This is a genomic window from Stenotrophomonas sp. YJH_SMC_17 (assembly GCF_059371655.1).
Map to the genome: position 1 here is coordinate 838,533 of NZ_JCAFUU010000001.1, position 226,403 is coordinate 1,064,935.

At 67.0% G+C, this 226,403-nt stretch carries 205 protein-coding genes, 14 tRNA genes, 1 other RNA gene and 3 pseudogenes (2 of these 223 cut by a window edge); 101 read left to right on the forward strand and 122 right to left on the reverse strand.

Annotation, left to right across the window (positions count from 1 at the left end; all coding sequences use genetic code 11):
• The 5 genes from AC5P8Z_RS03960 to AC5P8Z_RS03980 form a co-directional block, all read right to left on the reverse strand.
• On the reverse strand, positions 1-126 hold the beginning of the coding sequence (locus AC5P8Z_RS03960; protein ID WP_495228188.1) for an SseB family protein. The gene continues 261 nt to the left of window position 1, outside the view; 126 of the gene's 387 nt are visible here — the first part of the coding sequence; its start codon is at positions 124-126; its stop codon lies off the left edge, out of view.
• Between the two features lie 120 nt (positions 127-246).
• Positions 247-651, reverse strand: a complete 405-nt coding sequence (locus tag AC5P8Z_RS03965) for a hypothetical protein (RefSeq protein WP_495228189.1) — start codon at positions 649-651, stop codon at positions 247-249.
• A gap of 83 nt (positions 652-734) precedes the next feature.
• Positions 735-2,450, reverse strand: a complete 1,716-nt coding sequence (locus tag AC5P8Z_RS03970) for an alpha-amylase family glycosyl hydrolase (RefSeq protein WP_495228191.1) — start codon at positions 2,448-2,450, stop codon at positions 735-737.
• Entirely contained in the window at positions 2,450-3,937 is a 1,488-nt protein-coding gene (locus tag AC5P8Z_RS03975; RefSeq protein WP_295565497.1) for an MFS transporter, read from the reverse strand. The genes AC5P8Z_RS03970 and AC5P8Z_RS03975 overlap by 1 nt, the downstream gene beginning before the upstream one ends.
• Positions 3,934-6,126: a glucosidase family protein gene (locus AC5P8Z_RS03980; protein WP_495228193.1), complete on the reverse strand. Its 2,193-nt coding sequence runs from the start codon at positions 6,124-6,126 to the stop codon at positions 3,934-3,936. Before AC5P8Z_RS03980 ends, AC5P8Z_RS03975 begins: the two co-directional genes overlap by 4 nt.
• Before the next feature lie 237 nt (positions 6,127-6,363).
• Here AC5P8Z_RS03980 and AC5P8Z_RS03985 point away from each other — a divergent pair, with 237 nt between their 5' ends.
• Together AC5P8Z_RS03985 and AC5P8Z_RS03990 are read left to right on the forward strand one after the other, a co-directional pair.
• Positions 6,364-8,418, forward strand: a complete 2,055-nt coding sequence (locus AC5P8Z_RS03985; RefSeq protein WP_495228195.1) for a glycoside hydrolase family 97 protein — start codon at positions 6,364-6,366, stop codon at positions 8,416-8,418.
• Between the two features lie 277 nt (positions 8,419-8,695).
• The gene (locus tag AC5P8Z_RS03990) at positions 8,696-11,452 is read left to right on the forward strand and encodes a TonB-dependent receptor (RefSeq protein ID WP_286071175.1); all 2,757 of its coding nucleotides are present in this window, start codon (positions 8,696-8,698) and stop codon (positions 11,450-11,452) included.
• Positions 11,453-11,666: 214 nt separating this feature from the next.
• On the opposite strand, the gene AC5P8Z_RS03995 is transcribed toward AC5P8Z_RS03990, so the two are convergent.
• The gene (locus tag AC5P8Z_RS03995; RefSeq protein WP_495228197.1) at positions 11,667-13,280 is read right to left on the reverse strand and encodes an alpha-glucosidase; all 1,614 of its coding nucleotides are present in this window, start codon (positions 13,278-13,280) and stop codon (positions 11,667-11,669) included.
• A 215-nt stretch (positions 13,281-13,495) separates the two neighbouring features.
• Between AC5P8Z_RS03995 and AC5P8Z_RS04000 the strand changes: the two genes are divergently transcribed.
• Positions 13,496-14,494 (forward strand): polyprenyl synthetase family protein, encoded by a 999-nt coding sequence (locus AC5P8Z_RS04000; protein ID WP_099560398.1) that lies wholly within the window; start codon positions 13,496-13,498, stop codon positions 14,492-14,494.
• 76 nt (positions 14,495-14,570) lie between these two features.
• Here AC5P8Z_RS04000 and AC5P8Z_RS04005 read toward each other — a convergent pair whose 3' ends face one another.
• On the reverse strand, positions 14,571-15,362 hold the full coding sequence (locus tag AC5P8Z_RS04005) for a dienelactone hydrolase family protein (protein WP_495228200.1): 792 nt from the start codon (positions 15,360-15,362) through the stop codon (positions 14,571-14,573).
• A gap of 137 nt (positions 15,363-15,499) precedes the next feature.
• On the opposite strand from AC5P8Z_RS04005, the gene AC5P8Z_RS04010 reads away from it, so the two are divergent.
• Complete coding sequence (locus AC5P8Z_RS04010) at positions 15,500-16,093, forward strand: SMI1/KNR4 family protein (protein WP_295565492.1); 594 nt, start codon at positions 15,500-15,502, stop codon at positions 16,091-16,093.
• 87 nt (positions 16,094-16,180) lie between these two features.
• Here AC5P8Z_RS04010 and AC5P8Z_RS04015 read toward each other — a convergent pair whose 3' ends face one another.
• The 4 genes from AC5P8Z_RS04015 to AC5P8Z_RS04030 all read right to left on the reverse strand — a co-directional run bounded on the left by AC5P8Z_RS04015 (position 16,181) and on the right by AC5P8Z_RS04030 (position 22,255).
• Positions 16,181-16,714: a hypothetical protein gene (locus tag AC5P8Z_RS04015; protein WP_495228202.1), complete on the reverse strand. Its 534-nt coding sequence runs from the start codon at positions 16,712-16,714 to the stop codon at positions 16,181-16,183.
• Between the two features lie 127 nt (positions 16,715-16,841).
• Positions 16,842-18,251 carry a UDP-N-acetylmuramoyl-L-alanine--D-glutamate ligase gene (gene murD / locus AC5P8Z_RS04020; protein ID WP_495228204.1) on the reverse strand — a complete coding sequence of 470 codons (1,410 nt, stop codon included), beginning with the start codon at positions 18,249-18,251 and terminating at the stop codon, positions 16,842-16,844.
• On the reverse strand, positions 18,232-19,584 hold the full coding sequence (gene murL, locus AC5P8Z_RS04025; protein WP_295565489.1) for a UDP-N-acetyl-alpha-D-muramoyl-L-alanyl-L-glutamate epimerase: 1,353 nt from the start codon (positions 19,582-19,584) through the stop codon (positions 18,232-18,234). The genes murD and murL overlap by 20 nt, the downstream gene beginning before the upstream one ends.
• Before the next feature lie 76 nt (positions 19,585-19,660).
• Positions 19,661-22,255, reverse strand: a complete 2,595-nt coding sequence (locus tag AC5P8Z_RS04030; RefSeq protein WP_495228206.1) for a bifunctional aspartate kinase/diaminopimelate decarboxylase — start codon at positions 22,253-22,255, stop codon at positions 19,661-19,663.
• Between the two features lie 75 nt (positions 22,256-22,330).
• Between AC5P8Z_RS04030 and AC5P8Z_RS04035 the strand changes: the two genes are divergently transcribed.
• Both AC5P8Z_RS04035 and AC5P8Z_RS04040 read left to right on the forward strand, forming a co-directional pair.
• Positions 22,331-23,203 (forward strand): PhzF family phenazine biosynthesis protein, encoded by an 873-nt coding sequence (locus AC5P8Z_RS04035; RefSeq protein WP_495228207.1) that lies wholly within the window; start codon positions 22,331-22,333, stop codon positions 23,201-23,203.
• 91 nt (positions 23,204-23,294) lie between these two features.
• Complete coding sequence (locus AC5P8Z_RS04040; protein WP_295565486.1) at positions 23,295-24,173, forward strand: PhzF family phenazine biosynthesis protein; 879 nt, start codon at positions 23,295-23,297, stop codon at positions 24,171-24,173.
• A gap of 99 nt (positions 24,174-24,272) precedes the next feature.
• Here AC5P8Z_RS04040 and AC5P8Z_RS04045 read toward each other — a convergent pair whose 3' ends face one another.
• Complete coding sequence (locus AC5P8Z_RS04045; RefSeq protein WP_164137267.1) at positions 24,273-24,704, reverse strand: OsmC family protein; 432 nt, start codon at positions 24,702-24,704, stop codon at positions 24,273-24,275.
• A gap of 371 nt (positions 24,705-25,075) precedes the next feature.
• On the opposite strand from AC5P8Z_RS04045, the gene AC5P8Z_RS04050 reads away from it, so the two are divergent.
• From AC5P8Z_RS04050 to AC5P8Z_RS04065, 4 genes are all read left to right on the forward strand, one after another.
• The gene (locus tag AC5P8Z_RS04050) at positions 25,076-25,474 is read left to right on the forward strand and encodes an HU family DNA-binding protein (protein ID WP_010483539.1); all 399 of its coding nucleotides are present in this window, start codon (positions 25,076-25,078) and stop codon (positions 25,472-25,474) included.
• A gap of 295 nt (positions 25,475-25,769) precedes the next feature.
• Positions 25,770-26,078 carry a DUF3861 family protein gene (locus AC5P8Z_RS04055; RefSeq protein ID WP_286071163.1) on the forward strand — a complete coding sequence of 103 codons (309 nt, stop codon included), beginning with the start codon at positions 25,770-25,772 and terminating at the stop codon, positions 26,076-26,078.
• 51 nt (positions 26,079-26,129) lie between these two features.
• On the forward strand, positions 26,130-26,678 hold the full coding sequence (locus AC5P8Z_RS04060) for a hypothetical protein (RefSeq protein ID WP_495228209.1): 549 nt from the start codon (positions 26,130-26,132) through the stop codon (positions 26,676-26,678).
• Between the two features lie 82 nt (positions 26,679-26,760).
• On the forward strand, positions 26,761-27,357 hold the full coding sequence (locus AC5P8Z_RS04065; RefSeq protein WP_495228211.1) for a YceB family lipoprotein: 597 nt from the start codon (positions 26,761-26,763) through the stop codon (positions 27,355-27,357).
• A 75-nt stretch (positions 27,358-27,432) separates the two neighbouring features.
• On the opposite strand, the gene AC5P8Z_RS04070 is transcribed toward AC5P8Z_RS04065, so the two are convergent.
• Complete coding sequence (locus AC5P8Z_RS04070) at positions 27,433-27,975, reverse strand: type 1 glutamine amidotransferase domain-containing protein (RefSeq protein ID WP_286071160.1); 543 nt, start codon at positions 27,973-27,975, stop codon at positions 27,433-27,435.
• Positions 27,976-28,102: 127 nt separating this feature from the next.
• A complete protein-coding gene (locus tag AC5P8Z_RS04075; RefSeq protein ID WP_012479369.1) occupies positions 28,103-28,570 on the reverse strand; it encodes an SET domain-containing protein in 468 nt (155 codons plus the stop codon).
• Positions 28,571-28,778: 208 nt separating this feature from the next.
• On the opposite strand from AC5P8Z_RS04075, the gene AC5P8Z_RS04080 reads away from it, so the two are divergent.
• The 5 genes from AC5P8Z_RS04080 to AC5P8Z_RS04100 all read left to right on the forward strand — a co-directional run bounded on the left by AC5P8Z_RS04080 (position 28,779) and on the right by AC5P8Z_RS04100 (position 34,080).
• The gene (locus AC5P8Z_RS04080) at positions 28,779-29,234 is read left to right on the forward strand and encodes an SUF system Fe-S cluster assembly regulator (RefSeq protein WP_061479214.1); all 456 of its coding nucleotides are present in this window, start codon (positions 28,779-28,781) and stop codon (positions 29,232-29,234) included.
• A gap of 17 nt (positions 29,235-29,251) precedes the next feature.
• Complete coding sequence (gene sufB / locus AC5P8Z_RS04085; protein ID WP_495228213.1) at positions 29,252-30,727, forward strand: Fe-S cluster assembly protein SufB; 1,476 nt, start codon at positions 29,252-29,254, stop codon at positions 30,725-30,727.
• Positions 30,728-30,800: 73 nt separating this feature from the next.
• Entirely contained in the window at positions 30,801-31,565 is a 765-nt protein-coding gene (sufC, locus tag AC5P8Z_RS04090) for a Fe-S cluster assembly ATPase SufC (RefSeq protein WP_295565481.1), read from the forward strand.
• Positions 31,565-32,827 (forward strand): Fe-S cluster assembly protein SufD, encoded by a 1,263-nt coding sequence (sufD, locus tag AC5P8Z_RS04095; RefSeq protein WP_286071156.1) that lies wholly within the window; start codon positions 31,565-31,567, stop codon positions 32,825-32,827. The genes sufC and sufD overlap by 1 nt, the downstream gene beginning before the upstream one ends.
• Entirely contained in the window at positions 32,824-34,080 is a 1,257-nt protein-coding gene (locus tag AC5P8Z_RS04100) for a cysteine desulfurase (RefSeq protein ID WP_286071155.1), read from the forward strand. Before sufD ends, AC5P8Z_RS04100 begins: the two co-directional genes overlap by 4 nt.
• A gap of 54 nt (positions 34,081-34,134) precedes the next feature.
• On the opposite strand, the gene AC5P8Z_RS04105 is transcribed toward AC5P8Z_RS04100, so the two are convergent.
• Entirely contained in the window at positions 34,135-34,587 is a 453-nt protein-coding gene (locus tag AC5P8Z_RS04105) for a hypothetical protein (RefSeq protein WP_495228215.1), read from the reverse strand.
• A 102-nt stretch (positions 34,588-34,689) separates the two neighbouring features.
• On the opposite strand from AC5P8Z_RS04105, the gene AC5P8Z_RS04110 reads away from it, so the two are divergent.
• From AC5P8Z_RS04110 to AC5P8Z_RS04165, 12 genes are all read left to right on the forward strand, one after another.
• Positions 34,690-35,229 carry a GNAT family N-acetyltransferase gene (locus AC5P8Z_RS04110; RefSeq protein ID WP_495228216.1) on the forward strand — a complete coding sequence of 180 codons (540 nt, stop codon included), beginning with the start codon at positions 34,690-34,692 and terminating at the stop codon, positions 35,227-35,229.
• A complete protein-coding gene (locus tag AC5P8Z_RS04115) occupies positions 35,226-35,558 on the forward strand; it encodes a non-heme iron oxygenase ferredoxin subunit (RefSeq protein ID WP_012479365.1) in 333 nt (110 codons plus the stop codon). Before AC5P8Z_RS04110 ends, AC5P8Z_RS04115 begins: the two co-directional genes overlap by 4 nt.
• Before the next feature lie 203 nt (positions 35,559-35,761).
• Entirely contained in the window at positions 35,762-36,154 is a 393-nt protein-coding gene (locus AC5P8Z_RS04120) for a hypothetical protein (protein ID WP_286071151.1), read from the forward strand.
• A gap of 113 nt (positions 36,155-36,267) precedes the next feature.
• Positions 36,268-38,592 carry a catecholate siderophore receptor Fiu gene (locus AC5P8Z_RS04125; protein WP_495228218.1) on the forward strand — a complete coding sequence of 775 codons (2,325 nt, stop codon included), beginning with the start codon at positions 36,268-36,270 and terminating at the stop codon, positions 38,590-38,592.
• Positions 38,593-38,641: 49 nt separating this feature from the next.
• Positions 38,642-39,319: a Fe2+-dependent dioxygenase gene (locus AC5P8Z_RS04130; protein ID WP_295565477.1), complete on the forward strand. Its 678-nt coding sequence runs from the start codon at positions 38,642-38,644 to the stop codon at positions 39,317-39,319.
• Positions 39,320-39,483: 164 nt separating this feature from the next.
• Positions 39,484-39,885 (forward strand): hypothetical protein, encoded by a 402-nt coding sequence (locus AC5P8Z_RS04135; RefSeq protein WP_286071148.1) that lies wholly within the window; start codon positions 39,484-39,486, stop codon positions 39,883-39,885.
• 145 nt (positions 39,886-40,030) lie between these two features.
• Positions 40,031-42,451: a TonB-dependent receptor domain-containing protein gene (locus AC5P8Z_RS04140; protein WP_286071147.1), complete on the forward strand. Its 2,421-nt coding sequence runs from the start codon at positions 40,031-40,033 to the stop codon at positions 42,449-42,451.
• Between the two features lie 169 nt (positions 42,452-42,620).
• Entirely contained in the window at positions 42,621-43,259 is a 639-nt protein-coding gene (locus AC5P8Z_RS04145) for a PepSY-associated TM helix domain-containing protein (protein WP_188247970.1), read from the forward strand.
• Between the two features lie 26 nt (positions 43,260-43,285).
• Entirely contained in the window at positions 43,286-43,804 is a 519-nt protein-coding gene (locus AC5P8Z_RS04150; protein ID WP_004147429.1) for a DUF2271 domain-containing protein, read from the forward strand.
• Between the two features lie 77 nt (positions 43,805-43,881).
• On the forward strand, positions 43,882-44,685 hold the full coding sequence (locus AC5P8Z_RS04155) for a DUF4198 domain-containing protein (RefSeq protein WP_286071146.1): 804 nt from the start codon (positions 43,882-43,884) through the stop codon (positions 44,683-44,685).
• A 52-nt stretch (positions 44,686-44,737) separates the two neighbouring features.
• Positions 44,738-45,709: an FAD:protein FMN transferase gene (locus AC5P8Z_RS04160; protein WP_286071145.1), complete on the forward strand. Its 972-nt coding sequence runs from the start codon at positions 44,738-44,740 to the stop codon at positions 45,707-45,709.
• Positions 45,706-47,310 (forward strand): sulfite reductase subunit alpha, encoded by a 1,605-nt coding sequence (locus AC5P8Z_RS04165; RefSeq protein ID WP_286071144.1) that lies wholly within the window; start codon positions 45,706-45,708, stop codon positions 47,308-47,310. The genes AC5P8Z_RS04160 and AC5P8Z_RS04165 overlap by 4 nt, the downstream gene beginning before the upstream one ends.
• Positions 47,311-47,424: 114 nt before the next feature.
• On the opposite strand, the gene AC5P8Z_RS04170 is transcribed toward AC5P8Z_RS04165, so the two are convergent.
• From AC5P8Z_RS04170 to AC5P8Z_RS04185, 4 genes are all read right to left on the reverse strand, one after another.
• Positions 47,425-48,030: a HutD/Ves family protein gene (locus AC5P8Z_RS04170; RefSeq protein WP_286071143.1), complete on the reverse strand. Its 606-nt coding sequence runs from the start codon at positions 48,028-48,030 to the stop codon at positions 47,425-47,427.
• A gap of 34 nt (positions 48,031-48,064) precedes the next feature.
• Entirely contained in the window at positions 48,065-48,790 is a 726-nt protein-coding gene (locus tag AC5P8Z_RS04175; protein WP_286071142.1) for a murein L,D-transpeptidase catalytic domain family protein, read from the reverse strand.
• Positions 48,791-48,806: 16 nt separating this feature from the next.
• Positions 48,807-49,892, reverse strand: a complete 1,086-nt coding sequence (locus tag AC5P8Z_RS04180) for a L,D-transpeptidase (RefSeq protein ID WP_286071141.1) — start codon at positions 49,890-49,892, stop codon at positions 48,807-48,809.
• Positions 49,893-50,244: 352 nt separating this feature from the next.
• Entirely contained in the window at positions 50,245-50,571 is a 327-nt protein-coding gene (locus AC5P8Z_RS04185) for a helix-hairpin-helix domain-containing protein (protein ID WP_286071140.1), read from the reverse strand.
• 201 nt (positions 50,572-50,772) lie between these two features.
• Here AC5P8Z_RS04185 and AC5P8Z_RS04190 point away from each other — a divergent pair, with 201 nt between their 5' ends.
• The 4 genes from AC5P8Z_RS04190 (at position 50,773) to murU (ending at position 54,398) form a co-directional block, all read left to right on the forward strand.
• The gene (locus AC5P8Z_RS04190) at positions 50,773-52,266 is read left to right on the forward strand and encodes a M20 family metallopeptidase (protein WP_286071139.1); all 1,494 of its coding nucleotides are present in this window, start codon (positions 50,773-50,775) and stop codon (positions 52,264-52,266) included.
• A 70-nt stretch (positions 52,267-52,336) separates the two neighbouring features.
• Complete coding sequence (locus AC5P8Z_RS04195; protein WP_495228221.1) at positions 52,337-52,606, forward strand: GlsB/YeaQ/YmgE family stress response membrane protein; 270 nt, start codon at positions 52,337-52,339, stop codon at positions 52,604-52,606.
• 59 nt (positions 52,607-52,665) lie between these two features.
• Positions 52,666-53,691: an aminoglycoside phosphotransferase family protein gene (locus AC5P8Z_RS04200; RefSeq protein WP_286071137.1), complete on the forward strand. Its 1,026-nt coding sequence runs from the start codon at positions 52,666-52,668 to the stop codon at positions 53,689-53,691.
• Positions 53,688-54,398, forward strand: coding sequence for an N-acetylmuramate alpha-1-phosphate uridylyltransferase MurU (gene murU, locus AC5P8Z_RS04205; protein WP_495228223.1), 711 nt, complete (start codon positions 53,688-53,690; stop codon positions 54,396-54,398). The genes AC5P8Z_RS04200 and murU overlap by 4 nt, the downstream gene beginning before the upstream one ends.
• 526 nt (positions 54,399-54,924) lie before the next feature.
• Here the strand turns inward: murU and hda are convergent.
• From hda to AC5P8Z_RS04220, 3 genes are read right to left on the reverse strand one after another with little or no spacing between them, the layout of a single operon-like run.
• On the reverse strand, positions 54,925-55,632 hold the full coding sequence (hda, locus tag AC5P8Z_RS04210) for a DnaA regulatory inactivator Hda (RefSeq protein WP_286071135.1): 708 nt from the start codon (positions 55,630-55,632) through the stop codon (positions 54,925-54,927).
• Complete coding sequence (locus AC5P8Z_RS04215) at positions 55,632-56,801, reverse strand: AI-2E family transporter (RefSeq protein ID WP_286071134.1); 1,170 nt, start codon at positions 56,799-56,801, stop codon at positions 55,632-55,634. Before AC5P8Z_RS04215 ends, hda begins: the two co-directional genes overlap by 1 nt.
• On the reverse strand, positions 56,798-57,925 hold the full coding sequence (locus AC5P8Z_RS04220) for a DUF2066 domain-containing protein (protein WP_295565470.1): 1,128 nt from the start codon (positions 57,923-57,925) through the stop codon (positions 56,798-56,800). The genes AC5P8Z_RS04215 and AC5P8Z_RS04220 overlap by 4 nt, the downstream gene beginning before the upstream one ends.
• Positions 57,926-58,037: 112 nt before the next feature.
• Here AC5P8Z_RS04220 and purM point away from each other — a divergent pair, with 112 nt between their 5' ends.
• The 7 genes from purM (at position 58,038) to AC5P8Z_RS04255 (ending at position 62,972) form a co-directional block, all read left to right on the forward strand.
• Positions 58,038-59,096 carry a phosphoribosylformylglycinamidine cyclo-ligase gene (gene purM / locus AC5P8Z_RS04225; protein WP_286071132.1) on the forward strand — a complete coding sequence of 353 codons (1,059 nt, stop codon included), beginning with the start codon at positions 58,038-58,040 and terminating at the stop codon, positions 59,094-59,096.
• A 21-nt stretch (positions 59,097-59,117) separates the two neighbouring features.
• Entirely contained in the window at positions 59,118-59,612 is a 495-nt protein-coding gene (locus AC5P8Z_RS04230) for a hypothetical protein (protein ID WP_286071131.1), read from the forward strand.
• Positions 59,609-60,031, forward strand: a complete 423-nt coding sequence (locus tag AC5P8Z_RS04235) for a hypothetical protein (RefSeq protein ID WP_286071130.1) — start codon at positions 59,609-59,611, stop codon at positions 60,029-60,031. Before AC5P8Z_RS04230 ends, AC5P8Z_RS04235 begins: the two co-directional genes overlap by 4 nt.
• Before the next feature lie 41 nt (positions 60,032-60,072).
• On the forward strand, positions 60,073-60,732 hold the full coding sequence (locus AC5P8Z_RS04240; protein WP_495228225.1) for a DUF2238 domain-containing protein: 660 nt from the start codon (positions 60,073-60,075) through the stop codon (positions 60,730-60,732).
• Positions 60,732-61,391: a phosphoribosylglycinamide formyltransferase gene (gene purN / locus AC5P8Z_RS04245; RefSeq protein WP_286071128.1), complete on the forward strand. Its 660-nt coding sequence runs from the start codon at positions 60,732-60,734 to the stop codon at positions 61,389-61,391. The genes AC5P8Z_RS04240 and purN overlap by 1 nt, the downstream gene beginning before the upstream one ends.
• Before the next feature lie 67 nt (positions 61,392-61,458).
• Positions 61,459-62,286, forward strand: coding sequence for a DUF3108 domain-containing protein (locus AC5P8Z_RS04250; RefSeq protein ID WP_495228227.1), 828 nt, complete (start codon positions 61,459-61,461; stop codon positions 62,284-62,286).
• A gap of 2 nt (positions 62,287-62,288) precedes the next feature.
• On the forward strand, positions 62,289-62,972 hold the full coding sequence (locus tag AC5P8Z_RS04255; RefSeq protein ID WP_286071126.1) for a DUF3108 domain-containing protein: 684 nt from the start codon (positions 62,289-62,291) through the stop codon (positions 62,970-62,972).
• 36 nt (positions 62,973-63,008) lie between these two features.
• Here the strand turns inward: AC5P8Z_RS04255 and AC5P8Z_RS04260 are convergent, their stop codons facing one another.
• From AC5P8Z_RS04260 to AC5P8Z_RS04270, 3 genes are read right to left on the reverse strand one after another with little or no spacing between them, the layout of a single operon-like run.
• On the reverse strand, positions 63,009-63,326 hold the full coding sequence (locus AC5P8Z_RS04260) for an EF-hand domain-containing protein (RefSeq protein ID WP_286071125.1): 318 nt from the start codon (positions 63,324-63,326) through the stop codon (positions 63,009-63,011).
• Positions 63,323-64,594, reverse strand: a complete 1,272-nt coding sequence (gene murA / locus AC5P8Z_RS04265) for a UDP-N-acetylglucosamine 1-carboxyvinyltransferase (protein WP_286071124.1) — start codon at positions 64,592-64,594, stop codon at positions 63,323-63,325. Before murA ends, AC5P8Z_RS04260 begins: the two co-directional genes overlap by 4 nt.
• 21 nt (positions 64,595-64,615) lie before the next feature.
• The gene (locus AC5P8Z_RS04270) at positions 64,616-64,846 is read right to left on the reverse strand and encodes a BolA family protein (protein ID WP_005408396.1); all 231 of its coding nucleotides are present in this window, start codon (positions 64,844-64,846) and stop codon (positions 64,616-64,618) included.
• A gap of 54 nt (positions 64,847-64,900) precedes the next feature.
• Between AC5P8Z_RS04270 and AC5P8Z_RS04275 the strand changes: the two genes are divergently transcribed.
• The 16 genes from AC5P8Z_RS04275 (at position 64,901) to AC5P8Z_RS04350 (ending at position 78,211) form a co-directional block, all read left to right on the forward strand.
• A complete protein-coding gene (locus AC5P8Z_RS04275; RefSeq protein WP_286071123.1) occupies positions 64,901-65,902 on the forward strand; it encodes a KpsF/GutQ family sugar-phosphate isomerase in 1,002 nt (333 codons plus the stop codon).
• Positions 65,903-65,968: 66 nt separating this feature from the next.
• Positions 65,969-66,517: a KdsC family phosphatase gene (locus AC5P8Z_RS04280; protein ID WP_286071122.1), complete on the forward strand. Its 549-nt coding sequence runs from the start codon at positions 65,969-65,971 to the stop codon at positions 66,515-66,517.
• A complete protein-coding gene (lptC, locus tag AC5P8Z_RS04285; protein WP_286071121.1) occupies positions 66,514-67,089 on the forward strand; it encodes an LPS export ABC transporter periplasmic protein LptC in 576 nt (191 codons plus the stop codon). The genes AC5P8Z_RS04280 and lptC overlap by 4 nt, the downstream gene beginning before the upstream one ends.
• A gap of 99 nt (positions 67,090-67,188) precedes the next feature.
• The gene (lptA, locus tag AC5P8Z_RS04290; protein WP_164083650.1) at positions 67,189-67,740 is read left to right on the forward strand and encodes a lipopolysaccharide transport periplasmic protein LptA; all 552 of its coding nucleotides are present in this window, start codon (positions 67,189-67,191) and stop codon (positions 67,738-67,740) included.
• Positions 67,740-68,459, forward strand: a complete 720-nt coding sequence (gene lptB, locus AC5P8Z_RS04295) for an LPS export ABC transporter ATP-binding protein (protein WP_005408391.1) — start codon at positions 67,740-67,742, stop codon at positions 68,457-68,459. The genes lptA and lptB overlap by 1 nt, the downstream gene beginning before the upstream one ends.
• Positions 68,460-68,499: 40 nt before the next feature.
• A complete protein-coding gene (locus tag AC5P8Z_RS04300; protein ID WP_164083651.1) occupies positions 68,500-69,918 on the forward strand; it encodes an RNA polymerase factor sigma-54 in 1,419 nt (472 codons plus the stop codon).
• Between the two features lie 58 nt (positions 69,919-69,976).
• A complete protein-coding gene (gene hpf, locus AC5P8Z_RS04305) occupies positions 69,977-70,294 on the forward strand; it encodes a ribosome hibernation-promoting factor, HPF/YfiA family (RefSeq protein WP_004147311.1) in 318 nt (105 codons plus the stop codon).
• Positions 70,295-70,315: 21 nt separating this feature from the next.
• Entirely contained in the window at positions 70,316-70,768 is a 453-nt protein-coding gene (locus AC5P8Z_RS04310; RefSeq protein WP_295565467.1) for a PTS sugar transporter subunit IIA, read from the forward strand.
• Entirely contained in the window at positions 70,765-71,715 is a 951-nt protein-coding gene (gene hprK, locus AC5P8Z_RS04315) for an HPr(Ser) kinase/phosphatase (RefSeq protein ID WP_005408388.1), read from the forward strand. Before AC5P8Z_RS04310 ends, hprK begins: the two co-directional genes overlap by 4 nt.
• A gap of 27 nt (positions 71,716-71,742) precedes the next feature.
• On the forward strand, positions 71,743-72,627 hold the full coding sequence (gene rapZ / locus AC5P8Z_RS04320) for an RNase adapter RapZ (protein ID WP_164083653.1): 885 nt from the start codon (positions 71,743-71,745) through the stop codon (positions 72,625-72,627).
• A gap of 436 nt (positions 72,628-73,063) precedes the next feature.
• Positions 73,064-73,456: a PTS sugar transporter subunit IIA domain-containing protein gene (locus AC5P8Z_RS04325; RefSeq protein ID WP_164082419.1), complete on the forward strand. Its 393-nt coding sequence runs from the start codon at positions 73,064-73,066 to the stop codon at positions 73,454-73,456.
• Positions 73,449-73,718 (forward strand): HPr family phosphocarrier protein, encoded by a 270-nt coding sequence (locus tag AC5P8Z_RS04330; protein WP_005408385.1) that lies wholly within the window; start codon positions 73,449-73,451, stop codon positions 73,716-73,718. Before AC5P8Z_RS04325 ends, AC5P8Z_RS04330 begins: the two co-directional genes overlap by 8 nt.
• A gap of 2 nt (positions 73,719-73,720) precedes the next feature.
• Complete coding sequence (gene ptsP / locus AC5P8Z_RS04335) at positions 73,721-75,490, forward strand: phosphoenolpyruvate--protein phosphotransferase (protein ID WP_164082420.1); 1,770 nt, start codon at positions 73,721-73,723, stop codon at positions 75,488-75,490.
• 167 nt (positions 75,491-75,657) lie between these two features.
• A complete protein-coding gene (mgtE, locus tag AC5P8Z_RS04340; RefSeq protein WP_008266103.1) occupies positions 75,658-77,019 on the forward strand; it encodes a magnesium transporter in 1,362 nt (453 codons plus the stop codon).
• A gap of 59 nt (positions 77,020-77,078) precedes the next feature.
• On the forward strand, positions 77,079-77,345 hold the full coding sequence (locus AC5P8Z_RS04345; protein WP_014036236.1) for a hypothetical protein: 267 nt from the start codon (positions 77,079-77,081) through the stop codon (positions 77,343-77,345).
• Positions 77,346-77,416: 71 nt separating this feature from the next.
• On the forward strand, positions 77,417-78,211 hold the full coding sequence (locus AC5P8Z_RS04350) for a carboxylesterase family protein (protein ID WP_495228232.1): 795 nt from the start codon (positions 77,417-77,419) through the stop codon (positions 78,209-78,211).
• Positions 78,212-78,324: 113 nt separating this feature from the next.
• Here AC5P8Z_RS04350 and AC5P8Z_RS04355 read toward each other — a convergent pair.
• From AC5P8Z_RS04355 to AC5P8Z_RS04370, 4 genes and pseudogenes are all read right to left on the reverse strand, one after another.
• A pseudogene (locus tag AC5P8Z_RS04355) lies at positions 78,325-78,804 on the reverse strand (REP-associated tyrosine transposase); the annotation flags it as partial.
• A 98-nt stretch (positions 78,805-78,902) separates the two neighbouring features.
• Complete coding sequence (locus AC5P8Z_RS04360) at positions 78,903-79,853, reverse strand: aspartate carbamoyltransferase catalytic subunit (RefSeq protein ID WP_495228233.1); 951 nt, start codon at positions 79,851-79,853, stop codon at positions 78,903-78,905.
• Between the two features lie 15 nt (positions 79,854-79,868).
• Positions 79,869-80,336 (reverse strand): Holliday junction resolvase RuvX, encoded by a 468-nt coding sequence (ruvX, locus tag AC5P8Z_RS04365; RefSeq protein WP_286071989.1) that lies wholly within the window; start codon positions 80,334-80,336, stop codon positions 79,869-79,871.
• A gap of 19 nt (positions 80,337-80,355) precedes the next feature.
• Complete coding sequence (locus AC5P8Z_RS04370; protein ID WP_005408377.1) at positions 80,356-80,922, reverse strand: YqgE/AlgH family protein; 567 nt, start codon at positions 80,920-80,922, stop codon at positions 80,356-80,358.
• Between the two features lie 88 nt (positions 80,923-81,010).
• On the opposite strand from AC5P8Z_RS04370, the gene AC5P8Z_RS04375 reads away from it, so the two are divergent.
• A complete protein-coding gene (locus tag AC5P8Z_RS04375; protein WP_495228234.1) occupies positions 81,011-81,556 on the forward strand; it encodes a DNA-3-methyladenine glycosylase I in 546 nt (181 codons plus the stop codon).
• An 83-nt stretch (positions 81,557-81,639) separates the two neighbouring features.
• Here the strand turns inward: AC5P8Z_RS04375 and AC5P8Z_RS04380 are convergent, their stop codons facing one another.
• The gene (locus AC5P8Z_RS04380) at positions 81,640-82,347 is read right to left on the reverse strand and encodes a YitT family protein (protein ID WP_029379885.1); all 708 of its coding nucleotides are present in this window, start codon (positions 82,345-82,347) and stop codon (positions 81,640-81,642) included.
• Positions 82,348-82,458: 111 nt separating this feature from the next.
• Positions 82,459-82,671, reverse strand: coding sequence for a DUF4287 domain-containing protein (locus AC5P8Z_RS04385; RefSeq protein WP_164082426.1), 213 nt, complete (start codon positions 82,669-82,671; stop codon positions 82,459-82,461).
• A 282-nt stretch (positions 82,672-82,953) separates the two neighbouring features.
• Here AC5P8Z_RS04385 and AC5P8Z_RS04390 point away from each other — a divergent pair, with 282 nt between their 5' ends.
• Positions 82,954-83,853 carry a LysR substrate-binding domain-containing protein gene (locus AC5P8Z_RS04390; RefSeq protein WP_164082427.1) on the forward strand — a complete coding sequence of 300 codons (900 nt, stop codon included), beginning with the start codon at positions 82,954-82,956 and terminating at the stop codon, positions 83,851-83,853.
• A gap of 55 nt (positions 83,854-83,908) precedes the next feature.
• On the opposite strand, the gene AC5P8Z_RS04395 is transcribed toward AC5P8Z_RS04390, so the two are convergent.
• From AC5P8Z_RS04395 to AC5P8Z_RS04405, 3 genes are all read right to left on the reverse strand, one after another.
• The gene (locus AC5P8Z_RS04395; RefSeq protein WP_495228235.1) at positions 83,909-84,892 is read right to left on the reverse strand and encodes an aldo/keto reductase; all 984 of its coding nucleotides are present in this window, start codon (positions 84,890-84,892) and stop codon (positions 83,909-83,911) included.
• Between the two features lie 220 nt (positions 84,893-85,112).
• Positions 85,113-86,255 (reverse strand): PilT/PilU family type 4a pilus ATPase, encoded by a 1,143-nt coding sequence (locus AC5P8Z_RS04400; RefSeq protein ID WP_005415539.1) that lies wholly within the window; start codon positions 86,253-86,255, stop codon positions 85,113-85,115.
• A gap of 99 nt (positions 86,256-86,354) precedes the next feature.
• Positions 86,355-87,392, reverse strand: coding sequence for a type IV pilus twitching motility protein PilT (locus AC5P8Z_RS04405; protein WP_004147099.1), 1,038 nt, complete (start codon positions 87,390-87,392; stop codon positions 86,355-86,357).
• Positions 87,393-87,479: 87 nt separating this feature from the next.
• Between AC5P8Z_RS04405 and AC5P8Z_RS04410 the strand changes: the two genes are divergently transcribed.
• Positions 87,480-88,157 (forward strand): YggS family pyridoxal phosphate-dependent enzyme, encoded by a 678-nt coding sequence (locus AC5P8Z_RS04410; protein ID WP_495228236.1) that lies wholly within the window; start codon positions 87,480-87,482, stop codon positions 88,155-88,157.
• 18 nt (positions 88,158-88,175) lie between these two features.
• Complete coding sequence (proC, locus tag AC5P8Z_RS04415) at positions 88,176-88,997, forward strand: pyrroline-5-carboxylate reductase (protein WP_286071117.1); 822 nt, start codon at positions 88,176-88,178, stop codon at positions 88,995-88,997.
• 59 nt (positions 88,998-89,056) lie between these two features.
• Here the strand turns inward: proC and AC5P8Z_RS04420 are convergent, their stop codons facing one another.
• Positions 89,057-89,932 carry a LysR substrate-binding domain-containing protein gene (locus AC5P8Z_RS04420; RefSeq protein WP_164082431.1) on the reverse strand — a complete coding sequence of 292 codons (876 nt, stop codon included), beginning with the start codon at positions 89,930-89,932 and terminating at the stop codon, positions 89,057-89,059.
• Positions 89,933-90,003: 71 nt separating this feature from the next.
• Here AC5P8Z_RS04420 and AC5P8Z_RS04425 point away from each other — a divergent pair.
• Positions 90,004-90,633 (forward strand): annotated as a pseudogene (locus tag AC5P8Z_RS04425) (short chain dehydrogenase); the annotation flags it as partial.
• Between the two features lie 48 nt (positions 90,634-90,681).
• Here the strand turns inward: AC5P8Z_RS04425 and soxR are convergent.
• On the reverse strand, positions 90,682-91,116 hold the full coding sequence (gene soxR / locus AC5P8Z_RS04430) for a redox-sensitive transcriptional activator SoxR (RefSeq protein WP_164082433.1): 435 nt from the start codon (positions 91,114-91,116) through the stop codon (positions 90,682-90,684).
• 29 nt (positions 91,117-91,145) lie between these two features.
• Between soxR and AC5P8Z_RS04435 the strand changes: the two genes are divergently transcribed.
• Positions 91,146-92,567: an MFS transporter gene (locus AC5P8Z_RS04435; protein ID WP_495228239.1), complete on the forward strand. Its 1,422-nt coding sequence runs from the start codon at positions 91,146-91,148 to the stop codon at positions 92,565-92,567.
• A 38-nt stretch (positions 92,568-92,605) separates the two neighbouring features.
• On the opposite strand, the gene AC5P8Z_RS04440 is transcribed toward AC5P8Z_RS04435, so the two are convergent.
• On the reverse strand, positions 92,606-94,627 hold the full coding sequence (locus AC5P8Z_RS04440; RefSeq protein WP_286071114.1) for an esterase/lipase family protein: 2,022 nt from the start codon (positions 94,625-94,627) through the stop codon (positions 92,606-92,608).
• Positions 94,627-95,601, reverse strand: coding sequence for a lipoprotein N-acyltransferase Lnb domain-containing protein (locus tag AC5P8Z_RS04445; RefSeq protein WP_164082468.1), 975 nt, complete (start codon positions 95,599-95,601; stop codon positions 94,627-94,629). The genes AC5P8Z_RS04440 and AC5P8Z_RS04445 overlap by 1 nt, the downstream gene beginning before the upstream one ends.
• Positions 95,602-95,773: 172 nt before the next feature.
• Between AC5P8Z_RS04445 and AC5P8Z_RS04450 the strand changes: the two genes are divergently transcribed.
• On the forward strand, positions 95,774-96,178 hold the full coding sequence (locus tag AC5P8Z_RS04450) for a GFA family protein (RefSeq protein ID WP_164082436.1): 405 nt from the start codon (positions 95,774-95,776) through the stop codon (positions 96,176-96,178).
• Positions 96,179-96,450: 272 nt separating this feature from the next.
• On the opposite strand, the gene AC5P8Z_RS04455 is transcribed toward AC5P8Z_RS04450, so the two are convergent.
• A complete protein-coding gene (locus tag AC5P8Z_RS04455; protein WP_164082437.1) occupies positions 96,451-97,314 on the reverse strand; it encodes an EamA family transporter in 864 nt (287 codons plus the stop codon).
• Between the two features lie 131 nt (positions 97,315-97,445).
• Between AC5P8Z_RS04455 and AC5P8Z_RS04460 the strand changes: the two genes are divergently transcribed.
• Together AC5P8Z_RS04460 and AC5P8Z_RS04465 are read left to right on the forward strand one after the other, a co-directional pair.
• Positions 97,446-98,825 carry an aminotransferase-like domain-containing protein gene (locus AC5P8Z_RS04460; RefSeq protein WP_286071112.1) on the forward strand — a complete coding sequence of 460 codons (1,380 nt, stop codon included), beginning with the start codon at positions 97,446-97,448 and terminating at the stop codon, positions 98,823-98,825.
• Between the two features lie 98 nt (positions 98,826-98,923).
• A pseudogene (locus AC5P8Z_RS04465) lies at positions 98,924-99,169 on the forward strand (methyltransferase); the annotation flags it as partial.
• 3 nt (positions 99,170-99,172) lie between these two features.
• On the opposite strand, the gene smqnr reads toward AC5P8Z_RS04465, so the two are convergent.
• Positions 99,173-99,820 carry a SmQnr family pentapeptide repeat protein gene (gene smqnr / locus AC5P8Z_RS04470; RefSeq protein ID WP_286071111.1) on the reverse strand — a complete coding sequence of 216 codons (648 nt, stop codon included), beginning with the start codon at positions 99,818-99,820 and terminating at the stop codon, positions 99,173-99,175.
• Positions 99,821-99,979: 159 nt separating this feature from the next.
• Here smqnr and AC5P8Z_RS04475 point away from each other — a divergent pair, with 159 nt between their 5' ends.
• Entirely contained in the window at positions 99,980-100,756 is a 777-nt protein-coding gene (locus AC5P8Z_RS04475; RefSeq protein ID WP_164082440.1) for a DeoR family transcriptional regulator, read from the forward strand.
• 11 nt (positions 100,757-100,767) lie between these two features.
• Positions 100,768-101,901 (forward strand): MFS transporter, encoded by a 1,134-nt coding sequence (locus AC5P8Z_RS04480; RefSeq protein WP_495228243.1) that lies wholly within the window; start codon positions 100,768-100,770, stop codon positions 101,899-101,901.
• Positions 101,902-101,910: 9 nt separating this feature from the next.
• Here the strand turns inward: AC5P8Z_RS04480 and AC5P8Z_RS04485 are convergent, their stop codons facing one another.
• From AC5P8Z_RS04485 to AC5P8Z_RS04570, 18 genes are all read right to left on the reverse strand, one after another.
• Positions 101,911-103,416: a PepSY domain-containing protein gene (locus AC5P8Z_RS04485; RefSeq protein ID WP_495228245.1), complete on the reverse strand. Its 1,506-nt coding sequence runs from the start codon at positions 103,414-103,416 to the stop codon at positions 101,911-101,913.
• A gap of 11 nt (positions 103,417-103,427) precedes the next feature.
• A complete protein-coding gene (locus AC5P8Z_RS04490; RefSeq protein WP_495228247.1) occupies positions 103,428-105,566 on the reverse strand; it encodes a TonB-dependent receptor in 2,139 nt (712 codons plus the stop codon).
• A gap of 128 nt (positions 105,567-105,694) precedes the next feature.
• A complete protein-coding gene (locus tag AC5P8Z_RS04495; protein WP_164082443.1) occupies positions 105,695-106,081 on the reverse strand; it encodes a DUF2946 family protein in 387 nt (128 codons plus the stop codon).
• Positions 106,082-106,288: 207 nt separating this feature from the next.
• Positions 106,289-106,669 (reverse strand): tautomerase family protein, encoded by a 381-nt coding sequence (locus tag AC5P8Z_RS04500; protein ID WP_164082469.1) that lies wholly within the window; start codon positions 106,667-106,669, stop codon positions 106,289-106,291.
• Between the two features lie 207 nt (positions 106,670-106,876).
• Positions 106,877-106,951 (reverse strand) — tRNA-Val (locus AC5P8Z_RS04505).
• 172 nt (positions 106,952-107,123) lie between these two features.
• Entirely contained in the window at positions 107,124-107,477 is a 354-nt protein-coding gene (locus AC5P8Z_RS04510) for a PilZ domain-containing protein (RefSeq protein ID WP_111111528.1), read from the reverse strand.
• A complete protein-coding gene (locus tag AC5P8Z_RS04515; RefSeq protein WP_495228250.1) occupies positions 107,474-108,430 on the reverse strand; it encodes a DNA polymerase III subunit delta' in 957 nt (318 codons plus the stop codon). The genes AC5P8Z_RS04510 and AC5P8Z_RS04515 overlap by 4 nt, the downstream gene beginning before the upstream one ends.
• Entirely contained in the window at positions 108,427-109,092 is a 666-nt protein-coding gene (gene tmk / locus AC5P8Z_RS04520; RefSeq protein WP_495228252.1) for a dTMP kinase, read from the reverse strand. The genes AC5P8Z_RS04515 and tmk overlap by 4 nt, the downstream gene beginning before the upstream one ends.
• Positions 109,089-110,150, reverse strand: a complete 1,062-nt coding sequence (gene mltG, locus AC5P8Z_RS04525; protein WP_164082447.1) for an endolytic transglycosylase MltG — start codon at positions 110,148-110,150, stop codon at positions 109,089-109,091. Before mltG ends, tmk begins: the two co-directional genes overlap by 4 nt.
• 126 nt (positions 110,151-110,276) lie before the next feature.
• Entirely contained in the window at positions 110,277-111,641 is a 1,365-nt protein-coding gene (locus AC5P8Z_RS04530) for an aminodeoxychorismate synthase component I (RefSeq protein ID WP_495228254.1), read from the reverse strand.
• Positions 111,642-111,832: 191 nt separating this feature from the next.
• Positions 111,833-113,095: a beta-ketoacyl-ACP synthase II gene (gene fabF, locus AC5P8Z_RS04535; RefSeq protein ID WP_286071104.1), complete on the reverse strand. Its 1,263-nt coding sequence runs from the start codon at positions 113,093-113,095 to the stop codon at positions 111,833-111,835.
• Positions 113,096-113,238: 143 nt separating this feature from the next.
• Positions 113,239-113,478, reverse strand: coding sequence for an acyl carrier protein (gene acpP / locus AC5P8Z_RS04540; RefSeq protein WP_005408313.1), 240 nt, complete (start codon positions 113,476-113,478; stop codon positions 113,239-113,241).
• 152 nt (positions 113,479-113,630) lie between these two features.
• Positions 113,631-114,374: a 3-oxoacyl-ACP reductase FabG gene (gene fabG, locus AC5P8Z_RS04545; RefSeq protein ID WP_495228256.1), complete on the reverse strand. Its 744-nt coding sequence runs from the start codon at positions 114,372-114,374 to the stop codon at positions 113,631-113,633.
• A gap of 81 nt (positions 114,375-114,455) precedes the next feature.
• Positions 114,456-115,400: an ACP S-malonyltransferase gene (gene fabD, locus AC5P8Z_RS04550; protein WP_495228258.1), complete on the reverse strand. Its 945-nt coding sequence runs from the start codon at positions 115,398-115,400 to the stop codon at positions 114,456-114,458.
• A 159-nt stretch (positions 115,401-115,559) separates the two neighbouring features.
• Positions 115,560-116,342 (reverse strand): BUD32 family EKC/KEOPS complex subunit, encoded by a 783-nt coding sequence (locus AC5P8Z_RS04555; protein WP_164082452.1) that lies wholly within the window; start codon positions 116,340-116,342, stop codon positions 115,560-115,562.
• A 77-nt stretch (positions 116,343-116,419) separates the two neighbouring features.
• Positions 116,420-117,397: a beta-ketoacyl-ACP synthase 3 gene (locus AC5P8Z_RS04560; protein ID WP_164082453.1), complete on the reverse strand. Its 978-nt coding sequence runs from the start codon at positions 117,395-117,397 to the stop codon at positions 116,420-116,422.
• Between the two features lie 91 nt (positions 117,398-117,488).
• A complete protein-coding gene (rpmF, locus tag AC5P8Z_RS04565; RefSeq protein WP_005408308.1) occupies positions 117,489-117,683 on the reverse strand; it encodes a 50S ribosomal protein L32 in 195 nt (64 codons plus the stop codon).
• Positions 117,684-117,790: 107 nt separating this feature from the next.
• A complete protein-coding gene (locus AC5P8Z_RS04570; protein WP_164082454.1) occupies positions 117,791-118,300 on the reverse strand; it encodes a YceD family protein in 510 nt (169 codons plus the stop codon).
• A gap of 113 nt (positions 118,301-118,413) precedes the next feature.
• Between AC5P8Z_RS04570 and AC5P8Z_RS04575 the strand changes: the two genes are divergently transcribed.
• Positions 118,414-118,983 carry a Maf family nucleotide pyrophosphatase gene (locus tag AC5P8Z_RS04575; RefSeq protein ID WP_164082455.1) on the forward strand — a complete coding sequence of 190 codons (570 nt, stop codon included), beginning with the start codon at positions 118,414-118,416 and terminating at the stop codon, positions 118,981-118,983.
• Positions 118,984-119,265: 282 nt separating this feature from the next.
• Here the strand turns inward: AC5P8Z_RS04575 and AC5P8Z_RS04580 are convergent, their stop codons facing one another.
• Positions 119,266-121,107, reverse strand: coding sequence for a glycosyltransferase family 39 protein (locus AC5P8Z_RS04580; RefSeq protein WP_295565455.1), 1,842 nt, complete (start codon positions 121,105-121,107; stop codon positions 119,266-119,268).
• 42 nt (positions 121,108-121,149) lie between these two features.
• Between AC5P8Z_RS04580 and AC5P8Z_RS04585 the strand changes: the two genes are divergently transcribed.
• The 4 genes from AC5P8Z_RS04585 to AC5P8Z_RS04600 are packed head-to-tail and all read left to right on the forward strand — an operon-like array spanning position 121,150 to position 125,516.
• Positions 121,150-122,103 (forward strand): AAA family ATPase, encoded by a 954-nt coding sequence (locus AC5P8Z_RS04585; RefSeq protein WP_111204530.1) that lies wholly within the window; start codon positions 121,150-121,152, stop codon positions 122,101-122,103.
• A gap of 2 nt (positions 122,104-122,105) precedes the next feature.
• Positions 122,106-123,050, forward strand: coding sequence for a DUF58 domain-containing protein (locus AC5P8Z_RS04590; RefSeq protein WP_286071097.1), 945 nt, complete (start codon positions 122,106-122,108; stop codon positions 123,048-123,050).
• Positions 123,043-124,992, forward strand: a complete 1,950-nt coding sequence (locus AC5P8Z_RS04595; RefSeq protein WP_495228260.1) for a transglutaminase TgpA family protein — start codon at positions 123,043-123,045, stop codon at positions 124,990-124,992. Before AC5P8Z_RS04590 ends, AC5P8Z_RS04595 begins: the two co-directional genes overlap by 8 nt.
• The gene (locus AC5P8Z_RS04600) at positions 124,989-125,516 is read left to right on the forward strand and encodes a Slp family lipoprotein (protein WP_014036182.1); all 528 of its coding nucleotides are present in this window, start codon (positions 124,989-124,991) and stop codon (positions 125,514-125,516) included. The genes AC5P8Z_RS04595 and AC5P8Z_RS04600 overlap by 4 nt, the downstream gene beginning before the upstream one ends.
• Before the next feature lie 103 nt (positions 125,517-125,619).
• Here the strand turns inward: AC5P8Z_RS04600 and AC5P8Z_RS04605 are convergent, their stop codons facing one another.
• From AC5P8Z_RS04605 to dnaX, 4 genes are all read right to left on the reverse strand, one after another.
• Entirely contained in the window at positions 125,620-125,979 is a 360-nt protein-coding gene (locus AC5P8Z_RS04605) for a histidine triad nucleotide-binding protein (RefSeq protein ID WP_286071095.1), read from the reverse strand.
• 66 nt (positions 125,980-126,045) lie between these two features.
• Positions 126,046-126,645 (reverse strand): recombination mediator RecR, encoded by a 600-nt coding sequence (gene recR, locus AC5P8Z_RS04610; RefSeq protein WP_164082460.1) that lies wholly within the window; start codon positions 126,643-126,645, stop codon positions 126,046-126,048.
• An 82-nt stretch (positions 126,646-126,727) separates the two neighbouring features.
• Positions 126,728-127,048, reverse strand: coding sequence for a YbaB/EbfC family nucleoid-associated protein (locus AC5P8Z_RS04615; protein WP_004154630.1), 321 nt, complete (start codon positions 127,046-127,048; stop codon positions 126,728-126,730).
• Between the two features lie 6 nt (positions 127,049-127,054).
• A complete protein-coding gene (dnaX, locus tag AC5P8Z_RS04620) occupies positions 127,055-129,094 on the reverse strand; it encodes a DNA polymerase III subunit gamma/tau (protein ID WP_495228320.1) in 2,040 nt (679 codons plus the stop codon).
• Positions 129,095-129,238: 144 nt separating this feature from the next.
• On the opposite strand from dnaX, the gene AC5P8Z_RS04625 reads away from it, so the two are divergent.
• The 3 genes from AC5P8Z_RS04625 to AC5P8Z_RS04635 all read left to right on the forward strand — a co-directional run bounded on the left by AC5P8Z_RS04625 (position 129,239) and on the right by AC5P8Z_RS04635 (position 130,686).
• Positions 129,239-129,331 (forward strand) — tRNA-Ser (locus AC5P8Z_RS04625).
• A 549-nt stretch (positions 129,332-129,880) separates the two neighbouring features.
• Positions 129,881-130,222: a hypothetical protein gene (locus tag AC5P8Z_RS04630; RefSeq protein WP_286071094.1), complete on the forward strand. Its 342-nt coding sequence runs from the start codon at positions 129,881-129,883 to the stop codon at positions 130,220-130,222.
• Positions 130,223-130,242: 20 nt separating this feature from the next.
• Complete coding sequence (locus tag AC5P8Z_RS04635; RefSeq protein ID WP_286071093.1) at positions 130,243-130,686, forward strand: GNAT family N-acetyltransferase; 444 nt, start codon at positions 130,243-130,245, stop codon at positions 130,684-130,686.
• A 57-nt stretch (positions 130,687-130,743) separates the two neighbouring features.
• Here the strand turns inward: AC5P8Z_RS04635 and AC5P8Z_RS04640 are convergent, their stop codons facing one another.
• Positions 130,744-141,630, reverse strand: a complete 10,887-nt coding sequence (locus tag AC5P8Z_RS04640; protein WP_495228263.1) for an autotransporter-associated beta strand repeat-containing protein — start codon at positions 141,628-141,630, stop codon at positions 130,744-130,746.
• A gap of 359 nt (positions 141,631-141,989) precedes the next feature.
• A complete protein-coding gene (locus AC5P8Z_RS04645; protein ID WP_495228265.1) occupies positions 141,990-142,307 on the reverse strand; it encodes a DMT family transporter in 318 nt (105 codons plus the stop codon).
• A 300-nt stretch (positions 142,308-142,607) separates the two neighbouring features.
• Between AC5P8Z_RS04645 and ffs the strand changes: the two genes are divergently transcribed.
• An RNA gene (gene ffs, locus AC5P8Z_RS04650) (signal recognition particle sRNA small type) lies at positions 142,608-142,704 on the forward strand.
• A gap of 90 nt (positions 142,705-142,794) precedes the next feature.
• Here ffs and AC5P8Z_RS04655 read toward each other — a convergent pair.
• The 3 genes from AC5P8Z_RS04655 to AC5P8Z_RS04665 are packed head-to-tail and all read right to left on the reverse strand — an operon-like array spanning position 142,795 to position 144,697.
• On the reverse strand, positions 142,795-143,184 hold the full coding sequence (locus tag AC5P8Z_RS04655) for a nuclear transport factor 2 family protein (protein ID WP_286071090.1): 390 nt from the start codon (positions 143,182-143,184) through the stop codon (positions 142,795-142,797).
• Entirely contained in the window at positions 143,181-143,948 is a 768-nt protein-coding gene (locus AC5P8Z_RS04660) for an MBL fold metallo-hydrolase (protein ID WP_295565453.1), read from the reverse strand. The genes AC5P8Z_RS04655 and AC5P8Z_RS04660 overlap by 4 nt, the downstream gene beginning before the upstream one ends.
• Positions 143,948-144,697, reverse strand: a complete 750-nt coding sequence (locus AC5P8Z_RS04665) for a 3-deoxy-D-manno-octulosonic acid kinase (protein WP_495228266.1) — start codon at positions 144,695-144,697, stop codon at positions 143,948-143,950. The genes AC5P8Z_RS04660 and AC5P8Z_RS04665 overlap by 1 nt, the downstream gene beginning before the upstream one ends.
• A gap of 20 nt (positions 144,698-144,717) precedes the next feature.
• Here AC5P8Z_RS04665 and AC5P8Z_RS04670 point away from each other — a divergent pair, with 20 nt between their 5' ends.
• Positions 144,718-145,764 carry a glycosyltransferase family 9 protein gene (locus AC5P8Z_RS04670; RefSeq protein WP_495228268.1) on the forward strand — a complete coding sequence of 349 codons (1,047 nt, stop codon included), beginning with the start codon at positions 144,718-144,720 and terminating at the stop codon, positions 145,762-145,764.
• A 46-nt stretch (positions 145,765-145,810) separates the two neighbouring features.
• Here the strand turns inward: AC5P8Z_RS04670 and AC5P8Z_RS04675 are convergent, their stop codons facing one another.
• The gene (locus AC5P8Z_RS04675; protein ID WP_164082466.1) at positions 145,811-146,215 is read right to left on the reverse strand and encodes a DUF6165 family protein; all 405 of its coding nucleotides are present in this window, start codon (positions 146,213-146,215) and stop codon (positions 145,811-145,813) included.
• A gap of 311 nt (positions 146,216-146,526) precedes the next feature.
• A tRNA-Ser gene (locus tag AC5P8Z_RS04680) sits at positions 146,527-146,617 on the reverse strand.
• A gap of 164 nt (positions 146,618-146,781) precedes the next feature.
• Between AC5P8Z_RS04680 and AC5P8Z_RS04685 the strand changes: the two genes are divergently transcribed.
• Positions 146,782-147,486, forward strand: a complete 705-nt coding sequence (locus AC5P8Z_RS04685; RefSeq protein ID WP_010483871.1) for a PP2C family protein-serine/threonine phosphatase — start codon at positions 146,782-146,784, stop codon at positions 147,484-147,486.
• Positions 147,487-147,548: 62 nt separating this feature from the next.
• On the opposite strand, the gene dnaQ is transcribed toward AC5P8Z_RS04685, so the two are convergent.
• The 3 genes from dnaQ to AC5P8Z_RS04700 are packed head-to-tail and all read right to left on the reverse strand — an operon-like array spanning position 147,549 to position 149,392.
• Entirely contained in the window at positions 147,549-148,277 is a 729-nt protein-coding gene (gene dnaQ, locus AC5P8Z_RS04690; RefSeq protein WP_164082258.1) for a DNA polymerase III subunit epsilon, read from the reverse strand.
• Positions 148,278-148,281: 4 nt separating this feature from the next.
• Positions 148,282-148,734, reverse strand: coding sequence for a ribonuclease HI (gene rnhA / locus AC5P8Z_RS04695; RefSeq protein WP_004154603.1), 453 nt, complete (start codon positions 148,732-148,734; stop codon positions 148,282-148,284).
• Positions 148,735-148,747: 13 nt separating this feature from the next.
• Positions 148,748-149,392 carry a class I SAM-dependent methyltransferase gene (locus AC5P8Z_RS04700; protein ID WP_495228270.1) on the reverse strand — a complete coding sequence of 215 codons (645 nt, stop codon included), beginning with the start codon at positions 149,390-149,392 and terminating at the stop codon, positions 148,748-148,750.
• A gap of 11 nt (positions 149,393-149,403) precedes the next feature.
• Between AC5P8Z_RS04700 and gloB the strand changes: the two genes are divergently transcribed.
• Together gloB and AC5P8Z_RS04710 are read left to right on the forward strand one after the other, a co-directional pair.
• Complete coding sequence (gloB, locus tag AC5P8Z_RS04705) at positions 149,404-150,168, forward strand: hydroxyacylglutathione hydrolase (RefSeq protein ID WP_164082260.1); 765 nt, start codon at positions 149,404-149,406, stop codon at positions 150,166-150,168.
• Positions 150,165-151,364 (forward strand): transglycosylase SLT domain-containing protein, encoded by a 1,200-nt coding sequence (locus tag AC5P8Z_RS04710; protein ID WP_164082261.1) that lies wholly within the window; start codon positions 150,165-150,167, stop codon positions 151,362-151,364. The genes gloB and AC5P8Z_RS04710 overlap by 4 nt, the downstream gene beginning before the upstream one ends.
• Positions 151,365-151,546: 182 nt before the next feature.
• Here the strand turns inward: AC5P8Z_RS04710 and AC5P8Z_RS04715 are convergent, their stop codons facing one another.
• From AC5P8Z_RS04715 to AC5P8Z_RS04800, 18 genes are all read right to left on the reverse strand, one after another.
• Positions 151,547-153,502 (reverse strand): peptidyl-prolyl cis-trans isomerase, encoded by a 1,956-nt coding sequence (locus AC5P8Z_RS04715; protein ID WP_495228273.1) that lies wholly within the window; start codon positions 153,500-153,502, stop codon positions 151,547-151,549.
• A gap of 147 nt (positions 153,503-153,649) precedes the next feature.
• Positions 153,650-153,726: transfer RNA gene (locus tag AC5P8Z_RS04720), tRNA-Asp, on the reverse strand.
• 106 nt (positions 153,727-153,832) lie between these two features.
• A tRNA-Asp gene (locus AC5P8Z_RS04725) sits at positions 153,833-153,909 on the reverse strand.
• Between the two features lie 87 nt (positions 153,910-153,996).
• Positions 153,997-154,073, reverse strand: a tRNA-Asp gene (locus tag AC5P8Z_RS04730).
• 83 nt (positions 154,074-154,156) lie between these two features.
• Positions 154,157-154,233 (reverse strand) — tRNA-Asp (locus AC5P8Z_RS04735).
• 26 nt (positions 154,234-154,259) lie between these two features.
• A tRNA-Val gene (locus AC5P8Z_RS04740) sits at positions 154,260-154,334 on the reverse strand.
• Between the two features lie 11 nt (positions 154,335-154,345).
• Positions 154,346-154,618, reverse strand: coding sequence for an HU family DNA-binding protein (locus AC5P8Z_RS04745; protein ID WP_004146343.1), 273 nt, complete (start codon positions 154,616-154,618; stop codon positions 154,346-154,348).
• 217 nt (positions 154,619-154,835) lie between these two features.
• The gene (lon, locus tag AC5P8Z_RS04750; RefSeq protein ID WP_164082263.1) at positions 154,836-157,286 is read right to left on the reverse strand and encodes an endopeptidase La; all 2,451 of its coding nucleotides are present in this window, start codon (positions 157,284-157,286) and stop codon (positions 154,836-154,838) included.
• Between the two features lie 142 nt (positions 157,287-157,428).
• Entirely contained in the window at positions 157,429-158,718 is a 1,290-nt protein-coding gene (gene clpX, locus AC5P8Z_RS04755) for an ATP-dependent Clp protease ATP-binding subunit ClpX (protein WP_004154600.1), read from the reverse strand.
• 126 nt (positions 158,719-158,844) lie between these two features.
• Entirely contained in the window at positions 158,845-159,471 is a 627-nt protein-coding gene (gene clpP, locus AC5P8Z_RS04760) for an ATP-dependent Clp endopeptidase proteolytic subunit ClpP (RefSeq protein WP_004146318.1), read from the reverse strand.
• A gap of 76 nt (positions 159,472-159,547) precedes the next feature.
• Complete coding sequence (gene tig, locus AC5P8Z_RS04765; protein ID WP_164082265.1) at positions 159,548-160,843, reverse strand: trigger factor; 1,296 nt, start codon at positions 160,841-160,843, stop codon at positions 159,548-159,550.
• A gap of 190 nt (positions 160,844-161,033) precedes the next feature.
• A tRNA-Leu gene (locus tag AC5P8Z_RS04770) sits at positions 161,034-161,118 on the reverse strand.
• 110 nt (positions 161,119-161,228) lie between these two features.
• The gene (locus AC5P8Z_RS04775; RefSeq protein WP_164082266.1) at positions 161,229-161,534 is read right to left on the reverse strand and encodes a hypothetical protein; all 306 of its coding nucleotides are present in this window, start codon (positions 161,532-161,534) and stop codon (positions 161,229-161,231) included.
• A 204-nt stretch (positions 161,535-161,738) separates the two neighbouring features.
• Positions 161,739-161,814, reverse strand: a tRNA-Lys gene (locus AC5P8Z_RS04780).
• Positions 161,815-162,011: 197 nt separating this feature from the next.
• Positions 162,012-162,087, reverse strand: a tRNA-Lys gene (locus AC5P8Z_RS04785).
• Between the two features lie 79 nt (positions 162,088-162,166).
• Positions 162,167-162,243: transfer RNA gene (locus tag AC5P8Z_RS04790), tRNA-His, on the reverse strand.
• Positions 162,244-162,416: 173 nt separating this feature from the next.
• Positions 162,417-162,493: transfer RNA gene (locus AC5P8Z_RS04795), tRNA-Arg, on the reverse strand.
• A 39-nt stretch (positions 162,494-162,532) separates the two neighbouring features.
• A tRNA-Pro gene (locus tag AC5P8Z_RS04800) sits at positions 162,533-162,609 on the reverse strand.
• A gap of 179 nt (positions 162,610-162,788) precedes the next feature.
• Here AC5P8Z_RS04800 and AC5P8Z_RS04805 point away from each other — a divergent pair.
• On the forward strand, positions 162,789-163,547 hold the full coding sequence (locus tag AC5P8Z_RS04805; protein WP_164082267.1) for a Bax inhibitor-1/YccA family membrane protein: 759 nt from the start codon (positions 162,789-162,791) through the stop codon (positions 163,545-163,547).
• A 70-nt stretch (positions 163,548-163,617) separates the two neighbouring features.
• Entirely contained in the window at positions 163,618-164,238 is a 621-nt protein-coding gene (locus tag AC5P8Z_RS04810) for a flavin reductase family protein (RefSeq protein WP_295565447.1), read from the forward strand.
• 3 nt (positions 164,239-164,241) lie between these two features.
• Here the strand turns inward: AC5P8Z_RS04810 and AC5P8Z_RS04815 are convergent, their stop codons facing one another.
• The 6 genes from AC5P8Z_RS04815 to grxC form a co-directional block, all read right to left on the reverse strand.
• The gene (locus tag AC5P8Z_RS04815; RefSeq protein ID WP_164082269.1) at positions 164,242-165,003 is read right to left on the reverse strand and encodes a TSUP family transporter; all 762 of its coding nucleotides are present in this window, start codon (positions 165,001-165,003) and stop codon (positions 164,242-164,244) included.
• Between the two features lie 25 nt (positions 165,004-165,028).
• Complete coding sequence (locus tag AC5P8Z_RS04820) at positions 165,029-165,937, reverse strand: LysR family transcriptional regulator (RefSeq protein WP_286071081.1); 909 nt, start codon at positions 165,935-165,937, stop codon at positions 165,029-165,031.
• Between the two features lie 53 nt (positions 165,938-165,990).
• A complete protein-coding gene (locus AC5P8Z_RS04825) occupies positions 165,991-166,734 on the reverse strand; it encodes an isochorismatase family protein (protein WP_164082271.1) in 744 nt (247 codons plus the stop codon).
• A gap of 200 nt (positions 166,735-166,934) precedes the next feature.
• A complete protein-coding gene (locus AC5P8Z_RS04830; RefSeq protein WP_107229995.1) occupies positions 166,935-167,939 on the reverse strand; it encodes an isocitrate dehydrogenase in 1,005 nt (334 codons plus the stop codon).
• A 318-nt stretch (positions 167,940-168,257) separates the two neighbouring features.
• Entirely contained in the window at positions 168,258-168,650 is a 393-nt protein-coding gene (locus tag AC5P8Z_RS04835; protein ID WP_164082272.1) for a carboxymuconolactone decarboxylase family protein, read from the reverse strand.
• The gene (gene grxC / locus AC5P8Z_RS04840; RefSeq protein WP_049400919.1) at positions 168,647-168,937 is read right to left on the reverse strand and encodes a glutaredoxin 3; all 291 of its coding nucleotides are present in this window, start codon (positions 168,935-168,937) and stop codon (positions 168,647-168,649) included. The genes AC5P8Z_RS04835 and grxC overlap by 4 nt, the downstream gene beginning before the upstream one ends.
• Before the next feature lie 142 nt (positions 168,938-169,079).
• On the opposite strand from grxC, the gene AC5P8Z_RS04845 reads away from it, so the two are divergent.
• From AC5P8Z_RS04845 to lpxH, 9 genes are all read left to right on the forward strand, one after another.
• Positions 169,080-170,726, forward strand: coding sequence for a M48 family metalloprotease (locus AC5P8Z_RS04845; protein ID WP_164082273.1), 1,647 nt, complete (start codon positions 169,080-169,082; stop codon positions 170,724-170,726).
• Between the two features lie 116 nt (positions 170,727-170,842).
• Entirely contained in the window at positions 170,843-171,532 is a 690-nt protein-coding gene (gene phoB / locus AC5P8Z_RS04850) for a phosphate regulon transcriptional regulator PhoB (RefSeq protein ID WP_005408258.1), read from the forward strand.
• A gap of 106 nt (positions 171,533-171,638) precedes the next feature.
• Positions 171,639-172,970: a phosphate regulon sensor histidine kinase PhoR gene (phoR, locus tag AC5P8Z_RS04855; RefSeq protein WP_087921666.1), complete on the forward strand. Its 1,332-nt coding sequence runs from the start codon at positions 171,639-171,641 to the stop codon at positions 172,968-172,970.
• 4 nt (positions 172,971-172,974) lie between these two features.
• Positions 172,975-175,062, forward strand: a complete 2,088-nt coding sequence (gene ppk1, locus AC5P8Z_RS04860; protein ID WP_495228277.1) for a polyphosphate kinase 1 — start codon at positions 172,975-172,977, stop codon at positions 175,060-175,062.
• A 381-nt stretch (positions 175,063-175,443) separates the two neighbouring features.
• Positions 175,444-176,970 (forward strand): exopolyphosphatase, encoded by a 1,527-nt coding sequence (ppx, locus tag AC5P8Z_RS04865; protein ID WP_286071079.1) that lies wholly within the window; start codon positions 175,444-175,446, stop codon positions 176,968-176,970.
• Positions 176,971-177,231: 261 nt separating this feature from the next.
• A complete protein-coding gene (locus tag AC5P8Z_RS04870) occupies positions 177,232-180,198 on the forward strand; it encodes a TonB-dependent receptor domain-containing protein (protein WP_286071078.1) in 2,967 nt (988 codons plus the stop codon).
• 158 nt (positions 180,199-180,356) lie between these two features.
• Positions 180,357-181,502, forward strand: coding sequence for a glycosyltransferase family 4 protein (locus AC5P8Z_RS04875; protein ID WP_495228279.1), 1,146 nt, complete (start codon positions 180,357-180,359; stop codon positions 181,500-181,502).
• Positions 181,483-182,022, forward strand: coding sequence for a phosphatase PAP2 family protein (locus AC5P8Z_RS04880; protein ID WP_099551270.1), 540 nt, complete (start codon positions 181,483-181,485; stop codon positions 182,020-182,022). Before AC5P8Z_RS04875 ends, AC5P8Z_RS04880 begins: the two co-directional genes overlap by 20 nt.
• Positions 182,023-182,089: 67 nt before the next feature.
• Positions 182,090-182,836 carry a UDP-2,3-diacylglucosamine diphosphatase gene (gene lpxH / locus AC5P8Z_RS04885; RefSeq protein WP_286071075.1) on the forward strand — a complete coding sequence of 249 codons (747 nt, stop codon included), beginning with the start codon at positions 182,090-182,092 and terminating at the stop codon, positions 182,834-182,836.
• A gap of 54 nt (positions 182,837-182,890) precedes the next feature.
• Here the strand turns inward: lpxH and AC5P8Z_RS04890 are convergent, their stop codons facing one another.
• Positions 182,891-184,144: a zinc-dependent metalloprotease gene (locus AC5P8Z_RS04890; protein WP_295565169.1), complete on the reverse strand. Its 1,254-nt coding sequence runs from the start codon at positions 184,142-184,144 to the stop codon at positions 182,891-182,893.
• 225 nt (positions 184,145-184,369) lie between these two features.
• Between AC5P8Z_RS04890 and AC5P8Z_RS04895 the strand changes: the two genes are divergently transcribed.
• A complete protein-coding gene (locus tag AC5P8Z_RS04895) occupies positions 184,370-185,827 on the forward strand; it encodes a T6SS phospholipase effector Tle1-like catalytic domain-containing protein (protein WP_495228282.1) in 1,458 nt (485 codons plus the stop codon).
• Positions 185,828-185,848: 21 nt separating this feature from the next.
• On the opposite strand, the gene AC5P8Z_RS04900 is transcribed toward AC5P8Z_RS04895, so the two are convergent.
• The 7 genes from AC5P8Z_RS04900 to AC5P8Z_RS04930 all read right to left on the reverse strand — a co-directional run bounded on the left by AC5P8Z_RS04900 (position 185,849) and on the right by AC5P8Z_RS04930 (position 194,481).
• Positions 185,849-186,673: a ferritin-like domain-containing protein gene (locus AC5P8Z_RS04900; RefSeq protein ID WP_286071072.1), complete on the reverse strand. Its 825-nt coding sequence runs from the start codon at positions 186,671-186,673 to the stop codon at positions 185,849-185,851.
• Positions 186,674-186,682: 9 nt separating this feature from the next.
• Positions 186,683-188,149 carry an amidophosphoribosyltransferase gene (gene purF / locus AC5P8Z_RS04905; protein WP_286071071.1) on the reverse strand — a complete coding sequence of 489 codons (1,467 nt, stop codon included), beginning with the start codon at positions 188,147-188,149 and terminating at the stop codon, positions 186,683-186,685.
• 30 nt (positions 188,150-188,179) lie between these two features.
• Entirely contained in the window at positions 188,180-188,959 is a 780-nt protein-coding gene (locus AC5P8Z_RS04910) for a CvpA family protein (protein ID WP_286071070.1), read from the reverse strand.
• Positions 188,960-189,005: 46 nt separating this feature from the next.
• Complete coding sequence (locus AC5P8Z_RS04915) at positions 189,006-190,058, reverse strand: SPOR domain-containing protein (protein WP_495228284.1); 1,053 nt, start codon at positions 190,056-190,058, stop codon at positions 189,006-189,008.
• Between the two features lie 81 nt (positions 190,059-190,139).
• Positions 190,140-191,411, reverse strand: a complete 1,272-nt coding sequence (gene folC / locus AC5P8Z_RS04920; RefSeq protein WP_295565162.1) for a bifunctional tetrahydrofolate synthase/dihydrofolate synthase — start codon at positions 191,409-191,411, stop codon at positions 190,140-190,142.
• 41 nt (positions 191,412-191,452) lie between these two features.
• Positions 191,453-192,097, reverse strand: a complete 645-nt coding sequence (locus tag AC5P8Z_RS04925; RefSeq protein ID WP_049430321.1) for a histidine phosphatase family protein — start codon at positions 192,095-192,097, stop codon at positions 191,453-191,455.
• Between the two features lie 218 nt (positions 192,098-192,315).
• Complete coding sequence (locus AC5P8Z_RS04930) at positions 192,316-194,481, reverse strand: S46 family peptidase (protein WP_286071067.1); 2,166 nt, start codon at positions 194,479-194,481, stop codon at positions 192,316-192,318.
• A 417-nt stretch (positions 194,482-194,898) separates the two neighbouring features.
• On the opposite strand from AC5P8Z_RS04930, the gene tdh reads away from it, so the two are divergent.
• Positions 194,899-195,921: an L-threonine 3-dehydrogenase gene (gene tdh, locus AC5P8Z_RS04935; protein WP_005415442.1), complete on the forward strand. Its 1,023-nt coding sequence runs from the start codon at positions 194,899-194,901 to the stop codon at positions 195,919-195,921.
• Between the two features lie 199 nt (positions 195,922-196,120).
• Here tdh and AC5P8Z_RS04940 read toward each other — a convergent pair whose 3' ends face one another.
• The gene (locus tag AC5P8Z_RS04940; RefSeq protein ID WP_495228286.1) at positions 196,121-196,813 is read right to left on the reverse strand and encodes a TorF family putative porin; all 693 of its coding nucleotides are present in this window, start codon (positions 196,811-196,813) and stop codon (positions 196,121-196,123) included.
• A gap of 197 nt (positions 196,814-197,010) precedes the next feature.
• Here AC5P8Z_RS04940 and kbl point away from each other — a divergent pair, with 197 nt between their 5' ends.
• Entirely contained in the window at positions 197,011-198,219 is a 1,209-nt protein-coding gene (gene kbl, locus AC5P8Z_RS04945) for a glycine C-acetyltransferase (protein ID WP_286071065.1), read from the forward strand.
• A gap of 87 nt (positions 198,220-198,306) precedes the next feature.
• On the opposite strand, the gene AC5P8Z_RS04950 is transcribed toward kbl, so the two are convergent.
• From AC5P8Z_RS04950 to AC5P8Z_RS04965, 4 genes are all read right to left on the reverse strand, one after another.
• The gene (locus tag AC5P8Z_RS04950) at positions 198,307-198,642 is read right to left on the reverse strand and encodes a hypothetical protein (protein ID WP_295565159.1); all 336 of its coding nucleotides are present in this window, start codon (positions 198,640-198,642) and stop codon (positions 198,307-198,309) included.
• Positions 198,643-198,726: 84 nt separating this feature from the next.
• The gene (locus tag AC5P8Z_RS04955; protein WP_495228288.1) at positions 198,727-199,536 is read right to left on the reverse strand and encodes a pseudouridine synthase; all 810 of its coding nucleotides are present in this window, start codon (positions 199,534-199,536) and stop codon (positions 198,727-198,729) included.
• Between the two features lie 20 nt (positions 199,537-199,556).
• Complete coding sequence (locus AC5P8Z_RS04960) at positions 199,557-200,063, reverse strand: hypothetical protein (protein WP_049468334.1); 507 nt, start codon at positions 200,061-200,063, stop codon at positions 199,557-199,559.
• A gap of 218 nt (positions 200,064-200,281) precedes the next feature.
• Entirely contained in the window at positions 200,282-201,373 is a 1,092-nt protein-coding gene (locus AC5P8Z_RS04965; protein WP_286071062.1) for an OmpA family protein, read from the reverse strand.
• Between the two features lie 357 nt (positions 201,374-201,730).
• Here AC5P8Z_RS04965 and AC5P8Z_RS04970 point away from each other — a divergent pair, with 357 nt between their 5' ends.
• The 5 genes from AC5P8Z_RS04970 (at position 201,731) to AC5P8Z_RS04990 (ending at position 207,100) form a co-directional block, all read left to right on the forward strand.
• On the forward strand, positions 201,731-202,750 hold the full coding sequence (locus AC5P8Z_RS04970; protein WP_286071061.1) for a zinc-binding alcohol dehydrogenase family protein: 1,020 nt from the start codon (positions 201,731-201,733) through the stop codon (positions 202,748-202,750).
• A 135-nt stretch (positions 202,751-202,885) separates the two neighbouring features.
• Positions 202,886-203,518: a membrane protein YczE gene (gene yczE, locus AC5P8Z_RS04975; RefSeq protein WP_286071060.1), complete on the forward strand. Its 633-nt coding sequence runs from the start codon at positions 202,886-202,888 to the stop codon at positions 203,516-203,518.
• Positions 203,519-203,619: 101 nt separating this feature from the next.
• Complete coding sequence (locus tag AC5P8Z_RS04980) at positions 203,620-205,650, forward strand: NADPH-dependent 2,4-dienoyl-CoA reductase (protein ID WP_286071059.1); 2,031 nt, start codon at positions 203,620-203,622, stop codon at positions 205,648-205,650.
• Between the two features lie 295 nt (positions 205,651-205,945).
• Positions 205,946-206,404 carry a cell wall hydrolase gene (locus tag AC5P8Z_RS04985; RefSeq protein ID WP_004154513.1) on the forward strand — a complete coding sequence of 153 codons (459 nt, stop codon included), beginning with the start codon at positions 205,946-205,948 and terminating at the stop codon, positions 206,402-206,404.
• An 84-nt stretch (positions 206,405-206,488) separates the two neighbouring features.
• Complete coding sequence (locus tag AC5P8Z_RS04990) at positions 206,489-207,100, forward strand: glutathione S-transferase N-terminal domain-containing protein (RefSeq protein WP_286071058.1); 612 nt, start codon at positions 206,489-206,491, stop codon at positions 207,098-207,100.
• A gap of 67 nt (positions 207,101-207,167) precedes the next feature.
• Here the strand turns inward: AC5P8Z_RS04990 and AC5P8Z_RS04995 are convergent, their stop codons facing one another.
• The 6 genes from AC5P8Z_RS04995 to AC5P8Z_RS05020 all read right to left on the reverse strand — a co-directional run bounded on the left by AC5P8Z_RS04995 (position 207,168) and on the right by AC5P8Z_RS05020 (position 213,822).
• Complete coding sequence (locus AC5P8Z_RS04995; RefSeq protein ID WP_495228290.1) at positions 207,168-208,223, reverse strand: suppressor of fused domain protein; 1,056 nt, start codon at positions 208,221-208,223, stop codon at positions 207,168-207,170.
• A 46-nt stretch (positions 208,224-208,269) separates the two neighbouring features.
• A complete protein-coding gene (locus tag AC5P8Z_RS05000) occupies positions 208,270-208,773 on the reverse strand; it encodes a hypothetical protein (RefSeq protein WP_495228291.1) in 504 nt (167 codons plus the stop codon).
• A gap of 193 nt (positions 208,774-208,966) precedes the next feature.
• Complete coding sequence (gene prpE, locus AC5P8Z_RS05005) at positions 208,967-210,847, reverse strand: propionate--CoA ligase (RefSeq protein ID WP_495228292.1); 1,881 nt, start codon at positions 210,845-210,847, stop codon at positions 208,967-208,969.
• 667 nt (positions 210,848-211,514) lie between these two features.
• Positions 211,515-212,129, reverse strand: a complete 615-nt coding sequence (locus AC5P8Z_RS05010; protein ID WP_495228293.1) for an RluA family pseudouridine synthase — start codon at positions 212,127-212,129, stop codon at positions 211,515-211,517.
• A 96-nt stretch (positions 212,130-212,225) separates the two neighbouring features.
• Positions 212,226-213,212: a malate dehydrogenase gene (locus tag AC5P8Z_RS05015; protein WP_004153634.1), complete on the reverse strand. Its 987-nt coding sequence runs from the start codon at positions 213,210-213,212 to the stop codon at positions 212,226-212,228.
• Positions 213,213-213,330: 118 nt separating this feature from the next.
• Entirely contained in the window at positions 213,331-213,822 is a 492-nt protein-coding gene (locus tag AC5P8Z_RS05020) for a peptidylprolyl isomerase (RefSeq protein ID WP_005408225.1), read from the reverse strand.
• A gap of 273 nt (positions 213,823-214,095) precedes the next feature.
• Here AC5P8Z_RS05020 and typA point away from each other — a divergent pair, with 273 nt between their 5' ends.
• From typA to AC5P8Z_RS05035, 3 genes are read left to right on the forward strand one after another with little or no spacing between them, the layout of a single operon-like run.
• Positions 214,096-215,943 (forward strand): translational GTPase TypA, encoded by a 1,848-nt coding sequence (gene typA / locus AC5P8Z_RS05025; RefSeq protein ID WP_286071053.1) that lies wholly within the window; start codon positions 214,096-214,098, stop codon positions 215,941-215,943.
• An 11-nt stretch (positions 215,944-215,954) separates the two neighbouring features.
• Entirely contained in the window at positions 215,955-216,422 is a 468-nt protein-coding gene (locus AC5P8Z_RS05030; RefSeq protein WP_049467554.1) for a DUF2127 domain-containing protein, read from the forward strand.
• Between the two features lie 41 nt (positions 216,423-216,463).
• Positions 216,464-218,086, forward strand: a complete 1,623-nt coding sequence (locus tag AC5P8Z_RS05035; protein ID WP_495228294.1) for an amidase — start codon at positions 216,464-216,466, stop codon at positions 218,084-218,086.
• Positions 218,087-218,158: 72 nt separating this feature from the next.
• Here AC5P8Z_RS05035 and AC5P8Z_RS05040 read toward each other — a convergent pair whose 3' ends face one another.
• Entirely contained in the window at positions 218,159-219,346 is a 1,188-nt protein-coding gene (locus AC5P8Z_RS05040; protein ID WP_495228295.1) for a mechanosensitive ion channel family protein, read from the reverse strand.
• A 552-nt stretch (positions 219,347-219,898) separates the two neighbouring features.
• Positions 219,899-221,290 (reverse strand): class II 3-deoxy-7-phosphoheptulonate synthase, encoded by a 1,392-nt coding sequence (locus tag AC5P8Z_RS05045; RefSeq protein WP_495228297.1) that lies wholly within the window; start codon positions 221,288-221,290, stop codon positions 219,899-219,901.
• 217 nt (positions 221,291-221,507) lie between these two features.
• Here AC5P8Z_RS05045 and AC5P8Z_RS05050 point away from each other — a divergent pair, with 217 nt between their 5' ends.
• A complete protein-coding gene (locus AC5P8Z_RS05050) occupies positions 221,508-223,628 on the forward strand; it encodes a TonB-dependent receptor (RefSeq protein ID WP_286071049.1) in 2,121 nt (706 codons plus the stop codon).
• Positions 223,629-223,733: 105 nt separating this feature from the next.
• On the opposite strand, the gene AC5P8Z_RS05055 is transcribed toward AC5P8Z_RS05050, so the two are convergent.
• From AC5P8Z_RS05055 to rpsD, 4 genes are all read right to left on the reverse strand, one after another.
• Positions 223,734-224,240, reverse strand: coding sequence for a disulfide bond formation protein B (locus tag AC5P8Z_RS05055; RefSeq protein WP_286071048.1), 507 nt, complete (start codon positions 224,238-224,240; stop codon positions 223,734-223,736).
• Between the two features lie 181 nt (positions 224,241-224,421).
• Complete coding sequence (gene rplQ / locus AC5P8Z_RS05060; protein ID WP_005408217.1) at positions 224,422-224,805, reverse strand: 50S ribosomal protein L17; 384 nt, start codon at positions 224,803-224,805, stop codon at positions 224,422-224,424.
• A gap of 190 nt (positions 224,806-224,995) precedes the next feature.
• Positions 224,996-225,994, reverse strand: coding sequence for a DNA-directed RNA polymerase subunit alpha (locus AC5P8Z_RS05065; RefSeq protein ID WP_004145453.1), 999 nt, complete (start codon positions 225,992-225,994; stop codon positions 224,996-224,998).
• A 55-nt stretch (positions 225,995-226,049) separates the two neighbouring features.
• Positions 226,050-226,403, reverse strand: partial view of a 30S ribosomal protein S4 gene (rpsD, locus tag AC5P8Z_RS05070; protein WP_004145446.1) — the 3' portion only. Its footprint extends 276 nt past the window's final position; the window shows 354 of its 630 coding nt (coding positions 277-630); its start codon lies beyond the right edge, outside the window; the stop codon is at positions 226,050-226,052.

Consider the following 226,403-nt stretch of genomic DNA (forward strand, 5'->3'; position numbering starts at 1 on the left):
GCTGCCGGTCAACAGCACCACTTCGGACGCCACGAAGGCTTCCATGAAGGCGCGGATCGGCACCGCCCCGTCCATGGCGGCCTTCAGCAGGGTTTCGATCGGGGTCTGCGGGGCGAGGTCGGTCATGGCGGTACGGCAGGTTTCGGGGGAGGCCTATTGTAGAGTCGAGCTTGCTCGACTGCTTGCACGGGGCTCCCGCCGGGCATGGCCCGGCGCTACCGGATTTCAGCCCGGCATGGCCTGGCTCTACCGGGCATGTGCCTGCAGCGGGGGCTGGCCGGAACGCCGCCAGTACCGGTGAACCAGTGCAGCCAGCAGCATGCCCGCGGCCCACGCCATCAACACGCTGCCGCCGCCCTGCAGCGCATCCATCGCGGCCAGTCCCGCAACGAGCGCCAGCAAGGCCGCCACCAGCATTGCTACCACACCCGTGCCGCGTGCGCTGGCCAGGCGCAGGGCCAGCAGCATCAGCGGGAACGCCACCAGGCTGGCGCCGAGGCCGAACACCACCAGCGCGTCCCACAGGCCCACATTGAAGCTGCGCGGCATCGCGATGGCGGCGGTACGCGCCAGCCACGGGAAGGTCACGGCGGCGATCAGTCCTCCGGTGGCCGCACCAGCACAGAGTGGAATCAGTAAACGTCGCATCATTCAGCCCATCCTTGCCGAAGTACCGGCCGCTGGCCGGCAGTTGCATCTGCCAATGATCTGGAGCTGCGGGCCAGCGGCCGGCACTACCGCTTCAACCGCTGGTCCCGCGCCTGCTGGTCAGCCACTGCTTTGTCCAGCTCGGCCTGCAGGGCCGGCTGCTGCACCGGCGCATCCAGCACGTACACCTTCACGCCGTGCGCCGGCACCTCCACCTTCAGCGTACGTTTGACCTTCAGCTCGCCGCCACCCAGCGCATCACGCCACGTGCCGGCCTGCAGGTAGCGCTCCACTTCGAAGGTGCGCGCCGCATCGCCCTTGTTCAGCAGCACCAGCGCCGTCTGAGCCACATCGCCATGCTGCAGAACGCGCAGGAACACCGCCTCATCGCCCTGCAGCCGCTCGTTCACCTGCAGGCCGCGCTGCAATGCCGGGGTCGCCTCACGCAGCTTGGCGATGCGCTGCAGCGGCGCGAAGATCGGGCTCTGCGGTGCAGCGTGCACGCGCTGCTGGCCGAAGTAGGCGCGGTTGCCGGCATGTTCGGCGCGGCCGCGCATGAAGCCGGTTTCCGAACCGTAATAGACCACCGGGATGCCGCGCGCGGTGAACAGCCAGTTGTGCGCGTCGATGAAGCCGTTGTCACTGGCCTGCAGGCGCGGCATGTCGTGGTTGTCGTAGAAGCTCATCAGCTCGTACGGATTGGCATACGGGCCACCGCTCAGGTGCAGCGGCTCGGCCAGCGTCTCAAAGCCCTTGCCGGCGGTGCCGAAGGTCTGCTCCAGAGCACCGCGCAACGGGAAGTCGAGCACGCTCACGTTCGCATTGGCCGGCCAGGTGTGCTCGGCGATGCGCGCGGCATCGTAGTCGAACGCTTCGCCGAACATGAACATGCCCGGGTGCTCGGCGCGGATGCGGCTGACGAATTCATGCCACCACGGGTGCGGCAGCCAGCCGATGGTATCGATGCGCAGCGCGTCCACGCCCTGCGCGGTCCATTGCAGATAGGCACCGACCAGGTAGTCCATCACCGCCGGATTGTCCTGGTTGAAGTCGGACAGCTCGGCCAGGTTGCCGTCGAAGATCGAGCCGTCCTTGCTGTCAACCGGACCGATGTTGTTGTAGAACGCGTGCAGCGGGTTGTGCTTCGGATCCAGCTTCTGCGGCGGCAGGTTCTGGTGGTCGGCAATCAGCGTTCCATCCTTGTCGAAGATCTGGCCGAACTGCGGCTGCCGCGTCGGCATGGTCCAGGCTGGCGAGCCATGGTTGCCAACGATGTCCAGCACCACCTTCAGGCCGGCGCCGTGCAGGCCCTTGGTCAGGCCGGCGAAGTCCAGATCCTTGCTCGGCAGGTGCTCGTCGAGTGTGTAGAAGTTGATGCCCCAGTAGCCGTGGTACCCGGTCTTGCCACGGTCGGTCAGCGTGCTGGTGCAGCTGATCGGCTTGCTGCCGGTGAACGCCTCGTCCGGATTGTCCACGATCGGCGTGATCCACACCGCGCCGAAGCCGAGGTTGCGGATGTACTGCGCGTTGTCGAGCACGCCGCGGAAGTCACCGCCGAGGTAGCCGATGTTGCCGTCCACCTTGTCCGGGCACGGCACCGAGATATCGAAGGTGCGGTGCTTGCCACCCTGGTCGCGGTGATCGTTGGAGGGATCGCCGTTGACGAAGCGGTCTGTGACCACGAAGTACACCGCATCGCTGGCGAACGGCTCGGTGGTACCAACGTAGTCCGGGCGCGGAGTGGCCACGGCCTGGCCAGCGAACAGGGCAAGGGAAACAGCAACAGCCAACGCAGCACGCATCACACCACCTCCGGACGGGACGGAACCCGCAGCACGCACAGGCCGGCGACGAACAGGCTGCAGCCGCCCAGTACCAGCACATGCATCGGCTGGCCGCCCAGCCACGCCCGCAGCGCAAAGCCGAGCGCGCTGGCGGCGACCAGTTGCGGGATCACGATGAAGAAATTGAAGATGCCCATGTACACGCCCATCTTCGACGCCGGCACGCTGTCGGACAGCAGTGCGTAGGGCAGTGAGAGGATCGACGCCCAGGCGAAGCCGACGCCGACCATCGACAGCAGCAGCCAGTGCGGATCGCGGATGAACATCAGCGAGACCAGACCGGCGCCACCCAACCACAGGTTGACCAGGTGGCTCCAGCGCAGGCCGATGGTACGCACCATCGGTGGAATCAGTACCGCGGCCAACGCAGCGAAGCCGTTGTAGGCGCCGAACAGTACGCCCACCCAGTTGGCGCCCTCGTTGTAGGCCGCCGTCTTCGGGTCGGCCGAACCGAAGTGGACACCGGCCACCGCCGCGGTGGTGTAGATCCACATGGCGAACAGCGCGAACCACGAGAAGAACTGCACCCAGGCCAGCCGGCGCATGGTCACCGGCATCGCCCGCAGGTCGCCGACGATGGCGGCCAGCATATGGGTGCCAGGCAGCGCGCGGGCCAAGGCCAGCAGCAGGCCGTAGCCTGCGCACAGCCCCGCCAGCACATACAGCATCCTGTCACCCTGGCGCCAGGCGATCAGCAGGGCCAGCAGCGCGCCCAGCCCCAGCCACAGCGCCACCTGCATCCACGGTGCCGGTCCGCTGACCGCGCGCGCGGCATGGTGCGAGGGTGGCTCGGCATCATCGAATGCAGCCAGCTGTGCCGGCGAATACTCCCGCGTGCTGAACACCGTCCAGCTGATCGCCGCCAGCAGCACCATCGCGCCGAAGTAGAACGCATAGCGCACGGTGTCCGGCACTTCACCGGCAGCGGCCGTATTGGCCACGCCGAAGTGGGCGAGGATGAACGGCAGGAAGCTGGCGACGATCGCGCCCACGCCGATGAAGAAGCTCTGCATGGCATAGCCAGTGGGCCGCTGGCGCGGTGCCAACTGGTCGCCCACAAAGGCGCGGAACGGTTCCATTGACACGTTGATGGAAGCATCCAGCACCCACAGCGTGCCGGCGGCCATCCACAGCGTCGGCGAGTTGGGCATCACCAGCAGGGCCAGCGTGGTCAGCACCGCGCCGATCATGAAGAACGGACGGCGGCGGCCCCAGCGCGTCCAGGTACGGTCGGACAGGTAGCCGATCACCGGCTGCACCAGCAGGCCGGTGAGCGGCGCGGCGATCCACAGCCCGGGCACTGCATCAATGTCCGCGCCCAGCGTCTCGAAAATGCGGCTGGCATTGGCGTTCTGCAGCGCGAAACCGAACTGGATGCCGAGGAAGCCGAAACACATGTTCCAGATCTGCCAGAACGACAGCTGTGGCTTGGCGGGACGATTCATCGTGCGCCCTCTTCCACGGCCACCTGCGCCACTTTCAATGCCTGCACCTGCGCCCGATTCAGCATACCGTCGCGCCCGCCCTTGCCACCGGTGTAATGCGCGAAGTGTTCAAGCGCGCTCATGTTGAAACCCTCTTCAAGCGTGACCGTGCACGGCCCCTTGGGTACCGCGAACGTCGCCGCCGTGGAATCCTGCACGGCCACGCTGTGCGGCAGTGCAACCGTGTGCCGTTGCAGCGGCTGGCCCGCGCACTGCAGCGCCAGCTGCTTCACAGCAGCGGTGACGCCCGTATTGATCGGCCCGTTCGGGTTGGCGTACCGCAATCGCAGGCGTACGTGCCCGGCCTTGGCCGAGGTGAACTGCCAGCGCTGCTCCCCTTTCAGCCGCTGCTCCGGCCCGACACAGACCATCGGGCTGTGCAGCGATTCCAGCCCGCCCTCGCGGCGGGTCAGGCTGAGGCAGTGCTGCAGGCCATCGTCGCTGATGCGCACCGCGCCGTTGCTGGCGGTGACCGCCTGGCCGTCCTGCCACAGCACGTGATGCGTCGCGACCTGCACGTCCCAGCCCGCGCCCTTGCGCAGAACCTGCGGCGCCACCGGCGTGGCCGGCGCGCGTGCGTTGGCGTCCGCGCTCGTGATGGCAACACCGGCCGCTGCCGGTGCAGCGACCAGCTGCACCGTGGTGGTCGCGCCGCGCGTGGTGGTGCTGCCCGCCACCAGCAGGCCGTCGCCCAAGGTCTGCGGGCGCTCCAGCACGTAGCGCTTGTTGTTGGCTTCCAGGGTGATGCTGCGCTGCGTGCCGAACAGCTCCGGCACCAGCACCGTCGGCAGCTTGGGTTGCACACGGCCATCGTCCTGCACGCCGAATACGCCTTCGACCACCATCGACAGGTACCCCGCCACCGACCACAGCTGCCGTTCGGAATTGACCACCGGGCCGCTCAGTGCGCCTTCATCCACATGGACGGCCTGGGTGACCAGTTCGTAGTTTTCCATATTGGAGCCGGCCAGCGCGGCACCCTGCATCAGCGAGCGGATCTCGGCGGCAATGCGTGGCGCATCATCCAGCTGCCGCGCCGCACGCAGCGAGTAGGCACTGACGAACGGCCAGATCGCGCGGTTGTGGTAGATCGGCTGCCGCGCTTCCTGCGGCCAGGCCACCGGGCTGCCGGCCGGCCCCATCGGGTACGCCGCCAGCGCACGTCGCGCACGCTCCGGCGGCAGCACGTCGGCGAGGATGCCCAGCGACAGCCCGAGCAGATCCAGCTTGGCATACGGCACAGGATGCGCGGCTTCACCGATGTAGCTCATGTACTGGCCGATGTCCTCGCGCCAGAAGCGCACATCGATCTGCTGCGCCAGCGCATCGGCCCAGGCCTTGTATTCGGCCGCACGGCTGTCGCCACGCTGGGCCGCCAGCTGCTCGGCCAGGCGCAGCGCCTGGTAGTGCAGCACGTTGGTGGACAGCGCGTAGGAATCGCCGAGGAAGCGCACATCCTCGCGGGTCCAGTCCGGATAGGTCTGCTCGCGCCAGTCCAGGAACGAGGTCTCGCCGCGGTACAGGCCCGACTGCGCGTCGAACACCATCGCGCGGTCCTGTGCCAGCGTGCCCTGCAGCGCCTGCCAGACCTGATCGGCAAACGCCGGATCATCCAGCAGGTGGCGCGCGGCCAGGAACCACACCACGCGGTCGCTGCTGATCGGCCAGCTGCCGCCGGACCCGGTGTCCTGCGCCACGAACAGGCCGGGCGTGTGACCATCGCGGGCCGCCGACAGCTTGAACTGCAGCGACTGCCGCGTGCGTTGCGGGTCCAGCCGCGCCAGCGCCAGATCGGCGGCGAAGCTGACATCGCGGGTCCACACATAGGGCCAGCGCGCGCCGGTCTGGAAGCACTCGCACGGCACCGGCCGGCCTTCGTCGAACGCGGGATCGCGGATCGCGTCCACACGGTCCTGGTCCATCTCCTGCTGGGCCAGCGCGAACAACGCGTCGAACATCACGCTGCCGGTCTGGCTGCGCATGGGTGCGGCGGCAATGCGCACCTCACCTTTCGGTGCATGAAGTACGAAGCTGCCGTTGGCAGCGCCTTCGGCACGCGCATGGCGGCCGTCGAATTGCAGGTCGGCCGCCTGCGCGGTCGATCCCAGCGCTGCCCCGAGGGCAGCGGTCAGGCAAATGATCTTCAGCATCGAAGCGGCGGACCGGCTTGCGCCCGTCGGCCTCCCTCCCTCTCTGCACGCGTTGTAGGTCCGCACCGTCGTTGCCGGCGGGCGGGCACGGCCCCTCCCTCAGGGTGCCTTGGCCCCATGGTAGACGCGGGGCCGTCGGCTGCGTCCAGCTGCATACGTATTCATGGCGCCGCGCGGTAGCGCGCCTGCCGCGCTGGCTTATGGTCCGGGTCTGCCAACGGCACCTTGGGAGGGGACATGCCGATGCCACACATGGTTGTACGCGCGCTGTTCGCGCACATGCTCGGCCTGGCCCTGTTGGGAGTGGCCTCGCTGGCGCAGGCTGCGCCACAGGTCGCCAGCGTCGAATCACCCGGGAAGGTGCTCAAGGTCAGCCTGATGCTGGACGGCGGCACGGCGCGCTATCGCGTCGAGCGTTTCGGCGAGACCGTGGTGGAGGATTCGAAGCTGGGCTTTGCCCTGCGCGATGGCCGCCTGGATCGTGATTTCGCGGTGATCGGCCGGCAGCAACGCAACGTCGATGAACGCTGGGAACAGCCGTGGGGCGAACGCCGTCTCACCCGCAACCACTTCAACGAGCTGACCGTGCAGCTGGCCGAGACCACGGGCAGCAACCGGCGGCTGGATGTGGTGTTCCGCGTCTACGACGACGGCCTCGGCTTCCGCTACGTGTTCCCCGAGCAGCCGAACCTGCGCGAAGCGATCATCGATGACGAGCTGACCGAGTTTGCCATCGCACAGGATTCCACCGCCTGGTGGATTCCCGCCGGCGAACCGATCCATTACGAGTACCTGTACCAGCGCACCCCGCTGCGCGAAGTGCCGCTGGTGCATACGCCGATGACCGTGCGCAGCCGCGATGGCCTGCACGTGGCGATCCACGAGGCTGCGCTGGTGGACTACGCCGGCATGTGGCTGCGCCGCACCGAGGGCCAGCGCCTGCGCGCGCAGCTCTCGCCCTCGGCCGAAGGCTGGAAGGTCCGCCGCGCGCTGCCCTTCGCCACACCCTGGCGCACGCTGCAGATTGCTGACCGCGCAGGCGGGCTGGTCGAGTCAGACCTGATCCTCAACCTCAACGAGCCCAACGCACTGGGCGACGTGAGCTGGGTGAAGCCCGCCAAGTACCTCGGGGTGTGGTGGTCGATGCACCTGGACAACGAGAGCTGGGCGACCGGGCCGAAGCATGCGGCCACCACCGCCAAGACGAAGAAGGTGATCGATTTCGCCGCTGCCCACGGCTTCCGTGGCGTGCTGGTGGAAGGCTGGAACCCCGGCTGGGACGGCATGTGGGTCGGCAATGGTTACGACTTCGATTTCACCCGTGCCACGCCCGATTTCGACATTGAAGCGCTGTCGGCGTATGGCCTGAAAAAGGGTGTACATCTGATCGGCCACCATGAAACCGGCTGCGCCATCGAGCACTACGAGGACCAGCTGGGCGCCGCGCTGGACCTGTACGCACGGCTGGGCGTGGACCAGTTCAAGACCGGCTACGTCTGCGACGATGGCCAGGTCGACCGGCGAAATCCGGCTGGCGGCCCGCTCTGGCGCGAGTGGCACGACGGGCAGTTCATGGCTCGCCATCACCTGAAGGTGGTGCAGGAGGCCGCGCGCCGGCACCTGTCGGTGAACCCGCATGAGCCGATCAAGGACACCGGCCTGCGCCGCACCTACCCCAACTGGATCTCGCGCGAAGGCGCGCGCGGCATGGAGTACAACGCCTGGGGCCAGCCGCCGAACCCGCCGGAGCACGAGGTCAACCTGGTGTTCACCCGAATGCTGGCCGGGCCGATGGATTACACCCCCGGCATCCTCAGCCTGAAGGGCCGCCACGGCCAGGCCATCCCCAGCACGCTGGCGCGCCAGCTGGCGCTGTACGTGGTGCTGTACAGCCCGATCCAGATGGCCGCCGACCTGCCCGAGCACTACCTGCAGCACCGCGAGGCGTTCCGCTTCATCGAAGACGTGGCGGTGGACTGGGAACAGAGCCGCGTGCTCGATGGCGAAGTGGGCGACTACGTGACGATCGTGCGCCGCGACCGCAACAGCCGCGACTGGTTCCTCGGCAGCATCACCGATGAACACGGCCGCGTGCTGCCGGTGTCGCTGGGCTTCCTGGAACCCGGCGTGCGCTATCGCGCAGAGATCTACCGCGATGGTGAAGGCGCCGACTTCCGCAGCAACCCGTTCGCATTCGCCCGCGAAACCCGCGAGGTGACCAGCGCCGATGCCCTGACGCTGGTGCTGGCGCCGGGCGGTGGGCAGGCCGTTCGATTCACGCCTGTTCCCTGAACGTTTTCCGGCCTGCGCGCCCCTGTAGCACCCGAGCCCACGCTCGGGTGGCGGTGCGCAGCACCGGAACGCAGCCGAGCATGGGATCGGCTCTACGGAACGATGCACCTGAAAGCGATTACACCCCTGCAAACACCATTGAATACGTATGCAGGGTGATTCCCGCGAAGAATGCGCTGCCTACCATAGCGGCGACGACAGCGGCCACCGCGTCGCACGTTCACGGCACCACCGGAACGCTCACAGATCGATCTACAACATTGCCTGGGAGGGGAAAATGTTGAACCACAAGCGCAGTGCGCTGAGTCTCGCGCTGGCCGTTGTGCTGGCGCCCACGCTGGCGTCGGCACAGTCCACGCAGAGCACCACCACGCCGGCCGGCACCGCCGCCACCAACCTGGATACGGTGCAGGTCACCGGCATCCGCCGCGGCATCGAGAGCGCGATCGCGGTCAAGCAGGACGCCACCTCGGTGGTCGAAGCGATCTCCGCCGAGGATATCGGCAAGCTGCCCGACGTCAGCATCGCCGAATCGATCTCGCGCCTGCCCGGCCTGGCCGCGCAGCGCGTGGCGGGCCGTGCGCAGGTGATCAGCGTGCGCGGCCTGTCACCGGACTTCGCCACCACCCTGCTCAACGGCCGTGAAGTGGTCAGCACCGGTGACAACCGTGGCGTCGAGTTCGACCAGTACCCGTCCGAGCTGGTCAATGGCGTGACCGTGTACAAGACCCCGGATGCCGCGCTGGTGGGCCAGGGCCTGTCGGGCACCATCGACATGCAGACCGCGCGTCCGCTCAGCTTCGGCGAGCGCGTGATCGCGGTCAGTGGGCGCTACCAGAAGAGCTCGCTCGGCCGTGCCGCCAACGTCGATCCCTACGGCAATCGCTTCAGCGCCAGCTACATCGATCAGTTCCTGGACAAGACCCTGGGCATCGCCATCGGTTACGCGCACAGCGACATGCCGATCCAGGAGAACCAGGTCGGTCTGTACGAGCCGTGGACCACCGAGCACACCGACAAGGGCGACCGCCCGGGCGTGGGCGCAGGCACCTATTTCTCCGACGGCATCAAGGCGCTGCGCCGCACCGGCAACAACAAGCGCGACGGCGTGATGGCCACGATCCAGTTCCGGCCGAACAACAGCTGGACCAGCACCTTCGATGCATTCCACACCGAAGCCGAGCAGGTCGATACCGCCAACCAGTTCGAGCTCAACCTGAGCAACTACAACGGCAATTACACCCCGGGCCTGCTGGTCAGCAACCCGCAGGTCAACGCCAATGGTTCGTTCACCGGCGGCACCGCCAGCGGCGTGTACCCGCTGGTGCGCGGCATGTACAACAAGCGCAAGGACAAGATTGATGCGTTCGGCTGGAACAACGAGTTCAACTTCAGCGGCGTCAAGCTGGTCGCCGACCTGAACTACTCCAAGGCCACGCGCGATGAGCTGAACCTGGAAAACAACCTGCAGCTGACCCCGATGCCGCAGCTGGATACGGTCGGCGTGTCGATCCGCCAGAACGGCTTCTCGCAGATCAGCCCGGGCCTGAACTACTCCAATCCCGATGCGCTGTTCCTGACCAACACCATCTATGGCTCCGGCTACGGCAAGGTGCCGCAGGTGGAAGACCGCCTGAAGGGCGGCAAGCTGGCCGCGACGATTGCGCTGCCCGAGGCCATCGCTTCGTGGGCGCCGGATCTGGACATCGGCGTGAACTACGCCGACCGCCGCAAGGTCAAGACCCAGTCCGAAGGCAACATCCTGCTCGGTGCACAGGGCGATGCCAACATCGCCTCGGACCTGCAGTACCGCCCGGTCGACCTGAGCTTCGCCGGCCTCGGCACCATCCCGGCCTGGAACGTGCCGGCCGCGGTCGGTCGCTACATGACCTTCAACCCGGTCGACAACCTGGACTACCTGATTCCCAAGTCGTGGACGGTGCAGGAAAAGATCACCACCGCCTGGGCGCGCCTGAACATCAACACCGACATCGGCGTGGTCGGCGTGCGCGGCAACATCGGCGTGCAGATGCAGCACACCGACCAGAGCTCGGATTCGCGCTACTGGGACAGCTCGCAGCCGGCTGGCAGCAACATCCAGCCCTACTCCGCTGGCCGCAAGTACAACGACTGGCTGCCGAGCTTGAACCTGGCCTTCATGTTCCCGCACCAGCAGACGCTGCGCTTCGCCGCCGCCAAGCAGGTCGCACGCCCGCGCGTGGACCAGATGCGTGCCGGCCTGGAATTCGGCGTGGATACCGGCACCGGCCGCCCTGGCGGCAGTGGTGGCAACCCGTTGCTGGACCCGTGGCGCGCCACCGCACTGGACCTGTCCTATGAGAAGTACTTCGGCGAGAAGGCCTACGTGGCCGCCGCGATCTTCTACAAGGACCTGAAGAGCTACGTCTACACCCAGTCGGTCGACAACTATGACTTCACCGCACTGCTGGGCAGCTACGTGCCGCCGCCGGGCATGACCGCACCGGTACTGACCACCGGCACCTTCTCCGCGCCGCAGAACGGCAAGGGCGGTACGCTGAAGGGCCTGGAACTGACCGCGTCGTTCCCGCTGGAGATGCTGACCGACACCCTGCGCGGCTTCGGCGTGCAGGCCAGCGCGACGTTCAACAAGAGCGACATCACCATCCTGGATCCGGAAAGCGCGTCCAGCGTGGGCACCGATCCGATCAGCCTGCCCGGCCTGTCCAAGCGCGTGTACAACTTCACCGCGTATTACGAGCGCAGCGGCTTCGAGGCACGGGTGAGCCAGCGCCGCCGCTCGGACTTCATCGGTGAGATCGGCAACTTCAACGGCAACCGCAGCCTGCGCTACGTGGTGGGCGAAAACGTGACCGATGCGCAGGTCAGCTACACCTTCAGCGACAGCAGCGCCCTGCGTGGCCTGACCCTGCTGCTGCAGGGCAGCAACCTGACCAACGAGCCGTACCGCACCTACGCCGGCAGCAAGGACCGTCCGCTGGAGTACATCGAGTGGGGCCGCACCTACATGCTGGGCGTGAACTACAAGTTCTGAGGTCGCGCCGGGCCCTGCCCGGCGCCCCCGGACCCGGCGGTGCCGGCCGCTGGCCGGCAACAGGAAACAGGGAGCAGGACCGGAAACCCGCTGCGCAGGCAGCGGGTTTTCTTTTGCGCGAAGGCTGGCCGTTGGTCGTCAGGGCGCCGCCCACAAAAAAGGGACGGGGCGCTTCGGCCCCGTCCCCGCAAGTACCGCCACCGGAGAAAAACGGTCAGCTGCGTCGGGCGCAATACACCGCGCGCGGCGGCAGCTGGAGTTCATTGCCCTGCACCGTGCCCGCATCCGGGCCCGGCACCTCCACCTGCTGCCAGTTGCCCGGCGGCAGCGGATGGCACACCGCCTCGGCCGACAGGTTGAACGCCAGGAGGAGGGTTTCATCTGCAAGCATACGCTCGAACAGCAGCACTGGCTCGGTACTGTCGATGAACCGGATGCTGCCATGCAGAAGTGCCGGCTGACTGCGCCGCCAGGCCAGGAATGCCCGGAACGCGGTCAGCACCGAGTGCGGGTCGCGTTCCTGCACGGCCACCGCCGCCGCCCGGTGCTCGGCCGGAATCGGCAGCCACGGCTGGCCGGACGTGAAACCGGCCAGCGGCGCATCGGTCCACGGCATCGGCGTGCGGCAGCCATCGCGGCCCTTGAAGTTCGGCCAGAAGGTGATGCCGTAGGGGTCCTGCAGGGCCTCGAACGGCACCTCGGCCTCGGCCAGGCCCAGCTCCTCGCCCTGGTACAGGCACACCGAGCCGCGCAGCGAGCACAGCAGCGCCACCAGCATCCGCGCCAGCCGCGGGTCGGCCGGGTGCCCGCCCCAACGGCTGACCGCCCGCTCCACGTCGTGATTCGAAACCGCCCAGCACGGCCAGCCTTCGGTCATCGCCGCTTCCAGGCGGGAGACCGTGTCGCGGATGTAGGCCGCGCTGTAGTCGTCCACCAGCAGCTCGAAGCTGTAGCCCATGTGCAGGCGGCCGTCCCGGGTGTACTCGGCGGTGGTGGCCAGCGAGTCCTCCGAGGAGATCTCGCCCAGGCTCACCGCGCCCGGGTACTCGTCCAGCAGCGCGCGCAACTGCTCCAGGAAGGGCAGGTTCTCCGGCTGGGTATTGTTGTAGTAGTGGTACTGGTACGCGTACGGGTTGTCCGGGCTGAAGCCGCGGCCCACGCGCTTGTCGGCGGGTTTTGGCGGGTTGTCGCGCAGCTGCGCGTCGTGGAAGCAGAAATTGATGGCGTCCAGGCGGAAGCCGTCCACGCCGCGGTCCAGCCAGAAACGCACGTTGTCCAGGGTGGCCTGCTGCACGTCCGGGTGGTGGAAGTTCAGGTCCGGCTGGTCGACCAGGAAGTTGTGCAGGTAGTACTGCTCACGGCGCGGCTCCCACTGCCAGGCGCCGCCGCCGAACAGCGACAGCCAGTTGTTGGGCGGGGTGCCGTCCTCGCGCGGATCGGCCCACACGTACCAGTCGGCCTTCGGATTGCTGCGGTCCTGGCGGCTCTCGCGGAACCAGGCGTGCTCGATCGAGGTGTGGCTCAGCACCTGGTCGATCATCACCTTCAGGCCCAGGCCGTGGGCCTTGGCCAGCAGCCGGTCGAAGTCGTCCAGGCTGCCGAACAGCGGGTCGACGTCGCGGTAGTCGGCGATGTCATAGCCGAAGTCGGCCATGGGGGACTTGAAGAACGGCGAAATCCAGATCGCGTCCACGCCCAGCGCGGCGATGTGGTCCAGCCGCTCGATGATGCCCGGCAGGTCACCCACCCCGTCGCCGTTGGCATCGATGTAGCTGCGCGGGTAGATCTGGTAGATGACGGCTCCGCGCCACCATGGATAGTGCGACATCGACAGCCCCCCTCCGGGCATGCAGGGCCCACCGGAAGCGGGCCTAAATCCTGTTCCGGCAAGCTTAGCGGTGGCCTCCGGGGCATGGCGCAGCCTGCATACGTATTCACGCTGGCCGCTGGCGTGACGGCGCCGCAGCGGCGTGCCAGTCCGGTTTGCGCCCGGAGTTCACGGGCAACGCCTATAATCAACGGTGAGCCTGAAAGCCTGATCGCATGACCATCACCGAAGACACCCGTCCCGCCCTGGGCCTGCCCCAGATCCAGTCGCTTGCTGCGGCCGACATGGCCGCCGTCGACGCCCTGATCCGGCGCCGGCTGTCCTCGGACGTCGTGCTGATCAACCAGATCGCCGATCACATCATTTCCGCCGGCGGCAAGCGCCTGCGCCCGATGCTGGTCATGCTGGCCGGCCATGCGGTCGGTCAGGCCGGCCCGGATCACCACCAGCTGGCGGCGATCATCGAGTTCATCCACACCTCCACCCTGCTGCATGACGACGTGGTGGACGAATCCAGTCTGCGCCGTGGCCGCAGCACCGCCAACGCGCTGTGGGGCAATGCACCGAGCGTGCTGGTCGGCGACTTCCTGTACTCGCGCAGCTTCCAGCTGATGGTCGAACTGGAGCGCATGTCGGTGATGCAGATCCTGGCCGATGCCACCAACCGCATCGCCGAGGGTGAGGTGTTGCAGCTGCTGCACGTGCACAACCCCGATACCGACGAAGCCGCGTACCTCCGCGTGATCGAGCGCAAGACCGCGGTGCTGTTCGCCGCCGGCACCCGCCTGGGCGCGCTGGCCAGTGGCGTGGACGAAGCCAAGCAACAGGCCCTGTTCGACTACGGCATGCACCTGGGCTACGCGTTCCAGATCGCCGACGACGTGCTGGACTACTCGGCCAACGCCGACGAGCTGGGCAAGAACCTGGGCGATGATCTGGCCGAAGGCAAGGCGACGCTGCCGCTGATCCACGCGATGGCCCACTCCGACGACGCCACTCGTGAGCGCCTGCGCACCATCGTGCAGGACGGCGACGCCTCGGCGATGCCGGAGGTGCTGGCGGCGATCCGTGCCACCGGCGGCCTGGAGTACAGCCGCGCGCGTGCAGAGGAATATGCCGAAGCCGCCGAGCGTGCGCTCGATGGCCTGGGCGAGAACGACGCGGTCGCCGCCCTGCGCGGCCTGGCCCGCTACGCGGTGCAGCGCTCGCATTGATGGATGCGTGCCGACCGTTGGTCGGCACTGAAGCATCGGTAGTGCCGGTCGCTGGCCGGCACTACCACTGCACGAATCAGCGTTTTTCGAAGCGCTCCTCGAAGAACTCATCCAGCGCCTTCCATGCGCGCTTGGCCGCCCGTTCGTTGTACTGGCAGCCCGGCGGGCTGTTGGCATCACGCTCCGCAAAGCAGTGCACCGCGCCGCTGTAGTTGGTGAATTCCCAGTCGACCTTGGCCGCGTTCATTTCCCTCTGGAAACCGGCGATGTCCTCGGCGGTCACGCTCTTGTCGTCGGCACCATTGAGCACCAGTACCGACGGGTGCGTCCCACCGGCCTGCGCCGGCAGCGGCGAACCCAGCCCACCGTGCAGGCTGACCACACCGGCCAATGGCGCACCGGCACGGGCCAGTTCCAGCACCGTGGTGCCGCCGAAGCAGAAGCCCACCGCACCGATCCGGCTGGCATCCAGCGGCACCTTGCCGGCCTGCGCCTTGAGCACGTTCACCGCCTCCAAGGCCCGCGCACGCAGCACCGGCCGATCGTTGCGCAGCTTGGTCGCCACCGGCCCCGCCTCCGCATCGGTCTTCGGCCGCACGCCCTTGCCGTACACATCGGCCACCAGCACCACGTAGTCGTCGCCGGCCAGCTGCTTGGCCTTCTCGATGGCCGATTCGTTCACACCCTTCCAGTTCGGGACCATTACCAGGCCCGGGCGCTTGTCATGCTCGCCGTCGTCGTAGACCAGCACACCACTGAAGGTCGTTCCCTCGTGCTTCCACTCCACCGGCTGCGTCTTCATTGCTGCCCAGGCCGGCATCGCCGCCAGCCCCAGGATCACCGCCACACCGCATCGCCAACGATTCATGCGCCTGCTCCGCAAGAAAAAGGGGACGGAGGGGATCAAGCCGTATTCGCCCCTCCCGCGTCGCATTCTGCATTGGCGGCGTGGCGCAGGTGTGGTTGGATACGACTTGATCCCCTCCGTCCCCCTTTTTTTGCCGCATGAATCTTGTTGATCGCTTTCTGTCTGGCCTGAATTCGCGCCTGCCTGCTGACGATGCCCGGCAATGGGCCCACGTGCAGGGCGCAAGCGCCGAAGACCTGCAACGCCTGCGCGCGCAGTGGCCACAGGTGCCGGACAGCCTGGTGGAACTGCTGTCGCGCGTGGATGGCACGCACTTCCGCGAGTATCCCGATGGCGAGGTCTGCGTGCTCATGCTTGGCTCGGACGTCGAGGACGGCGGCTATCCCTACTACCTGCGCTCGGTGGCACAGATCTTCGAGGACCAGCAGCAGTGGGACGACACCATCCGCTCGATCTACGAAGAGTGGCTGGATGACGAACCGGAGATCCTCGGCGACGGCATCGACGCCGACGTACCGATGAGCCGCCGCCTGTGCTTCTCGCACTGCATGAACAATGGCGGCACCTCGATGCTGTACCTGGATTTCGATCCGGCGCCGGGCGGCACCGTCGGCCAGGTGGTTCGCTACCTGCATGATCCGGACAGCTACGCGGTCATCGCGCCCAGCTTTGATGCGTACCTGCAGCAGCTGATTGATCGCGATTACGCGTTCTTCGACGAAGACGAATGAGGGCAGCCGAGCGTGGGCTCGGCTCCACAGTAGAGCCACGCCATGCGTCGATGAATGTCTCCGCAGGTTGCCGGCCAGCGGCCGGCACTACCCGCGCCCGATCCAATGCAACGTCCCCGGCTCAAATGCCAGCAGATGCGCCGCCGCCAGCGACTTCCGCGCCCAGCGACGTTCTGGCGGCGCCGGCTGCCGCGCACTCACCGCGCCATCGTAGTCGCGCACCAGCAGGCCGATACGTCCTGCACCAGCCTGCAGCAGCGCATCGATGCGCTGCAGCCAGTGGCCAGCATCATGCAGGGCTTCCTCGCGACGCACCTGTTGATCGTGTTCATGACGCGCCAACTGCTCGGCCAGCGCGCGGGCGATCTTCGCCTCGCTCCAACCCTTCTTCCGCCAGCGTTCGGCATCGCCGTTCCACACCGACCCGGCCCGCGCCGACGCCAGCGCCGTGCCGCAATCACAGTGCGCGGCACTCAGCCACGGCTGCCAACCGGGGCCGACGACCGCCTGCAGGCTGGGCGAATCCTGTGCGAACAGGCGCCGGCCGCTGCGCTGCATGATCGCGGCGGCCGTATCGTGGGCCAGCGTGGTGGGCAGGAATATGGTGATGAAGGTGCACATCGGGCTTCTCGAATCCGTCCGTGAATGCGCCGATGATAGATCCACGCCGCGCGTGGATGGTGCGCGAGGGTCCCGCTGGGGTGAGAGCCCTTTCCTGCGGAAAGGGATCCGACCCCGGGCCCGCGGATCACCCGATGCCCAACCCCGGAATCGCGCTGATGCTGTCCGGGTCGAACCCGGCCAGTTCGGCGAAATGGCGGCCACGCGCCACGTAATCGCGGTAGGCACCAAAACTGGGCGCCCCCGGCGACAGCAGCACCACCCCGCCCTGCGCACCGAGCGCCGCGCGTGCAAGCGCCATCGCCTCGGGCAGGTCGCCGGCGGCGTGCAGGCCGAAGCGGCCGGCATCGGCCAGCGGCTGCAGCATCGCGTGGATGCGCGGACCGTTGCTGCCCATGGTCACGATCTCCACCGGCGGCACGTCATGCGCCATGTGCTGCATGAAATCGGTCCAGTCCAGCCCACGATCGTGCCCGCCCACCAGCAGCGCGATGCGCTGGCCGGCGAAGCATTCCAGCGCGGCCAGGCTGGCATGTGGCGTGGTGCTGATCGAATCGTTGACGTAGGTCAGGCCATCGGCCACGCCAATGCGCTGCAGGCGGTTCGGCAGCGGGCGGAAATCCTGCACCGCCGGTGCCAGCGCCACCGCATCCAGGCCCAGCGCTTCCAGCGCGGCCAGCACCGCGCACAGGTTGCCGCGGTTGTGACGGCCCGGCAGCGGCGTGTTGCGCGTATCGAACACCGCCTGCTCGGCGCGATGCACGATGTCACCGCGCATGTGCCAGCCCTGCGGCTGGTTGAACCAGACCACCTCGCTGGCAGGCAACGACAGCGCGGCCAGGTGTGGATCGGCGGCGTTGAGCACGGCAATGCGCGGTGCGGCTTCAGTCACCAGCCGCAGCTTGTCCTCGATGTAGCGCTGTTCGCTGCCGTGCCAGTCCAGGTGTTCCGGGAACAGGTTCAGCACCACGGCCACCTGCGGGCGGGCGCCACTGCGGGCCACTTCACCGGTCTGGTAGCTGGACAACTCGACAGCCCAGTACGCGGGCGCCGGCTGCGGGTCCAGCACTTCCAGCAGCGGCAGGCCGATGTTGCCAACCAGGCCGGTGCGATGGCCGGCGGCGCGCAGCAGGTGCGCGACCAGCGCGGTGGTGGTGCTCTTGCCCTTGGTGCCGGTCACGCACACGGTGTCGTGCACGATGCCATCGTCGGCCGCGTGTTCGGCGAACCACAGCGCGGTGCCGCCGATGAAGGCGGTGCCCTGCCCTGCGGCCGCCAGCGCGATCGGCTGGTAGGGGCTGATACCGGGCGATTTGATCACTACGTCGAACGCGGCCAGCGCCTCGGCGCTCGGTTCACCCCGCACGTCCAGCGCGCCCTGCGTTTCCGCACGCGCGGCTTCGGCTTCAGCAGCCGGGCAGAACAGGCTCAGGCCAAGCGTTGGCAGGCGCTCACGGAGCACCGCAAACGCCGCGCGGCCCTCACGACCCCAGCCCCACAGCGCAACGCGCTTTCCCTCAAGCGTCGAAATCTTCACGCACCCTTTCCCACAGCGCAGCCGGAACACGGTGCTCGCCCTGCAGCTGGAGCAGCGGAGCCAGTTCCAGTTCGGCGGCATCCAGCTGCGGCTGGATCTCATTGCAGAAGCGCTTTACCAGCACGTCCTCCTTCCACTCCGGGCGCTGCGCCAGGGTCGCCATCGCCGCACGCGATTCGCGGCCTTCGCCGACGCACTCGAACGGCTTGTGGTCCTGGAACTCCAGCAGCGCATCGAAGCCACCGGCCTGTTCGGCATCGTCCAGCAGGTTGCGGCCGAAGATGCGCACCAGGCGCGTCTTGGGCATGAACGGGGCCAGCGCCAGGAACACAAAGTGGCACTTCGGGCAGACGCCGCACCAGCGGTTCACCGGGCGCTCGCCGAGGATGTGGAAGTTGCGGTTGCAGCTGGAGAAATGCGCGTCGTAGAAATCGGTCTTGGCGAACTGGCGGGCCACCGCCAGCTCCGACATCGGGCGCAGCAGCGAGTAGTACTGCAGGTCTGCCGCCACGTGCTTCTGCACGTGGCTGCCGAACGCCTGCTCGAACGCCCAGCCCTTGGACCACTGGTGGTTCACTTCGCCGGTGCCCGGAATCTGGCTGCCGTAGCTGGCCGAACGCTCGTTGGAGAACACCACCTGATCCACGCCCTGCAACAGCGCGGCCAGCACCATGATCGCCGAGTTCACCGCGGTGACCGGGATATGCCCGTTCCACGCGCCCTGGCGGTTGAGCTCGAACAGTTCCGGCGCCAGCGCGCGGCCCAGGTTCAGCGTCGGCAAACCGGTGCGCTCGGCGCAGGCGCGGATCAGCTGCGAACCACCGATCCAGGTCACCGTTTCGTCCACGCCGGCACGGCGCAGCGCTTCGATGCTGACCAGCGAATCCTTGCCGCCACCGATGGCCACCAGCGCATGCGCCTGCAGGCCCAGCACCGGGGCCTGCACCGCTTCGCCCTGCACCGGCAGGCGGAAACGCCCGCGCAGGTTCAGGCCGTTGCGGTAGGCGAATTCGCCCAGGCCGTTGAGGTAGACCGTCTCCACCAGCGCCGCGGTATCGGCATCGATGGCATAGCTGTCGATGCTGACCGTCTCCGGCACGCCGGCCTTGTAGTAGCTGACACCGGCAATCAGGTGCAGCAGCTGCAGCGCACGCTGCACGGCGGCGGCACGCGCCTCGTCCAGCACGAACGGGGCGCCCGGCACGGTGATGGTTTCCACCATCTCCGGGCCGTCATCGAAGGCGTAGACCAGCTTGGCCACGCCAGTTTCCGCGGCGAATTCGCAGCGGACGAAGCGGAAGCGGGAAACCTGGTGTTTATCGAAAGCAGTCATGGTGTATCCGGTCAGGCACGGGCCCGCGCAGCTGCGCGGGGCGTGTCGGTGGGCGGGTGCAGGGCGCGGGTGGCGATCACTCGATCACGTCTTCGCGCGGCAGCATCCGCTGGTTGTAGGTGTTGGCCATCGAATAGCCGTAGGCACCGGCATCGGCGATCAGCATCACATCGTCCGGCGCGGTCGACACCGGCAGCTTGCGGCGCTTGCCGAACACATCGCTGGATTCGCAGATCGGGCCGACCACATCGAATGCCGCCTCGGCGTAGCCGCCCTGGCGGCTGAGGTTCTCGATGTCGTGCCAGGCGTCGTACAGCGCCGGGCGCATCAGTGCATTCATGCCGGCATCCAGGCCGACGCGGCGCACGCCGTCCTTTTCCACCACCTGGGTGGCGTGGGTCAGCAGCACGCCCGATTCGGCCACCAGGTAACGGCCCGGCTCGATCGCCAGGCGGAACGCAGGATGCAGCGCTTTGACCTCGGCCAGACCCTCGGCCCACGCATCCAGGTCGAACGGTTCATCCTCGGCGGAATACGGAATCGGCAGGCCGCCACCGATGTCGATGGTCTGCACGCTGCCGATGCGGCGGGCGAAACCCGCCAGCTCATCGCACATCAGGCGCCAGTGCTGCGCGGTTTCCACGCCGCTTCCCAGGTGCGCGTGCAGGCCGACCACGCGGCTGCCCAGATCGGTGGCCGCGCGCACGAACTCGTCAACGCGGGCGATCGGCAGGCCGAACTTGGACTCCTTGCCGCCGGTGCGGACCTTGGCGTGGTGGCCTTCGCCACGGCCCAGGTCGACGCGCAGCCACAGCTCGCGGTTGCGGAACAGGTCCGGCCAGCGCTGCAGCGCTTCCACGTTGTCGACAGTGACGGTCACGCCGAGCGCGAATGCGGCTTCATACTCGCTGCGCGGGCAGAAGCTGGGAGTGAACAACACGCGCTTGGGCGAAAGTTCCGGCAGGTGCTGGAACACGTGCTTCAGTTCGCCGTGCGACACGCACTCCAGGCCGAAGCCCTCGGCTTCCAGCAGCTGCAGGATGGTCGGGTGGCTGTTGGCCTTGATCGCGTAGTAGCGCTGGTCGATCGGCTTGATCGCGGCCAGCGCGCGGGCGCGGGCGCGCACGGTCGGCAGGTGGTAGACATAGCGCGGCGTGCCGGCATCGGCCAGCTGCAGCAGGTGCGCGCGCTGGCCACGCCACCACGGCGTGCCACGCGGGCGCACGGTGCCGGCGATCTCGCGCCAGCGCGGGCCGAACACTTCGGTCTCTTCCACCGGCATCGCACCGCTGTCGATCAGCTCTGCATGCAGGATCGGCAGCAGGCCATCGGCATCGGCTTCGTCGATGACGAAGGTCAGGTTCAGGTCGTTGGACGACTGCGAGATCATGTGCACGCGCTCGCGGCCGAAGGTGGCCCACACGTCCGACAGCTTGTGCAGCAGCGAACGCATGCCACGGCCGACCAGGGTGATGGCAGCACACGGCACGATCACCTTCACCTTGCAGATCTGCGACAGGTCGGCCGACAGCGCGGCCAGCACATCGGTGTTGACCAGGTTCTCGGACGGATCCAGCGACACAGTGACGTTGGTCTCGGCCGAACCGATCAGGTCCACTGACAGCCCGTGCTTCTTGAACAGGTTGAACACATCGGCCAGGAAGCCGACCTGCTGCCACATGCCGATGCCTTCCATCGACACCAGCACGATGCCGTTGCGACGGCTGATCGCCTTCACCCCAGGAACCGGTGCGGCGCTGCCATCGATGCTGGTACCCGGCAACTCCGGGCGCTCGGTATCGAGGATGGCCATCGGCACGCCGGCATCGCGGCACGGCTTGATCGAGCGCGGGTGCAGCACCTTGGCGCCGGTAGTGGCGATTTCCTGTGCTTCGTAGTAGTCCAGGCGGGTCAGCAGGCGCGCGTCCGGCACATCCTTCGGATTGGCGCTGAACATGCCTGGCACGTCGGTCCAGATCTCCACGCGGCTGGCGCCGAGCAGCGCGCCGAAGTACGCCGCCGAGGTATCCGAACCGCCGCGGCCGAGGATGGCGGTACCGCCATCGGCATGCCGCGAAATGAAGCCTTGCGTGATCAGCAGGCGGGTCGGCTGCGCGCGAAAACGCTGCATCCACTCCGCGTCAGCGCGCCACTGGCAGTTCACCGACAGCCGCTGCGACCAGTCGCTCTGGTTCGGCTGCGGCGGCATCGCGTCCAGCCACTGGCGGGCATCCATCCAGCCCATGTCCAGGCCCGACGCGCGCAGGTAGGCCGCACCCAGCGTGGAGGACAGCAGCTCGCCCTGGCCCAGCACGTCGGCCTGCCAGTCCAGCGGACGGGTCGAGGCGCGCGCGTCGTCCAACAGGCCCTGCAGCGCCGCCAGGCGCTCGGCCAGCACTTCGCGGCCCAGGCCCAGTTCAACCAGGAAGCCCTCGTGGCGCTCGACCAGCGCGGCCACGCGGTCGCGGCTGTCCGGCGCGCCATCGGCGATCGCGGTCAGTTCGTTGGTGACCCCGGACAGCGCCGAAACCACCACCAGCACGCGTGAGCCGGTCTCTTCCGCACGTTTTTTCGCCAGCTTCCCGATCGTGTCCCAGCGATGACGACGCGACACCGAGGTGCCGCCGAACTTCAGTACGATCCAACGATCGACAAGGGGGGAAGCTGACATGGATTGGCTATGTAGAATGTGGGGAAGCCGCCCTCGGGGGCGGAACCTTTGATTCTAAGCGCAATATCCCCGTAGATGGCCGTCCTTCGTTACCTGCAGCTCGATGTCTTTGCCCCCCGCCCCGGAACCGGCAACCCACTGGGCGCCATCCTGGACGCCGACGGGCTCTCCAGCAGCCAGATGCAGGCCCTGGCTGCCTGGCTGAACCTGTCCGAGACGGTGTTCTTCCTGCGCCCCAGCGCGCCCCGCGCCGACTACCACATCCGCATCTTCACCCCGACCCGCGAACTGGCGTTCGCCGGCCATCCCAGCGTCGGTGCGGCCTGGGTGGCGGTGACCCGTGGCCTGGCCCGGCCGCGCGACGGCGCGTTGGTCCAGCAATGCGCGGCGGGGCTGCTGCCGGTACGGATGAGCGGCCCGGCCGAGGCACTGCAGATCCAGCTGGCCAGCCCACCGGCGCGGCAACTGGACACAGCGGCCGGCACCGCACCCGCAGCGCTGCTGGCGTTGGCTGCCGACGGTTGCGCACCGGAACTGTGGGACAACGGCGCACGCTGGTGGCTGCTGCCGCTGCGCGATGGCGCCGCCGTGCGCAGCCTGGTGCCGGACATGGCCGCGCTGGCCGCCTGGAGTCTCGCCACCGACGCCACCGGCATGGCGGTGTTCGCCGACGAAGCCGGCACCGACCACACCCGCGTGGTGCGCGCGTTCTGCCCCGCCGACGCGCCGAGCGTGCCGGAAGACCCCGTCACCGGCAGCGCCAATGCGCTGATCGGCGCCTGGCTGCGGCAGCGCGATGCCCTGCCCGGCGGCGAAGGCCGCTACGTGGCCAGCCAGGGCCGCGAAGTGGGCCGCGATGGCCGCGTGCAGGTGCAGGTCGACGCGCAGGGCACGGTGTGGATCGGCGGCCAGGTGCAATGCGTGATCGACGGCAGCATCCATTGGTAGCGCCGCCCCACGCCGGGCGAACGCAGCACACGGACGCCGGGCATGGCCCGGCGCTACCGTATCCCCTCTCGTTTTACGGAGTTTGCCCCCTATGACCACCCGCCGTTTCCTGCAGCTGGATGTGTTCTCCCCGCGCGCCGGCGCCGGTAACCCGCTGGCCGTGGTACTGGATGCCGAGGGCCTGGATGACGCCAGCATGCAGGCCATCGCCCGCTGGACGCGCCTGCCCGAAACCACCTTCGTCTTTTCGCCGCAGGCACCCGGTGCCAGCTACCGGCTGCGCATGTTCAGTCCGCAGAAGGAAGTGCCGTTCGCCGGCCACCCCAGCGTTGGTACCGCGCATGCGGTGCTCCAGACGGGCCTCGCTACACCGGTCGAGGGCGTGCTGGTGCAGGACGGCATTGCCGGTGCGCTGCCGCTGCGCGTCAGCGGTGAAGGCGCGCAGCAGCGCATCGCCATCCGCACCCCGCGCGCGCAGCTGGCCGAGACGGCCGAAGCCACCGACCCGCGCCTGCAGGCCGCGCTGAAGGACTGGCCGCTGGGCACGCTGCCGCCGGCGCGCATGCAGGGCGGACGCAGCTGGTGGGTGGTGCAGGTGGCTGATGAAGCCGCATTGCGCGCCCTGCATCCGGACTGGAACGCGGTGGCTGCACTGGCCGAGTCCACCGACAGCATGGGCGTGTTCGCCTATGCCTTCAGCGATGGCAGCGAGGGCTTCGATCTTGCAGTACGTGCCTTCGTCGGCAACGGTCGCCGCTTCGAGGACGCCGCCTCAGGTGCTGCCAATGCGGTGCTGGCCGCGTGGCTGGACCTGCGCGATGCCCTGCCGCGCGGCCGTGCACCGTTCGAAGTCAGCCAGGGCCGCGAAGTCGGCCACGATGCGCGCCTGACGCTGCTGGTCGATGAGGATGGCGAGGTCTGGTCAGGGGGACAGGTGCAGACGGTGATCAGCGGCACTCTTGATTGGTAAAGGGACACTGTAGCGCCGAGCCCACGCTCGGCTGCTCCTCGGCCAGATCACGGGACCTGCAGAAGCCGAGCGTGGGCTCGGCTCTACAGATGCGCCGGCTCAACCCAGCTCGGCGTCCAGGCTGATCGGCACCGCGCTCAGCGCCTTGGATACCGGGCAGTTCTGCTTGGCGTCATCGGCAATGGCACGGAACTTGGCCGCGTCGATGCCCGGCACCACGGCCTTCACTTTCAGCCGGATCTGCGACAGCTGCGGGCCGCCTTCCAAAGACAGATCGACCTTGGCTTCGGTATCCAGCGAGGTCGGGGTGAAACCGGCTTCGCCCAGCTTGGCCGACAGCGCCATGGTGAAGCAGCCGGCATGCGCGGCAGCGATCAGTTCTTCCGGATTGGTGCCCTTCTCGTCGCCGAAGCGACTGTTGAAGCCGTAGCGGGTCTTGTCCAGCAGGCCGCTCTGCGGCGTGCTCAACTGCCCCTTGCCCGACTTCAGATCGCCTTCCCAGTGCGCGGTGGCGTGTCGCGAGATTCCCATGTGCTGCTCCTGCGTGGCGGTGATGAACGATGACCCTGCCACGGGACGCGTTAGCCCTGCGTCGCTCCGCCGCACGCCCCGCGTCCACCCGACCGCAGGTACGTGGACACTTCCTGGCCAGCGGGAAACGCATTTCCCCCTTGTTTTCAGTAGTTTCGCGCATCCCCCCGATTGCGGAGCGCTGCCGGCCAGCCGCGTCCCAGCACCCCCATCCCCCACCGCCGGCCATGTACTGAATCGGCCTGGATATGAAAAAACATGCACTTTCCGCGCTTCGGGCTATTGGCGGCGCCCGAGAGTTGCCCTACATTGCGCTTGCCGACGGGGTTCGGCGCCGACCAAACAACCAACCGTTCACGGAACAGGAAACCATGGCAAAGACCGCTAAGAAGGCTGCCCCGAAGAAGGCAGTGAAGAAAGTCGCGACGAAGGCAGCCGCCAAGCCGGCCGCTCCGAAGCCGATCAAGGAAGTGCTGACCAAGTCCGGCCTGGTTGCACACATCGCTGAAGCCTCCGGCGTCATCGCCAAGGACGTCCGCGCTGTGCTGGCCTCGCTGGAAAGCGCCGTCGCCTCCTCGGTGCACAAGAAGGGCGCTGGCTCCTTCACCCTGCCGGGCCTGCTGAAGATCACCACCGTCAATGTGCCGGCCAAGCCGAAGCGCAAGGGCATCAACCCGTTCACCAAGGAAGAGCAGTGGTTCGCCGCCAAGCCGGCCACCACCAAGCTGAAGGTGCGTCCGCTGAAGAAGCTGAAGGACGCCGCGCTGTAAGCGCGCGCCCCAACGCAGATTCCGACGGGACGGCTCTGGCCGTCCCGTTTTTTTTGCACGCGTCCGGCAGTGGATCCACGCCATGCGCGGACGTGCCGCCACGGGGCAATCCGCAACACAGCGTTGCCGCATACTGGGAAATTCCCGCTCAGGCCCGTCGCCATTAGCCGGGCGCGGCCTGGGCAGGCCCCGGAACGCACCGGGTGGAACACTGCGTGCAGCGGCGGCCATCGCCGCCGGCCGCGGCCTTGCCTATGGTGGGCACATCCTCCACTGCTACGGCGAGCATCCCCTCATGGCCAGCCCCTCCACCCGCTACCGGATCTCGGTGACCCCCATCGAAAAGGACGGGTTGCAGTGCACCGGGCGCTGCACCATCGAACTGGAACACCGCGCCAGCCGCGACCTGATGCGCCTGCTGGAAGCGGCACCGCGCACGGCCGGCCTCAGCGGTGACGAACGCGCGACGCTGGTCATCGCCACCCAGCTGCTGCGCGATGTCGTGCAACGCCATGCCGAAACCGACGGGCACGCGTTGGCCGCCATCGCCGGGCAGGTGCTGCCCGTACTGGACGCGCTGGAACAGTTGCCCTCCTCCCGCTGATACCCGCGCAGCCGATACACTGCCTCCTCCACGTCGCCTCGGGGAGGAGGCATGCGCAGGACCCTTTTCCTGATCGCGCCCCTGGTGCTGCTGGGCTGCTCCAGGCCCGCTGCAGCGCCAGAGGTTGCACCATCACCGGCTGTCTCCAGCAACGGAACACAGGCCATCGCCGGTACCGACGCGGCGTTCGTGCAGGCACCGGCGATCGATCCACTGTTTGCTGCGGTCGACGCCGACGCCGACGCCGACGCCGACGCCGAAACACCGTCGGTGATGCTCAACCGCTACGTGATAGCGCTGCTCAACCGCAATCGCAGTGCCAGTGACGCAGCCTGGGCATTCCCACCCGCTGACCCGCGGCACGCAGACGATGCCGCACTGCGCCAGCTGCAGGACGTGCGCACGCTGCGGCTGGACAGCGAGCCCCCTGTGGCGCGCGATGGCCAGCAGCCCCCCAGGCTGCTGGAAGTGCCTGTGCGGATCCGCGCGGTCACCACGCAAGGTACTTTCCGCTTCCGCGGCTGGTACCGCGTGCAGCCCAGTGCTGATGGCCGCGCCTGGCAGATCCAGTCGGCGCAACTGCGGCCAACGCTGGACTGAACCGTTGCAGCGGCATGCACGCGCGATTCAGCCGCCCCGGCTACTCTTTCCTTCATCCATTCCCTGTCCAGCGGTCACCGCCATGCGCCTGCGTTCCCTGATGACCCGCCTCGCCGCCTCCACCGTACTGATCGCCGCCGCGATCGGCGCGCAGGCTGCCCCTTCCATTTCCGGCCGCGAACTGTCGGTCGGCGCCAGCGATGTGCAGCAGTATCTCGACGGCAGCTTCCCGCGTACCCAGGATGCGCTGGGCGGGCTGATCGCACTGACCATGAGCCACCCGCAGCTGAGCCTTCCTGCCGGCGAACGCCTGAACCTGGGCATGGACGTGGCGCTGGCCACTGCCGGTGGCAACCCGGCCAAGCTGGGAACGGTGAAGCTGAGCAGCGGCCTGCGCTACGACGCGCAGACCCAGGGGTTCCACCTGCAGCAGCCGAGCGTGGATGACTTCACCCCGGCCAACCAAGGCGGTCGTCTCGACTCGCGCACCCGCGGTCTGCTCAATGCCTGGCTGAGTGACTACGCCCAGCGTGAGCCGATCTACAAGCTGGACCCCGCCGTGGCCGGCATGCTCGGCGCACTGCAGGTGCAGTCGGCACAGGTGAAGAACGGCAAGCTGGTAGTCACCTTCAACCAGAACCTGGGCAACCTGGCGCCGGCGGGCCTCCTCGGCAAGTGATGGGCAGTGCCGGCCGCTGGCCGGCACCCCGGTTATTGCATCTGCCGGCCAGCGGCCTGCCCTACCAGCAACGCATCACGCAGCCAGCGCGTTGACCACGGCCTCGCTGAAGGCCGGAATGTCATCGGGCTTGCGGCTGGTGATCAGGTTGCCGTCCACCACCACCTCGGCATCGCGCCAACGTGCGCCGGCATTGGCCAGGTCCTGCTGCAGCGACGGCCATGAGGTCACCTCGCGTCCCTTGGCCAGCCCGCTGTTGATCAGCAGCCACGGCCCATGACAGATCGCGGCCACCGGCTTGCCGGCATCGGCCACGCTGCGGATGAAGCCCAGCGCCGCCTCGTCGGTTCGCAGGGTGTCCGGGTTGATGACGCCGCCCGGCAGCACCAGGGCATCGAAGCGCCCGGCATCGGCCTCGGCCAGCGCCAGGTCCACCGCCACTACGCCGCCCCAGTCCTTGTCCTTCCAGCCCTTGATGCTGGCCTCCTGCGCAGGGGAGACCACGGTGACGATCGCGCCCTGCGCTTCCAGCAGGCGCTTGGGTTCGATCAGTTCGGACTGTTCAAAGCCGTGGGTCGCGAGGATGGCGACCTGCTTGCCGGCGATACGCTGTGCCATGTCGTGTGCTCCAGTGAGGGAGCACACAGGGTCGGCGAACGACCATTGCACGGCGGTGACCCGATCGTGCACGGCAGGTGGAGAGGCCCGGTCGTGCCGGCCAGCGACCGGCACGACCCGATACCGGTCAGCGCTTGGGCTGCAGCATCGTGCCGGTGCACTTGGGCGAGCCGCAGCGGCACTCCCAGATCTTCTTCAGCTTGGCGGTGTGGCGTTCGGCCAGGGTGATGCCGTAGTTGTAGGTCAGTTCCTCACCGGCCTTGATGTCCCGCAGGGCTTCGATGAAGACCTTGTCGCCACGGCTGTCGCCGTCCTCGTCTTCCTCGATCACCGCCTCGCAGTTCGGATCGCAGCTGTGGTTGATCCAGCGCGCGTCGTTGCCCTTGTAGTTGGCGTCGATCACCCAGTCGTCGTTGAGGGTGAACAGGAAGGTATGGCCACTTTCGACGTCGCCGCTGTCATCGGCATCAACGTCGCCGTGGCTGCGCAACAGGCCCTTGTACTGGATCACGCGCTCGCCCTGCTTGATCGGGGCCACGGCGAACACGCCGTTGCCATGGATGGCGGACTTGCGGGCTTGGATCTTCTTGGGCATCGGCAAGGGAGGTCTGCAGCGAAAGGAACGTTGATTCTCGCCCATTCCGGGTGATTGCGAAAATCACCCCGTTGGCGCAGCATGGCGCCCCGGCAATGACCCCGGTGTGTCGTCCCGGTCCGTCCCAGCGCCGGCTGAATGCCCGGGTTGGATGCCGGCGAATAAAAGCGTACAATTTCAGTCCGCTTTAAGAACCGCTCGCATTCCCATGTTGCGTGTCACCAAGCTCACCGATTACGCCACCGTGGTACTGACCGTGCTCGCCGCCCGTCCGGGCGAGGTGCTCAGTGCCACCGAGCTGGCCGAATTCACTGGCCTGGAGCCGCCCACCGTCAGCAAGGTGCTCAAGCCGCTGGCCCAGGCCGGCCTGGTGGAAGGCCTGCGTGGCGTGCGTGGCGGGTATCGGCTGACCCGCCCGGCCATCGAGATCTCGCTGTTCGAAGTGGTCGAAGCAATGGAAGGGCCGCTGGCCCTGACCGAATGCAGCCACGACCACCACCAGTGCGGCATGGCGCCCAAGTGCGGCGCGCGCAGCAGCTGGCGGCTGATCAACGACGTGGTCTCCGAGGCCCTGCGCGATGTCAGCCTTGCGCAGATCCTGCCCCCTCTTCCCCTTGTCGATGACGAACAGCGCCGCACCATCGCTGTCGACGTCGTCTCCTGATCCGTAGGCAGCCCCCCATGGCCACCGAAACCATCGAAACCGTCGCCCACGACGACACCCCCAACCGCGAGATCCACGACCAGCTCGGCCGCAAGTATTCGGCCGGCTTCATCACCGAGATCGAATCGGACTCCCTTCCTGCCGGCCTGGACGAGGACACCATCCGTGCCCTGTCGGCCAAGAAGGAAGAGCCGGAATGGATGACGCAGTGGCGCCTGGACGCCTACCGCCACTTCCTGACCATGCCGATGCCGGACTGGGCCAAGCTTGAGATCGCCCCGATCGACCTCCAGGCGCTCAGCTACTACTCCGCGCCGAAGGGCCCGAAGTACGCCTCGCTGGATGACGTGCCCAAGGAACTGCTCGACACCTACGACAAGCTGGGCGTGCCGCTGCACGAGCGTGCCAAGCTGGCCGGCGTGGCAGTGGACGCGGTGTTCGACTCGGTGTCCGTCGGCACCACCTTCCGCAAGGAACTGGCCGAGAAGGGCATCATCTTCTGCTCGATGTCCGAGGCCATCAAGGAGCACCCGGAACTGGTGCGCCAGTACCTGGGCACCGTGGTGCCGGTGGGCGACAACTACTTCGCCGCGCTGAACTCGGCGGTGTTTTCCGATGGCAGCTTCGTGTTCATCCCCAAGGGCGTGCGCTGTCCGATGGAACTGAGCACCTACTTCCGCATCAACGCCGGCCACACCGGCCAGTTCGAGCGCACCCTCATCGTGTGCGAGGACAAGGCCTACGTCTCGTACCTGGAAGGCTGCACCGCGCCGATGCGCGATGAGAACCAGCTGCACGCCGCGGTGGTCGAGCTGGTCGCGCTGGAAGATGCCGAGATCAAGTACTCCACCGTGCAGAACTGGTACCCGGGCGACGAGAACGGCGTTGGCGGCATCTACAACTTCGTCACCAAGCGTGCCGAATGCCGTGGTGCTCGCAGCAAGGTCACCTGGACCCAGGTCGAGACCGGTTCGGCCATCACCTGGAAGTACCCGTCCTGCGTGCTGCTGGGCGACGATTCGGTGGGCGAGTTCCACTCGGTGGCGCTGACCCACCACCGCCAGCAGGCCGACACCGGCACCAAGATGATCCACATCGGCAAGCGCACCAAGAGCAAGATCGTCAGCAAGGGCATTAGTGCCGGCCGCGGCCAGAACACCTACCGCGGCCTGGTCAAGGTGGACCGCAACGCCGATGGCGCGCGCAACTACACCCAGTGCGATTCGCTGCTGATCGGCAAGCAGTGCGGTGCCCATACCTTCCCCTATATCGAGGTGAAGAACCCGGGCGCCACCGTCGAGCACGAGGCCACCACCTCCAAGATCTCCGACGACCAGCTGTTCTACTGCCGCGCCCGTGGCATCAGCCAGGAAGACGCGGTGTCGATGATCGTCGACGGCTTCTGCAAGCAGGTGTTCCGCGAACTGCCGATGGAGTTCGCGGTGGAAGCCAAGAAGCTGCTGGAAGTCTCGCTGGAAGGTTCGGTGGGCTGACCGCCCGCCCCTGCCCTCGCAAACGCATTCTCTTTATCGGCGGGCTGTGGCCCGCCCCACGGAAATCCCCACCATGCTGAAGATCGACAACCTCCACGCCCGCATCGGCGACAAGGAAATCCTCAAGGGCCTCTCGCTGGATGTGAAGCCCGGTCAGGTGCACGCCATCATGGGCCCCAACGGCGCCGGCAAGTCCACCCTCGGTAATGTCCTGGCCGGCCGTGACGGCTACGAAGTCACCGAAGGCAGCGTGCAGTTCGACGGTGTGGACCTGCTCGACCAGGAACCGGAAGCGCGCGCCGCCGCCGGCCTGTTCCTGGCCTTCCAGTACCCGGTGGAAATCCCGGGCGTGAACAACACCTACTTCCTGCGCGCAGCACTGAATGCACAGCGCAAGGCGCGTGGTGAAGAAGAACTCGATTCCATGCAGTTCCTGAAGCTGGTGCGGCAGAAGCTGGCCGTGCTGCACCTGAAGGACGAGCTGCTGCACCGTGGCGTCAACGAAGGCTTCTCCGGTGGCGAGAAGAAGCGCAACGAGATCTTCCAGCTGGCCGTGCTCGAGCCGAAGCTGGCGATCCTCGACGAAACCGATTCGGGCCTGGACATCGATGCGCTGAAGAGCGTGGCCGACGGCGTCAACGCACTGCGCGCCGCCGACCGCTCGTTCCTGGTCATCACCCACTACCAGCGCCTGCTGGACTACATCAAGCCGGACGTGGTGCACGTGCTGGCCGATGGCCGCATCGTCAAGACCGGCGGCCCGGAACTGGCGCTGGAACTGGAAGCGCACGGCTACGATTTCCTCAAGGATCGCGTGGTGCGCGAGGCGGCGGTCTGATGAGCGCCCTGCTCGACTCGATGGCCCAGGCCTTCTGCGGCAGCGATGCGCGCCGTGAAGTGCTGGATGCGGCCCTGCGCGACGGCCTGCCGGCCGCCCGCAACGAAGCCTGGAAGTACACCTCGCTGCGCCAGCTGGAGCGCCGTGCGTTCTCGGCTGCACCGCTGCAGGGGCCTGCCCTGGATGCCGCGCTGCTGGAGGACATCCCGGCGCCGCGCCTGGTGTTCGTCAATGGCCGCCTGGATGCCGCGCTGAGCGACGTGCACGCCCTGCCGGCCGGCGTGCAGCTGCAGCCGCTGTCGGCCGCACTGGCCTCCGGCGAAGACGCCGTGCGTTTCCTTGGCCGCCGTTACGAGCGCAGCGAAGAGATCTTCGCCCGCCTCAACGCCGCACTGGCCGATGAAGGCGTAGTGCTGCGCGTGGACGACGGCGTGCAGGTCGAAACGCCGCTGCAGCTGGTGTTCGCCAGCGTCGCCGGCGCCACCGACCTGGCCTGGCACCACCGCCACCTCATCGAACTGCGTGCAGGCGCCAGTCTGGGCGTGGTCGAGCACCGCTTCAGCGTGGGCGACTCGGCGCACCTGGACAATACCGTGCTGCATGCCCACGTCGCCCGCGATGCCGTGCTCAAGCACGCCCGCGTGCAGGCCGGCAGCGCGCGCCAGACCAGCTTCCTGCGTACCGACGCGGTACTGGCCCGCGACGCGCAGTACCACCGCGTCGACCTGGAACTGGGCGCCGCGCTCAGCCGCCACGAACTGAACGTACGCCTGGAAGGCGACAACGCCCAGCTGACCGCCAACGGCGTGCTGCTCGGCAATGGCCGGCGCCACGTCGAAACCCGCCTGGGCATCGACCACATCGCACGCGATACCGCCTGCGGACTGCTGTGGCGCGGCGTCGCCGCCAACCGCAGCCGCGTGGTGTTCCATGGTGGCATCCAGATCCGCGAAGGCGCCGATGGCACCGACGCGAACCTGTCCAACAAGAACCTGCTGCTGTCGGCCGATGCCGAGATCGACACCCAGCCGACGCTGGTAATCGACGCCGATGAAGTGAAGGCCGCGCACGGTGCGACTGTCGGCCAGCTCGATGCCAACGCGCTGTTCTACCTGCGCTCGCGCGGCCTGCCGCAGGCACAGGCGCAGGCCCTGCTGAGTGCGGCTTTCTGCCATGAGCCCCTGAAAATCCTGCCGGATATCCTGCGCGAGCAGCTGGCACGCCGCCTGGACAAGGCACTGGCCGAGGCGGGTGTGGCATGAACCTGTCCACCCCGCGCCCGATCGAAGAACGCTCAGGCGCCCCCGACTGGGACCGCGTCCGCCTCGACTTCCCGCTGCTGATGCGTGAAGTGCATGGCAAGCCGCTGGTTTATTTCGACAATGCCAACACCGGCCAGAAGCCGGTGCAGGTGATCGGCGCGGTGGACGAGTTCTACCGCCGCTACAACGCCAACGTCAGCCGCGCGGTGCATGCACTGGGCAGCGAAGCCACCGACGCCTACGAAGGCGCACGCAACACGCTGGCCCGCTTCCTCAACGTGCGCCCCAGCGACCTGGTGCTGTGCAGTGGTACCACCTTCGCCATCAACCTGGTGGCCTACTCGTGGGCGCTGCCTCGACTGAAGGCCGGCGACGTGATCCTGATCACGCGCATGGAGCACCACGCCAACATCGTGCCCTGGCAGCTGGTCGCGCAGCGTACCGGCGCGACCATCCGCGTGGCCGAGATCACGCCTGACGGCGCACTCGATCTGGATGCGCTGCGCGCGGCGATGACCCCGGAGGTCAAGCTGCTGGCCGTCACCCATGTCTCCAACGTGCTGGGCACGGTCAATCCGGTGCGCGAAATCTGCCGTGAAGCGCGCAAGCGCGGCATCATCACCGTGGTCGATGGCTCGCAGGCCGCACCGCACCGCAAGGTCGACGTGGCGGCGATCGGCTGCGACTTCTACGCCATCACCGGCCACAAGATGTGCGGCCCGACCGGTACCGGTGCACTATGGGCGCGCCGCGAGCACCTGGACGCGATGCCGCCGTTCCTCGGTGGCGGCGAGATGATCAAGGAAGTCAGCTTCGACGGCACCGTGTTCAACGATGCCCCGCACAAGTTCGAAGCCGGCACCCCCAACATCGCCGGCTTCATTGGCCTGGGCGTGGCGGCGGACTATCTGCAGAACGTCGGCTTGGACCACGTGGAAGCGCGCGAAGCCGAGCTGCTGGCGCACTTCACCGAAGAGCTGCGCCGGGTCGATGGCCTGCGCATCATCGGCGAGGCACCGGAAAAGGCAGCGGTGGTGTCGTTCCTGATCGACGGCGCCCACGCGCATGATCTGGCTACCCTGCTGGATCTGGAAGGCGTGGCCGTGCGTTCGGGCCAGCACTGCGCGCACCCGCTGCTGCAGTATTACGGGGTGGCGGCAACCTGCCGTGCGTCGTTGGCGTTCTACAACACACACGCCGAGATCGATCGGTTCATGACTGCGTTGACCAAGGTACGCAAGCTGCTGGGGTGAGATTCCCCGGCCAGCCCGAAACATCGAGAACGCCGCGGGAAACCGCGGCGTTTTTCATGGCGGCGCCAATGGCAGGATCGAAGACACACAGAGCTCCGCAGGCCATTGCCCAATATGCCCCTTGCCGAAAGGGAAAACGGGCCGGCCCGCCGCTACGATTCCGGTGAGTTCAACCGTCTGCTGCGGCGGCAGCACCAGGATGGGAATTCCATTCACCCACACGCCCTCAGCCGCCCATGGGTTCCGTACCGGTGGCCCGGGATGCAGTGCAGACATTTCAAAACGATCAACGTAAGCACCCCGCACGCGCACCAATCTCCCGTGATAGCGCGTGGGATCGGCCCGCAGCGCCTCGAGCGTGACCGGCAACGCACGGGACGGACTGAAACCCGGGCACCCCAGGCCGTTGGGCGCAATGCCGCCGCCGTCTACGTGCGCCGGCAGACGTACCAGCGCCGTCATCATCCCCGCGGTCAACGCCAGCGCGATTCCCTTCGACACGTCCACGCCACGGTCCTGCATGACAATTGCTGAAGCGCGAGCATACCGTTGCCGGAACTGCCGGGGTGCCCCATTTGCGCCCGCCCCCACCCCACCTAGAATGTGCCCATGAGCACCCTGACCTTCCGCGCCGCCACGTCGGCCGACATCCCCGCCCTGATTACCCTGGTCACCTCGGCCTACCGTGGCGACGCCAGTCGCGCCGGCTGGACCACCGAAGCCGACCTGCTGGATGGCGCCCGCATCGACGCCGAAGGCATCCAGGGCGACCTCGACCGCCCGCGCTCCACGATCCTGCTGGCCGAACGCGAGGGCCAACTGGTGGCCTGCGCCCACGTCGCCGATGTCGACGGCAAGGGCTACTTCGGCATGTTCTCGGTCGACCCGGCCCAGCAGGGCGGTGGCGTCGGCAAGCAGCTGATGGATGCTGCCGAAGCGCACGCCGCGCGCGAATGGAATGTGCCGGTGATGCAGATGACCGTCATCGACGTGCGCGACGAACTGATTGCCTTCTACGAGCGCCGCGGCTACAGCCGTACCGGCATCAAGAAGCCGTTCCCGTATGGCGACGAACGCTTCGGCATCCCCAAGCGCGACGACCTGCGCTTCGAGATCCTGGAAAAGCCGCTGGCCGGAGCCGCCGCGTGAGCGAGGCCTGGACCTTTGTCTGTGCCGGCAACGAGCTGCTGCCGGGTGAAATGAAGAGCGTGTTCGACGAAGTGACCGGCACGCCGATCGTGGTGTTCAACCTCGACGGCGAGCTGTACGCACTGGAAGACCAGTGCACGCACGAAGAGTTCGAGCTTTCCTCGGGCGAGTTCAACACGACCGAAGGCAGCGTGGAGTGCGTGCTGCACGGCGCGCGCTTCGACGTGCGCGATGGCCGCGCCCTGTGTGCCCCGGCCTATACCCCGGTGCCCAAGTTCCCGGTGAAGCGGGAGCACGACGCGGTCTGGACCCGCGACGACCGCGATTGAGGCCGCGCCCGGCCTTCAGGGATCACCCTCGGGCGCTCCTACCGAAGAGCACCCACCCGCCGGGTGGATCTACCAGGGCGTCCTGAGCGGCGCCCCAGGGCCCTTTCGGGCCATCCGGATGGACCCCTGGATTGCGCATATGCGAATCATTATCGTTTATGTTATTCTACGTAACATCTTCGTAACGACTCCGCCTCTGCGCCATGGCTTCGCCCGCGCCCACCGCCGCGTTGTGCCAGCTCGCCCGCCACGGGTGGCCGCTGCTGGTGGCCGTGTTGCTGACGCTGCTGCTGGGCTGGTCGGCACTGCACGAAGGACGTGGTACGGCAACCGACGTGATGCCCACGGTGCACGCCCAGGGTGCCGCGCCCGCGTCCCCGCCACATGCACTGCCGCACGAACAGGCGATGCACCGCGCGGAGTCCGAACCTGATGGCAATCGCGGCGACAAGCCACCGGTGTTGCGACGGCTCTGCCTGCAGTTCCCACAGAGTGCCCCTGCGGACGCTCCGGCGACGCTGACACCGGCTCCCGCGGTGCACGGGCCGGACCGACGCCAGCCCCCCTCACAGGCACCGCCCGCGCTGCTGGCCTGACGCTCTGCTGCGCGCTGCGCAGTCGTATCCGCACGTTCCCCTTTTCGCTCCATGTCCTGCTGCCGCGCCGCCTGCGCCGGCCGCCCCTTCCTGTTCCCTCTCTGCAGACGCCCATGAAACCGATCAAGAGCCGCAAGCACGCTTCACCGCTTCGTACCCTGCCGCTGGCCACCGCCAGTCTTGCCGCCGGCCTTGGCCTGGCGGCGCTGCCCATGCTGGCCTACGCCGAAGCCGCCGACAACGCGCGCACCCTGGACAAGATCGATGTGCACGCTACCCGCGGCTACAAGGCTGACAAGGTGGCCTCGCCGAAGTTCACCCAGCGCCTGCAGGACACCCCGCAGACCATCCAGGTCATCACCAGCGACCTGTTCAACCAGCAGGGCGCCACCACGCTGACCGAAGCGCTGCGCAACAGCCCCGGCGTGGGCACCTTCTATGCCGGCGAGAACGGCAACACCACCACCGGCGACGCGCTGTTCATGCGCGGCTTCGACACATCCAACAGCCTGTACGTGGACGGTGTGCGCGACCTGGGCTCGATCTCGCGCGATGTGTTCAACATCGAACAGGTGGAAGTGACCAAGGGCCCGGCCGGCACCGACAACGGTCGTTCGGCACCGACCGGTGCAATCAACCTGGTCAGCAAGCAGGCCAACCGGCAGGACGCCACTTCGGCCAGCATTTCGCTGGGCAGCGACCAGCAGCGCCGCACCACGGCCGACTGGAACCAGTCGCTGGGCGCCACCAGCGCGCTGCGCATCAACGGCATGTGGCAGGACAGCGACCAGCCCGGCCGCGACCACGTGCAGAACAAGCGCTGGGGCATCGCACCGTCGCTGGCCTTTGGCCTGGGCACTGCCACGCGCTACTACCTCAACCTGCTGTACGTGAAGCAGGACAACGTGCCCGATGGCGGCGTTCCCACTCTGGGCTTGCCAGGCTGGACCCCGCAGCCGACCCTGGAAGCGCTGGCCGGCCACCCAATCGATCCGGAAAACTTCTACGGCACCCGCGCCGACCACGATGACGTGACCGCGAAGATGGCCACGTTCCGCTTCGAGCACGATTTCAACGACAGCGTGCGCCTGACCAACACCGCGCGCTGGGGCCGCACCGAACAGGACTACCTGCTCACCGCCTTCATGGGCACCGGCGTGCGCGGCGCGGGTGGCCGACCGACCGGCAACATCACCTATACCAACCCGGCTGACCTCTCCAGCTACGCCATCGCGCGCAGCCTGCCGACCTTCAAGGACCAGCGCAACACTATCCTCACCGATCAGCTGAACCTGCGCGCGGACTTCGCCACCGGCGCGGTCGGCCACGCGCTGAGCGCCGGCCTGGAGTTCACCCGTGAGGAACTGGACAGCTACGGCCAGGCCGCTACGGCCGGTACCAGCTGGCCCGCCGCCAACCTGTACGACCCGGACTGGAACGTCAGTGGCCTGAGCTGGGCGCACAACGGCGCCGATGCGCACGGCAAGACCACCACCTCCTCGGCCTACCTGTTCGACACCCTGTCCTTCGGTGAAAGCTTCCTGCTGACCGCTGGCGTGCGCGCCGACCACTTCAAGACCGAATACGCCAGCGCTTCGGTGTGCGGTGGCCGCGGTGGCCCGGCCTGCGGCAGCAACCCCACCGGTACCGTGCTGCGCAATCCGACGCTGGAAGCCAGCGACACCCTGCTGAACTGGAAGCTGGGTGCACTGTACAAGGTCGGCGACACGGTCAGCCTGTACGCCAACTACGCCATTTCCCAGCAGCCGCCGGGCGGTGCCAACTTCCAGCTGAGCAGCTCGGCCAGCAGCGCCGACAACCCGAAGCTGGACCCGCAGAAGGCCAAGACCTTCGAAGTGGGCAGCAAGTGGGGCTTCATGGACGATGCGCTGGCGGTGAACCTGGCGCTGTTCCAGACCGACGTGGACAACGAAATCAACACCACCGTGCTGGATGATGCCGGCAACCCGACTCAGACCGGCAGCAAGCGCGTCAAGGGCGTGGAGCTCTCCGCAGTCGGCCGCCTCACCGACAACTGGTCGGTCAGCGCCGGTTACAGCCATCTGGACACCGAAGTGAAGGAAGGTGCCAAGGTGGCCGCCGACGGCACCACCAACCTGACCTATACCCCGGACGACACGTTCACCGGCTGGACCAGCTACATCCTGCCCTACGGCATCACCGTGGGCGGCGGCGTGCGCTATGCCGCCGGCATGCACCGCGGCACCGACGGTGCGGTGGGCACCCCGTCGTTCACCAAATCCTACGTGGTGTACGACGCTGTCGTGTCCTGGGCGATCAACGAGAACATCTCGCTGCGCTTGAACGGCTACAACCTGTTCGACAAGCAGTACGTGGCCAGCATCAACAAGAGCGGCTACCGTTACACCCCGGGTGCCCCGCGCACCTTCCTGCTCAGCGCGGACATCCGCTTCTGATGCATTGCGCGGGGGAGCCACGCTCCCCCGCGCCCCAAAAGGAACCGCCATGCTGCTGCACATTCCCGACGTGCTTTCACCCCAGGACGTGGCGCAGGCACGCAGGCGGCTCGACGCTGCAGACTGGACCGACGGTCGCGAGACCGTCGGTACGCAGGGTGCAATGGTCAAGCACAACCAGCAGCTGGCGGATGCCTCGCCCCTGAAAGCGGAGCTGGGCCGGGACGTGCTGGCCGCACTGAGCCGCAGCCCCCTGTTCTTCGCTGCAGCGCTGCCCCTGAAGATCCTGCCGCCGCGCTTCAACCGCTACACCGGCGGTGGCACCTACGGCTTCCATGTCGATGGCGCGGTGATGAACCTGGGCAACGGCGAACAGCTGCGCTCGGACATCTCCTGCACCCTGTTCCTGTCCGATCCGGACGAGTACGAGGGCGGCGAGCTGATCATCAGCGACACCTACGGCGAGCATGAAGTGAAGCTGCCGGCCGGCGACCTGATCGTGTACCCGTCCAGCAGCCTGCACCAGGTGCGGCCGGTCACCAACGGCGCGCGCGTGGCCTCGTTCTTCTGGGTGCAGAGCATGATCCGCGATGACGTGCAGCGGCGCCTGCTGTGGGAAATGGACGGCTCGATCGAGCGCCTGCGCCAGACCGGTGGCGACGCTGAGGCGGTGCTACAGCTGACCGGCGTGTACCACAACCTGCTGCGGCGCTGGAGCGAGGTCTGAGCCGGTTGCGGCCGTCCCGCGATCGTTTGGCAATCATTCTCATTTGCAACGGCTAACAGCTCTCATTACAATCACGCCCCGTTGATGCCGGCCGCTGCCGGCGACCGCCCGGGGACCCCTGCTTGCTGCGCCCGCTCCGCCCTCGCCCACTGATCCATCGCAAGATGGGTACCGCCATGCGCGGTCAGCGTCCCGCGCTGGCCAGCCTGCTGGCGTGGGTGGCGATGCTGGTGCTGCTGCTGGGCACCCTGCCGCTGTTGCCGCATCCGGCCACAGCGATGGCCGTGCAGGTCCCGCTGGAAGAACGTGGTGGCGAAGGCCCGTTGCAGGAAGAGGCCCCGGCCAAACTGCGCCGCTGCGCCTCCACCCCGACAAAAGCGGCCGAGAAGGCGCCGCCGCCGCTGTTGCTGGCCAGCCAGTGGCTGCGTACAGAACTTGAACTCGTACCCGCCACGCCGGCCATGCCCGGCGTGCGCCCGGACTGGCCGCTGGCTGCTCCGGACACGCCCTGGGCCGACGCGCCGGGGCGTCGCCAGCAACGCGGCCAGGCGCCGCCGCTCGCCTGATCCACGGCCCGACGTGACCGCCTGCGCGGTCGCGCCCGCACGCCGCTGCCTGCTTCATCCCTGCCGCCCCTGACCGGGCTTTCCGTGCATGCCGCGCCCTTCGCGCCCGGCATCGCACCTCTCTGCATCTTTCGAGGTAACTGCCATGGCCCAGCGCCATCGTGTCCGTTCGTCCCTGTCCCGCCCCCTGCTGACCAGCGCCGTGCTGGCGGCGATGGCGGCCCCTGCTCTCGCCCATGCGGAGATCGCCGACGCCCCGCAGACGCTGGACAAGGTGGTGGTCACCGCCTCCGGCTTCGAACAGAAGGTGGTCGATGCACCGGCCAGCATCAGCGTGGTCAGCCGCGAGGAACTGAGCAAGCGCCCGTACACCAACCTGGTCGACGCGCTGCGCGATGTCGAAGGCATCGACGTCGGCCTGGAGGCCACCGACAAGAACGGCCGTGCCACCATCTCGATGCGCGGCCTGCCCTCCGAGTACACCCTGGTGCTGATCGACGGCCGCCGCCAGAGCAACGTCGGCCAGCTGTACCCGAACAACTTCGGCGGTGGCCAGTTCGCCTACCTGCCGCCGCTGGACGCGATCGAGCGCATCGAAGTGGTGCGCGGCCCGATGTCCACCCTGTACGGCTCGGACGCGATGGGCGGCGTGATCAACATCATCACCCGCCGCAACCAGGACAGCTGGCACGGCGCGCTCACCCAGGGCTTCACCGTGCAGCAGGACAACCAGTTCGGCGATGCACGCACCACCGACCTGTACCTCAGCGGCCCGCTGCTGAAGGATCGCCTGAGCCTGGCGGTGCGCGGCAGCTACTACGATGCCAAGGCATCGAACCCGGAATGGGATGCGCTGACCCTGCCCGATGGCACGCTGTGGGAGCGCAGCATCGGCTTCGGTGGCGGCGGCAAGTCGGTGGCCAACACCAACTGGAACACCGGCGTGCGCCTGGACTTCCGCGTCAACGATGACCACGAGCTGTGGCTGGACTACGACGTCTCTCGGCAGAAGTACGACAACAGCGAGGGCCAGACCGGCACCCTGGACAGCCTGGCCAGCCTGTGGCGCGTCGGCAATGCGGTCATCCCGAACCCGAACGGCAGCGGCACGGTCACCCGCCGCGTGGTGCAGCCGCGCGTGGGCTACACCGCCTACCAGCGCTACGAGCGCGACCAGCTCTCGCTGACACACCAGGGCCGCTACAGCTTCGGCACCTGGCAGACCTCGCTGACCCACAGCAAGAGCAGCAACCTCGGCCGCTCGCTGCCGCTGACCCTGGACGAGCGCGCCAACCTGCAGACGCTGTGGAATGACGTCTGCCGTCGTACCGGTGCCGCCAACAACTGCGCGGCGGGCCGTGGCAATGCGCTGACCGCACTCAACCCCAGCGAAATGGCGCGCCTGCAGTCGTTCCTGCCGCGTCCGCTGCGCACCATGGAACTGGAAGGATACGTGCTCGACACGATGCTGGATCTGGACTTCGGCGCGCACACGCTGACCGTCGGCGGCCAGTACAACGACACCGACATGATCGACGGCGTGTTCGGCATGGATGGCGCCGGCTATCGCAGCAACACCCGGCAGAAGCACCGCATGTGGGCGCTGTTTGCCGAGGACAACTGGGCGCTGACCGATACCCTGACGGCCACCTTCGGCCTGCGCCACGACGACCACAACATCTTCGGCAGCCATCTCAGCCCGCGCGGCTACCTGGTGTGGAACGCCAACGATGCGTGGACCTTCAAGGGCGGCGTCAGCACCGGTTACAAGACGCCGCGCCCGGACCAGCTGTTCCCGGGCATCACCGGCTTTGGTGGCCAGGGCGTGCTGCCGCTGGTGGGCTCGCCGAACCTGAAGCCGGAAACCAGCACCAACTACGAGCTGGCCGCCTACTACGAAGGCCAGCGCTGGGGCTTCAACGTCACCGGCTTCATCAACACGTTCGAGGACAAGATCGCCAGCGGCGGCACCTTCCCGAACTGCGAAGTTGCGCCGGCCGGCAGCGGTTACTGCGTGGACATCGGCCCGGGCTGGGCGGCGCTGGGCTACAGCACCTTCACCCAGAGCGTGAACATCGACAAGGTTGAAACGCGTGGTGTGGAAATGGCGGCGCACGTCGACCTGCTCGACAGCCTGCAGCTGCGCGGCAACTACACCTGGACCCGGAGCGAGCAGACCAGCGGCGCGCAGAAAGGCCTGCCGATTGCCGGCACCACCCCGGCCAAGCACATGGCCAATGCCAGCCTGAACTGGCAGCTAAACGACGCCATCAGCCTGTCGCTGATCGGCGAGGGCCGCTACGACCGCTACCGCGACACCCTGCTCGACGCCAACGGCGCCAGCCAGACCCGTTACTACGAGGACTACACCCTCTTCCACCTGGGGGGCAGCTGGAAGGCAACGCCGTGGCTGACGGTCAATGCGCGGGTCAACAATCTGTTCGACAAGAACTTCGTCTCGCAGTCGTGCCTGCTGATCAGCCCGAGCGAGTTCAACTGCGTGGACGACTACGCGACCAAGGACCAGCGCCGCAGCTACTGGATCTCGTTGAACGCGACGTTCTGATCGCCGCGCCCTGCCCCTGCTCCACCCATGGCGTGGATCCAGCGATCGATGGTGCCGGCCGCTGCCCGGCAACCCGAAATACCTGCTCCGGGATACAGAACGACACGCAATTGCGAGCTATTCTCATCAATGATGTAATGGGCAGTCCCCGTCCGCCCCGAACCGTGCCGTGAGCCGTCCCGCGTCTTCCACCGTGCAGCAGCAACAGAACCGGGGCTTCTGGCTGCGGACGCTGCACCAGTGGCACTGGATCAGCTCCGCGGTTTGCCTGATCGGCATGCTGCTGTTCGCGGTGACCGGCCTGACCCTCAACCATGCCGCGAAGATCGAGGCCAAACCCCAGGTGCAGAACCAGCATCTGGAACTGCCGGCCGCGCTGCTGGGCCAGCTGGGCACGCGCGAGGACGGCAACGCGCCGATTCCGCGCCCGGCCCGGCAATGGCTGGATACGCAGCTGGGCATCGCCATCGGTGGGCGCCCGGCCGAGTGGTCGGCCGAGGAGATCTACCTGTCGCTGCCGCACCCCGGTGGCGACGCCTGGCTGAGCATCGACCGCGAAACCGGCGCGGTGGAGTACGAATCGACCTCGCGCGGCGTGGTCTCCTACCTCAACGACCTGCACAAGGGCCGCAATGCCGGCCCGGCGTGGGGCTGGTTCCTGGACCTGTTCGCCGTGGCCTGCCTGGTGTTCTGCATCACCGGCCTGTTCCTGCTGCACCTGCATGCGCGGCAGCGGCGCATGACCTGGCCGCTGGTCGGCCTCGGCCTGATGATCCCGCTGCTGATCGCCCTGCTGCTGATTCACTGACTTTCCCTCGTTTCCGGAGCCGCCCCATGCGCGTCACCCTGACCATCGCCCTCAGCGGCCTGCTGGCCACCTCGCCGGCCTATGCCACCACCCTCGACATCAACGTCGAAGTGCCCAAGCTCAACGTGGCCGAGTACCACCGCCCGTACGTGGCCGTGTGGCTGGAAGGCGCCGACCAGAAGGTCGCGGCCAACCTGTCGGTCTGGTACCAGCAGACCAGCAACAGCGAAGGCCATGGCACCAAGTGGCTGCCCGACCTGCGCCAGTGGTGGCGCAAGAGCGGCCGCACCCTGCAGGTGCCGGTGGACGGCGTGACCGGCCCGACCCGCCCGGCCGGCAAGCACGCGCTGTCGTTCAACGACAAGCAGCCGGCGCTGAAGCAGCTGGCCCCGGGCAACTACACCCTGGTGGTGGAAGCGGTGCGCGAAGTCGGTGGCCGCGAACTGCTGAAGATCCCCTTCACCTGGCCGGCCACCGCCGCGCAGAACGGCAAGGCGCAGGGCGCCACCGAACTGGGCCAGGTCACCCTCGCCGTCAAGCCCTGACCGTCTGTTCCGGGGTCAGAACCCCTTCGCAGTAAGGGCTCTGACCCCATCCACCCAACGCCCCTGGAGTCTTCCGCATGAAGCGCACGCTCGTCCTCGCCGCCGCCCTGGCCGCTGCCCTTCCCTTCTCCGCCCTGGCCCACAAGGCCTGGCTGCTGCCCTCGCAGACCGTGATCGCCGGCAACGCGCCGTGGATCACCGTTGACGGTGCGGTTTCCAACGACCTGTTCTATTTCAACCACATGCCGCTGCGCCTGGAATCGCTGGTGATCACCGCCCCGGACGGCAGCAGCGTGCAGCCGCAGAACGCAGCCACCGGCAAGTACCGCAGCGTGTTCGACCTCGAACTGAAGCAGCCGGGCACCTACCGCATCGCCTCGGTCAACGACGGCCTGTTCGCCACCTACGAACAGAACGGCGAGCGCAAGCGCTGGCGCGGTACCGCCGCCACCTTCGGCGAACTGCCCAAGGATGCGAAGAACCTGGAAGTGAGCCAGTCGGTGGGCCGCGTGGAGACCTTCGTCACCAACGGTGCGCCGAACGATACCGCGCTGAAGCCCACCAACCATGGCATCGAGCTGATTGCCGTCGGCCACCCGAACGACCTGTTCGCCGGCGAGGAAGCCACCTTCCGCGTGCTGGTCGATGGCAAGCCGACCGCCGGCCTGGCATTCGAGATCGTGCGTGGCGCCACCCGCTACCGCAACGCGCAGGACGAGCTGAAGCTGACCAGCGATGCCAAGGGCGAAATCAAGGTGACCTGGCCGGAAGCCGGCATGTACTGGCTGGAAACCGGCACCGAAGACAGCAAGACCTCGGTGAAGCAGGCCGCCAAGCGTCGCCTGAGCTACGTGGCCACGCTGGAAGTGCTGCCGCAGTAATGTGGACCGCGATGCCGGGCGCGCCCCGGCGTCGCCGCCGCAACGCATCACCATGACCGATTCCCTGCTCGACATCGCCCGCCTCGGCGGCACCACCATGGGCACCACCTGGAGCGTGTCGCTGGTCGCGCCGCGCCAGCGCGACCTGCACCCGCTGCACGCCGGCATCCAGGCGCGCCTGGACGAGGTGGTCGCGCAGATGAGTACCTGGGAAACCCGCTCGAACCTCAGCCGCTACAACAGCGCCGATGCCGGCCAGTGGTGCACCCTGCCGAACGAGACCCGCACGGTCGTGGCCTGCGCCCAGGCCATCGCTGCCGCCAGCGACGGTGCGTTCGATCCCACCATCGGTCCGCTGGTGGCACTGTGGGGTTTTGGTGCACATGCCGGTGACCGCCGCCAGCCCGACGCCGCTACGCTGCAGGCCACGCGCGAGCGCTGTGGTTGGCAGCGCCTGCAATGGCAGGGCGACGCACTGCTGCAGCCGGGTGGACTGGTACTGGATCTGTCGGCGATCGCCAAGGGGTTCGGCGTCGATCACGTGGCCGCCTGGCTGCGCGATCAGCGCATCGCTGCTGCACTGATCGAGGTCGGTGGCGAACTGGCCGGCTACGGCCGCAAGCCCGACGGCCAGCCGTGGCGCGTGCTGGTGGAATCCGCACCCGAAGAAGACGCGCACACCGGAACACCACCGCGGGTGCTGGCGCTGGACGGCAAGGCGGTCGCCACATCGGGCGATCGCTGGCACCAGTACCAAGCCGATGGCGAGGCCTACAGCCACAGCCTCGACCCGCGCAGCGGCAGGCCGGTTCGCCAGGTTGCAGCGGCGGTGACGGTGGTCGCCGACGACGCGATGCATGCTGATGCCTGGGCCACCGCACTGACCGTACTCGGCCACGAACAGGGCATGGCGCTGGCCGAACGCGAAGGACTGGCCGTGCGTTACCTGCAACGGGCCGCCGAAGGCCCCCGCGAATTCCTCAGCAGCGCCTTCCAGCGCCTGCTCGACGGGCAGGACGCATGAGCGCACGCCCATCGCGCGCCTGGCTCGGCAACGCGCTGGTCCTGCTGCTGCTGGCAGTGATCGGCTGGGCGCTGCTGCGCCTGCATCTGGGCGACGCCTGGTGGCAGGGCGCCCCACCGGCACGGCAGTCGCAGATCGCGGTGATCGCCACGGCGCTGTATGCGCTTGCCTGCGCTGCACTGTGGTGGCGTGGGCGACCGCGCGACGATGCTGCTTCTGGCGACGTCGCACCGATCCTGCTGGTCTGGTCCAGCCAGACCGGCTTCGCCCGCGAACTGGCCGAACGCAGTGCCGAGGCATTGCGTGGTACCGACGTGCCGGTGCGCGTGCGCGGCCTGCATGAGGTCGATGCCACCTTGCTGGCCGGCAGCCAGCGTGCATTGTTCATCGCCAGTACCACGGGCGAAGGCGACCCACCCGATCATGCGCTGCCGTTCCTGCGCGGGGTGATGGCCTCACCGCCTGCGCTGCAGCACCTGCACTACGGCGTGCTCGCACTGGGCGACCGCAGTTACGGCCACTTCTGCGGATTCGGCCACCAGCTCGACCAGTGGCTGCGCCAGCACGGTGCGCATCCGCTGTTCGATGCGATCGAAGTCGACAACGCCGATCCGGCCGCACTGCGCCATTGGCAGCAGTTGCTGGGCCAGCTCGGCGGCGGCGCCAGCGAGCTGCCCGACTGGAGCCCGGCCGAGTACCAGCCGTGGACGCTGCTGCAACGCACGCATCTGAATCCCGGCAGCCCGGGCGGCGCGGTGTACTGGCTGCGCCTGCAGCCACCGGCAGGCCACAACGTGCAGTGGCAGGCCGGTGACATTGCGGAGATCGGACCACAACACGCACGGGACAGCGCGCGTGCGTGGCTGGACGCGCAGGGGTTCAATGCGGATACCGTGCTGGATGACGGGCAGACGCTGCTGGCACGCGTCGCGCGCTCACACCTGCCCTCATTGGTTCCCCCGGGTGATCTGCCCGCATTGCTGGCGACCCTGCAACCACTGCCCCATCGCGAGTACTCGATCGCCTCGGTGATGACCGACGGCGCGGTGGAACTGCTGCTGCGTCGCCAGCTGCGCGCGGACGGCACGCCTGGCATCGGTAGTGGCTGGCTGTGCGATCACGCGGTCATCGGCGAGCCGGTGCAGCTGCGCCTGCGCCGCAACGACAACTTCCGTGGCGTGGCCGCCGACATGCCGTTGCTGTTGATCGGCAACGGCACCGGCATCGCCGGCCTGCGCGCGCACCTGCACGAGCGCGCCTTCAGTGGTGCGCGCCGTACCTGGCTGCTGTTCGGTGAGCGCACCGCTGCGCATGATTTCCACTTCGGTGAGGAACTGCGGGCGATGCTGGCCGACGGCTCACTGGCGCGGTTGGATGCCGTGTTCAGCCGCGATGGCGGTGCGCATCGCTATGTGCAGGACCGGCTGCTGGCCGAAGCAGCAACACTGCGGCAGTGGGTGGATGAAGGCGCGACGATACTGGTCTGCGGCAGCCTGCAGGGCATGGCCCCGGCCGTGGATGCCGTGATCGAGCAGGTGCTGGGAGCGGACGGCAAGGAAGCGTTGCTGCTGGCCGGTCGTTATCGACGGGATGTGTATTGAACGAACCCTCGGGGTCGGATCCCTTTCCGCAGAAAAGGGCTCTGACCCAACCACAAATGCTCTCTGGCGGGTGCGAACCTTGGTTCGCACCATGACGCCGGGCATGGCCCGGTGCTACCCGGCGCTCGTTACCCGAATCGCCAACAACTCGCCACCGCCCTGCACCGCATGCCGCTGCCGCTCACCGGCTGCCAACCACGCGGTATCGCCGGCCTGCATCGGCGACAAGCCGCTGTCGGCACCAAATTCGAGATGACCGGCCAACAGGTGCAGCGCCCAGGCAACACCCGGTTCGCAGAAGAAGAACATCGACCCCACCAACGGCCGGTGCAGCAGTTCGGCCTGCAGCAGCCCGCGCTTCCACATCAGGTTGAAGTCATGGGTGGTGCCGTTCACCAGTTCGCCATGCAACGTTTCCTCACCCGCAAAGCGCACCCGTCCATGCGGTGGCAGCACTTCCGCCACGCGGCCATCTTCGAAGCGCAGGCGCACGCCATTGCCCTGCAGCAGCACCAGCTCGCGCTCCACGCCGGGGAAGGCGGAGAACGCGGCATCCTGCTCGATCTCGGCCACCGACAGGCGCAGCGCCCAGTCATCGCCCTGCGCGGGCAGGCGCAGGATCTCGCGGGTCCAGCCAAGCCCATTCCGCCAGCGTTCGCGACGATAGTCCAGGCTGGAAATGACCTGGCTCGGAGTGTGCAGCAGGGAGTCGATGTTCATCGGCGCATTGCATCATGCCGCGCGCCGCCGTGCATCACCGCGTAGCGAGCGTGCCCTGGCCACCACACTCGCCGCCCAGCAGCTGCGAGTGCTTCAGCCAGTCCTGGTCGGGGTAATAGGCGAACACCATCGTGCCGCCACGCAACGCGTCGATGAGTGGCTTGGCCACCGACAGGCGCACCGCCGGGCAGCCCAGGCTGCGGCCGAGCCGTCCCTGCAGCTGCGCGGTCGCCGGATTCACGTACGGCGCGCCATGGATGACGATGGCCCGTTCCCGCGCCCGGTCGTTGAAGCCCGGTTCCAGCCCCGCGAGGCGCAGCGAATAACCGTTGCCGCCCATGTAGGTTTCCTGCGCGGTGAACGCGCCGAGGCTGGACATGAAACTGCCGTCGCGGTTGGAGAAGTGCTCGGTGCGGTTCTCGCCGCTGTTGCGGCCATGCGCCACCCATTCCTCGAACAACAGGCGCTGGTGGGCCAGGTCGAACACCCACAGCCGCGGCTCGGTGGAGGGCCGCGAGTAGTCGATCACGCTGAGGCGATCACCGTTGATGCCCAGCTCCGGCCGTTGCAGTGCGCAGCGCATGGCGTGTGCCGCCAGCTGCAGCACGTGGCGGTCGGCCTTGGGCGCGCTGCGCGACAGCAGGGCAGCGAGATCATCGGCAGAGGTGGCGAGGGCGGGCGTCTGTGCCAGCGCCGGGGCGCTGGGCGAGGTCGCCAGCAGGCCGAACGCGGCCAGCCGGCACAGGCGGGATGCAGTCATGGGCACAACGAGGGCGTCAGTTGCCCTTGAGGGTGGACCCTGGCGGCTCGGATTCCAAGACCGGCTGCATTCCGGATTCAGCCGGGCTTGGGCGGACCGCCGGCAGCGAGGTCACCAGCAGGGTCGTGCCCGGCACCAGCACCTGGTACAGCTGGCGGGCGAAATCGGCCGGCAGCGCCATCGGCAGCGAGGGCGTGGCCAGCAGGTCCGGGGTGGCCTGGGCCCGGTCCTGGCCCAGCAGCGGGTAGGCCGTCCACTGGTGCAGGCGCTGGTTCGCGTCCAGCGGGCTGGGGGTGTCGCTGTAACCCTGCCCCATCACGAACAGGGTGGTGCCCTGGAAGGCCGGCAGCGCGTCGGCCTTCAACGGTGACTCGCCGATCATCACGCCATCGCGCAGCACGTACAGGCGCTGGTCGTGCAGGCTGACCAGGATGCCGACCTGCCCGGCCGGGGCCAGGCTGTCGTTCCACCAGGCCTGCGCCGGAGCAGCGCCCCCGGTTTCCGGCAGGGCCTGGCCGCGCGCGTTCACCGGCGCCAGCACCGACGGATAGGCCAGGGTCATCGGCGAGCTCTTGGCATCGGCCACGACCACCGTATCGCCGCGCTGGGTTTCGCTGAACAGCTTCTGCGCGAAGGCCTGCGGCAGGCGCACGCAGCCGTGCGAAGCCGGATGCCCGGGCAGGCTGCCGCCATGCAGGGCGATGCCGTCCCAGGTCAGCCGCTGCATGTAGGGCATCGGCGCGCTGTTGTAGAGGTTGGACTTGTGGTCCTTGTCCTTCTGCAGGATGGTGAACACACCCGTCGGCGTCTCGTGCCCGGCCTTGCCCGAGCTGATCGTGGTCAGGCCGATGGCGATGCCATTGCGGTAGACGTAGGCGCGCTGTTCATCAAGGCTGACCACCAGCACGATCGGGCCGGTCGGCGAGATTTCCGGATGCCACAGGTATTCGCCCGGCTTGAGGTCGGTCGGACCGCGCACCTCGGCGGTGGCCGCAGCGGCAGCCGGAGGCTTGGCGGCCGGCGTCGGCGCAGCGGCCTGGGCCAGCAACGGCAGGGCCAGTGAAAGGGCGAGCATCAGGGTCGTGGGGCGATGCGGAAACATCCAGCGGGTGTCCTTTCCATGCGGAGCGGCCACCGTACACCATCGCCCCGTGGTGGCTGCGGCAAAACCGGGCGCCGGAAATGAAACTGCCCGGCGACACAGCCATGTGTCGTACCGGGCAATCGTTACGTCCCTGTCGGCCTGCTGCCGCCCCCTCGCATCCTGCGCTGTGGGGGTAGCGTTGCATCCTGCACGCGGCCGCGTCTGTCCTGTTTGTATCTCAGCCCCTTCCACAGGTCTGTGATGCCACCATCCTGGTGATTGGTGCCGCGTCCTGCGGCGGTCGGTGGGCACAGGCGTCCTGCCTGTGTCCGGTGAACCAGCCTCCTGCCGGTTCCGACGATTCCTGCTGTCAGCGCCTGGGTACGGTTCGCACCGGTACCGATCCGGGTACCGGATCCGCCGGCAACAACCTGTTGCCTACGGTGATCCGCTGTCGATTCCGTTCGACGATTGCATTCCCTATTCCCTTCACCTGCGTCAGGTCCTCGACGCGATGAAACGGACCGTGTCTGCGCCGGTGCTCGACGATCGCCTCGGCCTTGGCGGCTCCGACCATCGTCAATCCCTGCTGCAGCGCCTGGGCATCGGCGCGGTTGATGTCGATCGGTTCGGCGGCATGCGCCCCAGCGATCCCCATTCCCAGCACCAGTGCCCTCAACACGACAAACCAAGGCACGACGTGTATCTCCTTGTGGTTCTGGCCGTCCCGACCGGCAATCCCGTCGGCAGGAACAGTGTCCGTCACCACATGTGCACAGCCTATCGGTTTCCCGTATTTCCGTAAGCCAGCCAAATACCCGACGTTATGTAGGAAAAACCCTACCCACGGCACAGGCGTAGAATGGCCGGATCACAGCCCATGCAACCGGAGTTTCAGATGGACAGCGCCAAGCTCGGCCAATTCGTCAATGACAAGTGGGACAGCGAGATCATCCCGCAGTTGGTCGACTACATCCGCATTCCCAACAAGTCGCCGATGTTCGACGCCAATTGGGTGCAGAACGGCTACATGGAACAGGCGGTCACCCTGATGGAGAACTGGGCCAAGGCCCAGCAGCTGCCCGGCCTGAAGGTTGAGGTGGTGCGCCTGGAAGGCCGTACCCCGCTGATCTTCCTGGAAATTCCGGCCACCGGCGCCGAAACCGGCGACGACACCATCCTGCTCTACGGCCACCTGGACAAGCAGCCGGAAATGACCGGCTGGGACGACGACCTCGGCCCGTGGACCCCGGTCCTGCGCGGCGACAAGCTGTACGGCCGCGGTGGCGCCGACGACGGCTACGCCATCTTCGGTTCGCTGGCCGCGGTGCTGGCGCTGCAGGCCCAGGGCCTGCCGCACGCCCGCTGCGTGGTGCTGATCGAAGCCTGTGAGGAATCGGGCAGCTACGACCTGCCGGCCTACGTCGACCACTTGGCCGACCGCATCGGCAAGCCGTCGCTGGTGGTCTGCCTGGATTCGGGTTGCGCCAACTACGACCAGCTGTGGTGCACCACCTCACTGCGCGGCCTGACCGGCGGCAACTTCACCGTGAAGGTGCTCAACGAAGGCGTGCATTCCGGCGATGCCTCCGGCGTGGTGCCGTCCAGCTTCCGCCTGCTGCGCCAGCTGCTCTCGCGCATCGAGGACCAGGACACCGGCCGCATCCTGATCGACGGCATGAACGTTGAAATTCCGGCCGAGCGCCAGGAACAGGCCAAGCGCGCCGCCGAAGTGGTCGATACCGAGATCTTCGAGAAGTTCCCGATGGTCGACGGCCTGCGCCCGATGAACGAGGACCTGACCGAGCTGGTGCTCAACCGCACCTGGCGCCCGGCGCTGTCGGTCACCGGCGTCGGCGGCATGCCGCCGCTGGAATCGGCCGGCAACGTGCTGCGCCCGCAGACCTCGGTGAAGCTGTCGCTGCGCCTGCCGCCGACCGCCGATGGCAAGACCTGCGGCGAGCTGCTGAAGGAAGCGCTGCTGCGCGACCCGCCGAACGGCGCGCAGGTCACCCTGGACCTGGAAAAGGCCTCCACCGGCTGGAACGCCCCGGCCATGGCGCCGTGGCTGACCCAGGCCATCGACGACGCCAGCCAGGCCTTCTTCGGCAAGCCGGCGATGTACATGGGCGAAGGCGGCTCGATCCCGTTCATGGGCATGCTGGGTGAGAAGTTCCCGGGTGCGCAGTTCATGATCACCGGCGTGCTCGGCCCGCACTCCAATGCGCACGGCCCGAACGAGTTCCTGCACATCCCGATGGGCAAGAAGGTCACCGCCTGCGTGTCCAAGGTGATCAGCGAGCACTACGCCGCCAGCCTGCGCGGCGAGACCAGCGGTTCGCCGGTGGCGGCCGACAGCGGCACGCGCCACGGCGACCACGGCTGCTGCTGAATCCGGTACACCGTGACGGACGCAGCCTGGCCTTGCTAGGCTGCGTCCACCCCAAGCGGAACACATGCACATGAATGGTCTGTTCGGCAGCAGCAGCTGGCTGTACATCCTGCTGGTCGGCTTCTTCGTCGGCCTGCTCGGGCGCTTCTTCATGCCCGGCAACAACCGCATGGGCTGCCTGTTGACCATCGTGCTGGGCATCCTTGGCGCGTTGCTGGCCGGCTGGTTCGGCCAGTACATGGGCTGGTACGCGCCCGGCGAACCGGCCGGTTTCCTCGGTGCGGTGTTGGGCGCGGTGGCCGTGCTGGCCGTCCTGCGCCTGTTCAGCGGCCGCCGCTGAGCCCTCCTTCCCTTCCTGTTCCCGACGTTGGCGCGCCCGGCGCGCCCGGATATGCCTGCATGACCGAACCCGCCTCCGATCCCCAGCGCAGCGCGCAGCGCCTGCAGTGGGCCCGTAGCCAGCTCGAAGATGCGAGTGCAGTGGTCGAACGCGCTTCGGTTGATGCCGGCATGCGCAGCTACTGGCGCACCACCAGCACGCGCGGCACCCACATCGTGATGGACGCCCCGCCGGGGCTGGAAGATCCGCGGCCGTGGCTGCGCATGCGCGGCCTGCTGCACGACAACGGCCTGCGCGTGCCCCTGCTGCTCGCCCAGGACCTGGAAGCCGGCTTCCTGCTGCTGGAAGATCTCGGCGGCCCGACCCTGGCGAAGATCCTCGACGAGCGCAACGCCGATGAATGGTTCGGTCGCTCGATCAAACAGCTGCTGCGCCTGCAGGCGATTCCGGTGCCGGCCGACTTCGGCCAGTTCGGCGAAGCGCTGCTGCAGCGTGACGCTGGCCTGTTCGACGAATGGTTCCTGCAGCGCCACCTGAACCTGGAGCTGGACTGCGGCGAGATCGAAGGCCTGCAGCTGGTGCATCGCCGCCTGATGGACAACGCGCTGGGCCAGGCCCAGCTGATGACCCATCGCGACTACATGCCGCGCAACCTGATGCCGGCCGACGACGGCCCCGCCGTGCTGGATTTCCAGGACCTGGTGCGCGGCCCGATCGCCTACGACGCGGTGAGCCTGTTCAAGGACGCTTTCCTGAGCTGGCCGCTGCAGCGCGTGGACGAGTGGCTGGCGCAGTACCACGAGCGCGCGCGCGATGCCGGCCTGCCGGTGCCCGACCGCGCCACCTTCCTGCGCGACGCCGACTGGATGGGCATCCAGCGCCATGTGAAGATCCTCGGCCTGTTCTGCCGCCTGCGCTACCGCGACAACAAGGGCCACTACCTGGACGATGCGCCGCGCTTCATCACCTATCTGGATGAAGTGCTGCCGCGCTATCGCGAACTGGCGCCGCTGCAGCAGTTGCTGGACGACCGCATCAAGCCGGCGCTGGCCGAACTGGCTGCACCGATGCGCGCGGCCCGATGAAAGCCTTGGTCTTTGCCGCAGGCCTCGGCGAGCGCATGCGCCCGCTGACCCTGCACACGCCCAAACCGTTGCTGGAAGTGGCCGGCAAGCCCTTGATCGTCTGGCACCTGGAACGCCTCGCCGCGCTGGGCGTGCGCGAGCTGGTGGTCAATACCGCATGGCTGGCCGAGCAGTTCCCGGCGACGCTGGGCGATGGCAGCCAGTGGGGCCTGCAGCTGCACTTCGTGCACGAAGGCGAGACCCCGCTGGAAACCGGCGGCGGCATCCTCAACGCACTGCCGGTGCTGGGCGATGCACCGTTCCTGGTGGTGAATGGTGACATATGGACTGATTTCGATTTCGCCACGCTGCCGCGCGAACCACAGGGCCAGGCGCATCTGGTGCTGGTCGACAATCCGGTGCAGCACCCCAACGGCGACTACCGGCTGGACCCGCAAGGCGTGCTGCATCACGACCGCGAAGGCCCGTGCCTGACCTATGCCGGCATCGGTGTGTACCGGCCTTCGATCGTGGCCGATTGGCGCGCGGTGATCGGTGATGCGCCGGGCAGCGAGCGGGTGCCGCCGAAGTTCTCGGTGGTGCCGCTGCAGAAGCATTTCATGGCGCAGGGATTGATGACGGGGCAGCACCATCGTGGGCGTTGGACCGACGTGGGTACCGTGGATCGCCTGCGCGCGCTGGATGTGGAGTTGGCGGCGAACGGCTGAGCCCCTCGTGGCTGGACTCATTGAAAGCAGAAGCCGTGCTTGGCCGGGCGGGGTGGGCCCGCGGGGGACGCCGTGAACCCGTCCCTGGGGGCTTGGCCGCGGCATCCATGCCGCGGACACCCCCGCGAACCCACCCCGCCCGGCCTCTGACAGTTTCCGTGGGCGTCCAGGCACGGAAGAAAGAAAGAAAGAAAAGCAGAAGCGGGTCGCTTCGCTGCGCTTGCTCCGGTGACGACCAACGGTCGTCACCCACCACAAGCAAGACACTTGTCGACCAAGGTCGACACCCACCAACAGCAGTGCAGTACGCAGTCCCGGCAGATCGCGGGAACCTGTCGAAGGCGGGGTGGGTCCGGTTGCGGGGGCGTGAGCCGCATGGATGCGGCGACCGAGCTTACATGGACGTACTTGCAGCGTCCCCCGCAACCGGACCCACCCCGCCATCCCACGGATAGCCAGCTTTTGACGTTGACGTTGCTTCGGCTTCAGCGGGTGCAGGGCGCAGCCCTGCAAACAAACCCCACCCTCAGTAACGAGGCCGGCCTTCTTCCAGCACCTGGCGCAGGAACGGCACGGTGATCCGCCGCTTGGCTGCCAGCGATTCGCGGTCCAGCCAGTCCAGCAGCGTGATCAGTCCACCCAGTTCACGCCCGGTGTGCGACAGCAGCCACTCGATGGCGGCCTCGTCGATCGCCAGCCCACGGCGAAGTGCACGCTCACGCAGCACCGCCGCGCGACCTTCCTCATCCAACGGCTGCAGCAGCACGCGCACGCACTGGCCCAGCCGCGAACGCAGGTCCGGCAGCACCAGGCCCAGTTCTTCCGGCGCCTTCTGCGCCGTGTACAACACGGTGACGCCCGCGGCGCGCGCACGGTTGTGGAAATCAAACAGTGCGATCTCGTCCTCGCGATGGCCGGCGACCTCATCCAGGCCATCCAGCGCCACCAGTTCGCGCGAGTCCAGCCCATCGAGCGCCGCGCGCACGCGGCCGGCCGCGCTGGCCAGCGGCACGTAGGTCGGCAGGCGGCCGGCCTGCTCGGCACTGGAACACATCGCCAGCGCCTGATGGGTCTTTCCGGTGCCCGCCGCCCCTTCCAGGTATACCCAATCGTGGCTGGCGCCCACTGCGATCGCGCGCAGCTGCGCCAGCGCGCCATCCGGCGCGCCGATGAAGGTCTCCAGGCGCTGGTCCCGCGGGTAGTGCAGGGCCAGCGGCAGTTGCGGCACACCCATCACTTCAGGTCGGGGCCCTTGTCGTTCGGGATGATGATATGGGGCTGGTCGACCACGCCATCAAGCACGATCGCCGGCTTCTCACCGACGTACAGCTCACTCTGGCGGTAGCGCTGGTGGGCATAGCGCAGCAGCACGTTGGTCACCGCCGCCACCGGCAACGCCAGCAGCATGCCGAGGAAACCGAACAGCTGGCCACCGGCCATCACCGCGAAGATCACCGCCACCGGATGCAGGCCGATCTTGTCGCCGACGATGCGCGGGGTCAGCACGTAGCTCTCCAGCAGCTGGCCGACGGTGAACACCACGCCGACCAGTATCAGCAGCTTCAGGTCGAAGCCCTGCGCCTGCACCAGCGCGGCCACGATCGCCATCAGGATGCCGGTGGTCGCGCCCAGGTACGGGATGAAGCTGATCAGGCCGGCAATCAGGCCGATCAGCAGGCCCAGCTTGAGGCCGACCAGCGACAGGCCGCCGGCGTAGATCACGCCCAGCGCCAGCATCACCAGGAACTGGCCGCGGATGAACGCGCCCAGCACGTCGTTGGACTCACGCGCCAGCGCGCTGATGGTGCCGATGTGGTTGCGCGGGATCACCGAAGCCACGCGCTCGACCAGCTTGTCCCAGTCACGCAGGAAGTAGAACGCCAGGATCGGCAGCAGCAGGATGTTGACCACCCAGGTCACCATCGCAAAGCCCGAACGCGAGACGTAGCCCATGAACGTGGTGGCGAAGCCGCCGGCCTGCTGCCAGTGGCTGCGCACCCAGTCGATCAGGCGGTCCGGATCCAGCCACTGCATCACTTCCAGGCCGGTCTTCTGCTCGAACCAGGGAATGCCCTTTTCCATCAGCCACGCCTGTGCCTGCGGCGCGACTGCGATCAGGGTGGTGATCTGGCGCTCGATCATCGGCACCAGCACCAGCAGCAGGGCCACGATCACCAGCACCATCGCCGCGAACACCAGCACCACGCCGGTCATGCGCGAACGGCCGGTGGCCTCGATGCGGTCCACCAGCGGGTCGCCCAGCCAGGCCAGCGCCAACGCCATCACGAACGGAGTCAGGATCGGCGCCAGCAGCCACACCACCCAGCCGACCAGGCCGGCGAACAGGATGTACTTCAGGCGGCGCAGGAACTGCGCGATTTCCGCTTCCGGGGTCAGAGTCATCGCAGGCGGTACTCGTTGCTGACCGGGGCGGCCACGGGGGCACCGGTGGTGTCATCGATCGGCGCCGGCAGTGCCGGCAGCGTGGCGCTCGGCACCAGCACGCCGTTGTCGCCCAGCATGCGGTTGAAGCCGGCCAGGCCGGTGGTCATCTCCAGGCTCAGTTCCAGCTGGCCAGACGAGGCGTGCAGCGGGGTGACGTTGCGCACCACCGGCACCTCGCGCAGGCCGGCGGCCAGGCGCAGGTAGTCGTCGGCGCTGTTGATGCCGGTCACCACCACGCGGTAGGTGCCGGCCTGGCCGGTCGCCACGCCGGCCTTGGCATAACGCTTGACCAGCGCATCGGCGGCGCCGTCGGCACCGGCCGCCATCGCACGCATGGCGTTGGCGTCCTTGCTGGTCCACTTGTTCAGTTCGCGGCCGTTGTCGACGAACACCCAGTCGGCCTGCCAGCCACCATTGGCGCGGTACAGCTTGCCGATCAGCTGCATCGGCGGCGAATAGCGCGACGAGGCGCGGGCCACGGCGGCACTGTCCTGGCGCCAGATGGCCCCGGCCAGCGCCTGTTCGGCAGCCCCCCCAGTGGGCAGCCCCAGCTTGTAGCCACGCTCGATGGCGCGGTTCAGCAGCGGTCGGGCGGCATTGGCCTGCTGCACGCTGACCAGGCGCGGGCCGGTGCCGTCATCGACGGCCAGCCACAGCACCGGCTTCGGTCGCGGCTGCGGCCACAGCGGCAGGCCCAGCGCCGACACCAGCGAATCCACGTCGTCCTCGCGGAAGCGTGCCACCAGCAGGGTACGGAAGCTGGGGGCGCCGCTGGCGCTCACGCTCTGGTCCTGCTTGTAGTCGTAGCTGGCCACGTAATCCTTGGCATTGCGCAGGGCCTGCACAACGCCGGGGCGTGACATCACGTTGCGATCGCCGGACAACTTGCCCAGAACCACGCTCAGCGCGCGGGCCAGGGCGCCGTTGCGATCGGCTTCGGCCTGGCTGTTGACGGGCACTTCGGCCTCGTACGCGCCCGTGGCGGTGGCGACATCACCCTCGGTGCGCAGGCCGCTCTGGGCCATCGTGGCCACCGGCAGGCTCAGTGCAATGAGCAGGGTTAGAATCAGGCTGCGGCGCATCAGGACATCCATTGGCTCGACGTATCCGGGGGGAATTGTTGCCCGAATACGGACTTTGCGCCAATGCGGCCTGTTAAAATCGCCCGTTCAACCCCTGCCAGCGCCGACGCCCGTGACCAACACCCCGTCTTCCGCCCCCTCCCCCCTCACCTACCGTGACGCGGGTGTCGACATCGACGCCGGCAATGCGCTGGTCGAGCGGATCAAGCCCCTGGTCAAGCGCAGCTTCCGCCCGGAAGTGATGGGCGGCCTGGGCGGCTTCGGCGCCCTGTTCGACCTGTCCAACAAGTACCGCGAGCCGGTGCTGGTGTCCGGTACCGATGGCGTGGGTACCAAGCTGAAGCTGGCCCACCAGCTGAACCGCCACGATACGATCGGCATCGACCTGGTCGCGATGTGCGTGAACGACGTGCTGGTGCAGGGTGCCGAGCCGCTGTTCTTCCTGGACTATTTCGCCACCGGCAAGCTGGACATCGACACCGCTGCGGCGGTCGTGGGTGGCATCGCCAACGGCTGCACCGAGGCCGGCTGCGCGCTGATCGGCGGCGAAACCGCTGAAATGCCCGACATGTATGCCCCGGGCGAGTACGACCTGGCCGGCTTCACTGTCGCCGCGGTCGAGAAGAGCGAGCTGAAGGACGGCGCCAGCGTGGCCGCCGGCGACGTACTGATCGGCATCGCCTCCTCCGGCCCGCATTCCAACGGCTATTCGCTGGTGCGCCGCATCTACGATCGCGCCGGCCGCCCGGCCGATCTGGAGCTGGAAGGCGGCGTGAAGCTGGTCGATGCGCTGATGGCGCCGACCCGCCTGTACGTCAAGCCGATCCTGTCGCTGCTGAAGTCGCACGGCGAGGCCATCCACGGCATGGCCCACATCACCGGTGGTGGCCTGACAGAGAACATCATCCGCGTGGTGCCCGACGGCCTCGGCCTGGACATCCAGGCCTCGTCCTGGACCCTGCCGCCGGTGTTCCAGTGGCTGCAGAAGGAAGGCGCGGTAGCCGACAGCGAGATGTGGCGCACCTTCAACTGCGGCATCGGCTTCGTGCTGATCGTCGCGCCGGACCAGGTGGCTGCGGTGTCCGAGGCGGTCAAGGCGCAGGGCCTGGAGCACTGGACCATCGGCCAGGTGGTCAGCGCCGAAGGCGCCGAGCGCGTCCACATCGGCTGAGCCCGGCAACCAGGAGCCCGCATGGACGCAACGCCCCCCGTGTCGCCCGCCCCCGCACCCGTGCCGCCGCCGCTGGCGACGGTACCGGCGTTCAGTGTCCAGGATGCCGACCACCTGCGCATGCTGGCCATCGCGCACTACGTGGTCGGTGGCCTGATCGTGCTGTTCTCGATGATCTTCATCCTGCACATCGTGATCGGCATCGCTGCGTTGACCGGCGCGCTGCCGTTCGAGTCCGACGGGCAGACCGCCTCGCAGCAGGAGCAGCGTCTGGTCGGCTGGGTGTTCACGCTGATGGGCTGCGCCATCGTGTTCGGCGGCATCACCCTGGGGACATTCGTGATCTATGCCGGCCGCTGCCTGGCCCGCCGCCGCCGCCATCTGCTGTGCCTGATCGCGGCCGGCCTGGCCTGCCTGTTCACGCCGGTCGGCACGGTGCTGGGGGTGTTCAGCCTGATCACCCTGCTGCGCCCGCAGGTGAAGGCCGCGTTCGCCGCTCCCGCCACGGCCGCATGACCGCCTCCGGCAATCCACCGCCACTGCCGCATCAGACCCTGGCGCAGCTGCAGCGGATCAGCCATCTGCAGACACTGAGCGTGCTGTTCTACGCCTTGGCCGGTTTCCACTGGATGGCCGCCGTGGCCTTCCTTGGCCTCAGTGGATGGGTGGCCCACTCGCGCGGGCTGGACGATGCCTGGATGCTCACCACGGTCTATGCCTCGATCGCCCTGCTGGCCATCGTGCTGGGCGTCGTGCAGCTGCATACCGCGCGCCTGCTGTCACGCCGCACTGGGCTGGTCTGGTGCCAGCGCGCGGCGTGGCTGGGCGTGCTGGCTGGCCCGCTGGGCATGGCGTTGACCGCCTATGCCTGGGTGTTCCTGTCCAAGCCGGAGATGACTGCGCTGTTTGACCGCGGCGACCATCTCAGCGTCTGAGCCAGCAGGCAGACGACCCGCCCTTCCCAGATCGCCCCGACATGTCCTCGCCTGCCCTCCCAACGACCGCCTCACCCACCCGCTACCGTTTCTCGGGCCCGAAGAAGCTGGCTTTCAGCGCCGTGCTGGCCGTGTTTGCGCTCAGCTGGGTGCAGCCGCTGTGGCCGACCGAACAAGCCCTGCACAGCACCCTGACCGTGATCGGCCTGGCCGCGCTGCTGTGGGTCGACCGTCGCGGTGGCTGGCTGGGCAACGGCGCTTTCATCGCCATCTGTGGCTTCATCGCCCTGCACTGCGTGGCGGCGCGCTGGCTGTACTCCAACGTGCCCTACGACGCGTGGGCGCAGGCGCTGACCGGATGGTCGCCCAACGCGGCATTCGGCTGGCAGCGCAACCATTTCGACCGCCTCATCCACTTCCTGTTCGGCGTCTGCTTCACCCCGGCGCTGCTGCAGCTGGCGCGCCATGCATGGCCGGCGCTGCGCCTGGGCCAGGCCTTCACCCTGGCGGTGATGACGGTGATGTGCGCCAGCCTGGTCTACGAGTGGTTCGAGTGGGGTATCGCGATGGCGCTGTCGCCGGATGCCGCCGAGGCCTACAACGGCCAGCAGGGTGACATGTGGGACGCGCACGCCGACATGTTGATGGCCACCGTCGGCAGCCTGCTGACCTGGCCGCTGGTCCGCCGGAGTTCCCCGTAATGAATACCTCCACCCGTATCGCCGTGCTTGCCTCGGGCCGCGGCAGCAACCTGCAGGCCATCCTCGACGCAATCGGCAGCGGCCGCCTGCAGGCCGAGGTGGTCGGCGTGTTCTCCGACCGCCCCGCTGCCGAGGCACTGCAACGCGTCGATCCGGGCCTGCGCTGGGCACATGCGCCGAAGGAATTCAGCGACCGCGCCGCCTACGAGCTGGCTCTTGGCGACGCGCTGGCAGCAGTACGGCCGGACTGGATCGTCTGCGCCGGCTACATGCGCATCCTCGGCGCGGCCTTCGTGCAGCGCTTTGATGGCCGCCTGGTCAACATCCATCCGTCGCTGCTGCCACTGCACAAGGGCCTGGATACGCACGCCCGGGCGCTGGAGGCCGGTGACGCCGAACACGGTGCCAGCGTGCACCTGGTGGTGCCGGAGCTGGACGCCGGCGCGGTACTGGCACAGGCGCGGGTGCCCGTACGGACCGGCGACGACGCGCAGGCCCTGGCCGAGCGCGTGCTGGCGGTGGAACACCCGCTGCTGATCGCCACCCTGCAGCTGCTCTGCGCGGGTCGCCTGGCTGAACGGGAAGGACAGCCCTGGCTGGACGGTCACCCCCTGTTTAGCCCGTTGGCCCTAGATTCCGCCGGAAACCTGAACCGGTAACGCCTTTGCACACGCCCCGCTGACTGCGGGGCTGGCATCCTGCCTCCTCCTGCGGTCCCTGTCCTTCATGAAGACCACGACACTGCTGTCCACTTCATTGCTGCTGTCGCTTGCCGTGCTCCCCGGCGTGGGCTGGGGCCAGCCACAGGCGCCCGCTGCGTCGCCGGCGCCGCCGCCTGCACCCGCTTCGCTGCCGCCGAACGAGCCGAGCGCGCCGTTGTTGCCGGCGCTGGCCTGGGAGCCGCCGCCGCTGCAGCCGTTCACCGCCACCTACCAGGCCTTCTACAAGGGCAAGGAGGCCGGTGATGCCAGCATGCAGGTCACCCACACCGGCGGCAGCCAGTGGCGGGTGGACATGCAGGTGGTCGGCCGCCGTGGCTTCGCCAGCGTGCTGGGCCTGAACATCGAACAGAGCACCGTGTTCGAGGAGCGCGGTGCCACCTATGCGCCGTTGAGCCAGAGCACCGTGCGCAAGGGCCTGTTCCTCGGCAAGAAGGCCGTCGGCACCTACAACTGGCAGGCCGGTACCGCGCAGTGGACCGGTGACGTCAAGAAGGAACGCGCGCAGCCGATCCCGCTGCAGCCCGGTGACCAGAGCGCGCTGCTGATCAACCTGGCAATCATGCGCGACGCCCGCCCGGGCGCCACCATGCATTACCGCTACGTGGACATGGGCAAGGTCCGCCAGCATGACTACCAGGCCGCACCGCAGACCGAGAACGTCGAGGTCGGCGACCTGTCCTACAACGCGCTGCGGGTCTACCGGACCAACGGCGGCAACAACGAAACCATCCTCTGGATCGCCAACGGTGTCCCCACCCCGGTGCGCATCCTGCAACGCGAAGACGGCGAAGACCGCGTCGACCTGCGCCTGATCGAATACCAAGGAGTCTGAGCATGAGCACCCTGACCCGTCCCCTCACCTGGATCGCCGCTGCCGCGCTGACCGTGGCCAGCCTGCCGGCGATGGCGCTGGAACCGTTCAAGGCCGATTACCTGGCCAGCTACATGGGCATGCAGGCCAACGGCAGCATGACGCTGAGCAGCGAAGGGGCCAACAAGTGGCGCTATACGCTGCAGGTGAAGAACCAGCTGGCCGACCTGAGCCAGAGCACCGTGTTCGAGGAAGTGCGTGGCCAGCTGCGCCCGCTCAGCAGCCAGGACCGTTCGGCCCTGCTGGTGAAGAAGCGCAACGTGCAGGCCAACTACAACTGGACCAGCAACCAGGCCACCTGGACCGGTGACATCAAGCCGGACCGCGCAGGACCGATCGCGTTGAAGACCGGCGACATGGATGCCCTGCTGATCAACCTGGCGATCGCCCGCGACCTGGCCGCCGGCAAGCCGCTGACCTACCGCATGGTCGACGAGGGCCGGATCAAGAACATGACCTACCGCGTGATCGGCAAGGAATCGATCACCGTGGGTGGCAAGAGCTACGAGGCCACCAAGGTCTCGCGTGCCGACGGCAACAAGGAGCTGATCGCCTGGATCGTGCCGGACTTCCCGGTGCCGGCGCGGATGCTGCAGCGTGAGGGCGGCCGCGATGCGCTGGACCTGACCATCAAGGCGATGAACTGACCCCACAGAAAAACGCCCGCTTGCGCGGGCGTTTTCTTATTTCTTCTCTTCCGCTTCGGCCGCCTTGAACTCGGTACGGCAGTCCACGCGGATCTGCTCGCCGGTGCTGCGCCAGACGAAGGTACGGCAATGGCGGTTGCCGTCCTGGCTGTCGTTCACCGCAACCGCATAGAACGACTCGATGATCTCGTCACGCGTGACCGTACCGTCGCCGTTCCAGTCCATGTCCTTCTGCTCGATGCCCTGGGTGATGGCGATGTTGGCGTACCAGGCATAGCCCAGCCACGCCAGCACGATCAGCACCAGCGCCAGCAGCGCCTTGCGACGCGGGCTGAATTTCCCGCGCAGGATCATGGCACGCGCCGGATGGTGGCGCCGAGCGAAGACAGCTTCTCTTCGATGTTCTCGTAGCCACGGTCAAGGTGGTAGATGCGGTCGATGGTGGTGTCACCGTCAGCCATCAGGCCGGCCAGGATCAGCGACGCCGACGCACGCAGGTCGGTGGCCATCACCGGTGCACCGCTCAGGTGCTCACTGCCACGCACGATGGCGGTGTGGCCTTCGACCTGGATGTCCGCGCCCAGGCGCAGCAGTTCGTTGACGTGCATGAAACGGTTCTCGAAGATCGTTTCGTTGATCACGCCCACGCCGTCGGCCACGCAGTTGAGCGCCATGAACTGCGCCTGCATGTCGGTCGGGAACGCCGGGTACGGCGCAGTGGTCAGGTTCACCGCCTTCGGCCGCTTGCCCTGCATGTCCAGGGTAATGGTGTCTTCGGTGGTGTCGATCTTGGCACCGGCCTCGACCAGCTTGGACAGCACGGCATCCATGGTGTTCGGGCGCGCGCGGTTGACGGTGACCTTGCCGCCGGTCATCGCTGCGGCCACCAGGAAGGTGCCGGTCTCGATGCGGTCGGGCAGCACTTCGTGGCGGCCACCGGACAGCCGCTCGACGCCTTCGATCACCAGGCGGGCGGTGCCCAGGCCTTCGATCTTCGCGCCCAGCGCGATCAGGCAGTGCGCCAGATCGGTCACTTCCGGTTCCATCGCACAGTTGTCGAGGATGGTGGTGCCTTCAGCCAGCACCGCGCCCATCAGCACGTTCTCGGTGCCGGTGACGCTGACCATGTCGAAGGTGAAGTGCCCACCCTTCAGCCGCTTGGCGGTGGCCTTGATGAAGCCATTCTCGACCACGATCTCGGCACCCAGCGCCTGCAGGCCCTTGATGTGCTGGTCGACCGGGCGCGAGCCGATCGCGCAGCCGCCCGGCAGCGACACTTCTGCGGCGCCGAAGCGGGCCAGCAGCGGGCCCAGCACCAGGATCGAGGCGCGCATGGTCTTGACCAGCTCATACGGTGCCACGTGCTGGTTCACCGGGCGCGGGTCGACCACGATCGCGCTGCCGCGCGACAGCGTGCCCTGGTCGATGGTGACGTTCGCGCCCAGTTCGCCCAGCAGCTTCACCGTGGTGACCACATCGTGCAGGTGCGGCACGTTGGTGATCTCCACCGGCGCATCAGCCAGCAGGGTCGCGCAGAGAATGGGGAGGACGGCGTTCTTGGCGCCGGAGATGCTCACTTCACCGTGCAGCGCAGCGCCGCCGGTCACAACGATCTTGGCCATGTATTCGGGATCTTCTGCGGTTCAGCCGGCTTCGGCCGGGGTCACGGTTTTCAGCGCCAGCGCGTGGATCGCGCCGCCCATCAGGTCGCCCAGGGTGGCATACACCATGCGGTGGCGGGCCAGCGGCATCTTGCCGGCGAAGGCCTCGCAGACCACGGTCGCTTCGAAATGCACGCCATCGTCGCCCTGCACGTCGGCGCGGGCGCCGGGCAGGCCGGTTTCGATCAGATTGCGGATGGTGTCGGCGTCCAACGGGCTTTCCTAATAAAATGTGCCTCCATTCTACTTCCGCTGCGTGGCGTCCGCATGGCCGAATCCCTGTTGCCCCCCCGTTCCGTCGACCCTGCCGGCCTGGTCGCCAGCGGCCGCCGCGTCTTCGAGATCGAGCGGCAGGCGCTGGATGCCGTGGCCGACCGCCTCGGCGAGGCCTTCCAGCAGGCCTGCCAGGCGATCCTGGCCAGCCGCGGCCGGGTGGTCGCCACCGGCATGGGCAAGTCCGGGCATATCGCGCGCAAGATCGCCGCCACCCTGGCCTCCACGGGCACGCCCGCGTTCTACGTGCACCCGGGCGAAGCCGGCCACGGCGACCTGGGCATGATCACCGAGGACGACGTGGTGCTGGCCCTGTCCTATTCCGGAGAATCGGACGAAGTGCTGATGCTGCTGCCGGTGCTCAAGCGCCAGGGCAACGTGCTGATCTCCATGACCGGCCGTGCGCAGTCCAGCCTGGCTGCCGCCGCCGACGTCCACCTGGACGTGAGCGTGCCGGCCGAGGCCTGCCCGCTGGCGCTGGCGCCCACCTCCAGCACCACCGCCTCGCTGGCGATGGGCGATGCGCTGGCCGTGGCCCTGCTTGACGCACGTGGCTTCACCGCCGATGACTTCGCCCGTTCACACCCGGCTGGCAGCCTCGGCCGCCGCCTGCTGCTGCATATCACCGACGTGATGCATACCGGCGATGACCTGCCCCGCGTGGCCGCCGACGCCAGCCTCAGCGAAGCGCTGGTGGAAATGAGCCGCAAGCGGCTGGGCATGACCGCCGTGGTCGACGCCGACGGCGTATTGATCGGCCTGTTCACCGACGGCGACCTGCGCCGCGCGCTGGACAGTGCGCTGGACGTGCGCACCGCGAAGATCGCCGACGTGATGACCCGCAACCCGCGCACCATCGGTGCCGACCAGCTGGCCGTGGAGGCCGCCCGGCAGATGGAAACCCAGAAAATCAATGGCCTGATCGTGGTCGATGGCCACGGCCGCGCGGTCGGCGCCCTGAACATTCATGACCTGTTGCGGGCCCGGGTGGTTTAACCGAGAGTCCATAGACCCCATTCAGTCTGTAACGCCGCACCCGCCCCCAACGAGCCTGCCGCCCTGATGCCCTGGTCCCCCCTGCCCGCCTTCCCCGCCCACCTGCATGCCGCCGCGGCCCGTATCCGCCTGGCCTGCTTCGACGTGGACGGCACCCTCACCGACGGTCGGCTGTACTACGACAAGGACGGCAACGAGAGCAAGGCGTACTTCGTGCAGGACGGTCTGGGCCTGAAACTGCTGCAGCAGCACGGCATCCATCCGGTGCTGATCACCGCGCGCAACAGCCAGTCCGCGCTCAAGCGCGGCGCCGACCTCGGCATCGATACCCAGATCGCCGTGGGCGACAAGCTGGCCAGCGTGCAGGCCCTGTGCGCGCAGCACGGCATCGGCCTGGAACAGGTGGCGTTCATGGGCGACGACCTGCCCGACCTGGGCCCGCTGGGCGCGGTCGGCCTGGCCGTCGCCCCGGCCAATGCCCATCCGTGGATCGCCGAACGCGTGCACTGGCAGACCCGCGCCGAGGGCGGCCGTGGTGCCGCGCGCGAGCTGTGCGACGTGCTGCTGGCCGCCCAGGGCCGCGTGGATGCGGTGCTGGCGAGGTTCGGCGCATGAACCTGCCTGCACTGAACTGGCGCACCGTGCTCGGCATCGGCCTGCTGCTGGCCGCCCTGCTGAGCAGCTGGGCGGCGCTGCGCAACCGCGACAAGGGGCCGGCCAAGGGTGGCCAGGAAGTCGGCGTGGACTACGTCCTGCACGACTTCCAGATCGTCGCCCTCGACGAGCAGGGCAAGGAATCGACCACGCTGCGCGCGCCGCTGCTGGAGCGCCAGCGCGGTGACCAGACCATCAACATCGCCACCCCGCTGTTCGAGATGCCCGACAAGGATGGCCGGCACTGGACGCTGCGTGCCGAGACCGGCTGGCTCAGCGCCAAGGGCGACGAAATGAAGCTGCGCGGCAAGGTTGCCGGCGACAGCCCGGCCGGCCCCGGCGTGGTGCCGACCACCTTCCGCACCGACCACCTGGATGTGTTCCCGAAAGAGAACCGCGCCCGCACCGATGCCCTCGTGACCATGACCCGCCCGGGCATGGAGCAGTCCGGCGTCGGCTTCGAAGTGGATTCGAAGAACAACACGTATCATTTCCTCAGCCAGTCCAAGGGTCGTTACACGCCCAAGCACTGATTCCGCCACCAGCCTGCGACGTCTCCGGACAGGCGCAAGGCCGGCAGCCCCGCCCGCCCCCGGTTCGCCGGGTGGCCCCCACCGGTAGAACGGACCCCGATGAAGATTCCCTTTGCCGCAGTACTCGCGCTCGGACTGCTTGTTCCCGGCGCCGCCTTCGCCAAGTCCACCGACCGCAACGAAGACATGCACATCGATTCCGGCGCCCAGTCGGGCATGCTCACCGGCGACGGCAAGACCGTGCTGTCGCAGGGCGTGATCATCACCCAGGGCACGCTGGACCTGCGCTCGTCCGAGGCCGAGATCTACCTCAAGGACGGCGAGCCCGTGCGTGCGGTCTTCACCGGCAAGCAGGCCAAGATGAAGCAGCAGCTCGATGACGGCACCTGGATGGACGCGCTGGCTGATCGCATCGACTACGACATCAAGACCGAGATCATTACCCTGACCGGCAACTACAAGGTCACCAGCGCGCGCGGCACCAATGCCGGCCAGCGCATGGTCTACAACACCCGCACCGGCGAGATGAACTCCGGTGGTGACGGCAGCCGCGTGCGCACCGTCATCCCGCCGAAGAACAAGACCCCGGCTGCACCGGCAGCACAGCCCAAGGCCGCCACGCCGGCACAGCCGGCCGGGAGCAAGAAGTAATGCTCGTCGCCAAGGGCCTGCGCAAGAAGTACAAGCAGCGCGAAGTCGTCAAGGACTTCGGGCTGACCCTCGATGCCGGCGAAGTGGTCGGCCTGCTCGGTCCCAATGGTGCCGGCAAGACCACCTGCTTCTACATGATCGTCGGCCTGGTGGCTGCCGATGCCGGCAGCATCGTGCTCGACGGCAAGGACATCACCGGCGACCCGATGTACACCCGTGCCAAGCAGGGCGTGGGCTACCTGCCGCAGGAACCCTCGGTGTTCCGCAAGCTGACCGTGGCCGACAACATCCGGCTGGTGCTGGAACTGCGCGAGGACCTGGATTCGGCCGGCCGCGAGCGCGAGTTGAACGGGCTGCTGGACGAACTGCAGCTGGGTCATGTCGCCGACCAGCTCGGCGCCAGCCTGTCCGGTGGCGAACGCCGCCGCTGCGAGATCGCCCGCGCCCTGGCGGCGCAGCCGCGCCTGATCCTGCTCGACGAACCGTTTGCCGGCGTCGATCCGATTTCGGTCGGCGAGATCCAGCGCATCGTCACCCATCTCAAACAGCGCGGCATCGGCGTGCTCATCACCGACCACAACGTACGCGAAACCTTGGGTATCTGCGACCGCGCGTATATCCTCGCCGAGGGCAGCGTGCTGGCCCAGGGTTCGCCGGAGGCGATCCTGGACAATGCCGACGTGCGTCGGGTCTACCTTGGAGATTCCTTCAAGCTGTGACCGCAGTCGGCGAGTCCCTTTCCTTCCTTTCGGCACAGGCATGAAGACTCGGCTGCAGACATCGTTGGGACAGCACCTGGTGCTCACGCCCCAGCTGCAGCAGGCGATCAAGCTGCTGCAGATGTCCACCACCGAGCTGGAGCTGGAGATCGCGCAGGCAGTGGAGAGCAACCCACTGCTGGACTGGGCCGACAGCAACGACAGCAGCGCCGTCAATGAAGGCGGCGATGGCAACGACAACGAAGCGCCCGCAGAACGCAGCGAAGGCGACGACTGGGCGCCGGCCGAACTGGACTGGAGTGCGGCTGGCAGCGGTGGCAGCTTCGATGATGACGACGATACCGGCAGCGCTGCCGAGCGCGTGGCCGAAACCGAAACGCTGGCCGACCATCTGCTGTGGCAGCTGCACCTGTCGCATCTGTCCGCGCGTGACCGCAGCATCGGCGCGGCACTGATCGATGCACTGGACGATGACGGCTACCTGCGCGAACCGCTGGCCACCATCGCCGAAACCCTGTTGCCGGCGATCCACGCCGGCGAGGACGAGATCCTCGCGGTGCTGCATCGCATCCAGCGTTTCGATCCAGTGGGTGTGGCCGCACGCACGCTGGGCGAATGCCTGCAGCTGCAGCTGGACGTGCTGGCCGACGAAACGCCGGGCCTGCTGCTGGCGCGACAGATTGCCGCAGGACCGCTGGAGCGGTTGCCACGCAGCGGCGTCGCCGGGCTCGCGCATGAGCTGAAGCAGCCGCTGGACGAGGTCGAGACTGCCGTCGCACTGCTGCGCTCGCTGGACCCGCGCCCCGGCACGCAGATCGCGCCACTGTCGCAGGACACCTACGTGGTACCGGACGTAGTGGTGTGGCGCCAGAACGGCGTCTGGCGCGCAGCGCTGGCCGCGCACGCCGGGCCCAGGGTGGTGATCCATCGTGGCTACGAACAACTGATCCGCCGCTGCGGCGACGCCGATGCAGGCTACCTGCGGGCCCAGCTGCAGGAAGCGCGCTGGCTGCTGAAGGGCCTGCAGCAGCGCGGCGAGACCCTGCTGCGGGTGGTCCGCAGCCTGATCCTGCAGCAGTCGGGCTTCCTGGAGTTCGGCGAACAGGCCCTGCGCCCGCTGACCCTGCGCGAGATCGCCGCCGAGCTCGGCCTGCATGAATCCACGGTGTCGCGCGCGATCGCCCGCAAGCACGTGCGTACCCCGCGCGGCACCCTGCCGCTGCGCGCCTTCTTCGCCTCCGGCATCGATACCGAGGGCGGAGGCGAGGCGTCCAGCACGGCCATCCAGGCGATGATCCGGCGCCTGATCGACGACGAAAACCCGCGCAAGCCGCTTTCTGACGCCAAGCTGGCTGACCTGCTCAAATCGTCGGGAATTCCAGTAGCGCGACGCACCGTGGCGAAGTATCGTGAAGCCATGAACATTTCCGCCTCGCACGAAAGGGTCAGAATCGCTTGACGCGCCGCCGCGCCCGGCGGAGAGGTTCATTGGCACATCCGAACACAGGAGAAACCCGATGCGCATCGAAACGTTTGGCAAAGATGTCGAAGTCACCCCGGCCCTGCAGTCGTATGTAGAGGAGAAGCTGGCCCGGATCGGCAAACACTTCGACCAGCACTGCGAAGCGCGGGTGACCCTCAAGCTGCAGAAGACCGAACACCACGTCGACGCCAGCCTCAACATTCCCGGCCAGACCCTGCATGCCGAGGCCAATGCCCAGACCATGTATGCCGCGATCGACCTGCTTGCGGACAAGCTTGACCGTCTGGTGATCAAGCACAAGGAGAAAAAACAGCAGCACGCACCGCTGCCGGTGGGCGACAATGGTGGCTGATCGCCACTGTTCCCCGCAGACATGCCCCTGACTGACCTCCTGGCGGCCGTGCAGACCCAGCTCTGCACGGCCACCGACCGCGACAGCGTCCTGCAGGCCGCCGCCGGGTTGCTGGCCTGCCGCCAGGCCAACGCCGAACAGATCTATCTGAACCTGTGCCAGCGCGAAGCGCTGGGCAGCACCGCGATCGGCCACGGTATCGCCATTCCCCACGGCCGCGCGCCGACCCTGGAGCGCCCGCGGGGCGCCCTGCTGCGATTGGCCACCCCGGTCAACTTCGGTGGCGACGAGCCGGTGGACCTGGTGTTCGCGATGGCCGTTCCCGCCCACTACACCCACCAGCACCTGATGCTGCTGTCCGAGCTGGCCGAACTGTTTTCCGCTCCGGACATCCGCCAGGCACTGCGCCAGGCCGGCGACGCGCGGGCCCTGCGCGAGGCGCTGGACATGACCCCGCCTGCGAGTGCCGCATGAATACCAGCATCACCGCCCGTGAACTGTTCGAACAGCAGCGCGAGCGGCTGGGCCTGCGCTGGGCTGCCGGCAAATCCGGCGAGAAGCGCGAGCTGGAGGCCGGCAATACGGTCTCGCGGCGCCCCTCGCTGGCCGGCTACCTCAATGCGATCTATCCCAACAAGGTGCAGATCCTCGGTACCGAGGAACTGTCCTGGCTGGATGCGCTGGAACCGCGCCAGCGTTGGGAGACCATCGAAAAGATCATGCAGTCGCATCCGCTGGCGCTGGTGCTGACCCGCAACCAGGCGTGCCCGGAAGACCTGCGCGCCGCCGCCGATGAATCCGGCACCCCGTTGTGGCTCTCGCCCAAGCGCGGCCACGAACTGCTCAACCACCTGTCGTACCACTTGGCGCGCACGCTGGCGCCGCGGGTGATCCTGCATGGCGTGTTCATGGAGATCTACTCCATCGGCGTGCTGATCACCGGCGAGGCCGGATCGGGCAAGAGCGAGCTGGCGCTGGAGCTGCTCAGTCGTGGCCATCGCCTGGTGGCCGACGATGCGCCCGAGTTCACCCAGATCGCACCCGACGTGCTCGACGGCACCTGCCCCGAACTGCTGCAGGACCTGCTGGAAGTGCGCGGCCTGGGCGTGTTGAACGTGCGCGAGATGTTCGGCGACACGGCTGTAAAGAAGAACAAGTACCTTCGGCTGATCGTCCACCTGACCAAGCCGATGACCGAACCCACCCCGCATGGCTACGAGCGCCTGACCGGCGATTCGGGCACCCGCCATGTGCTGGACCTGGACGTGCCACTGATCACGCTGCCGGTGATGCCCGGCCGCAACCTGGCCGTGCTGACCGAAGCGGCCACCCGCCTGCATATCCTGCGTACCAAGGGCATCGACCCGGCGGCGATGTTCATCGCCCGCCACAGCAACCTGCTGGAACGGCGAACACCCTGATTCCCCTGCCCTTCGAAGAGCCTGTCCATGAGCACCGTCACCCCCTCCGCCCCGACCCTGATGATCGTCAGCGGCCTGTCCGGCTCGGGTAAATCCGTCGCCCTGAAGACCTTCGAGGACCAGGACTACTACTGCTCGGACAACCTGCCGATCAACCTGCTTCCGGACTTCGTGCGCAGCCTGCTGGCCCATCACGGCGGCGCCGCGCCGCGCCGGTTGGCGGTAGGCATCGATGTGCGCGGCCAGGCCGACCTGAGCCAGCTGGGGGAATGGCGGCAGCTGGCCGCCGACGCCGGCGTGGACGTGAAGGTGCTGTTCTTCGAAGCCAGCGACGAGACGCTGCTCAAGCGCTACGCCGACACCCGCCGTCGCCATCCGCTGAGCCAGCTGGGGCTGTCCCTGCCCGAAGCCATCGCCCGCGAACGCGAGTTGACCGCACCGCTGCGCCGCGAGGCCGATGCGGTGATCGACACCAGCAGCCTCAACGTGCACCAGCTGCGGCGGCGGATCATCACCGAGTTCGCAATGGACCATGCCACTGGCCTGTCGCTGCTGTTCGAATCGTTCGCCTACAAGCGCGGCGTGCCGGCCGAAGCGGACTTCGTGTTCGACGCGCGGGTGCTGCCCAATCCGCACTGGGATCCGGACCTGCGGGCGCTGAGCGGGCGCGAACCCGGCGTGCGCGATTACCTGGAAGCGCAGCCGGATGTGCAGCGCTACCTGGCCCAGCTGATGGACTTCCTTGATACCTGGCTGCCGAAGCTGGGCGATGGCACCCGCAGCTACGTGACCGTGGCGTTCGGCTGCACCGGCGGCAAGCACCGCTCGGTGTTCCTGGCCGAGCGCCTGGCTCGGCATGCCCGCGAGATGGGCTGGGAAGACGTGGCCACGTACCACCGCGAACAGGATTGAGGGGGGGGCGGCCGGGCTGCGCCCGGCACCCGCTGTAGAGTCGAGCCATGCTCGACTGAAGCAACGTCAAAAGCCGGCATTCCCCGGGTGACGGGGTGCGTCAGCAAGCGGGGGACGCTGCAAGTACGTCCCTGTAAGCTCGGTCGCCGCATCCATGCGGCTCCCCCCCCCCGCTTGCTGACCCACCCCGCCTTCGACAGATTCCTGCGATCTGTCGGGACGCTATTGTGTGCTGCTGTTGGCGGGTGTCGACCTTGGTCGACACGGCAGATCCACGCCATGCGTGGATGAGTCCCGGTCAGGCATCGAAAAACGCATGGGGTCGGATCCCTTTTCCAGAGGAAAAGGGCTCTGACCCTGGCAACGCTGAATACGGGACACAGTGCCCCTCTCCTGCTGCTATCGCCAATTCACCTTGACCTGTTAACGTGCAGTAATGACCTGTGGCATTCTCCTCGTAACACATCCCGGGGTCGGGACCGCCCTGCTTGACGTGGCGACCCGGCTCCTGCGGCATCTGCCGCTGAAAACCGAAGCTTTCGAAGTACCGTTCGACGCAGACCTGGACGCTCTTCTCCCGCTTGCCTCGGCCGCGCTGCGGCGGGTCGATGGCGGTGAAGGTGTGCTGATCCTGACCGACCTGTACGGCGCCAGCCCCGCCAACCTCGCCGGGCAGCTGGCCCGGCTGGGGACCCCGGTTCGCCGGGTGTCGGCGCTGAGCCTGCCGATGTTGCTGCGGGTGATGAATTATCCGGAACAGGGACTGGATCAACTGCCTGCCACAGCCGCGGCGGGTACCCGTAATGGAGCGATAGTCGACGATGCTTGAACGAGAACTCACCGTGAGCAACCGCCTGGGCCTGCATGCCCGGGCCACCGCCAAACTGGTGCAGACCCTGGCGCCGTTCCGCTGCAACGTGACCATGGCCGCCAAGGGCCGTGAGATCAACGCCAAGAGCATCATGGGCGTGATGCTGCTGGCCGCCGGCCAGGGCACTCCGGTCACCGTGCGCATCAACGGCGAGGACGAAGCTGCCGCGATGGAGGCGGTGGTCGGCCTGTTCGAACGCCGTTTCGACGAGGACAGCTGAGCGTGCCACGCGCACGCGCCGGCCAGCCCCCTTCCGGCCAACGGCCGGTACTGCTGCTGGCCGGCCATGGTGCCGCCCGCGGCACGGCAATGGGCCGCGCCCGCGTGCGCCTGCCGCATGCACTGGAAGTGGCCGAGCAGCGCGTTGCCGCCAACCAGATCGAGGCCGAACTGGCCCGCCTGCACCGGGCGGTGGATGCCGCACGCACGGAAATGCACGAGCTGCGCCAGCGCCTGCACGGTGCACTGAACCAGGAAGTGGGCGAGTTCCTCGACCTGCACGCGCTGCTGCTGGATGATCCCGAGCTGCTGTATGGCCTGGATGAGCTGATCCGCAGCGGTCCGTACAGCGCCGGCTACGCGTTGCGCCTGCAGCGCGACCGGCTGGCCAAGGTCTTCGACGGCATGGACGATGCCTACCTGAAAAGCCGCATGGACGACCTCGACCATGTGATCGGCCGCATCCATGCCTTCCTGCAGCCCGAGCGCCCACCTGCGGTCAAGGGCCTGGCCGGGGAAATCCTGGTCTGCGACAACATCGCACCTTCGGAACTGGCCCAGCTGCAGGCACAGGGCGTGGTCGGCATCGTCACCGCCGCCGGCAGCGCGCTGTCGCACAGCGCGATCCTCGCGCGCAGCCTGCATCTGCCCTTGATCGTCAACGTGCCGCAGCTGCTCAGCCGCGTTGCCGACGGCGACGTGCTGATCATCGATGGCGCCGACGGCAGCATCACCGCCAATCCGCAGGCCGACAATCTGCGCGACTACCGCGCGCGATTGAAGGAACACGCGCGCGAACAGCGCGAGCTTGGCCGCCTGCGCAGCAAGCCCAGCCGCACCCGCGACCAGGTCGACATCGCCCTGCTGGCCAATGCCGAATCGCTGGAGGATGTGACACAGGCGCATGCGCTGGGCGCCCACGGCCTGGGCCTGTACCGCACCGAATTCCTGTTCCTGCAGCGCAACGAGCTGCCCGACGAAGAAGAGCAGTTCCAGACCTACCGCGATGCCGCCCTGGGCATGAGCGGGCGACCGGTCACCATCCGCACCCTGGACCTGGGTGCGGACAAGGCTGATCGCACCGGCCTGACCCTGAGCAACGAAGAGAATCCCGCACTGGGCCTGCGCGGCGTGCGCCTGTCGCTGGCGCGACCGAAGGTGGCCGACACCCAGCTGCGTGCGATCCTGCGTGCCTCGGCCTACGGCAAGCTGCGGGTGCTGGTGCCGATGGTCAGCACCCGCGAGGAACTGCTGGCAGTGCGCCGGCGCATGCTCAAGCTGACCGAACAGCTGCGCAGCGAAGGCCACCTGGTATCCGACCACGTGCCACTGGGCGCGATGATCGAAGTCCCGGCCGCTGCACTGGCGCTGGAGAGCTTCATCGACCTGGTCGACTTCCTGTCGATCGGCACCAACGACCTGGTGCAGTACCTGCTGGCGGCCGACCGCAACAACGAAGCGCTGGGTGAGTTGTATTCGCCGTTGCACCCGGCGGTGCTGCGGCTGCTGCAGATGGTGATCGAGACCGGCGCGCGGCATCGCATCCCGGTGGCGGTCTGCGGCGAGATGGCCGGCGATGCGCGGATGACACCGCTGCTGCTGGCACTGGGCCTGACCGAATTCAGCCTGCACCCGGGCACGCTGCTGGAGGTTCGCCGCGCCATCCGCGAGGCCGACCTGGCGACATTGCGCACGCGCGCACCCAAGCTGCTGGCCGCGCGCGACCGCCGCGCCATCGAGCGCTGGCTGGCGCTGGTAGCCGATACGCCCTGACGCGCGGTCTGGCGGGGTCAGATCCCTTTGCCGCAGGAAAAGGGATCTGACCCCTTTGCCCGGCGGCTATGCGTTGAAACATCCCCTTGCGATAATGACGCGCTGAACACCCCTGTTGCCGCATCCTTGCCGGGATCGCGGCTTTTCTTATCCCCGCGGGAGCTGCGATGGCTGAAGCTGTACGCCACGACAAGACTGCGCGCCAACTGCGGATGTTGTCCGATGCACTGGACAGCGGCCGGCTGGGCCCGGTGCGTCGCCTGGTCAACACCCTGGCCCCGGCCGAGATCGGCAACCTGCTCGAGTCGCTGCCGCCGGGCAAGCGCGAGGTGGTGTGGGGCCTGGTCGATCCGGAAGATGACGGTGAGGTGCTGGTCCACGTCGGCGAGGACGTGCGCGAAAGCCTGCTCGCCGACATGGACCCGGACGAGATCATCGCTGCGGTCGAAGACCTGGACATCGACGATCTGGCCGACCTGGTCGAGGACCTGCCGGACACGGTCATCGACGAGGTCCTCAAGTCGATGGACCGCGAGAACCGCGAGCGCCTGGAACAGGTGCTGTCCTATCCCGAGGACAGCGCCGGCCGCCTGATGAACCCGGACGTGGTGACCGTGCGCGCCGACGTCAACGTCGACGTGGTGCTGCGCTACCTGCGCCTGCGCGGTGAACTGCCGGACCACACCGACCACCTGTTCGTGGTCAGCCGCCGCCACCAGTACCTCGGCCGGGTGTCGCTGGCAGCACTGGTAACCCACGAGGACACCACCCCGATCAACCGCCTGATCGACGACGAGCAGCCGGCCATCGACGTCGGCGAAAGCGACCAGGAAGTCGCCCGCCAGTTCTCCGACCATGACTGGATCTCCGCGCCGGTGGTGGATGACAACAACATCCTGATCGGCCGCATCACCATCGATGACGTGGTCGACATCATCCGCGGCCAGGCCGAGCACCAGGCGCTCGGCGCCGCCGGTCTGGACGAGGACGAGGATCTGTTCAGCCCGGTCTGGCGCGCGATGCGTCGCCGCCTGATGTGGCTGTCGGTCAACCTGTGCACGGCCTTCCTGGCCTCCAGCGTGGTCGGCCATTTCGAAGGCACGATCGACAAACTGGTGGCGCTGGCGGTGCTGATGCCGATCGTCGCCGGCCTCGGCGGCAACGCCGGTACCCAGGTGCTGGCACTGATGGTGCGCGGCCTGGCGCTGGGTCAGGTGGGCGCCTCCAACGCCCGCACCCTGCTGTGGAAGGAAGTGCGGGTCGCGCTGCTGAACGGCGTGATGCTGGGTTCGGTGCTGGGGCTGATCGTGCTGGCCTGGTTCCACTCGCCCGGGTTGTCCGCGGTGATTGCCATCGCATTGACCTGCAACCTCCTGTTCGCTGCCTTGGCGGGCGTGCTGGTGCCGTTGACGCTGAAACGCTTCGGCTTCGACCCAGCGCTGGCCAGCGGCATCTTCCTGACCGCCGTGACCGACTCGATGGGCTTCTTCACCTTCCTAGGCCTGGCCACTCTGGTGCTGCTGCACTGATCCCTGCAGGGTCGGATCCGCGCAACGCGGGGCTCTGACCCGTCCCCAACTGAATCCCTATGGCAACCACGATCGAAAACTACTTCCAACCCGGCTGGCGCGATCAGCAGCACACCTGCCCGGCCTGTGAATGGAAGGGCAGCTCGCGCGCCATGGAAATGGAGCTGGACGAGGACGCCACCGAGTACGACTGCCCGGTCTGCGAGAACCCGCTGCTGGTGGTGCTGCACCCGGACATCGCGCAGGTGCAGGCCGCCGCTGCCGACGGCAATGCCGAAGCACAGGAGCAGCTGGACATCATCGCCAGTTTTCCGCGGCCGGAGTGACGCGGCGCATGATGCTGCGTTGACCCACGCCGGGCTACGATGCGGGTGACCCTACCGCCTCGGAAACGCCCATGGTCCGTTCGATGTCACGCTGGCTGCCGATGCTGGCCTTTCTGATGATGACGGGCTGTGCCTCGCTGCCGGACAGCGCGCGCGGACGCTTCGAGGCCCGCGCAGTGAAGGTGGATGGCGAAACGGCCTACTACCAGGTGTTCATTCCGGCGGCATCGGCGCGCACGCCGGGCTCGCTGCCGGTCGTGCTGTTCCTGCACGGCTCGGGCGAGCGCGGCAGCGATGGCGTCAAGCAGACGTACGCGGGACTGGGCCCTTACCTGCGCGAGCACCCCGACTTCCCCGCGCTGGTGGTGTTCCCGCAGGCTCCCCGGCATTCAGAGTGGAGCGGTCGCAACAACCGCATGGCCGTGGCCGCGCTGGATGCCGCCATTGCCGAGTTCGATGCCGATCCGGCACGCCAGTACCTGACCGGCATGTCGATGGGCGGCTACGGCAGCTGGAACATCGCACTGGACGATCCACGTCGCTTTGCTGCGATCGTGCCGGTATGCGGCGCTGTGTTCGCACCGCGCCCGAAGCGACCGACCCTGTTCGTCGAGCAGGTGGCCCACGAAGCCGACCCGTATGCGGTCATCGCCCAGCGCCTGCGGCACACCCCGATCTGGATCTTCCACGGCGCACTGGATGACGTGGTCCCACCGGAGGACGATCGCAGGCTGTACGCGGCCTTCCAGGGCGTCAACGCACCTGACGTGCGCTATACCGAGTACCCGGAAGGCAACCACAACGCCTGGGATGCCACCTACGCGGACCCGGCGATGTGGGATTGGCTGTTCAAGCAGAAGCGTTGAACCACAACGTCCGGTGGTTGCCCACCAAGGTTGGAGCCTGGTTTGGGTAGGTACCCACTAAGGTTGGAACCTGCTTTCGGTGGGTGCCAACCTTGGTTGGCACTATCTGTCCGCCCCATGAACTCCGCCTTGGCACAGGAACCCTCGAGTTCCCACTCACACCACGCATGCGGGTACTCGCCAAGCTGCGTTGCCAGCCCCGCCCTGATCGGATTCGCCATCACATGCATTGCGTGCCGGAACAGCGATTCATCAGAGCGGATCGCGTGATCGTGATAGCAGGACTGCCAGAAGCGCCCCACCCTGCCCAGTACCCTGTTTGCGTACACCGCCGTACGCGACGTGAAGCGCTTCATGACAACGTCGAGTGATGCAGCGCGCAGCTGCATCAACCAGTGGATGTGATCCGGCATGACCACGTAGGCGATCGAATGGGTCAGACCTTCCAGATCCAGACGCTGGAACTGCTGCATGGCGGTAACCGCAACGGCGTCATTGGCGAACAGAGCCGCCCGGTCATGCACGTTCGTGGTGAGGATGTAGCTCTGGCCGATACTGGAATGACGGCCCAGCAGGAGACGGGTGCTGTTCATGCAGAAGAGCATGGGCGGGCGCATGTCCGCTGGATATCAGGAAATCACCTTCGCCCGGGTAGGCCAGTGCCAACCAGGGTTGGCACCCACCAGAGCGATCAGCCCAGCAGGGTTTCCAGCACGGCCATGCGCACGGCGACGCCGTTGGCGACCTGGCGCAGCACCCACGACTGCGGGCCGTCGGCCACCTCGTCGGTCACTTCCACGCCGCGGTTGATCGGGCCCGGGTGCAGCACCGCCGCATCCTTGCCCGCGCGGGCCAAGCGCTCGGTGGTCAGGCCGTACTGGGCGTGGTACTGCTCCAGCGACGGCACCAGGCCTTCTTCCATGCGCTCGCGTTGCAGGCGCAGCATCATCAACGCGTCGACGCCTTCCAGCATCGCATCGAAATCATCGCCGACCACGCAGCCCTTCAGCGTCTCGTCGTCCGGCAGAAGCGACTGCGGGCCGCACACGCGGATCTCGCCCACGCCCAGCGTGCGCAGCGCGTGCAGGTCGGTGCGGGCCACGCGCGAGTGCTTCACGTCGCCGACGATCACCACCTTCAGCTTCGAGAAATCCGGGCCCTTGGCCTGGCGCAGGGTCAGCATGTCCAGCAGGCCCTGGGTCGGGTGCGAACTGCGGCCGTCACCGGCGTTGATCAGCGCAGTGCCCTCGCCCGCCGCGTCGGTCAGTGCGGCCACGGCACCGTCATCGGGATGGCGCACGACGAAACCGCGCACGCCCATCGCTTCCAGGTTGCGCAGCGTGTCGCAGGCGGTTTCGCCCTTGCGCGTGGACGAGGTCGAGGCATCGAAGTTCAGCACGTCGGCGCCCAGGCGCTGCGCGGCCAGCTGGAACGAACTGCGGGTGCGGGTGGACGGTTCGAAGAACAGCGTGCATACCGCCGAACCGCCCAGAACGTGGCGCTTGTTGCCGACGCGGCCGACCGCAGCATCGCGGATCTGCCCGGCGCGGTCGAGCAGCTGCAGCAGGGTTTCGCGCGGCAGGCCCTCCAGGGTCAGCAGATGGCGCAGGCGTCCGGAGGCATCGATTTGCTGGGCGGTCATGGCGGTGTCGGGCAGTCAGGGAATGGGGGTGGCGTCGTCCGGGGACGACAGCCAGCGGTCGATGATCACCGCCGCAGCCACGGCATCGAGGGCGGCCGCGTCGCGGCGGCGCTTGCGCCCTTCGGCGCGCTCGACAGCGAAGCGGCGGGCGGCCTCGACCGAGCTGGAACGCTCGTCGATCATCACCACCGGCAGCTTGAAGCGTTCCCGCAGCTGGCGGGCGAAGCCCTGCGCGCGCTTGCGGTTGGGCTGGTCCTGGCCATCCAGGGTCAGCGGGTCGCCGACCACCAGGCCGTCGGGCTTCCATTCCTTGAGCAGGCGTTCGATCGCGGTCCAGTCCGGGCCGTTGCCGTGCACATCGACCACGGCCACTGCGCGCGCATGCGACGCGAACGCACTGCCGATTGCCACGCCGATCCGTCGCGAGCCGACATCGAAACCCAGAACGGTACCGTCACGGCGAATCGCCGGGGCAGGCGATATCGGTGCGGGCGCGGCCGGCTCAGACATGGCCGCTGTAATCCGTCAGCCGGAACAGGTCCACGCCGATACGCGAGGCCGCTCCCTGCCAGCGCTGCTCCAGCGGCAGCTGGAACACCAGCTCGGCGTCGGCCGGCACGGTCAGCCAGCTGTTCTCGGACAGCTCGCTTTCCAGCTGCCCCGCGCCCCAACCGGCACAGCCAAGGGTTACCACAGCGTTGGCCGGGCCTTCGCCACGTGCCATCGCTTCGAGGATGTCGCGCGAGGTGGTCAGGTACAGGCCGTCGCCCACGGTCAGGCTGGAATCCCACGCCCGTGCGTCGTCATGGATGACGAAGCCGCGTTCCGGATGCACCGGACCACCGTTGAGCACCATGCGCGCCTGCAGGTCGCCATCACCGGTGGTGATATCCATCTGCGCAAGCACTTCACCCAGCGTGTATTCGGACGGCTGGTTGACCAGCACGCCCATCGCCCCGTTCTCGTCGTGCTGGCAGATCAGCGCAACGCTGCGGGCAAAGGTCGCGTCGAGCAGCGACGGCAGCGCGACGAGCAGGTGATCGGCAAGGGAGGTCGGCGTTACGGGCATGGCCCTATTCTAGCGGCTGGGCGCGCCGGGCGCCTCCACCCGGCGGTCACGCCGCGCATAATGACGTCCCACCGCGCAGGAGTTCGACGTGTCCGGTTACTGCCTCATCGCCCCGGGCCATCCGGTGCACGACTACTACCACGCCAACGAGTACGGCTTCCCGCAGCGTGACGAGCGCGAGCTGTTCGAACGGCTGGTGCTGGAGATCAACCAGGCCGGCCTGAGCTGGGAAACGATCCTGAAGAAACGCGAGGGTTTCCGTGCAGCCTATGACGGCTTCGATGTGGACCGCGTGGCGGCCTATGCCGAGCAGGACATCGAACGCCTGTTGTCGGACGCGGGCATCATCCGCAACCGGCTGAAGGTGCTGGCGGCCATCCACAACGCGCAGGTGATCCAGCAGCTGCGGGCCAGTCATGGCAGCTTCGCGGCGTGGCTGGATGCGCATCACCCGCGCAGCAGGGCCGACTGGGTGAAGCTGTTCAAGAAGACGTTCCGCTTCACCGGTGGCGAGATCACCGGCGAGTTCCTGATGAGCCTCGGCTACCTGCCGGGGGCGCATGCCGAGGACTGCCCGGTGCATGCGCGGCTGCTGACGCTGTCGCCGCCGTGGCTGAAGGCCGCCGACCGCTGATGGATATCCGGCGCGCATGGCCCGGCGCTACCACGCGTGGGTTCCGGTAGTGCCGGCCGCTGGCCGGCACCGCCGTTGAACGCTCACACCCCCATGTAACGGCCCGGGCGGTGGTTGAACATCAGCACCAGGCTGAGCACCACCGCGCCGATGGCCGAGTACAGCACCTTCGACGGCGACAGCACGAAGAACGCGGCCACCATCAGGCAGGCGTCGTAGGACATCTGCACCTTGCCCGCGCTCCAGCCACGGGTGCGCTGCAGGTACACCGCCAGGATGCCGATGCCACCAAGGCTGGCACGGTGGCGGATGAAGAACAGGATGCCCAGGCCCGACAACGCGCCACCGACGATGGCCGAGTACAGCGGGTGGATGTGCGAGAAATCGATCCAGCGCGGCAGCAGGTCGGTCAGCACGCCACAAGCGGTGACCGCGGCAAAGGTCTTCAGGGTGAATTCCCAGCCCATGCGCCGCACCGCCACCCAGTAGAAGGGCAGGTTGACCAGCACGAACACCACGCCGAAGTTCCAGTCCAGTGCGTAATGCAGCAGGAAGGCCATGCCGGCCATGCCGCCGATCATCAGCCCGCTCTTGGCAAAGATGGCCAGGCCCAGCGAGGCCACCATGGTGGCCAGCACCATGCCCTGCACGTCCTCGGCAATCGAGTGACGCAGCGCTTTTTCATCGGCGGTGGTGCCGGCGCTGTCGGGCGGCGGGGTCAGCGGACCGGCGGTGACCAGGTGGCCGTCAGCGTCGTCGCACGGCGCGGGGCCATGGGAGGGAAGGGACATGCGGGTGGGGGAACAGCAGGTGGGGAGCGCTATTAGACACGATCCGCATGACAGTTGCAGATGAAATCGTTCAGCTGAATTCGCTTCACCCTGCCCTCCGCCGGCCGTTGGTTACCCCTTGCCGACCAGGTGGTGCGCCACCAGCGCGTTGGCGTGCCCATGGCCCAGGCCGTGCTCGCTCTTCAGGAAGCTGACCAGTTCCATGTGCCTGAGCCCCTTCTTCTTGGCCAGCAGCCCGAACCAGTGCGCCACCGGCTGACCGTAGGTCTTTTCGATGGAGGGGAAATACGAGGCCGGGCCTTTCGGCTTGGTGTCAGTGCTCATCTGCAGCTCCCGTCGAAGTCATTCATTCGACGGACCACAGTCCCTGAAATCGACATCCCCACACGTCTACACAGAATGGGGTAAGGGCGCTTTGCTTGCGAAGCACTGCTTCGCAAGCGCCCGAACGCACAGCGGCCAGCGGCTGGGCCGGGCCCCGTAGGGTACGTGCGCCGTCCCCCCGCAACCTGAGCCATCCCGCCTCCCGCAGGAAGCCAGCTTTTGACGTTGCCGTTGACCTTGATTCGGCAGGTGCCGGGCGCAGCCCGGCCGTATCATTCCCTCATGCCCCGTGAAAACCTCAACGACCTGCAGGCCTTCGTGCACGTTGCCCGCGCGGGCAGCTTCACCAGGGCCGCCGCCCAGCTGGGTGTCTCCCAGTCTGCGCTCAGCCACGCCATGCGCGGCCTGGAGCAGCGCCTGGGCCTGCGCCTGCTGACCCGCACCACGCGCAGCGTGTCCACCACCGAGGCCGGCGCCCACCTGCTGGAAACGCTTGCCCCGCGCCTGGCCGAGATCGAGGACGGACTGGCCGCGCTGGCCGAGTATCGCGAGCGCCCGGCCGGCACCATCCGCATCAACGCCACCGGCCACGCCGCCGAATACATCGCCTGGCCGCGGTTGGCACCGCTGCTGCAGCACTACCCGGACCTCAAGGTGGAATTGACCGCCGACTACGGACTGGCCGACATCGTCGCCGAGCGCTACGACATCGGCATCCGTCTGGGCGAGCGGCTGGCCCGCGACATGATCGCCGTGCCGGTCAGTCCGCCGCTGCGCATGCGCGTGGTCGGCGCACCCAGCTACTTCCGCCAACACGTGGTACCCCGGCACCCGGACGACCTGGCCGCGCACAACTGCGTAACCCTGCGCCTGCCCACCCATGGCGGGCTGATGCCGTGGGATTTCGGCCAGGACGGTAGCGAACTGAGCGTGCGCGTGAGCGGCCAGTGGATCTTCAACAGCATGGGCATGACCCGGGCCGCCGCGCTGGCCGGCAGCGGCCTGGCCTGGCTGCCGGAAGACCAGGTGCAGCCGATGCTGGACGATGGCCGGCTGCAATCGGTGCTGGACGACTGGTGCCCGCACTTCGATGGCTACTACGCGTACTACCCGTCGCGCCGGCATGTAACGGTGGCGATGCGCACGGTGCTGGATGCGCTGCGTGGGCCGATGGGGGGCTGAGGAGTGCGGACCAACGGTCCGCACCTACCACCAACGGCCTGCACCCACCCGGTGGTCAACCCTTGGCTTGCGCCGCACGCTGCGCGTTGTAGCGCTCGCCGACGATCGACACTTCATCCAGCGCCTGTGCGATGCGCTGCAGTTCCTCTGGCGCCAGCTGCAGGTCGGCGGCGCCCAGGTTCTCTTCCAGGCGATGGATTTTGGTCGTGCCCGGAATCGGCACGATCCACGGAGCCTGCGCCAGCAGCCACGCCAGTGCCACCTGCGCCGGGGTCGCACCGCGTGCTGCGGCAATCGTGCTGATGCGATCGACCAGCGCCTGGTTGGCGCGACGCGCTTCCACTTCGAAACGCGGCACGCTGTTGCGGAAATCGTTGGCGTCGAAGGTGGTGTCGGCGTTGATCGCGCCGGTCAGGAAGCCACGGCCGAGCGGGCTGAACGGCACGAAGCCGATGCCCAGCTCCTGCAGGGTCGGCAGCAATTCGCGCTCCGGCTCGCGCCACCACAGCGAGTACTCGCTCTGCACCGCAGCCACCGGCTGCACCGCATGCGCGCGGCGTACGGTAGCGGCGCTGGCCTCGGACAGGCCGAAGTGACCGACCTTGCCCTCGGCAATCAGGTCGCGCACGGTGCCGGCCACATCCTCGATCGGCACGTCCGGGTCGACGCGGTGCTGGTAGAACAGGTCGATATGGTCGGTGCGCAGGCGCTGCAGGCTGGCCTCGGCCACCGCGCGGATGTTTTCAGGGCGGCTGTCCAGACCGGTATCGGTGCGCGCATCCTTGAAGCCGAACTTGGTGGCGATCACCAGCTTGCTGCGGTAGGGCGCCAAGGCCTCACCGAGCAGGTCTTCATTGGTGTACGGGCCGTACACTTCGGCGGTGTCGAAGAAGGTGACGCCGCGTTCCACGGCAGCGTGCAGCAGAGCGATGCCCTGGCTGCGCTCGACCGGCTGGCCATAGGCATGGGTCAGGCCCATGCAGCCCAGGCCGAGGGCGGAAACCTTCAGGCCGCTGCGGCCGAGTTCACGTGTCTGCATCGTCGTGCTCCGGAGGGGAAGCGCTGACGATACGCCTGCACCGGCAATGGATTGAACCGACTGGATGGCAGTCGGTCATGACTGGAATTCATCAATCGGCAGCGCGCCCGGTAAAGTCGACGGGTAGAGTCGACTGTTAATCGACTGCTCCACCAACAGCCAGGAAAATCCCGCGCTGCGCGCGATAGTCGACTGACAGTCGACTCTACAGATCTGCGGGTTACCGGATCTCGGAGATCTCCACGCCATCCAAGCCCTGCGACAGGGTGCGCGCGTCGCCGCCCTGGCTGAGCTTGATGCGCAGGCGCACCTCGTTCTGCGAATCGGCGTAGCGCAGCGCGTCCTCGTAGCTGATCTCGCCGGCCTGGTACAGCTCGAAGAGGCTCTGGTCGAAAGTCTTCATGCCCAGCTGGACCGAGTCCTTCATCACTTCCTTCAGCTTGTGGATCTCGCCGTCGCGGATGTAGTCCTGTACCAGCGGCGTGCCCAGCAGGATCTCCATCGCCACCTTGCGCGAGCGGCCATCGGGCGACGGCACCAGCTGCTGCGCGACCACGCCCTTGAGGTTCAGCGACAGGTCCATCAACAGCTGGTTGCGCCGGTCTTCCGGGAAGAAGTTGACGATGCGGTCCATCGCCTGGTTGGCATTGTTGGCATGCAGCGTGGCCAGCACCAGGTGGCCGGTTTCGGCGAACGCGATGGCGTGGTCCATGCCCTCGCGGGTACGCACCTCGCCGATCATGATCACGTCCGGCGCCTGGCGCAGGGTGTTCTTCAGCGCAGCCTCCCAGCTGTCGGTATCGATGCCGACCTCGCGCTGGGTGATGATGCAACCCTCGTGCTTGTGCACGAATTCGATCGGGTCTTCGATGGTGATGATGTGGCCGGTCGAGTTCTGGTTGCGGTAGCCGATCATCGCCGCCAGCGAAGTCGATTTACCGGTACCGGTAGCACCGACAAACAGGATGATGCCGCGCTTGGTCATCGCCAGCGTCTTGATGATCGGCGGCAGGCTCAGTTCTTCCACGGTCGGAATGCGCGTCTCGATGCGACGCAGCACCATGCCGACCTGGTTGCGCTGGTAGAAGCAGCTGACACGGAAGCGGCCGACACCGGACAGGCCGATGGCGAAGTTGCATTCGTGGGTCTTCTCGAATTCCTCGCGCTGTGCCGGGGTCATCACGTTGAGGACCAGGTCGCGGCTCTGCTGCGGCGTCAGTGGCGTCTGCGTGATCGGCGAGATCTTGCCGTTGACCTTCATCGCCGGCGGCATGCCCGCAGTGATGAACAGGTCCGAGGCGCGCTGGTGCGCCATCAGCTTGAGGAACGAAGTGAAATCGATGGTGGTCGCGGTGGTGTTCACGGCGGGCTCCCGGAAAGCGGTTTACCAGGTAACGGTCGATGGAGGAAACAGCACGGGGGCGGCGCCGCACTGGTGCACGCCGCCCGTGGTTGCCCCGCCTTACTCGAACAGGCGCTTGTCCTTGGCGTACTCGCGGGCCTGGTTGCGGGTGATCAGGCTGCGCTTGACCAGGTCCTGCAGGTGCTGGTCCAGGGTCATCATGCCGTACTGCTGGCCGGTCTGGATGGCCGAGTACATCTGCGCCACCTTGTCCTCGCGGATCAGGTTGCGGATGGCCGGGGTGCCGACCATGATTTCCCACGCTGCGGTACGACCGCCGCCGACCTTCTTCAGCAGCGCCTGCGAGATCACCGCACGCAGCGACTCGGACAGCATCGAGCGCACCATCGGCTTTTCGCCGGCCGGGAACACGTCGATGATGCGGTCGATGGTCTTGGCCGCCGAGCTGGTATGCAGGGTGCCGAACACCAGGTGGCCGGTTTCCGCGGCGGTCAGCGCCAGGCGGATGGTTTCCAGGTCGCGAAGTTCGCCCACCAGGATGATGTCCGGATCCTCGCGCAGCGCCGAGCGCAGTGCTTCGTTGAAGCCATGCGTATCGCGGTGCACTTCGCGCTGGTTGATCAGGCACTTCTGCGAGGTGTGCACGAATTCGATCGGATCCTCTACGGTGAGGATGTGGCCGTATTCGTTCTTGTTGATGTAGTCGATCATCGCCGCCAGCGTGGTCGACTTGCCCGAGCCGGTCGGGCCGGTCACCAGGATCAGGCCCTGCGGCTGCTGGATCACTTCACGGAACAGCGGCGGGCAGGCCAGGTCCTCGAGGGTGAGCACCTCGGACGGAATGGTACGGAACACCGCACCGGCGCCACGGTTCTGGTTGAACGCGTTCACACGGAAGCGCGCCAGCGACGGGATCTCGAAGGAGAAGTCCACTTCGAGGAATTCCTCGTAATCGCGGCGCTGCTTGTCGGACATGATGTCGTACACCAGCGCATGGACCTGCTTGTGGTCCAGGGCCGGGATGTTGATCCGGCGAACGTCGCCGTCAACGCGGATCATCGGCGGCAGGCCTGCGGACAGGTGCAGGTCGGACGCTTTGTTCTTTACGGAAAACGCCAGCAGTTCGGCGATATCCATGAGCGGCTACTCCCCAATAACGGCTTCGACTGGAAGGATCTTTCCCCGGGCGGCAGTATAGCCTCCTGATTCAACGGAACGCGTTACGTGGCCACTCCCCTGCCCCAGATCCTGAGCAACCTGCATGCCGCCGCCGAGGCCGCGGGCAGGCCCGACCCACGCCTGCTGGCGGTGTCCAAGACCCAGCCGGCCGAAGCCGTGGCCGCGCTGGCCGCGCAGGGCCAGCACGCCTTTGGCGAGAACTATGTGCAGGAAGCGCTGGCCAAGATGCAGGCGCTGCAGCATCTGGCGCTGGAGTGGCACCTGATCGGCCACCTGCAGTCGAACAAGGCCGAGTCCGTGGCCCTCCACTTCGACTGGGTGCAGAGCGTGGACAGGCTCAAGCTGGTCGCCGCACTGGCGCGCCATCGCCCTGTGGCGCGCGGCCCACTGAACGTGCTCATCCAGGTCAACATCGACGACGAATCCAGCAAGCACGGCTGCGCACCGGAGCAGGTGGAGGAACTGGCCACCGCGATTGCCGCCGAGCCGAACCTGCGCCTGCGCGGGCTGATGGCGATTCCCGCGCCGTGGCCCGAGGCCGAGCGTCGCCACGACGCGTTCGTGCGCATGCGCACACTTTTCCAATCACTGGCGGCCCAGCACCCGCAGGTGGACACGCTGTCGATGGGCATGAGCGGCGACTACGCTGAAGCCATCGCCGAAGGTGCCACCCTGGTGCGGATCGGTACCGCCCTGTTCGGTGCGCGCCCACGCCCGGCCTGACTTTTCAAGGAGATTTCCATGGCAGCTGATTCCATCACCTTCATCGGCGGCGGCAACATGGCGCGCAGCCTGATCGCCGGCCTGATCCGCCAGGGCATGCCGGCCGCGCACATCCATGTAGCCGAACCGGTGGCCGCACTGCGCGAGTCGCTGGCTGCCGATTTCGGCGTGAAGGTACATGACAACGCAACCGATGCCGCCGCACAGGGCGGTACCTGGCTGCTGGCGGTGAAGCCGCAGGTGCTGCGCGATGTCTGCCAGTCGCTGCAGGAACTGGCCCAGGCGAACCGGCCGCTGGTGGTGTCGATTGCCGCGGGCATCACCAGTGCGCAGCTGGAACGCTGGCTGGGCGGCAATCTGCCGATAGTGCGCGCGATGCCCAACACCCCCGCCCTGCTCGGCGCCGGTGTGACCGGTCTGTACGCCACACCGTCGGTCGATACGCAACAGCACGCGCTGGCCGAGCAGGTGCTGGCCAGCGCCGGGCGCACCGTGTGGATCGACAGCGAAACACTGATGGATTCGGTCACCGCCGTCTCCGGCAGTGGGCCGGCCTATGTATTCCTGCTGGCCGAAGCGATGGAAGCGGCTGGCATTGCCCAGGGCCTGCCAGCCGACACCGCGCGCACGCTGGTGGTGCAGACCCTGCTGGGCGCCTCGCGCATGCTTGATGAAGCCGGTGAGAACCCGGCTGAACTGCGACGCCGCGTGACCTCGCCGAACGGCACCACCCAGGCCGCGATCGAGAGCTTCCAGGCCGGTGGCTTCGAGGCGCTGGTGGACACGGCGCTGCGCGCTGCGCAGGTGCGTGGGCAGGAACTGTCTGCGGCGAATGATTGATCCCGATGCGTGCCGACCAACGGTCGGCACCCACCGTCATCCACGCCATGCGTGGATGCTCATTGCCCCAGTGTGGTCATGACGAAATCGACGAAGCACTGCAACCGCGGGCGCGGCCTGCGGTCAGGCAGGTAGATCAGGTGCATCGGCCGGGGTTCGGGCAGGTAGTCGCGCAGCAGCGGCTTCAACCGCCCTGCCGCGATCTCGCCGGCCAGCAGCGCGGTCGGCTGCAGCACCAGCCCTGCTCCGGCTACGGCGGCTTCGCGCAGTGCAACACCATCATTGCAGGTCAGGCGCGCCTCCCAGTCCACGTGTTCGCCGTTGGCCAGCTGCCAACCGTGGCCGCCGCGCCAGGCCAGGTGGCTCAGGCAATCATGCCCCTGCAGATCCGCGGGCGTACGCGGCGTGCCGCGCCGGCGCAGGTAGGCTGGCGCCGCACACAGGCTCATTGCATACGGCGGCAGCGGCCGCGCCACCACCTCCTGCGACGGTAGTGGTCCGACCCGGATCGCCACGTCGAAGCCGTCCTCGATCAGGTCCACACGGCGGTTGCTCAGATCCAGTTCGATGTTCAACTGCGGCTGCGCGTGCAGCAGGCTGGCCAGCTGCGGCGCCAGCACGCAGCTGCCCCAGGTGGTGGGTGCGCTGACCCGCAGCAGTCCGCGCGGTTGAACCTGCAGGCCGGCGACGTCGGCCTCGGCCTGCTGCACCTGCTCCAGCACCTGCCGGCAACCGGCCAGGTAAGCGCCGCCGGCTTCGGTCAGACGCTGGCGACGGGTGTTCCGTTGCAGCAACGCGGTACCCAGGTGCGCCTCGAGCTGCTGGATGTACTTGCCGACCATCACCGCCGACACCTGCAGCTGTTCGGCGGCACCGGCGAAGCTGCCGCGCTCAGCTACCGCGACGAAGGCCTGCATGCATCGAAGGGTATCCATTACTAATCCAGAGTTAGGAATCTGCGAATCATACGCCGCTTACCTAACCCCACTGTGACGGCGCAGACTGCGCTCACTCCCTCACGCAAGGAACGGCCATGAAGATTCTCCTCGTCGGTGCCAGCGGCACCCTCGGCCAGGCAGTCGCCCGACAGCTCGGCCAACAGCACCAGATTGTCGCCGCCGGCCGCAACAGCGGCGAACTGCGCGTCGACCTGACCGACGACGCCAGCGTCGCCGAACTGTTCGCCCGCACCGGGCCGGTCGATGCGGTGATCTCCACCGCCGGCAAACTGCACTTCGGTCCGCTGCAGGACATGACGCCCGAGCAGTTCAACCTGGGCCTGCAGGACAAGCTGCTGGGCCAGGTGCGGCTGGCACTGGCCGCGCAGCACCATCTCAACAGCGGCGGCTCGATCACCCTGACCAGCGGCATCGTCAGCGCACAACCGATCCGCGACGGCGTCAACGCCACCTCGGTGAATGCCGCACTGGAAGGCTTCGTGCGTGCCGCCGCACTCGAGCTGCTGCCGCGCGGCCTGCGCATCAACGTGGTCAGCCCGAACGTGCTGATCGAATCCATGGCGGCCTACGGCCCCTACTTCCCGGGCTTTGAAGCGGTAAGCGCGCAACGCGCCGCACTGGCCTTCCAGCGCGCGGTGGAAGGCATCCAGAGCGGCGAGACGATCACGGTCTGGTGATCCGCCGGGCATGGCCCGGTGCTACCGGGAGCGCGACCCTTTCTTCGCTCACTCCCAGCGCATCGGGCCATCGCCGCGTTCGCCCAGCACGTCGCCCGGGTTGGCCAGGCGGCAGCGCTGCAGCGACAGGCAGCCGCAACCGATGCAACCGGTCAGTTCATCGCGCAGCAGCTGCAGCATGTGGATGCGTTCTTCCAGCTCGGTGCGCCAGCGCGCGGACAACTTGGCCCAGTCCGCCTTGGTCGGTGCGCGACCATCGGGCAGGCTTTCGAACGCACGGCCGACCGCGTCCAACGGCATGCCCACGCGCTGCGCCACGCGGATCACCGCCAGCCGGCGCAGTACATCCCTGCTGTAGCGGCGCTGGTTGCCCGAAGTGCGCAGGCTGCTGATCAGCCCCTTGCGCTCGTAGAAATGCAGCGCCGAAACCGCCACGCCACTGCGCTGGGAGACTTCGCCAACGCTCAGTTCCTGGGACACCATTGCTTGACCTCAACTGCAGTTGAGGTGTCATGCTGCTATCTTCGCTGCCTGTTGACAAGCGCGGCCCGCATCCGACCCGTATGACCCAGACTCTCTCACCCGCCGACGCCAGCCTGCCGGCCGACTCCTCGATCCTGTCAGCGCACTACCGCGCGACCACCCTCGGCATGGTCGCGCTGGTCGCGCTGCACGCCTTCGAGGCCTTGGCGGTGGCCGCCGCCATGCCGACCGTGGCCGTGGCACTGGACGGCCTGCGCCTGTACGCCCTTGCCTTCGGCGGCACCCTGGCCACCAGTGTGATCGGCATGACCCTGGCCGGACGCTGGGCCGACCGCCATGGCCCGGCGCGACCGTTGTGGTACGGCTTGGGCTGCTTCGTGCTGGGCCTGCTGCTGGCTGGCTTCGCGATGCGCATGGGCATGCTGGTGGCGGGGCGGCTGCTGCAGGGCCTCGGCGCGGGCGCGATCTCGGTTTCGCTGTACGTGATGGTCGGCCGCAGCTACCCCGAGCACCTGCGGCCGAAGGTATTCGCCGCCTTCTCGGCCGGTTGGGTGGTGCCATCGATGGTCGGCCCGGCGTTGAGCGGCCTGATCGTGCAGCACCTGGGCTGGCGCTGGGTGTTCCTTGCGGTGCCATTGCTGGCGGTTCCGGCGGCCCTGCTGCTGCGCCCTGCGTTGGCACGCATGCAGCCCAGTCCTGCCGGCAGCGCCGATGATGGAGGCGGCAAGGTGGTGCGCTGGGCCAGCGGTGCCTCGCTGGCAGCGTTGTTGCTGTACTTCGGCGGCCAGCAGCAGGGAGCAGCGGCCCTGCTCTGTATCGGCATGGCGATGCTGGCGCTGCTGTTCTGCGTGCACCGTCTGCTGCCGGCCGGCACATTGATGCTGCGCCGTGGCCTGCCCAGCGTGATCGCGCTGCGTGGCATCGCGGCTGCAGCGTTCTTCGCGTGCGAGGCCTATCTGCCGCTGCTGCTGCAGCGCGAACGCGGACTGTTGCCCAGCTGGGCCGGCGCCGTGCTCAGCCTCGGCGCGCTGGGCTGGTTCGCCGGTTCATGGCTGCAGGGCCACCAGCAGCGCGGCTGGTCGCGCCAGCAGCTGCTGCGCACGGGTACGTCATTGATGACCGTCGGCATCGCCGCCACGCTGGCCGTGCTGTTCAACGTGGTGCCCCTGCCGGTGTCGCTGCTTGGCTGGGCCGTGACCGGCTTCGGCATGGGCATGATCTACGCCAGCCTGTCGGTGCTGACGCTGTCGCTGTCGGCGCCGCATGAGCAGGGTGCCAACACCTCGGCACTGCAGCTGAGCGAAGCGCTGTCAGTGACCACCGCGCTGGCGGTTTCCGGCACCTTGTTCGCGCTGTTCGTGGAATCGGCACCACACACCGGCTACCTGCTGTGCTTGGTGATCACCTTCGGCCTGGCCATGCTGGCCACGCTGATCGCCAGGCGGGTGTAGCGACGCCGCATTGCGGGATTGCCGGCCAGCGGCCGGCACTACCGGGTGCCAGTCCCCATGTCATCGATGTCCCGGTGCAGGATGCGGCGCACTTCCAGCACCGCCTGCGGGGTCTCCTGCACGCTGTGGCCGGAAATGATCACCTTCTCCGACAGCGCGCCCGGCAGGTGTGCACTCCAGTACGGCACCAGCCCGTCATCGGATTTCTCAACCGGCAGTTCCGGCTTGCGCTGGGCGATGATCGAGTGGTACTTCAGGCCCGCTTCGATCGGCAGCTGCGCGGCCGCCTTCACGAACGGATCGCTGGCCTTGAGGTTGTCGATGCTGTTGGGGATCTTCGGCTTGGCGGTGCCATCAACCTGCTGTTCGGCCTGCGCCAGCGCCATGAACACATCCTCGAACTTGCCGAGAATGGTCAGCGGCAGGCGCACCAGGCGACCGATCAGGCGACCAACCTTGTTGCCGGCGATGTCGGTGCCCTGGTGTGGCGCTGCGATGAAGATCGCACGCTCCACGTTCGGCTGGGCCTTGAAGTGCAGCAACGGCCCCAGCTTGTTCTGCACCCGCTTCAGGCGCTCACCCTTCAGGTCGTAGTTGGCCAGCAGGTCATTCCACAGCACGTCGCCCGAATCGCTGACCAGCAGGCGCGCCAGCACGCCGCCCATGCTGTGCCCGATGTAGACCATGTCCTTCGATGCACGCGTACTGCCGTTGGGGTCGAAATGCTTCAGCGTATCGTTGAACGCATTGGCGATCTCGTAGCGGTTCAGTGCGATCGGCGCATTGGTCGGGTAGTAGACCTGCCAGACCTGGAACTGCTGGCGCAGCTCGGGATCACCCATGATCTCGTTGGCCAGGTTCACCCATGCTTCCGGGCTGCTGGCCAGGCCATGCAGCATGAAGATGATGCGCCGGTTCGGGTCCCAAGGCTGCATCAGGTAGATGTGCGGTTCGCCGATGCCCTCGCTCATGCCGAACAGGGTGCGCAGCGATTGCCGCGCGAAGCCACTCTGCGCCAGCCACAGGCCGTAGGCAGCCGTGAAGTTGCCGGCCAGAGGCACCTGTTCGCCGTGCAGGGTGATGCGCTCGGTGGCTTCCGGCGAATAGGCATCCAGCTCGACCCGGCGCGTGCGCATCACGTCTTCCAGGCTGCTGCCCTCGAAGCGCAGCAGCGCGGTAACGTTGATCGAGGACATCTCGCTGAACTCGGGCACCGCGTCGTCATGGCGATGGCGGCGGCCACGGTGCGCGTCGTCGCCGTCGTCCTGCGTGCTCTCGGCCTTCGGGCCATCGGGTGAGATCACCGGTGCGACCAGCTTCGGCGGATCCATCACCATCACCAGCTCGGCGCCGAAACCATCGCGGCGATAGGTGCTGCGCAGGCCGACGAAGCTGACGGTACCGGCCGGCACCAGCTGCGCCGGGATGCTCTTCAGGTTCAACTGCTGGTAGTTGGAGGCCAGCGACCAGCTGCCGACCGAGACCGGCTTCGTGTAGTCCTCGCCGGCAAGTGCCGCCCCACGCGCACGCACGAACAGCACCACCGCTGCTTTCTCGGCCGCGTAGTTGTAGTAGTCGCGCACCTGCGTCTGCCGGTCCTCGAAGGCACGGTCGGATGGGGACCTGCCGCTGTAGAACAGATACGCGTACGCGTAACGCGCCGCTTCCAGCCAGGCATCCAGCGCCGCATCGCTCATCGGCGGATCGCCGGCAGCGGTCTTCTTCGGGGTCAGCGCCAGCGCTGCCTTCACCCACAGTTCGGACAGCGCCGACAACCGCTGCTCGACATTGAGATCGTCGGTCATCAGCAGCGTGCTGCGACAGACCAGGAAGTCCTTTTCGCACTGCGACTCGTCCAAGCCTGCTGCGCTGAGCGTCTCGCGCGCGGCCGGGCTGAGCTTGCCGGTGTTGAGCACGTCGGCACGCTTGTTGACCAGCGAATCGCTGGAGGTGACCTGTTTGACGGTGACCATCGCGCAGCCGCTGCTGCCCAGCAGCAGGAAGGCGGCGAACAACACCGGCAGCAGGCGCTGCCAGCGGGACGGGAAGGAGTGGGTCATTACTGCGGGTCCTGCTCGGTGCCGGGCACGCCCTGGCGGATCACGGTGGAGAAGTGCGGGCCATCGCCCAGGTCCAGCGCACGCTGGGTGATGCGTCCCTTGTCATGCAGTTCGGCGTACGGCACGCCCGGAGCAAGCGCGCCGACCTCCTGCGCATACTCGGCCAGATAGCCGGACAGCAGCAGCCGGTAGTCCAGCGGCAGGCGCGGCGCGATGTGGCGGGCCAGGTCGAAGACGATGGTGGTGCAGTTGCTGGTCAGCGTGTTGTAGAAGCCCGGTTTCGCATCCAGTTCACGCGCCTGTTCGATGTAGGCCGCGAACAGTGCCTTCAGCTGCGTGTGGTCCATGCCGTGCAGCCGGTACAGGTAGACATCCTCGCCGCGCGCGTTGGTGCGGGTGCGGATGATATCGGTCTCCTCCGAGGCCACCAGGGTCATCTCGAATTTGCGGAAGAAGCCGCCCAGCGCCGAGAACGATTCACCGCGTTCCTTGCGGATCTCCAGCGAGAACACCACATGGCGGCCATCCTCGAAACCGAACGAGACCAGCGTATGGGCGATGGCCGGTCCCATCCAGTACGACAGGACGAGGTCGGCCGAGCGCAGCTGGTCCAGGTCGTACGCGCGGCGCACCCAGTGCGCGTCGTAATCGTTCTCGGTGCGCCACGTGAAATCACGCACGTTGTCGAACACCACGCGGCGGCCATCGAAGGACACCACGTGCAGGCGCTGGGCCACGTCATCGGCCCACACCCGGTCCTGGCGCGGGGTCAGCAACAGCCACCACAGCGCGGCCAGCGCCAACGCGCCCCCGAATGCCATGCCCAGGCGGCGCGTGGCTAGGCCTCGCGCAACCCGCCACGACACCCCCAGTGCAACCAGCAGCCACAGCACGGCCACGCTGGTGCTCAGCCAGCCCGGCCCCGGCAACTGATACGCCAGCAACCCGGTCACCCACAGCGCCGCCAGCGCCATGGCACTTCCTGTCATCCAACGTCCTGCGGCTTTCACTGGCATCCTGTCGCGGTCTTCAAGCCGCATAGTTAGCCACAAGCCGCATCAGCGTGGCATCTACGGTCCGTTCAGGCACGCCGGCGCACCGTCTGCGACGGTCGAGGCGATCCGTTTCCACTGCACAGGAGCAACGATGGGTATCACGTCCGTGGCCGGCGTTCCGGTCCAACCCCAGCACCGCGCGACCTGCCACTGCGGCACGGTCGAACTGCTGCTGGACCTGCCCGATGGCATCGTCGACCCGCGCCGCTGCGACTGCTCGATGTGCCGGCGCCGGGGCGCCATCGCCGCCAGCGTTGCCCGCGCGGGCCTGCAGGTGGTGCGCGGGCAGGGCCACCTGCAGCTGTACCAGTTCAACACGCACGTGGCCGAGCACTATTTCTGCGGCGTGTGCGGCATCTACACCCATCACCGGCGGCGCTCCAACCCTGACCAGTACGGCTATAACGTGGCCTGCCTGGAAGGTATCGATCCGTTCGCTCTGGGCGTGATCCCGGTCAACGACGGGGTGAACCACCCGGCCGACCGCATCGCCTAGTGGTGGGTGCGCCGTAGCGGCGCGGCGACCTTCTGCCAGGGCGCCATGCCGCTGCGTCCCGCCCGTGCGGGTCGTTTCAGCCAGGGCCGGCGGGGCGGTGCCTGCGGTACGTCCACGACCGGGGAAGGAAGCGGCTTACGGCCGGGCCAGAGATGGTCGAGCAGCCACATGGCGGGTCTCCGTGGGGGACGGGGACGATCAACACTAGGCCCGGGCGGGCATAGGCGGCGTGATCGGGAAACGACAACGGGATGACGGCAAGCCACCGCAGGTCAGCGGCTGAAGCGACGGGCGCCTGCCACGCAGATCACGGCAACCACGGTCACCAGCACCATGCTGAGGCTGACCGACTCGTGCAGCAGCAGTGCGGCCAGAGCCAGGCCGAAGAACGGCTGCAGCAGCTGCAGCTGTCCGACGGCGGCGATGCCCCCCTGCGCCAGCCCGCGATACCAGAACAGGAAGCCGAGCAGCATGCTGAACACTGCGACGTAGCCCAGCGCCCACCACGCCGTGGCGCCCACCGCCGTGAACGAGGCCGGGCGCATCAGTAGCGCCAAAGGCAGCATCGCCGGCATCGCCAGCAGCAACGCCCAGCTGATCACCTGCCAGCCGCCCAGGTGGCGGGCCAGCCGGCCACCCTCGGCGTAACCGAGGCCGCATACCACGATCGCCGCCAGCATCAGCAGGTCGGCCTGCAACGAGGCTTCAATGCCGTTGCGCGCGGCATAGGCGACCACGCAGGCGCTGCCCAGCAACGAGAACAACCAGAACGCCGGGCGCGGCCGCTCGCCACCGCGCAGCACGCCGAACACGGCAGTGCTCAGCGGCAACAGCCCCAGGAACACGATGGTGTGTGCGGACGACGCATGACGCAGGGCCAGCGCGGTCAGCAGCGGGAAGCCAACCACCACGCCGAGGCTGACCAGCGCCAGACCGGGCAGGTCGCTGCGCCGTGGCCAAGGCTGGCGCAGTATCAGCAGCAGGCCCAGGCCGAGGACCGCAGCGATGGTGGCGCGGGCAGCGGTGACGAATCCGGCGTCCAGCTGCAGCACCGCCAGGCGCGTGGCCGGCAGCGAGCCGGCAAAGATCACCACGCCAATGAATCCATTGATCCAACCACTCGCCGACCGTTCCACGCCTGTGCTCCGGGGTGCCGGGCGGCGCCCGGCGGGATCTCCATGGAAGCACCTGCGGGCCCCGCCCCCCAGCTACAATCCAGTACAGTTTCAAATAACTGTACTGCCGACACTTCCAGCACACTTTCGCCATGTCACGCCCACTTACCCGCATCGAATCGGTCATCCAGACCGTGCGCGCCCGCATCAGTGCACGGGTGGATGGCCCCGGCTCGCGCCTGCCTTCGGTACGCGCGCAGGCGGCAACGATGGGCGTGTCGGTCTCCACCGTGGTCGAGGCCTACGAGCGCCTGGCCGCCGAAGGGCTGATCAGCGCGCGTGCCGGGTCGGGCTTCTACGTCAGCGGGCCGGCCGCACCGCTCGCGCTGGCCGAAATGGAACCGCGGCTGGATCGCGCGGTCGACCCGCTGTGGGTATCGCGGCAATCGCTGGAAACGCCGGCCGGGCACCTCAAGCCAGGCTGTGGCTGGATGCCGAGCGACTGGCTGTACCAGGACGGCATGCGCCGTGGCCTGCGTCGGCTGGCGCGTGTCGATGCCGCGCATCTGGTCGACTACGCGGGCCCACTCGGGTTGCCCGCATTGCGCCAGCTGCTGCAACGGCGCAGCGCTACGCTGGGCATCGACGCACCGATGGAGAAGATCCTGCTGACTGAATCGGGTACCCATGCGGTCGACCTGATCTGCCGCTTCCTGCTCAAGCCCGGCGACTGCGTGCTGGTCGATGATCCCAGCTACTTCAATTACCACGCGCTGCTGAAGGCACACCAGGTCCAAGCGGTGGGTGTGCCCTACACGCACACCGGCCCGGATCTTCAAGCATTCGCGCAGGCCTTGCAGGCGCATTCGCCGCGGCTGTACATCACCAATTCCGGCCTGCACAACCCGACCGGCGCGGTGCTTTCCGCGAGCACCGCACACCGCCTGCTGGGCCTGGCCGAACGCAGCGAACTGATCATCGTCGAGGACGACATCTTCGCCGACTTCGAACTGCAGCCGGCGCCGCGACTGGCCGCGCTCGATGGGCTGTCGCGAGTGATCCACGTCGGAAGTTTCTCCAAGACCCTGTCGGCCGCTTCGCGCTGTGGCTACATCGCTGCACGCCACGACTGGATCGAAGCGCTGACCGACCTGAAGCTGGCCACCAGCTTCGGCGGTGGCCATCTGGCGATGCAGCTGATGCGCATCGCGCTGACCGACAGCGGCTATCGTCGCCACATGCAATCGGTGCGCTCGCGCCTGGCTGATGCGCGCCGGCACACACTGCGGAAACTGCACACGCTGGGCATCACGCCGTGGCTGCAACCGGAAGCCGGCCTGTTCCTCTGGTGCCAGCTTCCCGATGGCCGCGACGCCGCTGCGCTGGCACGGCAATGCCTGCGCGAAGGCATCGTGCTGGCCCCGGGCAACGCCTTCAGCCAATCGCAGCGCGCGGCCGACTATCTGCGCTTCAACGTTTCGCAGTGCCAGGACCCGAGGATCTGGCAGGTGCTGGCGCGCGCGCTGCGTTGAGCTGGCAATGCGGGACCATCGCATCCGCCACCACGCGCACGCCCGGCAACTGGCCGCGACGATGCGGCAGCGGCACGCAATGCCACTTGCGCGCCGCGGCGCATCACAGCGTGCCGCAGGATCCGGCCGGCAAGCTGCGCTGGCTGCAGCGCTACGCGGCGTTCGCTGAAGCATCCGGCGTGGCACACGCCGATGCACGGCGCGCGGTCGAAGCCATTGCCGAGCGGCTGCCGCTGCTGGCGCCCGAGCAGGAGGTCGCCCTGCTGCAGGAGGCCGGCTTCGACGATGTGGAGCTGTTCTACGCAGGCTTCAGCTTCAGGGGCTGGGTGGCGTACGCAGGGTGATGCCTACGGCACCACCGTGATGCCGATGCGCTGCATCAACAGCGCCACCTGCTGCACATCCAGCGTGGCGCCGCGCAGATTGGTGCTGCGCAGGTCCAGCTCGCCCAGCTCCGAGTTGGTCAGGTCGCAGTCGGTGAAGTTCGCGCTGTTCCAGTCGATGCCCTCGAACTGGCCTCCGGACAGGTCCGAACCGGCGAAGCTGGCGCCGCTCACGTTCGCACCGTCCCAACGGTTCTCCCACAGCTCGCACTTCTCCAGCGTCACCCGCGAAAAGTTGGCATAGCGCAGGTTCGACTTCTTGATGAACGCACTGCAGAACCCGCTGCGCGCGGTGATCTGGTTCATGAAGCTGGCGTTGCTGAAATCCGCGCCCTGCGCGCGGCACTCGCTGATCTCCAGGCCCAACGCCTTGATGAAATTGAAGTGACACATGCTGATGTCGCAGCTGCGGAAACTGGCTTCCTTCAGCATGGCGCCGTTGAAGCGGCAGCCGGCGCGGCTGTCGGCATCGTAGAAGCTGCAGTTGATGAACTCGGTGGCGGTCAGGTCGGCACCGGAAAAATCGCATTCGTGGAACTGCTGGTCGACCACTTTCTGGCCGGTGTATTGGTTCGCGCCGATGCGCAGATTGCGGTGAACGGTGGGGGACATCAGGGATTCCATGCCAGGTGCCCCGCCATGATGCCGGGCTGGGAGAGCGATCCATAGACGTAGGCGCGGGCGGATTCACCGGCAGTCCAGCCGACCTGTGTCGCCCACGGCCATGTGCACGTTGTTGCACGTTTATGCACGAACGCGCAGACTTGCGGCATGAGCTCCGATCCCAGCCCCCTCCCCGCCCAGCGCACCCGGCAGATCCTCGAGGAACTGCGCCAGTTCGGCCGCGTGGTCGCCGCCGAACTGGCGCGCCGCTATGCCGTCTCCGAAGATTCGATCCGCCGCGACCTGCGCGAGCTGGCTGCGCAGGGCCTGTGCCAGCGTGTCTACGGCGGCGCCGTGCTGCCGCCACCGAAGGAACGCCCGCTGCGCGAGCGCCTGACCCGCGACCGCAGCGACAAGGCCGAGCTGGCCGCCCGCGTCTGCGCGCTGCTGCACCCCGGCCAGGTCGTACTGCTCGATGCCGGTTCAACCAACCTGGCTATCGCCCAGCAATTGCCGGCCGCCCTTGGCCTGACGGTGATCACCAACGCCCCGCAGATCGCCACCGCCGCCAGCATGCTCGAAGGCACCTCGGTGCAGCTGATCGGCGGGCGCCTGGCCAGCGGTGGCGGTGCGGTCGGCGCCGAGGCGTTGGCCCAGGTGCAGCGCCTGCGTGCCGACGTGTACCTGCCCGGCCCCTGCGCGGTGGACGGTGACACCGGCGTGTGGGCGATGGATGCCGAAGAAGCCACGCTGAAGCGCGCGATGGTGGCCTGCAGCAGCCGCATCATCGTCGCCGCCACCACGGAAAAACTGGGTGCCCGCGGCCACTGGCAGATCGCCAGCCTGGACGAAATCGACGACCTGGTGCTGACCACATCGGCACCACCGGCACTGGCCGCCCGCTTCCGCGCCGCCGGTATCGCGGTACACCCCACTCCGCCGTGAGCACACTTTCAATGTCCCTCCCCCACCGCGCGCGTGCCGAACAGCACGCGACCCGCGCTGCGTTCTTCATTCCCGGCTTCGCCACCGCGCTGTGGGCCACGCTGGTGCCGTTCGCCAAGGCGCGCACCGACATCAACGACGCCACGTTGGGCCTGGTGCTGCTCTGCCTCGGAGCGGGTTCGCTGCTGGCCATGCCGTTGTCGGGCGTGCTGGCCGCGCGCCTGGGCTGCCGCCGGGTGATGGTGGCCAGCAGCCTGCTGATCTGCCTGACGGTGCCCGGCCTGGTATTGGCCAGCTCGGCGTGGGCGCTGGGCCTGGTGCTGTTCGTGTTTGGTGCCGCCGTGGGTGCGATGGACTGCACGATGAACGTACAGGCGGTGATCGTCGAGCGCGAGGCACGGCGCGTGATGATGTCCGGCTTCCATGCCTTCTTCAGCATCGGCGGCTTCCTCGGCGCGGCCACAATGATCGTGCTGATGTCCGCGCAGCTGCCACCGCTGGCATCGGTACTGATCGGTGTTGGCGCCATGCTCTTGGTGATGCTGTTGTCGGCAGCGTACTGGCACAGCGAACGCATGCCCCATGACGCCCCGATGCTGGCGATGCCACACGGCATCGTGCTGTTCATTGGCGTACTGGCCTTCGTCGCCTTCCTGGGTGAAGGCGCGATGCTGGACTGGAGCGCGGTGTTCCTTACCGATGTACGTCGCGTCGATGCCAGCCTGGCAGGCATCGGCTATGTGACCTTCACCCTGACCATGACCGTCGCACGCCTGTTTGGCGATGCACTGGTGGCACGCGTAGGCCGTGAGCGCGCGATCGTGTTCGGCGCACTGCTCGCCACCGCGGGCGTGCTGGTGCTGACCCTGGTCACGCCGTGGCAGGCGTCGCTGATCGGCTATGTGCTGGTCGGCCTCGGCTGCGCCAACGTCGCGCCGGCGCTGTTCTCGCTGGCCGGCCACCAGCACCACATGCCGGGCGCGCTGGCGATCACCGCCGTTTCCACACTGGGCTTTGCCGGCATTCTCGCTGGGCCGGCACTGATCGGTTTCGCCGCCAACCACTTCGGTCTGATCGCTGCGTTCATCGGCGTGGCCGTGGCCTTGCTGCTGGTGGCGGTGTCCACGCGCTGGCTGCGGGTCTGATCCAGTGCGTCAACGTCGCCTGCGCCGCAGCTTCATCCGCAACCGGCGGTAGCCAATCACTACGGCCGTCCCGCACAACGCCGTACCCGCAACGCTCAACAACAGCAGAACAGCCAACCGGGCGGCGTTGAAGCGCAGCATCGCGGGCAGATCCCAGCTGTGCAGGAAGTAGAACAGCCAGCGCCCGACACGCTCCCGATGTCCCATCGTCAGCAGCGGGTCGCCGGTGGCCAGGTCGAGATAGACACGCGTCGCCTCGGCATCGCCGAAGTCCGCCACCGCCACCGGGAAGCGGCGTACGGCTGCACCGTTCATGGCTTCCGGTGCACGCGGGTAGAAGTACGCATCCGCAGCATGCTGGACCGCGAACGCCCGCATCGGCGCATCAGACATGGCGCGCGCCTTCTGCTGCAGCCAGCCCGCAGGCAGATACTGCAACACCCGCAACCCGCCTTCCGCGCTGGACACGATGCGGGATTCGCCCTTCCCATCCAGCAACACGGCGAACAGCTCACCGCCGATGCGTCGCCACTGGATCTCCACCGGCGTGAACCGCGCATCGTCGACTGCAGACAGCAATGCCGCCGGCTCAGCCAGCGCGCCATCCAGCGCCACCACATCGCCGCGATAACGCGCCACGTCGATCGCCCCGCGTGCACTGCTGAACACACCCAGCGGATTCATCGACATCAGCCCGCTGAAGATCCAGGTGAACACAAAGGCCGCTGCCATCAAGCCGATAAGGTGGTGCCAGCGCATCCACGACTCCACATACGGCGTCTTCGCGCCAGTGCGGTAGTGCCCGCGGAAACGCCAGCGCCACACGCCCACCACGATGCCGCTGACGGCAGCCATCGTGCACAGGGCGGACAGCACGATCACCAGCCACGTCCACACCGGGTCGACCGACTGCATGCGCAGGAAGTACAGCCAGTGCAGCCATGCGCCCACGTAGTTCCAGCGCTGCTGCACGCGTGGTGCGTCCAGCACCACTTCACCCGTGTGCGAGGACACATACACATCCCCTGGCTGCGCACCCCCCACCTCGACCCGGTAAAGCGGCCGATGCGCATCCAGCGCGCGCGAATGGGTCCAGCGGTCCTCATCCACGCGCATCGCGCCAACGAAGGCCTGCCCACCGGCGAACTGCGCGGCCGACGCTTCGGCACGCTGCGCGGAAACCGGCAGCAGGGCTTGCCCGTTCTGCGCCGACCATGCGCCCCCGTGGCGACCACTACGCACTACATAAGCGGGCTCTCCACGCAGCGTCGTCAGCGCCACGCTTTCCGGCTCAGCCTGCACCGTCGCCGGCAATGCCGACAATCCAAGCAGCCCGTGTGCGTCGCCCAGGACCGGCAACGCCGCCAGGCGCTCGCCGGGCGTCAACTTCGGGTAACCAATGAACAGCATCACCATGCCGCTGACGAACCACAGCAGCATCAACAGGCATCCGCCGATGCCCAGCCAGCGGTGCACCAGATAGGTCCAGCGCTTGGCAGTGGATCGCAACGACATGGCCAGTGCCCTCAGAACCGATGGTCGACGGTGAACTCGACGCGCCGATCCGGTCCCAGCAGCCATTGGGTACTGGTGTAGTACGCCGTGGCGTAGTACGCCCTGTCGAACACGTTGAACAGGCGCGCGGACACGCGCGTGCGCGGCGCCGCCTGCCAGGTCAGTGCCAGGTCCGTGGTGCTGTAACCGGGCAGCTCCAGGGTGTTGGCATTGTCGGCGTAGCGCTTGCCAACGTAACGCACGCCCCCGGCCGCGCTCCAGTCTGGCAGGAACTGCCAGCTCAGCCAGACATTGGCCAGACGCTCGGCCACGTTCGGCGGCACGTTGCCATCGCGCGAGACCAGTACCGGTGGCGAACCGGTGGTTTCCAGGAAGTCCTCGAACCCGGCCTTCAGCACCGTGGCATTGGCATCAAGCGACCACCGCGGCGCGAAGGCCCAGTTCAACGATGCCTCGATACCGCGCGAGGTCTGCGCGCCCACCTGTACCCGGCGATCCGGTACCAGCGGATCGCGGCTGAGCAAGCCGGTCTTGCGGATGCGATAGGCCGCCAGGGTCCACTCGCCACCGTCAAACGCCTGCTTCAGGCCCACCTCGACCTGCCGTCCCTTGGCCAAGTCGAAGGCACCGTTGGCCGGGCTGATCATCAGCAGGCCGCTGACCGGGTCCGCCGCCTGTGAGTACTGCGCGTAGAGGCTCAACGTCGGGCGCAGCGCGAACACCGTGCCTGCGCGCCAGCCGGTGCTGCTGTAGGTCTTCGAGAATGCGCTCTGGCCGCTGATCAGATCGATGCGGTCGATGCGCGCGCGGTCATGGCGCAACCCACCCAGCACCGACCAACGCTCGCTCAGCGTCAGGTGGTCTTCCACGAACAGCGCGTACTGCTCGGCACCGTTGCGATAGCGCGGCAGATTCGGCGCATCGCTGGCGAACTGCCCCGGCACCGGACGGAACGGATCGACCGGGCCGGAGCTGCCGGCGTAGGTGTTGTTGGTATGCTTGAAGTGCGCGCGGTTGGCGTCCAGGCCCACCGCGAAACTGTTGGCGAGACCGCGCACTTCACCCTGCACGCGCAGCGTCGAGGTCAGCCCGGTCTGGTCCTGGTTGTGGGTGATCTGGGTGTTTCCCGAACGATCGATCAGCCCCGTACGCGGGTTGTAGACATAGGCTTCGGCATTTCGCCAGTCGCGCTGGCTGTCGATCTGGTAGACGCGTGTGCGCCATTCCACGTTCGAGGTCGGCGTCCACAGCGCATCGAGCTGGGTCCAGCGGTCGCGGTAGCGGATCTCGCTGTCCTCCACGTTGTAATTGCGGTGACGCAGCGCGTCCAATTGACGCCCATCCACCAACGGCGTACCGAAGTAGCGCATCGGTTTCTGGTGGCCCTGCGCATGGGTCAGGGTCAGCTTCAGGTCCGTGCGTGGCTGCCACAACAGTGCGCCGGAGAAGGTGGCATCACTGCTGCGCCCGCGATCAACCCAGCCACCGCTGTAGTTGCCGCTCACGTCGACTCGATAGGCCAGCTCCGGCGTCAGCGCGCCACCGCTGCCGAAGCCAAGGCGCGCGGTGTCCTCGCTGCCCACGATCACGCTGATCTCGTTCTCGATGGCACCGCGCGAAGGCTTCTTCGGCACGATGTTGATCACCCCGCCAATGGCACCATCGCCATGAATGACCGAGGCCGGACCGCGCAGCACTTCGATGCGCTCGATGGACCAGGTATCGAACGGGAACGTGATGCCCACGCCGCCGTACTGGCGCAGCCCGTCGTACAGGCGCATCACTGACGCGCCATCGGTGAAGCCACGGCTGGACAGCGCACTCAGGCCGTTGCCCGGGTGCGGCATTGCACTGATCGCGCCGGCGCGGCTGATCGCATCGTTGAGATTGGTGTCGCCGCGCTGTTCCAGCTGCTCGCGCGAAATCACCGTCAGGCTGGCCGGGGTCTGCAGCACGCTCAGGCCCAACGCAGAGCCTGCGCCGGCGGTGGCTGACAGCTCGCCGCTGCGGGTGTCGACCACGCGTACGGTATCCAGCGTGGTCGATGGTGCCCCATCGGCGGCAAGTACGGAGGCGGTGTGCTGGAGCAACGCGCACATCACAGGCAGCGTCGCCCGGCGCAGGCGCGCGGAGTTGGGGTTCGTTTTCATTTGTTCACGGCATGCAAGGCCACCCTGCAATGGCAGGGCAGCAATCAGAAAGGGACAAGCACGCGCGTGCGGGTGCCGGCCGTAGCCGGCAACCTCATGGAAGGCGATCAATGCACTGCGCGTGTGGCTCAGGCAGCCATGAAGGCCGGTGGCCCGCGCGCTCCCAATGTGCCGCTGACCCGCTGTGGCAACGCCTGCACCGCACCCCGCAACGCATGGCATATCGATACCACCGGTGCCAGCAGCAGCAATGCCGCCACCAGCAGGGTGATCAGCCGTGCGGCGATCAGGCAGTAGTCGCAGTCCACACCCATCTCATGATCGGCGTGTGGATCGGCGGGCGGTTTCTTTCCGACCTCGCCCTGCTGCATCGCCATCACGTGGTGGTCGTGATGGCCTTCCATCGCATGCTGCGCATGCTGGGAATGGTCCATCGGCGCCACCGGCACAGCCACTGCAACGTGCCCCTGCGCCAGCCCGCGGCTCACCAGCGGGGCAAGCAGCACCAGCAGCATGGCTAGCCATGCCAGGGCCTGGAACCGGCGGTGGAGGACAGAACGACGCACCCCGCCATTCTACGGGCCCTCAACCAACCTTGGACCACGTTCAGGGTTTCCCCCCTGCGACACGGTGACGCAGGCCTGTGCTGCCGGCCAGCTCGATGGGCATGCCCTGCCCCAGCGCTCTGTAGATCCACGATTTGCGTGGATTCACCTCGCCCATCAACTCGCGTACTGCGCCACCCCATTGCCGAACGACCAGTTTTCCCTCTTCACTTCCACCAGGTTGATGAACACATCCTCGCGGCGGATGCCCACCGCCGCGTGCAGGCCATCAGCAATGCCGGCATACAGCGCCTTCTTCTGCTCCAGCGTGCGCCCTTCGTTCCAGGTGATCTGGATACAGATGAAATCGTCGGTGCGGGCCACGCCCAGGTAACCGGGATCGTAGATCAGCGTGCCGGGCTCGTGCTGCTGGAAGATCTGGAAGCGATCGTTTTCCGGCACGCCTACTGCGCGCATGGCCTGGTAGATGGTTTCACCGACGCGTTGCAGGTAGTCGGCGGATCTGCCTTTACGAAGATCGATGCGGGCAAGCGGCATGGTGGCACTCCGGGGACGGGTGGGCTCGGCAATGGCCCGAGAGTACGCCCGCCAGGAACCGCAGAACAATGCTTTGCGCGGATTACGGAATCCGGTGAATCGCGCCATCAACGATGGCGCCGGACGCTGCCTGCTGCAGGAAAGCCGCGTCGATGCGCAGGCAACAAAAAAGCCCCCATTTCTGGAGGCTTCTTTCGTTCTGCAACATGGTGGGCGGTACAGGGATCGAACCTGTGACCCTTGCCGTGTGAAGGCAATGCTCTACCGCTGAGCTAACCGCCCGGTGTGTTGCTGAGCCGCTCATTATAGGGGCTTTTCAGAGGCCGTCAACACTTTTTCACATTTGTAATCGCGGGTGTGTCGGGATGTGCAGCCGAGCATGGCTCGGCTCTACAGAACAGCAGGTCACGGGTGTTTCGATGGTTCCGCCCGCCATCGCCCGGCGCCACCGGAATCACATCGTATGGGTCGGCTTGTCCGAGCTGGTCAGGCCGGCCAGCAGGGTCTCGATCTTGTGCCGCACGCCCTCGCCCTCGGCCCCCTCGGCCAGCTGCACACCGATGCCGGCGGTGCGGTTGCCCTGCGCGCCGGCCGGGGTCACCCAGATCACCTTGCCGGCCACCGGCAGGCGCTCGCTGGAATCGGGCAGGGTCAGCAGCAGGAACACCTCGTCGCCCAGGAAGTAGCGCTTGGGCGTGGGCACGAAGATGCCGCCATTCTTCACGAACGGCATGTACGCGCTGTACAGCGCGGCTTTGTCCTTCACAGCCAGGGACAGGATGCCCTGGCGAGCGTTGCTGGCACTCATCGATTTCCCCTTGCGGCAGGCCGCTCGTTCACCTTGTTCCAGGCCAGCAGCAACTCGACCACCGCAAGGTCTGCACGCACCGTGGTGCGCAGCAGGTCGCGGGTGCGGTTGGCCGCATCGAACCAGGCTGCAAGCTTGTGCAATCGCTCCGGCGTGGTCAAGGCATCGGTGCTGGCCTGGGCCAGCGCCAGGTCGGCGGCAAAGCGCAGGCGCAACGCCGCGTTGTCGTCGCCGCACCACTTCTGCGCCAGCTCCACCGCACCGGTCCTGCCGGCGGCCAGCTGTTCCAGCTCGCGGCCGACCTCGCGGCGCAGGCTCAGGCCGTCTTCGCGCAACCAGTTGTCGGCCTGGCCGGGATGCCCGCGTGCAGCCTCCAGCGCTTCACGCGCCGACGCCTCGCTGTGGCCCTGCTGCTGCAGCCAGGCCAGCGCTTCGTGCTGCGGCGGCAGCTTGAACTCCAGGCGCTGGCAGCGGCTGCGGATGGTCTGCGGCAGGCGCGCCGGGTCGCTGCTGATCAACCACAGGTAACGGCCGGGCTGCGGCTCTTCCAGAGTCTTAAGCAGTGCGTTTGCGGCCGAACGGTTGATCGCATCGGCCGGATCGACGATCACCACCTGCGCCACCCCGTACTGCGGCGTCAGCGCCAGTTTGTCGGTGATCTCGCGCACCTGCTCGATGACGATCTCGGTGCGCAGCTTGTCGCCGCTCTTGTTCGGAATGAAGCTGACCAGCTGCAGGTCCGGGTGTGTGCCCGCTGCGATCAGCTGGCGCGTGCGCGTGGCGTGGGCTGCATCGCCCTGCGCCAGCACGTGGTCGGCAAGCGCCAGCGCGACCTCGTGCTTGCCCAGCCCGGCCGGGCCGCAGATCAGCAGGCCATGACCGAGGCGACCGGCGTCGAGCGCGGCCACGGTCTGATCGAACGCGCGCTGCTGCCAGGGCGAAAACGTGCTCATGCGCCCTCCCCGTCCCGCAGCCAGCGCTCGACACGCGCGACCACATCGGCGGCCACGCGCGCCTGCTCCTGGCCCGCATCAATCAACGCGAAGCGCTGCGGGTCCTGCTGCGCACGGCCGCGGAACACTTCGCGCACGCGCTGGAAGAAATCGTCCTGCTCACTCTCGATGCGATCCGGCCACAGGTCGCGGCCGTTGGCGCGCGCGCGGCCCACTGCCACATCCACGTCCAGCAACAGCGTCAGGCCGGGAAGCAGGCCCACCGCGCGGCGCTCCAGATCGGCAATCCACTGCGGATCGAGCCCGCGGCCACCGCCCTGGTAGGCATAGCTGGAATCGGTGAAACGATCACTCAGCACATAGGCACCGCGCTGCAGCGCCGGCTGGATCACCTGGCGCACATGCTGCGCGCGCGCGGCGAACACCAGCAGCAGTTCGGCTTCGGCACTGAGCGGTTCGGCGGCGATCTCGGCATCGGGCTTCAACACCAGGCCGCGGATGCGCTCGGCCAGCGGCGTACCGCCGGGCTCGCGGGTCAGCACGACGTCATGGCCATGGCTGCGCAGGCAATCACGGATGGCGTTGATGGCGGTGGTCTTGCCCGCGCCCTCGCCGCCTTCCAGGCTGACGAAACGCGGGTGGCGAAGCAGCGCGGGACTCATTGCGCCGGGGTCTCCTGGGTACGTTGCTGGCGCAGCTGCTGCAGGTAGCGGGCTACGGCGGCGTTGTGCTGGTCCAGGCTGGGCGAGAACACGTGCGCGCCGCTGCCATCGCCTACGGCGACGAAGTACAGCGCATCGCCGGCGGCCGGCTGTGCCGCAGCCATCAGCGCATCGCGGCTGGGCATGGCGATCGGCGTCGGGGTCAGGCCGGCACGGGTATAGGTGTTGTAGGGCGTATCGGTGGTCAGGTCGCGGCGGCGGATGTTGCCGTCGTAGGCCGCACCGATACCGTAGATCACGGTCGGATCGGTCTGCAGGCGCATGCCGATCTTCAGGCGGCGCATGAACACGCCGGCAATCTGCGGGCGCTCGCTGGCCAGCGCGGTTTCCTTCTCGATGATCGAGGCCATCGTCAACAGTTCGTAGGGCGTGTTGATCGGCAGGTCCGGCGCACGGCTTTCCCAGGCCTCGTCCAGCGCCTTCTCCATCGCGGCATGGGCACGCTTGAGCACGTCCAGGTCGCTGTCGCCGCGCTGGTAGACGTAGGTCTCCGGCAGGAAGCGGCCTTCCGGATGCTGGCCACCGAAGCCGAGTCGCTGCATCAGCGCGGCGTCATCCAGATTGTCGGTGGTGTGCAGCAGCGGCTCGGCGCGCTTGAGCGCGGCACGCAGCTGACGGATGTTCCAGCCCTCGACGATGGTGACGCGGTGCTGCAGCACCTTGCCGGCACGCATGCGCAGCAGCAGCTCGCGCGGGGTCAGTTCGCCACTGAGCGCGTACTCGCCCACCTTCAGCTTGCCGGCGGCATCGAGCTGGCGCGCCAGCAGCTGCCACTGGGTGTCCTGGCCCTCGTCCACGCCTGCGTCGCGCAGCTTGCGCAGCACGCTGTTCATGCCGTCGCCGCTGGCGATGACCACGCTTTCGGCGGTGGGGGTGATCGGGGCATCGGCGAAGCGGGTCTGCTGATAGAAGAACCACGCGCCCACGCCGGCCACGACGGCGGCCAGCACCACCACCAGCGTTACCACGAACAGACACCCGCGCTTGGCTCCCGCCATGGACTACCTCTGAACTCGATTCCGTCGTGCAGGATACCGTGCCGCTGGTGTGGGGTCATGACCGGGGTGGCGTCTCCGTGCCGACCAACGGTCGGCACCCACCAGAGGCCTTGACCGGCCGGCAGCTCAGCCCTGCTCGCCCAGCGCCCGCAGCAGGCCGCGCGCCTTGGCGCGGGTCTCGTCCAGTTCCTTGTCGGGGTCCGAATCCACCACGATGCCGGCGCCGGTACGGAAGCTCACCTCGTGGCCATCCACTTCAGCGGTGCGGATCAGGATGTTCAGGTCCAGGTCGCCATCGCGGTTCAGCCAGCCGAACGCGCCGGTATAGGCACCGCGCGGCACCTGCTCCAGTTCGCTGATGATCTGCATGCAGCGCACCTTGGGGCAGCCGGTGATGGTGCCGCCCGGGAAGGTGGCGGCGATCACCTCGCCGGGCGTGACCTCCGGGCGCAGGTGGCCGCTGACGTTGCTGACGATGTGGTGCACGTGCGCGTAGCTCTCCACGGTCATCAGTTCATCCACCACCACGGTACCGGGCAGGCAGATGCGGCCCAGGTCGTTGCGCTCCAGATCGATCAGCATCACGTGCTCGGCACGCTCCTTGGGATGGCCGACCAGTTCCTGGATGCGCGCGGCATCATCGTCACCCTCGAAGCGTGGCCGCGTACCTGCGATCGGACGGGTCTGCGCATGACCGGCATGCACCGACACCAGCCGCTCCGGCGAGGAGCTGACCACATGACGGCCGTGCGCGCTGAACAGGCCGGCGAACGGCGCCGGGTTGGCGCGGCGCAGCTGTGCATACAGCGCCTGCGGGCTGACCGGCGCGGCGAACTGCGCGCTCCAGCGCCGCGACAGGTTCACCTGGAACACGTCGCCGGCGCGCAGGTACTCGATCACCCGGCGCACGCCGTCGGTGAAGCGCTGCGGCGCGTCCTCGCCCACCGACTGCGGCGGCTGCCAGCCCTGCCCGGCTTCGGGCAACGCCGCCGAGGCCAGTGCCACCAGCGCATCCAGCAATACCTGCTCACCGGCTTCGGCGATGACGAAGCTGGCGTCGTTCTGATGGTCATGCAGCACCGCAGCGGGGCAACGCAGCGCCAGCGCGGTCGGACGGCCGTCCTCGCGCGCACGCGCCGGCAGCACCGGCTCGATCTGGCTGGCCACTTCATAGTCCAGCATCAGCGCCCAGCCGCCGCGGAACGGCAGGCTGTGGCTGCCGTCGTGCGACAGGCGCTCGGCCTGCCAGGCGCGATCCAGCGCCTGTAGGAAGCTGCCAGGCTGCACGGTGCCATGCAGGTCGCGCACCTGGCCGTCGGCGTCCAGCCGCAGGCCCTCGCCCTGTGCGGCCAGCAGCAGGCTCCAGCGGCCCTGGGCAGTGCCCGAGGCGGTGGATTCCATCAGCAGCGGGAAGCGCGCCGGATCGTGCTGCTGCAGCGCCAGCAGGTCGATCGGGTGCGGCAGCGGGTGGATCAGCGGTGCGTGGGTCATGGTGGCCAGTTCAGGGGTTCAGATGCACGGAAGCCGCCTTGCGGCGGCTCCGTGGTGCACGGCGTTGATCCGATTCTCCGGACGCCGAACGGTAGAGTCGACTGTTAGTCGACTATCGCGCGCAGCGCGGGAATTTGGCTTCCCGCGAAGAGCAGTCGACTATCAGTCGACTCTACAACCTACCGCACCGGTCAGACGCGCTTGAAGATCAGCGTGCCGTTGGTGCCGCCGAAGCCGAAGCCATTGGACATCACCACGTCTACCTTGGCCTGGCGTGCTTCGTTGGGCACGTAGTCCAGGTCGCAGCCTTCGCCCGGCTGTTCCAGGTTGATGGTCGGAGGAATGATGTTGTCCTGCAGCGCCATCACCGAGAAGATCGCTTCCACGCCGCCCGCGGCACCCAGCAGGTGGCCGGTCATCGACTTCGTGGAGCTGACCATCATCCTGTAGGCGTGGTCGCCGAAGGCGGTCTTCATCGCCATGGTCTCGCCCAGGTCGCCCAGCGGCGTGGAGGTGCCGTGCGCGTTGAGGTAACCCACCTGTTCCGGGGTCACGCCGGCATCCTTCATGGCCATGACCATGCAGCGCGCGGCACCTTCGCCGTTCTCGCTCGGGGCGGTCATGTGGTACGCGTCGGAGCTGGCACCGAAGCCCGCCAGTTCGCAGTAGATCTTCGCGCCGCGTGCCTTGGCGTGCTCGTACTCCTCCAGGATCAGGATGCCGGCGCCGTCGCCCAGCACGAAGCCGTCACGGTCCTTGTCCCACGGGCGCGAGGCCTGTTCCGGGGCGTCGTTGCGGGTGCTCATGGCCTTCATCGCGCAGAAGCCGCCCAGCGCGGTCGGCGACGAGCCACGCTCTGCACCACCAACCACCATCACGTCGGCATCGCCGTACTGGATCATGCGCATTGCGGTGCCGATCGAGTGGTTCGAGGTCGCGCACGCCGACACCGCCGAGAACGACGGGCCCTTCAGGCCGGTGATGATGCTCAGCTGGCCCGGCAGCATGTTGATGATGGTCTTGGGCACGTAGAAGGGCGAGATCTTCTTGCCCTCGTGGAACTCGATGGTCTGCTCTTCGATGCCGAGCAGGCCGCCGATGCCGGCGCCGACGATGGCACCGATGCGCTCGGCATTGGCGTCGGTGATCTCCAGGCCCGAGTCGTGCAGGGCCATGAACGAGGCACCGAGGCCGTAATGGATGAACGGGTCCATCTTCTTGGCATCCTTGCCGCTGACCCGATACTTGCCGAACAGTTCGTTGTCGGCGGTGATGTCGAATCCCTTGACCTCACCTGCAATCTTGGTGGTGAACCGATCCACGTAGGCATCAGCAACGTTGGTCAGCGGACCGATGCCCGAACGGCCGTGGGTGATGCCTTCCCAGCTGCTGGCCAGATCATTGCCCAACGGCGAGACGATACCCAGGCCGGTTACGACGACGCGACGTTTCATTGCTGTTTCTCCTGACCCGGATGGTTTCTACGGGTAACTCGGTTTGCTTCGATGTGATGCCCAAACACACGGGGCCGCAACTGCGGCCCCATGGGGTGCGGTGCGCGGCGAGGATGAGTTCGCACGCGCACTGCCGTCTGACATCAGGCCTTGACGTGGGCCTTGACGTAGTCGATGGCGGCCTGCACGGTGCTGATCTTCTCGGCTTCTTCGTCCGGGATCTCGCACTCGAATTCTTCTTCCAGGGCCATCACCAGCTCGACGGTGTCCAGCGAGTCAGCGCCCAGGTCATCGACGAACGATGCGCTGTTGGTGACTTCTTCTTCCTTGACGCCAAGCTGTTCGACGACGATTTTCTTGACGCGTTCTTCGATGGTGCTCATGGGATCTCGCTCCAGATGGAGTTGTGGTTCAAAAGTGGTCGCCATCAAAGGCGATGGCCGTGGGATAGTGTAGTGGAAACCGGCGCGGCCTTGCATCGCAGCAAAAACCTCAGCAGATCAACCACTTGCGGCGCAATCCCTGCGCCCCTTGCTTACGGCATGTACATGCCACCGTTCACATGGAGGGTTTCGCCGGTGATGTAACCGGCAGCCGGGCTGGCCAGGAAGGCCACCGCATGGGCGATGTCCTCCGGCGAACCCAGGCGTTCGAGGGCGATGTCGTTGATCAGCGCGGTGCGCGCTTCTTCCGGCAATGCCTTGGTCATGTCGGTGTCGATGAAGCCGGGAGCGACCACATTGACGGTGACACCGCGCGAACCGATTTCCTTGGCCAGCGACTTGCTGAAGCCGATGATGCCGGCCTTGGCGGCCGCGTAGTTGGCCTGGCCGGCATTGCCGGTGACGCCCACCACCGATGCGATGTTGATGATGCGGCCCTTGCGCGCCTTCATCATGCCGCGCATGACCGCCTTGCTGGTGCGGAACACGCTGGTCAGGTTGGTGTCGATGATCGACGCCCAGTCCTCGTCCTTCATGCGCATCAGCAGGTTGTCGCGGGTGATGCCGGCATTGTTGACCAGGATCGAGATCGGGCCGAACTCCTTGGCGACCCCGTCCAGCACGCTGTCCAGCGCGGCAGCGTCGGTGACGTTCAGCGCGCGGCCGTGGCCGCCGTGGACAGCCAGGCGCTCGCCGATGGCGGCGGCACCGGATTCGGTGGTGGCGGTGCCGATGACGGTGGCGCCCTGGGCGGCCAGCAGATCGGCGATGGCGGCACCAATGCCACGGCTGGCACCGGTGACCAGTGCGATTTCACCCTGCAGGGGCTTGCTCATGATGTTTTCCTCAGGCTGGGGCGGCCGCCGCACCCGCGCCGCGTGCAGCGGCCACCGGTACGGTCGGCTGGAACAAGGGGGTCAGGCCGACCATGCCTCGCGGGCGGCTTCGAAATCGCCCGGCGTTGCCAGCGAGCGGCCGTCGATGGTCTTGTCGATGCGCTTGACCAGGCCGGTCAGCACCTTGCCCGGGCCGCACTCGGCGATCTGGGTGATGCCACGGGCGGCCAGCGCCTGCACGCAACCGGTCCACTGCACCGGTTGGTACAGCTGCTGCACCAGCGCGGTACGGATCGCGTCGATACCGTCATGCACTTGGGCATCGACGTTCTGCACCACCAGCAGCTGCGGCACCTGCCACGACAGGCCGGCCATCACTTCGGCCAGGCGGTTGGCGGCTTCGCGCATCAGCGGGGTGTGCGAGGGCACGCTCACGGCCAGCTTGACCGCCTTGCGCACGCCCTTCTCGGCCAGCAGCGCCAGCGCACGGTCGACCGCATCGGCGTCGCCGCCGATCACGATCTGGCCCGGCGAATTGAAGTTGGCCGGCACCACCACCTGACTGCCTGCCGCTTCAGCGCAGACGTCCAGCACCAGCTGGTCTTCGGCGCCGAGCACGGCAGCCATGGCGCCGACACCGGCCGGTGCGGCTTCCTGCATCAGCTGGCCGCGCAGGCGCACCAGGTGCGCGCCGTCATGCAGGCTCAGCGCGCCAGCGGCGACCAGGGCGGTGTACTCGCCCAGGCTGTGACCGGCCAGCACCGACGGGCGCGGACCGCCCACGGCGTTCCAAGCGCGCCACACGCCGATGCTGGCAGCCAGCAGGGCCGGCTGGGTGTATTCGGTACGGTTGAGCATTTCCTCCGGGCCACCCTGGGACAGCGCCCACAGGTCGACGCCGGCACCATCGGATGCCTCGGTGAAGGCTTCACGCACCTGCGGGTGCAGTTCGGCCAGCTCGGCCACCATGCCCACAGACTGCGAGCCCTGGCCGGGGAAGACAAAAGCGAGGGTGGATACGGTCACGCGGTCATCCGCTTGTTGCAATCGAAGCGGGCCATGATAAGGGCGAATCCGCCGTGTCGTCTGTACGTGCGCGTATGCAGGCGTATGGAGCGCGGCCGGGCAAGCGCGACGGGGTCAGATCCCTTTTCCGCAGGAAAAGGGCTCCGACCCTATCAGCCATCAGCAGAACAGCTGCAGGACGTCCAGGTCGCCGTCGGCGAGGAAGTCCACGCACAGGCCCACCAGCATCAGTACACCCGCGGTGCTGGCGCCATGGGTGATGAAGATCGAATGCGCCAGCGCGCGCGCTGAACGGCCCAGCTTCATGCACACCCGAGCGAGACTGCGCAGGCGGCCGCTCACCGCATGCACGTGCTCGCGCACCGGCGCCTGGGCGTCGCCCATCGCCTCGGCCATCATCGCCTGAAGCTGCTCGGGGCGGTCGGCGTAGTACTTGGCCACGCCGTAGCCGAACATCAGCCAGTCGCGGGCCTGCGCTTCGGACAGATCCATCACTTCCAGCGGATCTTCCTCGAAATCGATGAAGCCCACCTTCTGCCCGTCCCAGGTGAGGTTGCGCGGCAGCGGCTGGCCGAAATAGGCCCCATGAGCGTGCGCTTCGGCGATGGCCTGCATCGCGGCCATCACCAGCCGATCGCGGCCGGCATCATCCGCCTCACGCAGGCAGGTATTGAATGAGCTGCCGTTGTCGCCGATCACCAGCGCAGCATGGCCGCTGCCGAGCACGTCGGGCACGTTCACGCCCTGCGCCTGCAGTTCTCCCAGGCGACGGGCTTCGGTTTCGCGGGCGGCGTCACCGCCACGGTGCGGTGGCGGACGCAGGGCGTCGAGATGGAATCGGCGGGCAACAAAATTGAGCAGGCCCAGGGCCAATGCGCGGCTTCCCTTGCCGTACTGCTTCAGCCAGGCGCGCTGCCCTTCGATGACGATGGGCTCAACCATGACGGGTACTCCTATAAACGCGTTACGGCCCCAGAGGGGCCGTAACGACAAGCTTCACATTGTCGTAACTTGCGCTATCAATAGCGCAGCAGGGCAGAACCCCACGTGAAGCCGCCGCCGAAGGCTTCCAACAGCAGCAACTGGCCGCGCTCCACGCGGCCCGAACGCACGGCGGCATCCAGCGCCAGCGGCACCGAGCCGGACGAAGTATTGCCATGCTTGTCGACAGTCACCACCACCTGGTCCATCGACATCTCCAGGCGCTTGGCGGTGGCTTCGATGATGCGCAGGTTGGCCTGGTGCGGAATCAGCCAATCCAGGTCGGACTTGTCCAGGCCGTTGGCGGCCAGGGTCTCGTCCACGACCGAGTCCAGCGCCTTGACGGCGTACTTGAACACGTCGTTGCCCTTCATGTTGATGGTGCCGCCACCGTTGGCACCGTCCTTGAAACCGGTCGAGACGCCCACCGGGTTCCACAGCAGCTCCTTCTTGCTGCCGTCGGCATGCAGGTGGGTGCTGAGGATGCCGGTTTCTTCGTCGGCCTTGAGCACGACGGCGCCGGCGCCATCGCCGAACAGCACGCAGGTGGTGCGATCGTTCCAGTCGACCATGCGGGTCAGCGTTTCGGTGCCGATCACCAGAACGTGCTTGCAGTCGCCGGAACGGATGAACTTGTCGGCCACGCCCAACGCGAACACGAAGCCCGAGCAGGCGGCGTTGACGTCAAAGGCAGGGCACCCCGCAACACCGAGCTTGGCCTGGATCAGGCACGCAGTGGAGGGGAAAATGAGGTCAGGCGTGGTCGTGCCGACCACGATCATGTCGAGCTGGGAAGCGTCGATACCGGCCGCTTCAAGTGCACGCAGCGCGGCTTGGTAGCCGAGGTCGCTGGTGGTTTCGCCTTCGGCCGCAATGTGCCGTTCACGAATTCCGGTGCGCGACTGGATCCACTCATCCGAGGTTTCGACCATTTTTTCCAGGTCGGCGTTGGTCAGGACTTTTTCCGGCAAATAGCTACCGGTGCCCGCGATCCTCGAATAGATCCGCTTGCTCATCATGTTTCCTGTTGCGCGGGCCGCCGATCACCGGCACGCCCGGGAAAGAAGGCAAAGGCCGCTGCCCGGGGGCAGCGGCCTTCCCGGCACATCAATCTTCTTCGACAGCCGAGGTCTTGGTCTGGATGACCTTCTTGCCGCGGTAGAAACCGTCAGCAGTGATGTGGTGACGCAGGTGCACTTCGCCGGTGGTCGGGTCGGTCGACAGCTGCTTGGCGCTCAGGGCGTCATGCGAACGGCGCTGGCCGCGGCGGGACGGGGTAACACGGGATTTCTGCACAGCCATGGGATTGCTCCAAACTCGGTTCGTTTTGCTTCGTCGTATCGTCGCGCAGGACGCCAGCGCCCAGCACACTTTCGCTTTCGCCGCAGCCGCCGACGACAATCCGGCTGCTATTGTTTCTTCAATGCCGCCAACGCCGCGAACGGATTGGCTTTCTTTGTTTCTTCTTCGCTTGGCGCCCAGTCCTTGTCGACTGCTTCACCGTCGGGCGACAGCGGTACCACCGGCACCGCCAGCACCAATTCGTCCTCGACCAGATCCAGCGGCTTCAGCTGGCCATCTTCCGGCACCAGCAACGCCTCGTACTCCTCCGGCAGGGACGATTCCTCGTCCTCGTCGCGGATCAGGCCAAGCCTCTGGGTCACCTTCACCGGCAACAGGAATCGCTGCATGCTGCGCTGACAGGTCAGCGGCAACGCGGTGTCGATGGTCAGTTCCACATAGGATACCCGCAGGACTTCGTCGCGACCGAATTCAAGCGAGTAGGAACACTCGCCGTCGGTATCTGCGACCAGCCCCTGCAGGCGGGTCAATTCAGCCAGGGAAACCTGGCCGTCGAAGCGCCTACGCGCTACGACCATTCGCCAAGCATCCAGCGATTCGGGCACGTTCGCGGACATAAGCCGCTGAATACTAAGGATCGGGGCGGCGGCTGTCAAATGCCCGCCATACAGGACTTGCCGCTGGCGCTGCGCACGGGCCAGACTGCCGCGCCCTGCCCCGGAATTGTCGCATGTCACTGGTACTGGCCTCCACCTCCCGCTATCGCCGCGAGCTGCTGCAGCGGCTGGGCCTGCCCTTCGACTGCGCACGCCCGGAGGTGGATGAAACCCCTTTGAACGGCGAGGCCCCGCTGGCCGTGGCCACGCGCCTGGCCACGGCCAAGGCGGCCGAGGTAGCGGCCCGCTACCCGGGCGCCTGGGTGATCGGCTCGGACCAGGTGGCGAACCTGAACGGGCAGCCGCTGGGCAAGCCGGGCACGGCCGAGACCGCCTGTGCGCAGCTGGCGGCGATGTCCGGGCAGACGGTGCGCTTTCATACCGCCATCAGTCTCATGCGCGACGGAGAATCATTCAGCGCCGTGGATCTGACCGAGGTTCGTTTCCGCACGCTGGGCCAGGAGGAGATCGCCCGCTACGTGGCCGCCGAACAGCCGCTGGACTGCGCCGGCAGCTTCAAATGCGAGGGCCTGGGCATCAGCCTGTTCGAAGCGATCGACAACCGCGACCCCACCGCGCTGATCGGCCTGCCGTTGATCGCGCTGTGCGGGCTGCTGCGCAGGGCCGGTTTTGCCCTGCCGTGAGGGCGGCACACTGATTGCCGGCACCGATTGCGGAAACAGGCCGGGCCTGGACCGGGCAGGACCCAGACCGGGTAGAGCCGACTGTCAGTCCACTATCGCGCGCAACGCGGGGTTTTGCCGGCGGCCGGAAGAGCAGTCGACTAGAAGAGCAGTCGACCAACAGTCGACTCTACCAACGCGGAGCACCCGACCAACCTGGAGCATGCGACCAACCTGGCACGCGCAACCAACCCGGAGTACGCGACCAACCTGGCGCGCCACCGACCTGGACCGCGCGCCGTCTCAGCGCCTGCGCACCTCGAACGGCTGCTCCTGCCATTCCTCCACGCTGCCATCGCGGCCGTACAGGCGCAGGCCCAGCCAATGCCGCCCGGGCGCCAACGTGGCCGTGTCGAACGCGGCATCGAAGCCGACCGCCGGATGCTGCGGGTCGGTGCTGTCCGGCCAGGTCTGGCGCACGTCGAATGCACGTCCATAGCGCGCGTCGCCGACCGAGCGGCCATCAACCAGCACTTCAACCCGTGCCAGGCCGACACCGTCCTTGAATGCCCATCCCTTGATGGCCAGCGTACCGGACACGTTCTCGCCATTGGACGGTGCATCCAGCCACGCCATCGCCGGAGTCACGCATGGACCCGGTGCGCGCTGCGCCGGCAGCCGGAACAGCAGGAATCGCTGGAATCCATGGTCATTGCTGACCACCCGCGGCGCCGGCAACGGCCCCACCTGTTCGCAGATGGCGTGATAGCGCGCCAGCAGATCGCGGTAGCGCTGATCGCTGGGCGACAGCACCAGCAGCTTCGGTGCGGAGCGCTCGCCCTCATGCAGCAGACCCCACTGCACCAGCTGCGCGGTGCGCCCATGCTTGTCGTTCAGCGGGTGCGGCAGCACTTCAATGTTCCCGTTGCCCAACTGGAAGCCCAGCTCGGCCCCCACCTTGAAGTTCCCCGCCAGCACCTGCGTGCCTGCAGGCATCTGCTGGAGTTCTTCGCGCACGGCCACCGCCAACGGCTGCCAGCCGGCGAAATTGCGCGGGTAATACTTGCTGCCCGCCAGCTGCTCGCGCAGCGCAGGCGTGGACGCCATCAGGTAAAAGCCGAACGCCAGCACCATGCCAGCGCCCGCCAGCCACCAGCCGGTGCGCCGCAACCAGCGCGGCCAGCCGTTGAGCACCACCGGCACCGCCACCAGCAGGGCCAGGTAGCCCGGCAGCGGCCAATGGAAACTGATGCGTTCGACATCGGTGAAGAAGCCGAGCACGAAGATGCCCAGCGTGGATACGCCACCGACCAGGCCGAAGTAACGCCACTGCGCGCGTGCGCCGCCGCCCCTGCGGGTACCGGCCAGCGCCACCTTCCACATCGCCATGCACAGGATCGGGGTGACCAGCATCGGCTGGATCACCAGGAACCACAGCCCGTTCCATTCGAACGTCCACGGATGGCGCTCAACCACCTGGAATTTCAGGCCCGCATCGTGGTTGTCCGCGTTCCATGCCAGCAATGGCAGCCACGCCATCACGCCCACGGCCAGCGCGACCCATACGCGCGGATCGGCCAGCATGCGTCGCCCCTGCGGCAGCGCCAGCAGCGCGATGAAGCCAACACCGATGACACCGATGAAGCGGTAGTGGCTGAGCGCACCGATCGCCAGACCCAGCGCCAGCTTCATCGCCGAGGATGCATCAACGTTGTGCAGCAGCCGTGCACCGGCGTGCAGGCAGATCACCGCCGCCAGCGCCATGGGCACATCCGGCACCGCCAGCAGGCCCAGCGTCGCCGACAACGGCATCAACAGCGTGAGGCTGCCCGCCTGCCAACCGGCCACGTTGCCGAACCAGCGCGTGGCCGTGCGCACCACCAGCAGCGGCAACAGCGCACCGATGGCCAGGAACGGCAGGCGCAACGCGAGCACATGGTGGCCACCGATCTCCACACCCAGGCGCGCCAGCCATGCGGTCAGTCCGGGAAGGTCCGAATATGCAGCGGCCAGATGCTGGCCTTCCTGCCAGTAGAACGCCTCGTCAACGAACAGTGGCAGGCGCGCAGCCACCACCAGCTTGGCCGCTGTGACCAGCGTCCATAACCAGAGAAATATTGTCCGCGCGCGCTGTTCGCCTTGCATTGCTCTATGGATAATCGAATGGATTCCAGACCTGAGACGATCATGCCAGCCTCGTCCCCCAATCCCAGCATGCTAACCGATCAACTGCGCCAGGCCCTGCGGGAGGCACAGGATCAGGTCAATGCACTGGTGCTGGGCAAGGTGCCGGAAGTCAGGCTGGCCTTTGTCGCCCTGCTTTCCGGTGGCCATCTGCTGATCGAGGATCTGCCTGGCCTGGGCAAGACCACGCTGGCGCATGCGTTGGCCAGCAGCCTGGGGCTCAGCTTCCAGCGCGTGCAGTTCACGTCCGACCTGCTGCCTGCCGATGTACTCGGCGTCTCGGTGTACGAGGCCGGAAGCCGGCAGTTCCAGTTCCATCCGGGCCCGGTGTTCACTCACGTGCTGTTGGCCGATGAGATCAACCGTGCGCCGCCGCGCACGCAGAGTGCGCTGCTGGAGGCGATGGCTGAACAGCAGGTCACGCTGGATGGGCAGACCCATCCCCTGCCCGATCCGTTCTTCGTGATCGCTACGCAGAACCCGGTGGACCTCTCCGGTACGTTCCCGCTGCCGGATTCGCAGCTGGACCGTTTCCTGCTGCGACTGGCAATGGGCTACCCCAGCGCGCAGGCCGAACGCGAACTGCTGCGCGGCACCGACCGTCGTGACCTGATCGCACGTGCTGTGCCGAAACTGGACGACACCCAGGTACGCGCGCTGCGTGAAGCCGTCGGCCAGGTCCATGCCAGCGATGCACTGGTCGATTACGTGCAGGCCCTGCTGACCCGCAGCCGTCAGCACGCCGGCGTGCGCGTGGGCCTGTCACCGCGTGCAGGCCTTGCGCTGCTGCGCGCGGCCAGGGCGCATGCACTTCTGCTGGGCCGCGGCCACGTAGTGCCCGAGGACGTGCAGACCCTGTTCGTGGCCGTGGCCGGTCACCGCCTGGTGGCCGAAGCCGAGTCCAGCTCGGGACCGGCACTGGCGCGGGCCATCCTGCAGACCGTCGCGGTGGATTGAGGGTGGCCACACGCTGGCCACGACTGCAGCTGCTGGCACGCCCGCGCCGGCCTGAAGCACTGCCACAGCGCCTGGACCGCCACCGCATCTACGTGCTGCCGACCCGCTTCGGCCTGTTCGTCGCCACGCTGCTGGCGGCAATGCTGCTGGGCGCGCTGAACTACAACAACAACCCGGCGCTGCTGCTGGCCCTGCTGCTGGCGGCAGCGGCGATCGCCAGCGCCATCGCCGCGCACCTGCAGCTGTCGGGCGTGCAGATCGATGCGATCTCCGCCGAGCCGGTTCCGGCCGGCCAACCGCTGCGCCTGCGCGTGGACCTGTCACTGCACGATCCGCGCGCACGCCACGGCCTGCACCTGCAGCTGGGTGAGAGCGAAGCCTGGACCTCGCTGCCTGCACACGGTCGCGGCGAAGTGGAACTGCAGGTTCCCAGCGAACGCCGCGGCTGGCTGGAACTGCCACGCATCCGCCTGTCCACCACCCAGCCCCTGGGCCTGGTGCGGGCGTGGTCGTGGGTGTGGCCGGAACAGCCGCTGCTGGTCTATCCACTCCCCGAGACGCTGGCACCTGCACTGCCGGAAAGCGGCAACGATCCGTTGCACACCCGCGCCCATGCCAGTGGCGAGGAACTGCATCAGCTACGGCCCTATCGTGCAGGTGATGCACCCCGCAGCATTTCATGGAAGCACTCGGCGCGCCGCGACAGCCTGCTGGTGCGCGAGTACGAAAAGCCGGTGGGCATCGACGTCATCCTCGACTGGCGCACGCTGGCCCCCCTGGGCCATGAAGCACGCATCGCGCGCCTGGCACGATGGGTCGACATGGCCGAGCGCGAAGGCCACCGCTACACCCTGTTGCTGCCTGCACATCCGCCGTTCGGGCCCGGGCAGGGCGCCAGTCACCACCACCTGTGCCTGCGCGCACTGGCATTGATGCCGCATGACTGAAACCACGCCCGCGCTCGACCGCAACGCCCGCTACTGGACCCTGGCCAGTGCGGCATTGGCGCTGTTGCCGTTGCTGCTGCAGCTGCCGCCCCTGCTGGCCGGCGTGATCGCGGCTGCAGCGCTCGTGACTGCAGCCCTGTCGTGGCGGGAGGTACTGCCCATGCCGGTGCGCCTGCTGCTGGTGCTGGCCATGCTCGGCGCCATCGTCTGGCAGATGGGCATGGTGCGGCCCGGTCGTGATACCGGCTGTGCCCTGCTGGCAGCGATGCTGGCGATCAAGTCCAGCGAACTGCGCAGCCTGCGCGATGCCCGCAGCCTGCTCGGCTTCGCACTGTTTTCTCCGTTTGCCGCATTCCTGCTCGACCAGGGGCCGCTGACCACGTCGTTGGCCGCATTGGCGGGCGTCAGTGCGTTGCTGGCACTGCAGCGACTGGCCGGGGATGAGGGCCATGCCGGGCACCTGCCGCTGCGTGGGCAGCTGCGCGGTGTCGGCCGCCTGCTGGCGATCGGCCTGCCACTGGCATTGGCCTGCTTCTGGCTGTTCCCGCGGCTGGCGACCCCACTGTGGGGCGTTCCCGAGCGTGCTGTCAGCACACCGGGGCTGTCGGACAGCATGGAACCCGGGCAGTGGCTGGACCTGATGGCCGACGATACCCCGGCGCTGCGCGTGCAGTTCTTCGGTGCAGTACCCGAGCCGACGCAACGCTACTGGCGAGGGCCGGTACTGACCGCCTTCGATGGCCGGCGCTGGACGCGTGACTGGGCCAGCGAGCGACGGCCGGCGGCCGTGGTCGAGGCCGGCGCGCAGGGCTGGGACTACCAGATCGACTACGAGCCCACCGACCGGCGCCAGCTGGTGGCACTGGACCTGCCCAGCCGCGCCCCTGCAGGCAGCACGCTGGATGCGGACATGAGCCTGAACAGCGAGCGGTCGCTGGCGTCGCTGAGCCGCTGGCGGCTGCATTCGGCCCCGCCACGACGCTTCGACAGCACGCTGTCGCCTTATCTGCGACGGGCCGCGCTGCAGCTGCCCAGTGGCTTCAACCCGCGCACGGCCACCCTGGCGCAGCAATGGCGGCAGGATGCCGGCGGCAATGACGAAGCCATCGTGCAGCGCGCGCTGCAATGGATCACTACCGATTTCTCCTACACGCTGCAGACGCCACCGGCCGGGCGTGATCCGGTCGACGAGTTCCTGTTCGGCTACAAGGCCGGCTTCTGCGAACACTTCAGTTCCGCCTTCGTAGTGCTGATGCGCAACGCCGGCATTCCGGCACGCGTGGTGACCGGCTTTGCCGGTGGTACCCGCAACCGGCTTGGCGACTACTGGATCGTGCGAAGGATGGACGCCCATGCCTGGGCCGAAGTGTGGCTGCCGCAACGTGGCTGGGTGCGGATCGATCCCACTGCCGCGGTGGCACCGGAACGCATCCTCGACACCCTCGACGACCGCCTGCAGGCCGGCACCGACAGCGCGCTGCAGCAGCGCTGGCTGCAGTTGGGGCAGATGGGCGACTGGCTGCGCCGCGGCTGGAACGACCTGGTGCTGTCCTTCGATGCGCGCCGCCAGCAGCAGCTGCTCAAGCCGCTGGGGCTGGACAACCTCGGGCCTGGACAGCTGGTCGCGGGCTTCGTGGTGACCACGGTGCTGGCCTTGGCGTGGATGGCCTGGCTGCTGGCCCGTGGCGAGCGCGAACGCGACCCGCTGCTGCGCGCCTGGCATCGACTGGGCCGGCGCTATGGCCGCCTCGGGCTGGCCCGGCATCCACATGAAACCGCGCGGGACTGGGCGCAGCGGGTGCACGCGCAGCGCCCGGATCCGGCCCTGCTCGCACTCAGCCAGCGTTTCACCGACGCGCGGTACGCTGGAACTTGCACCGACCTCGCTTCATTATTGCGGGACCTGCGCAGGCATCGCCCGACTTCCGGAGCCTCCCCATGAACACCAAGTTCCTCCTCACCGCCGTGGCCACGCTGGCCCTGTCGGCCTGCGCCACGGCCCCGAAGCCGCTGCAGGGACAGTTCAGCCTGGTCTCTCCCCGCGATTCGGTCGCCACCCAACAGGTCGGCACGCCGGTCCGCTGGGGCGGTCGCATCATCGAAACCAAGCCCGGCCAGGGCGAGACCTGCTTCCAGATGATCTCGCGCCCGCTCAACGCCAGTGGCCGCCCGAACACCACCTCGTCCGACGCCAGCGACGGTCGTTTCATCGCCTGCCGCGCCGGTTTCTACGATCCGGCCGTGTTCGAAGCGGGTCGTGACGTGACCTTCATCGGCAAGATCGACGGCTACCAGAACACCCGCATCGGCGAGTACGACTATCGCCTGCCGAAGCTGTCGGCCGATGTCATCTACCTGTGGCCGGAACAGCGCCAGGTCGATGTGGTGCCCTACCCCTATGGCCCATGGGGCCCGGGCCCGTATGGCCCGTACTGGGGCGGCTACGGCCGTTGGGGCTGGTGGTGATCGCCACCTGCCACGCGCAATGAAAAAGGCCGCCTTCGGGCGGCCTTTTTTCATCAGCGCATGGCGTGGATCCACTACGAGGCGATGGCGGATACCGGGCGCATCAACGGCCCGGCGCACCGAAATGGCCCAGCGGACCACCGGCCAGCAGGTGCATGTGGATGTGGAACACGGTCTGCCCGGCATGCTCGCGGCAGTTCATCACGATGCGGTAGCCGTCCTGTGCGAAACCCTCGCGACGCGCGTACTCGGCGGCGGCCAGGGCCAGCTTGCCGATCAGGTGCGCCTGCGACGGCTGCAGGTCGTCCAGGGTAGGGATGATCTCGTTCTTCGGAATGAACAGCACGTGCACCGGCGCCTGCGGTGCGATGTCCTTGAAGCCCAGCACCTCGTCATCCTCGTAGACGATGGTGGCCGGGATCTCGCGACGGATGATCTTGCTGAAGAGGGTTTCGGTGCTCATGTTCGGCCTCGGCGGGGTGTCATCCCCATTGTAGGCCGGCCGCGCCGGGCGATGCCCGGCGGATGCTCAATCGCGGAATTCGCTGCGCGTTCCGAACGCATGCGACAGAGTGCCGCGGTCAACGTATTCAAGCTCGCCGCCGAGCGGCAGTCCCTGCGCCAACCGGCTGGGCTGCACCTTGCGCGCGCGCGCCAGCTGCGCCAGATAGTGCGCTGTGGCCTCGCCCTCGACGGTGGCACTGGTGGCGATGATCAGTTCCTGCACCTCGCCTCCGGCCAGGCGCTGCTCCAGCTGCTCAAGGCCCAGCTCACGCGGGCCGATGCCATCGAGCGGCGACAGACGCCCTTGAAGCACGAAGTAGACGCCGCGGAAACCGGTGGCGTTCTCGATGGCCAGGCGATCGGCCGGCGATTCGACCACGCACAGCTGGCTGCGCTCGCGGCTGCTGTTGGCACAGGTGGGGCACACCTCGGTTTCGCTGAAGTCGCGGCACTGCGCGCAATGGCCGATACGCTCCACCGCCAAGGCCAGCGTCTCGGCCAAGCGCTGGCCACCTTCACGCTCGCGCTCCAGCAGGTGGTAGGCCATGCGCTGCGCGGTCTTCTGGCCGACGCCAGGCAGCACCCGCAACGCGTCGATCAATTGTTCAAGCAGGGGTGCGGACACGGCGGCAGGCTTTCATGACGTCGATCAAGCTCGACGGCTACAGGTTCCGTGGCACCCGCTCGCACGGGTGCCACGCCGGAAATCAGAACGGCAGCTTCATGCCCGGCGGCAGCTGCATGCCGGCGGTGGCCGAACCCATCTTCGACTTCGACTCGGCATCGATCTTGTTCGAGGCGTCGTTGAAGGCGGCGGCGATCAGGTCTTCCAGCATCTCCGGGTCGCTGGCCAGCGACGGGTCGATGCGCACTTTGCGGCATTCCTTGGCGCCGGTCAGGGTCACGCTGACCATGCCGCCACCGGCGCTGCCGGTCACTTCAATCTTGGCGATTTCTTCCTGGGCCTTCTGCAGGTTTTCCTGCATCTTCTGGGCCTGCTGCATCAGTTGGGCGATGTTTCCGCGCATGGTGTCTTACTCGTCAAAAGTACGGATGGAATCGGAAACAACCCGGGCGCCGTGCTGCTGGATCAGCACCTGCACTTCCGGGTCGTCCATGAAAACGGCCTCTGCTTCCTGCTGCCGCTCGCCACGCTGGCGGTCGGCACGCTGGTGCAGGGTCTCGGCCGGAACGTGTTCGGTTTCCACGGTCTCGACCACGATCTTCGGCGCCTGGCCCAAGGCCCTTTCAAGCATCTCGCCCAGGGCGGCCAGCGCGCGCTCCGAGCGCAGGTATTCAAATCCGGGCGAAAGGCCCAGTTTCAAGGTCCCGTGCTGGCAGCTGATGAAGGCGGCATTGGCGGCCAGCTGGCGCGATGGGCCGCTGAGACCACTGTTGGCGACCAGATCCAGCCAGTCCTCGGCCGTGGCCAGCTCGCTGACGCCATCCTGCGGCGCGGTATCACGCGCCGGGGCCGGTTCGGCTGGTGCAATGGCGATGCCGTCGGCGCGGAACGGGCGCTCGGGCTGCGCAGGTTCGCTGGAGACCGCGACAGGAGCCGGCGGCTCATGCCAAGGCGCGACCATGGCGGCCTCCGGGCCGGCCATCTCGGCCACCAATGCCGCATCACGGGCCTCGGCTTCATCGGCGGCCCACGGCGGCAGGTCGTCGCCCGTTTCTGATTCCGCGGGCGGCACCGCTGCTTCGGCCTTTACCGGCGGCGGCGACACGGGCTCTTCCACCGGAACCGGCTCGGGTTCCGGCGTCGGGTCAGGTTCGGGGTGCGGGGCCGGCTCCGGCTCGGGGTCAGGTTCCCGCGGCGCAGCCTGGGACGGCGCGGCCACCTGCGTCGCCGGGGCCGGGCCCGCCTGAGCGGCGGCAGCGGCCGGCGTCGCTTCGTGGGTACCCGCGCCGCTGCCTCCACCGGCGACGTTGCCGCCTGCGGCACCTTCAACCGACTTCGGCACCGGCGGTACCGCAGCAGCCGGACGGAACGCCAGCATGCGCAGCACGGCCATTTCAAAGCCCGCACGCGGGCTCGGTGCCAGCGGCAGGTCACGGCGGCCATTCAAGGCCATCTGGTACCAGAGCTGCACCACTTCCGCGCGCAGGCGCTCGGCGAATGCGGTGGCATCCAGGCCTTCGGCAACGGCCGCACCCGGCACCAGCTGCTGCACCTGGATGCGGTGCAGGCCTTCGGCCAATGCTTCCAGCACGCCACTCCAGTCCGGCGAGAACTCGGCCAGTGCGGCCACTACCTGCAGCAGGCGCGGGCCATCGCCCTCGGCCAGCGCATCCAGCATCGCGGCCACCTGGGTGCGGTCGACCGTGCCCAGCATGGTGCGCACCACGTCCTCGCGCAGCGCGCCGCCGGCATAGGCGATCGCCTGGTCCAGCAGCGACAGGCCGTCGCGCAGGCTGCCATCAGCGGCCTTGGCCAGCTGCACGATGGCACTGCCGTCGGCCTCGATCTCTTCTGCCGCCAGGATGCGAGTCATCTGGCCCTGGATCTGGTCCTCATCCAGGCGCTTGAGGTTGAACTGCAGGCAGCGGCTGAGCACGGTGACCGGCAGCTTCTGCGGGTCGGTGGTGGCCAGCAGGAACTTCACGTGCTCCGGCGGTTCTTCCAGCGTCTTCAGCAGCGCATTGAACGCCGCCTTGGACAGCATGTGCACTTCGTCGATCAGGTAGACCTTGTACTTGCCACGCGAAGGCATGTACTGCGCGTTCTCGATCACCTCGCGCACGTCGTCCACGCCGGTGTTGGACGCGGCGTCGATTTCCAGAAGGTCGATGTAGCGGCCGGCGTCGATGTCCAGGCAGGCCGCACACTGGCCACACGGATCGGCGCTGGTGCCCTGTTCGCAGTTCAGCGACTTGGCGAAGATGCGCGCGATGGTGGTCTTGCCCACGCCGCGGGTGCCGGTGAACAGGAACGCATGGTGGACCCGGCCGCTGTCCAGCGCGTTGCTGAGCGCACGGACCACGTGTTCCTGGCCCACCAGCTCGGCAAAACGCTTCGGACGCCACTTGCGGGCAAGGACGAGGTAGGACATCAGGCCACCGTTCTCCATCGGATGTTCCATTGTGCCATGCCTGTCCAGCCCCCTCGCCTCCGGCACGTCCTTCGCGGGTTCCTGGCAGGGGTGCTTGTGAAGTGCCGCGCAGCCCGCTAGAATCTGCGCCCCTGCTGAGGCGTTTGCCGATGGCAGGGATCCGGAGAGGTGTCCGAGTGGTTGAAGGAGCACGCCTGGAAAGTGTGTAAGCGTCTAAACCGCGCTTCGGGGGTTCGAATCCCCCTCTCTCCGCCAGTTAACTGAAAAAGGCTGCCCTTACGGGCGGCCTTTTTCAGTTAACTGGCGCGGGACGCGAAGTGCGCTGCGCGCGCTTCGCCCCAAACGTTGCTGCGCAACCTTTGGGCCCCTCCCTTTGCCTGCCTCTCCCCGCCCCTGTCGGAGCAGCCCCTCAACAGAGGGGCTTGTTCCTCCAGACCGATCCGATCCACGCCATGCGTGGATGCTCTTCGCGCCGCCCCTGCCTCCCCACGTGCGCCTTAACCAAGCTGGCGCGGGACCCGAAGTGCGCTGCGCGCTTCGCCCCAAACGTTGCTGCGCAACCTCTGGGCCCCTCCCCTTGCTGCCTCTCCCCGCCCCTGTCGGGGCAGCTCCTCAACAGAGGGGCGTGTTCCTCCAGTTACGTCAGTAGACCCGCGCCATGCGTGGATGCTCTTCGCGACGGACCACGCCTTCCGTACGCCACCAAAAAAACTGAACGAAACCTTAAATCCGCCATCGTAGGCGTCTTCATCCTTCAACCACAGCCTCAACGGGGGACCGGGGGATGCGGACACCAATTCCACCGTGGTTGCCGGCTGGCCGCAGTTCGCCAACCGATGGCTCGACAAGCGCCTGCAGAACGGCAACGCCAACATCAAGCGCATGGGCGGCAAGACCGACCTCTACATGCAGGCGATCCTCACCGCGCTGCCAGGGGCCCTGTTCTTCCTGATGCCGGTGTTCGCGCTGGTGCTGCGCTTCGACTACATCCCGCGGCCGATGGGCTACCTGGAACACCTGGTGGTGGCGCTGTACAGCCCTGGTCAGCTTCGTGGTGATGTACGCGGTGCTGGCCGGCATTTCGGCGTAAGCGGGAACACGCAGGGCATGTCGGCAGCGAATCCACGCATGGCGTGGATCTACTGACGATCGTCTATCGTGGGTGCATGACACTCCGCCTCTACCGCCCCGCCGATGCCAGCGCCTGCCTGTCGATCTTCGACAGCAACGTACCCACCTATTTCGCGCCCGAAGAGCGCAGCGACTTTGAACGCTTCCTGTGCGAACAGGCCACGGACTGTGCATTCCAGGTCATCGAGCGCGATGGCAGCATCGTGGCCTGTGGTGGCCTGTCGCGCTGCGGCGATGGCAGCGCCGGTTTCTGCTGGGGCATGGTCGAGCGCGCGCTGCATCGCCAGGGAATCGGCCGCGAACTGGCGCTGGCACGCCTGCGCCAGGCCGAAGCGGCCCCGTCCATCGCCCGTATCACGCTCAGCACCAGCCAGCACACCCAGGGGTTCTACGCCGGCCTCGGTTTCCAGGTGACACGGGTGGTACCCGATGGCCACGGCGCCGGCATCGACGCCGTGGAGATGGAGCGGAGGGTATAGCCCTCCGCACCGGCCCGGATCCACGTCGCGCGTGGATCCCTTGCTGCCCTACTCCCCTCAGAAGCCCACGCGCAGGTTGATCTGCCCGCCGACATCGCGGCGACCATCGCCGTGCTGGCCCTGCACGAACATCGACAGCTGGCTGTTGCGACCCAGCCCGACCGCCACGCCCATCTGGCTGACCAGTGCATTGCGTGCCATCACCGCACTGTAGACGTCGAACGCGTTGCCACCGACGGCGAAGCGGTTGCGGCTGGCCACATCGGTATCACCCGACGCGTGCTGCCACCCCAGGCCGACTGTCAGCTGCGCCGGGAAGCGCTCGCCACTGCCCACGTCCCAGCGGCCGCGCACGCCCACGGTACTGACATTGAGCGTGTCCTTACCGCCTTCCAGCACCAGCGCGGCGTTACCACCCTGCTCCTCCGCGCGATCGCTGTCGACCCAGTGCCTGGTGAACTGCACGTACGGCTGCAGCTGGGTCCGGCCGTGGGTCCAGGTCCAGCTGCCTTCCACCTGGGCGATGGTCACGTCCGAATCCTGGCGGCTGTACAGGGTCTGGCCCAACAGCGGCACCTCACGCGTGGTGCGCGTGCGGTAGTCGCCGCGCGACACGCTGCCACCGACCGCGAAGCCGTTGTTCCACTCGCCCTGTGCATACAGGCCGAAGGTGTTGCCACGCAGGCGGGCCCGCGAGCTGCGATCGTACAGGCGCGTATCCAGGCGTTCGTTGCCGGCGGCTGCGCCCAGCACCACATGCTCGCCCAGCTGCCAGTCCACACCGGCCATCAGTGCATTGCGGTTGGCGCGGATCTCATCGCCATTGCCATCGCCATCCTGCTTGAACACCTTGCCGCTGCCGGCCAGCCAGGCCGAAGCGCGCTCGCCACGCACGGTCGGCAGCTCACTGCCCAGGCGCTGGCGGATGCCCTCTTCCAGGTAGTTGTCGTACAGCAGCACTGCACGGCTGGCTGCATGCACTTCACCGGACAACTGGTCGAACGCGCTGCGCGCGGTGGCCGCGTCATAGATCAGCACCGTGTTGTACAGGCCCAGCGCCGGACCACTCTGCGGCAGGCTGTCCAGCGCGGCCGCGGTGTTGTACTGGTTGCGGCTGTTGGCCACCGAAGTGAACGCCGCGGTCTGCGCCACGTCGATCTTCAGGTTGGCGGTGTTGGCGGTGTAGACCGGGGTGATGGTCAGGAACGCCGACGGCGAAGTGGCGGAAGCGAACTGCCCGCTCACCCCACCGGCCGCGTTGACCACCGTGTACTGCTGGCCCTGCTGGTAGCTGGTGCTGGGCGAAATGGTGTTCACCTGCACCGTGCTGCCGCCCACCGTCGCGCCGCCACCGACCTGCACGGTATCGCTGCCGGTGGCGCCCAGGTCGATGCCCAGCGTGCTGCCCGGCGACAGGGTCAGGTTGCCGCCCACGGTGATCGTACCGGTGCCGTTGCCCGCACCACTGCCGTTGCCCGGCGACAGCACGCCGCCGCTGGATATCGTTACACCGCCGCCGCTACCACCGATGGTGCCGGTGCCGGACAGCGTGGTGCCGCTGCCGATGGTCCACTGGCCACCGATGTTCCCGGTGACATTCAGGCCGCCGCCGGTGACCTGGCCGGTGCCACTGAAGCCACCGCTGTTGCCGCCCAGGTTCAGGCCACCCGGACCGGCCTGCACGATGCTGCCGCCGCCGCTGATGGTGCCGCCCAGGGTGGTGGTACCGCCGGTGTTGATGATCAGGCCACCGTTGTTGGTGATGTTGCCGGTGATCGAGCCGCTGGCGCCGCCGTTGCCGACCTGCACGGTACCGCCGGCATTGATGATGGTGCCGCCGGTGTAGGTGTTGTTGCCGGTCAGGGTGACGGTGCCGGTACCCGCCTGGGTCAGGCCGCCACTGCCGCTGATGGTGCCGCCGACCGTGGTGTTGCCACCGACGTTGAACACCAGGCTGCCGTTGTTGCTGACGTTGCCGGCAATCGATCCACTGGCGCCGCCGTTGCCAACCTGCAGCGTGCCACCGGTGTTGATGGTGGTGCCACCGGTATAGATGTTGTTGCCGCCCAGGATCAGCGTGCCGCTGCCGGCCTGGGTCAGGCCACCGCTGCCGCTGATGGTGCCGCCGACGGTGGTGTTGCCGCCGACGTTGAACACCAGGCTGCCGTTGTTGCTGACGTTGCCGGCAATCGCGCCGGTCGCGCCACCGTTGCCGACCTGCAGGGTGCCACCTGTATTGATGGTCGTGCCGCCGGTGTAGGTGTTGTTGCCGGTCAGGGTCAGCGTGCCACTGCCGGCCTGGGTCAGGCCGCCGCTGCCGCTGATGGTGCCCCCCAGCGTGGTGTTGCCCGCCACGTTGGACGCCAGCGCACCGTTGTTGGTGATGTCGCCGACGATCGAACCGGTCGCACCGCCATTGCCCAGCTGCAGCGTGCCACCGGCATTGATGGTGGTACCGCCGCTGTAGGTATTGCTGCCGGTCAGCACCAGCGTGCCGCTGCCAGCCTGGGTCAGGCCACCGCTGCCACTGATGGTGCCGCCCAGCTGCGTGTTGCCGGCCACGTTGGAGATCAGCGCGCCATTGTTGGTGATGTCACCGGCAATCGAACCGGTGGCGCCGCCATTGCCCACCTGCAGCGTGCCGCCACTGTTGATGGTGGTGCCGCCGGTGTAGGTGTTGCTGCCGACCAGGGTCAGCACACCGGCACCGGCCTGGGTCAGCGCGCCGGTGCCACTGATGGCACCAACGACCGTGGTGTTGCCGGCCACGTCGAACACCAGGCTGCCGTTGTTGGCGACGTTGCCGGTGATCGCACCGGTCGCACCGCCATTGCCCACCTGCAGCGTGCCACCGGCATTGATGGTGGTACCACCGGTGTAGGTGTTGTTACCGGTCAGGGTCAGCGTACCGGCGCCGGCCTGGGTCAGGCTGCCGCTGCCGCTGATGGTGCCGTCCAGCGAGGTGCTGCCGGCCACGTTGGAGACCAGTGCGCCGTTGTTGGTGATGTCACCGACGATCGCACCGGTCGCGCCGCCATTGCCCACCTGCAGCGTGCCACCGGCATTGATGGTGGTACCGCCGGTGTAGGTGTTGTTGCCGGTCAGCACCAGCGTGCCGCTGCCGGCTTGGGTCAGGCCACCGCTGCCGCTGACCACGCCACCCACCGTTGCCGTGCTGCCGAGGTTGTAGACCAGGCTGCCGTTGTTGGTGATGTCACCCAGCACCGAGCCGGTGCTGCCGCCGTTGCCGATCTGCAGCGTGCTGCCACCGTTGATGGTGGTGCCACCGGTGTAGGTGTTGTCGCCACTCAGGGTCAGCGTGCCGGCGCCGCTCTGCACCAAGCCGCCGGTACCACCGAGGACGCCGGCAAACGTGGTGCTGGCGTTGTTGCCGCCGGTGGTCAGCGTTGCACCGCCCAGCGCCACCGTGCTGCCAGCAACACCGGCCAACCCACCGATGCTCTGGTTGCCGCCGGCGCTGATGTCCAGCGTACCGGTGCCGGCCAGGTTCACCGTGCTGGCACCGGACAGGCTGCCGCCCGCGCCCACCGCCAGCGTGCCGCTGTTGATGGTGGTAGTGCCGGTGTAGCTGCTGGCGCCGGTCAGGGTCAGGGTGGCCGCGCCATCCTTGGTCAGGCCGCCCGCGCCGGAAACCGCACCGCCCAGGGTCAGGTCGTTGCTGCCCAGCACATCCAGCGTCGCGCCGGCGCCCAGCGCAACGTCGTTGGCCAGGGTCACCGCCGCATTGGCATCCAGCGAGCCGTTGCCGGCCACGGTCAACGCCCCCGTGCCGAGCGCGGCATTGTTGCCGACCACCAGCCCGCCCGCATTGAGGGTGACACCACCAGTGAACGTGTTGGCACCACCCAGCGTCTGCACGCCAGCTCCGTCCTTGATCAGGCCACCGGTGCCGCCGATGCTGCCATTGAACACGCTGTTGCCGACGCCACCGAGGGTCAGCGTGTTGCCGCCCAGGGACACGTTCGAGCCCGTCACGCCCGCCAGCGAGCCGATGCTCTGGTTGCCACCGGCACTGATGTCGAAGCTGGTGCCCGCGTTGGCGAGGATGACTGCGCCGGCCGGGGACAGGCTGCCGCCGAGACCGATCGCCAGCGTGCCGGCGTTGATGGTGGTGCCGCCGGTGAAGGTGTTGGTACCGGTCAGGGTCTGGGTGCCGGTGCCTTCCTTGATCAGTCCGCCGGTACCCGCCAACGAACCGCCGAAGGTGCCGTTGGTGGCATCACCGATCGTCAGCGTGTTCGCGCCCAGGTTCACCGTGCCGTTGCCGATCAGTGTGCCGAACTGCTGCGTACCGGCACCGGCCGACAGATCGAAGGTCGCGCCGGCAGCCAGGTTGACGATGCCATTGGCGTGCAGGCTCGCGCCCGCGCCCAGTGCCAACGTACCTGCGTTGATGTTGGTTCCGCCGGTGTAGGTGTTGGTGCCGTTCAAGGTCAGCGTGGCTGCCCCCTCCTTGGTCAGACTGCCGGTGCCGCTCAGGCTGCCATTGAGGGTGAGATTGTTGCTGCCCAGCACGGTCAACGCGTTGTTGAGGACGAAGTTGTTGGCAAGGATGACCGCAGTATTCGAATCGAGCGTCGCAGCGCCGCCGACCGTCACCGTACCGGTACCGAGCGCGGCATTGTTGCCGACCACAAGGCCACCGGCGTTGAGCGTGACGCCACCGCTGAAGGTGTTGGCACCGTTCAGCGTCTGCACGCCGGCGCCGTTCTTGACCAGGCCGCCGCTGCCGTTGATCACGCCGTTGTAGGTGCTGTCAGCGACGCCGCCGAGGGTCAGCGTATTGCCGCCCAGCGCCACTGTGCTTCCGGCCACGCCGGCCAGCGAACCGATGCTCTGGCTGCCGCCGCCGGAGATGTCCAGCGTGCCGGCACCGGCCAGATTCACCGCACCGGTGGATGCCAGGCTGCCTCCGGCACCAATGGCCAGCGTGCCGTTGTTGATGGTGGTGCCACCGGAATAGGTGTTGGCGCCGGTCAGGGTCACCGTGCCCGCGCCGTCCTTCACCAGGCCACCGGCACCGCTGATGACGCCCCCCAGGGTCAGCGCATTGCTGCCGAGCAGGGTGAGTTTGTTGCCGGAAGAGAGGTTGATGGCGTTGCCAAGGGTCACTGCCAGGCTGCTGTCCAGCGTCGCGTCGGCGCCCACGTCCAGCGCCCCCGTACCCAGCGCGCTGTTGTTGCCAACCACCAGGCCGCCGCCGTTCAAGGCCAGGTCACCACTGAACAGGTTGGCGCCACCCAGGGTGAGGATGCCCACGCCGTTCTTGACCAGCCCACCGGTGCCGGAAATCGCACCGTTGAAGGTGCTGCTGTCGGCGCCGCCGAGGATCAGCGAGTTGGCGCCGAGGCTGACCAGGGAACCGGTCACGCCGGACAGCGAACCGATGGTCTGGTTGGCACCGGAAGCGGAGATGTCGAAGCCCGCACCGGCCGCGGCCACGTTCACCGCACCGGTCGGGGACAGGCTGCCGCCGAGGCCGATCGCCAGCGTGCCGGCGTTGATGGTGGTGCCGCCGGTGTAGGTGTTGGTGCCGGTCAGTGTCTCGATACCGCTGCCGACCTTGGTCAGTCCACCGGTGCCGGCGATCGAGCCACTGAAGGTGCCATTGGCGGCGCTGCCCACTTCGATGTTGTTGGCACCGAGGTTGACCGTACCATTGCCAACCAGCGTGCCAAACACCTGCGTGCCGTTGCCGGCCGACAGGTCCAGCGTGGCGCCGGTGGCGAGATTGACGGTACCGCTTGCGGCCAGGCTGGCCCCGGCGCCGAGCGCCAGCGTACCGGCGTTGACGTTGGTACCACCGGTGTAGGTGTTGATGCCGTTCAAGGTCAGCGTTGCGCCACCGTTCTTTGTCAGGCTGCCGGTACCGGAGAGCACACCGTTGAGGGTGAGTGCGTTGGTGCCCAGCACGGTCAGCCCGGCATTGAGCACAACGTTGTTGGCCAGCGTCGCCAGTGCAGTGGTATCCAGCGTGGCCGCGCCGCCAACGGTGAGTGCGCCGGTCCCCAGCGCCGCATCATTGCCCAGCACCAGGCCGCCGGCATTGAGCGTCACGCCGCCACCGAAGGTGTTGGCACCGGACAGGGTCTGCACCCCGGCACCGACCTTCACCAGGCCACCGCCCCCGCCGATCACGCCATCGAAGGCGCCATTGGCCGCGGTGCCGAAGGTCAGCGAATTGCCACCCAGCGTCAGCGTGGTTCCGGCCACACCGTTGAGCGCACCAATGGTCTGGTTGCTCGTTGCACCAGAGATGTCGAAGCCGGCACCGGCATTGCCGAGCGTGACGTCGCCTGCGGCGGCCAGGCTGCCGCCCGCACCCAGCGCCAACGTACCGGCATTGATGGTGGTACCACCGCTGTAGGTGTTGGCACCGTCCAGTGTCAGCGTGGCGGCGCCGTTCTTGATCAGGCTGCCATTGCCGGACACGATGCCGCCCAGGGTCAGCGCGTTGCTGCCCGGCACGGTCAGTGCCACGCCCGAGCCAAGGTTCACTGCGTTGCCCAGCGTCACCGCGGCGCCGGCATCCAGCGAGGCACTGTTGTTCACCGCCAGCGTGCCGGTACCCAGCGCACCGTTGGCGCCCACCACCAGGCTGCCGCCGTTCAAGGTCAGGCCGCCACCGAACGTGTTGGTGTTGTTGAGCGTCAGCAGACCAGGGCCGTTCTTGATCAGGCTGCCGTTGCCGCTCAGCACGCCGCCGAATGCAACGTCACTGGTCCCGCCCAGGGTGAGCTGGGTGCCGGCACCGAAGTTCACCGCATTGGCGAGGTTCAATGCCACTGTGCTGTCGAGGCTGACCGTGCCACCGATGCCGAGCGCGCCGGTCCCCAGCGCATCGGCGTTGCCCAGCTGCAGGCCGCCGGCATTGAGTGCCAGGCCACCACTGAAGGTGTTGGCACCGGACAGCGTCTGGATGCCGGTACCGGTCTTGACCACCCCACCCGTGCCGCTGATCACGCCATCGAAGGTGGCGTTGGCATTGGTGCCGAAGGTCAGCGAATTGCCGCCCAGCGTCAGCGCGGTTCCGGTGACGCCATTCAGCGCGGCAATGGTCTGGTTGCCGCTGGCGCCGGAGATATCGAAGCCTGCGCCGACGTTGCCAAGGGTGACATCACCGCCAGCGGCGAGGCTGCCGCCAGCGCCCAACGCCAGCGTGCCGTTGTTGATGGTGGTGCCACCGGCGTAGAGATTGGCACCGGTCAGGGTCAACCGTGCCGCGCCGTCCTTGATCAACCCGCCGACGCCGAACACCGGCCCGCTCAGTGTCAGGTCGTTGCTGCCCAGCACTGTCAGGCTGGCACCCGCGGCGAGGCCGATGCTGTTGCCCACGGTCAGTGCCGCACTGGTATCCAGCGAGGCACTGCCACCGACGTCCAGCGCCCCGGTACCGAGCGCGCTCGCATTGCCCAACTGCAGCAGGCCGGCGTTGAGGCCGACACCACCGGAGAAGGTATTGGCGCCATTCAACGTCAACGTCGAGCCGCCGTTCTTGACCAGCTCACCGGTACCGGCAATGACACCGCCCAGGGTTACGTTCTCGGTGCCAAGCAGGTTCAGTACAGTGCCTGCGCCCAGGTTCACCGCATTGCCCAGGTTGAGCGCCACACTGCTGTCCAGCGTCGCGTTTGCCCCAACATTCAAGGCGCCCGTGCCGAGTGCACCGGCATTGCCCAGCAGCAGGCCACCGCCGTTGAGCGCGAGGCCGCCAGTGAAGGTATTGGCACCGTTGAGCGTCAACGTGCTGGCGCCGTTCTTGGTCAGGCTGCCCGCGCCCGATACCACGCCGCCGAGGGTGATGGCCTGCGTGCCCGGCAGCGTCAGTGCGGCGCCAGCACCCAGCGCGATGGTGTTGCTCAGATTGAGCGCCGTCGCTCCATCCAGGGTCGCCGAACCATTGACGTTCAGTGCACCACTGCCCAGCGAGGCGCTGCTGCCCAGCAGCAGGCTGCCAGCGTTGAGCGTGAGGCCACCACTGAACGTGTTGTTGCCGTTCAACGTCAGCAGCGACGCACCATTCTTGACAAGGTTGCCGGTGCCGGCGACCACGCCGCCCAAGGTCACGTTCTGCCCGCCCAGCAGGTTCAGCGAACCGGTCAGGTTCACCGCATTGGTCAGATTCAACGCCGCAGTGCCATCGAGCCATCCGTTGCCGCTGACCGTCAGCGCACCGGTGCCAAGGGCGCCGTTGTTGCCCAGCAGCAGCCCACCCGCTGCCAGGTTCAGTCCCCCGCTGAAGAGGTTGGCGCCGGACAACGTCTGCGTGCCGGCCCCTTGCTTGACCAGGCCACCGGTGCCGGTGATGACGCTGGCCAGCGTCTGGTTGGTGGCATCACCAAAGGTGAGCGTGTTGGCGCCCAGCGCCACGGTCGTGCCGAGCACGCCGGTGAGTGCACCCACGGTCTGGTTGCCCGCCGCGGAGATGTCGAACGTGGCACCGATGCCACCGAGATTGACGCCGCCGCCGGCAGCAAGACTGCCACCGGCACCGATCGCCAGTGTTCCTGCATTGATGGTGGTGCCGCCGGTGTAGGTGTTGGCACCGGTCAGGGTCAGCGTTGCGGCGCCATTCTTCACCAGGCTGCCAGCGCCGCCGATGACACCGCCCAGCGTCAGCGCGCTGCCTCCCAGAATGTCGAGCGAGCCACCAGCGCCGAGATTGATGTTGTTGCCCACACTCAACGCCGAGCTGCCATCGAGGGTCACGGCTCCGCCGACGTTCAAGGCCCCGGTTCCCAGCGCGCTGCCATTGCCCAGCAGCAGGCTGCCTGCATTGAACGCCAGCCCGCCTCCGAACGTATTGGCACTATTGAGCGTCAGGCTTGCCCCGCCATTCTTGATCAGGCCCCCATCGCCACCGATCACGCCGTTGAAGGTGAGCGCCTGGTTGCCCAGCAGATTCAGGCTGGCCCCGGCACCGAGGTTGACGGCATTGGTCAACGCCAACCCGGTCGTCCCGTCCAGCGTGGCATTGCCGCCGACGGACAGGGCGCCGCTGCCCAACGCTGCCGCGTTGCCCAGCAGCAGTCCACCGGCGTTGAGTGCAACGCCGCCGCTGAGGTTGTTGACACCGGACAGCGTCTGCACGCCCGTACCCAGCTTGATCAGGCCACCTGTGCCGGCGCCGAAGGTGCCGCTGTAGCTGGTGCTGCCCAGCCCGCCCAAGGTCAGCGTGTGGCTGCCCAGATTGACTGCGCCGCCAAGGCCGGCCAGCGAGCCGATGGTCTGGTTGGCCGCTGCCGTCAGGTCCAGCGTGGTGCCGACGCCCAGGGTCACCGCACCCGTGGGTGACAGGCTGCCGCCGGCGCCAAGCGCGAGCGAGCCCCCGGCAAGGCTGAAGTTGCCGGTCAGCGAATTGGCACCGTTCAAGGTAAGGGTGCTGGCTCCATTCTTGACCAGGTTGCCGGCACCGGAAATCGCGCCGTTCAATGACAACGGGTTGTTGCCCAGCAGGTTCAACGAGCCACCGGCGTTGATCACCAGGTTGTTGGCCAGGGCGAAATTGGCCGTCGTATCCAGCGAGGCGCTGCCACCGACGGTCAGGTTGCCGCTACCGAGCGCACCGGCATTGCCCAGCACCAGGCCGCCGGCATTGAGGTTGACGCCACCGGAGAACAGGTTTGCGCCGCCGAGAGTAACAATGCCGGTGTTGTTGACCGTCAGTCTGCCAGCACCTGACAGCACGCCATTCAAACCGAACGCATTGGTTCCGGCCAGCGATAGATTGCCGCCAAGGTTGAACGCATTGGCCAGATTCAGACCGGCCGTGGAGGATGCGATGGCACCGCCATTGGCGGTGAACAGCCCTGTGCCGAAGGAACCGGCATTGTTGAAATTGACCAGGCCATCATTGAGCGTGGTCGTACCAGCACCCGCCCACGCACCCTGCAGGTTCCAGGTGCCGCTGTTGACGGTGAGCTTCTGGAAGTTGATGTACTGGTTCCAGCCCAGCGTGGTCACCGCTCCACCGGTGCCGGACCCCGGACCGCTGACGACGTTCTGCAACACCAGCGTGTTGTTGGCCGCACCACCGCCGGTACCGGCGTCGACCGATCCCGCAGCCGCAACCTTCACCCCGGTAACACCGGTAATCACGCCGGCAAGAGCGCTGCCGCCACCGGTCACAACGCTGGAACCCGACACTGCGGTGAAGGTATTGCCGCCGGTTGAATCACCCAGGTGAACGCTGCCACTGACCGCCCCCGCGTTGAGGAACGTATTGCCGCCAGAAGCGCCCAGGCCGACACGCCCGTCAATGGTGCCGGTGTTGGTCACATTGGCTGCCGCACCACCGTAGGTCACCACCGTGGTCGCGTCGGAAACGCTGCCTGCGCCGATCAACGACGTGCTGATCAGGCCGGCGTTGTTGATGGTGGTGGTGCCGTTGACATTCTGTGCCACCAGCGCCTGTCCACCGAAGCCCAGCAGCGTTGCGATGTTGACGACACCCTTGATCTGTCCGCTGGCGTTGTTGTTGACGACAATCGCGCTGTTGTTGGCAGAGCCATTGCCGATGACCAGGCCAGGCGAGGCGAGGACGATCGAGCTCGGATCGATCGTGCCATTGTTGTTGACCGTCACGTTGTCGCCGGTCAGCGTTGCTGCGTTGCCTCCACCTACGATCGGCGGTGTACGCAGCAACGCACCCGCGGCGATGTTCAGCGTGAGGCCGTTGGTCGCGTTGGAGTAGTTGTTGATGTTGGTGGTGCTGTCGCAGTTTACGGTCGTGGTGCCCGTGCACGCTGCGAATGCCGATCCGCTGGCCAGTGTGGCGGCCAACGCCGCCGCCAGCTGGTGAGCCCGCAATCGCGGCACCCGCCCTGCGCTGACCGCGCTTCCGCCGGGATTCTGGGCGACCTCCGAAGCAACCTGCATTACGCCGAGGGCGCGATTGAAAACCAGACGGTAAATGCGGTTCATCGGTAAATCTCCATGAAAAGACCGGATGGCACTGCGGGCAGGTTTTTTTGAAGACGATGCGTCCCTTCCCGGCTCCCGGAGCGGGAACAAGGCCTGGCTGCATTAACTTCTGAAAATCTTCACGCCTTCACGCGGACGCAGCCTGGAAAGGCACGCCAACGTATCCATAGGAGTGAAAACTCCCCGGTTTCGCCCTACGAATGGCGGCACTGTGGGGCCGACGGTGCCAGTGCGACGTGAATCACGCGCGCTATTTTTATGACGCACGTCAAATAAATCCGACGGACAAAATGGTTTTGCCGAAAATGCATATACCTGCATATGACGGGGATTCCATTCCCCGCCACAAGTAAATGCATTCAGGTGCTCGAGAGTTTCATGAGTACCAGGCCGGAAACGATCAACGCCGCTGCGCCGATCCGCATCGGGCTGACCTGCTCGCTCAGGAACACAATGCCGACCACGAACGCACCGACCGCGCCGATGCCGGTCCAGATCGTATAGGCCGTGCCCAGCGGCAGGCTGCGCATGGCCACGGCCAGCAACCAGAAGCTGGCGATCATGCCGATGATCGTGACCACGGTGGGGGTGAGACGGGTGAAGCCTTCGGACTGCTTCATGGACACGGCCCAGACGATTTCCAGCAGGCCGGCAAACAACAGATAGATCCAGGCCATGACGGCCCTCCTCTTGGCAGGGCCAGGCCGTCCTGGTCTTTGATTCCCGATGTGGGGGAGGCCGTTCCTCCTGGCCGGCATTCTAGCAACGGGAGCAATGCCGGGCCGCCCCAGCCGGGAACGGGTTACAGGCGATTCAGTGCGTGAAGCTGGCATCGGCGGCCCTCCCTGCGCTAGAATGCGCGTCTGCCCTCGGACAACCGATGTGCAGTCCGGCTGTGGTCTCTGGCGCGTCGCGCGCTGCTTCCCCTGATCCGTGAACTGGCCGCCCTCGGGGCGGCCAACGTCTCTATGGTGGCCCCGTCGGCCCCTCGCGACGCTAGGTCGAAAACCCCGCCAGGGCCGGAAGGCAGCAACGGTATCGATCGACGCGGGCGCCGAGGTCAGCCGGCGGGGCCATCGCCTTTTCTGCACTGGGGTCAGATCCCTTTGCATGGCAGAGGGATCTGACCCTGGCTTCACATGCTTCGCCCGGCATGGCCCGGCGCTACCGTGCCTGCGGCGTTCCCTGGTGGAACACCACCCGCCACCCCTGCGCGTGCCGGCGCCACAGCGAGCTGCGCAGCACCCAGCCCTGTGGCTGGCCATCGAGGTGATAGCGGCTGCGATAACGCACCTGGGCCAGGTCCTGCGTCAGCAGCGAGACCGCGTACTGCTCCGATTCGATCTGCACCTGCGCCCGCTCCAGCGGGATCTCCGCCAGCGCAGCTGCACGGCCGTAACACCGACCGGAACTGCCGATCTCGCTGAAATCCTCATCCAGCAGCGCCGCAAGACGCGCACGGTCACCGCGCACCTGCGGGGTGTGCAGTGCGCGTTCCAGCTGTTCCAGTTCGGCGGCCAACCCTGCATCGGCAGGCTGGCCCACGTCCGTCACGGCGGGTCCTGCGCCAGCACGTGCGGCGCCGTCGGGCTGGCCAGCGGCACGCACTGCCCCGGCTGCGCCACCCGGTGGCCGCGCGCGGCCAGCGCCGCACCGTCAGCCACGCTGGCGTAGTGGTAGAGCATCATCCGCGCCTGCAGCTCGGCACTGTACTCACGTTCCAGATCGTCCACGCCGGTATGCGACGGGTTGCCGTGCAGGCCGCAGTCGTGGGCGATCAGTTCGTTGTCGTTGGCGAAGCGGGCCAGCATCTCCGGAACCGGCCGGGTATCACCGCTCCAGGTCAGCGCGCCCTGCAGGCGCAGGCCGTAGGCCGTCTCCGGCCAGTGGTGGCGCACCGGAAAGACTTCCAGGCGCATGCCTTCGTGCCAGAACGCATCACCCACCACGATCAGCTGGAAGGCATCCCAGAAGTTGGCGCCGCCCTCGGCCAGCACGTTCGGATAGTCGCCGATGCGCTTGTGCAGCAGCGGCACTACCGTGGCCGGCACGTACAGGCGCACCTTGCCGCGGCGCTGCGTGCTGAAGAAGGTATCCACGAACAGCCGCTCGAAACCGGCCACGTGATCCAGGTGCACATGGGTGACGAACAATGCCTGCGGCATGTGCCCGTAGTGCGCCTTGAACGCGGTCAGGCCTTCACCGCCGCAGTCGATCGTCAGCCAGGGACGCCCGTCCCGCTCGATCACCGACATCGGCGAACCCAGCTCGACCGCCGACGCATTGCCGACGCCGAGGAAACGCAACGACCAGTCCATCAGGTGCCCCGGTTCCAGGCCATGTCATAGGCACGGCGCAGCCGTGCGTAGTCCTTCTGCACATCTTCCACGCTGCGCTCGCCGCGCAGCTTGATCAGCGAGCGCAGCAGGCGCTTGAGATTCCGTTCGCGCCAGGCCGTGGCCGGAATGCGGATCACCCCGCGGTCGAAGTCGATCAGCCAGCCATGCCCGTTGCCATCGAACAGGATGTTGTACGCGTTGAGGTCGGCATGGTCCAGGCCGGCACGGTGGAAGCGGGCGATCAGCCGCCCGGTCTCTTCCCAGGGCGCGCCCCGGCCGGCGACCAGCGCACGGTCGGCCAGCGAGCGCACGCCCTCGATCCGCTCCATCAGGATGGCCGCCCGGTAGCGCAGGCCTTCGCGCATGTAGAACGCAGCGATCGGCCGGGGCACCGGCAGCTTCTTCTCGCGCAGGGCACGCATCAGGCGGAACTCGGCAAAGCTCCGGGTCCGGTCCGACCCGCGCCAGAGGTACTGGTCGTGGCTGATCTTCGCTGCCAGGCCGCCGCGCAGGTAGTGGCGCAGCACGCTGGCGCCGAACGGCGCATCGATGAACCAGGCGCTGCCACGGCCGCCCTCGCCCACCGGCCGGGCCTTGCTGCCCCAGTGCTGGGGCGAGAACAGGCCGATCTCGGCTTGCCGCAGCCGCTCGCGGTCGAACAGAATGGCCCCGATGCCGCGACCCTCGCGGCATGGCGTCAGCGCTTCATTGGCGTCGAATGCGACCATTTCATTGAGTCTAACAACACATGGCATCAGCGTCCTCCTCCTTGTGCCTCCTGCGCCTGTCCGCACTCGGCGATGTCACCCACGTGGTGCCCCTGGTGCGCACCCTGCAGGCTGCGCGCCCGGACACGCCGATCCACTGGATCATCGACAAGGTCGGGCACAAGCTGCTCGACGGCCTGCCCGGCGTCACCTTCCACGCCTACGACAAGAAGAGCGGCATGGCCGGGGTCAAGGAGCTGCGCAAACAGCTGCCACCGGGGCGTTTTGAAGCACTGCTGCAGATGCAGGTGGCATTCCGCGCCAACCTGCTGTCGGCCTTCATTCCGGCCGAGCGCCGCATCGGCTACGACCGCAGCCGCTCCAAGGACCTGCATGGGCTCTTCATCAACGAGCGCATCCCTGATCGTCCGGGCATCCATGTGCTGGATGCCATCGGCAGCTTCTGCGAGCCGCTGGGCCTGCGCCAGACCGGGGTCAGTTGGGATCTGGCCGTGCCGCCGTCCGCCTTCGAGTGGGCCGCCGCGCAGTGGCAAGACGATGGCCGCCCGGTGCTGATGATCTCGCCCTGTTCCAGCCACGTGCGCCGCAACTGGTACGCCGACCGCTACGCCGCCGTGGCCAACCATGCCGCGCAACGCGGCTGGCAGGTGGTGCTGTGCGGTGGCCGCAGCGAACTGGAGCGCCGCATGGCCGATGCCATCCAGGCGCAACTGCACACGCCGGCACTGGACCTGGTCGGCAAGGATACGCTCAAGCAGCTGCCCGCCCTGCTCGCCCGCGCCACCCTGGTGATGACCCCGGACTCGGGCCCGATGCACATCGCCAACGCGATGGGTACCAAGGTGCTGGGCCTGCACGCAGCCAGCAACCCGAACCGCAGCGGCCCGTATTCGGACCGTCGCTACTGCGTGGACCGCTACGACGATGCCGCGCGCAAGTACCTGGCAAAGCAGGCCGCCGACCTGAAGTGGGGCACCAAGATCGAGTTCGACGATGTGATGGAACTGATCACCGTTGAAGACGGCATCGCCGCATTCGAACGATACGTGGCGGACCACCTCACCTGAGTCGACGGATCATCGGTAGCGCCGGGCCACGCCCGGCGGTTCCACCTCACCCGCGCTGCGCGTAGTCCTGATAGGACTTCTCTTCCACGTACGCCGAACCCAGCGCCAGGTTGATCGCCTTCTTGATCCGCGCGCGCTCATCGTTGCGCAGGTAGACGCTGCGCGCCAGGTCGATGAATCCCTGGTCGAAGGCCTGCGCCTTCTCCTTCAGGCGGATGTCGTCCTCGATGTCCCACAGCTGTTCGTTGACCGCCTTCAGCTCGGCGCGCAGCTTGGCGATGTCCTTCACCGCTGCCGGGTGTGCCATCCAGGTCTGCTCCAGCGCCGACAGTTCCTTGCGCACGTTGGCCAGCTTGCCCTCGTCGCTGATGCGCTCGGACTTGATCTGCAGGATCGAGATCTTGTCCAGCAGCTCGCCGAAGGAAACGGGGACGAGGATTTCAGCGGTCATGGGGAGAAGCTCCAGCAGGTGATGCGTGCAGTTTAACCCGCGGCTCGCGATGGGACAGGTAGATCCACGCCATGCGTGGATGGTTCAGCCCGGCAGCAGGAGCATCCACGCATGGCGTGGATCTGCTGATGCATCTGGAGGAACAAGCCCCCCCCTGTCGAGGGGCTGCCCCGACGGGGGCGGGGAGAGGCAGGCAAAGGGAGGGCCCCACGCGTTGCACAGCAACGTGTGGGGCGACGCGCGAAACGCGCGTCGCGTCCCGCGCCAGATAAAAGAAAAGGGCTGCCTTTCGGCAGCCCTTTTCTTTTATCTGGCGGAGAGGGGGGGATTCGAACCCCCGAGGCGCTATAAACGCCTGCCTGATTTCGAGTCAGGTACATTCAACCACTCTGCCACCTCTCCGGGTGGTCCCCGGCGGACCGGGGACGCGCATGATACGAGGAAGTGAGGCCGACGACAAGTCATTCCGGCCCATGAAGTGAAAATTTCCTGAGTGCATGCCTTGCCGGATGTCTGCTGCCCCCCGATGATGCCTGTCTCCCCGCAATACCCCGCCCCTGCCCACCATGATCGAATTCGGACACCTCACCCACCCCGGCATGCGCCGCGAGCTCAACGAGGACACCTACTACGGTGACAGCGAGCTGGCCCTGTGGCTGGTGGCCGACGGCATGGGCGGGCCCGCCTGCGGCGAAGTGGCCAGCGCGCTGGCACGCGAAACCATCGTGCGCGAGATCCGCCGCGGCGCGCCGCTGGCGCAGGCCATCCGCACTGCGGACGAAGAGATCATCCGCGCCTCGCGCCGACGCAACGACACGCTGCCGATGGGCACCACCGTGGTTGCCGCGCGCGTGCAGGGCAATCGCTATGAAGTGGCGTGGGTCGGCGACAGCCGCGCCTACCTGTGGCGCGACGGCCAGCTTGCGCAGCTCAGCCAGGACCACAGCGTGGTGCAGGAACTGGTCGCGCAGGGCAACCTGACCGCCGAACAGGCGCGCGCACATCCGCACCGCAACGTGGTCACCCAGGCGCTGGGCGTGACCGACCCGGCGCATCTGAACGTGGCCACCACCAGCGGTGAGCTGCGCCCGGGCATGCAGCTGCTGCTGTGCAGTGACGGCCTGACCGAGGAAGTGGACGACCGCGGCATCGCCCGCACCCTGGCATTCGACGATGCCAGCGCGCAGGAATGCGTGGACACACTGGTGGCGGCCGCACTCGATGGCGGCGGCCGCGACAACATCAGCGTGATCCTGGTGCGCTGCCACTGAGCCTCGCGCACGAGCCGAGCATGGGCTCGGCTCTACAGTGGATCCACGCCATGCGTGGATGATCAGGCGCTGGCGGGTTCTTCCACCTTCGGGCCATCCCACAACGCGTGGCCAGCCTTCTTGCGCAGCCGCTCCAGGCGCGCATTGTGCGCTTCCAGTTCCGACGGCGTGGCCACCACGCGCGGGCGCGGCAGCAGCTTGCTGTGGTCGAAGGCCAGCAGCGCAGCGCCTGCCGCCCCGCCCTCATCTTCCAGGCCAAAGCCGATCTCTTCCTGGCCCGAGGTCAGCGCGATATAGACATCGCCCAGGATCTGCGCATCGAGCAGGCCGCCGTGCAGCGCACGGTGCGAGTTGTCCACGCCCAGCCGCTTGCACAGCGCATCCAGCGAGTTGCGCTGGCCCGGGAAGCGCTCGCGCGCCATCACCAGCGTATCGATCACGGTGCAGCGGTCAGTGATCTTCCCGTACTGCGGCCCCAGCAGCGACAGCTCGTTGTCGAGGAAGCCCAGGTCGAACGCCGCGTTGTGGATGATCAGCTCGGCGCCATCGATGAAGGCCAGGAACTCGTCGGCGATCTGCGCGAAGTCCGGCTTGTCAGCAAGGAACTCCAGGGTCAGGCCGGTGACTTCCTGCGCGCCCTGTTCGAACTCGCAGTCCGGCTTGATGTACTGGTGGTAGTTGTTGCCGGTCGGGCGGCGCTTGAACAGCTCCACGCAGCCGATTTCGACGATGCGGTTGCCCTTCTTCCATTCCAGGCCGGTGGTTTCGGTATCAAGGATGATCTGACGCATGGGCTCAGTTTACCGGGCTCGAGTCGCGGACCTGGATGGCCGCGTTGCGTGCCAGGGTATCCACGCGTTCATTGTCCGGATCGCCGGAATGCCCCTTCACCCAGCGCCAGTCGATCTGGTGCCGCAGCGTGGCCGCATGCAGGCGCTCCCACAGCTCGCGGTTCTTCACCGGGTCGCCGCCGGCGGTCTTCCAGTTCTTGCGGATCCAGCCCGGCATCCACTGGGTCAGGCCCTGCCGCACATACTGCGAGTCGGTGTAGAGCACGATGTTGCACGGCTCGGTGAGCGTCTCCAGCCCTGAAATGGCCGCCATCAGCTCCATCCGGTTGTTGGTGGTGTGCGCTTCACCGCCACTGAGCTCGCGCTCATGGCCCTTGTAGCGCAGCAACGCGGCCCAGCCGCCGGGGCCGGGATTGCCGAGGCAGGATCCGTCGGTGTGGATTTCGATGGTTTTCAATACAACTCCAGAATCAGGTGGCAACGGTGCCGTGCCAGCGCACCGGCAACGGTTTTGGCCCGGGCAGGGCCAGCGTGCGTTTTTCCGCGTGGAACAGGCAGGCGGCGCGCAGCGGTGCCCAGCCTCCCGGACGCCGGCTGCCGGCACCCCGCCAGAGCGGGCCGAGGTAATGCACATCGTCGCACTCCAGGCCATGGCGGCCGAGCAGCAGGCGGATCCGCTGCGGGGTGCGCACGACCAGCCCATGCCGGCGCCAGTGCGTGCGGTACGGGCTGAACGGGTTGAGGCTGCTCAGCCACAAATGCCCGCCCGGCATCAGCACGCGCTCGCACTCGTCGAGCAGCTGGTCGGCATCGCCTGTGGTGACATGCTGCAGCACGATCGCATTGACGCTCTCGTTGGCCAGGGGCAAGGGCAGCGCGCAGCGGCTATCGCCGGCATAGCCCTGCCCCTGCCGGTACAGGCGCAGGCCGCGCCCACCCAACTGCGCGTCCTCCAGCCAAGCCGCACTCGGCGCGATCCAGAGCCAGGGCTGCGTCGGCAGCACCGACAGCTGCGGCAGCAGCAACTGCCGTTCCAGAACGCGCAGGGCCGCCGCCGGCTCGCTGTCGAACCACGGGGTCTGGCTCGCTTGACGGGTGCTCTGCAACGCGGGCATGGTCCAATTCTATGCGACTGACTGCCCTGCCCGCATTTGCGGACAACTACATCTGGACGCTGATCGACGACGATGGCGCCGCCGTGGTCATTGACCCGGGCGATGCTGCGCCGGTGCTTGCGCTGGCCGATCAGGGCCTGCGCGTGGACACGATCCTGCTCACCCACCACCACGACGACCACATCGGTGGCGTGCCGGAGCTGCGCGCGCGTTTCCCCGACGCGCGGGTCATCGCGCCGGTCGAAGAGCGCATTCCCACCGCGACCGAGCGGGTCGGTGAAGGTGAACGCGTTCAGGCACTGGGGCAGATGTTCCACGTACTATCCGTGCCCGGGCATACCCGCAGCCACATCGCGTTTCACACCGCTGAACATCTTTTCAGCGGAGATTCGTTGTTCAGCCTGGGCTGTGGACGTCTGTTCGAAGGTACGCCGTCCCAGCTGCTGGCATCGATGCGCAAGCTGGGTACCTTGCCCGCGCAACTGCTGCTTTGTTGCGCCCACGAGTACACCGTGTCAAATGCCGTCTTCGCGCGGCATGTCGACCCCGCCAACGCTGCCCTGTGGCAGCGCCAAGAGGAGGCTTTGGCCATGCGCCGCGATGACCGTTCCACCCTGCCGGTAACCCTGGCCAACGAATTCGACTGCAATCCCTTCCTGCGTGTGCACGCGGCGCCGATCCGTGCGTCGGTATCCGCACACCTGGGCCGTGACGTCGTGGACGACGTCGACGTGATGGCCGGTCTCCGGCACTGGAAAGACGGCTTCCGCGCATGATGCGCCGAAGTCTGCCGCTGGCCCTGGGCCTTGTCCTGGGGCTGGCCGGAACCGCGGGCGCACAGTCGCTGGGCGCCGGCATCAGCCAGAACCTGACCGCCGCCGCGGCCCTGCCGCTGGATCCGTCCGCGCTGCCGGCGGCCTCGGTGCGCAACGGGCAGGATATCTTCACCAGCTTCCGCGACGGCCTGGCCGAACCCAGCTGTGACGCGGAGGCCACCAGCCCGCGCTGGCAGAAGCAGTTCGCCCACGCCCCCTCGCGCCTGGCCAACCAGGATGACGATGCGCTGGTGCTGTTCGGCTACGTGGTCGAAGAGCTGCGCAAGGCCAACCTGCCCACCGAATTCGCGCTGATCCCGTTCGTGGAAAGCGGCTACCGGCCCAATGCCCGCAACGGCAGCGGCCCGACCGGCCTGTGGCAGTTCATCGCCACCACCGCGCGCAACCACCGCGTGCCGATGGCCAACGGCTATGACGGCCGCCTGTCGGCGGTCGACTCGACCCAGGCCGCGGTTCGCTACCTGAAGACCCTGCACGGCATGTTCGGCGGCGACTGGCGCCTGGCCACCATGGCCTACAACGCCGGTGAGTACCGCGTGCTGCAGTCCATGCGCAAGGCCGGCATGAACGCGCAGAACGCCAAGCCTTCGGCGCTGCCCGGCCTGTCGCCGGTCACCCACGCCTACGTCGAGAAGCTGCATGCCCTGGCCTGCGTGCTGGAAGACGTGGAAGACCAGCCGGGCGTGATGGCCTCGCTGGACCGCACCGTGCCAGTGCTGAAGGACCATACCCTGCCCGCAGGCACCAGCGTCCAGCAGTGGGCCGCACAGCGCGCCCTGGACCCGGCCAGGATCGCCCGCCTCAACCCGGCCTTGGCCAGCGGGGGCCGCGCCTCCGGCACCACCCGCGTACTGGCACCGGTCTCGGCCGCAAATGCGACGGCAACGGAGGCCGCGACCGCGCTGGTCGCCAGCGCCGCACCGGTCGCTTCGGCCACACCGACGCCGCAGGTCGCCAAGACCGTTGCCGCGATCGCCGATCGTCCCCGCAACCGTCGCCACACCGTGCGCGATGGCGAGTCGGCCTGGACCATCGCCCGCCGTTACGGCATGCCGGTGAAGGCGCTGCTGTCCCTGAACGGCCTGAGCGGCAGCAGCGTGCTGAAGCCGGGCGCGGTGCTGCGCGTCGAGGACTGACGCGCGCGAGCCAGCGCCTCCCTGTAGAGCCGAGCCCATGCTCGGCTTTTTCATGTCCGCGCCCTGCCGGGGTTCATGACAGGCCGAGCATGGGCTCGGCTCTACAGTTCAATGTCCACCGTCTCCCCCAACAAAAAAGGCCCGGCATTGCCGGGCCTTTCTCGTCCTGCCCGCCGCGAGGCTTACAGGTTCGCTTCGGTGGTCTGGATCACGAACTTCTTGCGCATCGTCTCGATGTAGCCCTTCGCAGCAGCCATGCCGTCGATCTGGCTCAGCTGGTCCTTCAGCTGCTTCTGCTGCTCGGCAGTCACTTCCTTGATGTCGCCCGGGTTGACCTTGTTCACCGCGAACAGCAGCGCGTGGCCGTTGACGTCGACCTTGCCGTAGCTCGGCTTGCCCTCGGCCGGCACCGGCGCGCTGAAGATCGCGCGGTTGATTTCCGGGGTCGGCACCGGCTGGCTGCGCGGGAGGCCCGGCATCGGGCTCAGCTGCAGCTTCTCGCTGGCGGCCAGCGACTGCAGCGTGGCCCCCGCCTTCAGCTTGGCCAGCACGGCATCGGCCGCCTTGTCGCTGGCCTGGCGCTGGCGATCGGCACGGATTGCCGCGATGACCTGTTCACGCGCCTTGTCCAGCGGCAGGGCCTGTTCCGGGGTATGCGCGGCCACGCGGATGACCACGCTGTGGTTGGTCGCGCCGCCCAGGGCGATCGGATCGCTGGCGGTCCCGTCCTGCACCAGCACGTCGGAGAAGGCGGCACGCAGCACGGCCGGATCAGCGGCGATGCCGCTGGCGGTGGCACGGGTGATCGGGCCCAGGGTCTGCAGCGGCAGGCCCACTTCCTTGGCCGCACCGGCCAGGTCGCTCGGGCTCTTGTTGATGGCATCGACCAGGCGGCCGGCCAGTTCGTTGAAGCCGCGCTCGCCGTCGGCCTTCAGCTGCTCGGCAGCCAGCGTGTCACGCACTTCCTCGAAGGACTTGCCCTGGCCACCACGGACCGCGGCAACCTTGATGATGTGATAGCCGAATTCGGTCTTGACCGGACCGATCACGTCACCGGCCTTGGCAGCGAACAGCGCATCTTCGAACGGCTTCACCATCGCGCCGCGCTCGACCCAGCCCAGGTCGCCGCCCTGGTCCTTGGAGCCCGGATCTTCCGAATTGGCCTTGGCCAGTGCACCGAAGTCGGCGCCGGCGGCCTTGGCCTCGACAGCGATCTTGTTGGCCTTGGCTTCAGCACCGTCGCCGGTGATCAGGATGTGTGCGGCCTGACGCTGTTCCGGCGAGGTGAACTTCGCCTTCTCGTCTTCATAGCGCTTGCGCAGGGTGGCTTCATCGGCTGCGGTCGGTGCCGGCAGGTTCGCGCCATTGAGTTCGACGTACTCCAGCGACACGCTCTCGGCCTGGCGGAAGTCCTTGCCGTGGCTGTCGTACCACTGCTTGATCTGCGCATCGGTCACCGGCGCGGTATCGGCCGGCACTTCCGGCAGCGCGGCCAGTTCGACGTCGCGGGTTTCGCCCAGCAGCTTCAGCAGGCGCTCGGTCTCGGACTGGGTAACAAAGCCGGAGTTCTGCAGGCCCGACGGAATCACCGACTGCTGCAGGCTCTCACGCACCAGCTCCTGGAACTGCGTAGGGGTACGCGGCGGATTGCCACCGGCCAGGGCCAGGCGGTAGTTGTTCTCGTTGAACTTGCCGTTCGCGTCGAGGAACGCCGGGATGGTGGCGATGTACTCGCGCACCGCGCCATCACCGATCACCACGCCGGCCTGCTCGCCGACCAGGCGCACGACCTGCTCGTCGATCAGCTGATCGAGCACGGCCAGCTTGTTCTCAGTGCTTTCGAACGCGCGCGGGTCGAAATTCTCGCCCTGCTGCTGGCGCTCACGCATGCGCTCCTGCTCGAAACGGGTGCGGAAATCCTGCGCGCTGATCTCATGGTGCTGCCACAGCATGCGCACCGGCCACCACGACGGGGCCGAACGCCACCAGGTCGGCGGCGCGGAAACCTTGGCCACGTTCTGTGCGCCAACGCCACCGAGGTAGCTGTTGTCGATCACGAACAGGAACGGAATCATCAGCAGCCCCAGGATCACGGTGACGATCCAGCCTGAGGTCTTGTCGCGGAGTTTCTGCAGCATGGTGAGGAATCACAAGGCCTGATTGGCGAGCCCGGCAGTGTAACCCGCTTCGCCGCAGGGACCAAAAGCAGCACCGGCGTGGCCTGCGCACCGCTTCGCGACGGCACAAAGAAAAAGCCCCCGGCTTGCGCCGAGGGCTTTTAGAGTTGGCGGAGCGGACGGGACTCGAACCCGCGACCTCCGGCGTGACAGGCCAGCATTCTAACCAGCTGAACTACCGCTCCGCGCTGAAACGTTGCAGGCGCCCAGTATATCCGAAGACTCCCTGGAAACCCAGCCCGATGAACACTTTTTTCAAAGTTTTTTCACAGGGACTTAAGAATTCTGCAATGGCGGAGCGGACGGGACTCGAACCCGCGACCTCCGGCGTGACAGGCCAGCATTCTAACCAGCTGAACTACCGCTCCGTTCTTGCAAAAACCTTTTCGCCTTCTTCCCGAACTTTCCGGGGAGAAGACAAGGCCCCCGGCTTCAGGCCGGGGGCCTCGATGTAATGGCGGAGCGGACGGGACTCGAACCCGCGACCTCCGGCGTGACAGGCCAGCATTCTAACCAGCTGAACTACCGCTCCGCGTTGTTGCTTTTTTGCTTTCCAGCCGGCCTGGACCGGGAAGAAAACAAAGCCTCCAGCTTTTGGCCGGAGGCCTCGTTGAATGGCGGAGCGGACGGGACTCGAACCCGCGACCTCCGGCGTGACAGGCCAGCATTCTAACCAGCTGAACTACCGCTCCACACTCAAACGTTTACCGCGGTGCTGTGGTGGGTGCTGAGGGTTTCGAACCCCCGACCCTCTCCGTGTAAAGGAGACGCTCTACCGCTGAGCTAAGCACCCCAGCGAGCCGCTTAGTTTACAGCATCCTTCAGGGCCTTACCAGCCTTGAACGACGGATTCTTCGAAGCAGCGATCTTGATGGTGTCGCCGGTCTTCGGGTTGCGGCCGGTGCGTGCAGCACGGTCGCGGACCTGGAAGGTACCGAAGCCAACCAGGGTGACCGCATCGCCGTCCTTCAGCGCCTTGGTGACGGCAGCAACGACGGCATCGACAGCGCGGCTGGACTCGGCCTTGGTCAGGTCGGCAGCTTCAGCAACGGCATCGATCAATTCGGTCTTGTTCATTCTCTACAACTCCTTTGGCGGTGGGTTCCGCTTATTCGACAGGGAAGCAACCGCATGCCTTCTGCATGCGGCCGCCATGTGGAAACGGTTCGCCGATTCAGTCATCGCTGACAGCGATCACTCATTCGCGAGTGCTGCTTTTATACCAGTGGCCCTACCCCCACGCAAGCTGGAAAGCCAGCAACGACGCGGGTTTCGGGCCATTGGACAGCGCGCGTCAATGCTTGACGCGCGCGCTTCCACTCGGTTTGGCCTTGCTGCGCACCGTGACACGTTGCGCACTCTTGCGCGCCTTCTTCGGTGCCAACGGACGCTCCAGCGCCAGGTCCAGGACTTCTTCGATGTACTTCACCGGCACGATCTCCAGATCGCGGGTGACGTTGGCCGGAATGTCGGCCAGGTCCTTGCGGTTCTCTTCCGGAATGATGACGGTGCGGATGCCGCCACGCAGTGCGGCCAGCAGCTTCTCCTTCAACCCACCGATGGCAGTGACGCGACCACGCAGGGTGATCTCGCCGGTCATCGCCACGTCGGCACGCACCGGCACCTTGGTCAGCATCGACACCAGCGAGGTGACCATCGCCGCGCCGGCGCTCGGGCCGTCCTTCGGCGTGGCGCCATCGGGTACGTGCAGGTGCACGTCGTGCTTCTGCAGGAAGTCGCTGTCGATGCCGAAGCCGACCGCGCGCGAACGCACCACCGACAGCGCCGCCGACGCCGATTCCTTCATCACGTTGCCAAGCTGGCCGGTCAGGATCAGCTGGCCCTTGCCCGGCACCAGCGTCGATTCGATCTGCAGCAGATCGCCACCGACTTCGGTCCAGGCCAGGCCGGTGACCAGGCCGATCTCGTTTTCTTCCTCGGCACGGCCGAAGTCGAAGCGACGCACGCCCAGGTACTTGTCCAGGTTCTTGCTGGACACGCTCACCAGCGCCTTTTTCTTCGCACCCTTCTTCGCCTTCGCCGCCGGCTGCGGGCCGGCCAGCGCGATCTCCTTGACTACCTTGCGGCAGATCTTGGCGATCTCGCGTTCCAGGTTGCGCACGCCCGATTCGCGCGTGTAGTAGCGCACGATGTCCTGGATGGCATCGCTGCCGATCTCCAGCTCTTCCGGCTGCAGGCCGTTGGCCTTGATCTGCTTGGGCACCAGGTAGCGGGTGGCGATGTTGAGCTTCTCATCCTCGGTGTAGCCGGGGATGCGGATCACTTCCATGCGATCCAGCAGCGGGCCGGGAATGTTGAGCGAGTTCGAGGTGGCCACGAACATCACTTCGGACAGGTCCAGGTCCACTTCCAGGTAGTGGTCGTTGAAGGCGTTGTTCTGTTCCGGGTCGAGCACTTCCAGCAGCGCCGAGGACGGATCGCCACGGAAGTCCATCGACATCTTGTCGATCTCGTCGAGCACGAACAGCGGGTTCTTGCTGCCGACCTTGTTGAGGTTCTGCACGATGCGGCCCGGCATCGAACCGACGTAGGTGCGGCGGTGGCCACGGATCTCGGCCTCGTCGCGCACGCCGCCCAGCGACATGCGTACGAACTTGCGGTTGGTGGCCTTGGCGATGGACTGGCCCAGCGACGTCTTGCCCACGCCCGGCGGCCCGACCAGGCACAGGATCGGGCCCTTCATCTGCTTCACGCGCGACTGCACCGCCAGGTATTCAAGGATGCGTTCCTTGACCTTCTCCAGGCCGTAGTGATCGGCGTCCAGGGTGTCCTGCGCAGCCTTGAGGTCCTTGCGCACCTTGCTGCGCTTCTTCCACGGCACGCCCAGCAGCCACTCCAGGTAGTTGCGCACGACGGCCGCTTCGGCCGACATCGGCGACATCTGCTTGAGCTTGTTCAGTTCGTTGCGTGCCTTGGCTTCAACAGCCTTCGGCATGCCGGCTTCGGCGATCTTGCGGGCCAGCTCTTCCAGCTCGCCCGGCGCGTCGTCCAGGTCACCCAGTTCCTTCTGGATGGCCTTCATCTGTTCGTTGAGGTAGTACTCGCGCTGGCTCTTCTCCATCTGCGACTTCACCCGGCCGCGGATGCGCTTCTCCATCTGCTGCACGTCGATCTCGCCGTCGACCAGGCCGACCAGCATCTCCAGGCGGTCGCCCACGGCCAGCGTTTCCAGCAGGCGCTGCTTGTCGGCCAGGCGCACGCTGATGTGCGCGGCGATGGTGTCGGCCAGGCGCGCCGGCTCATCGATGCCCGACAGCGTCTGCAGCAGTTCCGGCGGCAGCTTGCGGTTGGTCTTGACGTACTGCTCGAACAGCGACATCAGCGAGCGGGCGATCGCTTCGACTTCGCGCGCTTCGCGCTCGTCGGTGGCGTCGATCTCCACGGCCTGGCCGTGCAGCGAGCCGTTGCGTTCGTCCACGTGGGTGACCTGCACGCGCGACAGGCCTTCGACCAGCACCTTGATGGTGCCGTCGGGCAGCTTCAGCAGCTGCAGCACCTGCGCCAGCGTACCGACCTGGTAGAGGTCGGCCGCATGCGGGTCGTCGGTCTCGGCCGACTTCTGCGCCAGCAGCAGGATGCGCTTGTCCGATTCCATTGCCTGTTCGAGCGCGTGCATGGACTTGTCACGGCCGACGAACAGCGGGATGACCATGTGCGGGAACACCACTACGTCGCGCAGCGGCAGGACCGGCAGGTCGAGGGTTTCACTTGGGGAACGGGCCATGGGGGCTCCAGGGAAGGGGAAAACCGCCTCCGGGAGGGCATCTTCCGGAGACAAAAAAAGCCGATGGCCCCGTTATGGGGCCATCGGCTTTCAGATGCAAGGCATTCCTTGAAAATCCTTTCCAATCAACAACTTGGAAGGATCACTCGGCGCCTGCGGCCTTCTGTTCAGGGGCCGCAGGGGTCTGGTAGATCAGGTACGGCTCGGACTTGTGCTCGATCACCGACTCGTCCACCACCACCTTGCTGACGTTTTCCTGCGACGGCAGGTCGTACATGGTGTCCAGCAGGACCGACTCGACGATGGTACGCAGGCCACGGGCACCGGTCTTGCGCTTGAGCGCCTTGCGGGCAATGGCCGACAGCGCGTCCGGACGGAACTCCAGCTCGACGTTCTCCATCTCGAACAGCTTCTTGAACTGCTTGGTGATGGCGTTCTTCGGCTCGGTCAGGATCTTGATCAGGGCCGGCTCGTCCAGCTCCTCCAGGGTCGCCACCACCGGCAGGCGGCCGACGAACTCGGGGATCAGGCCGAACTTGATCAGGTCTTCCGGCTCGACTTCGGCCAGCACCTTGCCCACTTCCTGCTTGCGCTCGCTGCTCTTGACCTTGGCGCCGAAGCCGATGCTGCCGACGTCGGTGGAACGGGCCTGGATCACCTTGTCCAGCCCGGCGAACGCGCCGCCGCAGATGAACAGGATGTTCTTGGTATCCACCTGCAGGAATTCCTGCTGCGGGTGCTTGCGGCCGCCCTGCGGCGGAACGCTGGCCACGGTGCCTTCGATCAGCTTCAGCAGGGCCTGCTGCACGCCTTCGCCGGACACATCGCGGGTGATCGACGGGTTCTCGCTCTTGCGCGAGATCTTGTCGATTTCATCGATGTAGACGATGCCCTGCTGCGCCTTCTCGACGTCGTAGTCGCACTTCTGCAGAAGCTTCTGGATGATGTTCTCCACGTCCTCGCCCACGTAACCGGCTTCGGTCAGCGTGGTGGCGTCGGCCATGGTGAACGGCACGTTGAGCAGGCGGGCCAGGGTCTCGGCCAGCAGGGTCTTGCCCGAACCGGTCGGGCCGACCAGCAGGATGTTCGACTTCGCCAGTTCGACGTCGTCGTTCTTCTGCCGGCTCTCGATGCGCTTGTAGTGGTTGTACACGGCCACGGCCAGGGTGCGCTTGGCGCGGTTCTGGCCGATCACGTACTGGTCGAGCACCTCGAGGATCTCGCGCGGCTTCGGCAGCGAACTGCGCGCCGACTGCGCCTTTTCCTCAAGTTCCTCGCGGATGATGTCGTTGCACAGCTCCACGCATTCATCACAGATGAACACGCTCGGACCCGCAATCAGCTTGCGCACTTCATGCTGGCTCTTGCCGCAGAAAGAGCAGTAGAGGATCTTGCCGGTGTCCGTGGAACGACCTTGGCGGTCTTCGCTCATGCTTCGCTTACCCAGTTACCCCACCCGCTGAACGGGGGTTCGATTCGAGAATAGCACAGGGCCGAGGGGACGCCAGTCCCGCCCGACCCTGCAGGAACGGGGCCTCCATGGCCCCGTGAAGGCCGGTCAGCCGGCCTGGATCGACTCATCCGGACGACGCTCCAGGACCTGGTCGACCAGACCGTAGGCCTGCGCCTCGAAGGCGCTCTTGAAGTTGTCGCGCTCGGTGTCACGCGCGATCGTCTCCAGCGACTGGCCGGTGTGCTTGGCCAGCACCTCGTTCAGCCGCGAACGCAGGGTCAGGATCTCACGCGCGTGGATGTCGATGTCGGTGGCCTGGCCCTGGTAGCCGCCCAACGGCTGGTGGATCATCACACGCGAGTTGGGCAGCGCATAGCGCTTGCCGGCTTCGCCTGCGGCCAGCAGCAGGGCGCCCATCGAGGCAGCCTGGCCGATGCAGGTGGTGCTCACATTCGGCTTGATGTACTGCATGGTGTCGTAGATCGCCATGCCGGCGGTGACCACGCCACCCGGCGAGTTGATGTAGATGTTGATGTCCTTTTCCGGGTTTTCCGATTCCAGGAACAGCAACTGCGCCACCACCACGTTGGCCATGTGATCGTCGATCGGGCCCACGAGGAAGATCAGGCGCTCCTTCAACAGGCGCGAATAGATGTCGTAGGCACGCTCGCCGCGGCTGGTCTGCTCGACCACCATCGGAACCAGGTTCAGGGCTTTGGTTCGGTTGTCCATTACGTGAGGTACCTATCTTGGGGGGCAACAACCCCGCGCCGGCAAAGGCGCGGGGCATCCGGTGATCCGCCCGGGCTTACTGGCGGATCGCGTCCTGGAACGACAGCTTCTCTTCGGTGTGCTGGGCACGCTCGGCGATCCAGTCGATCACCTGCTCTTCCATCACACGGTTCTGCAGGCCAGACATCAGCTGGGGGTCATTGCGGTACATCTCAATGACCTGGTCCGGCTCTTCGTAGGTCGAAGCGATCAGGCGCATCGTTTCGTTCAGACGCTTGGCTTCCAGGCGCAGGTCGTTGATGCGGGCCACTTCACCGACCAGCAGGCCGACCAGCACGCGCTTGGCGGCAGCGTCCTTGAAGCCTTCGTGGGCGTCGGCCGGGATCTCGCCGACGTTCTGGCCATTGCGGCGGATCTGCTCAACCTGCTGGGCCAGCATGGCGCGGGCTTCGTTCTCGACCAGGCGCGGCGGCATTTCCACCGAGGAATAGGCGGCGATCAGCTGCTCGCCCACTTCGCGGCGCAGGCGGTTCATCAGGGCGCCCTTCAGCTCGCGCTCCAGGTTGGCGCGGATGTCGCTGCGGAACTGCTCCACATCGCCACCCTTCACGCCGAAGCTCTTGATGAAGGCTTCGTCTACCGCCGGCACGACCGGCTCGGAGACTTCGGCAACCTTGACGGTGACCTGCACGGTCTTGCCGGCCAGCACCGGCACGCGCCAGTCAGCCGGGAACTCGACGTCCAAGGTCTTCTCTTCACCCTTGGCCAGGCCGACCAGGCCCTTCTCGATGGTCTCGAACATCATGCCCTGGCCGAGCACGATCGAACCCTTCTCGGTGCCCTCGGCCGGCAGGCGCTCTTCGCCGGCCTGCGACCAGGTTTCCACCGCGACCAGGTCACCGTCCTGCGCGCCACGGCTGACCGGGGCCCAGGTACGACGCTGGTTCTGCAGGTTCTCGATCATCTGGTCGATGTCGGCGTCGGTGATCTCGGCGGTGTGGCGCACGACGGTCAACTTGCTGACGTCGATGTCGCCGAAGTCCGGCACCACTTCCACGGTGGCCACGAAGGAGAATTCACCCTCGTCGCCCTTGTCGATGCGCGGGCTGCCGACGATGCGCAGGTCGTGCTCGCGAACGGCCGCGTCGAAGGTTTCGCGCAGCAGGCCGTCCAGCGCCTCGCCACGGACCTGCGCGCCGAAGCGCTGCTCGATCACCTTGGCCGGCACCTTGCCCGGACGGAAGCCCTTGATGCGGGTGGTACGGGCGATTTCGCCCAGGCGGCCGACGATGTGGCTCTGCAGACGGTCTTCCGGCAGCGAGAAGCTCAGGCGGCGTTCCAGGCTGCCGGTGGATTCGATCGAAGCTTGCATGTTGACTCCTGCCACCGGTGGCCCAGGCCCCCGGCTCGATGATTGGGATGAAACGGTTGTAAGGACACGGCGTCTGGGACGCGCCTGCTTGCCGCAGCCCTTTAGTTTCGCCCAATTTGGCCTGCACTGCCAGCGCGTGCCGGTCAAGGGGCGCAGCGGGCCCGATCTGGGCGGGGAGACAGGCCGGCACTGGTGCGAAAGGGGGGACTCGAACCCCCACGCCTTGCGGCACTGGAACCTAAATCCAGGGCGTCTACCAATTCCGCCACTTTCGCGTGGCCGGCACAGGCGTTCATTGTCGCAGGCGGGGGCCGGAAGCGGAAGGCCTGCACAAAGCTGAATCTGCCATCCCGGGCGACCGGCAGCCGCCCGGGACGGCCTTGGATCAGGGTTTCAGGGGTGCGGCGGGCGCTGCGTCAGCTCCCTGCCCGCCTGCTGCGTCCACGTTGCGGACCTCGATGCCACCGCCGTCGGTCCGGCGCAGCTGCACCGCTTCGGGCTGGGTCACGCCTTCAGCCGGTGCCGCCGGCTGCATCTCCATCGCCTCACCGACAGGACGTGCGGGAACATGCTGCGCATCGGCGTCGCGCTGCACGGTCTGCGCCGGGTCGCCCGGCGGGCTGCAGGCAGCGAGCGCCGCCAGCGCGAGCAGAACCAGCGCCCCTGAAACGCGTCGGTTGATATCGGTCATCAGATTCTTCTTCATGCATGCGCCATCGGCGCGGAAGAACCATTGAGTGCGATGCAGGACACGAAGCGGTGAGAAGCAGCGCACAGCATTGAAAACACTGATGACGCGTATGACCCCGGTTTCATCGCCGCTTCAGTGGATCCACGCCCACAGCCCGGCCACAGGCAAGAAAAAAGCCACTTGGCTGACCAAGTGGCTTTCGTCTGGTGGGCTGTCAAGGATTCGAACCTTGGACCTATTGATTAAGAGTCAACTGCTCTACCAACTGAGCTAACAGCCCGAAATCGGGGCGCGAATTATGACCCGATCCGCTCGGAGGGCGCAAGCACTTTTTTCAACGTCGTTGAAACCAGCACTGCGGTCCCGCTGCTGCTGCAGATCCGCGCCAGGCGGGGTTCTGCAGCATGTGATCCATCGAAACGAAGGGGTCACACTTATAAGAAAAAAGCCACCTGGCGTACCAGGTGGCTTCCGTTTTGGTGGGCCGTCAAGGATTCGAACCTTGGACCTATTGATTAAGAGTCAACTGCTCTACCAACTGAGCTAACGGCCCGTGAAACTCAGACGCACATTGTAGCGTGCATTCTGTTTATTGCAATACCGTTTCGGCTGCGCCGACGCGGTTGAATCAGTGGGGTGGCTGAGGGGATTCGAACCCCCGACCACCGGAATCACAATCCGGTACTCTAACCAACTGAGCTACAGCCACCACTGAAACTTTCGCTCCACGCCGCTACTGCCGACGCGGGAACTTCAAACCTTTGCCTGGAGACTGTCACCGAAGTTCCGGTCCGCCGAAGCGAGTCCGATATTCTGGTGGAGTCTTTACGCTTTTGCAAGCACTTCTTCACATCCGTCGATGCGACCCCGGTGCCTCGCCAATGGCGCGCCCGACAGGAATCGAACCTGTAACCGCCGGCTTAGAAGGCCGGTGCTCTATCCAGTTGAGCTACGGGCGCCCGAACCGGAACGGTGTCCAATCCGACGTGGCGTGGGATTGGTCGGGGTAGAGGGATTCGAACCCCCGACATCCTGCTCCCAAAGCAGGCGCGCTACCAGACTGCGCTATACCCCGGTCTTGCAATCCCCTCGGGCCAGGCCCGGGGAGCTGGTCATTGTGGCCAAGCGCATCATGAACTGTCAACGCGGCGACCCGGACCCGACGCGTGGTACGGCACCACGCGCAGCCATCGGCTATGCTCCCGGTCATCGGCCGGATGGCCGTCCAGCCCCTCATTCGCACGGAGAACACGCATGCGCAGCGGCAACCCGGCTCTTTCCGAGTCGACCTTCCTCGACCTCGCCAGTGGCTCGGTGGTGACCAGCCCCGACCAGGTGATGACCCTCAACGGCACCGCCAACAAGACCGGCATCCTGCTGCTGCTGACCGTGCTGACCGCGGCGTTCGCCTGGGGCCAGTCGGTCGACGAGTACGACCAGGTCATGGACGCGGCCAAGGTGTACGCCATGGGCGGCGCGATCGGCGGCCTGGTGCTGGCGCTGATCACCATCTTCAAGAAGGAATGGTCGCCGGTCACCGCACCGATGTACGCGCTGGTCGAAGGCCTGTTCCTGGGCGCCGTCTCGGCCCTGTTCAACATGAAGTACCCGGGCATCGTATTCCAGGCCGTGCTGCTGACCTTCGGCACCCTGGCCGCGCTGCTGTTCGCGTACCGCAGCGGCATGATCAAGGCCACCGAGAACTTCAAGATGGGCGTGGTCGCAGCAACCGGCGGCATCGCCCTGCTCTACCTGGCCTCGTTCGTGCTCGGCTTCTTCAACATCGATGTGCCGGTGATCCACGATTCCAGCTGGCTGGGCATTGCTTTCAGCCTGTTCGTGGTGGTCGTCGCCGCGCTGAACCTGGTGCTCGATTTCGACTTCATCGAAACCGGCGTGGCCCAGCGCGCGCCGAAGTACATGGAGTGGTATGGCGCATTCGGCCTGATGGTGACCCTGGTCTGGCTGTATGTGGAGTTCCTGCGCCTGCTGTCGAAGATCCAGCAGCGCTGAGCCCCATCAGGTCGTGAACGACAAGCCGTGGTCCGCGAGGGCCACGGCTTCTTTTTTGGAATCCCGCCCCATGCCCCACACCTTCCACAGCTACCGCCCGGCCGACGGCCACCGCCTGCCGCACGACCCGTTCAACGCCATCATCGGCCCACGCCCGATCGGCTGGATTTCCAGCTGCGACGCCGAAGGGGCATTGAACCTGGCGCCCTACAGCTTCTTCAACGCCTTCAACTACACCCCACCGATCATCGGCTTCTCCAGCCAGGGCCGCAAAGACTCGCTGCGCAACATCGAAGCGACCGGTGAATTCGTCTGGAACCTGGCCACGTTCGACCTGGCCGAGGCGATGAACGAAAGCTGCCGTGCGGTCGGGCCGGAAGTCGACGAGTTCGCCCTGGCCGGCCTGACGCCACTGGCCTCCACAGAGGTCGCGCCACCCCGCGTGGCACAGAGCCCGGTGAGCATGGAATGTCGCTGCACCCAGATCGTCCGCCTGCGCGATGCCGCCGGCCAGGACACCAACGGCTGGCTGGTGCTGGGCGAAGTGGTCGCTGTGCATATCGATGAACGGTTGCTCGTCGATGGCATCTACGACACCGCCGCGGCGGCGCCGATCCTGCGCGGCGGAGGTCCCGCCGACTACTTCCGCATCGGCGCTGAACAACGCTTCCGCATGTTCCGCCCGGCCTGAATCTCAGCCGCCGGCAGGACGGGACAACAGCACCGGCAGCGAGGAGGCCAGCAGGGCGATGCCGGAGGCGGTCAGCAGGCTCAGCACGACCTGCCGGAAACGCGCTTCGCTGATGCCGATGTAGACCCGCGCGCCCAACAGCGTCGGCACCAGCATCGCCGGTGCCACGATGGCGAAGTACGGCAGCATCTGCCGCGTCACCAGGCCACTCCCGACATAGGTGGCCATGGTCACCGCCAGCATCGCCAGATTGAAGTTCTGGATGACCGCGCGCTGCTCGTCCCTGCCGAAACCGCGCAGCGTGCTCCACAGCGTCGGCACCGGTCCGGCGAAACCGCCGATGCCACTGAGCACGCCGCCGGCCATGCCGGCGATCGCATCGCCCACACGGCCACCCACGGTGATTGGCGGCAATGTGCGCGCCATCAGCATCACCGGGCACCACAGCGCCAGGAAGCCCCCCAGCAGCGCCTTGAACCAGGCCATGTCCAGCTGCGGCAGCACCATCACGCCCATCGGGATGCCGGCCAGCCCGCCCAGCACGAACGGCAGCAGCAGGCGCAGGTTGAAGCCGCGGCGCACGGTGAACACCGCCACCAGCTGGCCAACCAGCGCGCCGAACACCGAAAGCGTCGCCGCCAGCCGCGGCTCCAGCCCCCATGCCCAGAACGACATCGCCACCATGCCGAAGGCGAAGCCGGACAAGCCTTGTACGAATCCGGCGACGATCGCGCCAAGCGCGACCAGCAGATACACCGACTCCATCACCACCTCGGCTGCAACCGCGCGGCTAACCTGCCACGCCCCTCTGTGCAGCGTAGTGCGCCGCAAGGTGCTCGACCAGCGCGCGCACTTTCGGTGCCAGCGCCCGTGCATGCGGATACAGCGCGAAGTAGCGGCGCTGACCGGCATGCCAGGCCGGCAACACGCGGATCAAACGACCGGCGCGCAGGTCCTCCTGTACGGTCAGTGCGGTGAACAGGCTGATGCCCATTCCGGCCAGCGCGGCGGCATACAGCGCGGGCGTGGCATCCACGCGCAGGCGCTGGCCGGCCTCGATGCTCACGCTGGCACCGCGTGGCCCCTGCAGCTGCCAGGGCGGCATTGACGGCGTGGGACTGAATCCCAGCAGCGTATGTTGTTCGAGATCCGCAGCCTGTCGCGGCAGACCACGACGTGCCAGATAGGCCGGCGCAGCAACCAGGATGCGCGGGCAGCTGGCCAGTTCGCGCGCGACCAGCTGGCTGTCCGGCAACGAGGGCGCGATGCGCAGGGCCAGGTCGAAACCGCCCCCCACTACATCGACCAGTTGATCATCGGCCGACAGGTCCAGCGAGACCTGCGGGTAGCGCTGCAGGAACGACGGCAACCACTGGGGCAGCTCCTGGCTGGCGACCACCTGCGGCACGCTGATGCGTAAGGCGCCACTGGGCTGCGCCTGCCCGGCGCGCGCGCGGTCGTCCGCTTCCTGCAGGCGATCGAGCAGTACGCCGGCCTCCCGGTAGTAGTCGCGCCCGGCTTCGGTCAGCGACAGCCGCCGACTGTTGCGGTCGAGCAGGCGAACCTGCAGGTGATCTTCCAGCTGCCGCAGTTGCCGTGACATCGCCGAGTGGGTCGTGCCAAGGCGTTCGGCCGCAGCGGTGAAGCTGCCGGCATCGACGATGGCGCGCAGCGCACGCAGGGCGGCGAAATGATCCATCAGCGGGCGGCTCCACCTGGCAGGGCCCACGGCATGCGGGCCCTGCCAGCTTATCAAGCGCCGTCGCCGGCCTTGCGCACCGGCAGCGCCAGGATCGCGTCGGTACGCATGACATCACCGAAGGTGTCTTCGATCTGCGCCAGCGATGCCTCATGCAGCGCGCGATGTTCGATGCGACGGCCATCGGCCAGGTCCAGGTCACGGCTGGCACTGGCGTCGGATGAGACGATCACGCGGTAGCCGCGCGGTGCAGCGGCGGCATCGCGGGCCGCGCCGGCCACGCAGGCATGGGTCTGCAGGCCAGTGACGATCAGGGTGTCGATGCCAGCCTCCTTCAGCACGGTGTCGAGCACGGCGGCCGAGGCGCCGGCGAACACGCTGACGTTGTCCTTCTGCACCACGGTTTCGCCCTCGCGCGGCTGCAGGTCGCGATGGAAGTCGGCATTGACACTGCCCTGCGCGAACAGCGGCGCGCCGGCCGGCAGCACGTGCTGCACATGGATGACGCGGATGCCATTGGCATCGGCGAACTCGACCACGCGCGTGGCCTGGCGCAGTGCCGCCACGCCATCGGGAATGACCATGCGGCCACCGGCAAAGCCGGGCGCGGCGCTGGCATCGAAGTATTCATTCTGGAAGTCGATCACCAGCACGGCGGTCTTCGCGGCATCCAGCGAGGCCGCGACCGGCGCGCCGGCCATGTGGCGGATGGTGGGATGGGACGGTTCGGCGGCGGCGACCGGGGCGGTGGCGGCCATGCCGATCAGGCTGGCCAGGCCGAAGGCGGTGAGGTTCATAAGAGGGTTCCTGTGCGATGGGTGCGGGGCACAGGATGCGGAGCGATTGGCGCACGAACCAGCCGTGCGGCGGCACATGATCTGTGCGAAAACCGCACAACCGATCATTCCGTCATCCACGCATGGCGTGGATCTACCGCAAAACGCAACGGGGCGCCCGAAGGCGCCCCGCTGGGATCCAACCGAGGTCGACCAGCTGCTTACAGGCGGCTGGCGATGGCCTTGGCGAAGCTCATGGTGGTGCCGGTGCCGCCGAGGTCGCCGGTCAGCGAGTCCTTGGCTTCCATGGTGGCCACGATGGCCTTGCGCAGGCGCTCGGCGTTTTCCGGCTGGCCGACGTGGTCCAGCATCTGTGCGGCCGCCAGCAGCAGCGCGCACGGGTTGGCCTTGCCCTGGCCGGCGATGTCCGGCGCGGTACCGTGCACGGCTTCGAAGATCGCCGCGTCCTTGCCGATGTTGGCACCCGGGGCCAGGCCCAGGCCGCCCACCAGGCCGGCGCACAGGTCGGAGATGATGTCGCCGAACAGATTGGTGGTGACGATCACGTCAAACTGTTCCGGACGCATCACCAGCTGCATGCAGCAGTTGTCGACGATCATTTCCTGGAACTCGATGTCCGGGTACTGCGCGGCCACTTCACGGGCGACGTTCAGGAACAGGCCCGAGGTCGACTTGATGATGTTGGCCTTGTGCACGGCGGTGACCTTCTTGCGGCCGACGCTGCGGGCCAGCTCGAAGGCATAGCGCACAATGCGCTCGGAGCCCTTGCGGGTGATGCGGGTGCCGGAGAAGGCGGTCTCGCCATCGGCCGACACTTCCTGGCCTTCGGCGAGGTACGCACCTTCGGTGTTCTCACGCACGGTGATCAGGTCGACGTTGTCGAAACGCGACTTGGTGTTCGGGAAGGTGTGGGCCGGACGCACGTTGGCGTACAGGTCGAAGTGGCGGCGCAGGCTGACGTTGATCGAGGTGAAGCCACCACCGACCGGAGTGGTCAGCGGGCTCTTCAGCGCCACCTTGTTGCGCGCGATCGATTCCAGGGTCACCGCCGGCATCAGGTCGCCGTGCTTTTCCAGGGCCACCAGGCCGGCGTCGGCGTCTTCGTACTCCAGGCCAGCGTTGAGCTGGTCGAGCACGAACAGGGTGGCGTCCATGATTTCCGGGCCAATGCCGTCGCCGCGGATGACCGTAATTTTCTGCGTCATTGATCGATGTTCCGAACAGGGGGAAAAACGCCGTCCGGACGTGCCCGGAAACGCCGGCGCAAAGGAAGTTTCACCCGCAATTATGCCTTAGCCGGGCCCGGCTACCCAAGTAGACCATGGTCCTGACCCCGGCAAAGGCATAATTGCCCGCGCATTCCTCCTCTACCCCCGCCTGTCGGCGCGCCCCTTCAACAAGAAGGGGCTTTTGGGCGGTTGGATCGCGGGAAATGCCCCGGTGCGCGGCCGTGATCCGGTAGCGCCGGGCCATGCCCGGCGGCTTTTCGTTCAGGTCTCCGCCGGGCATGGCCCGGCGCTACCTCAGTGCTCGTGCGCTTCGGGGGCGGCGGCGCCCCCTTCGAGCTGGTCGAGGAAGTCGACCGCGCGGCGCAGGTGCGGGATCACGATCGAGCCGCCCACCACCAGGCCGACCGAGAAGGTCTCGAAGAACTCTTCGCGGGTCACCCCGGCGTCCTTGCACTGGGCCACGTGGTAGCTGATGCAGTCGTCGCAGCGCAGCACCATCGAAGCCACCAGGCCCAGCAGCTCCTTGGTCTTCACGTCCAGTGCGCCGGCCTGGTAGGTCTGCGTGTCGAGCGCGAAGAAGCGGCGCACGACCTGGTTCGGTTCGCCCAGGATGCGCTCGTTCATGCGCTTGCGGAACTCGGTGAACTCGGCGATGCGGTCCTTGCTGCCGTCGTCGGCCGCGCTCATGCCTGGCCCTGCCCGGCCAGCAGCGGCTCGAGCTTGCCTTCACGGTGCAGGGCCATCATGTCGTCGTAGCCGCCGACATGGACATCACCCACGAAGATCTGCGGCACGCTGGTGCGGCGGGTCAGCGCCATCATCTTCTCGCGCTCGACCGGGTCCAGGTCGATGCGGACCTCGGTCCACTGCTGGCCCTTGCTCTTCAGGAAGTTCTTGGCGGCCACGCAATACGGGCAGACGGCGGTGGAATAGATGGTGATGGCGGGGGCACCGCCGGCGGTCTGGGCTGTCACGGGAAACTCCACGATGGATCGACGGTCTACATATGGTACCGGTGCGCTGGAATTTCCACGCCACCGCCGCAACACTGTGGATTAACGAATGGTTGCGCCATGCCCTGCCACGCTGGGCGCGCCCTGCCCGAGGACCCCCTGCTTGCGAGCCCTGCTGCTGACTACCGCCGTCACCCTGGCCCTGGCCATGCCGCTGGCCCAGGCCCAGGAGAAGCTGCCCGACATCGGCTCCTCGGCCGGCGAGCTGCTGACCCCGGCGCGCCAGGCCGAGTACGGCGCGATGATGCTGCGCGAGCTGCGCAACTACGGCTACCTGCTGGACGACCCGCTGGTGAACGACTGGCTGCAGACCATGGGCACCCGGCTCGGCTCCAACAGCGACCAGCCACGCCAGCCGTACACGTTCTTCGTGATGAAGGACCGCCAGATCAACGCCTTCGCCACGCTGGGCGGCTACATCGGGGTCAATGCCGGCCTGGTGCTGACCGCCGAGCGTGAGGACGAGGTCGCTGCGGTGCTGTCCCACGAAATCGCCCACGTCACCCAGCAGCACGTGCTGCGCGGGGTCGAGCGCGCCCAGCGCGACCAGATTCCGATCCTGCTGGGCATGCTGGCGGCGGTGGTGGCCGCCCAGGCCAGCAACAGCACGTCGTCCGGCAACGCGACGATGGCCGCGATCAGCTCGGGCATGGGCCTGATGCAGCAGCGGCAGATCAACTACACCCGTTCCAACGAGTCCGAGGCCGACCGTCTCGGCATCCGCACCCTGTCGCGCAGCGGCTACGACGTGGATGCGATGGCCGGCTTCTTCGAGCGCATGTCGGCGGCGATGCGCGGCAACGAGGGCGGCTACAGCGTGCCGGAGTTCCTGCGCACCCACCCGGTCAACATCACCCGCATCAGCGAGGCCAAGGCCCGCGCCGAGCAGATGAAGAAGGACACGGTGCTGCTGACCACCAGCACTCCCAGCGGCGAGCGCAAGGAGCGGGTGAATCCGGCCGACCCGGGCCTGGCCGAGCCGCTGCTGCGCGGGAACAACCCGTTGCTGCCCGGCAGCGTGCTGCGCATTCCGATGGGCCAGCTGGCCCGTGGCGCCAGCGGCGACTTCGAGTGGGCACGCGAGCGCCTGCGGGTGCTCAGCGCCGATTCCACCACCGAGCTTGAGCGCGAGTATGCGGACATGGCCAAGCGGCAGAAGGACGGCCTCAACGACGCCCAGCGCTACGGCCAGGCGCTGGCGGTCATGCGCGGCGGCCGCAGCGGTGCCGCGCAGGCCCGGCAGACCCTGGCCAGCCTGCTGCAGACCCGTCCGGACAACCTGTGGCTGGCACTGGGCCTGGGCGAGGCCGAATCACGCGCCGGGCTGGGCGCACAGGCCAACACCCGTTTCGAGCAGCTGCTGCGCGAGCACCCCAACAGCCGGCCCGTGGCCCTGACGTACGCGGAGATCCTGAACGAACAGGGCACCCGCGAGGCCGGCCAGCGTGCGCAGGCCATGCTGCGGCCCCTGCTGTCGCAAAGTGGTAACGATCCGGTCTTCCAGCAGCGATACGCCCGTGCCAGCGAGCTGGCCGGCGACAGTGTCCGCGCCAGCGAAGCCTATGCCGAGGCCGCCTTCCTCAGCGGCCGCCCGGAGCAGTCGCTGATGCAGCTGCAGGCGCTCAAACGCAACCCGGCACTGGACTACGTGGGCCGGGCGCGGGTGGATGCGCGCATCGAGGCGATCACCCCCACCGTGCTGGAACTGCGCCGCCAGGGCGTGCAGGACCCGGACCTGGACCGCCGCTGAGCGCTGCATGACCGGTCGATGGCAATCCCGACCGGTTCCGGCCAGACAGTCACAAACATGTCATCAAACCGTAGTCTACTGGCACCACTCCAGTAACCGAGCCCTACGGTGTCCTCGTGCAGAAACGCATCCTGATCGTCGATGACGAGCCCGCGATCCGTGAAATGGTCGCCTTCGCCCTGCGCAAGGGCGATTACGAACCGGTCCACGCCGGCGACGCCCGCGAGGCCCAGACCGCGATCGCCGACCGCGTTCCCGACCTGATCCTGCTGGACTGGATGCTGCCCGGTACCAGCGGCCTGGACCTGGCCCGCCGCTGGCGCAAGGAAACCCTGACCCGCGAAGTGCCGATCATCATGCTGACCGCCCGCGGCGAAGAGAACGACCGCGTAGGCGGCCTCGAAGCCGGTGTCGACGACTACGTGGTCAAGCCGTTCTCGGCGCGCGAACTGCTGGCCCGCATCCGTGCGGTCATGCGCCGCGCTCGCGAGGACGACGAAGACGGCAGCGTGGCGGTCGGCCCGATCCGCATCGACGGCGCCGCCCATCGCGTGTTCGCCAACGACCAGCCGGTGCCGATCGGCCCGACCGAATACCGCCTGCTGCACTTCTTCATGACCCACCCCGAGCGCGTCTACACCCGCGCCCAGCTGCTGGACCACGTGTGGGGCGGCAGCGTGTACGTGGAGGAGCGCACCATCGACGTGCACATCCGCCGCCTGCGCAAGACGCTGGAACCGTTCAACGCCGAGAACATGGTGCAGACCGTGCGCGGCGCCGGTTACCGCTTCTCCACTGCCACCTGAGTCTCGTCGTGCCGGCGCCGCGCACCTGCGGGTGCCGGCGCCGGTAACTCTGCTATAACCCTCGGTTCACCCCAGTGAACCGCCGCACCTCAACGACGAGATCGCAATGCCCCGCCACATCCGCTCTGCCTGGTTGAAGACCCTGGCCACCGTTGCCGCGGTACTGCTGTTCTCCGGACTGGTGGGGTGGTTCACGGGTCACCTGTGGCTGTGCATCGCACTGGGCGCACTGGCCACCCTGGCCTGGCATTACTGGCGCCTGCGCAGCGTGCTGCGCCGGCTGACCGCGCGCCAGCGCTGGGACACCGCCGAGGAAGGCACCGGCGTCTGGAACGAGCTGGACCGCCTGCTGTACCGCAACCAGGTGGAAATGCGCGTTCGCAAGCGCCGCCTGCTCGACATGCTGCGCAGCTACCGCGCCGCCGCCGCCGCGCTGCCCGATGCGGTGGTGGTGCTGGACCGCAACAGCCAGCGCGTGCAGTGGTTCAACGAAGCGGCCACCGCCCTGCTCGGCCTGCATCATCCGGGTGATCTCGGCGAGGCGCTGGTCGAGCGCCTGCAGCCGATGCCGCTGGCCCACTGGCTGGCCGGCGGTCGCAACGCCGAGCCGATCCTGGACGTGCCCTCACCGGTCGACCCGGCGATCCGCCTCAATCTGCGCCTGATTCCCTATTCGTCGGACTACTGGCTGCTGATCGCCCGCGACGTCAGCAAGCTGCTGCGCCTGGAACAGGTGCGCCGCGACTTCGTCGCCAACGTTTCACACGAACTGCGCACGCCGCTCACCGTGGTCCACGGCTACCTGGACATGATGGACCCGGAGGATTTCCCGGGCACCGGTCCGATGCTGGAAGAGATGCGCAAGCAGAGCCAACGCATGGCCCAGCTGGTGGAAGACCTGCTGACCCTGTCGCGCCTCGAATCGCAGGAACACAGCGAGGAAGAGACGGTGGCCATGCAGCCGATGCTGGCCACGCTGCGCCGCGAGGCCGAGGCGCACAGCCAGGGCCGCCACCAGATCAGCATCGACGACCTCGCCGGTGTCGACCTGCAGGGTTCGACCAAGGAACTGCACAGCGCCTTCTCCAACCTGGTCACCAACGCGGTGCGCTACACGCCGGCCGGTGGTCGCATCGCGGTGGAATTCCGCCGCGAAGGCGACGGCGCGGTGCTGGCGGTGCGCGACTCTGGTTACGGCATTCCGGCCACCCACCTGCCGCGCCTGACCGAACGTTTCTACCGTGTCTCCAGCAGCCGTTCCCGCGAAAGCGGCGGTACCGGACTGGGCCTGTCCATCGTCAAGCACATCCTCGGCCTGCACCACGCGCGGCTGGAGATTGAAAGCGAGGTCGGCAAGGGCTCGGTGTTTTCCTGCCATTTCGATGCCGACCACGTGCGCCCGCGCGAGTCCGCCCCCCTGACTTCCATCGAAGAATGACGCCATGAGCAGCCTCGGATCCCTCCCCCTCCCCGTGAGCCCGGACAACGATCCGCTGCGCGACCCGGCGCTCTACATCAACCGCGAACTGTCGCAGCTGGATTTCAACTTCCGCGTGCTGGCGCAGGCGATGGACCCGCAGGTGCCGCTGCTGGAACGCCTGCGCTTCATGTGCATTTCCTGCACCAACCTGGACGAATTCTTCGAGATCCGCGCCGCCGCCGTGCGCCATGCGCAGGAATTCGGCCTGCCACCGGCGCCGGACGGCATGAGCCCGCAGGCCATCCTCACCGCCATCCACGACCGTGCCGCCGAACTGGTGGACCAGCAGTACCGCTGCTGGAACGAGACGCTGCGCCCGGCGCTGATGGACGCCGGCATCGGCGTGCTCGGCCGCCATTCGTGGAACCACCGCCAGAAGCGCTGGCTGCGCGCGTACTTCCGCAACGAGATCATGCCGGTGCTGTCGCCGCTGGGCCTGGACCCGGTGCATCCGTTCCCGAAGATCCTCAACAAATCGCTGAACATCGTGGTGGTACTGAAGGGCACCGACGCGTTCGGTCGCGCCGGCCACCTGGCCATCGTGCGTGCGCCGCGCTCGCTGCCGCGCATCATCCAGCTGCCGGAAAAGCTGGGTGGATCGCAGAACTTCGTGTTCCTGTCGTCGGTGCTGTCCACCTTCGTTGATGAACTGTTCCCGGGCATGGAAGTCCAGGGCGCCTACCAGTTCCGCGTCACCCGCAACTCCGAACTGGTGGTGGACGAGGAAGAAGTGGAGAACCTGGCGCTGGCGCTGCGCGACGAACTGGTCGACCGTGGCTACCGGCCGGCGGTGCGGCTGGAAATCGCCCACGACATGCCGCGGGAGATCGTGCGGACCCTGCTGCAGAACTTCGGCCTGACCGAAAACGCGGTGTACCGCATCGATGGCCCGGTCAACCTCAACCGCATCATCCAGCTGTACGACCTGATCGCACAGCCGGACCTGAAGTACCCGCCGATGACCCCGCGCACCCTGCGCGACAGCGACGGCATCTTCGAGACGGCCGCGCGCCAGGATCTGCTGCTGCACCACCCGTTCGATGCCTTCACCGCCGTGCTGGACCTGATCCGGCAGGCCGCGGTGGACCCGAACGTGCTGGCGATCAAGCAGACCCTGTACCGCACCGGCAAGGATTCGCTGATCGTCGACGCACTGATCCAGGCCGCACGCAACGGCAAGGACGTGACCGTGGTGGTCGAGCTGCGCGCGCGCTTTGACGAGGAGGCCAACCTGGGCCTGGCCGATCGCCTGCAGGAAGCCGGCGTGCAGGTGGTGTACGGCGTGGTCGGTTACAAGACCCACGCCAAGATGCTGCTGATCGTGCGCCGGGAGGGCCGCAAGCTGCGCCGCTACGTGCACCTGGGCACCGGCAACTACCATAGCGGCACCGCACGCGCGTACACCGATATCAGCCTGATCACCGCCGATCCGGACATCGGAAACGATGTGCACCTGCTGTTCCAGCAGCTGTCCGGGCTGGCGTCGAAGATGAAGCTCAAGCGCCTGCTGCAGTCGCCCTTCACCCTGCACACCGGCATCCTCGGCCGCATCGAGCGCGAAACGCGCATCGCCGCCGCCGGCCGCCCGGCGCGGATCATCGCCAAGATGAACGCCCTGAACGAACCGCAGGTGGTGCGCGCGCTGTACGCCGCTTCGCAGGCCGGCGTGCAGATCGATCTGATCATCCGCGGCGCCTGCACCCTGCGCCCGGGCGTGCCGGGTGTATCGGACAACATCCGCGTGCGCTCGATCGTCGGCCGCTTCCTGGAGCACAGCCGCGTCTACTGGTTCGGCAACGACGGTGCGCCGGAGATGTACTGCGCCAGCGCCGACTGGCTGGAACGCAACCTGCTGCGCCGGGTCGAGACCTGCTTCCCGATCCTTGACCCGGAACTGGCCAAGCGGGTGTACCGCGAGGTGCTGCAGAACTACCTGGACGACAACCTCAACGCCTGGGAGCTGGATGCCGACGGCGTGTACCACAAGCGCGCACCGGCCCAAGACGAAGCCCCGCATTCTGCTCAGATGGCATTGATGCAGGGCCTCTGATCCGGTACGTGTCGACCAAGGTCGGCGCGTTTGGACTCATCCACGCATGGCGTGGATCTACCGTGTCGACCGAGGTCGACACCCACCAACAGCCGCACAGCACGCCGTAACGGCAGATCGCAGGGAACTGTCGAAGGCGGGGTGGGTCCGGTTGCGGGGGGCCAGATCAGTCCGCGGCATCGATGCCGCGGCCAAGCCCCCAAGGATGGGTTCACGGCGCCCCCCGCAACCGGACCCACCCCCGCCATCCCACGGATACCCCGCTTTTGACGTTGACGTTGCCTCTGCGGGTGCAGGGCGCAGCCCTGCCGCACTCCCTTCTTCCAAAATGTGAAGGCCGCGCGGTGACGAGCACACCGCCCCTTCGGCTAACATTCGCCCATGCCGCATACCACCACGACTCCGCCCGCATTGCAGGATGGCGACCTGCTGGCCGCCATCGACCTTGGCTCCAACAGTTTCCACATGGTCATCGCGCGCTACACGCTCGGCCAACTGCGGGTGATCGACCGCCTGCGCGAGACAGTGCGCATGGCCGATGGCCTGGATGGCAAAGGTGGACTCTCTTCCGCCGCACGGCAGCGCGCGCTGGAATGCCTGGCCCGTTTCGGCCAGCGCATCCGCAATGTGCCGCCGCACCGGGTGCGCGCCCTGGCCACCAATACCGTGCGCCAGCTGCGTTCTCCCCAGTCGTTCCTGGTCCCGGCCGAAACCGCGCTGGGACACGCCATCGAAGTGGTCAGCGGCCGCGAAGAGGCGCGCCTGATCTACCTTGGCGTGGCCCACGCACAACCTCCAAAGCCCGGCCAGCGCCGGCTGGTGATCGACATCGGCGGTGGATCGACCGAATTCATCATCGGCATGGGCATGCAGACCCTGGAGCGCGAAAGCCTGCAGGCCGGCTGCATCGCCAGCACCCGCCGCTTCTTCCCGGGCGGCAAGCTGAGCAAGAAGCGCTGGAAGGACGCGCTGGCCGAGATCGGCCGCGAGTTCCAGCCGTTCGCCAGCAAGTACCGCGCGCTCGGCTGGCAGGAAGCCCTTGGCTCGTCCGGCACGCACAAGGCGATCAGCGAAATCTGCGCGACCATGAAGCTGAGCAAGGGCGCGATCACCGCCGAGGCCCTGCCGCAGCTGCGCGACGAACTGCTGAAAGCCAAGAAGATCGACGACATCCAGTTGCCGGGGCTGTCCAGCGACCGCCGCCCGATCATCGCCGGCGGCATCCTGGTACTGGAGGCTGCCTTCCAGGCACTGGGCCTGCAGAAGCTGCTGGTCAGCAAGGCGGCGATGCGCGAAGGCATCCTGTACGACATCGTCGGCCGCGCCGGTGAGAACGACCTGCGCGATGAATCGGTGGCCGCGCTCAGCCAGCGCTACGGTATCGACACGGTGCAGGCCGACCGCGTGCAGGACACCGCACTGTCACTGCTGGAGCAGGTGCAGGAACGCTGGCAGCTCGATGCCGACGATGCGCGCATGCTCGGCTGGGCCGCTCGCCTGCACGAGCTGGGCCTGATGATTGCCCACAGCGGCTACCACGTGCATGGCAGCTACGTGCTGGAACACTCGGACATCGCCGGTTTCTCGCGGCAGGAACAGCAGATGCTGGCCGCGCTGGTGCGCAGCCATCGTCGCAGCGTACCCCGGACCGCCTTCGACGCCCTGCCCGAGCGCCTGCTGCTGACCGCGCGCCGGTTGGCCGCCCTGCTGCGCCTGGCGGTGCTGCTCAACCGCGCCCATGAAGACGCCCCGCTGCCGGCGCTGGAACTGACCGCCGACGACAACCGACTGTCACTGATCGTGCCGCAGGCCTTCATCGATGCCCGCCCACTGCTGCGCGCCGACCTGATCGGCGAAACCGACGGCATCGCCGGGCTGGGCATCCAGTTCCGGCCGTTCGTGGCCTGACGGCCCGGGCGAGACCCGGGCCGCGCGCAATTCGCGCTGCACCGCAACATCAACCCACCGTCGCTATAGATGCATCTCATCTGCAAGCCCCCGAATTCCTTCACATTTTCATCACCAGCATGACACGTGGTGAATTATTTCGACACGGGCTATTTACAAACTCTTAACTACCGAGACTAGTATTGGGGCACCGGCGCACTTCCGCTGGGCAATTGGGTGCTTTTTTGGGCATCTCCCTACGTCTTTGAGAGAGAGAACGTAATGACTTCACGTACCGTGCTGGGCAAGGCCATTGCCCACGTCCTGGTGACGACCACCGCCGTGGCCGCGCTGCCGGCCTTCGCCCAGGACAGCGGCAACGCTTCGCCGACCAATCTGGATCGCATCGAAATCACCGGCTCGCGCATCCGCCAGGTCGATGTGGAGACCGCCCAGCCGGTGCTGGCAATGACCCGCGTGGACATCGAGCGCCAGGGCTTCAGTTCGGTCGCCGACATCCTGCAGAACGTGACCGCAATGGGCAGCCCGGCGATCAGCCGCGCCAACGCACTGAGCTCGGGCGAAAACACCGGCGGCACCTACATTGACATGCGCAACCTGGGCGCGCAGCGCACTCTGGTGCTGGTCAACGGCAAGCGCCTGGGCATCAGCACCTCGGGCCTGCAGGACGTGTCCTCGCTGCCGGTGTCGGCGGTGGAGCGCATCGAAGTGCTGAAGGATGGCGCCTCGGCCATCTATGGTTCCGATGCGATGGCCGGCGTGGTCAACATCATCACCCGTTCCAACGTCAACGGCGTGACCGCCAACGTCTACCACGGCCAGTACAGCGAAGGGGACGGCGCGCGCGACCGCTTCGACGTGGTCGGTGGCTGGAGCAACGACCGCGTGTCGCTGACCCTGGCGCTGGAACACTCCGAAGAAAAGGGCGTGTGGGCACGTGACCGCTGGTTCAGCAAGTACGGCACCAGCGACCACAATCCGAAGGATCCCTCCAACTGGACCACGCTGAGCCAGTGGGGCCAGATCACCGGCCTGAAGGGCCTGCCGGGCTGCACCGATGCCCGTCTGGGCTGCGGCTACTCGCTCAACCGTGGTGCCGACCCGACCAACCCGGCCAACTACCACCTGACCGATACGACGCCGTTCACCGGCGACGTCAGCAATGCCAACGATCAGATGCACGTCATGTACCCGATCAAGCGTGATTCGGTGTACTTCGATGGCCGCTTCAAGCTGACCGACAGCATCAACCTGCGTACCGAGCTGGGCTACAACAAGCGTTCCTCCGAGCGCCAGATCGCCGGCTACCCGACCCAGTCCAGCTCGGTGTCCATCCCCAATGACCCGAACGCCACTGGCCAGATGTCCAGGGACAGCTACTTCAACCCGTTCGGCAGCCAGCACGGCTACGCCAACCCGACCGCAGTGTCCTGGAACCGCCGCACCTGGGAAGTACCGCGCGTAAGCACCAGCGAACTGAAGACCTATCGCGCGGTGGTGTCGCTGGATGGCTCCTTCGAGATCGGCCAGCGCTACTTCGACTGGGACGTGGGCTATCAGTACAACCGCAATGAGCTGACCGCCACCGCCACCGGCAACCTGCACAAGAAGCGCGTGCGTGATGCCGTGGGCCCGTCGTTCCTCGACCCGGCCACCGGCAAGGTGATGTGCGGCCGCCAGGGCGCGGTCATCGATGGCTGCAAGCCGTGGAACCCGCTGGTGCCGTTTGGCAAGAACGATCCGTACGGCCTGACCGGCAACGAAGAGCTGCTGTCCTGGCTGTTCCCGGCCGAGAAAACCACCGGCCGCACCACCACCAAGAACGCGTTCGCCAACCTGTCGGGCAGCATCATCACCCTGCCGGCGGGCGACCTGGGCTTTGCCTTCGGCGTTGAGAGCCGCAAGGAAGATGGCCAGTACACGCCTGACGCGCTGGCCCAGACCGGTGCCACCACCAACCTGGCCGCTGGCCCGACCGGTGGCAGCTACACGGTGAAGGAAGCGTACCTGGAGCTCAACGTGCCGATCCTGGCCGACCTGCCGGGCGCCAAGGAACTGAGCCTCAGCGCCGCAACGCGTTTCTCCGAGTACAACACCTTCGGCAACACCCTCAACAGCAAGTTCGGCTTCAAGTGGAAGCCGATCGACCAGCTGCTGGTCCGCGGTACCTGGGCTGAAGGTTTCCGTGCACCGACCATCAGCGACCTGTACGGTGGCGGTTCGGAAACCTTCGCGCAGTTCAGCGATCCCTGCGACACCGTGTTCGGCGCTTCCAAGAACAGTCCGGAAGTCCGCGCACGCTGCGCACGCGACATCGCCGATGCCGGCAACTTCCGTCAGCTGCGCCAGGGCAATACGCCGGTGACCACCGCGCAGGACGCAACGCCGACGCCGTTCGTGTCCGGTTCCAATCCGCAACTGACCCCGGAAACCTCGACCAGCAAGACGCTGGGCGTGGTGTGGAGCCCGACCTTCATCAGCAACTTCAACGTTGCGCTGGATTGGTGGAAGATCCGCATCGACAACACCATCGTCGATGACAGCCCGAACCAGATCCTCACCGACTGCTACGAGCAGGGCATCCAGGCACGTTGCAGCCGCTTCACGCGTGATGCGGCCACCGGCATCGTCACTGGCTTGAGGTTCGGCAACCGCAACGCCGGCTTTGCCGAGACCGAAGGTTACGACCTCGACGTCAGCTACCGCGTCGATACCAGCTACGGCAAGCTGAGCGCTGGCTGGACCAGCACCTATGTCAGCAAGAACATTTACCGTTCCACCAACGATACCGGCGTGGTGCCCACCCCGATCAACGGCGTGGCCAACACCATCGGCACCAACACCAGCCTGGCCTTCCGGGTGCGTTCGAACCTGGTGCTGGGTTGGGATATCGGTGACTTCGGCGTCAGCTGGACCGCGCGTTACTACTCCGGCGTGAAGGAGCGTTGCCTCAACGCCACCCGTTACGCGGATGAGTGCTCCGATCCGGGCTTCATGGCCCCGTGGATCAAGGGGACGCGCGATTACAACGAGCGTGGCGCGGTCACCTTCCATGACGTGCAGTTCCGCTACAACCTGCCGTGGGATGCCACCGTGTCGGTTGGCGCCAACAACGTGTTCGGCAAGGAAGGCCCGGTGATGTACAGCAAGCCGAACTCGTCGTTCTCCTACTACGGCGGCTACGACATCGGTCGTTTCATGTACATGAAGTACCAGCAGCGCTTCTGATCCATCCGCGTTGTTGAAGCTCCACGACCACGGCCCTTCGGGGCCGTGGTTTTTTTTTCTGCCCGCAGCGGCCGCGACCGGCGTCATCTGCCGGTCGCAAGGCGGTCATATCGGCTACATCGCCAGCACCGAGCATGCCGGAAACCCGGAGGCCCGCCATGCGCTATGCCATCGTCACCGAGACCTACCCGCCGGAAGTGAACGGCGTTGCCCTGACCGTGCAGGGGCTGGAACAGGGACTGCGCAACGCCGGCCACGAGATCGACCTGATCCGCCCGCGACAGGCCAGTGAAGCGCTGGACTCCGCAGCGGGCACCCTGTTGGTTCCGGGTGCCGCCCTGCCGCGTTACCCCGGTCTGCGCTTCGGGCTGCCGGCCCCGATCCGGCTCGGCCGCCATTGGCAGCAGCAACGCCCCGATGCCGTCTATGTCGCCACCGAAGGCCCGCTGGGCTGGTCGGCGGTGCGCACCGCACGGCGCCTCGGCATCCCGGTGGCCAGTGGCTTCCACACCCGCTTCGACGAATACCTGCCCGACTATGGCGTGGCTTGGCTGCAGGCCGCCGCGATGCGCTGGATGCGTCGTTTCCACAATCAGGCCGATGCAACGCTGGTACCCACCCGCGAACTGCAGCAGTTTCTCGGCGAACAGGGTTTCGAACGCGTACGCCTGCTGGCCCGTGCGGTCGACAGCCAGCAGTTCGATCCCGGCCGGCGCGATCCTGCGCTGCGCGAGGAGTGGGGCGTGGACGGCAACGGCCTGGTGGCGATCTACGTCGGCCGCATCGCCGCCGAGAAGAATCTCGGCCTGGCGGTAAAGGCATTCCGCCGCCTGCAGCAGATCCGTCCCAAGGCGCGCTTCGTGTGGGTGGGCGATGGCCCGGCCCGCGAAAAACTGGCGCACGAGAATCCCGACTTCATCTTCTGTGGCATCCAGCGCGGCGAAGCCCTTGCACGCCATTTCGCCAGCGGCGATCTGTTCCTGTTCCCCAGCCGCAGCGAGACCTTCGGCAACGTGACCCTTGAAAGCATGGCCAGCGGCGTGGCAACCGTGGCCTTCGACTATGGCGCTGCCCGCGAGTACCTGCGCAATGGCGAGAATGGCGCCGCGGTGGACAACGATGAGCAGTTCATCGAAGCGGCCGTGCAGCTGGCTGCGGATGACGCGCAGCGCGGGACGCTGGGCGGCAACGCCGCACGCGCCATGAAGCGCCTGCATCCGCAGCAGGTGGTGGCGGAATTCGATGCCCTGCTGGCCGAACTGGCGCAGTCGCGGAGGATCGGCCATGCGCACAACGCGGCTTGAACTGCTGGCCGACCGCGAAGCCCGCCTGTGCCGGCGGGCCAACCACTACTGCCGCCGCCGCCGCGTGCGCCGCCTGTTCGCGGTCATCAGCCGGCTCGGCGATGGCGTGTTCTGGTATGTGCTGATGGGCGCGCTGGTGCTGCTCGATGGCTTCGACGGCCTGCGCGCGTCCGTGCACATGGCCGCCACCGGCCTGGCCGCGCTGTTGCTGTACAAAGGCCTGAAGCGCTGGACCCGGCGCCCGCGCCCGTATGCGGCCGACCTGCGCATCCGCGCCTGGGTGGCACCGCTGGATGAGTTCAGCTTCCCCTCCGGCCACACCCTGCACGCGGTGTCGTTCACCATCGTGGCGCTGGCCTACTACCCGTGGCTGGCGCCGCTGCTGGTACCGTTCACGGTGGGCGTGGCGCTGTCGCGTGTGGTGTTGGGCCTGCATTACCCCAGCGACGTGCTGGCCGCCACCGGCATCGCCATCGGGCTGGCCTCGGCCAGCCTGGCCTGGTTGCCGTTGCCGGTGTAGCCCCCGGGGTCAGATCCGTTCGGTGGCGCCGGGCCATGCCCGGCGGTGGATGTCCTAGAATGGCCGCATGACCACGCTGTTCATTTCCGACCTGCACCTGGACCCCAGCCGTCCGGAGATCACCGATCTGTTCCTGCGCTTCCTGCGCGAGCAGGCGCCCGGCGCCGATGCGCTGTACATCCTCGGCGACCTGTTCGAAGCCTGGATTGGCGATGACACGCCCTCGCCTGCCGCCGATGCGGTGGCCGATGCGCTGAAGGTGCTGTCCGACAGCGGCGTGCCGGTGTACTTCATCCGCGGCAACCGCGATTTCCTGCTTGGCGAGGACTACGCGCGCCGCGCCGGCCTGCGCATCCTGCCCGATCCGTGCCTGATCGAACTTTATGGCCGCCCGGTGCTGCTGCAGCACGGCGACCTGCTGTGCACCGACGACATTCCTTACCAGCAGTTCCGCGCGCAGACGCGCGACCCGGTGTTCCAGGCGCAGTTCCTGTCGCAGCCACTGGCCGCGCGCATCGCGTTCGCGCAGAAGGCGCGCGAAGCCAGCCAGGCCCGCCAGTCGGAGATGAAGCAGGGTGATCGCGCGCAGTTCGAGACCGTCACCGACGTGGCCCCGGCCGAAGTCGATGCCACCTTCGTGCGCCACGGCGTGGACACCATGATCCATGGCCACACCCATCGCCCGGCGATCCATTCGCTGCAGGCCGGTGGCCGCGCCTGCACCCGCATCGTGCTGGGCGACTGGTACGAGCAGGGTTCGGTGCTGCGCGTGGATGCCAGCGGCTGGTCGCTGGATACCCTGGCCCGCGGGTAAGTCCTGCCGGCAGGACATCCGCGGCCGCGCAAGGCGGCCGCGGACTGTACGGACTCAGCGGAAGGCCGCGATGGTGGCCTTCGTATTGACCAGCACACGCTGGTTGTCGGCGGTACTGGCATTGCCCATCGGGATGCCGTTGTAGCTGATGTTCGGGTTGGACCAGTAGTTCAGGCGCGGGCAGCTGCGGGTGCAGTTGTAGGCCATGATCGTGCGCCAGCCGGTGCCGCTGGCCGGTTCATAGCGGTAGCCGTGACCATAGGCGTAGGGCGAGGTGCTCGAGTCCGTGGCGATGTCATGCCGCGCGCTCTGCAGGTGGCCGATCTCATGCGCGAACGAGTAGTAGCCGGTCGCGCAATCCCAGTACACCGCCGCGAATGCGGTCGATGCGGTCGAGCCGATGCCCGAGGCCAGGCCGCAGTAGGCGGCGTTGTTGATCAGCAGTACGCCCACGTCGGCCGCGGTGTTGTTGCGGCTGGTGTGGATGCTGTCCATGTAGCCATCACTGGTGCCACGGAAGCGCGCCAGATCGGTATCGAAGCTGCCGGACTCGGTGTAGCTGGTGGTCTCGTAACCGGCCAGCTGCATGGTGATGCCGACGTTGCTGTTGACGTAGCCCTGGTTGGACTCGGCCACTGCCAGCTGCACCAGCGATTGCATGTTGCCGCCATAGGCGGTGACAGCAGCGTTGGTCGCCACCACCAGCACGCGGATCGTCGCCGGCGTGCCGGACGAGGCCTGCGCGATGCCGATGTGGTCGTTGTCGGCCATCGGGATCTTCGGCAGCTGGTTGTAGTCAGCCGGGTGATCGGCCGGCATCCGCGATTCGTCCACTTCCACCAGCACGTGGCGGTTGCCCAGCGGACGCAGGCGATAGAGCTTGCCGTCCTTGCGGATCGAACCGGTGATGGTGTCGCCCGAACGCACCAGGATCAGCGAATTGCCCGGATCGTCCTGGCCGTTGGAGGTGGCCGCGGTCAGCCGGTCGGACGGCGAACGGAACTGGCCGTACCAGATGCTGCCGCCGTCGGGCAGCGCTTCGACCTTGCTGCGCACCGCCTGCACGCGCTTGCCGAGCAGCTCGAATTCCAGCTGCGGCTGCGCGGTGGCCGCCGCGTCGACACGCACTTCCTGCACCGTCGCCGTGGACGGGGTGGCCAGCAGCTTGCCCAGGGCAGGCTCACTGTTTGCCGATGCCCGGCTGATGACCGTCACCGGTTCGAACAACGGTGCCGCATGCGCGGCCGCTGCCACCGACAAACCCAATACGAGGCCACCTGCCGCTTTGCCAATCGATCTGGACAACATTGCGTCGCTCCTTGAATGATGTGAACAGCGTTGATGCAGCACGCCCGGGTTTGCCGGGTTTGGCCATATGGCCTGCGCGGGTCGTGTGAATTCAATAGAAGATGGGAATGAAAATCAGGAACTGTGATCGACCGCATCTGCGTTAAGTAAGGTCAAAAGCGTCACTACACTTCGCTAATACACCGCTTTCGCGCTACCGTGACGTAGCCACGACGGGACATGCACATGGCACCATCGCAGGACACGGACGAAGATGTCGGCTTGCTGCGGATCGGCCTGTTCTTCGATGGCACCCGCAACAACGCCCACAATCTGGCGCGCGGTCGCCCACAGCTGCCACAGCCACGCCCGGCGCAGCTGCGTGCGGATGACGATTCGACCTACCAGAGCCGGCTGACCAGCAGCTACGACAATGGCCTGACCAACATCGCGCGCCTGCAGCAGCTGTATCCGGACAGCCGCCGCGATGCGATGGCCGCGCCTTCGCTGTCGATCTATGTGGAAGGCGTGGGCACCCGCGATGATGCCGATGACGATCTGATCGGGCTGGCCTTCGGTATCGGTGCCAGCGGCGTGCGGGCGAAAGTGCAGCGCGTGCTGCAGGTGCTGCTGCCAGCCGCGCTGGCGGAACTGTCCACGCGCTGGCGGCAGCCGCTGCATCGCGTGCAGCTGGATCTGTTCGGTTTTTCACGCGGCGCTGCCTCGGCCCGTGACATCGCCAACCAGCTGCAGGGGTGGGATGGCACGCGGTGGCGGCAGCTGCTGCAGGCCTCGGGCCTTGCCTGTGCAACCGACTTCGCCCCCGCCACGCCGGTGCTGCGCTTCATCGGTCTGTTCGACACTGTGGTCGCGGTCAATGGCGGCCGCGCCGATGAGCAGCCGCAACTGGCTCTGCGCAGTGGCATCGCACGCCACGTCGTACAGCTCACCGCGCGTGATGAACATCGCCAGCACTATCCGCTGACCAGCGTGGCACCGCCGTTCACCGAGATCGCGCTGCCCGGCGTGCACGCCAACATCGGTGGTGGCTACAACCAGCTGGAGGAAGGCCCCAAGCTGCTCAGTCGCCCACGTCGGCAACAACTGCGTCGGCCAGCAGTGGCTGACTACCAGACGCCACCGCTGGCCCTGCTGCAGACGACCACGGCCTACGCTGAAACACTGGCCGATGCCGAGCGCTGGCGGCAACAACTGGGTGTGGGCGAGAAAGAGGTCTGGGTGGATGTCTGGCACCAATGGCAGCAGCAGCGTCGTGCCGGCAGCCGCAGCGTGCTGCTGTCACCGGTGCTGTATGTGACCGCTGCGGTAGTGCTGCGCCGGAAGATCGATTGGCGTTACCAGCTGATCGCACTACAGGTGATGCAGCAACAGGCTATCAATGCCGGCGTGCAATGGACCGCCAATGCCGCCGAAGTTCCTGGCTGGGAGCTGCCGTCGGCCCTGCAGCCGATCGCACGGCGGCTGGTGGGCGGACAGGCACTGACCCAGACCCAGGAAGCGTTGCTGCGGCGGCGCTACCTGATGCAGTCGGCGCACTGGAATTTCGACGCGCTGGGCGACACCGCACTGACCTACGCCGCCGATGCCGGCGTCAGCGAACTGCCATACCGGCCGGGGCCGGGGTTGTTCTACATCAACCGGCCGACCGTGGACGGCAAGCGCGTGGTGTTGCCGAATGGGTGAACTGCATCCAACCGGCGCCAATCAACCCGCCTGTTCGACCAGGTTGGCCAGCTCATCCGCATCGAACCCGGCCAGCAGGCGCGCTTCCATGTTGAACGGCCCGTGCAGGTAGCCGCCGGCGTACTCCACCAGCAGTTCCTTGAAGCGTGCGCGCGGTTCGACACCGGCGCGGTCGCAGTACCAGCGATACCAGCGCGAGCCGGCGGCAACATGCGCCACTTCCTCGCGCAGGATCACTTCCAGCACATCGGCGGTTTCACCATCGCCGACATTGCGCAGCTTCTCGATCATGCCGGGCGTCACGTCCAGGCCGCGCGCTTCCAGCACGCGTGGCACCAGCGCCATGCGTGCCAGGCCATCGTGCGCGGTCTTTTCGCACATTTCCCACAGGCCGTTGTGCGCGGGGAAATCGGCGTAGTCGTGGCCGTGTGCCTGCAGGCGCTCACGCAGCAGCATGAAGTGCCGCGATTCGTCGTCGGCACAGCTGACCCAGTCGGCATGGAACGCCGGCGGCAGGCCGCGGAAGCGGTACACCGCATCCCAGGCCAGGTCGATCGCGTTGAGTTCGATATGCGCGATGGCGTGGATGAAAGCAGCCCGCCCTTCCACACCACCCAGTCCGCGCCGCGGCACTTCGCGCGGGTGCACCAGCACCAGCTGCGCCGGCCGGCCGGGCATGCGGATCGGCTCCGGCGGCGGCGCGTCGGCAGCCACCTTCAGGCGGCCGGCACGGAACGCAGCGGCATGGGCCTGGGTCAGCGCAACCTTGCGCAGCGGATCGGCTTCAGCCAGGCACTGCTGCGCAGCGCGCAGCAGGTCGCCACCAACGTCGGGCACATCAACCACGCCTGATCCTCAGGCGCGGCGCTTGTGCTTGGCATCGTCCGAACGCAGCTGCTGGATGCGCTCGAAGTAGCCCGGCTCGATGCCGGTCGGGTAGTGCCCGTTGAAGCAGGACGAGTCGAAGCTGCGCAGCGCCGGGTTGCCCTCGCTCACCGCCGCTTCCATGTCCTCGATGTCCTGGTAGATCAGCCAGTCGCAGCCCAGGTGCGCTTCGATCTCTTCAACCGTGCGGTTGTGCGCGACCAGCTCTTCGGCGGCCGGCATGTCGATGCCGTAGATGTTCGGGTAGCGCACCGGCGGCGCGGCGCTGGCCAGGTAGACCTTGCGGGCGCCCGCATCACGCGCCATCTGCACGATCTGCTGGCTGGTGGTGCCACGCACGATTGAATCGTCCACCAGCAGCACCACGCGGTTGCGGAACTCCAGGTGGATCGGGTTGAGCTTGCGACGCACCGACTTCACGCGTTCGCCCTGCCCCGGCATGATGAAGGTGCGGCCGATGTAGCGGTTCTTGATGAAGCCTTCGCGGTACTTCACCCCGAGCACGTTGGAGATTTCCAGCGCGGCATCGCGCGAGGTGTCCGGGATCGGGATGATGGTGTCGATGTCGTGGTCCGGGCGCAGGCGCAGGATCTTCTCGCCCAGCTTGATGCCCATGCGCATGCGCGCCTTGTGCACCGACACGTTGTCGATCATCGAATCCGGGCGCGCGAAGTACACGTACTCGAAGATGCACGGGGTGTGCTCGGCGGGCTCGGCGCAGATTTCGGAGAACAGTTCGCCGCGCGCGGTGATCACCAGCGCTTCGCCCGGCTGCACGTCGCGCACGCGCTGGAAGCCCAGCACGTCCAGTGCCGCCGATTCGGAAGCCACGATGTACTCGTCACCTTCAGCGTGGCTGCGCTTGCCCAGCACCAGCGGACGGATGCCATGCGGGTCGCGGAAGGCGACCAGGCCCAGGCCCAGCACCACGCTGACCACCGCATAGCCGCCCTTGCAGCGGCGGTGCACGCCGGCCACCGCGCGGATGGCCGCTTCCGGGCTGAGCTGGCGCTGCTGCTCCAGTTCGTAGGCGAACACGTTGAGCAGCACTTCGCTGTCCGAATCGGTGTTGACGTTGCGGCGGTCCTGCTCGAACACCTGCTGGCGCAGCGCCTCGGTATTGATCAGGTTGCCGTTGTGGGCCAGCGCGATGCCGTAGGGCGAGTTGACGTAGAACGGCTGCGCCTCGTCCATGCCTTCCGAACCGGCGGTCGGGTAACGCACATGGGCGATGCCGACGCTGCCTTCCAGGGTGGACATGGTGCGGGCATCGAACACATCGCGGACCAGGCCGGTGGCCTTCTGCACGCGCAGGCGGCTGCCATTGGCGGTGGCGATGCCCGCCGCGTCCTGGCCACGGTGCTGGAGGACGGTCAAGCCGTCATACAACTGCCCGGCGACGTTCTGGTTGCCGACGATTCCGACGATGCCACACATGGTGCGAGGTCTCCGCTGGGCTGTGCCCAGTTACAAGGAAGGTGGCCGTACCTGGCCGCGGTGGTCGCCGCGCCTGCGGTCGACATTGGCCGGATCGCCCGGCTCGATACTGTCCGGCAGTGCTGGGGCGTCCGGACGCACTTCGGCCGGATCGTAGGAATCGCCCTGTTCCGCTTTTGCAGGCCTCAGCCATCCGCTGCCTGCCACTACCTGGTTGAGGATGCCATTATCGCCTGCCGCGCCCGGCTTTCCCAACCCGCCGCCTGCGTTCCTGCCCAACTCCATCAATGCAGATGGGGACAGCGCGTCGGTCGGCAAGGCCTTGGGCAGCAGATCGGCCCCGGCAACCTCCCAGTGCGGCAGCTTGCTGTTCATCCAGGCAACGGTGGGGTTCAGCAGTGGGCGCACCGCCGAACGCTGCCAGGAAGGCTCGGCGGTCAGCGGAGTGAAACTGCCCAGCAGCAGCAGGATCGCGGCGATCAGGCCGCCACGGACCACGCCCAGCACACCTCCCAGCAGCCGGTCCAGGCTGGTGAGCATGCTGCGGTTGACCAGGGCCTTGATGACCATGCCGACCACGGCGACCACGATCATCACGCCGATGCCCACGCCCAGGTAGCCACCAACGAAGTGTTCGCCGCCCGGGGCGGCCGGGGCGGCCCACCAATGGGCCGCGTCATTGCCGAAGGCGAAGGCCGCCCACGCGGCCAGCAGCCACGACAGGGTGCCGATGACGATGCCGACGAAGCCGCGCAGCATCCCCAGCAGCGCCGAGGCGGCGATCACGATCAGCAGCACCACGTCGATCATGGCGCCCCGCTCCTTCGGCGGCGCTGGCAACGGGGCTGCGCGTGGGTCATGGGTGCGGTCGCACCATGCCGGCCACGCCGACCTTGGCGGCGACCTGCGCCTTCAGCTGCTCGGCATCGGCGCGGTTGGCCACCGGCCCAACGCGGACGCGGTGCAGGGTGCCCTTTTCAGTGCGCACCTGCTCGACAAAGGCGCTGAAGCCCGCGACCCGGACCTTGTCGCGCAGGGCGTTGGCATCGTTGGCCTGGCCGAACGCGCCCAGCTGCACGGCAAAGCCGACGCCGCTGGCCGCCGGTGCGGCGGGCGTGGTCGGGGCGGTTGCCGGCTTGCTGGCGGCGGCATCCGGCTTGGGCTCCGGCTTCGGGGTTTCGGGCTTCGGCGCCGGCTTCGGCGGCTCCGGCTTGGCGGCCGGGGCGGTCGTTGCGGTCGTTGCGGTCGGCGTACTCGGCGGCAGGCTTTCGCTGTGCACCGGGTTGCTGCTGGCCGACGGCGCAGTGGCTGCGGACGGGGTACTGGCGCCTGGCGTGGACGGTGCCGGGGTGGCTGCCACCGGGGCGCTGCTGGCCGCTGCGGCATCCAGGGTGATCACTTCGGCCTTCACGTCGGCGCGGATCTTCACCGCCTGCAGGCGAGCCGCCTCGGCCTGGGCGCGGTCGGCATACGGCCCGACACGCACGCGCCATGCCTGGCGCCCGTTGATGGTCGTCGTTTCGGCGAAGCCCGGCAGCTGCGAGCGCTTCAGGTAAGCGATCACCGCGTCAGCGTCGGCCTTGCTGCCGTAGGCACCGAAGGTAACCGCATAGTTGCCGGCGGCAACCGCCGGCGACGTGTCCACGGTCGGCGGCGTGGCGGGCGCTGTGGCCTCCGCAAGCGGTTTGGCCTGGCCGGTCTGCAGCCCCGTGGCACCGCCCGCCGGGGCCACCAGCGGCAGTTCACGGGTTTCGAACTGGCCATCGGCAGGTGCATCCGGCGCGGCGATCGGCACATTGGCGACGCCGCTGTCCGGTGCGGGTCCCTTGACCAGCATCGGCAGGAAAATCACGGCCAGTGCCACCAGCACGATGGCACCAATCAGACGCTGTTTCAGAGGCGTATCCACGTGAGGCAGGCAACTGTCCGGAGATTGCCATCGATTATACGGGTGCCGGACCGGACGGCGTCGGCGTTGGCTGAACGCGTATCAGGCTGCGTCCTGCAGCCATTGCAGGGCGGCGGCGGCGGTATGGAAGGAGCCGAACACCAGTACCCGGTCCCCACGTTCGGCCTGGGCCAGTGTCTGCGCCAGCGCCTGTTCGACGCTGTCAGCCAGCGCCGCCGTGGCGGCGACCGTGCCGGCCAGGCGTGCCTGCAGCTGGGCGGCGCTCTGCCCGCGCGGGCCTTCCAGCCCGGCCAGGGTCCACTCGCCCACCACGTCCTCCAGCGCCTGCACCACGCCCGCTGCGTCCTTGTCCTGCAGCGCGGCGTACACCGCCAGGGTGCGCCCGGCCGAGACCTCGGCCTTCAGCGCACGCGCGAGCTGGCCCGCGGCCTGCGGGTTGTGGCCCACGTCCACACGGATCTGCACGCCGTCGCGCTCGAATGCCTGCAGCCGGCCGGAAATGCGCGCCGCCGCGACACCGGCAGCCCACGCCGCGCGCGGCACCGGCTTGTCCAGCGCGCGCAGCGCGGCGATGGCGGCGCCGGCGTTGGCCAGCTGGATCGGGCCGGCCAGCGCCGGGGTCGGCAGTTCCATGCGCAGGCCGACGTCGCGCCAGCGCCAGCGCTGGGCATCGATCGGCTCGTAGAAATAATCGCTGCCGCCACGGATCGCGTTGGCGCCGACCAGGTAAGCACGGCGCAGCACGCTCGACGGTGGATCGGTCTCGCCCAGGATCACCGGCTTCCAGCCGCGGATGATGCCGGCCTTCTCGGTACCGATCGCCTCGCGGTCCTCGCCCAGCCACTCGGCATGGTCGATGTCCACCGTGGTGATCACGGCCACGTCGGCGTCGATGATGTTGACCGCATCGAGGCGACCGCCCAGGCCCACTTCCAGCACCGCCAGGTCCAGCCCGGCGTCGCCGAACAGCCGCAGCGCGGCCAGCGTGCCGTACTCGAAATAGGTCAGCGTGGTTTCGCCACGCGCCGCCTCGATGGCGTTGAACGCGGCAACCAGCGCGGCATCGTCCACGTCCTGGCCGTCGATGCGCACGCGCTCGTTGTAGCGCAGCAGGTGCGGCGAGGTGTACGCGCCGACCTTCCAGCCGGCGGCGCGCGCGATGGCCTCGATGAAGGCCACGGTGGAACCCTTGCCGTTGGTACCACCGACCACGATGGTGCGCTTGGCCGGCGCGCCCAGGCCCATCGCCGTAGCCACGGCGCGCACGCGCTCCAGGCCCATGTCGATGGTCGCCGGGTGCTGGCGTTCAATGTAGTCCAGCCAGTCGGCCAGGGTGGTCGGGGTGTTCGTCACGGCAGCGGTTCCAGCAGAAGCAGTTGATGCGGGGGGATGGATCAGAGGGCGCGGTGCTTGGCTTCGCCAAAGAACGGCGTGTGGTGGGCGCAGTCGTTCAGGCGCACCACTTCCAGGCTGTCCAGGTCGGGGCCTTCGAGCAGGTTGAGCGTGGTCGGTGCCTGGCGGAAGGTCCACAGGCGGGAGATCGGCAGGCCCAGCACCTTGCACAGGATCACGCGGTTGACCGCGTCGTGGGCGACCACCAGCAGGGTGTCGTGCTCGCCGAGGCCTTCGGTGGCACGGGCCAGGCCACGCCAGCTGCGTTCCAGCACCAGGCGCAGCGATTCGCCGCCGGGCATCAGCACGGTATCCGGTTCCTCGCGCCAGGCCTGCAGGCGCGACGGATCCTTTTCGTTGATTTCGCTGGCCAGCAGGCCTTCCCATTCGCCGTGGGCGATTTCCTGCAGCTCCGGCTCGGTCAGCAGCATGTCGGCGCGGGCGGCGCCAAGCGCCAGCTGCGCGGTGCGCTGCGCGCGCGACAGCGGCGAAGCGACGGCACGGGTGATGTCCACCGAGGCCAGCCGGGCACCCAGTGCCTGGGCCTGGGCTTCACCGATCGGCGAAAGCGGGATGTCGATCTGGCCCTGGTAGCGGCCTTCGGCGTTCCACGGCGTTTCGCCGTGACGGGCAAGCAGGATGCGCATGCGAGCAAGGGGTCCTGGGGGAAGGAGGTTTCCGCGTTCGTTCACATCCTGTGAAGTATGCGGAACAGGGATGATACCTGTTCGGCGCACCGGGCCGGGGCGGGCATGAAAAAACCCCGCGACCTGCGTCGCGGGGTTTCAGGTCCGGCAGTAGATCCACGCCATGCGTGGTTGCACCGCCAGGCCGTAGGCGTTGCCGGCCAGCGGCCGGCACTCCCTTATTTCGCCAGGTTGAGTTCCTTCAGCAGCTCCGGTGCCGGCGCCACCTCCTGCATGATCCACTGCATGTAGCGGCTGTCGACCGAGATCATGCGGGTCATCACCGGGTCGAACACCCAGTTGGAGCTGACCGATTCCCAGTTGCCGTCGAAGGCCAGGCCGACCAGCTTGCCGTTGGCGTCCAGCACCGGCGAACCGGAGTTGCCGCCGGTGATGTCCAGGTTGGACAGGAAGTTCACCGGCACCGAGCCGATGCGCTTGTCTTCCAGGCCGCCGTAGCGCTTGGCCTTGACCGCATCGAGCAGCGCCTTGGGCGCATCGAACGGATCCACGCCGGTGTCCTTGGCGACGATGCCTTCCAGCGTGGTGAACGGGGTGTAGGCCACGCCGTCCTTGGGCTCATAGCCCATCACGTTGCCGAAGGTGATGCGCAGCGACAGGTTGGCGTCCGGGTACACGAACTCACCCTGGCTCTTCTTGTAGTCGGCCAGGGCCTGCAGGTACAGCGGACGCGCGGTCAGCGACTCGCCTTCCCGGATCTTCTTCTGCTCTTCCTGCTTCAGCAGCGACGGCATGATCGCCACCGCGTACTGGATGGCCGGATCGCTGCTGGCTTCAAACGCGGCGCGGTCGGCCTTGAACCACTTCAGGCGCGCGTCCAGGCTGCCCAGCTCGGTGCCCGACAGCTTGGTGACCAGCGCCTTGACGGCGTTGGCATCGCTGCCACCCAGCCAGGTGTTGAGCACTTCATTGTTGCGCTGTGCGGCCGGCAGGGCGACGTACTGGTCCAGCCAGTAGGTCTGCAGCTGCTGGTCCATCTTCGCCACGTAGCGGCGGTCCATCTGCTTCAGGCCGCCTTCCAGGGTCGGCAGGTCGCGCTGCTGGTAGCCGACTTCGCGCTCGGCGTCCGGCTTGGTGCGCTCGATCGACAGGCGATACAGGCCGATGGCAGCGCTGACCGCCTGGGTGTTGTTGAACTGGCCGACGAACAGGTCACGCTCGCGGGTGGCCTTGCTGGTGTCCAGGTGCTTGACCAGCTGCGCGTGTGCGGCCAGTGCCGGCTTGCCGGCGGCGCCCTGCTTCTTCAGCCACGCCAGCACGGCGGCTTCTTCGGCCTGCTTCTGGCCAGCCGCGTCGATGCGCTTGAAGCCTTCCAGCTGGCCCGAGTAGTTCTTGGCCACGTTGTTCATGCTGGCGGCAGTGGCGGCGTACTTCACCTTGACGTCGGCGTCGGCCTTGCCGGCCTCGTCGATCATCTTCAGCACCGCGTTGTAGTGCTTGGCGATGGTCGGGTAGGTCCAGTTGGCGGTTTCGTTGAACTCACCGGCCAGCGCATAGCGGTTGGTGCGGCCCGGGTAACCGGCCACCATCACGAAGTCGCCGGCACCCAGCGGCTGGTCGGTGAACTTCAGGAAGTGCTTGGGCTGGTACGGCACGTTGTCGGCCGAGAACGCCGCCGGCTTGCCGTCCTTGCCGACGTAGGCGCGGTAGAACGAGAAATCGCCGGTGTGGCGCGGCCACATCCAGTTGTCGACATCGCCGCCGTACTTGCCGACGCTGCCCGGGGGCGCGTAGACCAGGCGCACGTCCTTGATTTCCATGTTGCGGAACAGGCGGTAGGTGTTGCCGCCGGAGAAGGTGTACAGGCGGCAGCGGAAGCCTTCCTCGGCTTCACAGGCGGCGACCTGGGCCTTGTCGAAGGCGTCCAGCGCGCGGCTGCGGGCCAGCGGGTCGTTGCCGGCGGCGGCAATCGCGGCCTTGGCCTGCGCGGTGACGTCGGTGATCTGGTCCAGCACGTAGACGCGGGCATTCGGGCCCGCGCTCAGTTCATCGCTGTGCTTCGGGGCGTTGAAGCCGTCCTTGATCAGGTTCTTCTGCGCGGTCGAATTCAGCTGGATGGCGCCGTAGGCGCAGTGGTGATTGGTGACCACCAGGCCCTGCGGCGAGACGAAGCTGGCGGTGCAGCCGCCCAGCGCAACCACCGCGCCCATCGGGTCGCCGGTGAGGTTGGACAGCTGTTCCGGGGACAGCTTCAGGCCGGCCTTCTGCAGCGGGCCGGCGATTTCCGGCAGCTGCTGCGGCACCCACATGCCTTCAGCGGCATGGGCGACCTGGGCCAGCCCGAGGCTGGCGACGATGGAGAATGCAAGCAGGTTCGAGCGCATGGAGCGGCCCCTGGTAGTGGAACCCTCGATTGTAGCCCGCCGCCCTGCCCCGGCCCGAACCCCGGAAGTCATGCAATCGGATGCTTCCACCGTTCAGCGTCTCCACTGCGATCGGACGGAGACGGGAGGCCAGGCCGATGCAGGACACGCCGTAAACCCATCCATGGGGGCTCGATCGCGCCATCCATGGCGCTTACGGTCCTGCATCGGCCTGGCCTCCCGTCTCCCGACAATTCCCTGGCCTCGGGCGGTAGCGCCGGGCCATGCCCGGCGAGTGCAGCGGCCACGTTCGAAACGCCTGCCGGCGCACGCCTTTCGTTCCGCCAATGCACCCGCAGCGCAACATGGGAATTCCGCCCGGCACCCTATAATCCGCGTTTTCCCCCTGATGAGTTCCACCCGATGGCGCAGCAAACGATGAAGGCCCTGGTCAAGCGCGAAGCGGCCAAGGGCATCTGGATGGAAGAGGTTCCGGTACCGACCCCGGGCCCGAACCAGGTGTTGATCAAGCTGGAGAAGACCGCGATCTGCGGCACCGACCTGCACATCTACCTGTGGGACGAGTGGAGCCAGCGCACGATCAAGCCGGGCCTGACCATCGGCCATGAATTCGTCGGCCGCATTGCCGAAATCGGCCCGGGCGTGACCGGCTACGAGATCGGCCAGCGCGTCTCGGCCGAAGGCCACATCGTCTGCGGCCACTGCCGCAACTGCCGTGGCGGCCGCCCGCACCTGTGCCCGAACACCGTCGGCATCGGCGTCAACGTCAACGGCGCATTCGCCGAATACATGGTGATGCCGGCCAGCAACCTGTGGCCGATCCCGGACCAGATTCCGTCCGAGCTGGCCGCCTTCTTCGACCCCTACGGCAACGCCGCGCACTGCGCGCTGGAGTTCGACGTGATCGGCGAGGACGTGCTGATCACCGGGGCCGGCCCGATCGGCATCATTGCCGCCGGCATCTGCAAGCACATCGGTGCGCGCAACGTGGTGGTGACCGACGTCAACGACTTCCGCCTGAAGCTGGCTGCCGACATGGGTGCCACCCGCGTGGTCAACGTCGCCAATCAGTCGCTGAAGGACGTGATGAAGGAACTGCACATGGAGGGCTTCGACGTGGGCCTGGAAATGAGCGGCAACCCACGCGCGTTCAACGACATGCTCGACTGCATGTACCACGGCGGCAAGATCGCCATGCTCGGCATCATGCCCAAGGGCGCCGGCTGCGACTGGGACAAGATCATCTTCAAGGGCCTGACCGTGCAGGGCATCTACGGCCGCAAGATGTACGAGACCTGGTACAAGATGACCCAGCTGGTGCTGTCCGGCTTCCCGCTCGGCAAGGTGATGACCCACCAGCTGCCGATCGACGACTTCCAGAAGGGCTTCGACCTGATGGAAGAAGGCAAGGCCGGCAAGGTCGTGCTGAGCTGGAACTGATTCACCGTGCCCTCGGCACGTTGAATCAGTCCGCGCATGTTTTCTTATCCCCGCGCCATTGGCGCGCCCCCTGGAACAACAAGGGGGCTCTCCCCCGGATGGGATCAAGAACACTGCGGAATTGAAAAAGGCGCCCGATGGGCGCCTTTTTCGTAGAGCGTGCCAGGCAAGCCTGGCACCTACCGTAACGCCTGCGGCGTTACTTCCCGACCGCCACGGTCAGCAGCACGCGGCTGTGTGCCAGCTTGCCCGAGTTCTCGCGGCCATTGCTGTCGGTGCCGTAGTAACCCAGGCCGACGTTGAACAGGCCGAACTGGCGGCTGACGCCGACGTTCCAGTCGGTGTAGTCCTTGGCCAGGCCCTTCTCGAAGCTGCTGCGGCCGACGTTGGCGTTGAGGGTGAAGTCACGCGGCAGGCCCCACTGGCCGCCGACACCGTAGTACCAGCCGTCGGTCCCGCTGTTCCACTGGTCGTTGGTGTAGGCCACGGTCAGCTTGTAGGTCTCGTCCAGCGTGGTCGTCGTAACCAGCTCGTTGTAGTTCTGGTTGCTGGCACCGATGTAGGTATAGCGGTTCAGCAGCACATCGAAATTGACGCGCGGGGTGACGTCCACGCCATAGCCGATCTGGTAGTCGACCTCGGTGTTCGGGTCGCCCGCACCGAAGTCCACGCCCGATCCCCAGACGCCGGCGTACAGGCCCACCGGGGAGGTGTAGGTGAAGCCCGCCTGCAGGGTCGGCTTCTCGTCGGTCTGCGACACGCCACGGAACAGGTAGTCCGACACGGCGGTGACGTTCCAGCTGTAGGGCGATTCGTTGTCCTGGGCACTGGCGGCAAACGGCGCAAGGGTCAGGGCGGCGGCAATGGCGAGGCAGGCACGGGCATGCTTCATGGGCGTCTCCGAGGGTGGCGGGGGCGGGAGGGGGAGCGGGCAACCGGCGCCAGACAGGCGGGGTTCACGAATTTTTAACCCGTTTGCTATTGCGATGCAACATGTGCCGCCGGTGGCGGGGCCCTGTCCGGCCCGGTCGATGGGCGCCGTTGCCCGGTAGAATCAGTGGTTTCCCCGTGCTGAGCCGTGCCCACGCCATGACCGACGCCTCCTCCGCCCTGACCCGCCACTACGCCGAGGAACTGGACGCCATCCGCGCCCAGGGCCTGTTCAAGTCCGAGCGGATCATCACCAGCCCGCAGTCGGCCGAGATCACCCTCGACGACGGCCGCAAGGTGCTGAACTTCTGTGCCAACAACTACCTGGGCCTGGCCGACCATCCGGACCTGATCCAGGCCGCCAAGGACGCGCTGGATACCCACGGCTTCGGCATGGCCTCGGTGCGCTTCATCTGCGGCACCCAGGACCTGCACAAGCAGCTGGAAAAGCAGATCGCCGACTTCTTCGGCAAGCAGGACACCATCCTCTACGCCGCCTGCTTCGACGCCAACGGCGGCTTGTTCGAGCCGCTGCTCGGCGAAAACGACGCGATCATTTCCGATGCGCTGAACCACGCCTCGATCATCGACGGCGTGCGCCTGTGCAAGGCCAAGCGCTTCCGCTACGCCAACTGCGACATGGCCGATCTGGAAGCGCAGCTGCAGGCTGCCGATGCCGCCGGCTGCAAGACCAAGCTGATCACCACCGATGGCGTGTTCTCGATGGACGGCTTCATCGCGCCGCTGGACGAGATCACCGCGCTGGCGAAGAAGTACAACGCGCTGGTGCACATCGATGAGTGCCACGCCACCGGCTTCCTCGGCGCCACCGGCCGTGGCTCGGCCGAAGTGAAGGGCGTGCTGGACAAGATCGACATCATCACCGGTACCCTGGGCAAGGCCATGGGCGGCGCGCTGGGCGGCTTCACCTGCGCCAGTGCCGAGGTGATCGAACTGCTGCGCCAGCGTTCGCGCCCCTACCTGTTCTCCAACTCGCTGCCGCCGCACGTGGTGGCCGCAGGCATCAAGGCGTTCGAGATGCTGGCCGCCGCCGACGACCTGCGCGACACCCTGGTGGAGAACACCCGCCACTTCCGCGAGAAGATGGTCGCCGCCGGTTTCGACGTGAAGCCGGGCGTGCATCCGATCAGCCCGGTGATGCTCTACGACGCACCGCTGGCGCAGAAATTCGCCGAGCGCCTGCTGGAAGAAGGCATCTACGCGATCGGCTTCTTCTTCCCGGTGGTGCCCAAGGGCCAGGCGCGCATCCGTACCCAGATCAGCGCCGCGCACACCCGTGAACAGCTGGACCGCGCGATCGATGCGTTCACCCGCATCGGTGTCGAGCTGGGCGTGATCAAGGGCTGACCGCCCCGGGGTCGGATCCCTTTCCGCAGGAAAGGGCTCTGCCCCCACCAGGCAAGGCGTGCCGACCCAGGTCGGCACCCACAGGCGTCATTTCTTTTTCTTCTTGCCCTTCGGTTCGTCCTTGCTGGCCACCACCACCGGCTTGGCGGCAGCGTCCTGGCCATTGCCCTTGGCAACGCGGATGCCATTGGCCTTCATCCAGGCATCGAACTGGTCGGCGGTCATCTTCTGGTCGCCGTTGCTCATCATGAAGCGGTAGCTGCCGCGGCCATCCAGTTCCGGGGCCTTTACTTCCACCACCGGGGTCTCGGCAGGGGTTTCGGCCTTGGCCACCTTCTTGTGGCCGCCGCAGGCGGTCAGCAGCACCATCGGCAGCAGCAGGCCTGCACAGCGCAGGGTTGGGTTGAGGGTCAGGTGGTACATGGGCAGGCTCCGTTCGGGAAATTCAACAACCAGACGCCCCCACGCCTGGAACGGTGGCCGGCAACTGCCGGCCGCGGGCGATGATCAGCCCGTTGCAGCGGCCCCCAGCCGCCGCTGGTCGCTGACCTCCAGCATCCGCCACTGTCCCTTGCCGAGATCGCCGAGCTGCAGCCCACCGATCGCGACCCGGACCAGGCGCAGCACCTGCAGGTCGAAGGCCGCCAGCAGGCGGCGGATGTGACGGTTGCGGCCCTCGTCGAGGACCACCTCCAGCCACGCGGTCTTGTCGCCGCTGCGCAGCACGCGCACGGCCTGGGCGACGAGGAACTCGCCCTCGTCCTCGATACCGGCGCGCAACGCAGCCAGGGTGTCCTCGTCGGGCAGATGGTCCACCTGCACGTGGTAGGTCTTCTGTGGACCGGTTTCCGGATCGGTCAGGTGCGCGGCCCATTGCGGATCGTTGCTGAACAGCAACAGGCCTTCACTGGCCTTGTCCAGCCGCCCGACCGGGGCGATCCACGGCAGGCCGGCGCCATCGAAGCAGCGATAGACGGTGTCGCGGCCACGCTCGTCCTGCACGGTGGTCACCACCCCACGTGGCTTGTTCAGCATCAGATACAGGCGCTGCGGCGCGCCCATCGGCTGGCCGTCAACCTCGATCGGCGGCGCCGGCTGGCCAATCGGAAATTCCGGATCACGCACGATGCGTCCGGAAACACGCACACGGCCATCGGCGATCCAGCGCGCGGCTTCGCTGCGCGAACAGACACCCGCCTTGGACAGCACGCGCGCCAGGCCATGGCGGACACCGGCGGGCGTGGCAGCGGGAGTCGCACGCCCACGCGTTGCGTGGGAGCGGGCGGCGGGGGATGCAGGCGGGCGGCGCGTACGCAAGCCTCTGCTCCCCGCAGCGCTTACTTCTTGTCGACCGGCTTGGTTTCAGCCGGTGCTTCGGCTGCGGCCGGCGTGGCGGCCGGTGCCGGGCGGGCCTTCACCACGCGCACGCCACGCGCCTTCATCCAGGCGTCGAACTCTTCGGCGGTCATGCGCTTGCCGTTCTGGCTCATGTCGAAGCGCCAGGGCGTGTTGTCGAATTCGGTCTGCGGCTTGTACGCCGCCGGATCGTTCGGCTTCACCGCCGGTGCGCTCGGGATGGCCTTGGCGATGTTCTGGCAGCCATCGATGCGCAGACGCTGCAGCACCTGGTCCAGCGACTGCGACGGATCGTAGTTGCTGCTCAGCACACCGGCCGGCATGCCCAGCTGGTTGCCACGGATGTACAGCTCGTCGGCCACCGGCGCGATGGTCGTGGCCGGCAACGGCAGCGGCGAGGCGCTGGTGTTGACCGAGCAATCGACCGCAGCGTGGGCGGCGGGAACCAGGGCCAGCGCCAGGACGGCGGCCGATGCAGAGCGCAGCATGAGGGGCATCCACGGAAGGAAGTGACGCGGCGAGTTTAGCAATGCCGCGCCAGCTTTCAAGCGCCACTTTCAATGAATACGGCAACTCATTGGTTTTACGAACAAAATCCCGACGAACGGTCACCTTTGCACAGGCAAGGCTGGATTCGAGGCCGCAGAAACAACAAGACCCGGCCGAAGCCGGGTCCTGCTGTGTCTTGCGGGCAGAGCGTCAGAACTTAGTTCTGGACGTTCAGCTCGGTACGACGGTTCTTGGCGCGACCTTCCGGGTTGTCCGAACCATCCGGGTTGGTGTTCGGAGCAATCGGACGGCTCTCACCATAGCCGATCGGGCCGACCAGGCGACCGGCGTCAACGCCGTTCTTGGTCAGGTAGTTGTACACGGCGGTAGCGCGACGCTCCGACAGCTTCTGGTTGTAAGCGTCGGTACCCTTCGAGTCGGTGTGACCGGCAACTTCAACGCGCAGATCCGGGTAACGCTTCAGGATCTCGGTGGCTTCGCTCAGGATCGCCACGGCGTCCGGACGCAGGTTCGACTTGTCGAAGTCGAAGTTGACGCCCTTCAGGTCGATGGAGACCGGAACCGGGCAACCGTCCGGACCGATGGTCTGACCCGGCTGCGAGTTCGGGCACTTGTCGTCGCAGTTGTTGACGCCGTCACCGTCGTCGTCCAGGTCGGCGCAGCTCGGGGCAACCGGAGCCGGAGCCGGAGCAGCCGCGACCGGAGCCGGGCCCAGCGGGATCACGACGCCGACCGAAGCCAGCACGTCGCCGAACCAGCTTTCGTTGCGAGCGGCAACGCTCTGGTCGTCGAAGTCAGCGCGGTAGGCCACTTCGGCGCGGACAGCAACGCGCTTCTCGAAGGTGGTCTGCAGACCGACGCCGAGCTTGGCGGCAACGTTGCCGTCCTTGCGCTGACGCGGACCGTTGTTGTCCAGTGCCGGGTACTCTTCTTCCGACTTCTGGTAGCCCAGGCCACCCACGATGTACGGGTTCCAGCCGCGGCCTTCCTTGATGAAGTGGCGACGCAGGTCCAGCGAAATGCCGTACTGCGACCAGTTCAGGTCCTGGTTCGAATCGAAGTTCGGGTTCTGATAGTTCAGCTCACCGTCCAGCGACCAGTTCGGGCTGATGAACTTGCCCAGGCCCAGGGTGACGAACGGAGCGTCATTGGTCAGACGGTCGCTGTCCTGGAAGTTGAAGCCGGCCGAACCGGTCAGGTACCAGCGGTCATCGAACTCCTGCGCGGAGGCAGCCTGGGCGAAAGCCAGACCACCCAGCAGCGCGGCAGTAAGGATCTTCTTGTTCATTGAGTACAGCTCCTATTTCGGGGGTATGAAACCGGTAGAGGCATGGGCCAGCACTACTGCGTCGATGTTCGACAGCCGATTCAGCACGCCACCGCCGCGAACATTATGCTCAGGCGGGTGAAGGTCATGTTAACAGTCCCGTAACATGTGAAGTGTTGCGCCCGACCCTCCACCGGTCCGACGTTGAAACCCTATACAGGATGATGAAAATCCGCAAGACCCTCACACCACAAGGGTTTGAGGAGGTTTAGGTGCAGGAAACGACATACTGCGCGACGCACTGCTTCACACGGTTCAGCGCGTCTGCGGAAAGGTGAGGAACCTTATGATGGGATTACGAACCCAGCCGGAGCCGAGATGAAAGCCGTCGCCCTGAGTCGTGAATCCGCCCCCGCCCTGGGCGATGTCCAGCTGCCTCCGCCGTTGCCTCCCACCGGCCGTGATCTGCTGATCCGGGTCGAAGCAGTCTCGGTCAACCCGGTCGATGGCAAGCAGCGCGCCGCCACTGCCCCCGCCGTGCTCGACGTGCCGCGCGTGCTCGGCTGGGACGCTGCGGGTGTGGTCGAAGCGATCGGCGAAGAGGCCAGCCTGTTCGCTTCTGGTGACGAGGTTTACTACGCCGGCGATGTCACCCGCCCTGGGTGCAACGCGCAGTTCCATCTTGTGGACGAACGCCTGGTGGCGCGCAAGCCGACGACGCTCGACTTCGCCGAAGCGGCGGCCCTGCCGCTGACCACGCTTACCGCATGGGAACTGCTGTTCCAGCGCATGCCACTGCAGCTGGATGATCGCCGCCATGCCGGCCAGCACCTGCTGGTGATCGGCGGCGCAGGCGGGGTTGGATCGATGGCGATCCAGCTGGCCCGGCATGCCGGATTCGAGGTGATCGCCACCGCCTCGCGCGAGGCGTCGATCAACTGGTGCCGGCAGATGGGCGCCCAGCAGGTGATCGACCACCGGCAGCCGCTGCTGCCCCAGCTGCAGGCGCTGGGCATCGACGCAGTACAGGTCGCCCTCAATCTGGCCGACACTGACCAGTACTGGGATGAACTGGGTCAGGTGCTGGCGCCACAGGGCCATGTCGGCCTCATCGTCGAACCGCGCGGCGCACTGCGCATCGGCGATCCCTACAAGGCCAAGTGCATCGGCATCCATTGGGAGTTCATGTTCGCGCGTTCGCGTTTCGCCACCGCCGACCGCATCGAACAGCACCGCATCCTCAGCCGTGCAGCCAGCATGATCGACGCGGGCCAGTTGCGCGGCACCCTCAGCGAGACGCTGGGCACGATCAATGCGGCCAATCTGGACATCGCCCATCAGCGCCTGGCCAGCGGGCGCACGGTGGGCAAGCTGGCGCTGGCCGGCTGGGGCGACTGACGCGCCGGTAGCGCCGAGCATGGGCTCGGCGCTGCAGCTTCCGCCTGTGGCAGCGGATTGGCTGTCATCTGTATCTATGGATGATTCGGAAACGGGGATACGGTGGAAACAGATCCTCCCCTTCCCGAGCGTGCCATGCCCACCGCCCTGCCCCTGCGACTGCTGCAACTGATCGTTGGCCTGTTTCTGTACGGCTTCGGCGCCTCGCTGATGATCCGTGCCGCGATCGGCGTGGCACCCTGGGATGTGCTGTCGCAGGGCATCGCCGCACAGACACCGCTGTCCTTCGGCCTGGCCACCAACGTGATCGGCGCGCTGGTGCTGCTGCTGTGGTGGCCGTTGCGGCAGAAGCCGGGCGTCGGCACCGTGCTCAACGTGATGCTGATCGGCCCGTCGGCGCAGTTCGGCCTGTGGCTGCTGCCGCCTGCCATGGGCCTGGGCTGGCAGCTGGCGATGTTCTGCGCCGGCATGCTGTTGGTTGCGCTGGCCACGGGCCTGTACATCGGTGCCAGGCTCGGGCCTGGCCCGCGCGACGGCCTGATGACCGGCCTGCACGCCCGCACCGGCTGGCCGATCTGGAAGGTGCGCAGCCTGATCGAAGGCAGCGTGCTGCTGCTGGGCTGGTGGCTGGGCGGCAATGTCGGGCTCGGCACCCTCGCCTTCGCCTTGCTGATCGGCCCGCTGTGCGGGGTGACGCTGGGCTGGTTCGGGATTGGCCGGCCGATGCCGGGACCGCGCCCGGCGAGCGCGCAGCGCGGCCACGGGTAGCCGCGTCGCCGGGCATGGCCCGGCGCTACCGATTCGCCAGCCCTTGCCCCGACCGACGTTTCGCGGCACGCTTCGCGCTTCCGTACGCAAGCGTATCGACCATGTCGCCAGCCAACGAAAGCGCCTATCCCCACTTGTTCACTCCGCTGGACCTGGGCTTCACCCAGCTGCGCAACCGCGTACTGATGGGCTCGATGCACACCGGCCTGGAAGATCGCGCCCGTGATTTCCCGCGCCTGGCGGCCTATTTCGCCGAGCGCGCCGAGGGTGGTGTCGGCCTGATCGTCACCGGCGGCTTCGCGCCCAACGTGGTGGGCTGGCTGAAGCCGTTCGGCGGCAAGCTGTCCTGGCCGTGGGAAGTACGCCCGCACCGGCAGCTCACCGCTGCCGCGCACCAGCATGGCGCGAAGATCTGCCTGCAGCTGCTGCATGCCGGCCGCTATGCCTACCATCCGCTGTCGGTGGCACCGTCGAAGCTCAAGGCGCCGATCAACCCGTTCACCCCGCGTGCGCTGTCGGCCAGCGGCGTCGAGCGGCATATCGCCGATTACGCACGCAGCGCCAAGCTGGCCCGCGAGGCTGGCTACGACGGCGTGGAAGTGATGGGCTCGGAGGGCTACCTCATCAATGAGTTCATCGCCCCGCGCACCAACACGCGCACCGATGCCTGGGGTGGCGACGCGCGACAGCGCATGCGCTTCGCGGTGGAGATCGTGCGCCGCATCCGCGAGGCCTGTGGCCCGGACTTCATCATCATCTACCGCCTGTCCCTGGTGGACCTGGTGGAAGACGGCAGCAACTGGGAAGAGATCGTGCAGCAGGCGCAGGCGATCGAGGCGGCCGGCGCGACGATCATCAATTCCGGCATCGGCTGGCACGAAGCGCGCATTCCGACCATCGCCACCTCGGTGCCGCGCGCGGCCTTTGCCGGGGTCACTGCCAAGCTGAAGCCGCATGTGACGGTGCCGCTGGTGGCGACCAACCGCATCAACATGCCCGAGGTCGCCGAGCGCATCCTGGCCGATGGCGGCGCGGACATGGTGTCCCTGGCACGCCCGCTGCTGGCCGACCCGCAATGGCCGAACAAGGCCCGTGCCGGCCGCGCCGAGGCGATCAACACCTGCATCGCCTGCAACCAGGCCTGCCTGGACCACGTGTTCGAGAACAAGCTGGCCAGCTGCCTGGTCAATCCGCGCGCCGCGCACGAGACCGAGCTGGTCTATCGCCCGACCGCTGCGCCGAAGAAGATCGCCGTAGTCGGTGCCGGTCCGGCCGGGCTGGCCTGCGCCACGGTCGCCGCCCAGCGCGGCCATCAGGTCACCCTGTTCGATGCCAACGAGGAGATCGGCGGTCAGTTCAACGTGGCCAAGCGCATCCCGGGCAAGGAAGAGTTTTACGAGACGCTGCGCTATTTCCGCCACAAGCTGGCTGAAACCGGGGTGCAGCTGCGTCTGGGCACCCGTGCCGACGCAAGCCGCCTGGCCGGCTTTGACGAGGTGGTGCTGGCCACTGGCATCACCCCGCGCAGGGTCGACTTCCCTGGCGCCGACCATGCCAAGGTGGTCAGCTACCTGGACGTGCTGCTGGGCCGGGTCCAGGTGGGCGCCAATGCGGCGATCATCGGCGCCGGGGGCATCGGCTTCGATGTCGGCGAGTTCCTCAGCCATGCCGGCGAGTCGCCGTCGCTGGACCCGCAGCGCTGGATGGCCGAATGGGGCGTTGACGCCAGCTTCGAAGCGCGCGGCTCGCTGGCCAGGCCGCAGGCAGAAGCCTCGCCACGCCGGCTGTGGCTGCTGCAGCGCAGCCCGGGCAAGCCCGGTGCACGGCTGGGCAAGACCACCGGCTGGATCCATCGCGCCACGCTGAAAGCCAAGGGCGTGCGCATGCTCGGCGGCGTCGAGTACCTGGGCGTTGACGATGACGGCCTGCGCATCCGCGTTGATGGCAGCGAACAGCTGCTGCCGGTCGATCACGTGGTGATCTGCGCCGGGCAGGAACCGAACCGTTCGCTGCAGGCCGAGCTGCAGGCGGCCGGCATCAACACGCAGCTGATCGGCGGTGCCGACGTGGCCGCAGAACTGGATGCGAAGCGGGCCATCGACCAGGGCAGCCGGGTCGCCGCCGCGCTCTGATGAGTGCCTGAATGGGGGGCGGAATGTGATTTCCGTCACCCCTCCCGAACCTGAATGTCAAGCCGGACGGTTCACGATGCATTCGGCTATCCCCCCCTACCTTGCGCCATCTTCCGCTCACCAGCCAGTTTCCGGTGAGCCGGTGCGGTCCCCTCGATCGGTACTGATCGTTTCTTTTGGGGCCGCCCACGGGGCGGCCCCGATGGCCGCCTCCCCATGACGCCAAGTCGTACCCCGTCCCGCAGCCCCCGCTGCGGGGGCCGGGAAGTGCGGCCCATACGGAGCAAGGAGTTATATGAAACTGGCCTGGATTCTCTGGCTGTCGCAGTTGTTGCCGCAGCCGGCCGCTGATTCATTGTGTTTGAGCACCACCGTTTACCTGGAAGCCCGCGACCAGACCCTGCGTGGCCAGCAGGCCGTCGCCGAGGTCGCCCTGCGTCGCCTCGACAGTGGCCTGTGGGGTGACTCGATGTGCCAGGTGGTCACCGCGCGCAAGCAGTTCGCACCGACCATCGTCTCCCCCGGCACCCAGCTGGGCAATGACGCGGCGTGGAGCGAGGCGATGAACGTGGCCTTTGATGCCGAGCGCAACTGGGCGCTGCCGGCCGGCGAACGCCGCGAGATCGTGCCCGGTGCCAGCCACTTCGCCGCGCTGTCCATCGCCAGCCCGAACTGGCGCAACGCCTACCAGGTGGCCACCATCGGCGATCACACCTTCTACAAGGTGCAGAACCTCAAGCCGCGGCAGTCGTAACGATCCGTGCTGGCGGCGGCGTTGCCGCCCGCCGGCAGGCTCTGGGATAGTGGGCGTTTCCCGCCCGCATCACCTGGAGTTCCCATGAAGCTGTACAGCAAGCCCGGTGCCTGTTCCACCGCCGACCACATCGCCCTGCAGTGGACCGGCCAGCCGTTCGAGGTTGAACTGCTGAACAAGGACACCCTGAAGGGTCCGGAATTCCTCAAGATCAATCCGGCCGGCGCCGTTCCCGCGCTGGTCGACGGCGACTTCGTGCTGCTGCAGAACGCCGCGATCATGGGCTACATCGCCGACAGCTACCCGCAGGCCGGCCTCGCGGGTGACGGCAGCCCGCGCCAGCGTGCCGAAGCCACCCGCTGGCTGGCCTTCGTCAATTCCGACGTGCACCCGGCCTTCTCGCCGCTGTTCGCACCGGGCAAGTTCATCGCCGACGAAAGCCAGTTCGATGCGATCCGCGCCGCCGCACACAAGCGCCTGCGCGGGCTGTTCGAGACCGCTGACAAGCAGCTGGCGGACAAGCCTTGGCTGGCCGGTTTCCGCAGCTACGCCGACCCGTACTTCTACATCACCCTGCGCTGGGCCGCCGGCACCAAGGTCGACCTGTCCGGCCTGGACAACCTGGCTGCCTACAAGGCACGCATGGACGCCGATGCCGGCGTGCAGGCCGCGCTGAAGGCTGAAGGCCTGGCCTGACCTTGACCAGGGGTCAGAGCCGTCCGCATGGCGAACGGATCTGACCCCACCGGTTCCACCCGCCCGGTCAACCGATCTGGCGGATCACTTCACCCTTTGCATCGCGCAGGTAGGTCGGCACCACCTCGATGCGCAGTGCTCCCGCCACCGGGTAGAGGCCACGTTCGGCACGCACGCCTGCCAGGGCCTGCAGCCCTGTCTCGTCCAAGGGCCAGCGCGCGCTGTCAGTGGACACCTCGCCGGCTTCACCGGGCCCGGCCGGAATGAATTCCCACTGCCGCTCGCGGCTGACCAGCTCCAGCGATCTGCCGTGTCGCAGGCGCAGCGGCAGCAGTTCACACACGCTGGCCACCTGGCCCGCGCCAAGCACCAGCGTGGTGACGCCCGCCTCCTGCCCCCAGTCCAGCGTCTCGATGAACAACATGCCGGTGCTGGAGCCCTCGCGCTCGCTGCCGGCCCGCACCCGGGCCGTCAGTGCCGGATCGTCCAGCAGGTTGCCGCGATGCAGATCACTGATCCACAGCGGCATCGCCGGCTGCAGCGCCTGCAGCACACCGCGCGTCGACCAGCGCTTGACCGCCTCCATCTCTTCGTCGGTCAGGCCGACCAGCTGCAGGAACTGCAGGTGGCCATTGGCGGTGTCGCGCGCCGGCAGCTGCGGGTCGGCAATGAAAGCCAGGTGGCACAGGCGCGTGTCGGTCTCCAGCGCGATCGGGCCATTGGCATTCAGATGGTGACCATCCTCGAACACGTTTCCGCTGCCAAACACGTAGCGCGCCAGGTTCTGCAGCAGGTTCATCGGCCACACCGGCGGCGAGCTGCCAGCGTTCTCACCGGCGTCGGCAGCGAGGCGGAAGGTCAGCTCGAAACCATAGCCGCTGGCGGCGGCATCGCTGCTTTCCTTGGTGTACAGCTCGGAGAAGCCGTAGGTGACGTAGTGCCAGTGCGGCACCGGCGCATCCGCCCAGTACACGCTGATGCCATCCAGTGGATCCTGGCCGCCGAGCGTGTACGGCAGCGCGGTGCCGAAATGACGCGGTTCCTGGCCTGCATACAACGGCGCCAGTGCTGCGTTGATCGCGTCCCAGCCTGGGGTGTCGGTGTCGTCGTGGTCGTCCTGCACGCGGGACTCCTTGTGGGGAAGTGAACCGATCACTTTACGCGGTGGCTCAGGCCTGCACGACCTCGCCACCATCATTCACCATCGACGCCTGCGTTTCCTGCCACCAGCGCTGCGCCAGCGCCGGGCTGCGCGCCTTGCCCACCGCCGTCAGAAGTTCCGGGCACAGGCGCTCCAGCGCCACCGCATCGGTGCAGCGCTCGATCTTCAATTGCATGAAGTAGCCCTTCAGGCCGAGATGGCGCCGTACGGCTTCGCTCATCGCGTCGTACAGGTGCTGGTACAACGCCGGATCCTGTTCGCGGCCGGCGCTGATGCCGCGTGCCGGTGGCGCCTCAGCGCTGCCGCCGATCACTTCGATCAGGCCCTGCGCTGCCAGCTGCTCCAACGCATCGGCCGGCGCGCGCAGGCCTTCGAACAGACCGCGTATTTCAGTGTCGTCGCGATGGCCGTCGACCATCAGCAGGATCGACCGCAGTGCTGCCGGCAGGCGCCGGCCACGGTCTTCGATTTCCTGACGGCCAGCCGCCGTCTTGGCGTGCAGCAATGCCATTGCCTCCCCCTCCCTTCATGCGCCATGCCAGCGCGCCCTTGCGGGCACGCTCCCCTGCAACCGAGCTTAGCGCACCGGTTGCAGGGAGGAAGCTGCGGTGCAGCAACGGCCTCCCCTGTAGAGCCGAGCCGATGCTCGGCTGCCTTGGCAAGGCATGCGGAGCCGAGCATCGGCTCGGCTCTACAGAAGCAGGTCAGCGCCCCAGCGCGCGGCGGATCTCCTCCAGCGCGCTGGGATCATCCAGCGTCGACAGGTCACCCGGATCACGCTGTTCGGCCAGCGCCTGCAGCGAGCGCCGCAGCAGCTTGCCGGAGCGGGTCTTGGGCAGTGCATTGACCACGTGTACGTGCGCCGGGCGTGCGACCGCGCCGAGCGAGGTGGTCACCGTGGCCATCATCTCCGCCACCACCGGCGCCGGATCCTCACCGTTGAGCCCCTGCTTGAGGGTGACGAACACCAGCGGCACCTGCCCCTTCAACTCGTCCTTGACCCCGATCACCGCCGCCTCGGCCACGCGCGGATGGCTGGAAATGGCTTCCTCGATCTCGCGTGTGCCGAGGCGATGCCCGGCTACGTTGATGACATCATCGGTGCGACCGAGGATGAAGGTGTAGCCATCGTCGTCGCGGATCGCCCAGTCCAGCGAGCTGTACAACAGTTCCTTGAAGTGGCTGAAGTAGCTCTGCAGGAAGCGGCTGTCATCGTTCCACACGGTGCTCATGCAACCCGGCGGCAACGGTGGCGACACCACCAGCACGCCCTTCTGCCCCGGCGCGACCTCCTCGCCGGTGTTCTCGTCGATCACCTTCATCCGGTAACCAAGATTGGGGAGACCAGGCGAACCGAAGCGCACCGGCTTCATTTCCAGGCCCGGCAGCAGGGTCAGTGCCGGCCAGCCGGTCTCGGTCTGCCAGTAGTTGTCAATGATCGGCTTGCCGAGCGCTTCACTGATCCAGTGCGCGGTCGGCTCGTCCAGCGGCTCGCCGGCCAGGAACAGGTACTTCAGTGCGCCCAGGTCATGCCGGTGGATGAAGTCCGCGTCGTGCTTCTTCAGCACGCGGATCGCGGTGGGCGAAGAGAACATGGTGCGCACGTTGTACTGCTCGCATAGCGCCCACCAGATGCCCGGATCGGGATTGGTCGGCAGCCCTTCGTACAGCAGCGAGGTGCAGCCACCGATCAGCGGGCCGTAGACGTTGTAGGAATGGCCGACGGCCCAGCCGACGTCGGAGGTGGAAAACATCACCTGCCCTGGCTTGCAGTCGAACACGGTTTCCATCGACTGCGCCATCGCCACCGCATAGCCACCGACATCACGCTGCACGCCCTTCGGCTTGCCGGTGGTGCCGGAGGTGTACAGCAGGTAGCTCGGCTCGCTTGCTTCCAGCCATTGCACCGGCACATCGACTTCACCGATCTGCGCGCGCAGCGTGGCGTACTCCACGTCACGGCCCGGCACGCGTGGTTCGGCTGCGTCCAGCCCGCGCGACACGATCAGCACGTGCGGTGGCGGTGAAGCCGCTTCAGCGCAGGCGGCATCGACCATCGGTTTGTACGGAATGAGCTTGCCACCGCGCATGCCGGCATCGGCGGCGATCAACAGCTTGGGCCTGGCATCGTCGATGCGCAGCGCCAGGTTATGCGCGGCAAAGCCTCCGAACACCACCGAATGCACCGCACCGATGCGCGCGCACGCCAGCATCGCGAACACGGCTTCGGCCATGTTCGGCATGTAGATCACCACGCGATCGCCGTGGCCGACACCGAGGTGCTTGAGCACCGCGGCGAAGTCGTTCACTTCGCGGTACAGCTGCCGATAGGTGATCTCGCGGGTGCTGTTGGTCTCGGTGGAAATGGCAACCAGCGCGAGCTGGTCGGCGCGCTCGGCCAGGTGGCGGTCGACGGCGTTGTAGCAGAGATTGGTTTCGCCGCCGACGAACCAGCGCCGGAACGGCGGGTTGCTGTAGTCGAGCACCTGCTGTGGCGGTTTGTGCCAATGGATGCGCTTGGCTTCCTCGCCCCAGAAGGCCTCCGGCTCGTCGATCGAGCGACGGTAGGTTTCCTCGTAGTTCATGACGCAGCCCTCCCAGACAAAGTCATGGGTTCGAGGATAGTCCGGCGCTGGCGTGCGGGCCGCCCTACCTTGGTAGGGGGTGGGGTTTGTTCTGCAGGGCTTGCAGCCCTGCGCCTGCAGAAGCCGAAGCAACAGCAGAAGCTGGCTTACCGGGGATGGCGGGGCGGGTCCGGTTGCGGGGGACGCCGTGAATCCGTCCATGGAGGCTCGGTCGCCGCTTGCTCGTGTGCGCAGTCCTGCGCACACGGCAAGACCGGGGTTGGGCGTCCTGCCCAACCCGCCCGAGGCATGCCTCGGGCCCATGCGGCTCACGCCCCCTCAACCGGACCCACCCCGCCTTCGACAGACTTCCGCGATCTGTCGGAGCACGGGGTCGGATCCCAGATTCAATATTCAATTCGATATCTGACAGAAAAATCGTGTCGACCAAGGTCGACACCTACCAAGACCAACAGCGACAGCCGTTACCAACCGCCGCAGGAATCTGTCGGGGGTGGGGCGGTGTGGGTTGGCAGGACCGTTGGCGCCATGGATGGCGCCATCGAGCCCCCATGGATGGGTTTACGGCGTGTCCTGCCTACCCACACCGCCCCGCCACCCCACGGACAGCCCGCTTTTGACGTTGACGTTGATTCTGCGGGTGCAGGGCTGCAAGCCCTGCCGGCCCCTAGAACGGAGCTGCGGACTCGAACGCGAGCGCCTCGCCCGTCAGCGGATGCGTAAACCGCAGGCTGCGCGCATGCAGATGCACGCGGTGCGCCGGTGCCGCGTCATACAGCACGTCGCCAACAATCGGATGGCCAAGACTGGCCATGTGCAACCGCAGCTGATGGCTGCGGCCAGTGATCGGTTCCAGCGCCACGCGCGTGCGCTGCGCTTCAACATCACGCGCCAGCACGCGCCAACGCGTCAGCGCCGGCTTGCCGCGCCCATGGTCGACCATCTGCTTCGGCCGGTTCGGCCAGTCCACGATCAGCGGCAGGTCCACTTCACCGGCATCGCTTTCGATCACACCCTGCACGACGGCTTCGTAGCACTTGCCGACCTGGCGCTGCTCGAACTGCATCGACACTGCGGCCTGCATCTCCTTGCCGCGCGCGTGCAGCAGCAGGCCCGAGGTGACCTGGTCCAGCCGGTGCACGGTCAGCGCGTCCGGGTACACCGCCTGCAGGCGCGCGACCACGCAGTCCTGGTTCTCGGCGCTGCGGCCGGGCACGGACAGCAGGCCGGCCGGCTTCTCGGCCACCAGCAGCGCGTCGTCGATGTAGTGCAGGTGGATCATGCGGTTCCAGGAATTCCAAATGAAAACGGGGAAGCCGAAGCTTCCCCGTTTTCTGCGTACCGACCAACGGTCGGCACCTACCGGCCGAGGCCCGTATCAGCCCAGCAGGTGGGCGACGCCGGCGCGCTCTTCTTCCAGCTCGGCCAGGGTCTTGTCGATGTACTTCTGGCTGAAGTCGTCGATCGGCAGATCCTTCACCAGGGTGTACTTACCGTTCTCGGTGGTCACGGCGAAGCCGAAGATCACGCCTTCCGGAATGCCGTAGGAACCGTCGGACGGCACGCCCATGGTGACCCACTTGCCGTTGCTGCCCAGCACCCAGTCACGCACGTGGTCGATGGCGGCGTTGGCGGCCGAAGCGGCCGAGGACGAGCCACGGGCTTCGATGATCGCTGCACCGCGCTTGCCCACGGTCGGGATGAAGGTGTTGGCGTTCCACTCCTGGTCGTTGATCGCATCGGCGATCGACGCGCCATCGGCGGTGGCGAAACGGTAGTCCGGGTACATGGTCGGGCTGTGGTTGCCCCACACGACCAGCTTCTCCATGCCACCGACCGGCTTGCCCAGCTTGGTCGACAGCTGGCTCAGGGCGCGGTTGTGGTCCAGGCGCAGCATGGCGGTGAAGTTTTCCGGCTTCAGGTCCGGGGCCGACTTCATGGCGATGTAGGCATTGGTGTTGGCCGGGTTGCCGACCACCAGCACCTTCACGTCACGGCTGGCGACCTTGTTCAGCGCCGCGCCCTGGGCGGTGAAGATCTTGGCGTTTTCCAGCAGCAGGTCCTTGCGCTCCATGCCCGGGCCACGCGGACGTGCACCGACCAGCAGGGCGATGTCGGCGTCCTTGAACGCGACTTCGGCGTCATCGGTGCCGACCATGCCGGCCAGCAGCGGGAAGGCGCAGTCTTCCAGCTCCATCATCACGCCCTTCAGGGCGGCCTGGGCCTTGTCCACCGGCAGTTCCAGCAGCTGCAGGATGACCGGCTGGTCCTTGCCCAGCATTTCGCCGGAGGCGATGCGGAACAGCAGGGCATAACCGATCTGGCCGGCGGCGCCGGTCACGGCAACACGAACGGGTGCTTTCATGGGGGTTTCCTCTTGCTTGCAAGCGTTTGATGGGACGCCGCGGGCAGAGCCACGCAGGCCTGGCGGGCGGCGGGGAACAGGGAAACGGCCACCCGTGGGTGGCCGTTTCGAAGGGGAATCAGGCGGCGAGGTGCTTGTTCCACTCGGCGACGCGGTCGGCCTGGGCGGCCAGCACGGCGTCGACGTCGCCTTCCAGGGTGATCGAATGGATCACGTCGCCCTGCTTGACCGAATCGACGATGGCCTGGCCTTCCAGGACCTTGCCGAAGACGGTGTGGCGGCCGTCCAGCCAGTCGGTCTTGATGTGGGTGATGAAGAACTGGCTGCCGTTGGTGTTCGGGCCGGCATTGGCCATCGACAGCGAGCCGACCTCGTGCTTCACGCCATTCTTCTCGTCTTCGAACTTGTAGCCCGGGCCGCCGGTGCCACGACCCTGCGGGCAGCCGCCCTGGATCATGAAGTCGGCGATCACGCGGTGGAAGATCAGGCCGTCATAGAAGCCGTGCTTGACCAGGTTCACGAAGTTGGCCACGGTCAGCGGCGCCTTGTCGGCGAACAGCTCGACCTTGATCGGGCCCTGGGTGGTGTCGAAAGTGGCGATGAGGGACATGAAGATCCTTGATGCAAAGGGGAATGCGTCTAGCCACCTAGTTTACACCCGCCTCGTGTCGGCGGCGGCTTCGACCATGGGTGAAGCGCCTCGCTTCAGCCCACGGACGGGGAGCCGCGCCACCGGGTCCTGGCGGCCTCGGCCGGGGCCGCGGACAGTCAGCTGAATGGGGGCCGTGACGGGCGTGAACTCCATCTTTTCGCGAATCGTCAAGTTCGACGTATAATGTTGGACTTCTTTTTCCAAATCCGGCGCCGACTGGCCCCCTTTCGTATGTCCATCGAAAATCTTCGCAACATCGCCATCGTCGCCCACGTCGACCATGGCAAGACCACCCTGGTCGACCAGCTGCTGAAGCAGTCCGGCACCCTGTCCGAGCGCACCGTCCTCGCCGAGCGCGTGATGGACAGCAACGACCAGGAAAAGGAACGCGGCATCACCATCCTGGCCAAGAACACCGCCATCACCTGGGAAGACAAGAAGACCGGCATCAAGAACCGGATCAACATTGTCGACACCCCCGGGCACGCCGACTTCGGTGGTGAGGTCGAGCGCGTGCTGTCGATGGTCGACACCGTGCTGATCCTGGTCGATGCGATGGACGGCCCGATGCCGCAGACCCGCTTCGTCACCCAGAAGGCCTTCGCGATGGGCTTCAAGCCGATCGTCGTGGTCAACAAGATCGACCGTCCGGGCGCGCGTCCGGAGTGGGTGATCGACCAGGTCTTCGACCTGTTCGACAAGCTCGGCGCCACCAACGAGCAGCTGGACTTCCCGATCGTCTACGCCTCGGCCCTGAACGGCTACGCCGGCCTGGAAGACACCGTGCGCGACGGCGACATGACCGCGCTGTACGAAGCGATCATGCAGCACGCCCCGCGTCCGGAAGTGGACCCGGAAGGCCCGTTCCAGATGCGCATCAGCCAGCTGGACTACAACAACTTCGTGGGCGTGATCGGCATCGGCCGCATCCAGCGCGGCACCCTGAAGAAGAACATGCAGGTCGCGGTCATCGACCGTGAAGGCAAGAAGCGCAACGGCAAGGTCGCCCAGGTACTGGGCTTCCTGGGCCTGGAGCGCATCGAGCAGGACACCGCCGAAGCCGGTGACATCGTGGCCATCTCCGGCATTCCGGAACTGACCATCTCCGACACCCTGTGCCACCCGGACACCCCGGAAGCGCTGCCGGCACTGACCGTCGACGAACCGACCATCTCGATGACCTTCCAGGTCAACAACTCGCCGTTCGCCGGCAACAAGGACCTGTCCGGTGGCAAGTTCCTGACCAGCCGCCAGATCAAGGACCGCCTGGACCGCGAGCAGGTCCACAACGTGGCCCTGAAGGTCGAACAGCTGGAAGACGCCGACAAGTTCCTGGTCTCCGGCCGTGGCGAACTGCACCTGTCGGTGCTGATCGAGAACATGCGTCGTGAAGGCTACGAGCTGGCCGTGTCGCGCCCGGAAGTGATCATCAAGGAAATCGACGGCCAGATGATGGAGCCGATCGAGCAGCTGGTGGTGGACATCGAAGAAGTGCACCAGGGCGGCGTGATGGAAAAGCTGGGTACCCGCAAGGGCCAGCTGAAGAACATGGAGCCGGACGGCAAGGGCCGCGTGCGCCTGGAATACCAGATCCCGGCCCGTGGCCTGATCGGTTTCCAGAACGAGTTCAAGACCCTCACCCAGGGTTCGGGCCTGCTGTTCCACGTGTTCGACCACTACGGTCCGAAGGAACAGGGCGCCATCGCCAAGCGCATCAACGGTGTGATGATCGCCAACGCCCCGGGTACCACGCCGGCCTACTCGCTGGGCCCGCTGCAGGAGCGCGGCAAGCTCTTCGCTGCTGAAGGCGACAACGTGTATGAAGGTCAGCTGGTCGGTATCCACTCCAAGGACAACGACCTGACCGTCAACGCGATCAAGACCAAGCCGCTGACCAACATGCGCGCTTCGGGCAAGGACGATGCGATCCAGCTGACCCCGGCGATCAAGTACTCGCTGGAACAGGCCCTGGACTTCATCGAAGACGACGAGCTGGTCGAGATCACCCCGAAGGAGATCCGTCTGCGCAAGAAGTTCCTGACCGAAAGCGACCGCAAGAAGGCTTCGCGCGGCGGCTGAGCCAGCACCCCGTGAACCCGAGCGGCTACAACCCGGATCCACACCGACATCCGGGTCTCCACGTCATCGCCCTGCTCGAAGCGAGCAAGGCGATGCTGGCGCTGTTGGCGGCCACCGGGCTGGAAGTGCTCGGACCGCAGCCGCTGCGGCACGGCATCATGGTCCTGATCCGGCGTTTCAGCCTGGATCCGGACCATGGCACCCTGCCCTCGCTGCTGCACATGATCAGCCCCGACGCGGTGCACCTGGCCGCGGCGGGGATGATCGGCTACGGCCTGCTGCACCTGGTCGAAGCCTGGGGCCTGTGGCGGGCCAAGGCCTGGGCCTCCTGGCTGGGCTGCCTGACCGCCTCGCTGTACCTGCCCTTCGACATCTTCGCGATCATCCGCCATCCCGGCTGGCCGTCGTGGACGATCCTGGCGATCAACCTGATCGTGGTCTACGTCCTCGCCCGCGACCTGCGCAAGCGCCACCGCTGAGCACCGGCTACACTGGGGATTGGAGCCGACCAAGCCGCCCCATGCGCCCGTCCTTGACGCCTCTGCTGACCTGCCTGCTCGCCGCGCTGCCTGCGCTGCTTTCGGCTGGCTGCAGCCCCGCCACGTCCAGCGCCCATGCGGCCGAACCTGCGAGCCGCAACGTGCCGTTCCCGTATGCCGAAACCGATGTCGCCGACCTGCAGGCGAGGATGACCGCCGGCGAGCTGGACAGCACCACCCTGACCCAGGCCTACCTGCAGCGCATCGCCAGCCTCGACCGCACCGGGCCGCGCCTGCGCGCGGTGATCGAGCTCAACCCCGATGCCCTGAAGGAAGCGGCCGCGCGCGACCGCGAGCGCCGCGAAGGACGCCTGCGCGGCCCGCTGCACGGCATCCCGCTGCTGCTGAAGGACAACATCAACGCCGCGCCGATGGCCACCAGCGCCGGCTCGCTGGCCCTGCAGGGATTCCGCCCGGACGACGCCTACCTGGTGCGCCGGCTGCGCGAGGCCGGTGCCGTGGTGCTGGGCAAGACCAACCTCAGCGAATGGGCCAACTTCCGCGGCAATGATTCGATTTCCGGGTGGAGCGCACGCGGTGGCCAAACCCGCAATCCCTATCGCCTGAGCCATTCGCCCTGTGGCTCCAGCAGCGGCAGCGCGGTGGCCGTGGCCGCCAACCTGGCCAGCGTGGCGATCGGCACCGAAACCGACGGCAGCATCGTCTGCCCCGCCGCCATCAACGGCGTGGTCGGCCTGAAGCCGACGGTCGGCCTGGTCAGCCGCGATGGCATCGTGCCGATCTCTTTCAGCCAGGACACCGCCGGGCCGATGACACGCAGCGTCGCCGATGCCGCCGCTGTGCTGACCGCGATCGCCGGCCGCGACGATGCCGATCCGGCCACCGCGACCATGCCCGGCCGCGCGGTCTACGACTACACCGCCCGCCTGGACCCGCAGGGCCTGCGCGGCAAACGCATCGGCCTGCTGCAGACGCCGCTGCTGAAGTACGGCGGCATGCCGCCCCTGATCGAACAGGCCGCCACCGAGCTGCGTCGCGCCGGCGCCGTGGTGGTGCCGGTGGAGCTGCCCAACCAGGGTGCCTGGGCCGAGGCCGAGCGCACGCTGCTGCTGTACGAATTCAAGGCCGGGCTGGAGCGCTACTTCAGCACCCATCGCGCCCCGCTGCGCAGCCTGGCCGAGCTGATCGCCTTCAACCAGGCGCACAGCAAACAGGAACTGGGCCTGTTCGGCCAGGAGTTGCTGGTGGAGGCTGACGCCACCGCGGGCCTGGCAGACCCGGCCTACATCCGCGCACGCAGTGAAGCCCGCCGCCTGGCCGGTCCGGAGGGCATCGATGCCGCCCTCGCCGCCCATCAACTCGATGCGCTGGTGGCGCCGACCACCGGCGTCGCATGGCCGATCCGCAGCGAAGGCGACGACTTCCCCGGCGAGAGCTACAGCGCCGCTGCCGTCGCGGGTTACCCCAGCCTGACCGTGCCGATGGGGCAGATCGACGGCCTCCCGGTAGGCCTGCTGTTCATGGGCACCGCCTGGAGCGAACCAAAGCTGATCGAGATGGCCTACGCCTACGAGCAACGCACGCGCGCGCGCAAGCCGCCGCACTTTGATACCGACGCACTGATCGACGCCGGCGAGCCTTGATCGTGTTTCTGTAGCGCCGAGCCCACGCTCGGCTTCACCGGAAAATCGAAAGCGACCGAGCATGGCCCGGCTCTACAGAGGCTGGTCAGGCTCCGCCGGCACGATCGCCGCTTCACCATCCTCCGCGCCAGGCGAACGCACATCCGCGGTGCGCGCCCGCGGACCGCGCGGCATATCCAGCTCATCATCGTGCTGCACGCGTGCACGGACCTGCGGCAGCGCCTGCGGATGCTCGCGCGCAAGGAAATCGAGCATGCGCTCGCGCACCAGGCAGCGCAGGTCAAAGGCATCGCCGGAACTGCGTGCGCTGACCAACAGGCGTACCTGGATTGCGCGTTCGCTGGTTTCGGTCACCTGGGTCACGCAGACCCGACCATCCCACAGCGCTTCGCCACGACAGATACGCTCCAGCTCGGCACGGATCGCCGCGATCGGTGCCCGGTAGTCCAGCCACAGGAAGGCCGTGCCGAGCAGATCGGCACTGCGTCGCGTCCAGTTCTGGAACGGGTTCTCGATGAACCAGGTCAGCGGCACCACCATCCGCCGCTCATCCCAGATGCGCACTACCACGTAGCTGCTGCCGATCTCCTCGATGCGGCCCCACTCGCCTTCGACGATCACCACGTCATCCAGGCGGATCGGCTGCGTTACCGCAATCTGCAGGCCGGCAATGAGGTTGCCGAACACCGGCTTGGCCGCGATACCCGCCACCAGGCCGATCAGGCCCGCCGACGCCAGCAGGGCCGTGCCGATCTTCTGCACCATCGGGAACGTCAACAGCACCAGCGAGGCACCGAGCACGATGATGCCGCCCATCAACACGCGGCTGAGCACCCGCGTCTGGGTCTGGATGCGGCGTGCCTCCAGGTTGTCGGAGACATCGATGGGATGGTTGCGCAGGATCGCGCGCTCACCCGCGGCGACCGCTCGCACCAGCAACCAGATGAAGCAGGCGGTCAGCGCGATGTGCAGCACATGCTGCAGATTGCCCAGCACGGGATCCTGCAGCGGCGTGGCCTGCAGCGCTGGAATCAACAGCAGCAGCGGCCATGCGGTGGCCATCGGCAATCCAAGCACGCGACCGATGCGCGCGCGCCGCCGATCACGCCCTTTCAGCCGGTGATAGATCCACAGGATCAGCCACGCACCGACGCCGCCCACCACTGCTGCCAATCCCAACGGCCATGCGTAGGCCTGTGCGGTTTGCCAGTGCACCGTTGCCACCTCCACTCGAACAGCCAAGCGGACAGCCTCGCGCATGGCGCATGAGCGTCACGTCAGTCGTTCGTAAGCAGGGTGTTGGTCGGCAGGGCTTGCAGCCCTGCACCTGCTAGAAGCCGAAGCAACAGCAACGGCAGAAGCGGGCATTCCGTGGGATGGCGGGGTGGGTCCGGTTGCGGGAGACGCCGTAAACCCATCCTTGGGGGCTTGGCCGCGGCATCCATGCCGCGGACACTCCCGCAACCGGACCCACCCCGCCTTCGACAGATTTCCGCGATCTGTTCGCGCTTCTGTAGAGCCGAGCCATGCTCGGCTCAAATCTCACAGATATCGATATATTCGATTTCCATAGTGATTCATCCACGAATGGCGTGGATCTACCGCAGGTCGCAGAGATCTGTCAGAGGCGGGGCGGTGTGGGTAGGCAGGACCGTTGGCGCCATGGATGGCGCCATCGAGCCCCCATGGATGGGTTTACGGCGTGTCCTGCCTACCCACACCGCCCCGCCACCCCACGGAATGCCCGCTTCTGCCGTTGCTGTTGCTTCGGCTTCTGGCAGGTGCAGGGCTGCAAGCCCTGCCGAAAAACCCTTACCGCACCTGCTCCTGCTTGCGCACGATCGCCATCGCGATCTCCAGCGACTGCTCGTAATTCAACCGCGGGTCCACCGTCGAGCGGTACGCGCGCTCCAGGTCGCGCTCGGTCAGTTCGCGTGCGCCACCGGTGCACTCGGTCACGTCCTCGCCGGTCAGTTCCAGGTGCACACCCCCCAGGCGCGTGCCTGCGGCCGCATGCAGATCGAACGACAGCTCCACTTCGCCACGCACGTTGTCGAAGCGGCGCGTCTTGAAACCGTTGGCGGTGCTCTCGGTATTGCCATGCATCGCATCGCACACCCACAGCACACGGCGGCCGTCGCGCTTGACCGCATCCAGCAGCGGCGGCAGCTTCTCGGCAATCTGCGCGGCGCCCATGCGGTGGATGAAACTCAGGCGGCCCGGTTCGTCATGCGGGTTGAGCACGTCGATCAGGCGCAGCAGCTGGTCCGGCGTCACCGACGGGCCGACCTTGATCGCGATCGGGTTGCGCACGCCACGCAGGTACTCCACGTGCGCGCCATCCAGCGCGGCGGTACGCATGCCGATCCACGGGTAATGCGTGCTCAGGTTCAACCAGCCCTGCTGGCGCGGCACCTGCCGGGTCAGCGCCTGCTCGTAGGGCAGCAGCAACGCCTCGTGCGAGGTGTAGAAATCGATGCGGTTGAGGTTGTGCACGCGGGCCCCGGCCAGGGTCTCCATGAAGTGCACCGCATCGCCGATCGAGGCCACCATCTTCTGGTACTCGGCGGCCAGCGGCGAGTGGCTTACCCACTCCAGGTTCCAGTACTCGGGGTGGTGCAGGTCGGCGAAGCCACCATCGATCAGCGCCCGCACGAAGTTCATCGTCATCGCCGAGTGCGCGTGGGCCTGCAGCATCCGCTTCGGGTCCGGCAGGCGTGCCGCTGCGGTGAAGGCCGGCGCGTTGATCACATCGCCACGGTAGCTGGGCAGGGTCACGCCGTCGCGGGTCTCGGTATCGGCCGAGCGCGGCTTGGCGTACTGGCCGGCGAAGCGGCCGACGCGGATCACCGGCTGGCGCAGGCCGTGAACCAGCACCAGGCTCATCTGCAGCAGCACCTTCAGGCGGTTGGAGATGGTGCCCGATTCGCAGTCGCTGAAATTCTCGGCGCAGTCGCCCCCCTGCAGCAGGAAGCGCTTGCCCTCCTGGGCCTCGGCCAGCTGCTGCTTCAGCGCCAGGATCTCCCACGAGGTGACCAGGGGCGGCAGCCGCTTCAGCTCGTGCAGAGCGGCGTCCAGCGCCACCGGGTCCGGATAGGTCGGCATCTGCAGCGCGGTCTTGCCACGCCAGCTCTCCGGCGACCAGGCAGCGCCAGCGGCGGCTGCGGCAGGATCGGGGACAGGCGAAACGGCGGACAGGCTCATTGCAGACTTCCGGAGGTGGGGGGCGTTCATGGTCGCAGAGCCGACCGCTGTCGCAAAGGGTCGAACATCGTCTGCACATGACTGAACGCCGGGGAAAGCGCATCGCGATTGGCCAGAAGCGGCACGCCCACGGACGGCCGGACAGGCGCATGATTCGCCACGCACTGTTACGAAGTAACACTCAATCCCCATTGGCCCCTTCCACAGCCTATCCGCCATGAAGCCCTCCCTGCTCGCTACCGGCATCACCTTCGCCCTGACCCTGGCCAGCCTGCCCTCCCTCGCCCTGGCTGCCGATGCGGCCCCGGTGAAGGACCTCGATACCGTCACCGTCAGTGCCCAGCTCGACCAGGCCCGCAACGCGCTGTCGCCGGACATCGGCAGCAGCCAGTACCAGATCACCGCCGAGGACATCCAGAAGCAGCCGCTGGGTGCCTCCGCCCCGCTCAGCCAGGTGCTGCTGCAGGCCCCGGGCGTGGTCCAGGACTCCTATGGCGGCGTCCATGTGCGCGGCGACCACGCCAACCTGCAGTACCGCATCAACGGCGTGCTGCTGCCCGAATCGATCTCCGGCTTCGGCCAGACCCTGGACGCGCGCACCATCAAGAGCATCCGCCTGATGGACGGCGCGCTGCCGGCGCAGTTCGGCGAGCGCACCGCGGCGGTGGTCGACATCACCACCCGCAGTGGCGCCGAGCTCGGCAATGGCGGCAGCGCCGGACTCACCGCGGGCTCGTTCGGCAAGGTCAACCCGAATGCCTCCTGGTGGGGCAACCAGGGCCGCTGGAGCTGGTTCCTGACCGGCAACTACGACCAGAACGAGGTTGGCCTGGAGAACCCGACCAGCTCGCGCAAGCCAATGCACGACGACACCCATCAGGGCAAGGCGTTCGCCGACCTGACCTACCTGGTCAACGACAACACCCGCCTGAGCGTGTTCGCCGGCTTCGCCAACAACCGTTTCCAGATCCCGGTCAATCCGGGCCAGACTCCACAGTTCGGCTATCTCGATACCACCACGTTCGATTCCAGCCAGCTGGACGAGACCCAGCGCGAGACCACCCGCTTCGGCATGCTGGTGCTGCAGGGCACGCTGGGCAGCACCGCCTACCAGGTCTCTGCCGGGCAGCGCTACAGCGATGTGGCATTCAACCCGGATGTCGTCGGCGACCTGGTGTTCAGCGGCGTCGCCTCGCAGGTCCAGCGCAGCAACCGCGCCAACACCCTGCAGGCCGACTTCTCCACCCCGCTGGGCAACGACCACACGCTGCGCTACGGCCTGTACGGCAATTACGAGAACGCGCAGGCCAGCAACAGCAGCTGGGTGTTTCCGGTCGATGATGCCGGCCAGCAGTCCAGCACCACGCCGCTGCTGATTCCGGATCGCAGCGCCTTCCACGCCAGTACGCTGGCGCTGTACGTGCAGGACGAATGGAAGATCGGCGACGACTGGACCGTGAACTACGGCCTGCGCGGCGATCGCTACAAGGCCTTCGGCCACACCGAGGGTCAGCTCAGCCCGCGGTTGGGGGTGGTCTGGAATGCCAGCGACAGCACCACCGTGCATGCCGGCTATTCGCGTTACTTCACGCCGCCTGCCAGTGAGTTGATCGCCAGCAGCGATATCGCCCTGTACGACGGCACCACCAACCAGCAACCCAGCGGCGGCAGCAACACGCCGCTGGCCGAACGCAGCGACTACTACGACATCGGCGTCTCGCAGCAGCTGGGCGAGCACCTGACGCTCGGCCTGGATGCCTACGATCGGCGCGTCGCGCGGCTGCAGGATGAAGGCCAGTTCGGCGCCGCCTACATCTATTCGACCTTCAACTATCGCCGTGGCCACATCCGCGGCCTGGAGTTCAGTGCCGACTACAGCAACGGCCCCTTCAGCGCCTATTTCAATGCGGCGTACAACAAGGCAATCGGCACCCGGGTCATCACCGGCCAGTACAACCTCGATCCGGATGCGCTGGCCTACGTGGCCGACCACTGGATCCACCTCGACCACGACCAGAAGCTGACCTCATCGGGTGGGCTCAGCTACGCCTTCGCCGGCCACAACCGGATCGGTGCAAACTACGTGTTCGGCAGCGGTCTGCGTTCGGACATCGAGGGCGTGCCCAACGGCGGCGAACTGCCGGCGTACCTGCAGGTGAACCTCAGCGCCGGGCACGACTTCAACGCCGACAGCGGGCATCCACTGCATGTGCAGCTGGCCGTGATCAACGCGCTGGACCGCAGCTACCAGCTGCGTGATGGCGGTGGCGTGGGCGTGTTCGCCCCGCAGTGGGGGCCACGCCGCGGCGCCTACCTGAGCCTGCAGCAGGATTTCTGAGGAGACAGGGGTCGGATCCCTTTCCGCAGGAAAGGGCTCTGACCCCGCACCGGGAATGAGGTCAGCGCCCTTTGCGATGCAAAGGGTTCCGACCCCGTTTTGCTCTCAGCGCTTGACCTTGCGCAGCGACACCGCCAGCGCCCACAGCGCCAGCAGCACGAACCACACGCCGGACCACATCGGCATGGTCAGGCCCAGGAACGTCCAGTCAATATTGCCGCAGTTGCCGGTGCCGGTCAGCACCGTGCGGAACACTTCCAGCGGGCCCATGGTCTCGCGCAGGAAGCTCAGCGGCGGGCCGCAGGTCGCGCCCATCTCCGGCGGCAGCATCTGCACGTAGACGTGGCGAGCGGCGATGCCGACACCAACTGCGGCGGCAATGAAGGCCAGCACGCCATAGGTCGCGCGGCCGGGGCGGTTGGACGGCCCGTGCAGCGCACCGATCAGGAACAGCAGGCCCAGCGCAGCGAACGCCAGGCGCTGGAAGATGCACAACGGACACGGCTCCAGGCCCATCTTCAGCTGCAGGAAGATGGCGTAGCCCAGCAGGCCCGCGCAGATCAGGAAGCCCAGGAAGAACTGGGCGCGGAAGGGCCAGCGCAGTGGATTCATCGTCAACGCTCGAATGGATCAGGCGCCAAGCGTAACCGACAGCGCGCCCCGTTCGAACCGCCACACGGCACGCCTGTCGGAACGGTGCGGGTCAGAGCCCGTGCCCGCGGCACGGGATCCGCAGAAACGCAAAAGCCCGGCAGAGGCCGGGCTTTCGCTGTGTCGCGTTGGAGCGGTCCGATTACTCGGCCACTTCCTCGGCCACGACCGGACGGTCAACCAGCTCGACGTAGGCCATCGGCGCGTTGTCGCCGGCGCGGAAACCGCACTTCAGCAGACGCAGGTAGCCGCCCGGACGGTTCGCGTAGCGCGGGCCCAGGATGGTGAACAGGTTGCCCACGGCTTCGTTGTCGCGCAGGCGGGCGAAGGCCAGACGGCGGTTGGCGACGGAGTCGACCTTGGCCAGGGTGATCAGCGGCTCGGCAACGCGGCGCAGTTCCTTGGCCTTCGGCAGGGTGGTCTTGATCAGCTCGTGCTTGAACAGCGAGGCGGCCATGTTCTTGAACATCGCTTCGCGGTGGGCGCTGGTACGGCTGAACTTACGGCCAGACTTCTGATGACGCATGGTGATATTCCTTGGTTAATGATGAGGCTGTGTGGATCGTTGTCGCCATCCTGGCGTTGCTGCGCGGACTGCGGGTGGTCCTGGCCATCCATCCTGGACGACCTGCCCGCGAACCTTGGGTTCGTCGTGGCATGTTGTGTTGCGTTGAAGGCTCCACCGCGAACGGTGGAGCCCTCAGGCATTACCGATATCAGCCCAGCATGCCGTGGCTGGCGACGCCGGCCGGCGGCCAGTTCTCCAGCTTCATGCCGAGCGACAGGCCGCGCTGAGCCAGCACTTCCTTGATCTCGGTGAGCGACTTCTTGCCCAGGTTCGGGGTCTTCAGCAGCTCCACTTCGGTCTTCTGGATCAGATCGCCGATGTAGTAGATGCTTTCAGCCTTCAGGCAGTTGGCCGAACGCACGGTCAGCTCCAGATCGTCGATCGGGCGCAGCAGCACCGGATCCACGCCGTTGTTGGCCGGCTTCGCCGCACCGCGGTCGCGGTGGGTGAAGTCACCGAACACCGACAGCTGATCGCTGAGGATGTCGGCGGCGGTGCGCACGGCTTCCTCGGCATCGATGGTGCCGTTGGTCTCGATATCGATGACCAGCTTGTCCAGGTCAGTACGCTGTTCGACGCGGGCCGCTTCCACGGCATAGGCGACGCGGCGGACCGGCGAGAACGAGGCATCCAGGACCAGGCGGCCGATGGCACGGGTTTCTTCGTCCGGACGACGACGCGCGGCAGCCGGCTGGTAGCCGAAACCACGTTCGATCTTCAGACGCATGTTGACTGCCGTGTCCTTGGTCAGGTGGCAGATGACATGGTCGCCGTTCAGGATCTCCACATTGTGGTCGACCTTGATGTCGGCAGCGGTGACAACGCCCGGGCCCTGCTTGGACAGGGACAGGGTGGCGCTGTCGCCGGAGTGCATACGGATGGCCACGTCCTTCAGGTTGAGCAGGACTTCAAGCACGTCCTCCTGCAGACCTTCGACCGTGGTGTACTCATGCAACACGCCGTCGATTTCGACTTCCGTGATGGCGAAGCCCGGGATGGACGACAGCAGCACGCGACGCAGGGCATTACCCAGCGTATGCCCGTAACCCCGCTCCAAAGGTTCGATAACGACCTTTGCACGGGTGTCGGTAAGGCGTTCGATCTGCGGACCGCGAGGACGCAGAACCTGGTTGGCGGTAACCGTCATGTTGCGGGTTCTCCTAGTGAACCCCCGGCCGTCGCCGGGGGCTCTCCAATGTGAATTACTTCGAATACAGCTCGACGATCAGCGCTTCGTTGATGTCCGCAGGCAGATCCGAACGATCCGGAACAGCCTTGAAGATGCCGGTGAACTTGCCGGAATCCACTTCAACCCACGACGGGCTCAGGTCATGCTGGGCGGCGACGGTCAGGGCTTCCTGGACGCGCAACTGCTTTGCAGCCTTTTCAGACAGGGCGATGGCGTCGCCAGCCTTGACCTGGTACGAAGCCAGGTTGACCGACTTGCCATTCACGGTGACGCCGCGGTGCGACACCAGCTGACGGGCAGCCGGACGGGTCACGGCGAAGCCCATGCGGTAGACGACGTTGTCCAGGCGGGTTTCCAGCAGCTGCAG

Excerpts from the sequence above, each read along its gene's own strand:
- AC5P8Z_RS04350 (WP_495228232.1), top strand. The coding sequence starts at position 77,417 with ATGGTCCGTTCGATGTCACGCTGGCTGCCGATGCTGGCCTTTCTGATG.
- AC5P8Z_RS04925 (WP_049430321.1), bottom strand. The coding sequence starts at position 192,097 with ATGCGCATCCTGCTTGCCCGTCACGGCGAAACGCCGTGGAACGCCGAA.
- rpmF (WP_005408308.1), bottom strand. The coding sequence starts at position 117,683 with ATGGCTGTGCAGAAATCCCGTGTTACCCCGTCCCGCCGCGGCCAGCGC.
- lon (WP_164082263.1), bottom strand. The coding sequence starts at position 157,286 with ATGGCCCGTTCCCCAAGTGAAACCCTCGACCTGCCGGTCCTGCCGCTG.
- AC5P8Z_RS04555 (WP_164082452.1), bottom strand. The coding sequence starts at position 116,342 with ATGGTTGAGCCCATCGTCATCGAAGGGCAGCGCGCCTGGCTGAAGCAG.
- AC5P8Z_RS04120 (WP_286071151.1), top strand. The coding sequence starts at position 35,762 with ATGGCTTCGCCCGCGCCCACCGCCGCGTTGTGCCAGCTCGCCCGCCAC.
- mltG (WP_164082447.1), bottom strand. The coding sequence starts at position 110,150 with ATGGCGGGAGCCAAGCGCGGGTGTCTGTTCGTGGTAACGCTGGTGGTG.
- hda (WP_286071135.1), bottom strand. The coding sequence starts at position 55,632 with ATGGGTGTGCCGCAACTGCCGCTGGCCCTGCACTACCCGCGGGACCAG.
- lptC (WP_286071121.1), top strand. The coding sequence starts at position 66,514 with ATGAACCTGCCTGCACTGAACTGGCGCACCGTGCTCGGCATCGGCCTG.
- AC5P8Z_RS04775 (WP_164082266.1), bottom strand. The coding sequence starts at position 161,534 with ATGACCGATATCAACCGACGCGTTTCAGGGGCGCTGGTTCTGCTCGCG.
- AC5P8Z_RS04515 (WP_495228250.1), bottom strand. The coding sequence starts at position 108,430 with ATGAGCACGTTTTCGCCCTGGCAGCAGCGCGCGTTCGATCAGACCGTG.
- AC5P8Z_RS04345 (WP_014036236.1), top strand. The coding sequence starts at position 77,079 with ATGGCAACCACGATCGAAAACTACTTCCAACCCGGCTGGCGCGATCAG.
- AC5P8Z_RS04200 (WP_286071137.1), top strand. The coding sequence starts at position 52,666 with ATGACCGAACCCGCCTCCGATCCCCAGCGCAGCGCGCAGCGCCTGCAG.
- purN (WP_286071128.1), top strand. The coding sequence starts at position 60,732 with ATGAATACCTCCACCCGTATCGCCGTGCTTGCCTCGGGCCGCGGCAGC.
- AC5P8Z_RS03975 (WP_295565497.1), bottom strand. The coding sequence starts at position 3,937 with ATGAATCGTCCCGCCAAGCCACAGCTGTCGTTCTGGCAGATCTGGAAC.
- AC5P8Z_RS05035 (WP_495228294.1), top strand. The coding sequence starts at position 216,464 with ATGCGCCCGTCCTTGACGCCTCTGCTGACCTGCCTGCTCGCCGCGCTG.
- AC5P8Z_RS04825 (WP_164082271.1), bottom strand. The coding sequence starts at position 166,734 with ATGAACCTCACCGCCTTCGGCCTGGCCAGCCTGATCGGCATGGCCGCC.
- dnaQ (WP_164082258.1), bottom strand. The coding sequence starts at position 148,277 with ATGCGTCAGATCATCCTTGATACCGAAACCACCGGCCTGGAATGGAAG.
- AC5P8Z_RS04175 (WP_286071142.1), bottom strand. The coding sequence starts at position 48,790 with ATGACTGCATCCCGCCTGTGCCGGCTGGCCGCGTTCGGCCTGCTGGCG.
- sufB (WP_495228213.1), top strand. The coding sequence starts at position 29,252 with ATGGCCACCGAAACCATCGAAACCGTCGCCCACGACGACACCCCCAAC.
- AC5P8Z_RS04235 (WP_286071130.1), top strand. The coding sequence starts at position 59,609 with ATGACCGCCTCCGGCAATCCACCGCCACTGCCGCATCAGACCCTGGCG.
- sufC (WP_295565481.1), top strand. The coding sequence starts at position 30,801 with ATGCTGAAGATCGACAACCTCCACGCCCGCATCGGCGACAAGGAAATC.
- AC5P8Z_RS03980 (WP_495228193.1), bottom strand. The coding sequence starts at position 6,126 with ATGCTGAAGATCATTTGCCTGACCGCTGCCCTCGGGGCAGCGCTGGGA.
- AC5P8Z_RS04260 (WP_286071125.1), bottom strand. The coding sequence starts at position 63,326 with ATGATCCTGCGCGGGAAATTCAGCCCGCGTCGCAAGGCGCTGCTGGCG.
- AC5P8Z_RS05055 (WP_286071048.1), bottom strand. The coding sequence starts at position 224,240 with ATGAATCCACTGCGCTGGCCCTTCCGCGCCCAGTTCTTCCTGGGCTTC.
- AC5P8Z_RS04635 (WP_286071093.1), top strand. The coding sequence starts at position 130,243 with ATGACACTCCGCCTCTACCGCCCCGCCGATGCCAGCGCCTGCCTGTCG.
- clpP (WP_004146318.1), bottom strand. The coding sequence starts at position 159,471 with ATGGACAACCGAACCAAAGCCCTGAACCTGGTTCCGATGGTGGTCGAG.
- AC5P8Z_RS04055 (WP_286071163.1), top strand. The coding sequence starts at position 25,770 with ATGGCCAGCCCCTCCACCCGCTACCGGATCTCGGTGACCCCCATCGAA.
- AC5P8Z_RS04810 (WP_295565447.1), top strand. The coding sequence starts at position 163,618 with ATGCCCCACACCTTCCACAGCTACCGCCCGGCCGACGGCCACCGCCTG.
- AC5P8Z_RS04150 (WP_004147429.1), top strand. The coding sequence starts at position 43,286 with ATGCGCGTCACCCTGACCATCGCCCTCAGCGGCCTGCTGGCCACCTCG.
- AC5P8Z_RS04240 (WP_495228225.1), top strand. The coding sequence starts at position 60,073 with ATGTCCTCGCCTGCCCTCCCAACGACCGCCTCACCCACCCGCTACCGT.
- AC5P8Z_RS04490 (WP_495228247.1), bottom strand. The coding sequence starts at position 105,566 with ATGAAAACGAACCCCAACTCCGCGCGCCTGCGCCGGGCGACGCTGCCT.
- AC5P8Z_RS04140 (WP_286071147.1), top strand. The coding sequence starts at position 40,031 with ATGGCCCAGCGCCATCGTGTCCGTTCGTCCCTGTCCCGCCCCCTGCTG.
- AC5P8Z_RS04990 (WP_286071058.1), top strand. The coding sequence starts at position 206,489 with ATGAAGCTGTACAGCAAGCCCGGTGCCTGTTCCACCGCCGACCACATC.
- typA (WP_286071053.1), top strand. The coding sequence starts at position 214,096 with ATGTCCATCGAAAATCTTCGCAACATCGCCATCGTCGCCCACGTCGAC.
- AC5P8Z_RS04820 (WP_286071081.1), bottom strand. The coding sequence starts at position 165,937 with ATGGATCATTTCGCCGCCCTGCGTGCGCTGCGCGCCATCGTCGATGCC.
- tig (WP_164082265.1), bottom strand. The coding sequence starts at position 160,843 with ATGCAAGCTTCGATCGAATCCACCGGCAGCCTGGAACGCCGCCTGAGC.
- AC5P8Z_RS04075 (WP_012479369.1), bottom strand. The coding sequence starts at position 28,570 with ATGCCCAAGAAGATCCAAGCCCGCAAGTCCGCCATCCATGGCAACGGC.
- AC5P8Z_RS04300 (WP_164083651.1), top strand. The coding sequence starts at position 68,500 with ATGAAGACTCGGCTGCAGACATCGTTGGGACAGCACCTGGTGCTCACG.
- AC5P8Z_RS04675 (WP_164082466.1), bottom strand. The coding sequence starts at position 146,215 with ATGACCGCTGAAATCCTCGTCCCCGTTTCCTTCGGCGAGCTGCTGGAC.
- ppx (WP_286071079.1), top strand. The coding sequence starts at position 175,444 with ATGCCGCATACCACCACGACTCCGCCCGCATTGCAGGATGGCGACCTG.
- AC5P8Z_RS04385 (WP_164082426.1), bottom strand. The coding sequence starts at position 82,671 with ATGAGCACTGACACCAAGCCGAAAGGCCCGGCCTCGTATTTCCCCTCC.
- phoR (WP_087921666.1), top strand. The coding sequence starts at position 171,639 with ATGCCCCGCCACATCCGCTCTGCCTGGTTGAAGACCCTGGCCACCGTT.
- AC5P8Z_RS04015 (WP_495228202.1), bottom strand. The coding sequence starts at position 16,714 with ATGTGCACCTTCATCACCATATTCCTGCCCACCACGCTGGCCCACGAT.
- AC5P8Z_RS04460 (WP_286071112.1), top strand. The coding sequence starts at position 97,446 with ATGTCACGCCCACTTACCCGCATCGAATCGGTCATCCAGACCGTGCGC.
- AC5P8Z_RS04940 (WP_495228286.1), bottom strand. The coding sequence starts at position 196,813 with ATGAAGCATGCCCGTGCCTGCCTCGCCATTGCCGCCGCCCTGACCCTT.
- AC5P8Z_RS04325 (WP_164082419.1), top strand. The coding sequence starts at position 73,064 with ATGACCTGTGGCATTCTCCTCGTAACACATCCCGGGGTCGGGACCGCC.
- AC5P8Z_RS04980 (WP_286071059.1), top strand. The coding sequence starts at position 203,620 with ATGTCGCCAGCCAACGAAAGCGCCTATCCCCACTTGTTCACTCCGCTG.
- AC5P8Z_RS04880 (WP_099551270.1), top strand. The coding sequence starts at position 181,483 with ATGCGCACAACGCGGCTTGAACTGCTGGCCGACCGCGAAGCCCGCCTG.
- AC5P8Z_RS04660 (WP_295565453.1), bottom strand. The coding sequence starts at position 143,948 with ATGGACTGGTCGTTGCGTTTCCTCGGCGTCGGCAATGCGTCGGCGGTC.
- AC5P8Z_RS04815 (WP_164082269.1), bottom strand. The coding sequence starts at position 165,003 with ATGGAGTCGGTGTATCTGCTGGTCGCGCTTGGCGCGATCGTCGCCGGA.
- AC5P8Z_RS04960 (WP_049468334.1), bottom strand. The coding sequence starts at position 200,063 with ATGCTGCGCTCTGCATCGGCCGCCGTCCTGGCGCTGGCCCTGGTTCCC.
- murL (WP_295565489.1), bottom strand. The coding sequence starts at position 19,584 with ATGACTGCTTTCGATAAACACCAGGTTTCCCGCTTCCGCTTCGTCCGC.
- AC5P8Z_RS04220 (WP_295565470.1), bottom strand. The coding sequence starts at position 57,925 with ATGCGCCGCAGCCTGATTCTAACCCTGCTCATTGCACTGAGCCTGCCG.
- AC5P8Z_RS04080 (WP_061479214.1), top strand. The coding sequence starts at position 28,779 with ATGTTGCGTGTCACCAAGCTCACCGATTACGCCACCGTGGTACTGACC.
- lptA (WP_164083650.1), top strand. The coding sequence starts at position 67,189 with ATGAAGATTCCCTTTGCCGCAGTACTCGCGCTCGGACTGCTTGTTCCC.
- AC5P8Z_RS04440 (WP_286071114.1), bottom strand. The coding sequence starts at position 94,627 with ATGACCCACTCCTTCCCGTCCCGCTGGCAGCGCCTGCTGCCGGTGTTG.
- AC5P8Z_RS04380 (WP_029379885.1), bottom strand. The coding sequence starts at position 82,347 with ATGTCCCTTCCCTCCCATGGCCCCGCGCCGTGCGACGACGCTGACGGC.
- AC5P8Z_RS04595 (WP_495228260.1), top strand. The coding sequence starts at position 123,043 with ATGACTGAAACCACGCCCGCGCTCGACCGCAACGCCCGCTACTGGACC.
- AC5P8Z_RS05015 (WP_004153634.1), bottom strand. The coding sequence starts at position 213,212 with ATGAAAGCACCCGTTCGTGTTGCCGTGACCGGCGCCGCCGGCCAGATC.
- AC5P8Z_RS04030 (WP_495228206.1), bottom strand. The coding sequence starts at position 22,255 with ATGTCAGCTTCCCCCCTTGTCGATCGTTGGATCGTACTGAAGTTCGGC.
- fabG (WP_495228256.1), bottom strand. The coding sequence starts at position 114,374 with ATGAGCAAGCCCCTGCAGGGTGAAATCGCACTGGTCACCGGTGCCAGC.
- AC5P8Z_RS04965 (WP_286071062.1), bottom strand. The coding sequence starts at position 201,373 with ATGAACAAGAAGATCCTTACTGCCGCGCTGCTGGGTGGTCTGGCTTTC.
- AC5P8Z_RS04360 (WP_495228233.1), bottom strand. The coding sequence starts at position 79,853 with ATGACCGCCCAGCAAATCGATGCCTCCGGACGCCTGCGCCATCTGCTG.
- AC5P8Z_RS04165 (WP_286071144.1), top strand. The coding sequence starts at position 45,706 with ATGAGCGCACGCCCATCGCGCGCCTGGCTCGGCAACGCGCTGGTCCTG.
- AC5P8Z_RS04500 (WP_164082469.1), bottom strand. The coding sequence starts at position 106,669 with ATGCCGCTTGCCCGCATCGATCTTCGTAAAGGCAGATCCGCCGACTAC.
- AC5P8Z_RS04195 (WP_495228221.1), top strand. The coding sequence starts at position 52,337 with ATGAATGGTCTGTTCGGCAGCAGCAGCTGGCTGTACATCCTGCTGGTC.
- AC5P8Z_RS04395 (WP_495228235.1), bottom strand. The coding sequence starts at position 84,892 with ATGCAGACACGTGAACTCGGCCGCAGCGGCCTGAAGGTTTCCGCCCTC.
- AC5P8Z_RS04445 (WP_164082468.1), bottom strand. The coding sequence starts at position 95,601 with ATGGCGCTGGCGGCGCTGTGGGTGACCGGGTTGCTGGCGTATCAGTTG.
- AC5P8Z_RS03995 (WP_495228197.1), bottom strand. The coding sequence starts at position 13,280 with ATGTCGCACTATCCATGGTGGCGCGGAGCCGTCATCTACCAGATCTAC.
- hprK (WP_005408388.1), top strand. The coding sequence starts at position 70,765 with ATGAATACCAGCATCACCGCCCGTGAACTGTTCGAACAGCAGCGCGAG.
- AC5P8Z_RS05040 (WP_495228295.1), bottom strand. The coding sequence starts at position 219,346 with ATGCGCGAGGCTGTCCGCTTGGCTGTTCGAGTGGAGGTGGCAACGGTG.
- AC5P8Z_RS04310 (WP_295565467.1), top strand. The coding sequence starts at position 70,316 with ATGCCCCTGACTGACCTCCTGGCGGCCGTGCAGACCCAGCTCTGCACG.
- AC5P8Z_RS05050 (WP_286071049.1), top strand. The coding sequence starts at position 221,508 with ATGAAGCCCTCCCTGCTCGCTACCGGCATCACCTTCGCCCTGACCCTG.
- AC5P8Z_RS04250 (WP_495228227.1), top strand. The coding sequence starts at position 61,459 with ATGAAGACCACGACACTGCTGTCCACTTCATTGCTGCTGTCGCTTGCC.
- AC5P8Z_RS05045 (WP_495228297.1), bottom strand. The coding sequence starts at position 221,290 with ATGAGCCTGTCCGCCGTTTCGCCTGTCCCCGATCCTGCCGCAGCCGCC.
- AC5P8Z_RS04230 (WP_286071131.1), top strand. The coding sequence starts at position 59,118 with ATGGACGCAACGCCCCCCGTGTCGCCCGCCCCCGCACCCGTGCCGCCG.
- AC5P8Z_RS04135 (WP_286071148.1), top strand. The coding sequence starts at position 39,484 with ATGGGTACCGCCATGCGCGGTCAGCGTCCCGCGCTGGCCAGCCTGCTG.
- AC5P8Z_RS04560 (WP_164082453.1), bottom strand. The coding sequence starts at position 117,397 with ATGAGCAAGCGGATCTATTCGAGGATCGCGGGCACCGGTAGCTATTTG.
- AC5P8Z_RS05010 (WP_495228293.1), bottom strand. The coding sequence starts at position 212,129 with ATGATCCACCTGCACTACATCGACGACGCGCTGCTGGTGGCCGAGAAG.
- AC5P8Z_RS04275 (WP_286071123.1), top strand. The coding sequence starts at position 64,901 with ATGGCCGAATCCCTGTTGCCCCCCCGTTCCGTCGACCCTGCCGGCCTG.
- kbl (WP_286071065.1), top strand. The coding sequence starts at position 197,011 with ATGACCGACGCCTCCTCCGCCCTGACCCGCCACTACGCCGAGGAACTG.
- AC5P8Z_RS04255 (WP_286071126.1), top strand. The coding sequence starts at position 62,289 with ATGAGCACCCTGACCCGTCCCCTCACCTGGATCGCCGCTGCCGCGCTG.
- AC5P8Z_RS04040 (WP_295565486.1), top strand. The coding sequence starts at position 23,295 with ATGACCACCCGCCGTTTCCTGCAGCTGGATGTGTTCTCCCCGCGCGCC.
- AC5P8Z_RS04215 (WP_286071134.1), bottom strand. The coding sequence starts at position 56,801 with ATGACTCTGACCCCGGAAGCGGAAATCGCGCAGTTCCTGCGCCGCCTG.
- AC5P8Z_RS04570 (WP_164082454.1), bottom strand. The coding sequence starts at position 118,300 with ATGTCCGCGAACGTGCCCGAATCGCTGGATGCTTGGCGAATGGTCGTA.
- AC5P8Z_RS04575 (WP_164082455.1), top strand. The coding sequence starts at position 118,414 with ATGTCACTGGTACTGGCCTCCACCTCCCGCTATCGCCGCGAGCTGCTG.
- AC5P8Z_RS04130 (WP_295565477.1), top strand. The coding sequence starts at position 38,642 with ATGCTGCTGCACATTCCCGACGTGCTTTCACCCCAGGACGTGGCGCAG.
- AC5P8Z_RS04875 (WP_495228279.1), top strand. The coding sequence starts at position 180,357 with ATGCGCTATGCCATCGTCACCGAGACCTACCCGCCGGAAGTGAACGGC.
- tmk (WP_495228252.1), bottom strand. The coding sequence starts at position 109,092 with ATGAGTCCCGCGCTGCTTCGCCACCCGCGTTTCGTCAGCCTGGAAGGC.
- AC5P8Z_RS04160 (WP_286071145.1), top strand. The coding sequence starts at position 44,738 with ATGACCGATTCCCTGCTCGACATCGCCCGCCTCGGCGGCACCACCATG.
- AC5P8Z_RS04985 (WP_004154513.1), top strand. The coding sequence starts at position 205,946 with ATGAAACTGGCCTGGATTCTCTGGCTGTCGCAGTTGTTGCCGCAGCCG.
- AC5P8Z_RS04390 (WP_164082427.1), top strand. The coding sequence starts at position 82,954 with ATGCCCCGTGAAAACCTCAACGACCTGCAGGCCTTCGTGCACGTTGCC.
- AC5P8Z_RS04510 (WP_111111528.1), bottom strand. The coding sequence starts at position 107,477 with ATGAGTGCCAGCAACGCTCGCCAGGGCATCCTGTCCCTGGCTGTGAAG.
- AC5P8Z_RS04895 (WP_495228282.1), top strand. The coding sequence starts at position 184,370 with ATGGCACCATCGCAGGACACGGACGAAGATGTCGGCTTGCTGCGGATC.
- AC5P8Z_RS04000 (WP_099560398.1), top strand. The coding sequence starts at position 13,496 with ATGACCATCACCGAAGACACCCGTCCCGCCCTGGGCCTGCCCCAGATC.
- AC5P8Z_RS04420 (WP_164082431.1), bottom strand. The coding sequence starts at position 89,932 with ATGGATACCCTTCGATGCATGCAGGCCTTCGTCGCGGTAGCTGAGCGC.
- gloB (WP_164082260.1), top strand. The coding sequence starts at position 149,404 with ATGCGACTGACTGCCCTGCCCGCATTTGCGGACAACTACATCTGGACG.
- AC5P8Z_RS04930 (WP_286071067.1), bottom strand. The coding sequence starts at position 194,481 with ATGCGCTCGAACCTGCTTGCATTCTCCATCGTCGCCAGCCTCGGGCTG.
- AC5P8Z_RS04950 (WP_295565159.1), bottom strand. The coding sequence starts at position 198,642 with ATGTACCACCTGACCCTCAACCCAACCCTGCGCTGTGCAGGCCTGCTG.
- smqnr (WP_286071111.1), bottom strand. The coding sequence starts at position 99,820 with ATGTCCCCCACCGTTCACCGCAATCTGCGCATCGGCGCGAACCAATAC.
- rapZ (WP_164083653.1), top strand. The coding sequence starts at position 71,743 with ATGAGCACCGTCACCCCCTCCGCCCCGACCCTGATGATCGTCAGCGGC.
- AC5P8Z_RS04700 (WP_495228270.1), bottom strand. The coding sequence starts at position 149,392 with ATGCCCGCGTTGCAGAGCACCCGTCAAGCGAGCCAGACCCCGTGGTTC.
- rplQ (WP_005408217.1), bottom strand. The coding sequence starts at position 224,805 with ATGCGTCATCAGAAGTCTGGCCGTAAGTTCAGCCGTACCAGCGCCCAC.
- AC5P8Z_RS04685 (WP_010483871.1), top strand. The coding sequence starts at position 146,782 with ATGATCGAATTCGGACACCTCACCCACCCCGGCATGCGCCGCGAGCTC.
- AC5P8Z_RS04830 (WP_107229995.1), bottom strand. The coding sequence starts at position 167,939 with ATGACGCAGAAAATTACGGTCATCCGCGGCGACGGCATTGGCCCGGAA.
- AC5P8Z_RS04530 (WP_495228254.1), bottom strand. The coding sequence starts at position 111,641 with ATGACCCACGCACCGCTGATCCACCCGCTGCCGCACCCGATCGACCTG.
- AC5P8Z_RS03965 (WP_495228189.1), bottom strand. The coding sequence starts at position 651 with ATGATGCGACGTTTACTGATTCCACTCTGTGCTGGTGCGGCCACCGGA.
- AC5P8Z_RS04100 (WP_286071155.1), top strand. The coding sequence starts at position 32,824 with ATGAACCTGTCCACCCCGCGCCCGATCGAAGAACGCTCAGGCGCCCCC.
- AC5P8Z_RS04615 (WP_004154630.1), bottom strand. The coding sequence starts at position 127,048 with ATGCGCGGAAACATCGCCCAACTGATGCAGCAGGCCCAGAAGATGCAG.
- AC5P8Z_RS03990 (WP_286071175.1), top strand. The coding sequence starts at position 8,696 with ATGTTGAACCACAAGCGCAGTGCGCTGAGTCTCGCGCTGGCCGTTGTG.
- AC5P8Z_RS04805 (WP_164082267.1), top strand. The coding sequence starts at position 162,789 with ATGCGCAGCGGCAACCCGGCTCTTTCCGAGTCGACCTTCCTCGACCTC.
- AC5P8Z_RS04155 (WP_286071146.1), top strand. The coding sequence starts at position 43,882 with ATGAAGCGCACGCTCGTCCTCGCCGCCGCCCTGGCCGCTGCCCTTCCC.
- AC5P8Z_RS04060 (WP_495228209.1), top strand. The coding sequence starts at position 26,130 with ATGCGCAGGACCCTTTTCCTGATCGCGCCCCTGGTGCTGCTGGGCTGC.
- AC5P8Z_RS04370 (WP_005408377.1), bottom strand. The coding sequence starts at position 80,922 with ATGCCCGTAACGCCGACCTCCCTTGCCGATCACCTGCTCGTCGCGCTG.
- AC5P8Z_RS04665 (WP_495228266.1), bottom strand. The coding sequence starts at position 144,697 with ATGGTCGCATTCGACGCCAATGAAGCGCTGACGCCATGCCGCGAGGGT.
- AC5P8Z_RS04645 (WP_495228265.1), bottom strand. The coding sequence starts at position 142,307 with ATGGCCTGGATCTATCTGTTGTTTGCCGGCCTGCTGGAAATCGTCTGG.
- AC5P8Z_RS04280 (WP_286071122.1), top strand. The coding sequence starts at position 65,969 with ATGCCCTGGTCCCCCCTGCCCGCCTTCCCCGCCCACCTGCATGCCGCC.
- dnaX (WP_495228320.1), bottom strand. The coding sequence starts at position 129,094 with ATGGAGAACGGTGGCCTGATGTCCTACCTCGTCCTTGCCCGCAAGTGG.
- AC5P8Z_RS04110 (WP_495228216.1), top strand. The coding sequence starts at position 34,690 with ATGAGCACCCTGACCTTCCGCGCCGCCACGTCGGCCGACATCCCCGCC.
- AC5P8Z_RS04640 (WP_495228263.1), bottom strand. The coding sequence starts at position 141,630 with ATGAACCGCATTTACCGTCTGGTTTTCAATCGCGCCCTCGGCGTAATG.
- AC5P8Z_RS04870 (WP_286071078.1), top strand. The coding sequence starts at position 177,232 with ATGACTTCACGTACCGTGCTGGGCAAGGCCATTGCCCACGTCCTGGTG.
- AC5P8Z_RS04600 (WP_014036182.1), top strand. The coding sequence starts at position 124,989 with ATGAACACCAAGTTCCTCCTCACCGCCGTGGCCACGCTGGCCCTGTCG.
- AC5P8Z_RS04050 (WP_010483539.1), top strand. The coding sequence starts at position 25,076 with ATGGCAAAGACCGCTAAGAAGGCTGCCCCGAAGAAGGCAGTGAAGAAA.
- mgtE (WP_008266103.1), top strand. The coding sequence starts at position 75,658 with ATGGCTGAAGCTGTACGCCACGACAAGACTGCGCGCCAACTGCGGATG.
- purF (WP_286071071.1), bottom strand. The coding sequence starts at position 188,149 with ATGTGTGGCATCGTCGGAATCGTCGGCAACCAGAACGTCGCCGGGCAG.
- AC5P8Z_RS04745 (WP_004146343.1), bottom strand. The coding sequence starts at position 154,618 with ATGAACAAGACCGAATTGATCGATGCCGTTGCTGAAGCTGCCGACCTG.
- clpX (WP_004154600.1), bottom strand. The coding sequence starts at position 158,718 with ATGAGCGAAGACCGCCAAGGTCGTTCCACGGACACCGGCAAGATCCTC.
- AC5P8Z_RS04585 (WP_111204530.1), top strand. The coding sequence starts at position 121,150 with ATGCCAGCCTCGTCCCCCAATCCCAGCATGCTAACCGATCAACTGCGC.
- AC5P8Z_RS04495 (WP_164082443.1), bottom strand. The coding sequence starts at position 106,081 with ATGCTGCTGGTGCTGCTTGCCCCGCTGGTGAGCCGCGGGCTGGCGCAG.
- proC (WP_286071117.1), top strand. The coding sequence starts at position 88,176 with ATGGCAGCTGATTCCATCACCTTCATCGGCGGCGGCAACATGGCGCGC.
- AC5P8Z_RS04180 (WP_286071141.1), bottom strand. The coding sequence starts at position 49,892 with ATGTTTCCGCATCGCCCCACGACCCTGATGCTCGCCCTTTCACTGGCC.
- AC5P8Z_RS04125 (WP_495228218.1), top strand. The coding sequence starts at position 36,268 with ATGAAACCGATCAAGAGCCGCAAGCACGCTTCACCGCTTCGTACCCTG.
- AC5P8Z_RS03970 (WP_495228191.1), bottom strand. The coding sequence starts at position 2,450 with ATGCGTGCTGCGTTGGCTGTTGCTGTTTCCCTTGCCCTGTTCGCTGGC.
- AC5P8Z_RS04970 (WP_286071061.1), top strand. The coding sequence starts at position 201,731 with ATGAAAGCCGTCGCCCTGAGTCGTGAATCCGCCCCCGCCCTGGGCGAT.
- AC5P8Z_RS04070 (WP_286071160.1), bottom strand. The coding sequence starts at position 27,975 with ATGGCACAGCGTATCGCCGGCAAGCAGGTCGCCATCCTCGCGACCCAC.
- AC5P8Z_RS04450 (WP_164082436.1), top strand. The coding sequence starts at position 95,774 with ATGGGTATCACGTCCGTGGCCGGCGTTCCGGTCCAACCCCAGCACCGC.
- AC5P8Z_RS04910 (WP_286071070.1), bottom strand. The coding sequence starts at position 188,959 with ATGATCGACGTGGTGCTGCTGATCGTGATCGCCGCCTCGGCGCTGCTG.
- AC5P8Z_RS04330 (WP_005408385.1), top strand. The coding sequence starts at position 73,449 with ATGCTTGAACGAGAACTCACCGTGAGCAACCGCCTGGGCCTGCATGCC.
- AC5P8Z_RS04045 (WP_164137267.1), bottom strand. The coding sequence starts at position 24,704 with ATGGGAATCTCGCGACACGCCACCGCGCACTGGGAAGGCGATCTGAAG.
- AC5P8Z_RS04065 (WP_495228211.1), top strand. The coding sequence starts at position 26,761 with ATGCGCCTGCGTTCCCTGATGACCCGCCTCGCCGCCTCCACCGTACTG.
- lpxH (WP_286071075.1), top strand. The coding sequence starts at position 182,090 with ATGACCACGCTGTTCATTTCCGACCTGCACCTGGACCCCAGCCGTCCG.
- AC5P8Z_RS04190 (WP_286071139.1), top strand. The coding sequence starts at position 50,773 with ATGGACAGCGCCAAGCTCGGCCAATTCGTCAATGACAAGTGGGACAGC.
- ppk1 (WP_495228277.1), top strand. The coding sequence starts at position 172,975 with ATGAGCAGCCTCGGATCCCTCCCCCTCCCCGTGAGCCCGGACAACGAT.
- soxR (WP_164082433.1), bottom strand. The coding sequence starts at position 91,116 with ATGGTGTCCCAGGAACTGAGCGTTGGCGAAGTCTCCCAGCGCAGTGGC.
- acpP (WP_005408313.1), bottom strand. The coding sequence starts at position 113,478 with ATGAGCACCATCGAAGAACGCGTCAAGAAAATCGTCGTCGAACAGCTT.
- tdh (WP_005415442.1), top strand. The coding sequence starts at position 194,899 with ATGAAGGCCCTGGTCAAGCGCGAAGCGGCCAAGGGCATCTGGATGGAA.
- AC5P8Z_RS04710 (WP_164082261.1), top strand. The coding sequence starts at position 150,165 with ATGATGCGCCGAAGTCTGCCGCTGGCCCTGGGCCTTGTCCTGGGGCTG.
- AC5P8Z_RS04485 (WP_495228245.1), bottom strand. The coding sequence starts at position 103,416 with ATGTCGTTGCGATCCACTGCCAAGCGCTGGACCTATCTGGTGCACCGC.
- fabF (WP_286071104.1), bottom strand. The coding sequence starts at position 113,095 with ATGAAACGTCGCGTCGTCGTAACCGGCCTGGGTATCGTCTCGCCGTTG.
- AC5P8Z_RS04035 (WP_495228207.1), top strand. The coding sequence starts at position 22,331 with ATGGCCGTCCTTCGTTACCTGCAGCTCGATGTCTTTGCCCCCCGCCCC.
- AC5P8Z_RS04715 (WP_495228273.1), bottom strand. The coding sequence starts at position 153,502 with ATGCTGCAGAAACTCCGCGACAAGACCTCAGGCTGGATCGTCACCGTG.
- AC5P8Z_RS04605 (WP_286071095.1), bottom strand. The coding sequence starts at position 125,979 with ATGAGCACCGAAACCCTCTTCAGCAAGATCATCCGTCGCGAGATCCCG.
- hpf (WP_004147311.1), top strand. The coding sequence starts at position 69,977 with ATGCGCATCGAAACGTTTGGCAAAGATGTCGAAGTCACCCCGGCCCTG.
- AC5P8Z_RS03985 (WP_495228195.1), top strand. The coding sequence starts at position 6,364 with ATGCCGATGCCACACATGGTTGTACGCGCGCTGTTCGCGCACATGCTC.
- murU (WP_495228223.1), top strand. The coding sequence starts at position 53,688 with ATGAAAGCCTTGGTCTTTGCCGCAGGCCTCGGCGAGCGCATGCGCCCG.
- AC5P8Z_RS04890 (WP_295565169.1), bottom strand. The coding sequence starts at position 184,144 with ATGTTGTCCAGATCGATTGGCAAAGCGGCAGGTGGCCTCGTATTGGGT.
- AC5P8Z_RS04670 (WP_495228268.1), top strand. The coding sequence starts at position 144,718 with ATGGCATCAGCGTCCTCCTCCTTGTGCCTCCTGCGCCTGTCCGCACTC.
- sufD (WP_286071156.1), top strand. The coding sequence starts at position 31,565 with ATGAGCGCCCTGCTCGACTCGATGGCCCAGGCCTTCTGCGGCAGCGAT.
- AC5P8Z_RS05000 (WP_495228291.1), bottom strand. The coding sequence starts at position 208,773 with ATGGCATTGCTGCACGCCAAGACGGCGGCTGGCCGTCAGGAAATCGAA.
- lptB (WP_005408391.1), top strand. The coding sequence starts at position 67,740 with ATGCTCGTCGCCAAGGGCCTGCGCAAGAAGTACAAGCAGCGCGAAGTC.
- AC5P8Z_RS04170 (WP_286071143.1), bottom strand. The coding sequence starts at position 48,030 with ATGAACATCGACTCCCTGCTGCACACTCCGAGCCAGGTCATTTCCAGC.
- AC5P8Z_RS04010 (WP_295565492.1), top strand. The coding sequence starts at position 15,500 with ATGAATCTTGTTGATCGCTTTCTGTCTGGCCTGAATTCGCGCCTGCCT.
- AC5P8Z_RS05020 (WP_005408225.1), bottom strand. The coding sequence starts at position 213,822 with ATGTCCCTCATCGCCACTTTCGACACCACCCAGGGCCCGATCAAGGTC.
- AC5P8Z_RS04480 (WP_495228243.1), top strand. The coding sequence starts at position 100,768 with ATGTCCCTCCCCCACCGCGCGCGTGCCGAACAGCACGCGACCCGCGCT.
- murA (WP_286071124.1), bottom strand. The coding sequence starts at position 64,594 with ATGGCCAAGATCGTTGTGACCGGCGGCGCTGCGCTGCACGGTGAAGTG.
- yczE (WP_286071060.1), top strand. The coding sequence starts at position 202,886 with ATGCCCACCGCCCTGCCCCTGCGACTGCTGCAACTGATCGTTGGCCTG.
- AC5P8Z_RS04005 (WP_495228200.1), bottom strand. The coding sequence starts at position 15,362 with ATGAATCGTTGGCGATGCGGTGTGGCGGTGATCCTGGGGCTGGCGGCG.
- AC5P8Z_RS04475 (WP_164082440.1), top strand. The coding sequence starts at position 99,980 with ATGAGCTCCGATCCCAGCCCCCTCCCCGCCCAGCGCACCCGGCAGATC.
- AC5P8Z_RS04580 (WP_295565455.1), bottom strand. The coding sequence starts at position 121,107 with ATGCAAGGCGAACAGCGCGCGCGGACAATATTTCTCTGGTTATGGACG.
- AC5P8Z_RS04435 (WP_495228239.1), top strand. The coding sequence starts at position 91,146 with ATGCTGCTATCTTCGCTGCCTGTTGACAAGCGCGGCCCGCATCCGACC.
- AC5P8Z_RS04405 (WP_004147099.1), bottom strand. The coding sequence starts at position 87,392 with ATGGATATCGCCGAACTGCTGGCGTTTTCCGTAAAGAACAAAGCGTCC.
- AC5P8Z_RS05065 (WP_004145453.1), bottom strand. The coding sequence starts at position 225,994 with ATGACGGTTACCGCCAACCAGGTTCTGCGTCCTCGCGGTCCGCAGATC.
- prpE (WP_495228292.1), bottom strand. The coding sequence starts at position 210,847 with ATGAACTACGAGGAAACCTACCGTCGCTCGATCGACGAGCCGGAGGCC.
- AC5P8Z_RS04835 (WP_164082272.1), bottom strand. The coding sequence starts at position 168,650 with ATGAGCGCGGCCGACGACGGCAGCAAGGACCGCATCGCCGAGTTCACC.